We start from the raw sequence: 192483 nt of genomic DNA on the forward strand, positions 1-192483 counted from the left end.
TCGATACTGGGCTCGAACCAGTGACCCCCTCCTTGTAAGGGAGGTGCTCTCCCAGCTGAGCTAATCGACCTCGCTGTGTGGGACGGTATTATAGGGATGAAGCAAAAGCTGTCAACGACTTTTCTAAAAAAAGCGTGTAGTCGAATTAAAAATGCGCAGCTTGCAGCATCATTGTGCATTGCTGTTGGTAAAATGCGCAAACATGGTCACAACAACATCTTGAGTTGATGGCGAACACCTTAATGGCGGTTGCTATCCGCTCGTTCTAGCCTAGTTCTGTCTCGAAATAGAGTGTAATAGAGATAGTTGAAGTCTTATTCAGCTGCCGCTTTGCTTACTCATTTTACATTTGGCTGTAAATTTGGCCTGTAAATATGGAAAGTCACCATTCCTCTCATCAACTACGTTGGTGATGTTCAAGTTAAATGCTTAGAGAGTGGAAAGGGGATATTCGAGCGATGTAAAGCGTGAACGCGGACAGTGGATATGGCGCGCTAGCATCAACTAACAATTGATAGTGAAATTTAATTTACTGAGTCAAGTTTTGCCTGGCTTGAGCACGCAGTTTGTACTTTTACGTTTTCCATCACCTTTATAGGCTGCTAGAATAGCGGCTACTTTTTTACACATATCAACTTGTTTATCGCTATTGATGACAATAGTCATGATAAACAGGCTATCTACTAGGGTCAGTTTTCAATTATGACAACCAAGACGCGTTTCGCTCCTAGCCCAACCGGCTTTTTACACGTAGGTGGTGCACGTACTGCACTTTATTCATGGCTATATGCAAAAGCAAACCAAGGTGAGTTTGTTTTACGTGTAGAAGATACCGACATTGAGCGTTCGACTCCTGAAGCTGTTGCAGCAATTCTTGAAGGTATGGAGTGGTTAGGCCTTAATTGGGATGAAGGTCCATACTACCAAACTAAACGTTTTGATCGTTACAACGAGATCATCGCGCAGATGCTAGAAGAGGGCACGGCATATAAGTGTTACTGTTCTCGAGAGCGTATTGAAGCTATGCGTGAAGAGCAAGCTGCTAATGGTGAAGCGCAAAAGTATGACGGTCACTGTCGCGATCTCGAACCTCGCGATACTGACGAGCCTTATGTTATCCGTTTTAAAAACCCAACCAAAGGTAGCGTAGTATTTGATGACCATGTACGTGGTCGTATTGAATTTGCTAACGACACCTTAGATGACTTAATCATTGCTCGTAGTGACGGTACGCCTACTTATAACTTCTGTGTTGTTGTTGATGATTGGGATATGGGTATTACTTGTGTTGTTCGTGGTGAAGACCACATCAACAACACCCCGCGTCAAATTAATATTCTTAAAGCACTAGGTGCGCCAGTTCCTGAGTATGCCCATGTATCTATGATTTTAGGTGACGATGGTGCCAAGCTTTCTAAGCGTCATGGCGCTGTTGGTGTAATGCAATACCGTGATGACGGTTATCTGCCAGAAGCGCTACTAAACTATTTAGTACGTTTAGGTTGGTCGCATGGCGATCAGGAAGTCTTCTCTGTTGAAGAAATGACTAACTTATTTAAGCTTGAAGATATTAATAAGGCAGCATCAGCTTTTAATACAGAAAAGCTAAACTGGTTAAATCAGCACTATATTAAAGAATCTGATCCAGCTCATGTTGCTAAGTACCTAGAATGGCACATGCAAGATCAAAACATCGATACAGCAAATGGTCCTGCATTAACCGAGATTGTGACCGCACTTTCAGAGCGTGCTAAAACACTAAAAGAGTTAGCCGCTTCTAGCCGTTACTTCTATGAAGACTTTGCTGAGTTCGATGCAACTGCCGCTAAGAAGCATTTACGTGGTGTCGCACTTGAGCCGCTACAAGTGATGCTGAAGAAATTAGCTGAGTTGCCAGAGTGGACTGTTGAAGCTATTCATCAGGCGATTCAAGATACTGCTGCTGAATTAGAAGTGGGTATGGGTAAAGTGGGTATGCCGCTACGTGTCGCTGTAACAGGCGCAGGTATGTCTCCAGCGGTAGATTTGACCATATTCTTGGTTGGAAAGGCCCGTTCTGAACAAAGAATCTCCAAAGCGATTGAATTTGTAGCAGACAGAATAAATTCTTAAAAAACGTATTGACAGTTTTGGGTAGGCTGCATAGAATGCGCCTCGCAGTTGAGACACATCGTGAGAAACATCTCGCAGCGTATCCAAACTGATTTAGTAAATGTGGGGCCTTAGCTCAGCTGGGAGAGCGCAACACTGGCAGTGTTGAGGTCAGCGGTTCGATCCCGCTAGGCTCCACCACTAAATCCTCTCCGAGGTAGCGTCAAATCTTAGCCTACAGGATTTTTCGAGTATTCACTCTCTGTGGAGTATAAGCACAGAACGGTATGTCCCATTCGTCTAGAGGCCTAGGACACCGCCCTTTCACGGCGGTAACAGGGGTTCGAATCCCCTATGGGATACCACTTATTCTTGAGTGGTTGACTGCAAAGTTAACGATTCGATAGCGTTGATATTTAGCCTACAGGTATCAATGAGTATTCACTCTCTGTGGAGTATAAACACAGAACGGTATGTCCCATTCGTCTAGAGGCCTAGGACACCGCCCTTTCACGGCGGTAACAGGGGTTCGAATCCCCTATGGGATACCAATTCTTTTCTTTTGAAAAGAACTTAAAGCCACCGCGAGGTGGTTTTTTTGTGTCTGAATTCCGGGGTATTAGAGGGTAAGGACACCGCCCACTCATTTTTCAAGCCGCGGTAACAGGGGTTCGAATCCCCTATGGGATACCAATTCTTTTCTTTTGAAAAGAACTTAAAGCCACCGCGAGGTGGTTTTTTTGTGCCTGAATTCTGTGGGGGGGGGCAGGGATAAGGACACCGCCCACTCATTTTACAAGCCGCTGTAACAGGGGACGAATCCCTATGGGATACCAATTCTTTTCTTTTGAGAAGAACTTAAAACCACCGCGAGGTGGTTTTTTTGTGCCTGAATTCTGGGGCAGGGGTAAAGACATCGCCCACTCATTTTACAAGCCGCGGTAACAGGGGGAGAATCCCCTATGGGATACCAACTCTTTTCTTTTAAAAAGAACTTAAAGTCACCGCGAGGTGGTTTTTTTGTGCCTGAATTCAAGTGAGTTAAGGGGTAACGACACCGCCCACTCATGTTACAAGCCGCGGTAACATGAGCTTAATCATGCAGACTATTTACTCTAATCTCTAACCTATGTAGCTTATATTGTTAATGACTAAACTGATGGAATCGCTATGAGGAACAGCCAATGGACAGTGGCAAACTGGCGGAGTTAACAACCCTTTTGTTAGTGCCTGTGTATTTGTTGCAAGGCAAATGGGTGCGCTTTAAAACCAACAAATTGCCAGAGCCTGATGGTGTAAGACACGGGCTTGTTGGTAGTGGTAAGCCATTAAGCGTCATGATTATTGGTGACTCCGCAGGCGCTGGTGTTGGGGTGGCTGAGCAGCAAGATGCTCTATCGGGGCAGTTAAGCCAAGCGTTATCTCAACATCATCAAGTACAATGGCAACTGCATGCTCAAGATGGCGATACATCGACTCAGTTAGTCGCACGGCTTGAACAAGTTGAGGAGTTCAAGGCGGACTACGTGGTGATCTCGATTGGTGTTAATGATGTCACTAAACGTACTAGCTCACAGCAATGGCTCGCTAATCTAGAAGCTATTATTTCACTGCTACAGACCAAGTTTTCAGCCAAACACATATTATTTACTGCCATTCCGCCTATTCATCAATTTCCAGCCTTACCTAATCCGCTTAGGTGGTGGTTAGGTCAGCGTGCTTTTAAGCTCAATCATATACTTGAGCGCAACAGCCAGCTGCATAATAAAGTTCACTTTGAGTCGATCCCATTCCCATTTGAAGCAAAGCTCATGGCCGCTGACGGATTCCATCCAGGTAAAGAGGCGTACCATTTGTGGGGCAAATACATGGCGCAGCGTATCAGTCAACTTGCCCAAGATGAGTTGATACAGGATGGCAATTCACAAGACTCGATTGAAACAGCTGAGTTATATCAACCTCATATGGAAGTAAGCTAACAAGGCAGTAAGCTAACTGGTATTAAACTAGCCTAGGCTAGGGAAGGTAAAAAGGGCTGGGCGAGCCAACGAAATTCATTGCGCGTTTTTATGGATATAAGTGAGCTAGCTATGAGTTAATACATATGAGTATCAGCTAGCTCACCAATTAATTTGGCTTGAATCGCGAGCGCTAATCTATGCCTAAAAAGCCACCAGTTTGATGTGACCACAGCTGAGCGTAAATTCCACCTGATTCGATGAGTTGTTGATGCGTGCCTTGCTCAACAATTTCGCCTTTATCTAACACGATTAACCTATCCATTGCTGCAATGGTTGATAAACGGTGGGCGATGGCGATTACCGTTTTGCCTTCCATTAGCTGATACAAGGACTCTTGAATCGCTGCTTCGACTTCACTATCGAGCGCTGATGTGGCTTCATCTAAGATGAGGATGGGGGCATTTTTTAGCAGTACACGAGCAATTGCAATACGCTGACGTTGCCCGCCAGACAGCTTAACGCCGCGCTCACCTACCTGAGCATCTAGCCCGACGTTCCCATGGGGATCAGTGAGACCATCGATAAAGTCTGCGGCTTGTGCTTGCTTAATCGCTTGCATAAGCTGAGCTTCGCTTGCCTTTGGATCGCCGTAGAGAATGTTTTCTCTAATTGAGCGGTGCAGCAAAGAGGTGTCTTGGGTCACCATGCCGATATTGGCGCGCAGCGAGTCTTGAGTCACGTCAGTTAAACCTTGACCATCAATACTAATAGCGCCATCTTCAACATCATGAAAACGCATCAAAAGATTTACCAAGGTAGATTTACCAGCGCCAGAACGGCCAACCAGACCGACTTTCTCGCCAGGCTTGATATTAAGGTTTAGGTTATCAATCACGCCGCCTTTTTCACCATAGTGAAAACTCACCTGACGAAAATCTATTTCACCTTGTTGGACATTAAGCTCTGGAGCATCGACTTTATCTTGAATCGCGATGGGTTTAGACAAGGTATTCATACCATCGGTAACTGTACCAATATTTTCAAACAGTGAGCTAATTTCCCACATGATCCACTGCGACATACCATTAAGTCTTAATGCTAGGCTCACAGCGATAGCAATAGCACCTACCGTAATGGCGTTATCTGCCCATAGGTAGATTGAAATCGCAGCTATGGTAAATGCCAGCAAATAGTTAATTACCTGTACAGACACGTTAATCACAGTGACCAGGCGCATCTGCTTATATACGGTTTTTAAAAACAGCATCATGCTGTCTTGGGCGTAATCCGCTTCTTGCTTGGTATGGGAGAACAGCTTCACGGTTGAAATGTTGGTATAGCTGTCCACAATACGGCCGGTCATGGTTGAGCGCGCATCAGCTTGCTCGGCTGATACTTTCTTAAGCTTCGGCACCAGTAAATATTGAATACCAATATAGGCGAATAGCCAAACCAGCATAGGCAGCATTAAACGAATGTCTGCCGCGGCAATCATCACCAACATTGAAGTGAAATAAACTAGGATATACATCAGCACATCCAGTAATTTCATCACACTCTCACGCACCGCGAGCGAAGTTTGCATGACCTTGGTTGCCACGCGACCTGCAAAATCATCCTGATAAAAGCTAATACTCTGTTTAAGTAGATAACGATGTGCTTGCCAACGAATCGCCATCGGGTAGTTACCTAATAGTCCTTGATACACAACCGATGCATGCAGCCACACTAGTGTTGGGATAACCACTAGAACAGTAACCGACATAGTGATCAGGGTTGTGGACTCATCTTGCCACAGGGTTTGCGGATCTTTTGTAACTAACCAGTCAACCAGTTGTCCCATAAACCCAAAAAGCGATACCTCTAAAATCGCCAAAGTGGAAGTGAGAATCGACATAATAATTAACAGCTTGCCAAAGCCTTTGGTGTAATGACGGCAAAACGCAATTAAAGTTTTTGGTGGCTGGCTGGGCTCTTCACTTGGCAGGGGTTGAGTCAATGACTCAAAAAACTTAAACATAGACAACTCAAATTGATAGCGTGCAGTAATGGCTATATACCTTACCGTACTCGCCAATAAATTGTGACGATTAATTCACAAGTGTTACCAGTGAGTTGGTAGGGAAGTCTCTTTGATTGCGTGATGCTTGCCAATCTAACAGCTGAATTTAATTGAGTTCCGATTATGGCTAGTAGATTATGGCAAATCTCGTAGAATGAAAGCTAGTTGATTCATTTAACGCGGCTAGCCTCAGATATGTTTTGAGCTAGTATTTCAGTAGCTACTATTCCAGTAGCTTGTATTTCAGGAGCTTGTATGTCTGAAGCCTCTTCTTCCATAGAGCATCAGTGTCATATCGCAGCAGATATTTGCCAGCGAGCGAGGTTAAGTCGCGATGCGCGTTTTGATGGCCGTTTTTTTACAGGCGTGTTTAGCACAGGTATTTATTGTCGCCCAATTTGCCCCGCGCCTGCACCACTAGAGAAAAACGTACGCTATTTCGACTCGCCAGTACAAGCTGCAAATGCTGGGCTTAGGCCTTGCCTTCGCTGCAGACCGGATAGTGCGCCTAATTCTCGCGCCTGGCTTGGAACCCAGGCGACCTTTAACCAAGCGGTTGAATTCATTGATCAAGGTGTTATGTCTGGCGATGACGGAATATCGATTGCTCAGCTCGCTGAGCAGCTTGCCATAACGCCGCGTTATTTAAATAAGCTGTTCAATACCCATATCGGTACTTCGGCCAAGCAATATGCGCTTTATCGTCAGGTTTTATTTGCTAAGCAGTTGTTGGTTGAGTCGCAATTGGCGATTACTGACATAGCCTTTGCTAGTGGCTTTAACAGTATTCGCCGCTTTAACGATGCATTTAAGAACATCCTGACACTTGCGCCAAGTGATGTGCGTAGGCAAGCAATTGCAGAGGAATCATCTGGTCAAATTACCCTAAAACTTAGTTATCGCCCGCCGTTTGCTTGGGACTACTTAATTGGTTTTTATCGGGTACGTCAGGTCGCAGGGATGGAGTGGGTCACAGGTGACTGTTACCGCCGCAGCTTCAATATCAGCGGAGTGATAGGGGTGATGACTGTGCATCATGATGCAGCTAAACATCGGTTATTGTTGTCAATCGAGCTAAATGACCCCAAAGATATCAGTCAATTGATGATGTTGGTCAGCCGAATTCGCCGTATGCTCGATGTTGATGCTGACATGGCGCAGATAGGACTAGGGCTGAGTAGTTATCAGGCGCTCGGCGCTGAGGTAACTCAGGGGATCCGCATTCCAGGTGTTCCAACTGCGTTTGAAGCGGCTTGCCGCGCTGTACTTGGGCAGCAAGTTAGCGTGACACAGGCCTGTAAATTGCTAAATACCTTAGTTGAGCACTATGGCGAGCGGGTGATGATTCAAGGGCAAAGCTACTTGCTGTTCCCAACAGCTAAACGTCTAGCTAATGCGTCTTTGAAGATGTTTAAAATGCCTAACAGCCGCAAGCAAGCGTTAATCGGACTTGCGCAATTTGTCGCTGAACATCCTGATGCTAAGGTTGAAGATTGGCTACAAGTAAAAGGTATTGGTCCGTGGACCATTGCCTATACTCAGCTACGTGGTGAGCAGCAACCCGATGTATTGCTGAGTTCAGACTTGGTGATTAAAAATGGTCTAAAGTGCTACCTAAAAAAGCAGCAATCAGAGATAAGCGCTAAGCGGTATCAAAAATTTGCAGATGAACTTGCAGCCAAGGTAAGCCCTTGGGGAAGTTACCTTACCTTGCAAATATGGCATCAAGCCACGCTAAACAGCGACAAAACGAGTGCCCCAGCCCACGAGCCGCGGAGCCCAACAAACAAGTAAGCCCAATGAACAAGTGAGCCAAAAGTGAATAAAACCACATCAACAAATACAACTGCAGCTGAAGCTCAACTTGAGAGCAAAGTTGATGCAGCTAATCCACAACTTAACGAGACGATTGTGAATTTAAACCCAGCGCAGTATCAAGCGCCGTTATTGCAAGCGCAGGTTGCGAGTCCTGTCGGCAAAATTATCATGCGCGCCAGCGAGCGGGGGCTGACTCATCTTACGATGGCATCCGTGTTAGCTGAGCCTGATGCAAATATCCAAACTGCATTGATTGAAGTTGAAGCGATTGCCAGCGGCAGCGCAGAAGCCATGTTTTTAACCCGCTTACACCTAATAAAAGCCATTAAACAACTACAGGAATATTTTGCTGGCCAGCGGGTGAGTTTTGACTTGCCGCTTGCTGCAAAAGGTACTGAATTTCAGCATCAGGTTTGGCAAGCCTTAGTCGACATGCCGTATGGAAGCTTTTGTAGTTACTCAGACATTGCTAAGCAGATAGCAAGACCAAAAGCGGTGCGAGCTGTAGGTGCAGCGAATGGGGCAAACCCGATAGCGATTATCGTGCCGTGCCATAGGGTGATAGGTAAAAGCGGTAAATTGACCGGTTACGCTCACGGTCTTGCGATGAAGCAATACTTGTTGGATCTTGAAGGGGTATAGCTGCTTACATCTGACTATTGCAGTTAACATCAATTGCAAATAAATAGTCATTGCTCAGTCATCTAAGGTAAAATAACGCGTTAATCTTTTGATAATGTGACCTTATATGACTTCAGCGCCAGCGAATTGTTTTGCAGACTTTCAATTACCTTCTTCACTAGTTGAGCGTTTAACTCAACTTGAATATAAAACGCCAACACCGGTGCAGCGACAGGCGATTCCAGCCATGCTGTCAGGTAAAGACGTATTGGTCGGCGCCAACACTGGCTCTGGCAAAACTGCAGCTTTCGCATTACCTATCATCACCCGTCATATCACAGGTGAGCTAACTAACGGCAAATCGAGTCAACCTCAGGGCAAAGGCAATCTTGTCTCAACTTTGGTGTTAGTGCCGACGCGTGAGCTTGCTAAACAAGTGGCGGATAACTTTGTCGCTTATGCCCAAAACTTAGAACGCAAAATTAAAGTCGTGTGCGTATTTGGCGGCGTATCAGCCAATCCGCAAATGCTCGCATTAAGAGGCGGCGCTGATGTAGTTGTGGCAACACCTGGGCGTTTACTCGATTTAGTTTCATCTAATGCGCTAAAACTCGACAAGGTGAAACACTTAATACTTGATGAAGCTGACAGATTACTGAGCTTAGGTTTTACTGATGAGCTCGGTGATATTCTCAAATTACTGCCTAAAACCAAGCAAACAGGTTTGTTTTCAGCAACCTTCCCTGATGAAGTGATGGCTCTTGCCAATAGCTTACTTAATGAGCCTACCACACTGTTTTTACAAAGCGCTGAGCAAAGCACTTTGGTTCAACGTGTGATGACGGTGAACAAAGATAAAAAAACCGCGCTTTTAGCGCACTTGATCAAAGAAAATAGCTGGCGTCAGGTGTTAATCTTTGCCAGTGCTAAGAAGACTTGTAATAACCTGGCGCAAAAGCTGGCTAAGCGCGGTATTACAGCGCAGGTTTTTCATGGCGACCAGGCCCAGGGCGCACGAACTCGCGTACTTGATGGCTTTAAGCAAGGTGAGATAGATGTGCTTATCGCCACCGATATTGCGGCTCGCGGTATTGATATTGAAAAGCTGCCAGTAGTAATTAACTTCGAGCTGCCCCGTAGCCCAGCGGATTATATGCACCGCATTGGTCGCAGCGGCCGTGCAGGCGAGGTAGGGCTTGCGGTGTCACTGATTAGTCATGATGAATATCATCACTTTAAAGTGATTGAAAAGAAAAATAAAATTCGCTTAGAACGAGAGCAAGTCGCGGGTTTTGAGGCCGATGAAAACCTCGAAGTTGAGCCAGTAGATAAGCCTATGGCAAAACCTGCTGGTACTGGTAAAAAGAAGCGCAAGAAAGTGCCTCAAGCCAATGAAAATATCTGGTCTCAAGCTAAGCCTAAGTCTTAGTTGATAGCTTAGTTATCAAGAGTTCAGATTAGTTTTAGTCATAAATGAGTAAGTCATCGCTTGCTTGTGATGTTTAACCAAGTTGCCAAAGAAGTCGTCGTTATGGAACATGTATTTTGGTTAGAAGAAGGTCAACTGGCTGGTCGCAGTGGACCAAATAAACACCCATGGGATCTGCAGCAGTTAAAGCAGGAAGGTTTTGCAGCAATTGCTTCTCTCAATGACGGTGCGGCGTGTGATAGCCAACAGCTAAAAACGCTCGATATTGCCCATCAGGTTTTTAATCTACCCGACAATATCCCACCCAAGCCTGAAGATTTAGCGGTTTGCGTTGAGTTATTACCGAAAGTCATCGCATTCATCGATGAGCAACGCCAGCAGGGTAAAACTGTGCTGTTACACTGCCGTTCGGGTATCAACCGCACTGAGTTAGTTATGGCTTACTATTTGATGAGAAACGGAGCTGCTCCCGTGCATGCTGTCAGCCAAACTCGAGTTGCTAGTGGGCTGGCATTTGACGCAGATGGTTGGGATCAATTTGTTTATGACGTGCTTTACGCGCTACAGTAATAGGTAATATTAAAACATCTACAACCAAGGGAAAGGAATGCTCGGCTTAGTAAAAACTTGCAGGTGCCTTATTCACTCAAGTCGTTTGTTGGTCGCAGTTGTTGCTTTGTCTTGGTTATCTGCCTGCCAAACACACCATGTTTATCCCACCGCGCCTTTAGAATATAAACTAGCCAAACCGACAAGCTCGCGGCTAGTTGACTATTATAATCGCGTGTTAGCCACCACTGAGCTAACTGAATCAAATACTGCAATTTACCCCTTGTCTGATGGATTAGATGCGTTTACTGCTCGTCTTGTGAGCATTGAGGCGGCGCAGGTTTCGATTGATGTGCAGTATTATATTTATCGCAATGACGAAACTGGCACATTGTTAACCTGGTATTTGTACAAGGCTGCCGAGCGCGGCGTTCGCGTGCGGATTTTGCTTGATGACATGACTACAGGTGCACTTGGCAATGGCTTAGCTGCGTTGGTGCGTCATCCCAATATTTCCATTCGAGTATTTAACCCTGCGCACTATCGTGAACGTCGAACCTGGTCATTTGTGACCGACTTTGGGCGCATGAATCATCGTATGCATAACAAATCGCTTACTGTTGACAATATGCTGAGCATTGTTGGCGGGCGTAATATTGGCGATGAATATTTCTCGGCTAATGAAGCTGTGGAGTTTGGTGATCTTGATGTGTTTATGATGGGCGCTGCAGTAGATGAAGTGAGCGATCAATTTGATTTGTATTGGAACTCATCGCAAGTTCGCCCCGTCGAGCAACTTGAAGAAAAGTCTATTGATGCCGTTGAACTGTTCGAGACCCATGCTGCGCTACAAGCCTTTCAGCAAAGTTTACCTGAGAATCAGTATGTACGACGCTTAGTGACGACGCCCATGCTGGAGAAGTTACTCAATCAAAGAGTTAACTGGTATACCGTCGATGCTGAAGTTATTTTCGACCCACCAAATAAGCTCCACACTCACCTTAATCAAGGCATTTTAGTTGACGATTTAGCGACTTTTTTCAGTGCGGCAGAGGAGCAGGTACTCATTATCTCGCCTTATTTTGTGCCGACTCAATCTGGTGCTGATGAACTCGTCTCTTGGGCCAAATCGGGCGTGGATATTACCGTGGTGACCAATAGTTTAGCCGCAACAGATGTATTGGCGGTGCACTCAGGGTATCAGCAGTATCGTCAGCAACTGATTGAAGGCGGAATTAAACTCTATGAGTTAAAGGCAGATTTAACCCGCAAGTACAAACAAGCTGAAGCAAAAATGTTCCAGGGAAGCTCGCGCTCGAGTTTACACGCCAAGTCATTTGTAGTGGATGATGAGGCGATATTTATTGGCTCATTTAATTACGATCCACGCTCGGCATGGCTTAATACAGAAATGGGCGTAATTATTTACGACAAGCCATTTAGCAAGAAGTTTTTGACAGGGTTCTATCATGATTTGCCGTCAAAGGTTTATCAGGTAAAAGTTGAAGACAATAAGTTGGTTTGGCTTGACCTTGTATCAGGCGAGCGTCATTACAAGGAACCCAATACAAGTCTTTGGCAGCGCTTTATGGCAAGCTTTTTATCCTGGCTGCCGATTGAATCTCATTTGTAGTTTGTCTTTGCATTAGTTCTTGTATTAGTCCTTATATAAGTAACCTAGCAAACTTGCGTTGTAGCTCGCAGCAATTAGGCAGCAGGCAGTGCTATAGTTAAACGGTACGATGAACAAAAGGGCAGCGAATGACAAGTTTAGCCGATGTGAGTGCCGCTTCTGGTAGCAGAGCTTCAAATAAACCCGCTAATAAGGCGAGCCAGTCTCAAGGTTTGCTGCTATTTAAACTAAATCATACTCAACTCTTTGCACTCGGCACCCTTAAAATTCGCGAGTTAGTACCATTTACTCCTCTAACCAAACTGCCTAATTCTCACAGTGCAATTAAAGGTACAGCGACAGTGCGTGGCAGCACTATTCCTGTTATCGATATGGCGCAGGCCATTGGTTTTAAAAGCGTAGATGACAACGAGTTAGACAAGTGTTACATCATCATCACTGACTGTCAGCGAATGCTAATTGGCTTTATTGTGCGCAGTATTGAAAAAATCATTGAATGTAATTGGCGCGATATTATGCCGCCATCGAGCACATTAGGATCAAACGCATACCTCACTGGCGTAACTCGTGTGGACGAGCGTATTGTGCAGTTGCTTGATGTTGAGTTATTGCTGTCGAAAATATTCCCTGACGATCCTACGGCTAACCGTCCTATTTTGACTGATGTGCAACGAGAGCAGCTTAAACCTCTGAATATTTTGCTGGTTGATGATTCTATGGTTGCGCGTAAGCAACTGTCTGATGCGCTTGATTCCTTCAATATTCCCTATCAGGTGACCTCAGATGGCCATGAGGCGCTCGCAATGATGAAGCAAAGCGCCGCTGACAATAAAGCCATTGATATTTTAGTGAGCGATATTGAAATGCCCGGGCTTGATGGTTACGAGTTAGCCTTTGAGGTCAAAAACGATGCTGCCATTGCTAAGGCTTACATTATTTTGCACACCTCTCTTTCAAGTGAAATTAGTGTAAGTCAGGCAACCCAGGTCGGTGCTAATGAGGCGTTAACTAAGTTTGATGCCCGTGAACTGATCGATGCCATGTTACGTGGCGCACAGAGTTTCCAATCTACTGACTGATCTCACTTATAAATCATTCCCTGCTGCCACAATGTTGGTGTAATGTACCTTGGTTGCAACATTGAGGTTATTTTCAATAGTCATTGTGGTGAATACCTAGACTTAGGTTGTTGCAACCTGATATAGATCAGGTCTAGATAAACTAGTGTTTGTCTGTTTAATAAAATTTGCTCCACCAAAAAATATAATAAATCGAAGGTCAATCAATGAATCAAAATAACTCGCTACTAGCTCGTATTGCTAGTGGTAGTCTCGTCTTACAAATTATCGGTGGTATCGTTCTTGGTGTGCTACTGGCTTCGGTATCTGCTGAATACGCCAAAAATGTCGCGTTTTTAGGTTCGTTATTTGTCAATGCCTTAAAAGCGATTGCACCTGTATTGGTATTGGTGTTAGTTACCGCATCGATTGCTAACCAAAACCCAAATAGTCCATCGAATATGCGCCCAATTATCGGCTTATATTTATTTGGCACCTTTGCTGCTTCACTTACCGCAGTGGTGTTTAGCTTCATGTTCCCAACGACCTTACTGCTTGCAGCTGGAGTTGAAGGAAGTAACCCGCCTCAAGGCATTTTAGAGGTGTTAAACACCTTATTGTTTAAGATTGTAGATAACCCAATTAATGCCATTGCTAACAGTAACTACATCGGTATTTTAGCCTGGGGTGCAGGTCTTGGTTTTGTGTTGCGTAGTGCATCAGACTCAACAAAGACTGTGCTAGCTGATGTGAGCCATGGTGTGTCCAACATAGTGCGTTTTGTGATTCGTTTTGCGCCAATCGGTATTTTTGGTCTGGTTGCTTCAACCTTTGCTGAAACAGGTTTTGAAGCACTAGCTGGTTATGCGCAGTTATTGTTTGTGCTTGTTGGCTCTATGGCGTTTATCGCGTTTGTAGTTAATCCGGCAATCGTATTTTACAAGACTCGCCGTAACCCATACCCGCTAGTGCTACAATGTATTCGTGAAAGTGGTGTTACCGCATTTTTCACTCGCTCAAGCGCAGCAAATATTCCGGTAAACATGGCGTTGTGTGAAAAGCTAAAGCTTGATGAAGATACTTACTCAGTGTCTATTCCATTAGGCGCGACCATTAACATGGGCGGCGCTGCAATTACCATTACCGTATTAACCTTAGCGGCGGCGCATACTTTAGGTATTCAGGTTGATTTCGGTACTGCTTTATTACTTAGCGTAGTATCGGCAGTATCTGCTTGTGGAGCCTCAGGTGTTGCTGGTGGCTCACTATTGCTTATCCCATTGGCGTGTAGCTTGTTTGGTATTTCCAATGATATCGCTATGCAAGTAGTGGCAGTAGGCTTCATTATTGGCGTTATCCAAGACTCCGCCGAAACCGCGTTAAATAGCTCGACTGATGTGGTGTTCACTGCAGCGGCTTGCGAAGCTGCTGAGCATAAAGCCAACAGTTAATATTTACGCTTGACTAGACATAAAAAAGCGAGGCGCTGATTATTCATCGCCTCGCTTTTTTGTATGTTTCTCGGTTACTTTGGCAGCTATTTGCAAAGAGTTAGCTCGTAGACAGTTAAAAACTATGTTTGCTGTAAAAACTCACTTCAGATTTCTTGTATGGATGAGTGAAGGTTAGCCGTTGAGCGTGCAGTTGAAGCCTAGATTTTGCGTTGGCGACGTGTTCATTAGCATAAAACTGATCGCCTAAAATAACGTTTCCCAAAGCTAGCATATGCACTCTTAACTGATGGGTGCGCCCTGTTTGTGGCAATAGCTGAACCAGTGTGCTGTGCTCACGTTGCTCTAGCACTTGATAGTTGGTAATAGCGACTTTGCCATCTGCCGATACTTTTTGTAGCGGACGGTTTTCTTTATCAGCAGCGAGCGATTTATCAATTACGCCAGATTCATTAGTTAAATGCCCGTTGACTTCCGCAATGTACTCTTTAGTGATTAAACGGTCTTGAAACTGAGTTTTGATGCTAGATTCAGCTTTCTTGTTGCGGGCAAACACCATAATCCCTGAGGTATCACAATCAAGGCGGTGCACTAATATAGCATCAGGATACACACGCTGCAGTCTGGTGAGCGCGCAGTCATGGGTGTGCGCTGCAATACCCGGATTGGACAGTAAGCCAGAAGGTTTATTGATAACAATGATATCGCGATCAACATAACGGATATCGAGCCATGGAATGGCGGGTGGTCGGTAATCAAAAACTTGCATGGCTAACTCTACAATCTGCGAGGCTTAATAAAGATGCGCATCATAACACAGACTGCTCTTGGTGTTATTTTTATGCCGCTAAGCCAGCAGCTCTACTAACCACAGCCTGAGTTTTAATCCCCAGTATGACGTAGCACCTGAGGTTGTCATTACAATTTGATTATTGCTATTGACTAGGTAAATCGAGGGCAGTGCATGGGCGCCCCATTGCTCGCTAAGCGGTTGTTTCGTTTGTTGCTCGTTAACGGTGGCAAATTGATATTGATGCTCATCTAAGTATTGAGAAATTTGGCTATTACTTCCCGATGCCACCGCGATAGTCACCACCTGATGCCCGTCTTTTGTGATGCCATTAACTGCAGGCGAGGTGACTGAGCATATCGGGCACCAAGTGCCCCAAAAGTACACAAGTGTTGGCTTGTCACTCTTTTGTTTAAATAGGTGGATTTGCTCACCGCTAATGAGGCTAGCTTGAATATGCGGCGCGGCGCCTGAGGCCATATCGCGTTGTAAATACATAGATACGCCAATCAAAATAACAGCCATGATAAAGATATCCCGAGCTAGGCCTAACCAGAACTTTGGGCTGCTGAGACGTGTAGCTAGCGCATGTTTTGTTTTCAATAGCATTGAGTTTACTGACATTTATCTTGCTTATATCTTGTTATCGTCCGTTTTTTCTTCTAGCGCTGCAAGTCAAACTCGCTTATGCGTTATCGACTAAATATTCGTTTGGCGTTCTGCGGCTTATTATGCGGGTATAGGCCATTAATTGTGGGTAGAAGGTGCGAAACGCAATTTCGATATCAACATACAGCTTATCGATATCGGCATCGGCGTATTGGAATAATTCAGGTTTTGACAACCTTGTTGACACGCCCTTAATTGCTTGTGATAAGCCTTTACGCGAGCGGTAACTACCGAGCCAATCTTGAGCGATGATTTTAGGAGCAATTTGATTGAGCTTTGCCGGTAGTTCAGGAGTTTGTTCTAGCTGTTTGTAGGCTTTTGCGCAAAATTCGCTTAACGGCAGTGAATGGTATTCTTGCCAATAATAAGCAAGGTAGTGATCGAAGCTTAGATCAACCAGGATAGGCGCGATACGACGAGAGCGTTTAGGAAAACTGTTAAGTAGATCAATTACTATATCATTAGCGTCGGTCATTGAATCGATTTGCCTATGTAACCAGATCCCCTGCTGCAGATGTTTAGGGTAGCTATCTATACTGCCTTTCGCAAAGTCGCCAGCAAGATTCGCTGCCATATTGGTGTCACTATTATCTGCAAGGTGCAAATGCGCCAAAAAGTTCATAAATTGCTCTTTTATTTTAAGAAAAATGAAGTATTATGTTTTTAACTTGTTAACACTGCGCTTTATGGAAACAGCATGAATAGTTACGCATGTTTCTACTTAGAGTTGTGATGAGAGCTGCTATGTTTTTAGCCCAGTGAATTATCAAGTAGCGCTATATATTTTTGTGCAAAAAGCTAGGTTAGCTATAACACCACGTTAATCCAAAAAGCAGCACTAGTTAAAAACTAGCCTAGAGCATAACAAGATTCGCGACAGACTGTAGATAAGATTGTATTAATTACCCTTTAGAGTTTAACTTTGATATCGGTTTTAAGGATCATGGATGATGATAAACTGGCTAAATAAATTACTTGGGCGATCCAAGGGGCAACAGCGTACCAAGGTTGAAATAGATCTTAATTATGAAACGCATTCTTTCAAAATGGATGATATCCATCGCGAAGGAGTTAAGGCTGATGCAGACGTTAACGCAGAACTCGCTGAAGATAAGCTGACAAAATAACCATTATACTTGATATTAAGCGGCCGCAGTCATAGACTAGCGGCCGTTTTTGTATCTTGAGAGTTAACCCAATGCGCGTAGCCGACTTTTCTTTTGAACTACCTGATGAACTGATTGCCCGTTACCCGACACAGGAGCGTAATGCTTCGCGCCTACTAACTTTAGCGGGAAACACCGGCGCATTAGCTGATAAACAGTTTACCGATATTCTTGAGATGATAAATCCGGGTGACTTGATGGTGTTTAACAATACCCGAGTTATCCCTGCGCGTTTGTTTGGTCAAAAGGCGACCGGCGGTAAGCTAGAAATTTTGGTAGAGCGTATGCTAGATGACAAGCGGGTACTAGCACATGTGCGCTGCTCAAAATCGCCAAAAGTCGATAGTATGATCCATCTTGATAATGGCTATCAAATGAAAATGTTGGCTCGTCATGATGCCTTGTTTGAGTTAGGGCTTGAGGGTGACAACACTATTTTGACTGTGCTTGAAGAAATTGGCCATATGCCACTGCCGCCGTATATTGATCGCCCAGATGAAGATGCCGACAAAGAGCGTTACCAAACCGTTTACAATGACCAACCTGGGGCGGTAGCTGCGCCAACTGCTGGTTTGCACTTTGATGACAACATGCTGCAAGCACTGAAAGATAAAGGCGTGGATATTGCCTTTGTGACTTTGCATGTCGGCGCGGGTACGTTCCAGCCAGTACGTGTTGATAATGTACTTGAACACAAGATGCATTCAGAGTGGGCCAATGTTGAGCAAGGCGTAGTTGATAAAATCGCCGCGACTAAAGCCAACGGTAACCGCGTGATCGCGGTTGGTACCACATCGGTACGTTCGTTAGAAAGTGCAGCCAAGGCAAGTGGTGACGAGCCTCTTGCAGCTTTTAGTGGTGACACTGATATCTTTATTTACCCAGGCTTTAACTTCAAAGTGGTTGATTGCATGGTGACAAACTTTCACTTACCTGAGTCAACCTTAATCATGCTGTTGAGCGCTTTTGCTGGTTACGATGAAGTAATGAATGCGTATCAGCATGCGATTGCTCAAAAATACCGCTTTTTCAGTTATGGCGATGCCATGTTTGTGACGAAAAAAGCCGACTAATATCAGTTTTTGCTTTAAAATGTCAGCCCACTGTGAAGTGGGCTTTTTTGTACGCATTACAAACCTGACTGGTCAGCTTTTTAGATTGATTTACGCAAGGTGACTTGAAGCGACAAAAATTGCCCTTATCTCTATTGAAACACAAACATGTCAGACTGTTTATCTGGCAAGGTGATTTATGAAATTTGAATTAGATACAACAGACGGACGCGCACGTCGCGGCCGCTTAGTTTTTGAACGTGGTACGGTAGAAACACCAGCGTTTATGCCTGTCGGTACTTACGGCACGGTTAAAGGTATGACTCCTGAAGAAGTACGTGCGACTGGCGCTGACATTCTGCTAGGCAACACCTTTCACCTGTGGCTACGTCCAGGTGAAGAAATCATGCGTAAGCACGGTGACCTGCACGATTTTATGAACTGGCAGCGTCCTATTTTGACTGACTCAGGCGGATTCCAAGTATTCAGCTTAGGTGATATCCGTAAAATCACTGAAGAGGGCGTGCACTTTCGCTCGCCAATTAATGGTGAAAAGATTTTCTTAGACCCTGAGAAGTCGATGCAAATTCAAGACTCACTAGGCAGTGATGTAGTGATGATTTTTGATGAATGTACACCGTATCCTGCAACACATGATGAAGCGCGTAAATCAATGCAGATGTCGCTGCGTTGGGCACAGCGTTCACGTGATGAGTTTGACCGTCTTGAAAATCCAAACTCTTTGTTTGGCATTATTCAAGGTGGTGTATACGAAGACTTACGCGACGAAAGTATCAAGGGTCTAACCGAGATTGGTTTTGACGGTTACGCAGTGGGTGGTCTTGCTGTTGGTGAGCCTAAAGAAGACATGCATCGCATTCTTGAACATGTTTGTCCGCAGATCCCAGAGGATAAGCCTCGTTACCTAATGGGTGTAGGTAAGCCTGAAGACTTAGTTGAAGGCGTACGCCGCGGCGTTGATATGTTTGACTGCGTGATGCCAACACGTAATGCCCGTAATGGTCATCTATTTACCAGTGAAGGTGTGATTAAGATTCGTAATGCCCGTCATCGCGAAGATACGTCACCACTTGACCCTAAGTGTGACTGTTACACTTGTAAAAATTACTCACGCGCCTATTTGTACCACTTAGATCGCTGTAATGAGATCTTAGGTGCGCGTTTAAACACCATCCACAACTTACGTTATTACCAAATGTTGATGGAAGGTTTGCGCGATGCTATCGCGGCGGGTACATTAGATGACTTTGTTAAAGACTTCTACACTGGCTTAGGACGTGAAGTACCTGAGTTAAAAGACTAATTTTCATTAATTTTAAATAGTATAAGAAGAGAGAACTATGTTTATTTCAAACGCATATGCAAACGCAGCAGGTACCCAAGCAGGCGGCGAAACCATGCAACTTATCTTTATGTTAGTTGTATTTGGTTTAATTTTTTACTTCATGATTTTCCGCCCACAATCTAAGCGCGTGAAAGAGCATAAGAGCCTAATGGAATCGATCTCTAAAGGTGACGAAGTGCTAACTAACGGTGGTGTGTTAGGTAAAGTAACTAAAATTAGTGCTGAGAACGATTACGTACTTTTAGCGATTAATGAATCGACTGAAATCACTATCAAAAAGGATTACATCACGGCAGTTTTACCTAAAGGTTCTATTCAGTCGTTGTAAGCCAAGAGGGCACTAGAGTGTTAAATAAGTATCCAATGTGGAAAAACATCATGGTGGTGTTAATCATCGCCGTTGGTGGTTTTTACGCAATTCCGAACCTGTTTGGTGAAGATCACGCGGTGCAAGTGGTTGCTACCCGTGGCGTTGAAGTAACAGCGCAAACTCAAGCAACAGTGACTGACGTGTTAGCGAGTAACGACATTGCGGTAAAACGCTCTGAGCTCGAAAATGGTCAACTGCTTGTTCGTGTGCAAAACCCAGAACAACAGTTAACCGCTCGTGAAGCGATTTCTGAAGCTCTAGGTGATAAATACACAGTAGCATTAAACTTAGCTCCGGCAACGCCTGAGTGGTTAGAAGCCCTAGGTGGCGGGCCAATGAAGTTAGGTTTGGACTTACGTGGTGGTGTGCACTTCCTGATGGAAGTGGACATGAGCGAAGCAGTTCGCAAGATGGAAGAGGCAAAGATTGCTGATTTCCGCAGTCAACTACGTGAAGAAAAAATCCGTTACGCTGGCGTGCGCAAAACACCTAGAGGTATCGAGATTAAGTTCCGTGATGCAGATACTGTCGGTAAAGCTGAGCGTTACTTAAAGACTCGCGGTACTGACATGGTATATAGCGATATTTCTAGCGGTGATAACTTTGTGTTGCTTGCTAATATGTCTGAGATTTACCTCAAGCAGATTAAAGAAGAAGCATTGCAACAGAACATCACCACGATTCGTAACCGTGTGAATGAGTTAGGTGTTGCCGAACCTGTGGTTCAACGTCAAGGGGCTGAACGTATTGTAGTGCAGCTTCCTGGTGTTCAAGATACTGCGCGTGCTAAGACGATTCTTGGCGCTACCGCATCGATTGAATTCCGCATGGTTGATGATAAAGCAAGCCCAACAGCTGCAGCATCTGGCCGCGTTTCAGCTAGCTCTGAAATCTTCGACCGTCGTGGTGGCGGACAAGTTGTGCTGAAAAAAGAAGTGATGCTAACTGGTGATCATATTACTGGTGCGCAACCTTCATTTGATGAATACAGCCGCCCGCAAGTATCGATTAGTCTTGATGCGAAAGGTGGTTCAATTTTCTCAAATGTGACCAAAGATAACATTGGTAAACCAATGGCAACCTTGTTCATCGAGTACAAGGACAGTGGAGAGCGTAAAGAAGATGGCAGCGTTAAGATGACCAAGATTGAAGAGGTTATCTCTGTTGCAACCATTCAGGCTCGTCTAGGTCGTAACTTCGTTATTAATGGTCTTGATCATAAAGAAGCGCAAAGCTTAGCACTACTGCTACGTGCAGGTGCGTTGATTGCGCCAGTTACCATTGTTGAAGAGCGCACAATTGGTCCTAGCCTTGGTGCTGAGAACATTGAAAGCGGTATGCAAGCAATGATCTGGGGTATGGCAATCGTATTGCTATTTATGCTGATCTACTATCGTGCATTTGGTTTTATTGCCAACCTAGCGCTTATGGCTAACCTAATTATGGTTGTCGGCGTCATGTCAATGATCCCAGGGGCAGTACTTACTCTTCCAGGTATTGCTGGAATGGTATTGACTGTCGGTATGGCGGTTGATGGTAACGTACTAGTATTTGAACGTATTCGTGAAGAACTATTGGCAGGTCGCACTGTTCAGCAAGCGATTCATGAAGGTTACGGAAACGCATTTTCGACCATTGCCGATGCTAACATCACAACCTTTATGACAGCGTTGATTCTATTTGCTGTGGGTACAGGTGCAGTGAAAGGTTTCGCTGTGACGCTGATGATTGGTATTGCAACCTCAATGTTTACCTCTATCGTTGGTACGCGCTCTGTGGTTAACGCGTTGTGGGGCGGTAAGCGCCTTAAGACGTTGTCTATTTAAGGAAGAGATTGCACATGTTTCAGATATTTTCAGTAAAAAAGACAATCAACTTCCTGCGTCACGCGGCGCCTATCAGTATTCTGTCTATGTTCATTGTGTTGGCATCTTTAGGCTCATTAGCCACTAAAGGTATCAACTGGGGCTTAGATTTTACTGGCGGTACAGTGGTTGAACTTGAGTTCTCGAATCCGGTTGATTTAAACAACTTCCGTGAAAAGTTAGTTACGCCAACAACTGATGGTGCAGTAGTACAAAACTTCGGCTCTAGCCGCGACGTACTGGTGCGTCTACCGGTGCGTGAAGAAGTTAAAAGCGATGATCAAGTTGATGGTGTGATGGTTGCGGCGCAATCAATCGACTCAAGTGTAGTGCAAAAGCGCGTTGAGTTTGTTGGGCCGCAAGTAGGTAAGGAGCTTGCTGAGCAAGGTGGATTAGCGGTACTTGTTGCGCTTATCTGTATTCTTATCTATGTATCATTCCGATTTGAGTGGCGCTTAGCGGCAGGCTCTGTTGCCGCGCTTGCCCATGACGTTATCGTGACTTTAGGTATCTTCTCGGTACTGCAACTTGAGTTTGACCTCACCGTACTTGCAGGTTTGTTAACAGTTGTCGGTTACTCGCTCAACGATACTATCGTTGTATACGACCGTATTCGTGAGAACTTCTTGAAGATCCGTAAAGGTAGCTCTGAAGAAGTAGTGAACACCTCTATTACGCAAACCATGAGCCGTACCGTGATCACCACTGGTACTACGCTTATCACAGTGACAGCCTTGTTCCTTAAAGGCGGTACTATGATCCATGGTTTTGCTACAGCATTGCTGCTAGGTATCATAGTAGGTACTTACTCATCGATTTACGTAGCATCTTACTTAGCGATTAAACTTGGTATTAATCGTGAACACATGATGCCAGTTGAAATCGAGAAAGAAGGCGCAGATCAACAATCAATGATGCCTTAATTGGCAATTGCTAGTTGATTCGCTATTAGCGATTAACGAATAGCTATTAAAAACCCAGCATTGCGCTGGGTTTTTTGTTTTGCTCAAAGCAAGAAAATGGTTTTATACCAATTAGGATAAATAAGTGAACAGATATTACGCAGGGAAAATCGCTTAGAACAAGGCGGAAATTGCAGCTAGCTAGTTATTCTACCTACAAAATTTCTAACGAAGTTATAAGTGATTTTAACCAGTAAGAATGAGCACATTCTTATGCTAATTGGTATTATGCTTCTATCTTGTCGAATATTTTCTGCCTTTTTTGCCTGTCATCATCATTAACGGTACATGTCCGTTCATAACAAAGGTCACACGGCGACTTTTTGGTGCCAAATGTCAGTAACGATTTGCGCCAGCCTTGCATCAACTTAGATGCATAAAGGTCATAAATGGAGTTGTCGTCAGCTAAGTTACCAATAGCATATTTATGTCCCACATCTAAGTCAGGCATGATGTTACAGCAAGGGTAAACATAACCGTTGTGGTACACCGTTAATTCACGATAGGGTCGGAAGCACGGGTAATCGCGCATTTGAGTGATTTTTAAGTGCTCCATTGCGCCAGCTCGGGAATGACCGATTTCTTCATAGTTCATGCAGTTAACATCAACCCGCATGCCATTATGAACAAAGTGACTGTGGATTGAGAATCCGGGATCTTCACTGTCTATTACTAAGTCCTGTTCGAGTTTGTCGTAAAACTCGATAAGTTCTTGGTGCCGCTCTTGATGGTCGTAGTCGCCTTTTGTATGCAAAGTAACATTAATACCGGTGACGCCAATTTCACTCAGTTCTTGCAAGGCTTCTAGATCTAAATAGTCGCCATTAGAGTTAAAGAATAGTCTGGCTTGAGGCAGTTGCTCTAATGCATATCTGAGCTTTTGGTAAAACTTTTTCTTACTCGCCAGCGGCTCGTTATATAAGTTGTAAACCAGCTTTTCGCTGTAGTTTATTTGTTTTAACTCGGCAATTAGCTTGTGGTAAATGTCGTCGCTCATGTGCTTGATCTTGCCTCTGCGCTCATCTAAAAATGACACAGGGCAGTAGCTGCACTTGCGGTTGCAGAAGTTAAATGGCTCGATATTGACGACGGAAACATATCGATAAAACAGTTGCTGCTTTTGCTCTTGGCCGCAGTCTCCTGAAAACAGTATTGATTCAATGTGCTTTTGATCCAGCAGTCGTTGCCAGTAATCTCCCCCGTTAGCGCTAGCAGGGCGATCATCTTGAATGTGTTTTCTTGTGCTCATCAATCCTCCTTAATGACCGAGTTTGGTGGGGGGAGTTTACGTTAGCTGGCGCTTGTACAACCTTAGCTCAGAGTTGAAACCATCAATCGTTTCAAATCCAAAGGGATGAACATTGGTTGCAACAAGCTGATAGTTAGGTAAGAAACGATCATAATCTTCACCTTTAATCTGCTGTTTTACGCCAGCGTGGCCGTCTTTAGCGAGTTGCTTACCCTCACGAAGATTACGCAGTAGTACATATTTGGTATTTAACCTATCAACGTGTTTAAGGTAGTTTTCAACCACGTCTGGCTCCATTTCTTGAAATGAAATGAAGTTCACGAACAAATCTAGCTCGCCAGAAATATTAGGTAGTTGCCACGGGCAAGCTACGGCGCCTTGGTACTGCTGCGCTAATTGCGTCAAACTGGTTTGCCCGAGTGATTTTATATCTTGGTAGTCGGCGATATTGTCTTTGCCAAATACCGATTGCAGATAGTAAGTCGAGAATAAACAGGTTGGTGCAATGTCGACATCAAGATAAAAGCAGTTGTTACGCTTATCGCTAAGTAAAATCTCACCAAGCGAGCCAAACCCGCCGCCGATTTCGAGCACTGTGTTAATCTCAATTGAGCCAAGTTGCTGCTTAAGGAAATTAATGCCGAGCAGATAGTTTAAGCTTGAACGGCTAAAGCGGCGGCCATCAAATTCAAACAGCTCTAGCGGGTTACCGACATTGCTTTCACTAAAGGTGTCAGTAAAGGGTTTAACTTGCGTTTCGGTCGCTTTTAGTACGCGATAATCACTGCGAGCGTGCATTTCACCGTTGAGGAAGTCTTTCATCAGCAGTGTTGCTTTTGCATCGCCGTTTAATTGACGCTCACATGTCGCCACCATGGCGTGATATTTCTCTTGCTGCGTTGCCCAGCCATGGAACATATAGGTAGGCACAAAGTACGACAGGGCGCTGGTCATTGAGCGAAAATTTTCAATCCCGTGCTGATGTAAATCTTGCTCAAGCCCTTTAGCACCAAATTGCCAAAAACTTGTTGGTAGATATTTGTCATCAGCCTGCTTCATGTCCTGGCTAATGATTGATATATGGTCTTTCCACATGGCTTTTCCTTGCTCGCCTATTAGGTATTTTGCAGCGTTGACGCGCTAGGTTTTGGTACACAATAAAGCACCGTTTCCAACAGCATGTCGCCATAGACACGCAAATACATGTCGTAATTCGGGTTCATTTCGTTGATGAGTGCCGGTATTTTCCACAGATCACTCGGTGTGTGATAAAGGCAAATAGCCAGTACCGGCGTATAGTCTTGAATGATATTTCTAGCACCATTCAACGCGGCGACTTCGGCGCCTTCGACGTCCATTTTGATAAAATTTGGCTTGGCGGAGTACACCACATCATCTAAGGCTACACAGTTGATGGTTGTGGCATCGAGACTATCAAGTGATAGTTTGCTTGAAGTATTTTGACTGGCATCAAAGCTTAGTTGCGCACTTTCACTCCATACTCCCGCAGGATAGACAAAAATATGCGCGCTACTATTAGTTTGAGACAATTTAGCGCTAGTACGACTTAACCGGGTAAGGTTGGCGGTATCTGGCTCAAAGCTGGCACAATATTCAATGACTTTATTGTACTTGTCGGCGGCGAAAAATAGCTGTTCAAGTGTGTCGCCAATGTAGGCGCCTGCATCAATGAACCTGATTCGTTCAAGAGTGGCAAGGGCAGGAACATCTTCACAAAAGTACTGTATTTGGCTGTCAGGAATAGGGTAGTCTGCTATGTCAAAATCGGTTCTAAATCTGACTATTTGATCAAGTAGTTGCCTGCTCTTGTCATCCGACAGTAAATGGCGAAATTGCTCGATACCTGCGTCATTAATGCGTTTGCTCAGGTCTTGGTCAAACCAAAGGCTATGGACTTTCAATTGTTCAATAATCGCAGGGAAGGCATGCAGTGACTCGGTAAAGTCATAAACTTTAGTAAACCCCTGTGATAGTAATTGCGCTTTGATCTTGCTAGAGATCAAGCCAACCGAAATATAGATGGGCACATCTTTATTTGCGATAGATTCTGGCCTAAGTACGGCTAAGCCTTGAACACTGGTTTTATTAGAAAAGCCGTCAATAATGCCAATGGGATTGATGTTAGGTAATGGTTTGATTGTATTTAAGAAAATCTCGCCTTGAATACCTGCGCCAAAGATATAAATCTCAGTCATCAGCAGACCCTCCATATAACATCATTCTAAGGCTGTCAGTCCAGCCGTCGTTGAGCTTGCTATATTGCTCTCTTAACATGAGCTTTGATACTTTACCTGTCGCGGTTAGCGGCAGCTCATCAGGGAAGAAGTATTTTAACGGCCTTTGGAAGGCTGCGAGCTGTTTATTAGCTAACTTCCTTAGCTCAGACTCAATCTTATTCGACTCAATCGTATTGGGCTCAGCAATACAGATAGCCACTATCACTTCACCTAACAGGGTATCTTCAACACCAATCACTGCGATTTCGTGGATTGCACTGTGTTGCAATAACACGCTCTCGATATCTTTAGGGTAGATATTTATCCCACCCGAAATAATGATGTCTTTTTTGCGCCCGACATAGCTAAGGAAACCATCGGCGTCTTTTTTGCCTAAATCGCCAGTAAGGAAATACTCGTTGTGGAATGATTGCTGCGTTAATGCCTGCTGCTGATAATAACCGCTAAATGCTAGCGGCGTGCGCACCGCAATTTCGCCAACAGTGTTGTTGGTAACCTCATTATATTCATCATCGAGTATTACAAGGTCTATGTTGTTACATGCACTGCCAACGGTTTGATATTTAGCCGAGGCCTGAGCTGGAGATAAATTAGTGGCAACGGCAATTTCTGTCGCGCCGTAAATTTCATGGAAGTCACAACCGATAGCGTTAAATACCTGCGCTTTGAACTTGGCATCAATCGGTGCTGATGATGTCACTATGGTGTCTAACGATGTCAGTTGTTTTGCATTGGCGATAAGCTGTTTCTTTAACGCGTATAAGTGCGAAGATACCGAGATGACGAAGCTAACTTGATATTGCTCCACCAGGTTTAGCCATTGACTAGGGGTGAACTTACTTAGGTGCACCATGGTGCAACCTAGCAGCAATGGCACGAATGTTAATCGTTGACCCAGTGAGTGGAAGAAGGGGGATGCGCACAAACTCACATCGCGCTCAGTTAAATGATACAGCTCCCATGATTGCTTGGCTCGTTCCAGTTTGACCTGCTGCGATATCATAATTGGCTTTGGCGCACCGGTTGAACCAGAAGATAGGGTAATCAAAAAATCTTGTGCACCTTGCCAGCTGGCTATGCGTGCTTCTAGTTCGGTAGATATTTGGCTATTGCTTGGCGATGTTTCGTTATCGTTTTGCCAAATCGCCGAGAAATCAACGGCTGATAAATCCACAGCTGACAAATCAATGGTCGCTATAGCGTGTTCTGCTTGAGCAGTTTTTTGAATGGCGCCGGCGCTACCAGCCAATATGTTGGCATCAACGGCCTGGCAGGCGCGAATTAGCTGCGCCGGCAACAACTGACCATTCATTGGTATACAGCAGCCATTGAGTTTGGCGATGGCCAAGCAGGTACAGATATTATCTTTTTGATTATCTGTAATTAACGCCACCCGTGGTCTTTGCTGCCCTGATTTGTCGATGATTTTACAAGCAAGGGTTTCTATCTGTGCAAGCAGCTGCGCATAGGTGTATGTATCTTCACCATCTACAAGTGCTAGCTTGTCTGGAAAGCGAGTTGCAGCGCGATGAAAATAATCGTAAATCACAGACATTGGGATTATTTACTCGTTATTTTTGCTGAGGCGGCAGCGGCCAGTCCACCCACGACTTGTAGAGATGAGTCTGCAAGTTCGATAGGGGTAAACTTGATAGAAAATTCACTCTCGAGGGTCATGATAAGACTTAAAATCGCGAATGAATCTAATAAGCCCTCAGTGACGAAATTACTATGCTCAGTGACTGATACTTCATCAGCATGCTGCTTGATGTAGTCAATGATAGTGTTGGTTATGTCTTGTTGTGCTTGATTCATTGTCAGTTCTTTATGTTTGTTCTTAAAGTTAGTTTTACTGGCTATTGATGGTCGCTACTCAATGATGTCCCAACTAAGGCGATCGCCAGCGACCACATTGGTTTTGATCTTACGCCCTAGAATAAGGGGCAGGTATTTAGGCGCTAAGCCAAAACCTGGACGCACGGAGCGAACGTTCTCCATTGACAGTACATCACCTGCTTGCAAATCTTGGCTGATATACAAAGATCGACGTCCGTTGCTATTTTTCGCCGCCTCTGGGGTGAGGCTATATTCAACCTTACCAATGGCAGCTTCTGCGCGGCGAATTTCGGTGATCATGGTTTGAAATTCTTCAATCGTCAGCGAAAAGAAGCTATCGACTGTTTCTTCGCCGTCATCAAGTTTGATGTGCTTTTCGATTACACAAGCTCCCATAGTGACTGCTGCAATAGGTACACCTATGCCTACCGTGTGATCAGACAGTCCAACAGGGCAAGCAAAGGTTTGCGCCAAGCTTTGAATCGTGGTCAGGTTAACTTCTTCCGCCGGAGTTGGGTAGGCGGTGGTACATTTTAGTAATATGACCTGTTGGCAGCCATTTTCTTGCAGGCAATCAATAGCTTGACTTATATCCGTTAAGCTAGCTAAGCCTGTTGATACAATCACTGGCTTTCCTGTCGCAGCCACCTTTTTAAGTAAGCCGAAATCGACAATTTCAGGTGAAGCAATTTTATATGCCTTTACTGGGAACTGCTCTAATACATCAACCGAGGTGTCATCGAACACTGAGCCAAATAATTCAATACCCAGCTTTTGTGCTTCTTCAAATAGCGCTGGTAGCCATTCCCAAGGGGTATGGGCATATTCGTAGAGGTTATACAGGTTCTGATACTTGGCCCAGGCGTTATCGCTTGGAATAGCAAAATCACCATGGTTAACATTAAGTGTAATGGTATCTGGGCGGTAAACTTGCAATTTTATGGCGTCAGCACCGGTTGCAGCACCAGCTCTCAATAGCTCAAGTGCCTTGTCTAAACTGCCGCCATGGTTTCCTGAAAGCTCAGCAATAATATAGCTCGGTTCGCCTGCTGCGACTTTTTTATCACCAATAGTGACTTGGTTTTGTAGTTCGTTCATAGGAAGCCTTTAATCAAGTGTTACCCACTGCTGTTGCGCATGAGATTTTGCTGCGTTATCAAGCAGTGAAAGCCCTTCATGGGCGTGTTGCCAGCCAAAGACATACGGGGAGTTATGCTTACCAGATTGTTTGAATTCGATTAGTGCATCGGCGATGTCTTGATAGAGGTTGGCAAACGCCTCGATAAACCCGCCAGGATGTCCAGCTTTAAAGCGCTCTCTAATCTCGCTCGGGAATAAGCAATTGCCGCGGTTATAGATAGTTTCAACTGATTGTTGATTGAAAATATGTAATTGCTCTGGGTGTTCCTGCACCCAGTGACCGCTGCCCTTGTCACCAAACACTGAAATACGTAGACCATTTTTGTGGCCAATAGCGGTTTTACTCATCCAGTAAGACGCGCGAATGTTCTGCTCGCACTTTAACCAAATGTTGGCATCATCGATGATGTTGTCGAACACAGAGTAATGATTAAAATCTGCGTTGACAGCCGTCGGAGTTAACCCAGTTACAAAGCTGCTGATATGATGTACATGCACTGCAAGGTCAAGTAACAATGTTGGGATATCACCATCTTCAAGGCGCCATGCTTGCGGTGACATATCATTGATTTCTTGAATAAAACCATCAGAAGGCATTTCAGCACGGACTTGCAATATCTTCCCTAAATCGCCCGCTTCTACATGCTTTTTCAGTACCCTTAACATAGGGTAACCGCTGTAGTTAAAGGTTACTGCAAGAAAACCTTTAGTTTTATTTAGCGTATGCTGAATTGATTTTGATTGTTCGATGGTTGCCGTGAGTGCTTTTTCACAGATAACTGCTATTCCTGCTTCTAATAGCTCGCAGACAACTTGCTCGTGATCAGGGGTTGGCGTCAGTACCACCACAGCATCGAGGTTGGCTGCTTGCTGCGCTATATATTGTCGCCAGTCGTGGTAAATAAGCTCAGGTGGAATTTGCCAGTAGCTGCCAGTATCAAGGCTTTTGGTAGCATCACGAGAAAAACACCCCGAAACCAGCTTCCAGGTGCCGTCAAGCTGGCAAGCTACGCTATGAGCATAGCCTACGGCTGAGTTATACGCGCCGCCAATAAAGCCTATGTTCAGTGGTGCTGTGTTTCGTTTTTGTTGCATTAAATCCTTACCTTTAGTCCTGCCTACGGGACTGCGGCTGACGCATGACATAGTGAAAATCATCACTTGATGCACCAGCAAAAAATGTTCCAATTACGTCATGGTATTCATGAGTTAATGGTACGTCTTCAAAGCCAAGATAGTCGTTCATCAGTTTTACATAGTTGTTTTTCTTATGAATTACGGCTATCCAAGGGGTATCAGGGTGATGCTTGTCACAGTGTTCTAACTGCCAATTGAGCGCTAGCATTGCGTCCTGAAAAGAAGTGCTTTGCTCTGTAACAAACCAACCACCGATAAGAAATTGACGTTGCAGCAGATGAGCTAGGTGACCAGCATCTAGCTGATAAACTTGATGCCAAATGTATAAACTGATTTGCTCATTATGTTCTAGAGCGAATGAGTCACGAGAGCTAGTAAACCACCAGTGGTAGTGCCCGAGCCTTGGGATCGCTGTGGTAGCAATCATGTTTTTGGCGTTGGCTGCGAGATTACGGCTGTCCAAATAATGATTGATATCGGAATCAACAACCGCTCGTACTCGATAGTTGTCGTTGAGCCGTTCATATTGGTGTTGCTGCGAATACGGCTTGGTGTAGGTTTCAAGCGGCTTACTACATCCATGAGTCATCACTTCAGCGACCCTTGATGCTCCCATGCCATCGATGGCGATGGTATTGATATCGAGCAGCGCGGTTACTCTGTCGTAGTTAGCCTCTATCGTTTGTACCAATTTAGCTAGCTGCGCTAGCTCCATGTCAGTATCGCAATGGAAATAATGGCCAATTCCTTCTAGCGCACTGATATCGGTTTGTTGATTCGCTGATAAAGAAAAAGTGACTGCAGGTTTTTTCAGGGCAAGCAGTTGATAAAGCACACCACCAGCCGCGCCAATGTATAAATCACATGCCGCAATATGTGGGTACAAGTCATAGCAATCGGTAATTGGCTCTACCCAATCATCCTGTTCAATCAAGGATAGCAATTGCTGCTTGTTATCTGTTAACGGACCTATGATGGGTTTAATCAGCCAGTTGTTTTGTTTGGCTTGCTCAGCTAGCGCGCAAATAAGCCCTGCGCTCGTATGGCTATCTCCGCCGCCGCCAATGCCAACAAGAATGGTAAATCTGCTGTTAACGCCTGCGGCGACAGCTTGGCTATAAGCGCTGCCCAATAACGCATACTGTGGCCCCAACAGCACATTGGCTTCAGGGGGCACAAGATTTTGATAATAGTCATTGGTATCAGGCCCGCGCCATCGCACGTCCAGTAATGCGTCGCAGTGGTGCTCGCGGCATAAGTCATCAATGACCAACAGTCTCACATCTGGACTTCTGACTAATTGCTCCCATTGTTTGTCGAGGTTGTAGTCATCTACCACTAACCATGTTGCATCATTCTGCGAAATGGCTTCAGTCGTCCGTTTGGCATCTTCAACTGCATCTAATTTATTGAGCTCGGTACCTTTGAGAACAGTACTTTGGTACAAGTACTGGTGCGTAAAGTCCTTCAAAAAGGGCACAATCGAGGGCTCATACACACTCAGCAGAAAGTGGCATTGGTGATCAACTTGGGTTAATGCCTCAGCGAGACTGATACACCTTACTAAGTGTCCAACCCCTTGCCCCTGACCTGTGTTGACTCGAAAAGCAATGTTAGCCATGGGATTTCTCCGTCATCACTGCTGTCTCTGCCAACATTAGTTTGTGCAGCGCCTCTGCTCTGCGCCAGTCATCTAGGGTGTCAATGTCTTGCACCTGATGGTTTGGGAGGACAAAAGGCATAGCTTCGCTGGAAAACATTCCCTTGCTTTTTGGGTCGACAAAGGCACTTGCTTTGCCCCAGTAAAATTGCCCAGCATCATGGTAAGCTTTTTCAAGATCCTGTGAGCGACTATTAAAATGCTGTGGCTGAAACATTTGCACGCCATTGTCATCGGTAACTTTAAAAGCACGTTGGATAGGTGATGGGAATTCAGTGACCGCAAAGCAGTAGTTTTTTTTCTGTTGCAGCAAAAGTTGCTCTAGTGATTGGCGTAATGTTTCGCCCTGAACAAAAGGGGCGGTCGCATACAGTACGCAGACAAACTCTGGATTATACTGATGCTCTCGCAACCAGTTGATTGCGTGGGTGATAACAACCGCAGTTGTGGCGTGATCATCTGAAAGCTGCGCAGGTCTTACAAACGGTACTTCAGCGCCATATTGCTCGGCAACATTGGCAATCTTTTGGCAATCAGTGGATACAATGACCTTATCGAAACAATTCGACTCAAGCGCCGCTTCAATCGAGTAAGCAATGATTGGCTTACCGTTAAACAGTTTAATATTCTTGCCCACAATACGTTTGCTGCCGCCGCGCGCTGGAATAATGGCTACTTTCATAGCAAGGCCTCGAGCGTGTCACAAATATAATCAACTTGCGTTGGAGTAAGCTCGGGATAGAGCGGCAGTGATAACAACTGGTTATATAAGGCCTCTGCTTGTGGGGCATCGCCTTCACTAAAGCCTTGAGCTAGATAGTATGGCTGTAAATGAACCGGGAAATAATGCACATGTACTTGAATATTCGCCTGTCTCATTGCATTGAAAACTTGTTTTCGCTTGGTTGGGTTATGTAATTTGATTAACAATAAATGCCTAGCAGAATAGCTATTACTTAGAGGCTCAATGGTGTCTAAGGGTAACTTGCTTAGTCTTTGTTGGTATTGCTTGGCAAGTTCATTGCGCTTAGCTGTATAGTTATCTAGGCGAGCGAGTTGTGACACACCTAAAGCCGCATGTATGTCACTCATGCGGTAGTTTAAACCCAATTCATGTTGCTCATAATACCAATCACCTTCATCCGGTCTGAGTAATTGTCTGCAGTTTTTATCTATTCCATGACTACGCATACTTTTTAGCTTACTCGCTAAGTTTGAATTTTGCGTGGTGAGCACACCACCTTCGGCAGTGGTAACAATTTTGACGGGGTGGAAACTAAATACGCATATATCACTGAACTGGCAACAGCCCACATGTTTGTCGTGATAACGACTACCTATGGCATGAGAGGCATCTTCAATAATGGCGATATCGTATTGACTAGCAACCTGTTGAATCGCTTGCATATCGCAGCTGTGGCCGGCCAAGTGAACCGGAATGATGACTTTTGGTAACTTGCCAATACTTGCTGCATGAGCAAGCTTTAGCTCAAGCGCTTTAGGGCACATATTGCCTGTTGCAGGGTCTACGTCTACAAAGTCGACTTTAGCGCCGCATAATCTGGCGCAATTGGCTGAAGCAACGAAGGTAAGCGGGCTGGTCCATACCCAGCTATGCTCATCTACACCTAAAGCCATGCAGGCAATATGCAGCGCAGAAGTTGCGCTATTTACCGCGATTGCATGTTTTGCACCAACATATTGGGCAATGGCGCTTTCGAACTCGGGCACTTTAGGCCCTTGAGTAAGAAAGTCTGACGTGAGTACATTTAATACTGAGTCGATGTCTTCCTGAGTAATGTCTTGTTTGCCATAAGGGATCATGCTTTGGCATCCAGCTCAATAATTTGCTCGACAGATAAGAATTCTGGGTTGCTACCTGAGTGGTACTCAAACCCTGGCTCGACTAATTTACCGTTCTCATTGAGTCGATTGCGGTAATAGTTAATCTCTTCCCCAAAAAACTTGATGCTAGGGGTTATGACAAAGTGGTCATCAAACTCGATATTGTGGTGAGAGTCATCTTCTGGAGCCATGATTTCATGCATTTTTTCGCCAGGGCGAATACCAATGATTTTTTGCTCAAGCTCTGGGCCATAAGCTTTCGCAAGGTCGGTGATTTTGATGGACGGGATCTTAGGAATAAATATTTCACCGCCTTGCATGCGCTCAAAGTTTTTCAGAACAAAGTCAACGCCCTCTTGCAAGGTAATCCAAAACCGCGTCATATCAGGGTGGGTGATTGGCAGCTCAGTTGCGCCTTGGGCGATGAGCTTTTTAAACAGAGGAACCACAGAGCCTCTAGAACCAACAACATTGCCATAGCGTACGGCGGCAAAACGTGTGCGCGCATTGCCAACCATATTGTTAGCCGCTGTAAATAACTTATCTGATGCTAGCTTTGTTGCGCCATAGAGATTGATTGGTGAGGCGGCTTTGTCTGTTGATAGCGCGATGACTTTTTCAACGTTATTGCTGATTGCGGCTCTGATGACATTTTCTGCGCCATTGATGTTGGTTTTAATGCATTCCATCGGGTTGTATTCAGCCGCTGGGACTTGCTTCATTGCGGCAGCATGAATCACATAATCTACATCTTTAAATGCTTGTTTTAGCCTATCAACATCACGCACGTCACCAATGAAGTAACGCATACAGCTATCATTAAATATTTGCTGCATTTCATATTGCTTCAGCTCATCGCGAGACAGAATGATGATGCGTTTTGGTTTATAACGCTCTAACAGCGTTTTGGTATATTTGTGCCCAAATGAGCCTGTGCCACCTGTAATAAGAATTGATTTGTTATCAAACATAATGTCCCCGATTTCACAGTTCGTCATTCAGCATAAATAAAGGCCGCTAAAGCAGAAATAGTGACATTGTAGTTATGTCATTATTATCTATGTCACTATCAACACTAGCAAGTAACGCACCAAGTTTATTTTTAACGCATTCATTAACTTAGCATATTATTTCTATCATAGTATTAACCTAGGAATAGAGGAACCGTTTCATGAGCTAAGTGTGCAATTAATTGCATAATTGCTAACATATTAACTTTTATAGCTTTATTTATAGACAGTATAGACTTAGCAACCAAAAGCATGTGGGTTGGCGTACAACTTGCTTTTAATGACGAACAACTAGCTAAAAATTAACATTAACAGCTAGAAAACTGTCGTTTTCCCAATATGACATGGCTTGGTATATAAACTCATTGGACGAGACGACATAATTTTGACATTGAGTTTCGAACCAAGGTTAGGTAAGCAAAACATGCAATCATCGATATCTGAAATCACCAATGAATTTGCCATTAGTCAATATGATGAAGGCTACTTAACTAGCGTAAATCGTCGTACTTTCGAGAAGATTGATTCTGCCTCTTTGTATTCGGAGATGTTTGCAGGGGAATTTACCAAACAACACCAGCTGCATATTGTCGTGGGAATGGACTCTGGGCTATTAGTCAATTATTTACTAAACCAGACACTTGCTGACGGTTCTAAGTATGTGTTTGTTGAGCTGCAAGATGTATTGGATTTACTCAACGTTGAAATCCCAGAGTCACACGCAAAAAAAGTACAAGTGCTCAGCCTTGCCCAGTTCGAGCAGCAAGTGAGTCAAGGTGCTTATAGCATTTTCATCACTAAGTCTAAATTTTCTGTTCATCGCTCAAGCGCTGTCAAAGGCAACCACTTGCAAAGTTATTCGCAGTTAAACGCTGCCGTAGAAAAGCTAGTGCAACATGAGTTTTTTGAGCAGACAACTCACTTTAATCAAAAGATGTTCGTTAAAACACAGTTGCGAAACTTAGCTGATAACCTGCAACCAGTATCGGTATTGAAAGACAAGTTTCGCGGCAAAACCTGTGTCGTGCTAGGTGGTGGTCCGTCACTAGACTTGTATCTTGATTGGTTGCTGGAACATAGAGATAACCTTATTGTTTTTGCCGTGTCTCGACTGACGGGTAAGTTAAATAAGTTAGGTATTCAAGCTGATATTATCGTTTCTGTTGACCCCCAGCCTGAGAACTTTGATGTAAACAAAGATCTGATGCAGCTCACGCCCAATGCATTACTTGTATATTCATACCACCTTGAAACTCGCATGGTAGGGCAATGGCCGGGTGCTGCCTTGTATACCGGCAACCGTTTGCCTTGGAGCGAACTAGATGCTGACAACACCTTATCAATGGGGCCGACAGTAACTAATTCTGCGGTTGAAGTTGCAGTGGATATGGGGTTTGAGCAAATCGTGTTGTTGGGCGTCGATTTTTGTCACTCTCAATCTGGGGCAACGCACACCAAAGGGACTTTTGGCTCAAGTTTAGGGCCGCAATTAGGGCAAATGTTTGAATGGGTAGAGACTTACTCTGGTGAGATGGCGGAAACGCCTATGCAGCTTGTTTCAGCTATCGCTGGGTTAGAAGAGTCTGTTGCCTCCTATAAAAACGTAAAGGTCGTCAATATTGCCAAAGATGCCGCTAAGGTTAAGGGCGTTGATTACCAAGCGCCAGAGTCAATTAAGATCGCGAGTATTGATGAACAATTGCGTGATGTCGTAAATCCTGAGCACTACAAACTTAGCTTTGAGCAGCGTCAACCTCTGCTAAAGGCGCTCAGTAATGAGCTTACTCAAACTAAAACTGATTTTAATAAATTAATCCCACTGTTGGATGACGCCAGAAAATTAACCGAAAAAATGCGTACGGCTTCAGAGCAGGATTTGGTTAAACTTTTTGCCAAACTCGATAAGGTTGAAGATAAAATCAATAGTGGTTTCTCGACTCTTGGGTCTGTTTGTAAGTTCTACGGCTACTATGAGTTCAGTCAGTTTTTCTCAACCCAGCAAAACGATGAACGCAGTCAACAAGATGTGATTGTCAGCCTAGTTAAGTACTACAAAGCTTTTGAAATTATTGCTAAAGACTTACTGGTTTTGGTAAAAGATTCACTCGAGCGAGTTAGCTTACGAATAGATGAAGGCGACCCCAATGTCCATGTTGAGCAGCTAGTGGAAAAGTGGCGCAAATTTGATTTAATTGGCCGCAGTACTATTTGGAAGCAAACTTTCTCTGAGCGCTATCAAGCTTTACCTGCAGCGCAACAAAAATTAGTTGATGAGTGTGAGTTTGACTATCAAGCAAAATTTACTCAGCTTGCCAGTCCCAAAGCAGCAGATAAAACCCCGTTTATTGACAATGCTTTTCATAAGTTGAACCTGCTTAATCAAAACCGTCATGAGTTGGGTGTCAGTAAGATGGTGCAGTATACCGAACCATACATAGACACTGGCGAAGATATCCGCAGGTTACACTTTCTTGCTAGCAGCTATTTGCAGGTTTTCCAGGGAAAAACACAACAAGCGTTAGAAGCTATCCTCAACATTCCAATTGAGCAAATGCAAGAGCTAGAGCTTAAACAAGCTATCGGTTTGTTGCTGCAATTTAATCGGCTCGATGATGCAGCAAAGTTACTGAATTTAGTTTGCGACTTTAGTGATGAGTATTTACCCAAGTATGCCAAAGTATTGCAGCTGTCGGGGCGCTATCAAGAAGCGCTTAATGCCTATGTGTCTTATTTAGAAAAATCACCCAATAGCATTTCGGTGCAATTAGAGTTGAGTCATTTCTTATATCAACTGGGTGAAGTTAACTATGCACTTGAATATGTTGATCAGGTGCTCAAGTTAGAGCCTGAAAATGCGACAGCGTTAGAGTACAAGAAGGTGATGCAGCAAGCGTAAGTTTTAGCCTATTTGCGGAAGATATTAATAAATCGCAAAACACTGGTCTGAATAGTTTCTTGTTGGGCCTTAATGGCGTTACAATTAGCGCCAATTTCAACGTGCCATAAACCCGATACAGGAGTTGTTTTGAACCTGAGTTACCTTTCGCTTGATCAATATAAACGTAAGTGGATTTTTAGTCATAAAGATCTGCCTGTGACCGATGACGACAAGCAAGCCATTAAGCCTTTATCTGATAAAAGCGCGATGGAAGTGTGGAACAAGTGGATCAGCAACAAAAGTAGCCGTGCAGAGCAGTTTACTAAAGGTGACTGGCCCGCAAAGGATTCGGCATGGAAGATAACAGAGCATTGGCAAGCTGCTTGGGACAGTGAAGACAATGCAATGCCAGAGGTGGTTTCGCAGCACATAGATTGGGCTGACGACACTCAGGTATTCTTCTGTTATGAGAAGTATCAAATTATTGAAACACGTTGGGATGTATTTGTAAGAAACTGGAAGTGTTTCTTATTTTTCGATGATGGCCCACTATTGATTGCACCAGGGCAAAAACAAGCGATGATGTTTGAACAATCTGGGCAATTTAAACTAGGAGTACGTGGGTGATCATCTAGCGAGCTTGGTTTGCTAAGTTCGCTGATTCAACAAGATCTCAAAGAGTTTATAATGAAAAAATCGCTAATTCTTACCTCATTAGCCCTTACCGCTTTATCTTTTAGTTCAGTTATCCAAGCCAAAGAAGTGGCTGGTGTTGAAGTTGCAGAAAAACTTGACGTTACCAACGCTCAGCTACAGTTAAATGGCGCTGGCGTACGTAGTAAGTTTTTTATGGACTTGTATGTAGGTAGCCTTTACTTACCTGCGCCGCAAACTGAGTTAGATGCTGTGCTTGCTCAGCCTCATTCGGTGGTGCGTTTAAACATCACTTCAGGGATGATCACTTCTGAAAAGATGCAGGATGCGATTAACGAAGGCTTTGAGCTTGCAACTAAAGATGATGTTGCCAGCATTCAGACTGAAGTCGACACTTTCATGACCTTTCTAAGCCATGAGATCGTTGAAGGCGACCAGTTTACCTTTGTGACCCAAAAAGATATGGGTGTGACCACGTTTAAGAATGGTCAGCAGTTAGGTGTAATTGAAGGTGAAGCCTTTAGACAAGCACTGCTTAAAATCTGGTTAGGTGATAAACCTGCGCAAAAGAGCTTGCGTAAGAAAATGCTTAATAAATAGCCTTTTCCTTCTCAAAATAGCAAAAGTACTTGGTTAAAAATAACAAAAGCGCCCACGGGCGCTTTTTTGTTTTCAACTTAAAACTACCTACGTCAGAAGGTGGTGTTAGTACTAGGCGTGCTTATAAATGCTAGCTTTTTCTAATAAACACTGCTGCGAACATGCCGTCACTGTTGGCTTGCTCAGGCATCACAGTAAGCATTTGAGTTTGCTCTCCAGTGAAAGGATGGCGCAGCGTTTGTAGTTCAAAGTGAGTGTTGGCCTTAGCAAAAGCTTCCACAACGCTTTGGTTCTCTGCAACAGCGAGTGAGCAAGTTGCGTAAACCAATTTTCCGCCCACTTTTACCGCCTGAGCGCTGCGCGTGAGAATATCGAGTTGTAGCTCAGGTTTGTTGTTAATTGCAGACTCGTCATCAATCCAGCGCATGTCTGGGTTACGACGCCAGGTACCAGTGCAGCTACAAGGCGCATCTACGAGCACACCATCAAAACTAATTGCATCAACAGGCAATGATTCATCCTGCCAAGGCGCCGTTGTGATGCCGCTAAAACCTGCGCGCTTGGCGCGTTTTTGCAGCTCTTGCAGCGGCTTTTTACGAATATCTGAACTGATTATGCTACCGCTAGAGTGAGCATTTTGCATAAGCATTTGCGAGCGTAGTTGCAGTGTTTTACCTCCTGCTCCGCTGCAGGTATCCCACCAGTGTTCATTATCTTTAACTGCACAAACATAGCCAATCACTTGCGAGCCTAAATCCTGGATCTCTAAGCGTCCTTGTTTAAAGGCGTTTAGTGCAGGCAAGTTGATATTTTTATGCCCTAGATTGACCGCATCATTAATGTGTTCACTCAATTGGGCATCAATCTTCTCTTTGACTAACTCTGTTACTAATGTCTGTGCTGACACATTTTGCGCACGGCCCCAAATTGGTGGTCTTGAGCTGAGCGCCGCAGCTAATGAGAGTTGTTGCTGAGTCACCTCCGAGTTAAGAGCCGAGTCGGCATTTGCATCAGAACTAGCATCGATTTGTTGATTGGTAAAGCAGTGTTGCCAAAACCATGTTGGTGCTAGATCGCTCACACTGACATTAATGCCTGCTGCTTGGTTTACATACGCGGTTAACTGCTTGAGTCCATCGACGCTAACAAAATCACCTAGAGCAGGCGCATCAAGTTGCCAATTGATGTCTAGTGATGAAAGTTGCTGCCAGGTGCTAGCTGCTCCAGCAAATTGTTTTGCTTCAATCTTGCTGGCAAGAGCAATGATGGCTAACCAGTTAAATGCCTGTTTATAGTCACCCAGCTGCTTTAACCAACCCCACCATCTAAATGTGGCAAATAGAGTTTCGCGGATGACTTTACGATCTTTTGAACCATGCTTTTTATGCTCGCGAAAATACTCGGCAACAATTCGGTCTGCTGGCTGTTTATCCGTCATTACCTTATCAAACAGCATATGAATGGTATTGGCATAGCTTAAGGCTCTGCGCTGCGAAGGCTCGTCAATATTTAGCTCGCTGATAGCTAACGGCATTGAATGATTAGGGGTGATGATCATGGTGAGTTACTGGCAGGTCAAAAGTCAGCTGGGGATTTTACCATGAGGCTTTTTTGATTGGCACAGTTTGTAAATAAAAAAAGCCGAGCGTATAAGCTCGGCAAAGGGTTGGAAGACCTATCGGTTAAATAGGTAGGGTGGATTAGGATGAATTAGTGTTAGCTAGTCTGCCTGGTGCTCAAAGGTTCTGCCTTGTGATTGAGCTTGCGCAGTACCTCGCGGTGTGCGTTGCAAGTTTGGGTCATCGTATACAAACCCTTGTTGCTGGCGCTCGGCATGTCTTGCAGCCTTTTTAATCAATGAGCGTCCAAAAAAGTGGGCGCTAATTAGGGTTACAGCGACAAAAATAATCAGAAAAGGCAGCAGCGCAATAGTGGCAACTGATACGGCTAGCATGACTAACAATGCGATGATTGGATGCAAACCTTGCATAAGGTTAGCAGGCTTAAATCCATTAAACTGAAACGACTGAAATTGTTGCTTAAAACTCATAAATTGCCCTCAATACTTGATGTGCCCTGGAGGAATCTGCCGGACTTAAAGTGGTCAATTACTCACTTTTTGCAAGGGCAGAAGACTCGATGCCAATCAAGAATAATCTTGTTAGTGACATAAAATGTCATCAGTGGTTGCAGTGTGCAATATTTCAGCGTGGCAATCACGTTAATCCTCGTTAATGTTTCGAAGGACAGCAAATGTTGAGCTTTGTTGAATCGGTTTTTTTTCGTGTTTCTGTCAGAAGTCTAAGTCGAGGGCAAAACAAAGGTACGCCATTAACGCTTTAGTGTGCTGATACTCTGCCTCACAAACGTCGACAAAGTCTTTACTGCACACTTGCTCAACTGAAATTGGCTTAACCGCAATAAAATCTTTGCGTTTTAACTCGTCAATGAGTGGATGCTGTTTGTCATAACCTTTTGGCGGGCGAATTAGGCTATCGCCAGTGAGTTCGAACCCAGCATCTACAACTTGCTCAATGGCTTTTTTATATCCGTTTGGGTTTTCATCGATACACTCACGAATAGCGTTGAGCGCTTTAGATTCTGGATGCCAAATGCCGGCAGCGATAAAACAGCCATCATTTGCTAGGTGCAGGTACAGCCCAGGTGCATGTACATTTTTGGCTTGAAAATGCCTAAACTGAATGCCAACGTTAAGTTTGTATGGTGTTTTATCTTTGCTAAAGCGACTATCACGCTGTGGGCGCATCATGCTACCACCTACCTTTTTCGGCACAGCAGTGAGCCTAGGTGACATGCCAAGTACCACAGGTGTCATCGCTTCAATAAACTCCAGCGCAGGCGTGCGAACCTTGTCTTCGTAATCTTGCTGATGTTGTTTAAACCAATCGCGGTCATTGTTCGCCGTTAATTGCTGTAAAAATGCAAAAGTTTGATCGCTAAACATACATGTTCCATATAAGTACCGAAGATAGAGTTACAGGTTTGTCGTTTCGCTAAGCTATGTCAAATATCATATGTAAGCTTGTGTGCTCAATTAGTGGTTGTTGTCGCGAGCATTTTTTTGTGGTTACCGAAGCGGTTTTGTCGTAAGTGAAGAGCAAGTTAGTTAACTGATTAAAGTGCGTTAACTTAATACAATCGCTAAGATGTATGATGACATTGGCAATATAAGCTAGCTTAACAACAATAGTTAAAGGTCAAGTAATGGCAGCAGACTTACAAATAATCGGTTGGTGTGAATGGGCTAGATTCCCGCACATCAACAATGAGCGAGTCAATATGAAAGTCGATAGCGGCGCACGCACCTCAAGCTTGCACGCGGTTGATGTGACGCCGTTTACTAAACAAGGTGAGCCTTGGATAAGAGTCGTGTTTCAACCTGAGCAAGGCTCTGATAGAGAGGTGACACAAGAGTTCGCCGTATTTGATAAACGCAAGGTGAAAAGCTCTGGTGGTCATGTAACAGATCGCTATGTGATAAAAACCCCTGTGATTATTGGCTCGCAAGAGTTTGATATTGAACTCACCTTGACCTCTCGTGAGAACATGAAATTTCGTATGTTACTTGGCCGCAGAGCTCTGGCAGGGCGTTATTTGGTCGATGCTCAATCATCATATGTTTTAGGAGAATAACAAATGCAAATCGCCATTATGTCGCGTAATGCTAACTTGTATTCCACTCGTCGCCTACAAGAGGCTGCAATTGCTCGTGGGCATGAGGTTCGAGTGATTGATGCTCTTGCCTGCTACATGAATATTAATATGCGGGCATCGAGCATTCACATGCGCGGAGAGGAATTACCTAAGTTTGATGCAGTCATTCCTCGTATTGGTGCCTCGGTGACTTTCTATGGTACTGCAGTGCTAAGACAGTTTGAGATGATGGGGACTTATTCGCTTAATGAGTCTGTAGCCATTTCTCGCTCTCGCGATAAGCTGCGTTCTTTGCAATTGCTTTCTCGTAAAAACATTGGCTTGCCAGTAACAGGGTTTGCGAATAAGCCTACCGACGTCCCCGATCTACTCGACATGATTGGTGGTGCTCCCTGCGTGATTAAGTTACTTGAAGGCACTCAAGGTATTGGCGTGGTGCTGGCCGAAACCCGCAAGGCCGCTGAATCAGTAATCGAAGCCTTTATGGGGCTCAAAGCCAACATTATGGTGCAAGAGTATATTGAAGAGGCTGGCGGCGCTGATATTCGCTGCTTTGTGATTGGCGATAAAGTCATTGCAGCCATGAAGCGCCAAGCTTTAGCAGGTGAGTTTCGCTCTAATTTGCATCGCGGCGGCACGGCAACCTTAGTTAAGCTAACACCAGAAGAGCGTTTAACTGCAGTTAGAGCGGCTAAAACCATGGGCTTGAACGTAGCGGGCGTGGATTTACTACGCTCTAAGCATGGTCCCTTGGTCATGGAGGTGAACTCCTCTCCTGGGCTAGAAGGGATTGAAAAGGCGACCAATATAGATGTTGCTGACAAAATAGTTCAGTTTTTAGAAAAGAGCGCTGAGAAAAAGTCTACCCGAACCAAGGGCATGGGCTAACGTTGGCATATTTATTTACACTTTATAATTCAGATTGATCTAATGAACTAGTTTGACAATTTCTCATTGTTTTCCACACTTACTGTGTACAGAAGGAAAAAGAACGACAGGGAGTCGCAATGAGAAATAACCTACCTATCACTCAAAAGCTATATCCAATACCAAGCCACATGCGCTTGATTTCAGGAACTAATCGCAAAGGGCATATCACATATTGTAATGATGACTTTGTTGAAGTAAGCGGATTTACACGTGAAGAGTTAATTGGTCAGCCACATAATATTGTTCGTCACCCAGATATGCCGCCAGCTATTTTTAGAGACATGTGGTCTTACATATCAAAAGGTAAGGTGTGGATGGGGTTAGTGAAAAATCGACGTAAAGATGGTGATCACTATTGGGTTAGTGCCTTCGTTACACCAGTATTTGAAAATGAGAAAGTCGTAGGGTACGAGTCGGTGCGTGTCAGCGCACTACCAGAAGAAGTTAATCGCGCAGAGCAGGCGTACAAGCGAATTCGTAATGGGCAAAAGCCGCGTAGCGAAGTGGCAGTGCGCTCCAATCAACTTATCAGGTTGTTACCGGTTTGGCTGCCTACCTTGGTGGTAGCTGGCATGATGGTGCCGTTGTGGGGCGTGAGCGCAGGTGCCTTGTGCGCCTTGGCTGCCGTGGCGTCAAGTAGTTGGATGGGCTACAAACAATATCAAGATTGGATGGATGTAATCCGCTTAAGTCCAAATTCATTTTCTAATCAAACTGTTGCAGAAACGTATTTTTCCGACTTTGGTGTAAAGGCTAGAGCGAAACTTGCCCTAGGTAGCGAGGTTGCTCGCTCACGCACCGCAATGACACGTATTGAAGACTCTGCGACGTCACTCGATGGCATCGTTGAGCAAACTCACCAGGAAGCTGAATCCACAGCTGATGCGATTGATATACAGAGCGCATCAACTCAACATATTGCAGCGGCGATTACTCAGATGTCCAAAGCTATTCAGGATGTGTCTAGCAATGTCGAAAACTCTGCGCTAAGCGCACAAACAGCACTGGAAAATGTCAATGCGGGTGGCGTACAAGCCAGTCAAGCTAAAGAGTCGATTGATGAACTTAATCGCTCAGTTGCAGAAATCGCGCAAACCGTGCGTGATTTGGCTGAGTCAACTAATGAGATAGGTCAAGCGGCAAGCCTTATTTCCAACATAGCTGACCAAACTAACTTGCTTGCACTCAATGCTGCAATTGAAGCGGCAAGGGCCGGTGAGCAAGGCCGCGGCTTTAGCGTGGTTGCTGATGAGGTTCGGGCATTAGCATCAAAAACTCGTGAGTCAACAGACCGGATCCATTCGATTGTGTCAGTGCTCACTCTGCGTGCAAGTAATGCTGTTGAGGTATCTGAGCGCGGTGAGCTTGCAGCAACCCAGGGCGTAGATATTGTTGATAAAACTCGCCAGTCGCTGGACTCTATCTGTTCGTCCGTCGAGCAAATTACTCGGCTTACCATGGAAATGTCGGCGGCGGTTGAAGAGCAAAGCTGCGTTGCTGATAACATAAATCAGCAGATTATTGAGATTGCTGATTCTGCAAAAGTGACCAAAGACTCGTCAGTTAAATCGCTGCAGAATTCTAATCAGCTTAATGACTCTGTGTTAACGGTGAGGTCAATTATTCGCCGTTTTGCGGTAGGTACTTTAGGTGAATAAACCTGTGCGCTAGGTGAGTCAATTATCATCTAAAACACGCATGATTGTTAATCAATTGTGTGTGTTTTATTGCATTTGACTACTGGCGCTATAATTTAAAGCGCTCAACTGAAGTGGTCAGTGATTTTGCTAACTCATTTAGTTCTAAACTCTGACTTGCCATCGATTGTGACGCCTCTGCGTTATTTTCTGTAGTGGTGCTACTTTCGTTCATGGTGTGCTCAATTTGATTACTAAAATCAAGTTGCGTTTCAGCGGCTAGGGCAATTTCACTACTCATGCTGTTGATGGTTTGTAAGGCATTTTCAATATGCTCTACAGCATCATTAAGCGACTGACTTTGCGATACACATTCAGTTGCTTGTTGCTGACCAGATTCAATGGTGTCGGCTGCAAGCTCGGTTTCTTTTTGTAGCGCAGTGATCATAGTTTGGATTTCCGCCGTTGATGCCTGGGTGCGAGAGGCAAGCCCGCGCACCTCATCTGCAACCACAGCAAAGCCTCTTCCATGCTCACCCGCCCGAGCTGCTTCAATGGCTGCGTTCAACGCGAGTAGATTGGTTTGCTCAGCGATACTGCTAATGGTAACCAGAATGCCGCCAATATCATTACTGTGCTGACTCAGGTTTGCCATGATAGTGACCGAGTCTTGAAGCTTGCTTGAAAGCTGCTCAATACGCTGCTTGTTACTCACGGCAATACCTTTTACCTGAGCGCCTTGCTCAGATGCGAGATGAATTTGCTCGCTGGCATCCCCTGCTTGTTGGTTAACCTGATCTGAGCTGCGATGAATTTCTTCTGCTAATTGTTTCGCGGTGGCGATTTTATCGATTTGTGCGGTTGCGGCTTCAGCTAACGCTTGACCTTGCTGACGAGAGTCATTTGCTGCATCGTCAAGTAGATGAGCATCACGGTCGATTTGTTTTAGTAACAGAGTTAAGTCATCTGCAAGTTTATTGATGTTATCCATTAGCTCGCCAAATTCATCATTATTACGCTTTTTAATGCGTCTTGATAAGTCACCACTGGCTATCCGTGACAGTGCCTTGTTAACTGCTGCCAGTGGCCCAAGCATAGCTTTGGAGGTGAAAAAGTAGATGAGAGAAGCTAGGACAATAAAGCCTACAGCCATCACTATTGCCAAGCTCTTAGATGTGTCGATAACGTCACTAGCATCAGACTGCAGCTCTGAAAAATGCCCCTTAGCTAGGGTAACCAATTGTTCTAGCTGACCATTCACCTGCTCAAAAGTTTGGTTAGCCGCTTGATAATTACGCTCAGCGAGACTCAGCTGATTGATGACTTCAGCTTGAGCTTGATACAACTTGCCTTGCTCATCGACCATGCTCAAGATATCGGCTAAGTTAGTGTCATATTGTTTTAGTAACTCATCGATGGCTAAAGGCGAGGCTTGCTGGTGCAGATATTGCGAGTAGGTTTTAAGGTTGCCTAATAACACAGCGACATCTTGCTGGTGGCTATCTAATGTGGTTTTGTCCGTGAGCCTAGACAACTCATTGATGGTATTACCTAAAGTAAACAGCATGTCATCAATACGAATACCTGTGCCAATGACTTCATCGAGCAGCGCGATATTTTCAGGGGCAACTTCCATGATCTCTAGATCAATCATGTTGTTACTGGCATTGTTTTTGGCATTAACAAAGCTTGTTGCGAGTTGCTCAAACTTATCGCGCCCATTGGCGGTTGCAAGTTTGGCAGCGAACATGGCATTAAGTTGCTGTTGATACTGACTGTATTGCTCACTAGCGCTAGCAAGAGCTTGTCGCATTTTAGCTTGGCTGTTCACCTTGTTGGCTAAAGCATCAATATTGCTGCGGTATTGGGTTGCCAATAGCTCAAATTGACTTTGACTATTGCTGATATCTTTTGCTGCTTGTTGCGAGAACGCTAAACTGCTCGTTTTAGCAATGTGTAGTAAGGTGTTTTGTAGATCGTTTGACTGATTTTGTACTGGTACTGCTACCAGCTCAATTTTGTTGTTTGCGGTCTGAATTTGATTAAGAGATCGGTAAAAAAAGCTACTTCCCGCCAGTAATAAAATGCCAATTGCAGCAAAGCCCAAAGCTATTTTTTGCTTGATAGTCAGAGTAAACATAGTCTTGTCGCCGAGTTATGCGCAACCTCGTTCAATGATGCAAAAGATCAATCTTCAGGCGTCGTTTATGGATGTTTGAATTGTTAATCCGTTAACGAGCCTGAGAGGTATAAGGCACATCAACACTTACGTTGAAATTGTCTTGTCGCAATCATGAGAGGCTTAAATTTAATTGTTGTTATATTGTTGCTACATTATTAAATTTAGGCGATTTTTTCTGTTTAAGCAATGCGCGATTTGGAGTAAAACGCGGGAATGTTTTGAAAAATTTACTTCTAATGGCGCCTATATGTTTGCTATTTGTCGAAAGTTACTCACTCAAGAAGTACGAAAAGCAATGCCAGTCTTATTGACTCACTAACAACATGTGTTTGAATTCGTTCCATCAGCCAATCCATCAACGCCATTGAACAGAATGCTTTTGTGCGTTTTTTGTGCGCCCTGAAAATCATTATGCCCAGCTTTAGTGCGAAATTTTAATATAGTTAATTCGTAGCTGTGTTTAAAACTCATACCTTTAAGTCATGCTATTGCCTGAAGCACCTATATTAGCGCTGTTTTAAATTTAACCAGTTTGTCATTTTTTTATCTTATATCTGTTATCTGACCTTGGCATGTTAACTGCAACTTCCTCGATATGTACCGCAATGTCTAAGTTGAAGTTTATTAATTTCGGCGGCTTAAGCTGGCAGGTCTACTTTGGTTTAAATCCAATTGGGGTTTAGAGCTAAATTAGCGTTTGCTGAATTAAGCCTTAGGTTGTCTTTCACATGGAGACAAATATGGGGCTGGATAAGTTACTGTATTTGCAGGGTGTTGGGGCTGAGTTTGTTGATTGTTTTGGTCAGCACATTCGTATCCCTATGCAAGACAGGGTAGGGATACTCAAAGCTATGCTCTCTAATGAGCGTAGCAGTGTGGATGATGCAGAAGAGTGCAAATCGCAATTTGAGTCGCATATAGTCGAGGCGCGAAACCATCAGCTTGATGTCGAGCCATGGTTTGAGCAGCTGCCCAAGTTTCAATTTTCCCACCTAGACAAGCCCACGCTGCACATGCACCTGATAGAGCAAGACTGTCAGGTACAAATAAAGGTGCATTTAGAAAGTGGTAGTGATTTTACTTTTATCTATCAAACTCACGCCGCGGATATTATTGGTGAATATCATTATCAAGGCCGACACTATTGTCGTTACCAAGTCGATGTTAATGCATATATTCCAGAGACCATTGCGCTATCGAGTGGCTACCATCAATTGACTGCTCGGGTTATCGAGCACGACTTGTTTGACCAAGGCTCCAACAATCAAGCGCCAAATCACCAAGATGTAGATGGCTTAGATGCAGGTCATTTGGGTTGCACTGGTCAATGGGTGTTAGCACCACGCTATTGCTACCAAGCGCCAGTGAACGATAGAGCGAAGCTTTGGGGTGTGAGTATTCAGCTGTACTCATTGCGCAGCGAGCAATCGGATTATGGCATTGGAGACTTTGGCGCGCTTAGGCAGTTAATTGACTATTGCGCTGACATCGGTGCGAGTTTTATCACTTTAAACCCGCTTCACGCCTTGGATATTGCCCACCCTGAGCATCCTAGCCCATACAGCCCGACTGACAGGCGCCGCTTAAACCCGCTTTATATCGATATTGCTGCTGTTCCTGAATATTCACAGGTTAAATCTGAGGTTTTCCAAGGTGTCGACAATGCGCAAGTTGGCAGTGTAAATCTTACCTTAGCTCTTGGTGAGACGATTGATTATATCCAGGTGTTTAAGCGTAAATATCAGCAATTACTGGCACTATATCAGCAGTTTGCCAGCAACTTACATGACGAAAGTTTTCAGCGAGGGCAGGCGTTTAAGCATTTTAAGCAACAACAAGGTGAGGCGTTAATACAGTTTTGCTTGAATGAGGTACAACAAGCGCCTAAGTGGATGAACCCGACTGCTGATTTTTTTGCTTACCTGCAGTTTGTGGCAAATGAGCAGTTGGCTTTGTGTCAGCAGCGTTGCCGTGAGCGTGGTATGGCAATTGGTTTAGTAGGTGACCTGGCTGTTGGCGCTGTGGTGCATGGCTGTGAGGTACAAAGCGAGCAGGCAAGCTTTTGCGTTAATGCCAGTATTGGTGCGCCGCCAGACCCGTTTTCTGCCAGCGGGCAAAATTGGGGCTTAGTGCCGTTTGACCCAGTAAAAATGCGTCAGCAAAAGTTTACTCATTTTATCGCATTAGTACGCAGCAACATGCGGTTATATGGCGCACTGCGAATCGACCATGTAATGGGGTTACTAAGACTATGGTGGTGGCCGTTAACCAAGCAGCATGGTCATGGCGCTTATGTGTTTTATCCGGTTGAAACCTTAGTGGCAATTATCTGTTTGGAAAGCCAGCGCGCCAATTGTCTGATTATTGGTGAAGACTTAGGCACAGTGCCGCCAGCAATTATTGACGCTATGGCGCGCAGTCATATGTATTCCAATGAGCTGTTTTATTTCAGTGAGCACAGTGAAGGTTTTGTGCCACCAGCTCAGCAAAAACGCCGCAGCTTGATGATGCTGGCAAATCACGATGTCGCACCACTCAAAATGTGGTGGCAACAGCAAGATTTGAATTTACGCCAACAGTTGCACCTATTTGAAACTCAAGCCGCTGAAACTCAAGCCTATGCGCAAAGGTCAACGCAGCAATGGCAGTTGCTTCAATGGCTAGCAAACTATGGCCAGGAGTTTATCCACAAAGCGCTCGTCGGCAAGTCTGCGGCTAGCGTCTCAGAGTTAGATGCGAGGCAGTTGCGCCAGGTATTGGAATTTGTCGCCGATTTAAAACAATGGCTACACGGTGACAACAGCTTGAGCAATGTGAGTGGCAATGATTTTAGCAGTAGCGAGGGCGCTCATTCTAGATTTCACCCTGAAGTCTTTGAGCTAAACACAGACACCCTTATTTGCGCTTGGATTGCAACGGCGGCAAGTGGTAGCGCGAACTTGTTTAGCGTGCAACTTGCCGATCTGCTTGACGACAATCAATGCGTCAATATTCCTGGCACTTGGAAGCAATACCCTAATTGGCAGCAACGCTTGCCTTACACCGTTAGCCAAATTCGCCAGCTTGCTAAGGTGCGACAGCGCACATCTTTAATCAGCCTTGCTCGAGCCATGAGCACCAGCATTGAAGCCTGTTCGCCCATTGCTAGCGGCACAATTCCCGATTTAGATGCTGATGAACGTGAAGCTGCACCCCAAATTAACAATTCACTTTGATATGGAAATTAAACCTATGACGACTTCAATCACAGACGCTAGCGCCATCATCAATGAGCAATTTAATGATGTTTTTTCAGTGCTTGGTATGCACAAGAATGAGCAGAGCCAATCACTTATTGTGAATTGTTTTTTGCCAGGGGCAAGTCAGGTTGAAGTGATTGACTTAAAGAGTAACCGCAAGGTCGCTCAGCTAAACGCAGAAGACCAAACTGGCTACTTTAGCGGGGTGATCCCTAGGCGTAAAAATCCTTTTGCATATCAGTTGCGCGCGCAATACCCACATAGCCTTGAGTTGATTAACGACCCGTACCAATACCCAAGCCCATTATCTGAGCAAGACGTATATTTGTTTAATGAAGGTAGTCAGCTACAGGCATATCAGTTTCAAGGAGCGAATTGGCGTGAACTAGCAGCGGCAAATGGCGAGCATACTCACGGCGTGCATTTTTGTGTGTGGGCGCCCAATGCCAAGCGGGTTGCAGTTGTCGGTGATTTCAATTACTGGCATGGCGAGCGCCATATGATGCGTTTTCACCCTGCAAGTGGACTTTGGGATATCTTTATTCCCGAAGTTGAAGCTGGGCAACTATATAAATTTCAATTGATTAACCAACAAGGTGAATTGGTTGAAAAGGCTGACCCTTATGCCAAGGGCATGCAAGGCGCGCCAGGCAATGCTTCTGTGGTGCCACCAAAGGAAGCGTACCAATGGCAAGACGATGATTGGTTAGCTAAGCGCGCTGCAGTCGCATCTCATAAAAGCCCTATGTCGACTTACGAGGTGCATCTGGCATCGTGGCGCCGAGTCGGGGATAACGGCGAGCAATATTATCAATATCAGAAATTAATTGATGAGCTGATCCCTTATGTGGTTGAAATGGGTTTTAGTCATATCCAATTGATGCCAATCAGTGAATATCCTTTTGATGGCTCGTGGGGCTATCAGCCTGTGGGGCTGTTTGCACCAACTCAAAGAATGGGTGATGCGGTTGGTTTGAAAGCTTTTGTTGATGCTTGCCATGGCAATGATATTGCTGTGTTACTTGACTGGGTGCCTGCACATTTTCCGAAAGATCATCATGGTTTAGCACGCTTTGATGGTAGCTGTTTATACGAACATGCCGACCCAAGACAAGGCGAGCACCCAGATTGGGACACTTTGATCTTCAATTATGGCCGCGCTGAAGTGCAAAGCTTTTTGCTCAGTAATGCCCATTACTGGCTAAGTGAGTTTCACTTTGATGGCCTGCGTCTCGACGCCGTATCTTCCATGTTGTATCTAGATTACAGCCGCGAGCAAGGACAGTGGCTGCCAAATGAACATGGCGGACGTGAAAATCTCAGTGCGATAGCGTTTCTTAAACAGCTCAATAGCAGTATGTATCGAGAGTTTCCCGGCATTTGTATGATTGCCGAAGAGTCTACCGCCTGGGGCGGCGTGACTAAGCCTGTTAGCGATGATGGCTTAGGCTTTGGTTATAAGTGGAATATGGGCTGGATGAACGACACCTTGGGGTATTTACGCCGTGACCCGATTTATCGCCGTCATCACCATCACGAAATGACCTTTAGCTTGGTTTACGCCCATACTGAGCAGTTTATTTTATCGCTGAGTCACGACGAAGTTGTGCATGGTAAAGCGGCGCTAATTTCAAAAATTCCCGGTGATGATTGGCAAAAGTTTGCAACCTTGCGCGCCTATTATGGCTTTATGTGGTCGCATCCAGGCAAGCAACTGCTCTTTATGGGCGGCGAGTTTGCTCAGCGTGATGAGTGGAACCATAACTATTCCCTTGATTGGCATTTACTGCAATACGCGCCGCACCAAGGGGTGCAAGATTGGGTGCGCGACTTAAACGCTTTTTACCATCAGACACCGGCGCTGTTTGAAGCAGATTTTGAGCCTAGCGGTTTTCAGTGGCTAGATTGTCATAACGCCGATAATAGCGTGTTTGTGTACTTACGCTTTTGCGAGCAAAAACAAACTCATGTGCTGGTGGTCGTGAATATGACGCCGCAAGTACACCATGGATTTCGTGTAGGGCTACCCAATAATGAAGCCTATGTTGAGGTGCTTAATAGCGATGACAAACACTATGGTGGCAGTCATGTGGTCAATGAGCATACCGTTGAGCCTGAGGCGCAGCGCTGGCAAGAACAAGCGCAAAGCGCTTTGATTAGCGTACCACCGCTGGGCTGCTGTTACTTGATCCCCGCTTCACAAACTCAGCTGAGTAATCAAGAGGGGCAAGCCAACAGCGACAAGCACGCCACATCTGAGGTGAAGCTTGAAGCTGTTTCCAAAACCGAGGCAGCTAAAACCAAAGCCACTAAAACCACAGCCAATAAATCCAAAGCGACTAAGACTAAGAGCACTGAGAGCACGACTAAGTCCAAAGCTGTTTCTTCAACAGCGTCTAAGTCTAAAACTGCTTCTAAAACTAACGCGGTAAACAAAACCAAGTCTACTTCTGCTAAAAGCAAAGCTAAAACTAACAGCAAAGCTAAAACTGCAGTTAAGCCTTCTAATGGTAAAGGCGCGTAATGAGCAGCACAGCCGAGTGCTCAAGCCTGCATCAGTGGACGCTAGTTGCGGGTAGCGCTTTTCCGCTTGGGGCCAATGTGGTTGAAGGTGGGGTTAATTTTTCACTGTTTTCAGCCAATGCTACCAAGGTCGTGCTATGCCTGTTTGACGCGCAGCATAACGAGGTGGCGCAGTTTAGTTTAAGCGCTAAAACTCGTCACATATGGCATGGCTGCATTTTGGGCGTGAGCGCAGGGCAACGTTATGGTTACCGAGTTTATGGTCCGTATCAGCCTGAGCTTGGTCATAGGTTTAATCATCACAAGTTGCTGCTAGACCCTTACGCCAAGCAATTTGATGGTGAGTTAGTGCATCATGAAGCGATATACGGTTATCGCTCGCGCACAGTAAAGGCGGACTTGAGTTTCAGTGAATTAGACAGTGCGCCCTATATGCCTAAGTGTGTGGTGGTCGATACCGCGCCGCTTAAAGACATCATTATTAAGCCAATAAAGCGCTCGCTGGCTAAGTCGATTATTTATGAAACCCACGCTAAAGGCTTTACTCAGACTTGCCCTAACGTACCAGAGCTAAAACGCGGTAAGTTTGCCGCACTGGATGAGCCGGCAATTATTCAATACCTCACTGAGCTTGGGATTACAGCAATTGAGCTGCTGCCAGTACAGGCCTTTGCTGACGAGCCTTTTTTAATCGAGAAAGGGCTTAATAATTACTGGGGCTACAACACCTTAGGCTTTTTTGCGCCGCACCCAAGTTATTTAAGCCAAGCCGATATAGCTGAATTTAGGCATGCGGTGTCGGCGCTGCATCAAGCGGGTATCGAGGTGATTTTAGATGTGGTTTACAACCATACTGCAGAGGGCAATGAGCTAGGGCCAACTTATAACTTTCGCGGCATAGATAACGCTAGTTATTACCGCTTAATGCCGAATGAGCCTAGAAAATACATTAACGATACCGGCTGTGGCAACACGCTAAATATCAATCACCCGCAAGTATTGATGATGGTGATGGACTCGCTGCGCTATTGGATTGAAGTGATGGGAGTAGACGGCTTTCGATTTGACCTTGCCAGTTGTCTTGGCCGCGAGGCCTATGGTTTTGACCCAGGCAGCGGCTTTTTTGATGCCCTGATGCAAGACCCTGTTTTATGTCAGGTGAAACTTATCGCTGAGCCTTGGGATATTGGTCCTGGCGGTTATCAGCTGGGCAATTACCCCATTGGTTTTAGTGAATGGAACGACAGATATCGCGATGTGATGCGCCGATTTTGGCGTGGTGATGATGCCATGTTGTCTGACTTTGCCAAGAGCTTTCATGGCTCCAGTGATGTGTTTGAGCATGGTGGTCGCGGCCCAAGCGCGAGTATTAATTTTATCACCAGTCACGATGGTTTTACGCTACGTGATTTAGTGAGTTATCAAGATAAGCATAATCAAGCTAATGGTGAGCAAAATCGCGATGGCCACCAAGAAAACTTCAGCTGTAACTATGGTGTCGAGGGTGACACATCTGACAGCACCATCAATCAAGTGCGTCAGCGACAGCAGCGCAACCTGTTAACCACCTTATTGTTATCTCAAGGCGTCCCTATGTTGCTGGCGGGTGACGAGGTGGGGCAAACCCAAAAGGGCAACAATAATGCGTATTGCCAAGATAACCCCAATGGCTGGTTTGATTGGCAAGCATGCGATGATGGCTTGCTGGCATTTACCAAGGCATTGATTGCACTACGTAAACGCTTCCCAATGTTGTGTCATCAGCAGTTTATTCATCAGCCCCACGCTGAGCTTGATAACGGCATGATGTGGTTCAACCGCCAGGGCGACCCTATGAGTAAAGCGGCTTGGAGTGAGTATCACTGTAAAACATTGGCAGTGATGATCTGTGGTGATTTAGCTGAACAAGGCTCGATGCCAACACCTTGTAACGCTCAAGCGATTCTCATTTTGCTCAATGCAGATAACTGCCAACAAGACTTTCAGCTGCCACACCTTGCACATTTTGAGCATTGGCAGCGGGTACTGGATACCCAAGAAGATACCCCATGGCAAGGTGAGTTCGAGCTGTTTTCTACCCCAAAGCATTTAGTGACAAGCGCCTCTATTGCCGCTTCAGCTGCCGATAGTCAGCAACTCGGCATCGCCAATCGCAAAACGAGCTATTTACCTAGTGACAGCCTTGCCTCGCACTATCAGCTTCAAGCACACAGTTTAATGATATTTCACAGTCATTTTTCAAGGAGAGAATCATGAGCTCTGCCAATACACCACCGTCTAGTAAACGCGCCAGTAATGCCGCTAGCAAAACATCTTCTACCGGTAAAACTGCTGCTAGGCGGACGACCAGAAATTCGAGTACTAAAACCTCAAGTACTAAAGCGACAACTAAATCAAGCGCTGCCACTAAATCTAGTGCTGCAGTTAAATCTAGTGCTGCAGCTAAGACTAAAGCCACGACGGCTAAAGCGCAGTCAGTTGCTGCTGGGGTTGAGCATGAGTCATTAGTTTCAGGCGTAGCGCGGCAAATACGTTATGGATTGTGCTCAACCGAGAAAGATCAATCTCAGTTGTTTGACGCGCTTGCGTTAGCACTTAAGGAGCAAATGCTCGATGAGTGGCGTGAGACTCGTCTAAAAGATAATGACTTTAAGCAAAAGCAAGTTGCTTACTTGTCTTTAGAGTTTCTCATGGGGCGTGCCCTAGGCAATGCGCTGTTAAATCTTGATTTAACTGAGCAAGGCCGCCAAGTGTTGGCGCAATATGCCAGTGAATTAGAAGCGGTAGAAGAATATGAACATGATGCAGGCCTAGGTAATGGTGGGTTAGGGCGGTTAGCAGCGTGCTTCCTCGATAGCTGTGCCAGTTTAGATTTATCGGTTACTGGTTATGGTATTCGATACCAATACGGCATGTTTGCCCAAAAAATTGTCGATGGTTATCAAATCGAGCGTCCAGACTACTGGCTACGTGACGGTAATCCTTGGGAGGTGCGCCGCGCTCACCGTACAGTATCAGTGCCGTTTTTTGGTCATACCCATACCTATGAAGACAATACTGGCCGTCGCCACCATGTGTGGCAAGCAGGGCAGACTGTGCTTGCCGTGCCTCACGACATGCCCATTCCCGGCTACCGTAATGGACGTATTAACACCTTAAGACTGTGGAAGGCTGAAGCGGATGACGATTTTAACTTAACCGAGTTTAATGATGGGGATTACACCGAGTCTGTTGCTGCGAAAAACCTCGCTGAGCAAATCACCATGGTGCTGTATCCCAATGATGCTAGTGAGAATGGTAAGGAGCTAAGGTTACGCCAACAGTACTTTTTAAGCTCTGCGAGTCTGCAAGATTTAATCAACCGCCATTTGGATAAGTTTGGTAATGATTTCAGTCAGTTTAGCGCCAACAATGTCATTCAGTTAAATGACACTCACCCTAGTATCGCTGTGCCAGAATTGATGCGTTTATTAATGGATAAACACGGACTTGGCTGGGATGAAGCCTGGCAAATTACCAGCAGTAGCGTTGCCTATACCAATCACACTCTGTTACCAGAGGCGTTAGAGCGTTGGAGTGTGCCTATGGTGGCACACATGCTGCCGCGGATTATGGAGATTATTTTTGAGATCAACGCCCGTTATCTCGAACAGGTGGCACACCAATGGCCGGGCGATTGTCAAAAGTTGGCGCAAATGTCGATTATTGAAGAAGGGCCTGTGCAGCACATTCGCATGGCTTATCTTGCCATCGTTGCCAGCTTTTCGGTCAATGGCGTTGCAGCGCTGCACACTAAGCTACTTAAAGCCGGATTATTTAATGACTTTTACCAGCTTTGGCCTGAAAAATTTAACAACCGCACAAATGGTGTCACCCCAAGACGCTGGCTAGCCTACTGCAATGCGCAATTATCAACGCTGATTTCAAAGCGCCTAGGTGATGATTGGGTGACCGACTTATCAAAACTCGCAGCACTTAATGCGTTTACCGCCGACCATCAGTTCGTCAAACAGTGGGCTGAAGTTAAACAGGCGAACAAGCAGGTCTTGGCTAACTTTGTTGAGCAAGAATGCGGGGTGAGCTTTGATGCCAAGATGATGTTTGATGTGCAGGTAAAGCGGATTCACGAATACAAGCGCCAGCTACTGAACATCATGCATGTTATCCATCTTTATCAGCGTATTTTGTCGGGCGATACTCAGGGTATGGTGCCGCGTTGTGTACTAATTGGCGGTAAAGCCGCGCCGGGCTATGCCATGGCCAAGCAAATTATCAAGTTGATCAACAATGTCGCCCATATGGTTAATTCTGATCCTGTTGTGACCCCTTATCTGCGCCTAGCATTTTTACCCAACTATAACGTTAGCGCTATGGAGAAAATCTGCCCTGGTACGGATTTATCTGAGCAAATCTCTACCGCAGGTAAAGAAGCATCCGGTACCGGCAACATGAAGTTTATGATGAATGGCGCATTGACCATAGGCACATTAGACGGTGCCAACGTGGAAATGATTGAAGAAGTCGGCGAAGAAAACTTCTTCCTATTTGGGCTGAAAGCCGACGAGGTTGAAGCCTTAAAACCTCACTATAACCCCAGCGAGATTATCGCGCGTAGCCAAGCGTTGCAGGGCGTGCTCAATATGCTTGAGGGCGGTCATTTCAATTTGGTTGAGCCAAATATTTTTGACGACATCATCAACGCGATTAAAGACCCCAATGATCAATGGATGCTCGCCGCAGACTTTGACGACTATTGCCGCGCCCAGCAGCAAGTCGCGAAAACCTATCAAAATCAATCCCAGTGGCAGCAAATGAGCATTCGTAATGCAGCGGCAAGCGGACGTTTTTCAAGTGATAACACCATTGAAGGCTACCGTGACCACATTTGGATGAAATAAGGCTTTATCGTATTTAGAAACAAGGACGTACCTGAAGTTTAAGGTTCAACTGGAGAGTGTATATGAATAATAGTGTTCGTTATATCAGTAACTTAACCCGTGATACCTATGCCATCATTCTCGCCGGCGGTCGCGGTTCTCGCTTGCATGAACTGACTGATTGGCGTGCAAAACCTGCGCTGTATTTTGGTGGAAAATTTCGCATCATCGACTTCCCACTATCTAATTGCATTAATTCGGGCATTCGCCGTGTTGGCGTGGTCACTCAGTACAAGTCTCACTCGCTTATTCGTCATGTGACGCGTGGTTGGGGACATTTTAAAAAGGAGCTTGGTGAGTCGGTAGAAATTCTACCAGCCTCGCAGCAAACTTCGGGTAATTGGTATGAAGGCACTGCCGATGCGGTATTTCAAAATATCGACATTATTCGCCATGAGCTGCCTAAATACGTGATGATTTTATCGGGTGATCATGTGTATCGCATGGACTATGCAGGCTTGCTTGCCGCCCATGCCGAGTCTGGCGCAGATATGACGGTATGTTGCCTAGAAGCTGATATTCCTGAAGCCGCTGGCGCTTTTGGAGTGATGGAAGTAGATGAAGATAATCGCATTATTGGCTTTGAAGAAAAGCCAGAGCATCCGAAACATATGCCTAAAAATCCTGAGAAGTGTTTGGCGTCTATGGGTAACTATGTGTTCAATACTAAGTTCTTGTTTGATCAGCTAAAGAAAGATGCGGTTAACGAAAATTCAGAGCGCGATTTTGGTAAAGATATCATTCCGAACATCATCAAAGACCACAATGTATTTGCTTACCCATTTGCAAGCTCGCTCGATAGTGAGCCGCCTTATTGGCGTGATGTAGGAACGCTAGACTCGTTCTTCCAAGCAAATATGGAGCTGCTTTCACCCACACCTGCGTTGAACTTATACGATGCTAAATGGCCGATTTGGACGTATCAGGAGCAGCTACCACCTGCTAAGTTTGTGTTCGATGATGAAGACCGCAGAGGCATGGCGGTGGACTCAATCGTTTCAGGTGGTTGTATTATTTCTGGCGCTAAAGTGAAGCGCAGCGTGCTATTTGATGAGGTGCGTGTGTGCTCATATTCGTTTGTAAAGGACGCAGTGTTGCTGCCTGATGTCGTGGTGCTGAAAAATTGTCGCATCAAGAATGCCATTATCGACCGTGGCTGCATTATCCCAGAAGGCATGGTGATTGGCTTTGACCCTGAACACGATCGCGCACGCGGCTTTAGGGTGTCAAAAGGCGGCGTAACCTTAGTGACGCGAAAAATGTTGGGTTTACCTGTGGGATACGAATAGGCGGTAGTGAGTTGATAGAGCAAAATATTAAAAACAATCAAAGTATTGAAGAAAAAAAAGTGATGTTAGTCGCCGCCGAAAATGGCGCCATAAATGGTGCGAAAGTCGGTGGCATGGCAGATGTTATTCGTGACTTACCGCCGGCATTAATTAAGCAAAATGTGCAAGCCGATGTCGCCATGCCTGACTATGGTTTTATTGCCAGCGATAATCAGGCGCAGTTTGTGGCAAATGTTGAGGTGCCATATGCCGGACGTATTGAGCTGGTTAAGCTATATCAAATGCCTCGGCCGCAACTCCCAGCTTCTGCCTCGGCTGCTGAACATGATGCGCCGCAACCTCAGGTGTACATATTTAGCCACCCTTTGTTTAATCACCCTCAGCTGCATCAAGGTCAGCGCAAGGTATACACTGAGTCACATTACCAGCGGCCATTTGCTGATGATGCAAATAAGTTTGCGCTGTTTTGTTTAAGTGTCGCTAGCGCGTTTAGGCAAGGCTTGCTTGCTGGCTATCAGGTGCTGCATCTTCATGATTGGCACACAGCAATGCTTGCTATGCTGCGCGCATATATAGATGAGTTTGCCGTACTTAAAACCATGCGCTGCGTGTATACCATTCACAATTTAGCCATTCAAGGTGTCAGACCGTTCAGCCACGATGAATCATCGTTTTGTCACTGGTTTAAGCCTTGGTTTTCAGAGATTGATTTAACCAAAGCTCGTGAGCTTAAACTGCTCGACCCAAGATACGATAACTGCATTAACCCAATGCGCATTGGCATCGCTCATAGTGATTGTGTACATATTGTGTCTCCAAGTTATGCCCAAGAAGTGACACGAGCATCAGACTCTCAACTTGGCTTCATAGGTGGTGAAGGCTTAGAGCAAGATCTAGTTGAAAAGCAGCATCAAGGCCAACTTATCGGCATAATCAATGGCTGTTTTTATCATGATGCTTGTCCGTCAGTTGAGCAAAAGCGCGAGTACACCTCTGCTGACAACCGCCAGAGTTTGTTTAACCTTATTCAAGATGTGCTGATTGAATGGCAGGGCACGAAAGAGCAAGTGAGCGCCTGTGACTTTATAGCTGCCAACCGGCTTCGCCAATGGCAAAGGCAAGACGAGAATAAGCAAAGTAAATCTCCGTTAAACTTGTATCCACCAGGCTTAGTGATACCTCACACCTGGTTACTCACCTCGGTTGGCCGCTTAACCTCGCAAAAGGTTGCCTTGTTGTTATATCAGGTGACAGCCGAGCACAAGACGCTGGAGCTAATGTTGCTAAACCTTGAAATGCAGCATCCAAAAGCTAAGTTCATTCTGCTGGGGAGTGGAGATGCTGAGCTTGCTAAACAAATGCAACAGATAGCCGCAAAGCATGCCAATTTACTGTTTTTAAACGGTTACCATGAACTGCTATCTGAGCAGTTATACCAACAAGGTGAGCTATTTATTATGCCAAGCTCGTTTGAGCCATGCGGTATTAGCCAGATGCTCGCAATGAAGCAGTATCAGCCTTGTTTAGTCCATGCCGTTGGCGGCTTAAAAGATACGGTTATTAATAAGCAAACGGGTTGGCAATTTAGTGGTGATACCCCTCAGCAACAGGCCGAACAACTGCTGCGGGTATTTGATGAGTGCCTAGCAAGTTATGGTGACAATGACTGGCTAGCTATAAGAAAAAAAGCAGGAGAGCAACGTTTTACCTGGCAACAGGTGGCGATTGACTATTGTCAGCAGCTATATCGGTTTGAAGTGATAGCAGATCGCGGGACTGAGCCGGTGGTGGCACATAGTGCCTAGCGTTAGCGTTGAACAGGATTTGATGTAAGCAATAGTTAGGCAATTGCCAATAGTTTGAACTTGGGCAGCAATATTCGCATGTATTGCTGCCTTTTTAGTGGCTATTTAAGCTTGCTTGGGTAAAGTGTTTCCTCAGCATTAATTCTGCCCTGGTGCTAAGGTGATAAAACTTAGTGCAACTTCATTTCCCCCCAACTCAAATACAGACCGGAGTCCAGTATGGAAACCATCCCAAATAACATGTCAGCCGTTCAATTACTCGGTCATGGCGGTGTGGAAAAGCTAGTGCTAAATCATCAAGTCCCTGTACCCACTATTGGCGCTAACGATGTACTAATTAAAGTGGGTGCTGCTGGGGTTAATAATACCGACCTTAATACACGTAAAGCCTGGTACTCAAAATCTTATGTTGAAAGCGCTGAAGTTAAAAACACTGAGGCCGAGAATATAGCGCCTAAATCTGAACCATCTGCTACCAATAGTAGCGATGCAAGCTGGTCTGGTGAGGCGATTGAATTTCCGCGAATTCAAGGCGCAGATGTTTGTGGCATTGTGGTAGCTGTTGGAGAGCAGGTCGATAAGAGCTTGCTAGGGCGTAGAGTGCTAATCGAGCCTTGCTTGCAAGAAGCTAATGATGAAGCGCTGGCGTCGCCATGGTACTTCGGCTCAGAATGTGACGGTGGGTTTGCGCAATACACTAAAGTCGCGGCAAAGCATGCTTACCCTGTATCTAGTGAACTTAGCGATGTCGAACTTGCCTCGTTTCCGTGTTCATACTCGACTGCTGAAAACATGCTAACGCGCGCTAATGTATCAGAGCGAGATTTAGTGTTAATCAGCGGCGCATCTGGTGGTGTTGGCTCTGCGGCAATTCAGTTAGCCAAAGCGCGCGGCGCGAAAGTGATTGCTATTACAAGCAAGTCTAAGTTTGCCGAAATAACTGCTATTGGCGCAGATGTTGTGCTAGATAGAAACGATGATCTTGCAAAAAAACTAGGGCAAAACAGCGTTGATGTGGTGATTGATTTAGTTGCGGGTGACCAGTGGCCGCAATTTTTGCAAGTGCTTAAACCATTCGGGCGTTATGCCACATCGGGCGCAATTGCTGGACCGATAGTAGAGCTAGATGTGCGCACGCTTTATTTGAAAGATCTGAGCTTATTCGGTTGTACGATTTTAGCTAAGGATGTGTTTGCCAATCTCATTGCGCGCATTGAAGCTAAACAAATCAAGCCGTTAATTGCTAATCGCTTTGCTTTGTCTGAAATCGCTAAGGCGCAGCAAGAGTTTGAGTTGAAAAAGCATATTGGTAAGTTAGTTATCGACTTGTCGTTAAAGTTCTAACAACTGCATCGCTGTCATCTAACCAATAAAGCCGTGCTGCTATATAACGTACACGGCTTTACTTGTTTTTACAGCTTATAGCGCCCAATTAAATCCTGTTTGTTGTTCTGACAACTGCCACAGGGTTTGACATACCTGCTCGTCATGAGCGAACGCTTCTAATTTGCACTCGTCTACTGGGCCAACAAAGTACTGAAACCCAGTAGGACCGTAGTAAGCACGCTGTTTTAAGCCTGTTTCGGTGGCGCACATAATTTCTGGATATGCACCTTTCTCTGCAGACTGCACAATGGGTAGCATCGCCATTATGCCAAAGATAATACGAGTAGCGCGGCTGGCTTTATCGTTGATCAACGAAGTCTTTGATGCGCCCGGATGACACACATAGACTTCAACACGCTTACCAGCGTCTTTAATGCGGTTTTGCAATTCATAGGCAAACATCATTTGCGCCAATTTACTGTGGCAGTAGGTATGGTTCGGGTGATAATTTTTGTCCCAGTTCATATCGTCAAACTGCATGGTTTTCAAACCCATTTTGTAGCCTTCGCTACTCACCACGACAATGCGACCTTGTGACTCCTCGATGCGGTCAAATAGCAATCCACACAACAAGAAGTGACCATAATGATTGACCCCAAGATGGCTTTCAAAACCATCTTTCGTGAATTCTTGCTTGGCAACCTGTGCGATAGCGCCGTTACAAATTAGCGCGTCAATTTTCGCTGTGGATTGTAAAACCTGCTGTGCGGCCTTGTGCACAGATGCAAGCTCAGCAAGGTCCATTTGCACAAAGCTTACATCAATATCTTTGCCTAATTGCTGTTTGAGCGCTGCAATCGCTGCTGCTGATTTGCTTGCGTTGCGATTTAGCATCACAACTTTGGCCCCCTTAGCTAATAGAATGCGTGATGCTTCAAAGCCTGAGCCTGTATTTGCGCCTGTGATCAAATAAGTCTTGCCTACTAATGAGCCGATTCGCTCAGGAGTCCAGCCTTTTGCACCAAAATATTTAGTTGTCATAGTTAACACTCCTCAAATTCGTTGATTAAAACTGGAATGGACAAGTTAGCTTGTCGACTCCTTAGCTCTACCTGCTGTTCAATCGGGCAGTTGTTTAGCGCTATGCGTTAATGCTTGAGTTGTATTATATGTATCAGTGTGCACGTTAAATAGGCGAATTGGTCGCTAAAATATGCCTATTTGTATCAGTTTGGTGGTAATTGCTTGGCGAGCTTAACCGTTAGCGTTATAACTAGCAGGTAAGATTAGTTTGCCGTGGTTAAGGTAAATCGTCGGCAAAATACTCGTGGGTAGTGATTTAGAATAGTGATTGAGGTCAGAGATATGGGCATGAGTCGAGAGCAGATCCAGCTACAAATTAAACAAATCATTGAGCGGCGGATGAGTGATGACGGTATTGAGCCAACCGGGATTTCCGGCGTTAATATGTTTAGGGTCACCAAATCAATGCGCTGCGCACCCGCCGTCTACGAGCCGACAATTGTTGCCATTGTTAGTGGCACCAAAGAGGCGATCCTTGATGGTCAACACTTTATTTACGGCAACAGTCAATACTTGTGCTGCACTATGTCTATGCCAGTGGAAGCGGGCACACCACAAGCCTCAAATGAGAATCCACTGTTGGGTATATATATCACCTTAGATACCAAGCTGATGAGTGAGCTGGCAATTAAGTATGGCAATGTGACGGGAGTGAGCCGCGCGCGCCGTGCGTCAATGCAGCCCGCTGGATTGAATTTAGCAGCCTGGGACGAAAGCTTTAGCGAAGCCTTGCTGCGATTACTGCAACTTGATGAAAGCCCAGCTGATACTGCCATTTTAGCTGATAGTCGCTTACGCGAGTTGTATTACGCCGTGCTTAAAGGTGAAGCTGGCGCCTCTGCGATGCGAGCTTATGGCGCCGGTAATGAAATAGCACGTGCAATCGAATATCTATCGAGTCATTTAAGTGAATCCATCACTATTGATGATATAGCTTCCCAAATTGGTATGAGCCGCGCGGTATTTCATCGTAAGTTCAAGCAGGCAACTACTATGTCACCAATTCAGTTTGTGAAATCCATGCGATTGAATGATGCCGCCATGAAAATAGCAGCAGGTATGACGGTTAACGAGGCCGCGCTTGGTGTGGGCTATGTAAGCTCATCACAATTTAGCCGCGAGTTTAAGCGTATGTATGGTCAGTCGCCAAAACAGTGGGGCGCGAATAAAGACTTACTTGAACAGGCGGTTTAACACTTATGTTTTTTACCATTCAACCTAACTTTAATTATACGTCAGCTTGTCTTTAAAGAAGCTTTTACGCTGCTTAATAAATTCGATAAACAACTTGGCTTTCTGCGGTAAGTGTTTGCGGTTTGGATACAGTAAATAAGCGGTCGGGGAGAGTTTATCCCAGTTTGGGAGTAGCGTAATAAGCTCGCCTGATTCGAGATATCGCTTGGTTAATGACACGGGCAAGTAACTAATACCAAGGTTTGCTAGTGTGTAAGTCACAGATACATCGAGGTCGTCTGACAGTAAATCGGCATCAGCTTGATGGCTGTAGCTTTCATTAGCCTGACTGAACTGCCAGGGCAAGATATAGCCGTCAACATGATTACGAATACTTGGGTGTTTAATCAAATTAACAGGGTGATTTGGTGCTTGATTCTGATCCAGATAGGCTTTGCTGGCAGTGAGTTCATAGTCAACAGCTGTCAGCGGCAACGCGATTAAGGATGAGTCTTTTAGCTCGCCGATACGAAACGCAAAATCCACACGGCTTTTGGTGAGATCTTGTATTCGGTTTGCCGCTTCTAGCTCTAATTTTATTCCTGGGTATAAGCTCCTAAACTCTGCAAGCAATGGCGCGAGCAAGTGCTGACAAAAAGAGCGCGGCGCAGATATATGTAGTTTACCCATGGGCTGATTAGCAAAGGCTTCGGCATCGGTTTGCAGCTCTTTGATGGTATCTTGAATAAGCATAGCTTTTGGTAAAACTTGCTCACCCAATTCTGTCAGCGACAATGCTCTGGTAGTGCGATTAAGTAATTTTCCGCCAAGCTCAGCTTCAAGCTGTTGGATTTTACGGCTTACCGTGGTTGTTGGTAGTTGTAGCTGTCTTGCTGCCTCTGCAAAGCTCTTTAGCTCAACCACTTTGGCAAACAGTGGCAATCCATCAAATTCCTTCATCTTTATTACCTTATTGCTTAGCGCTTAGTGGTCAATTGTTTGTGATTGAACTTAAGCATCCCAGATATGGGAAAGTAAAGCCCAATTTAACCATCTAATAGTCTTATTCGGGATGAATTATAGTTTTGCTCATCAACTGCAACAAGCGCAAGTTTTACAACTTATACCAATTGGGATAAGTGAGTGATCAGATATTACGAAGGAAAAATCGTTTAGAGCAAGGCGAAAATTGCAGCTAGCTAGTTGTTCTAACTACAAAATTTTTAACGAAGTTATAAGCGATTTTAACCAGTAAGAATGATCACATTCTTGTGCTAATTGGTATTAAGGTGACGATATGGCTATTTTAGTTTTAGGTGCGACAGGTAACACGGGCTCAGAAGTGGTTAAACAGCTACAACAAAAGCAGGCTGACTTTCGCGTAATGGTACGAAATGCTCAGGCCGCGCAAGCGTTAAATTTAACTGGCGAGCAAGTTTATCTCGGCGATTTTGATGATGTGGCTTCAATGATTGCAGCAATGCAAGGCGTATCATCGGTTTACCTTGCTATGGTCGCGCATCCAGATAATAACCAGTGGGTAACGAATGTACTTGAGGCGATGAAAGCCAGTGGTGCCAAGCACCTGGTTAAACTTTCTGGCATGGGCGCTAGACAAGATGCTGGCTCAGAAATTATTCGCACTCACGCGATTACTGATGAAATGGTCAAGCAGTCTGGTGTCAGTTATACCCTAGTGCAGCCAAACTCTTTTTATCAAAACCTGTTTGGCAGCCTAGAGACGATTAAGTCTATGGGGCAATTCTTCTTGCCGTTAGCTGATTCCGCGCAAAGCGTGGTGGATATTCGCGATGTGGCAGCGGTAGCCGTCGCTGCGTTAACTGAATCAGGGCACAGCAGGCAAACTTATCTATTGTCTGGGCCGCAGGGGCTAACTTTTGCTGAGCAGGCCAAGGTGTTATCGGCTGCTGCGGCTAAGGATATTCAATATGTCGCCGTGCCAAAGCTTGCTGCGCAACAGGCGATGCAATCTGCGGGTATGAACCCATGGCTAGCTGAGCATTTGGCAGAAATCATGGATTGGTTTGCACAAGGGGATTACGCCTATGTGACCAATGATGTGGAGAAGGTGCTTGGCAGACCAGCAAGAACTTTTGATGCCTTTGCCAAAGAGTTTGCTCAGCTTGTTTAAGCCAATAGCATATCTGCATTGATACGTTAGATAAAAAAAGCCCTAGCAGTTGCTAGGGCTTGAAGTTTTGGCTTAGCGAACAAGTTAGAACTGATACTTCACACTCACCTGGAAGTTCAAAGGCTCACCTGGCATGGTCCACAGTTTGTGGTACGAGCTTTCAAAGTACTTGGTATTAAACAGGTTATTAATATCAAACTTGAGGCTTAAGTCATTGTTCACCTGTAATGACGCATGCAGGTTAACTAGGGTGTAAGCTGGCAAAATGTAGTCAGGGTCGGTCGTTTCACCTAATCTGTCGCCAACATAGTTCACTGTTGTGCCAAAGTAGGCTTCCATACTCTTAATATTAGCGTAGTGATTAAGAGACAAATTACCCACGTGTTCGGCAATGTTAATCAATCTTGAGCCTTTAGGGATGGTCACGCCCCAATCTGGGTTAGTGGTTTCATTGGCCGTTTTAGCATCGGTATATGAGTAGGCTAATTTAACGTTGGTGTTGTCGGTAATATAACTCGTTAGCTCAAGCTCAATGCCTTGGCTGGTGGCTTCACCTAAGGTAGCTGAGAAGTCAGGGTTTGACGGATCAGCCGTTAAGATATTGCTCTTAGTTGAGTTAAACCAGGCGATATTACCACTGAAGGTATCACTAGCGTTTTGCCACTTAGCACCTACTTCAAACGATTTACTTTTTTCTGGATCAAAAGCATCACCATTTGAGTCTAAGCCAGGGTTTGGTCTAAAGCCTTCTGCATAGTTGGTGTACAAGTTCACTGCATCGGTGATTTCATAGGTAATACCTAAGCGTGGGTTCAGTGCAGATTTACTTTGGCTTTGAGCGCGATCGCGGGTGAAATCGTAAATCTCTTGCTTGAACTTGTCATAGCGGGCGCCGATTAATATCGATGCTCTATCGCCTAGCATAATTTGGTCTTGCACATACACACCGCCAGCTTGCTGATCTTCCGTTTGATCCGTTTGTACTGAAGTTTCTGGCTGAACCTGATCATAGTTTGGATTATTTGGGTCAATGGCGTAGGTTGGATCGCCAGAGCCATAGGCTGTGCGCCAGCGATTTAATTTTGTATCGACATGGTAGTCATAGTAATCACCACCAATTAAGAAATTATTTTCTAAACCAAATAGGGTTGAAGTACCGCTAACTTCAAGACGTGTAGTGAAGTCTCTTGCCTGGTAGTCGCGCTCGCGGCGCTGACGAGAAAGCTTGGTTGGGTCGTCATAAATTAGCTGGCGGCCTGCTGATAACTCTGCATCAGATGACTGACCTTTAAATGATGACTCGCGGTACGAGAATCCAGTCAGTAAGTGCCAGGTGTCAGATAAGGTATGTCTAAGCGATGCTTGATGGCCTAGGGCTTTTACATTGTGGGCACCGTCTTTGATGTCGCCATAAAAAGCATTGGTTGATGCGGCGTCAAAGTTATTATCAAGAACAAATACGCCTCTATCTAAAGGCTTTTCTTGATCAAGGATTTCCATCTCATAGTTAACGCTAGTGCGATCGCTAATGTTCCATAGTAGCGATGGGTGTAGGTTTAAGCTTTTAAAATACACATGGTCACGGTAGGTATCTGAGTCTTCGTACGAGCCATTGATGCGAAATGCCACATCTTCAGAAATACCATTGGTGTAATCAAATTCCGTGTACTTTTTGTCGTAGTCACCCAAGGTTAGCTGCACATAGCCTTGTTCTTCAAACTTAGGCTTTTTGGTGATAATGCTAATTGTGCCGCCTGGCTCACCTTGTCCATACAGCGCTGAGCCTGGACCTTTCATCACTTCAATCACTTCGATGTTTGAGGTGCTGCGACGACCATTGTAGCCACGGCCAACGTTGTAGCCATTGACTAAATAGCCCGCTGCATTGTTTTCGTCACCGGCAAAACCACGTACTGCAAAGCTGTCCCACAATCCACCTGAACTATTTTGTCTAACCACGCTAGAAGACATATCAAGCGCTTCTTGAAAGCGGGTGATACCGGCGTTTTCAAGTGTCTCACTGCTAATGGTATCAATTGCTTGTGGCGTTTTGCTGAGCGGCACGTTACCGCGATAAGGCTGCCATTTGTGGTGGATCTCAATACGCTCAATGGTGTCGAGATTAATGCTTTGTTCAACTGTTGGTGTATCGAGCGTTGGCTCGGTTGTCGTTGCTTCGTCAGCGCTTTGAGCAATAGCTACGCTGCTTGCCAGAGACACTGCTATGGCAATGGCACTTTTTTGAAATAGTCCGTGGTTTTGCATAATGGTTAGATCGTTTTGTGGGATTATTAATAATAGTCAATTACCGTTACTAATACGGTAATAATTAGATTTATATTTATGATATATCATAACAATACCTATCTAAAGTTACCGATTGTTATGGTTTGGTTGTATGAGTGTAACAGTTGGTCGTTAGCGACTGATTAGCTTAATGATTATCGAGAGGATGATATTTTTGTTTGTCAGCAGGTTGTTATGCGGTAACGCCTGTAGGATGTTTGCATCTTTTATTTTGGGCAGTTTACTGTGTTTGAACTAGCGGTGTTGGGTTAGCCGGCGGGATAAGAGCGGTCAATCTAGACTAGAGTTTATCTCATTTACTTAGTTTCGCAGAAGCTTATTGGGCAACGCATCTGCTAGCTATTGTGCACTACATTCACCTTAATTCTAGATATAGCTGAGCGCTAGATTTGAGAAACCTTGATTCTGGTTAACACTACATTTGATTGCGAATTGAGGTTTGGTCTTTCTTGGTGAGTTTACTCACAACTAGCTCGAAGGAGCTGTCGATAAGTCTTTCAACTTCGCCTTGGGGCACTGCGCCTAGCTTTGTGGTAGTTAGCATGTCAACTGGCTTAGAGTCAAAATAAATAGAAATCCAATGTTTCTTATCCATATGATAGCCAGGCTTTATTGCATCAAAGATGTCGCATAGTGCGATGGCTTCATCTGGATCGCATTTCAAATTCATCATTAGTACACCATCACGCCAGGCGATTAACGCAAACATCTTGCCCTTAACCTTAAATACGTGGGCACCCTCACCAAATGGAAAGCTTTCAGTGGCTTCTGGCTTGGCGAGCAGGTAGTTGCGCAGAGTTTCAAATTGCATTGTGTTTAGCTCTTAGTTAATGATGACAATTATTTATTATGACAACTTTTGGCGACGTCAATGAGCTGTGTATGAAAATAAGTAGAGGCTAACCCTACTAGCTAGTAAAAGATACTCGCCTCTACTTTTTGTTGGTGGTGCTAATGTAAGGTGCTTACTTTGGCGCCTTGGCTAGTACGGCATCAATGTCGGCACTGCTGTGGCGGTTTGGCACTTGTTCCCATTCTTCCCCCCAGGCGCGATTAACAATGCGGCCGCGTTTTACGCCAGTGCGTTCGTTTAGCTCATTGGCCCAGCGCACTACGTTTTTATAGCTAGCGACATCTAAGAACTCAGCGGCATCATACAGGTTACCTAGCACCAAATTACCGTACCAAGGCCAAATAGCCATATCTGCAATTGAGTATTCGTCACCGGCGATATAACGGTGGCTGGCTAGCTGTTTATCTAACACGTCTAGCTGACGTTTAGTTTCCATGCTAAAGCGGTTTATCGGGTATTCAAACTTCTCTGGGGCGTAGGAGTAGAAGTGACCAAAGCCGCCACCAAGGTAAGGCGCACTGCCTTGTAGCCAGAATAACCAATTCATCACCTGAGCGCGCGCTACGCCATCTTTTGGCAAGAAGTGACCAAACTTCTCCGCTAGATAAACCAATATTGAGCCAGATTCAAAGATATTAGTTTCAGCTTGGTTGTCGTATAACGCTGGGATCTTTGAATTAGGGTTAATTTCGACGAATCCTGAAGAGAACTGATCACTCTCACCAATATTAATTAAGTAGGCATCGTACTCAGCATCACTAATGCCCAGAGCTAGCAGCTCTTCAAACATAATGGTGACTTTCTGACCATTTGGCGTCGCTAGGGAATGTAGCTGAAAAGGGTGCTTGCCTTTTGGTAACTCACGCTCATAGCGCGCACCAGAGTCCGGGCGATTAATGCCGCCCCACTTGCCGCCGTTCTCTTCTTCCATGGTCCACACTTTAGGTGGTGTGTATTGATTTGTCATTGCAGGCCCTTATGTCGTTTTTAATGTGCTTAAGTCTGGATGTTGGGCTAAAACAGCAGAATATAAACCCGTGGTTAGCCATAATTTTAGTGCTAAAAGTTATCATTCAAACGATAAAATTATATACGGCAAAATTTATATACGGCAAAATTTATATACGGCAAATGACGATAATAGCTTCATATTGTGTAAATGCGTGTTTCTGTCAACTGATAGCCTGACGCTACAGCAGTGGTTTATGTTATCTGAATCTCACTAGAGTGCAGTGGACTATGTTAGTTTGAGTGAGTTAATGTTTTGCGGTTTTAATGCTGCGCTAGCAGCAAGCACAGAAACTAAAACAACGAATAAAATGAATATAGGAAGAGGAATCAGGTCGCTACATGGCTACTAAGCAGTTATCCATTAAGCAAGCGCTAGCGCAGGAAAATCACTTCTTAAAAGCGGGCAGTGCAATCAGCATTGATATCATTACCCCTGCTGGGCAAAAAGGTCGCTTTAAATCCACATTCATCGGTTTTATGCCAAACGAGTATTTGCTGATCGAGTGCCCTGACATGGGCAAACTTGGCAACTTTTCTCAACATGTGGTCAAAGGAATGAAGGTTGCGGTACGTGGCTTAGTTGAAGGACAAAAAGCCTCCATCATTGGCTTTATGTCATTGATTGAGCAGACCGTTACTATGCCATCACGCATGATAGTGCTGTCATTTCCTAAAGCGGTGAGCATTCACAACCTTAGAGCCACAAAACGAGTCGATACTGAGCTTGAAGTGACGGTAAATCTAGGTACAAGAAGCTGGCCTGCCGTGATGAATGACGTATCCCTCACCGGTTGTCATCTAGTGATGCAAGATTGCACTCAAAAATCTATTCCTGAAGACAGTGATATTAGTATCCTTATTGGTGAAGAGAGTGGTGAGCAAGGTGGTGATGAGAGTGGTGAGGCAGACGAGGTGGATAGAGACACGGTTATCGCCAAGGTATGCAACGTTAAGCAAGACGAGCAAGGCTTTCAGTTAGGTTGCCAGTTTGCTGTGCAGCAACAACAGACCATTGATAAGTTGATTCATATTGCCTTGTTGGCGGAGAAGTAGTCGGGACGTTGCTTGAAGCAAACTACATCATCTTCAAAGCAATACCTTTATAACCGCACGGAAGTAATGAAGGATTTGGATTAGCCGTTTTAAGCGGGTGATGAGTATTGTTGGATAAAAATTCTTCAAGTTCACTTAATTCAAGTGGCAGCTGTTGACCGTTGTGTGAACCATACCTGTTAAAGCGAAACCCGCATGCATATAAAATCTGCACTTTTCGCCACTGACGTCGATCAGCATTTTTTGGGGCTTTGAAACTTCTCCCCATTTCATGCATTGTATTTGAGCATTCTGGACATGGATGGGTTGGTCGCTCTCCAGTGTACTCCACAGGTCTTTTATAACTTTTCGACATTTGAAACAGGAATGAGCGATTAAATACTCGGGCCCTCGATGGACAGAGGGAGTCTTCTGGGACTGTATTATTCTTGTCCCATTAGCCTTTCGCAGTTCCATTCTCCGATGTTTTTCTAAGTTTGTACTCATAATCCTGAAACATGTTCCAATATAGCCTCAAACTCAACAGCAGAGGCTATAACTAGTTATCGATTACTTCATCATCGCCACGGCTTCCATATCTAATTCGATATCGGTGCAGCCTTTTTTGCAGTAGATGCCAGGGGCTTTATCTGCCGCTTTAGCGTTTTTACTGTTTGGTGGCAGTAACAGTGTTAGGGTTTGACCGCACACACTACACTCGGCGCTGTTACCTTTTAGCATACGTTTGATCAGATTCTTTTGGGCATTGAACGACTTCTGTGTGGTGCCGTTTACCGCGGAAAAATCTAACTTTTGCGTTTCGCTCATTGTCTATCTCTTTGTTTTGGATTCTTAATCTGTTTTTTATGTTTCTAGCTAAAGCCTTCAGCTAGACGCCTTGCTTCATACGTGCAGAGAAGTTAAATAAACATTCTTCGCTAGACAACTCTAGAGAGCTATTGTTTGCGAGTCTTTATGACATGGATGTCATAGTGAAGCCATCAGGGATGATTTTACGGCGTCTCGCAACAGTAGCACCTAGGGTTGATGACTAACCTCAATTCGAAGTTAGTCTGTCAGTCTACACTGTTTAACTCACTTGATCTTGTGGCTGCCAGCGTTGCAATGCTACGGGTAGTTTAGCACCTTGGGCAGTAAGCAGGTTGACTCGCGCTTGATAGGCTGCGCCATGCATTAAATGTTTAGCTAAATCTACGGCATTACGGTTTTGGTAATCGTCTAAATAACTACCTTTTGCCCACTCGTTAAATGCGCCAAGTGCTGGGCCAGCCCAGATTTGGTAATCCATTTCACGGCCAGCTTCACCTGAGTTAGACCAGCGGCTTGAAAGCCCTAGGTACCAACGGAAGATTAATGCCATTTTACGCTTAGGGTTATCTTTGGCGCGCTCAATTTGCTTAGGGTCACGCTCGTTAAAGTGTGCCACTGTGCCAGCCCAGATATCATCTAAGCTTGAGCGGAATACTTGCTTCTCAAGCTTTTCACGCTCCTCTAAAGGAATTGCTTCAATTGACTCATAGCGAGTGTAAATATCGTATAGTTTGTTAGCGCGCATTGGGAATAAGGTGCCGCGCTTAACCACCTGCAGCTTAACGCCCATTTCGAACATGTCTGCAGCTGGTGCCATGGTCACATCTGCCATCTCAGTGGTGGCAAGTAACTTGCGGGTATGCTCACTGGCACCGGCTTCAACACACGCCTGATTGATTGAGCCTGTAACTATGTAAGCGGCTCCCATGTTAAATGCCGCTAGCGCCGCATCTGGCGTGCCGATACCGCCGCCACTGCCCACGCGAATTGGAGTTTTGTATTGGTACTTGGCCTGAATTTTATCTTTCAGCGCTAAAATCGTCGGTAGCAGCGTGACTAGCGGGCGATTGTCAGTATGACCGCCTGAGTCAGCCTCTGCGGTGACATCATCTGCCATTGGCACAAGTTGCGCTAGCTCCATTTGCTCAGCGGTGATTAGCTTTTCATCGACTAGCTTTTGCAGCATTTTCACTGGCGCGGGTTGCATAAATTTACTGGCAACCTCTGTGCGGCTAACTTTAGCGATAACCTTGTTGCCAATCACAACTTCACCGCTGGCATCGCGGCTTAAACCTGCTGCGCGGTAGTAAACGATTTGCTCGGTTAAACCTAAAAACGCTGATGCTTCAACCGTTTTAACGCCATGCTTTAAGAACAACTCAACGCTGCCGCGCTCGAGTGCTGGCTCGCTTGGGCTGTGAATGAGGTTGAACATGTAAGGGCCATTTGGCAGTTCAGCTTGAATGCGGTTAATGGCTTGCTCAACGCGAGATGGAATTAACCCAGCAGCGCCAAATGAGCATAGAATACCTGCCTTACCTAGGGCGATGACCAGCTCTTCAGACGAGATACCGTTTGCCATCGCACCTGCATAATAGGCGTATTTAACTCCGTGAACGCGGCGGAAATTACTGTCGCCTAGGCTTTGTGTGCCAAGGGCTGGTGCAAATGCGCTCACTGGCTGGGCGCTTGCTTCACTTAGCTCGGTTGCATCATTAATGACTTGCGCTTGCTGGCTCACGCCAAGACCTAGCTCGGCGTGGTTAATCACATAGCATGGCTTAGTTAAGTCTTTAAGCTGCTTAGCAATATCGTTTAGGGCAAATGCGCTGTCAGCTGTGGCAACTTGCCAAGGCCATGGAGAAAGCTGCTCGTTATGTGTTGTGGTTGTCATAATCTTCCTTATGCCTCCTCAATGCAGATGGCAATATCTTTTACTTGGTAAATGCGCAGGCCGTCTTTGCTAAGGTTGGCATCGCCTGTAATGATGCGTTTACCCTGTTTATCTTCAATGCTACTGATATGCACATCGAGGGACATTTGTTTGTTCAGTGGGTTAATCTGGCCGCGGTACTTCCATTTTATCTCTGACAGAATTTGGCCAAATTTCGGGTTAGTGAACCCTTTACCTAGGTCTTTGCTAATGGCGTAAGTTTGCATTAACTCGATAATTGCTTCAACGCCTAGTGAACCAGGCATAACCGGATCTTGGTGGAAGTGGAATTGGAAGAACCAGTCACTTGGGTCGATTGTGCGACTTGCCGACAGATAACCTTTGCCGTAATCGCCGCCGGTTTCAACAATTTCAGCGTGGTCGATAAAGTTAAGCTGACCGCCCGCTAAGCGGTAATGCGGCTGATTGGCTGGTGCATTAAATACCCGTGAGCTTTTATCTAATAGGTCAACTTTAATGTCAGCAGCAATGCCGTTGGCTAAATGCCAAGGCTGCGTGATTTTACCGTTATCAATACCTAATTGATTTTTCAGGGCGTCGGCTTTGAAGTAACCAAATACCGCGCTACCTGTGTAAAACGGTTCGCCATCAACACTTAAATCAAAGGTGAAGTTTTGAATAATATTGCTGCCGGCAATTACGGTTGATAACAGCTTAGAGTCGTTGACTATGGTTTTACCGCGTAAATCCACTTCGCGCAGCAGCTTACCGCTGCCATCAAGGTTACGGAAGAATAACTCTTCACCAGGGAAGCCTAGCGTTGTGCCCATGTAGCCTGAGATAAAGCCATTTGGCTGCAAGGATATTTCCATTAATACCGAGTAAGGCATTAATGCTTGATGACTGTTTTTGGCAAAGTACCAAGCGTTTTGCGGCACTTCATATTCAGCGATACATGACGATGGTTTTTTAAGCTCGCCACGCTTGCCTTGAATATCAATCACTCGAGTAGTGAGCTGCAAGTCACCACATGGTGTGCGCGGTGGAATAAGCCCTTGATAGATGCCAAAGTCTGGGCCAAAGCAATTTTCAATATTACCCGTGGCGAACTCAAACAAGTGATACGGCGTAAATGGCAGCGTATCAGGTGTGCGGTTTGGATAATCTGGTGTTATCGGCGCTTCAACGTGTTTAAGGGGAATAACGCCCTTATTGGTTGGCGCGCTTAAGTCTGGTTCAACCGCCATTAAAGGTGCATTGATTGAAGCTGCTTCAAACTGAGTTTGTTTTGAGCTTGTATTACTTTCACTGGTTTCTAGGACTGGAGTTGTGTCTGGCAGATAGCGAGTACATTCAGACTCTTCTTTGATCATTACCCCAAGATTTTGGAAGTCGACCACCACTTTGCCATTAAGCAAGATATCAATATTGGCTTTCGCATACGGGCGCGGGCTAACACCAATTTCAGTGACTTCCATGCGGTAGGTAAGTTCGCCATGTTGCGGTAGTACTTGACCACGGCAGCGCACTTTTTGCGAAGCGTTTTCTAGTGGCTGGAAGCGGGCATTTTGCACTAGGGTATGCATACCAATATGCAGCATAAAGAACTGCAACAACTGACCACAGCCTTCTGCCATTAGCGAGCCTGCCATTACCTGATCATCTTTAAAATGACACGGGAAGTACCAGTGATTTGGTGCTAACTGCTTATGGCCTTCAATTAACCCTAAGCCCCAGGCGCCGCCATGAACATCAACTTTGCTGACTTGCTCAATCATCAAGAACTTCTCTGATGCGAAACACAGCGAAGGTTGCATTTGGCTAGCTTGCTGGTGGGTAAGATGCGCGCCGCCAAAACAGCCACCAATATCAGCACTTAACAAGCGATGAATTTGACCATAATCAAACTGGCTTTGTGGGCAATGCAGCAGTGGTTCAAACTTAGGTTTATTTGGATTATTTAACGCAGCCTGACGTTTAGCGATTTCATCGTCGGTGCGAATAACGCCTTTGCCATCTTCAAGCTCTTTGTCGGTAAAGAAGCCGGCGCAGCCGCCATCCATTTTCAGGATCATCTTGTCGCCAACAAAGCACTCATACGAGAAGAAGAACAATAAGGTATCGCCGTTTTTAGCAAAGTTATTGATCTTAATGTCATAACGCAGGGTGTCGCCGCCGCGTGGTAAATCATCCAAGAAGGTGAGGGTGCAATCCAGCAAACGGTAAACGCGCTCACCTTTGTTCTCAAAGTCGATGCCAAGGTAGCTGATCAGCATTAAATCGCATTGACCTGACTCAACTGCAACCGCCCAAGGGATCTGCCCGTCAACCAAATAAGGCGCATCAACAGGGATGTCATACTCAGTGGTCATTGAGCTTGGACGATATAGATTGGTTTGTGCATCAAGCTTAGTGACACGCGACACTAACAAATAGTCTGTGGTTGGCAGGCGTACGCGGCGTGAGTAGTTGTCGATAACCGCGTAGTCATCACCAAATACCTTGGCAATATCGCCCTCAGCGTATTCAACTAAGTCGGCGTAATTCCAAATACAAGGCTTATCGGCGGGAATAGGCGCGGTATATGGCGGCACGTTAGCATGATCTGGACGCAAAGGTGCAGTCGATACAGTTTGTTGCGCAGCCGCTAGTACGTTTACTGGGGCGGTACTTGTTTCAGCTGCATGAGTTTGTGGATCATAGCTAACTGGCGCTAGGCCATTAGCCAGCGCAACTTGCTGCTTTAACATAGCATCAGCCAGCTTCAAGCCTTGTTCACGCGACTCTAGAAAGGCTTTTTGCGCTTGGTGGGCGAGCCATTGGTTTTGCTCAAATGCCGACAAATGTGCTGGCGGCAGGGTATTGATTTGCGCTGTGGTGATATTCGTTTGAGCTAGCGGACGAGATTTTTGGGTGTTTGAGGTCATGCTTAGATCAATTTGGTTAGTTATATTTGAATGCTCTGAGTTTGCAACCCGGTACGCTGACACTGGGCTAGTTACGGTAAAGTTCACCTGGCTAGCTGGTTTAGCGTTATTAGCTACATCAATTGCCGATGAACTTAGCCCATCGGCAACTTTGGCTTGAATACTAGCAAGCTGATTTAGCGGCGCATCGACAATGTGCTGATAGATATCGCGACCACCAAGGGTGACAGTTTTTACCAGACTCAGCTTTTGCTTAGGTTCATTTTCATATTCGCTTACACCGTGATTTAAACGCTGAGCTAACGCAGATTGCTGTTCTGGTGTTTGACTCATGGCTAACAACGAGCATTGGTCTTCGCTAATGCTGCTACTAATGCTGGCAACGATAGTTTGATTATTGTTAGTTTGATTACTGTTAGCGTTAGTGTCGGCTGAGGTTAGCAGCTGGTGCTGCAAGCTCGCCATACCTGATGCGGCAAAGGTGTGACCAATACAGTCACTAGCGTGCTGCAGCGTCGCTTGGCTAAATAGGTTCGATAACTGCTGCGCCGCTGCAAATTGGCTTTCAGGTGCTTGGTTAAGCTCTATAGTACTCACTTGCTGAGCCAGTAAATCAGCCTGACTTAGCAGCGCATCACTAACCTGGCTAAAGTTGGCAAGCTTGCCAAAGCATAGCGCCTCAATGGTGCCATAGCTTGTCGCGTTTGAAGCCGCGTTAGACTCTGGTGCAACAGGAGCTTGTGGGTCAGAGTCAAGCGAAACGGCGCCTAATGCTTGCTGCATTAAGTCAAGCTCTGAGTTTGCGCTTGAATCGCTATTATGAGCTTGTTTATGACTCACACCGGCTTGCAGCACAATCGCACCAGCACCTTCGCCAAAGCGAGTGGTATTAGTTGCTGATTGATCAAGCGTTGCGCTGCACTTATTCATGGTCGCGCTGCGAAGGCAAATATTTTCAACGCTGCCAGCTAAATCAACGGCGGCAATAATCACAGCCTCTAGCGGCTCATCTGATTCGGTCGCCAGTAGGTTCTGCGCCACATCAATACAACGGTTTACCGATTGCTCAGCAGCCGAAATGGTGAAGGCTGGTCCATTGAAATCCCAAAGTGATGAGATCCGTGACGCCATAATGTTGCCAATAAAGCTGGTGTACTGATTGAGCTTGGCAGCATCGAGTACACTGTCCATGGCGATGGCTTCAAGGGCTTGATATTCGTCTGCTGTTAACTCAACACCTTGGGCTTTTAGGCTATTGGCTAATTGGGTGTGCAGGTTAACTCGGCCGCGGAACTGGTGCAGCTCTAGCTCAGTTTCCATCGCCACCAGTACCGCAACTTTACCGCCTGGCGTTAATTGCGCATCGCGGATCGCCTCATCAGCGACTTTCATTAACAACAGTTGTTGTGAGATCAATCTGTCATCTTCATTTGGCGGCACTTTAAAGCGTAGGAAGTCAAACTCGAAGCTTTCAATAAATGCGCCGCTTAGCTCGCTTGGGACATTATATTGACCGAGCAATTCATGGTGGTGTTGCAGGCCTTTCCAGCGGTTTTGTGGCAGTTTAATAAATGCGTTTTGCTTATTTTTCGCAGCCGTGGCGAACTCACTGATATTGGAAAACTTGCCAAAGTGACTGGCGATGCCGGTAACAGCTAGCGTGCTAGGCTTGGCTGGTTTTTCAGTGCACGCCAGATGTTGGCCTTTGCCTTGATAAGACTGTAACAATAGGTGCGCATTACAGCCGCCAAAACCAAATACAGAAACGCCTGCATGGCGATGAGTATTGCTCGTTTTTACAGGCCAAGGCTGCACTTGTTGTGGCAGGGTATGGTTGGCAAACATGCCATCAGGCGAGCTAATCGGCGCACTGATATTAATACTTGGTGGTAACATGCCGTGCTGCATGGCAAAGATCATCTTCATGATCCCCGGCATACCTGCCGCGGTAAGTAAGTGCCCTAGGTTCGATTTGGCTGAGCCAATTAGTGGAGGATTGCTGCCGTTAAGCTTATCGGTAAAAAAGCGCTCCATTGAGGTCAGCTCAACTTTATCGCCAAGCGGCGTGCCCGTGGCGTGACACTCAATGACTTCAATTTGCTCTGGGTTGAGCTGCTCGCCGTTCATTTGGGTATCGGCGTAGGCGCGCTCAAAGGCTTTTACTTGACCGTCACTATTTGGGCTGAGTACAAACTGGCCTTTACCATCATTTGACAGGCCAATGCCGCTGACTAGGGCATAGATTTTATCGCCATCGCGCTCAGCATCTTCAAGACGTTTTAGTACCAGTACGCCAGCACCTTCACCTGCAAACAAGCCTTTTGAGTTTTGGTCAAATGGCGCAGAAATACCGTGCTCAGGGTAGGCGTGGAAGATAGAAAAACCCATGTTGATGAAAAATGGGTCTGCGCCAGACACAGCGCCCGCTAGCATGACATCGGCTTTACCTGTTTGCAGATAATCACAGGCTAATTTCAATGAGTACACAGAGCTTGCACAGGCTGCATCAAGGCTAAGTTGCGCAGCGCCTAAACCAAGGGCATCAGCAACTAGCTTTGAGGCGTTATGAGCAATAGCACCGTTTGCAAGTGGCACAGCTGTTTCATCGCCTTTGCCTGAGTCTGCTGAGCTGGGGCTAAAGTGCTGTAACTTGAGGTTTGGCTGCTTAAGCTTATGTTGCAAACCTTTTTCAACCGCGCCGTGATACAAGGGCACAAACAGCTCATTTGATTTGGCTGTTGGGAATGACAAGGTGCCCATTACAATACCGGTGCGCGATAGCTTAGGGTTAGTTAGCTCAATGTTGGCATCTTTAAGCGCTTTGTGCGCGGTATCAATGGCCCATAAAAAGCTATCGTCCAAGCCTGCAAGTTGTTCAGGCGCTAACTGATAGCCATTGGGATTGAAGGTAAAGTTTTGAATATAGCCGCCTTGATCGCAATAAAAGCGATCAGACTGACCTTGCTCGCCACTGTAGTCATGTGGCTCAGCATTGAGTTTTTGCGCAGTGATAGTGCTGCGAGAGTCTTTTTTGTCTAGCAGATTTTGCCAGAACGAGTCTGGGGTATCGGCATCTGGATACTGGTTAGCTAAACCAACAATGGCTATTTTGTGTTTGCTGGTTGTGGCAAGTTTAGTTGAACTCAAACTTGTGCTCCTTTTAAGGTAACCGCAGTCGGCTCCGTGACGGCGGTTGAAGAATTTGTATGTGGTTCTAAACGCTCAGCGTTACAAGTAAGCTGCTGTAGCTGTGATTCAAGCCCGACTATTAAATAGTCCAAAGACATAGGCACTTGATGACAAAACAGCTGAGCTAAACACTTAAGTAAACTCGTAATATCGTCGCCCGCCTTGGTATTAGTCGCGATGGCTAAGCCCTTCGCGCGGGCTTGCCCGGATAGAGTAGAAAGTCCTTTAGCTCGAGCTTGCTCGGGTAGAGTAGAAAGTCCCTTAGCGCGAGCTCGCTCGGATTGAGTTGCTGGCTGTGAACTCGCGGTTAGGATTTTGTCGACTAGGGTGCTGGTTTGCCTATCGGCGCCCACTTCCACAAATAAACGAGCACCTAATCGGTGAGCTTTGTTGACTAATTTAGTGAAATCCAAAGGCTGACACATGGTATCGGCTACCGACTCTGCAATGGCGTTTTCATTGAGTGCAACAAACTGCTCACTAGCGGCGCTAATAAACTGGGTTTGTTGGCATTGTTGAGTTTCATTAGCCCTTTTATTGATAGGTAGCTGATAAAAATCTTTAAGCTGATCGCGAATAAGCATGGCGGGTGCAGTGTGCATTGCGGTAACGCGATTAGCGGCAATGCCACGCTTACCTAGCTGTTTTAACACTTGTTTGCAGCTGTGCTCACAGCCAGCAATCACGCAGGTGTCGCCTTGAACGATGGCGATATAAACTCGGCTTTGCTCAAGCTGCTGGGTCTGGGCCTGGGCTTGCGCATGAGCATGAGCATCTATTGCGCCTTGAATTTCTTGCTCAGTTGCACGTACCACAAAGCTATTCCAGTTTATGGTGTCATGAGCACCAAGTTGCCAGGTTTGGCGCACACAGTTGAGCTCGCCTGAAATATCGTGATTGAAAATTGATGAGTTATCGGTCGCTGCAACTAAGCTATGGGGCTTGTGCCAGACCCCAAGACTCGCCCACATTGCCGCTTCACCCATGGAGTAGCCCATGGCGTAGTTTGGGGTGATGTTAAATACCCGCTGCAGCAATCGTGTCAGCATAAAGCTTGCGCCGCCGCCAGCAATGGCCAGTTCTTTAAGCGCCATCTGACTAACGTCGATGGCTTTGTCTTTACTACTGCCTTTAGTGCAAGAATCCAGCAAATCAGCTTGCAACATTTGGCCTAAATCGCCTTCAGCTTCAAGCTCGCTGTAAAGCGCTGGGAAGTAACGGCCAAACTCGCTAAACATATTCGGATAAACTGTACCGACACCCGGATAGACAAAACATAAATCGTTTTGCTGCATTGAGGTTGCAGAAGTTTGCAAACAACTGCCCGCAGGAGTTTTATAGTCAGAAGCTTGTTTGTCAGAAAAGGAAGCATCAATCGCCGCGAGCATAGCATCGATTTCACTGATGGCTTGTTCAACACCGCTAGCCATTATCACAGCACTCGCTATAGATTCGTGTTGCAGGTTTGATTCTATGCTTTGTTCTGCGCTGTGTATGGCGCGGCTTATAAGTCTAAGCAAACCGGACTGGTCATCAGCATGATTGATGCTGGTGAGTTCATTGGCAAAAGACACCAGTTGCTGGCGCATCTCAGCTGTATCTTGCGCGCGAACAGGCAGCCAAATTCTTTGATTTGATAACAAAGGCTCAGGTTTAGCAAGCTGTGAGCCTTGCACCATCACAAGGGTTAAGTTTTGCTTACCGCACAGGGTTAATGTTGCCACACGTTGTTGATGTAGAGGTGTATACCAGTAACTAAGCTGCTTAGGTTGAGTTGAATCTTGCTGGGCAAGCTCGATTGCCGTTTTTGCATTAGCTGGTTTGGCACTAGCTATTTTTGCATTCGCTTTTGGTAACGCGCGTTTAGTGAAAAGCTCACTTACTTGTGCGATGCCAGTAATATGATTACTCAAGTGCTCTTGCTCAGCTGAGCTAGATGGTACGGCCTCCATTAAAAAACTCACTGGCGAAATGTGCTCGCGCTTAGCGTGTTTAAGCGCGGCTTGGACTGAGCTAGCGTCTTCATTGTCAGAACTAATGCCAGTACTAATACCAGTAATAAGCGCATGGGCATGACAACGTAGCTTTGCCGCCATCAATGCCGGGGCGATCAACAGCTGTTGCTCACTATCGCTTGCAGCAGGATTCGTTAGCGTGATGAGTTGAGGCTTACTCTTCGCTGCGAGCAATATGCTGGCAAGGTGTTGAGTTTGCCCGGCTGTTGACTTAGCTAGATCTAATCGCTCAGCTTGAGCGAGCAGCCCGGCTAACGGTTGATTAGCTAAAAACTGCTTGTGCTCATTAAGCACAAACACGGCTAAGCGCAAAGCGCTTGCCGTGAGTTGCTCTATGGTATCAGGCTCAGAAGTTAACGAGTGATTGCTCAACTTGACTCCTTGAGCTCAGCAAGTGGTGTAGCAGGTGCTAAAAACGCATCATTAAGGGTTTTACTAATGGTGGTTTTGGCATTGAGCATCGCGCAGCTTAAACGGCCATCATCATGGTACAAGTAGACGTTGGCAGTGAGTGAACGCTTACTGCTTTTTACAACCTCAAGCTTGATATAGCCGCTGTTGCCATCTGTATCACCATCAGCTAAGCCGAATGGCGAGCCATAGATCATTTCACCAATACTGGCAGGTAAACTCGCTGCACCATGTTGCTCCCTTGCCCATACCAACATAGCTTGCAGTAACCAATCTTCGGCTAGTGGCTGACTTGCGCCAAAGTGCTGCGCGCCTTTGCCATTTGCTGAGTGAGTATCGGTATTAGCTGCCGCCGCTGGCATTGCTACACGGCAAATCAGTTGTTGCTCGTCAAGCTGCAGTACCTGCTCAATGCCTTGCAAACTTGGGCCATGGAACAAGGTGCCATCGCTGTATAACTCAACCTTGTTCGCAAGCGCTTTACTTGAAAGTTCAACACCATCATTTGCTAACTTGGCTTGCAGCTCCTGCAATGACATAGCCGCTTGCGGCGCAGAGTGAGTGTTTACTGACTCTGCCTGAACTAATGTTGCTTGATACTGGGGCCTATAAGCCTGTTCAGAGCCAGCTAGGCGACTGCTAATAAGCGCGTTAAGGCCTGTAGCGGTTTGCGTCAGTGTTAGCTGTAGTTCATGGGCGGCTTTTGTCTCAAACACTATGCCTTTCAGTAGCTTGTAGTCTTTAATCATCACAGGTTTGCCTGTGATGTTTTCGGCAACTTGCTTCATCCATTCAATCGCGCACACTGTCGGCAACACAGGGTTACCGGCAATGCAGTGATCGGCGAGCAATGGCAGGGCTAGCGGGTCAAGCGTACGCTCAACAATCACTTTACCCTGAGCTGTGGTGTTTGAAAGTGCAGCTTGCAGCGTTAGCGAACCCTCGGCGTCGATATTTAAATCGATATCGACATTATTCCCAGAGTTCGCATTAAGCTTTTTTGCAGAGTCTTCCGTTTCACTATTAGTAGAAGAGCCCTGCATGCTCGAGCCAATCAACAATTGAGTGCCACCAGTCGATAACAATTTGTGCGCGAATAAATCTGCACCTTTATCGAGTGGAATTACGTAGACGCCGCGCTCAACAAACATTTTCTTTAATGCTGAGCTGACCATACCGCCGTCCCAAGGACCCCAGTTAAAGCTCATCACTTTGGCTTGCGGCAATTGCTTGGCAAACTTGAGTGCGGTTTTATTAAGGATCTCATTCGACATGGCGTAGTCACTTTGACCTGTATTGCCATAAAAACCTGCCGCCGATGAGAACATTGCCAGCAGCTTAAGCTGAGTAGGCTCAATCACTTTTAGTAGGTTTGCAAGACCGGTAACTTTAGTGCCGTATACGCGCCCAAGCTCGGCTAGGGTTTTATCTTGAATGTGTTTATCTGCCAGCACTCCTGCGCCGTGAATAATGCCGCTGATGGCTTTGATATTTTGCAGCGCAGCTTCAATCGCTTGTGGCTCACTGACATCCATGCTGATGTACTGAGCGCTTGCGCCAACTTGAGCAAACGCCGCAAGAGCTGCATCAATTTCAAGGCTGCTAGCCACTGGCCAAACTAAGGCATCAATTTGCTTCGGCGTTGGTTTTTCGCCTTGGGCTTGAATGTGCTTAATTGCAGCTGCTTTAAGCTCATTGGCATTTTTACCTTGCGCCCACTGTGGTAGGTCTGCCCCTAAGTGTTGGCTGCGACCTGCTAGCACAAAGTGTGACTGAGTTTGCTTGGCAAGGGTTAGCGCACATTCAAAGGTCACACCTTTGGCGCCGCCAGTTACTAGGATGCAGTCATCCTGATTAAGCTCGGCTTTGGTTAGCTGGGCATCCGCTTGGGTGCTGGCAACCAACTTGTAACGGCCATTGGCGTTAATCGCGACTTCAGCAGTTTGCGTGTCAGTATCAAATAGCTCGCTGATAATTGCGTGGCTTAAATCAACAGCTTCCATATCTGGCGCAATATCTAACGCGCGGCAAAGCACCTGTGGCCATTCGTGGCTCAGGGTTTTACTCAGTCCTGAAAGTGCAGCCTGGTTAAGCTCTGCGCCTGTTAAATCGTTTGAGTTTGCATAACCAAAGCCGCCGTCAATACGGCTTACTGTGATAAAGCTGCAACGCTCATCGCGTGCCTTTTCAGTCAGCTTAGCTTGCAGGTGCTTAGCGCTTAAGAATGCTTGCTCAACTGAGTGGAAAGCGGCGTCGTTTAAGCCAATAGCATCATCGGCTGAGTGCTGCGGTTGTAGATGCACAAGGCCGGCAATTTGATACTGCTGGCTAATTTGCGCAAGTACTGCGGCAATCGCATCATCGCCGATTTGCTCAAGGTTAAAGGTTGCTATGTCACTGCTGATAGGAGCATGTGCACTCACAATTGATTGTGGTGCACGCACTACTGCGACAGATAAACCGGCTGCATTCAATTTTTCTGCTAACACGCCGCCATTGTGACCATCATCATTGATCACTATGCAAGCTTCTTTAGCAAATGCATCAACTAGTTTATCCGCCGCTGGCAACTTTTTTAGGCTAACTTCCTGATGTGGTGGAAGCTCGGTGGTATCGATTGCTGCAGGCGCTGCATCTTGGATTTGTTGTGAGCTTTCGCTGCTATCCAGCTTAGATTCCATATAGCTGACAATCTCACCTAGGGTGCGACACTCTGCTAAATCTTCAGGATTTAAGTCAGGAAGTGTCGGTAACTCGTCTTGCACTGTACCGAGAATTTCCACGCGCTTGATTGAATCGATACCAAGGTCGGCTTCCATGTCCATGCCAAGTTCTAGCATTTCAACTGGGTAGCCGGTTTTGTCGGCAACCACTGCCATCATGGTGTTGTGCACTTGCTCAGCGCTTAAACCAGTTGCTGTAAATTGAGTTGGTGCCTCAACAGGTGCAGAGGTCGTCGTAGTATCAACCGTATCAGTAGCTAGCTGGCTTTCCATATAGCTAACAATCTCACCTAGGGTGCGACATTCTGCTAGATCTTCTGGGCTTAGCTCTGGCAGTGTTGGTAGCTCATCTTGCACTGTACCTAAAATCTCAACACGCTTGATTGAGTCGATACCTAAATCAGCTTCCATATCCATGCCAAGCTCAAGCATTTCAACTGGATAGCCAGTCTTATCGGCAACCACTGCCATCATGGTGTTGTGCACTTGCTCTGCGCTTAAACCAGTCGTAGCAACTTGAGCCGCTGACTGTGAAGTTTCTGCAGCTGCTGGAGCCGTATCAGTAGCTAGCTGGCTTTCCATATAGCTAACAATCTCACCTAGGGTGCGACATTCTGCTAGATCTTCTGGGCTTAGCTCTGGAAGTGTCGGCAATTCATCTTGCACGGTACCTAAAATCTCAACACGCTTGATTGAGTCGATACCCAAATCGGCTTCCATATCCATGCCAAGTTCTAGCATTTCAACTGGGTAGCCGGTTTTATCGGCAACGACTGCCATCATGGTGTTGTGAACTTGCTCTGCGCTTAAACCAGTTGAAGTAGAAGGAGCAGGTGTAGCTGGCACTGTTGCCACAGAATGAGCTGAATCAGTTGCAGAAGCTGCAAGCTGACTTTCCATATAGCTAACAATCTCGCCTAGGGTGCGACATTCTGCTAAATCTTCTGGGCTTAGCTCAGGCAACTCTGGCAATTCATCTTGCACTGTACCCAAAATTTCTACGCGCTTGATTGAGTCGATACCTAAATCGGCTTCCATATCCATGCCAAGTTCTAGCATTTCAACTGGGTAGCCAGTCTTATCGGCAACGACTGCCATCATGGTGTTGTGCACTTGCTCAGCAGTTAAGCCTGTTGCGGTAGATTGAGTTGCTGCTGGCACTGATGCAACAGAAGCTGCAGAACCAGTCGATGATGCAGCTAACTGACTTTCCATGTAGCTAACAATCTCGCCTAGGGTGCGACATTCTGCTAAATCTTCTGGGCTTAGCTCAGGAAGTGTCGGCAATTCATCTTGCACTGTACCCAAAATTTCTACGCGCTTAATTGAGTCGATACCTAAATCGGCTTCCATGTCCATTTCAAGTTCAAGCATTTCAGTTGGATAACCAGTTTTATCGGCTACCACCGCCATCATGGTGTCGTGTACTTGTTTGGCACTTAGACCGCTAGTGTCCAGCTCGGCGCTTTGTTGATTGTTTAGAACAGTGCTTTGCACAGTACTATGCTTGGCCGACTGCTGGGCAGAAACTGGCGAAGTTGCAGGCTCACTTATTGGCGCTGACACTGGCACAGGTACAACCGGCGTTGCTGTGGCTGCAAGTGACTGAGCAGGTTGTGTAATAGCTGCGGGCGCTGATTGCACAGCTTGTTTCTTTGATTGTTCAGCAGGCTGAGGTGCAACTTGGTGCACGGGCGCGCTGACTTGTGCACTTACCTGAGCTTGAGCAGGTGTTTGTGTCTCAGTTGGTAACTGGCTTGCAGTATGAGCTTGAGTTTGTACTTGCGTGCCAGCCAGTGCTGCTAGGGTGCTTTGGCTAATTTGCGCTTGTTGTTGCAAGAACTGAGTATGGCTTTGCAGCGTTTGCGCTTGATGCTGGTGGAACATTTCCATCGAGCGTTGCAGGCTTTCTGGAATAGCTAGACCTGCAGCAACCAATTTGCTGTGCTCAGCCATAAGCTGACTGAAGGTTTCGCCATATTGTTGCGGAATAGCCAGGAACTGTTGGTGCAGCTCGGCAGCTTGTTGCTGAGCGTTGAAAAACGCCGAGAGGTTAGTGTCACTGCTTGGCAGTGCTTGATTGATATTTGGTTTTTTCACGATAGTCTCGTTCATATTTGCAACGCTCGCTGCATTGACACTTGCATTATTGGCAACTGAAGCCGCTGGTTTTTCAACGACCTTGATAACTTCTTTCTCTACTTCGACTTCAACAATCTTTTCGACGACGGTTTCAACAACTTTCTCAACGATTTGACTGCTGATCTCACCTGTCTCCAGTGACTTTTGCATCTTGGCTCTGGTCGCCGGGCTGATGTAGTTAACACCGCTTAGCTTGACGTTCATGCCTTTGACTTCAGCTTCAGCGGCAATCTCCGCTTGGTAAGGGTCGATGTTGGCTATGGTTTGTCCAAGTACGCTTAATTGCATAGCGGCTATGCGTAGCTGCGTGTCGCTATCTGCTTTTGGTTTTGGATTTAAGCTAATCACAGCTACATCGCTATGCTTGCCCAAGGTCGCTTCAACCAGTTTTTGCAGAATGTTTTTAGGACCAAATTCTACAAACACGCGTGCACCTGCGTCATACATAGCAATTAGCTGCTCAGTAAAACGTACCGACTGCAACATGTGCTGCTTGAAAGCTGACTTAATTGACTTGCCGTTGCTTGGGTAAACTTGTGCTGTCGCGTTTGAATAGAGTTCAAGCTTGCAGGCGCTAAATTTCACCTTGTCGATGGCATCAGCAAATGGCTTTTGCGCATGACCGACAAGTGGCGTGTGAAACGCACCTGATACAGGTAGGTTAATAGCCTTAAAACCAAGCTCAGTAATCGCCTTAGCAGCATCGGCGCAAGTGTCGGTTGGACCTGCAATCACTAGCTGAGTGGCGCTGTTGTAGTTAGCAACTTTTACGCCGTCAAATTTAGCAATACATTGTTCAAGCTTACTGATGTTGCTGGCATTGGCTTCATCTTGCTCGTCGCCTGTTAAGATAATGGCGTACATGGCGCCTTTGTCTTTCGCTTTGCCGTCAGCATCTAGCGCATCGCTTGCCATGGCAGCGCCGCGAGCAAATGCTAGCTGGTAGTAATCATCTGTTGAGATAACCTTGGCGGCGCACAATGCTGAAAGCTCACCAAAGCTATGGCCCGCTACCATATCGGCGCTAAAACCTGCCTGAGTGAATAGCTCATATTGACCCATACTCATCGCGCCAATCGCGCTTTGGGCATTATTGGTTTGAGTAAGCAGCGCTGCTTGTGCGTCTTTGTCGGCTTTTTCGAATGCCGGAATAGGGTAAAGCACCCGCGACAATAATGTTTTGCCATTAGCGTTAAACACGCTATCGGCTTTTATCACTTGCGCACGCATCTCTGGGTACAAGCAGCTTAGCTCGATGCCCATATTGACGTATTGTGAGCCTTGACCTGCAAATAAGGCCGCCACTTTATTCGGTGCTTTATTGGCGCTGCTTGAATCGATTAATGCTGCTGCGCGGTAACTGCTGCCTGATGGCAACTGCCATGCTGCTTCATCTGAAGCGAGCTTTTTAATCGCTTGTTCAAGCTGAGTTTTTAGCTCAAAAAGACTGCTTGCTACCAAGCCTAAACGCGGCGCATTCGCATCCAATACTCGCACAGGATTTGCGTTGGCGATTTGGCAAAGGGCTAAATAATTGCTGTTGCTACCGCGGCTTTCAGTTTGTTTGCTGAGCGCTGCATTGGCGTCGATAGCAGCATTAACTTGATTGATAACATCGTTAGCTAATGAGCTTAACTCGGCCTTACTGTTTGCACTAAACAGTAGGCTTTGCGGGACCTGACGCTGACGGTATTTGTCACCACGTCGATGCTCACTATTATATTCTTCAAGCGCAAGGTGGAAGTTAGTGCCACCAAAACCAAACGAGCTAATACCTGCTCGGCGCGGCGTGTTGTTGGCATCTGGCAACCAAGGGCGCGTTTGACTGTTAATGTAAAATGGCGAGTCGGCAACATTTAGCTTCTCGCTTGGTTTGTCGACATTAATGGTTGGCGGCAGTACTTTATGGTGCAGGGCAAGCGCTGCTTTAATGACACCAGCTGTGCCCGCAGTCGATTTTGTATGTCCGATCTGCGATTTCACTGAGCCTAACGCAATATGTTGTTTTTGCTCATTGTTCTCACTAAATACCGAGGTTAGGCCGTTAAATTCGGCGACATCACCTGCAGCTGTGCCAGTTCCGTGCGCCTCAATTAAGCCCACGGTTTCAGGGGCAAAACCTGCATCTTCATAAGCACGTTTTAGCGCTTTGGCTTGACCTTCAGGGCGCGGTGCGTAAATAGATTTGAATTTACCGTCTGACGATGAACCCACACCTTTGATCACTGAGTAAATGCGGTCACCATCGCGCTCAGCGTCTTCAAGACGTTTTAGCGCCAACATACCAATGCCTTCACCAATCATCATACCTTTTGAATCGATATCAAATGGTTGAATGGTGTCGTTGGTGGTAAATGCTGGCGTTTTTGAAAAGCTCATGTACATTTGCGGTGAGTTGTCGGTACAAACGCCGCCAGTGATCATCATTTCACTGCGACCTTCAACTAACTCTGTTAGTGCCATACGCATTGCTGCAAGTGAGCCTGCACAAGCGGCATCAACCACGCAGTTCATGCCGCCAAAGTTAAAGCGGTTGGCAATACGGCCTGCAATGACATTGCCCAATGAGCCTGGGAATGAATTCTCTTCCCAGTGAATGTATTGGTCCTGGAATTTCTTGATCAGCATTTCGCTGTCTTGATCGCTAATGCCGCTGTTTTTAAATACCTTCTTCAGCACTGGATATTGCAAGCGCGCCGATAGCGAGTGATTGATCTTCTGACCGCCGCCCACACCTAAGGTGATACCAATTTTATTGGTGTCGTAATCATCACTTACGCCAGCGTCAGCAAGCACTTCTTTGGCAATTACGAGTGACAAAAGCTGTGAGGTGTCGGTTAACTCAAGAATGTTCGGCGGTAGGCCAAACTCCATAGGGTTGAAGTCGACTTCAGGAATAAAGCCGCCGCGTTTACAGTAGCTTTTATCTGGCGCGTTTTTGTCGGTGTCGAAGTAATCGTCGATTTGCCAGTGACTATTTGGAACGTCAGTGATCGCGTCGATTTTGTCGCAGATCAAATCCCAAAATTGATTCAGGTAGCGGGAGTTAGCAAAGATACTCGCCATGCCGACGATGGCAATAGGCGTGTCTTTTAGACGCTTATTGAGGCGTAGGCTGTTGGCCGTCTCGTTCTCTGTTGGCTCCTGCTTGGCCGCTGAGGGCTTTTTTCCCATCGCTGAGGGCTCTTTCCCTACATTTGCTTGCTTGGTTTGGCTCATTGTGAGTCTCCAGTGCTCAGCTTTTCCTTAGCTGAAAGGTATGTTTCGTCCGTTAAATCTGGGCTGTTCAATACATGGGCGCCCGGAAAACGGTTTAAAAATGTGTGGTAATTTTTGACCAGTAACTTGCGCAGATGAAATGGCCCATCTTTTAATACATTGGCCATGTATCTGCGAGTTGCTTGAGTATGCGAGTCTTGATAAATATCGAGGTAAACCCAGTCGCTCTTATAATCAACGCCCAACAAGATGGAGTAGTTCTGATCTTGCGCGATTTTTGGCGGTAAGCTAAGCGATACCACTTGCACCACATCTTCACATGAGTGTGGTAGGGCGAGGGTGTCGGCTAGGGTTTCTGGATTTAAAGTGTAGGTTTCAACGTCACTGCCTTGAACAATCGGCAGTTGATTAAAGTACTTGTCAGGTACGCCGTCTGTTTGGAAATCATCAAGTTTAGATACGCCATAACGCTTTAAACAGCGCGCCAACCCTGAGCGAGATACATTTGGATTAATGTATTCCTGGGTGACTTTTAACAGTCTGTCGAGCGGCATTTTGAGTTGATGACGCAAACCGACAACCACGTATTCTTCCATTGGTGACAGCGTGGTATTGAGGTGATGCGGCGTATTTGGTGCATCACTTACCGAGCTACGCTTGCGCCATTTGCGCACGGTTGCTTCTGAAATATTTAAGATTTTTGCCAGCTGGCTGACACTGAAATCCGACGTTTGAATAAACTGGCGCATTTCAGGGGTGGTGGTGGCATTGCGATGGCGAGTGGCTTTTTGCGTCATTAACTAACACGCTCCGCGCCAAAGCTTGCAGTGCTTATCGTTTTACTGCTTGTACACTGCATATTTGGCTGTTTTATCGCAGCGCATTGAGTGCGGCTGATTAGTCTTATTGGATTATTGTTCATCAACGCAAGTTGTCCGTAAATGCTAGCCGCGCTTTGAAAGTGACGGTTTAAATTAGTAACGCAGATTACAGTAGGTTTCAGGTCGATACAATCACCTGGGACTTAAAAGTTAACCAGGCTAGGGTTAACATTAACAAGATCTAAGTTTCATTTGCATAAAAGTTATACGTAAGCGAATGAATTAAATGATTTTGTGGTGATTACTGCTGAGTTTAAGCATAATGCGTTATCGTTTAGCTATAAGTGGCTCGACCAGTTTTTGAGCTGGATTAGCGTTACTTGTGCCGTATAAACACCCGAGACTAGCCCTATAAGATACTGTCTTATCAGTTATCGATAATTTATTAGTTAGGATGCCAATCAATGGCGGTAAAACAATGAGCTACTACGTCTACTTTGTTAATTTATCTTCTAAGGCGCACATAAATAAAGTGCCTGAATACTCAAGCGCGAAACCCGCTGACAATCTTCCAATGCCTGAACCGCTGACTCAGCAGCTGCTTAGGTTATTAAGCGATGATGAGCGGGCAAAGGTAGAGCGTATTCGCAGCCCAGAGCGCCGTGAAAAATCACTTTGGGTTAGGGCGATGGTGCGGATTTTGCTGTCGCGTCACAGTGACATCACGCCGCAGCAGTGGCGCTTTGAGTATGGCGAACACGGCAAACCTAGACTTTCAGATGAGCAATTTAAACATAGTGGCATTAGTTTTAACTTAAGCCACAGTGGCGACTGGCTAATGCTCACTATTGCATGTATGAATAACCTAAATCAGTTAGCGAGCCATGATGATAGTCAGCCCATTATGCTTGGCGCAGATATAGAGCGCCTGCGCAGTCGCACCGATATTCACGCAATATTAAATAACTACTTTAGTGAGTTAGAAATCACCCAGTTGCAACAGCTGCCAGAGAGTGAGCAAAGGCAGCGATTTTTTGACTTATGGGCGTTGAAAGAGTCGTTTATTAAGGCGGAAGGCTCTGGGTTGGCATTATCGCTAAAATCATTTGCTTTTGATTTTCGTCATGTTGCTGCAAGTAAAGCCGGATTACAAACGTTAGACATTACTGCAAACGAGAGCACAGCAAACGAGAATACAGCAAACGAGAGTGAGTCAATTCATTACCTGCCTACGCTTGATGGCATTGGACTAGAGTTTGATGACGCTAAACTTGGTGATATCAAAAAGACAAATCTTGCTAAGCAAAAATGGCAGGTTCAGTTTGGTTATTTAAATCAAGAATATCGCTTTGCAATTACATCTAATATAGCTGGCAAAACCAACTGGCAGTTTTCTCTAGTGGATAAAGTGCAGTTAGCGCAAATGCTAGGTCGCTAATTCTGCGAGAGCGCCTGTAGCTTTTTATATTGATTAATTTGTTGCATAGACAAAAAAAAGCCATATCAATTGAGATGGCTTCATGTTTATAGCGACTTCTAATTGCTAGTGAACAGCAATTACTGTCTTGCTAAACGTAGGCTTTCTGGCGGCTGCTCAAAATCAGAGCGGAATGGATTAATGTCTAATCCGCCGCGACGGGTATAGCGAGCATAAACCGTTAACTTACTGCATTGGCAGTAGCGCTTTAAGTCGGTAAAGATACGCTCGACGCATTGCTCATGAAACTCGTTATGCTGGCGGAATGAAATCAAATAGCGCAGCAGCTTTTCACGATCAATCTTTGGCCCTTGATAGCGGATCATCACGCTGCCCCAATCTGGCTGTGAAGTGATCAAGCAGTTTGACTTCAACAGGTTTGAAGTTAGGGTTTCTGCAACATTTTTACTGTCAGTACTGTCTTCAAGATACTCAGGCTTGAAGTCGTAATCGTTCACTTCAATATCTAGCTCATCGATGCAAGTGCCTGGCAGCTCAACAATACGAGACTGTGGGAAGTGTTTAGGCTCAATGACTTTAACTTTTACCTCGCCTTGAGCACAATCAGCCAAATCTTTGCTGATGGTTTGCTCTAGCATTTCCACACTGTCGATACGAGTTTGGTTAAAGCTATTGAGATACAGCTTAAATGACTTAGATTCAATTAAGTTAACGCTGTTGATATCTAAATAAACATCCATGATGGCAACCATAGGCTTGCCTTTGGCATTTAGCCAAGACAGCTCATAGCCGGTCCAAATATCTGAGCCATGAAAAGGTAGCTCGCCAGTTAAATCAATGGCATCACGGTTAAGTTTACGCGGGACCCCTTGCAGCAATGAAGCGTCATACTCAGCGACATAGCCAGTTGATTTACCAAGGGTTAGCTCAGCAAGTTCTGGCGCTTCATTATAAGGATCGTGATTTTGTGTCATCTAATCGGTTTCCATGTCAAAATATCGCTTTATTATAAACTACGAGTAGCTTAAGTGTCTTGTTCATCTGCCTTTGATAACTTTTTCAAACAGTATCTAAATGTGTATCAGTCATCATTATCTGAGTTGCCGCGTTATTACCCGCTAGGTGAAGCCTCTCCATGTGTGGCGGATGACGATGCCGATCTAGATGATGCGGTTTTTTGGCAGCCACATAAGCGCCAAACTCCAGCTGATTTTGATAATGTCGCTAAGGCGCTTGAGCTTGAATTGCACGTCGATATTAATGCCTTTTACGGCCGCTATTATAGCGCGCCGCTAAATTTCACCAGCCCTTGGGGCGAGGGTGAGCTACTGCAAGCCTGGAATCAGCAAGACTTTGAATATCTACAGCAGAATATGATTGGTCACTTGATGATGAAGCAAAAGCTTAAGCATCAGCCAACCTGGTTTATTGGCGTGCTGGGTGAGGGCGACCAAATGCTTACCGTTGATAATTCTGATGGTAGCGTGTGGATTGAAATTCCAGGCGATAAACCTAAGCAGCAGTTAGCCAGCTCAATCGCTGAGTTTATTGAGCAGTTGCAAGTCATCGTTAAACCGCCAGTCGCACCGATTCAGGAACAAGATGTAGTCCATGACCATCCTGGAGTATGGGCAAGAATTAAAATCATGTGGGGCAATTTAATGGGTCATCAAAAGTAAGTCGCTAGTGAGTTAAAAAAGTGGGTCAGAGTAAAGTTTACTCTGACCCACTTTTTTATCTTTACCACTTTTCGGGCTACTGATGATCCCAGGATATGTTAGATACGATGCGGCAGTTGTCGCAGCGAAAGTGAAACATGTCTAATAGCGGCTCATCTAACAGCCAATCTTTTGAGCCGCAGCGTGGGCATGGCCGTTGTTTTTCAGTAGCTAGGCTTTCGCCGCCCACTCTATATAAGTAGTAATAAGTAGGGATTTTAGTGAGGTACTCAATACGTCCACGTAAATCCCAGCCTCGGCGGAACAGATCGCTTTGATGGCTTGTAAGCTCTTCAAGTGCGGCATATTCCGCTTTGGTTGCTGCAGCCATTTGCAGTTCGTCACAGGCTTGCCACTCAGTTTGCCACTTGATCACCCGTTTATGATCGCCATTAAAAGTAGCCGGAATGTGATAAAGCGGAATTGGCATTAGACTATCGCCACTTCTAAGTGGCGAGCACATATGCACATAGCTGGTGTACAGTACCTGCCAGCTTGGTACTTCGGTGGTTGAAGCTTCTGAGTTTATATCCTGACCTATGAACTTTTCACGAGGTGCAAGCAGTTTGGCATCAGTCAGCTCAGTCAATGCTCGCTTAACCCAAGGGCTATTGTGTTTTGGGTGCAGGCTGGTTTGCTCTGGCATTAGCAAACGCACTTTAAACTCGCCATCATTAAAGGCTACCGCAAATTCACGCCCGAGCACTTGACCATTGGCGCGATAAGCTTCAAGCAGATTATTGATTGCTTTTTCAGCCGCTGTGATTGTAGTGTCAGCAAAGCACTCAAATCTTAATTCATAAACAAACATAGCTGTGTTATTCGCCTTTACTTGCTTGTGTTTCAAGCTGGCTGATACGCGACTCTAATTGAGAAATGTAGTCTTGCATGGCATTAACTTGCTTGCTTAGGTCTTCGAGGCTAACGCCAGCGGATTTGTCTTTGCTTATTGCTTGTGGTTGTGAGTCTTCAATTCCACGCCACTCTTCTTCAGACATGGCATTAAACTCGCGAATACCTTGAACTATGACAGGCATTGGCACATTTGCGCCAACACGACCTTTAATGAGAGCAACATTGGGCTTTTGCCCTTTCAGTGCGATACCTTTTGCGGCAGCAAGTACGTGGTCAATTGGACGCATGGTTGGTTAAAATCCTTAAAATTTAGCTTAATGACGTTGGCAAGTTAACTAACTTAAAGTGGTGAAAGATTAATTATCTTTTAATTTCAACGCTTTAAATAATTGGCATGGATATCGCTTTATAGCGAGCATAGTTGACCATTTTAACAAAAAGGAACTGAGATGAAATCAAAACTATTAGCTTCAATTATTATTGCGACCACTACCTTAGGTTTATCAGGCTGTGTATTGAATGTCGGCGATCATAAGTCAGCTAAAAACCATGATTATTGGGAAGTACAACAAGAAAAAAATCGCGCTAATTTGACTAAGCTTTCGATGGGAATGACCAAAGAGCAAGTGCTTGTAATTATGGGGACGGCTGATTTCACCGAAGCCTATCTAAGCAATGACGGAGACGCGAAACAAGAAGTACAAGTTTATTTTTATCGTACACAGTGGACTAAAGGCGACGGTAAGACCACTAAGGATGAATGTACTCCGGTCGTGCTGCGCGATAACGCGCTCGTTGGCTGGGGCGACAGTGCTTATAAGCAAATATAAGTAAGCAAAAGCTTAAATTAGTAAGGCAAGGCCTCGTCATTGACGAGGCCTTTTACATTGTAAAAAAGTAATTGTTTAAAAAATGTTAAATTGCTAGATTGGATTAATTGAGGGAATTTTAAGCTGTAATTCAAATACTAACTTACTTATAAATGTAAGGTGAGCGCATATGTCAGCATTTACATTAGAACAGCTGCGAGCAGTGTATTTAACCGCTGAAGATTTGCGGATTGCTGCGTCTATTATCTACAACGCTTATCATGATGATCCTTTCTTTAATGATGTCCTCGGCCAAGGCGACTTGTCTACCTATGAGCAGAAACTAAGGGCGGCGATTCGTGAGGAATTAAATGAGTTATGGCAACAAGACCAACCTTTAATAGGCTTGTTTGATGGTGAGCGTTTACTTGGGGTGGCTTGTGTGATTACCCAGCAAGTGCCACTAGGTGAAACTCGTTACTGGCATTGGCGCTTGAAGATGGTGTTAGGTACTGGCTGGAAGTCGACCCAAAGCATGATCAATAAAGAGGCGTGTATTCTCGAGCAGCTTCCGTCGGAGAAATGCGGTGTGTTGCAGTTCATTGCGTTAAGTCCTGCCGAGCAAAACAAAGGCTTAGGCAGTCGACTAATTCAAGCGGTACAGAGCTGGTGTGATGAGCAACATGAGTTAGATGGTGTGGGCGTATTTGTCAGTGATCATCGCCATAAACAAATCTTCGTTAAGCAAGAGTTCAGTGCAATTGCCGATGTCACTATAGGCAGTGTCCATGGCAGTGTACTTTTCTACAAGAAATCATAGGTCGGTTTATGTCTGATAGTCCACGTTACCAAAGTTTTGCCGAGTTTTATCCCTTTTACTTGTCTCAGCATCAAAACCCAACTTGCAGACGCTTACATTATGTCGGCTCTTTGTTGACGATAGCGGTACTTGCCTGGGTGGTAGTCACAGCAAGCTGGAGCTATGTATTTGTTTTGCCTTTTATTGGTTATGGATTTGCCTGGGTTGGACACTTTTTCTTTGAGAAGAATAAACCTGCTACCTTCGCTTATCCCTGGTATAGCTTTGTTGGTGACTGGGTAATGTTGTGGCAAATGTTAACAAATCGAATTCGAAAATAATTGAGTATGGATGATCAAACCGTTTGCTTGTGAGATATCTCTTACACGCTTGTAGGTCTTTCTATTGACGTGCATCAGTGTTTTAACAATCGTTAAAGTCTTTCTTTATGATTTTATTGGTTTTTTGGTTAAATATTTCATTTTTGAAATGTTATTCTTCTGTGAAATGTATGAAAAGCATCTTGGACCGACCTCTTAAAGGCGTATGATTAACCCATCAAGTTATTACGGCTCAGGAAGAGCAAATAACTTATTAGCTTTAAAGGAAGGTTGTATTAAGGATGATGGTTTTCAAGGATGAATGCAGGACACGCCCAAGGAACAGGCATGAGCTCGGTAAATGGATAACCGAAACAAGGATGGGTGTCGTAAGACACAAGGAATAAGGGAAGGATAGCAGGACGCCAAGGAAGACTCAGATGGATTTGAATGTTCAGTAAATGGATGACTGATCAATGGAATGAAGCTCAATGCTAATGATTAGCAAGGATTTGAGTTAATAGGGATAGGACACGCTTGGATAGCGATGACGCACGGATGGTGCAGGGAGCAACAAATTAGCAGGATGGCTAACAAGAAGAAAAACAGGCACAACCTTTCGAGGTTGTGCCTTTTTTATTTGTATTGAATATTGATGTGGAGTACGTGAGTATAAAACGTAGATCGAGTATTGTAGGAATTAAGCTTTGTTGGCTGTTTTTTGTACAAAGTGTGCTTTGCGGTGTTACAAATTCAACAATGTAGTCTAACCTATACTTACTAGTACTTTCGTTTATGTTGCTATATATGACATCTTTCGTGTGAGATATATCTCACAAACCGTGTGAGACAACAACAGTTGTTATTGAGTGCATATACTGTGGTTACGATGTAAGTTATTGTTTTTGTTTATTGTTATCCTTGTGCATAACAAGCTTATTGTTGAGTGGATGTTAAAATAGTTTTTCACCCCTGTGATTTTGATACAACTTCTTTACTATATCCACATCCAAGGAGCTGGATACACACGGGAATGGGGTGACAGGATGTTCACCAAAGGAAAGTGGCGTTAAGCCAGTTAAGGATAAAAGCTTTTTGTCAGGGAGTGAGAGAAAGCGTTAGTTACACCGGAAGTGTAATAAGAAGGATTTTCAGGGATAGATCTAGGACACGCTTAGGATAGAGCAGGCTCGGTCAATGGAAAACCGAGTAAGAGGGAAGTACGCAAGTACACGGATTTCAAGGAAAGATCACGGACAGGGCAGGACGCAACTAGACGCATGGATGGTGCAGGGAGCACGACAATAGCTGGACAGCTTAACAAGAGAATAGAAGGCCGCGATGGAAACATCGCGGCCTTTCTTTATTAAAGTGAGTTTTCGCGAAAAATGAGCTTAAATTTGTTGCTCAAATGGACCTAATGCATCACGCATAGCATTAACAAAAGACACCAACTCACTTCCCATAAGCGCAAAGTCAGCATCGATTTTTGCTAAAGGATCATCTCCGCCGATATCATCATTACCCGCGCGGAATTCTTCAGAGAACTTAATACGCTTGACACTGGCATCAGATTGAATGACGCAGGCAATAGATTGACCATAGTGCAAAGCAAGTTTGTGAACTTGCTTACCTGTTTCAATATGAGCTAGTACTTCATCTTCTTGTAGCACTTGTTGTTTGAATCTAACAATTCCGCCTTCATCTGAATCGCTCTTCAGTTCTGCTTCATCTTGCATTTCAAACGGCATGGGTGCGCTACCAGCTTTTAACCACTCAGTCAGTGTCGTTTCAATTGGGGTAGCAAAGCTAAGCGGAATAACAGGCAAGCTGCCTAGTGCTTTACGCAGCAACGCGAGTAATTCTTCTGCTTTAGCTGCACTTGAACTGTCTATTAAAATCATTTCAAGCTCAGGCATGATTAGTGCGCGCGTTTGACTGCGGCGAGAAAAAGCCCGTGGAAGCAAAGTGGTGGTGATTTCATCTTTGATGGAGTCTTTTTCTTTTTTGGTCACTTTGCGGTTTTCTGCTGCTTCAATTTCAGCGACTTTTTCATCAAGGGCTTCTTTAATCACTTGCCCTGGCAGGATTTTCTCTTCTTTCGTTACGCAAATTAAGTGACGGTTCTCTGCGCTATGTACTAGTGCGTCGCCTTGCTTGCCTAGCGCCTTACTAAAACCGAATTTGCTAATGTCTTGGCTGCTGCAAGGTGAAAAAGTGAAGTCTTGCAAAGCAGTTTCTAACGCTTCGGTTTCAACGTTGAATGGTTTGTTAAAGCGGTAGAGAGTTAAGTTTTTGAACCACATATATGAGTAACCTAAGTTAAATCAATGAATAGTGCAGCAGTGTACGGCATGTCATCCAAAGGGTAAACATGCCACGTAGTTGAGAGTGATAGCTGGGTGAGTTTTGTTCAGCCTTTGCTCGTTTGATTATTAGAACAGTGAATGAGTTATTAGAAGTTAGTCGCCTAATATTGGCGCAGTTTCGGACTTTATTGCGTTTTATTTTGCGTACAGTCACTAAAAAAACACGCTTCACAAAACTGTCATAAATCTTGAGGTGTTATCTTACTATTTGAAAAATAAGCACTTTGCTTACTGGCTGATTATTTTGCAAACAGCTACTTAAGCAAAAGTGAATTTACTGAAATAAATCTGCAATATTCAACGTGCAAACTTGCCGCCGTTCACAGTTCAAAGCGGCGATTTATTTCGCCCTTTACAAGCAAAAAAGACGATAACTCGTCAAAAGGATGAAATGATGAAAGCGTTAACTAAAACTGTAATTGCTACAGCAATCACTGCTGCAACTATGTCAACTGCCTACGCTGCTGATCCAATCACAGTGTACGGTAAGCTAAATGTCACTGCTCAATCTAACGATTACTATGAAGATGGTAAGAACGTTTCTAACACTACCATTCAAAGCAACGCATCTCGTTTTGGTGTAAAAGGTGCTTTTGAGTTAAGCGATTCATTAGAAGCTTTCTACACTGTTGAGTACCAAGTTGATACTGGTAACGCGAGTTCTGATAACTTCACTGCGCGTAACCAATTTGTTGGTTTAAAAGGTAATTTTGGTGCTGTTTCTGTCGGTCGCAACGACACCATGCTTAAAAAGTCGCAAGGTAAAGTTGACCTGTTCAATGACTTAGAAGGTGACTTAAAGAGTTTGTTCGCCGGTGAGAACCGTATGGCGCAAACTGCAACATACGTGACGCCATCATTCAGCGGTTTCCAAGCGGGTGTAACTTATGTAGCTGACGCTGATAGCAAGCAGCAGGAAGAGAATGGTTTCTCTACTGCAGTTATGTATGGCGATGCTGGCCTTAAGAAATCTCCTATCTACGCATCTATCGCGTATGATTCAAAAGTAAAAGGCTATGACGTTGCTCGTGCAACTGTTCAAGGTAAAATCGCTGGCTTCAAACTTGGTGGTATGTACCAACAAGAAGAAAAGCTAAACAGCAACGTTAAGAATAAAGGTTACCTATTAAGCGCAGCTTACAGCATTGATGCTGTAACACTTAAAGCTCAGTTCCAGGACATGGAAAACAAAGGCGATTCTTGGTCGGTTGGTGCTGATTACAAGTTAGGTAAGCCAACTAAATTGTTCGCTTTCTACACTCACAATACCCCTGAATCTGGTGATGACAAAGACAAGTACTTTGGTCTAGGTTTAGAACACAAGTTCTAAATTAATAATTGTCTTGATAAAAAGGGGCTTAGGCCCCTTTTTTCGTTTTAATGATATTAATATGACATATTTTTGGAATTAGTGAGAAAATGCAGTTTACTATCATAAATCTGTAATAAAACTGACCAATAATAACCATGTGGCACATTTATAACAGAAGCAACAGAAGCGATTATGACAGCTAGGATTTTAATTGTAGAAGATGAAGCAGCAATCCGTGAGATGCTGACATTCGTCATGGAACAGCATGGCTTTAGCACTGCTGCAGCTGAAGACTTTGATTCAGCAGTTGAGTTATTACAAGAGCCTTATCCAGATTTAATTTTGCTAGATTGGATGTTCCCTGGAGGCAGTGGTATCCAGCTAGCCAAGCGCTTAAAGCAAGATGAATTTACGCGTCAGATCCCGATCATTATGCTGACTGCTCGTGGCGAAGAAGAAGACAAGGTCAAAGGCCTTGAAGTCGGTGCGGATGATTACATCACTAAACCCTTCTCTCCAAAGGAGCTTGTTGCTCGTATTAAAGCGGTATTACGCCGCAGTGCACCAACGCGTTTAGAAGAGGTGATTGATGTTCAAGGCCTGCAACTAGATCCTGTGAGCCATCGCGTTAGCTTTGGTGACAGTGTGCTCGATATGGGGCCGACCGAATTTCGACTATTGCATTTCTTCATGACTCACCCTGAACGTGTGTACAGCCGTGAGCAGCTTCTAGATAACGTTTGGGGAACCAATGTTTATGTAGAAGATCGCACCGTAGATGTACACATTCGTCGTCTGCGCAAAGCCGTCGAAACTGGCGGACACGACAAGCTTATTCAAACTGTTCGAGGAGCTGGTTACCGCTTCTCAACCCGTTTATAGCAAACGAGTAGTCATAGGGTAGATATTGGGTTAAGGTGTAGCGCAATATTTACCTAATTATTTTCTAAGGGTTGTTACACAACCCTTTTTTAGGTCTGCTTATGTTTGAATCATATTCTGGCTTTCGATTGTTACTAAGATTGGGTTTGGTTGTAGGCTTGCTATTTATTGTGGGTTTAGCAGTTGGCCAGGTCGCAGTTACTGTCATTTTAGGTTGTATTGTTTTGCTGGTTTGGCACTATCGTCAAATCGCGCGTCTTAACTTTTGGTTATGGAAAGATAAGCGTCTAACACCGCCTCAAGGGCAAGGCAGTTGGGAAGGCGTGTTTAATGGTATTTACCGTCTGCAAGGTAAAAATCGTCGCCGAGTAGGGCAGTTGGCGTCTATTCTAGGTCGCTTTCGTCAAGGTGCTGAGGCACTGCCAGACGCAGCAGTGGTGCTCGATTCGAGTCATAATATCTTGTGGTGTAACAAGCTTGCGCAGTTGATTTTAGGCTTTGTGTGGCCACAAGATAATGGTCAGCGCATTGATAACTTATTGCGTCACCCCGATTTTTCAGAGTATCTACGTTCAACTAGTTTTGATGAACCGTTAGAAATCCCATCCCCAGTATCGGATAACCGAACACTAGAGATACGTATCATGCGATACGGTGACAGACAACTGTTACTTATAGCTCGCGATGTCACCCGTCTTAATCAACTAGAAGGCATGCGCAAAGACTTTGTCGCCAATGTGTCGCACGAGCTTAAAACCCCGCTTACCGTGCTACAGGGCTACTTAGAGATCATGCAAACCATGGAAGGCACTGACTCACCTAATAGTAAGCCGCTTGAGTTAATGCAGCAGCAAACCACGCGGATGCAATCCATGGTTGAGCAGTTACTTGCGTTGTCACGGATAGAAGATGCGGATGAGATTGACTTATCGCAAGTGGTCGATATGCGTGTGATGATTGATGTGCTTAAGGAAGAAGCCAAAGCGTTAGCGTTAACTGATTATACCCTAGTATTTGACTGTGACCCTGAATTGAACATTCATGGTGTTGAATTGCAGCTTAGAAGTGCCTGTTCAAATTTAATTTCTAACGCGATTCGTTATACACCAGAAGGTGGCACTATAACAGTTACCTGGAACAAGGTTGCGCAAGGCGCAAGGTTCTCGGTAACTGATACTGGTCAAGGTATTGCACCTCAACACATTAGCCGCTTAACTGAGCGATTTTATCGGGTTGATAATGCCAGAAGCAGTAAAACCGGTGGTACAGGTTTAGGTTTGGCGATTGTGAAGCATGCGCTGAGTCATCATCACAGTGAGTTAATTATTGTGAGTGAGGTAGGTGTAGGCAGTACCTTTAGCTTTATTATTCCATCACACCTTTTAGCTGATGAAGTGACATAGTTTGATGTCATTCAGATGTATTAACTTAGAGTTTGAATAAGCAGCCTTCTGGCTGCTTTTTGCTTTCTAATTCTGGCTAACGTTCTGCGTTCAATTTCTGTGTTTTTAACTTGTTACTTCGAACCTGTAGATTGCGTCAATCATCAACGAGCATATGTCATTCTCTCGAATATAGCTTAATCGTGATCTTATGTCGGCGCTTAAAAGTGTTTTTAAGTTGTTTCATAAATCTGTTATCGAAATGTCACTCTGTCATACAACTGTCATCTAGCAGTAATAGACTTGTCATCGTTGAAGTTGATACTGACCGTGTTCAAAACAAAGTACGCTTAATTTGGAGCATTACAATGAAACTGAAAAAACTTGTCGGCGCTATTACCCTATCTGCCGCTGGTGTATTCTCTGCAGGCGCGATGGCTGCAATCGATCAAACTCTACCTGTTTATGAAAAAACAAGTGGTGTTTCTGGTAACTTGTCATCTGTTGGTTCTGACACGCTTGCGAACATGATGACTCTTTGGGCAGAAGACTTTAAACACATCTACCCTAACGTAAACATTCAAATTCAAGCTGCTGGTTCATCTACTGCGCCACCAGCTCTTACTGAAGGTACTTCACAGTTCGGTCCAATGAGCCGTAAAATGAAGCCAAACGAAGTTGAAGCATTCGAGAAGCATTTTGGTTACCAACCAACTGCTATCCGTGTAGCGATTGATGCATTAGCTGTATTCGTACACAAAGATAACCCAGTTGAAGGTTTAAGCATCGAGCAAATCGACGGTATTTTCTCTTCTACTAACAAGTGTGGTGGTAGCGAAGTTAAGCGTTGGGGCGATGTTGGCCTAGACGGTAGCTGGAGCGCAAAAGACGTTCAGCTGTACGGTCGTAACTCAGTATCTGGTACTTATGGTTACTTCAAGAAGAAAGCACTTTGTAAAGGTGATTTTCGTCCAAACGTGAACGAGCAACCAGGTAGTGCGTCAGTAGTACAGTCTGTTTCTCAATCTCTGAATGCGATTGGTTACTCTGGTATCGGTTACAAAACTGCTGGTGTTAAAGCTGTAGCAGTTTCGAAGAAAGGTAAGAAGTATATCGCTGCGACTCACGAGAATGCTGCAAACGGTACTTACCCACTATCTCGTTACCTATACGTATACATCAACAAGCACCCTAATAAAGAGCTGTCGCCAATGGACCGCGAGTTCATCAAGTACATGCTTTCTAAGCAGGGTCAGCAAATTGTTGAGAAAGACGGTTATGTACCGCTACCTCGCTCAGTTGTTGCTAAAGACTTAGAAAAAGCAGGCATTAAGCTTTAAACGCTTACAAAACCTGAACCTAAAAGGCCTCCTCGCGAGGTCTTTTTTGTGTCTGCCATTTATACCCATCAGCACAGGTATGTGAGTATGCCTACTGGCTTACTCTTATTGATTAAAAGGGCTTATTACGTCGTTGGACATTTCTAAGGCAATCTAACCCGCCCGCTTATTTATCCCGATTGGTATGACTATATTTTAAATGTTGCTATTTCAAAGACAAAAAAAAGCAACCTACTTTGAGGTTGCTAATACTGCAAATGCAATATGGGTGATAACAGTGTTATCAAATGGGAGGATGATGATGAACAATGAAACTTTCAAATAAGATTCGGTTCACTATATATGACTGGCGGCTTTTAGATTAGTTCCCACTTCTTTCAATTTTTTTCAGATAATTTTCCGGATCCCGAATCACCGCAGAAATCTTTGACCTATGCTTAATAAATAAATCATTGCTTGTTATACAATTTAGGATATAAATTCAGCCGAAGGAGCTGTTGTGGCGAAAGTGTTCGACTTTAACAAAGATTACCATTCCAGCGCTAATTGCGACCAAAACCGCGTTGTTCATTTCGATTTAGATATCACGGTAGACTTTGACCTAAAACAACTCTCCGGCGAGGTAGTGCTAAGTTTTGAGCGTTTGTCTTCAAGCGATAGCCTGCTAATCGATTGTCGAGATTTGGATATCGTTGCGGTAAAGGATGAGCTGGATAACGCACTTGAATACCAGCTAGTTCAAGTTAACGATGCATTAGGTCAACAGCTTAGTATTCAAGTTGGAACCCAACTCAATAAAGTCAAGATTGTTTATTGTACAAGCCCGCAAGCTCAAGGATTACAGTGGTTAGCACCTGACCAAACATTGGGGAAACAGCAACCTTATTTGTTTAGTCAATCACAACCTATTAATGCCAGGAGCTGGATCCCACTGCAAGACACACCGAAAGCGAGAGTCACTTTTAATGCTAAGGTGAGTGTACCCAAGCAATTACGTGCTGTGATGAGCGCGTTAAACGATCCTGCTATTGCGGAAGACGGCGTGTATCAATTCACTATGGATAAGCCTATCCCGACACACTTACTTGCCATTGCTGTCGGCGACCTTGCGTTCAAGGCCACCGGTAAACGTAGCGGAATTTATACAGAGCCGGGCATGCTTGAGCGCGCAGCAAATGAGTTTGAAGATACTGAAGCTATGATGCAGGTAGCTGAATCACTTTTAGGTGAATATGCCTGGCAGCGTTATGACATGATAGTGTTGCCGCCAAGCTTCCCCTTTGGCGGTATGGAGAACCCAATGCTTGCCTTTATGACACCCACGCTAATAGCTGGTGATAAAAGCTTGGTATCCATTGTCGCTCATGAGTTAGCCCATTCTTGGACTGGTAATTTAGTCAGTAATGCGACTTGGCGTGACTTATGGCTTAACGAGGGGTTTACTACCTATTTTACCAACCGCATTGTTGAAGCCGTGTATGGCAAGGAGCAAGCTGAACTTGAGAAAATGATTGAGTATGGCCGCTTACAAGAAGAGCTAGTTTCAAGTGAAGTCAGCAGTCAAACCTTACCTGCTAATGTGCAACTGGGCGATCCAAACCTGGCGTTTAATCGTTTTACCTATGACAAAGCCTCTATGTTCGTCCATGAACTCGAATCGCGACTTGGACGGGATAGTTTCGATATCTTTTTACGTCGCTATGTTGAGCACTTTGCTTTTACTGCAATTACCACTGAAACCTTTATGGAATATGCTGAGCAAACATTGCTTATCGACCATGGGGACAAAATTTCTGCCCAGGAGCTACATGAATGGGTGTACGGCACAGGTATGCCAGCTTGGTTCAAAGCGCCGACCTCAGACAGTCTGAATAAGGTCGATTTCGCGCTTAGCGAGTTTACATCTGGTATTGATGCTAACAAGTTAGCAATCCAGGATTGGCGAGTCCATCATTGGCAGTACTTTTTAACCCAGTTACCTTTAGCGCTAACAACTGAGCAGCTTGATGATTTAGATACGTGCTTTGCCTTTACACAAAGTAGTAACAGCGAGATTTTATGTGATTGGTTTAGAGTAGCGATTCGAAATCGTTACCAGAAAGTGATGCAGCGTTTAACCGCTTTCTTAGTCGAAGTCGGCCGGGCTAAGTTTGTTAGACCGTTATACCTTGAGTTACAAATTGCTGGAATGAATTCACAGGCGTTAGCCATTTACCAGCAAGCTCGAAAAGGCTACCACCCGTCGCTTAGGTTTCAATTAGATAAGTTATTTGAGCAATAGTTCCAAGATATTCAATTGAAGAGCAGGCAAAAAAATTGGCAACCGAATGGGTTGCCAATAAAAAGAATCTTGCAAATTGGAAGGCGGTGATGAGCCGCCAGCCATAAGGGATGATGAAGAAGCGCGTTGGAGTCTGGGGAAACTTGTCAACTTGCTTACTTATTCAGACTAGTGCTTTTCAATAAAGTTCATTAGGCTGTGAAAAAAATTAAATATTTTTTCTCTGCTTATATAGGCCGCTTCGAAATTCCCAATATCTCTCTTAAAAGCCCATTAACTACTTGGCTAAATTTAAGTGGTTATTGATGATTGAGTATAACCGGATTTCATTTAAATATGTGCGGCCATAAAAAAAGGCAACCAAATGGTTGCCTATCGATCTACTTGAGATCAAGGGGACTGCGCTAGAAGTCCCAGGGAGATGAAGAACAAAGTGATGAACATTGTTACTTTGTTAGAAGGCATCTACGCCAAAAAGTTCACTGATTGAGTCAATTTTTCTTAATTTTTTGCAAAATAATTTGGTTTTTTAGCAAATAGCACTAAAAATCAAAAATTTAAGCTGCCAAATTAGCAGTAATTTTTTTGCGCACCCAGTTGAACTATCTATCAAGGTTACTAGCTTTGAGCCAATGAAAGGCGACAAAGCTCTTGTGCCCACAACGTTAACTCTTCATCGGTATATTGAGTTTAATCGTTATAGCCATTTTCGCTACTTTAAAAGCTGACTAATTTGACCTCTTAATGCTTCAGGTTTTGTTGTTGGAGCAAAGCGTTCAACAACTTGTCCCTGACGATCAACCAGAAACTTGGTGAAGTTCCATTTGATTGATTCACTACCAAGCAAGCCTTTTGCTTGGCTTTTTAAAAACTTGTATAGCGGGTCCGCGTTTTCACCGTTAACTTCGACTTTTGATAGTAGTGGGAAGGTGACACCAAAATTCAACTCGCAAAACTCACTAATCTCAGCTTCGCTCCCCTGTTCTTGAGCGCCAAATTGGTTACATGGGAAGCCTAATATCATTAAACCTTGCTCGTTAAACTCTTGATATAAGGTCTCCAAAGCCTTGTATTGCGGAGTAAATCCACACTTACTTGCAGTATTGACGATCAGTATAACCTTATCTTTAAAGTCGGCTAACTCAAGTTGCTCGCCACGAATGTCTGTTACTGAAAACTGATAAATTGATTGACTCATTTTTTGACCTCCGAAAAGTAATAACAGCAATATAGTTGATAATTAAGTTGTGCGCAATTTAATTTTGCAATGTATGGCTGCGAAGTGAAAGTTGAACTGGTGTGAGTGAATTGTTTCTCTATGGTTGAGGGAGGGATGGCAACTTGTAATAAAGGTTAATTCTGCCCCATCTAGCAAGACTTTTACCTTTGGATTCATATAATTCAGCCAACAACAACTAAAGGGAGTGTGTTATGACGTTCAATGGTGTAAAAACTGTGATTGTTGCTGCAACGTTTGTGGCGATGCCTGTCACCATGGTACAAGCAGGTGAGTTTGACTTAGGTTTGAGTGAGCACCGTGTATCAGTTGGTTTGAGTAATAGTCTGAACCAAAATGCCAACTTAGATTTAGGTTACACCTACCATGAAAACAAAGGTCACCTAGCTGAAGTTGCTGCCCATATGGTTCATCAAAGTGGACCTCACCACTTCCAAGTCGGGCCTAAGTACGTTCATATGTGGCACAAACATGCCCCTAACGGTAGCGCTGTTGCCGTGGGTGGGGAATATGGCTTAAGTATTAGTAAGAACCTTTCGCTACATGGTTCGGCCTACTATGCACCATCGGTGTTGTCGTTTTCTAATGTAGATGGTTATGTCGAGTACGGCGCTAAAGTACAGTTCAATTTGAATCCAAATATGGGGCTGTATGCAGGTTACCGATATCAGAAGCTTAAGTTTGACCATGCTAGTAGCCAGAGCTTTGAAGATGGTTTCCACATCGGCGGCGCTATCAAGTTCTAGCTCAACCATCTGCTGAGCCTAACCAGCGGCATGTTAGGCTCGAATTGCTGTTCAAATAAGCTATAGGCATTAAAGGCAAGATACTAAACGTTATCTTGCCTTTATTTTTATGACTGACTCCAATCTTGCTCTATCAAATAGGTATCATCTTCGCTCAACACACGCTTTTGTTGTCGACGTTTATTTTTTAGTTTCTTAGATTTACTGTTGTCATTGAGGTTCTCTCCCCACTCATCTTCATCATAGCGTTTGTGCTTGTCGCGCTTAGCCATTGCTTGATCCCTAAGGTTAGTAGCCTATTTTCTTACTCAAGTATCGCGGGTAAACGTGGCAAGATTATTACAGTGTGTAGTTATCAAAAGAGGCTAGGGTGTGTGGATGCTAATATCGAAAAAGTCTGTTATCTCGTCGATTCTTGCCATGGCATCTTGATAACCAAGGTCGATGAGTGCGCTGGTGTAACTGCTCTCAAACAACAGATAAGAGACAATACTTGAGTCTGATTGCTTGCTTATACCAATGAGCTTAAGTAGTGAACGAATTGCAAACGGCATCTCCTCATAATAGCGACTGGCAATTTCACTTAAATCCTCACTGGGCTTAAATACCAGCGTTTCGATTTGACGTAAACCGAGCTGCTGGCGCTGCTTTGGTTCAATCAAATCAAGCGTTTTGTTAATTCGCTCCAAACGCTCTAAATCACTATTTAGGGTGTCGGAGAAAATGGTATCAAGTAGGTGCCCTGCAATGGTGGCCGTACTAGGATGATGCACAAGCTCAGTGTGACTTTGTTGATGTGGGCTATCCAGGTTAATGACAAAAACCTTATTTGCACCTAAGTGAATTGGGCTTGATAGTGGTGCAAGTTGATGCACACTACCGTCGCCAAAGTAATTGCGATTTAAGGCTATGGAGGGAAACACCATAGGAATTGCACTACTGGCGAGCAGATGCTCAGTGTGTAATCGAGTGCGAATGCCATTGCGCCGAGCTCGCTGCCAGTCGCCAATTGACTCATGACCTTGGTAAAAAGTATAAGAATGCGAGTTGTTATAACAGGAGGTATCAACGCTAATCGCATCAAGCGCGCCGTTAATAATGTTTCTATCGATACGAGCAAAGTCGATAAGTTGATTTAGCAGTTCTCGTAATGGTTGGTTATCGAACAAACTCCCCGCATCCGTGCTTATTCTATCAAGTTGAATACCCTTTACTGCCATTTTAAGTAAATGTGAGGTTACTCCTGAAATGGAGGACTTATATACCTTACCTGTATGGAAATGGCGCCAAACCCAATCGAGTTTCTTTACGCCTAGATGAAAGCATGATGCGTGAGTTGCTAAAGAGGTGGCGTTAATCGCTCCAGCTGAAGTACCGCACAAAATATTAAACGGGATATGGTGATTGCGCGGATACAGTTGCACCAAGGCTTTGAGCACACCTATTTGATACGCAGCTCGCGCGCCACCACCGCCTAACACCAATGCCACTGAGTCAGCCAATACAACTCCTTTAATTAGTTATGCTTTTTTGTTATTTGATTACATTCAGCATAGGACGATTGCCTAGGCTATTTCAATATAGAGGTGAAAAATTTTATCGATGATGAAGCTCGAATTATTTCAAGCAATTTGCCTGGTAAATGTGACGCAGTTTCATGTAGTTTTAGGACGGTTTGAATGGGGATTTTTCTTTGACAAACAGGTAGTTTATGAGCTATTAAAATAAACAGATTTGTTATTTTTTTGTAGTCGCTTTTTGTTAATTTCACTCGAAATACTTTGAATCGATATTGCCGCTGAATAACTCGACTTAAGCATAAGCGCAAATCGCTAAATAAATGTTCGTGTGGGCGGCAGGTTTGAAAGGCAATTAAGTGTGTAGCAGGTGTCACCTTAGATACATCACTTACGCCGTTCTGGTAGGAAACCAAGGTTAGTTTTCGTTCATATTACGCAGTAAACCAACCCAAACTTTAAGGATACAGTGTGGCTCTATTTAAAAAGTCGTCAGAAATGCGCTCATCGGGTACGCAAGAAAAACGTACCCAATTAAGCCCATGGAAAGTGGTTATCATTGATGATGAGCCTGGTATTCATGAAGTGACTAAATTTGCCCTTAGTAACTTTAAGTTGGATGGCAGAGGGTTAACCTTCTTCTCTTGCTTCAGCGCCGCTGAAGGGTTTGCACTGATGCGCGATGAGCCCGATATTGCACTTGCCTTTGTCGATGTAGTGATGGAAAGCGACCATGCTGGGCTTGATTTAGTTGAGCAAATCCGTAGTGAATTAGAAAACCACAGTACACGTATTATTTTACGCACAGGTCAGCCTGGTAGCGCACCAGAAGAGCGCGTTATTCGTGATTTTGACATTAACGACTACAAAGCAAAAACTGAACTAACAGCTGCAAAGCTAAAATCCTGCGTTTATACCTCACTGCGCTCTTACCGCGATATTAAAATCATCGAACAAAGCCAAAAAGGTATGGAGAAGGTAATTTCCGCTTCATCGTCTGTGCTGCGCTCGCAAACCTTATATCATTTTGGCAGTGCCGTGTTAGAGCAAACTCTGCAACTATTGAGTTTAAATAGCTCTGCACTTTACCTCACTAGTTACCATCAGGATTTATACGAAGATACACAGATGAATCTGCTAGCTGCCACAGGTGATATGGTGAGCTATAAAGAGATAGAAAATGTCGAGTCGCTGCCCGGTGATGTGAAAGAGTACATTATCGAAGCGATTGCGCTGAAAAAATCGGTGATCCACGACAACATATATGTAGGCTTTTACCAATTCGGCTCAGATGTCACTAGCATTTTATACCTGCAACACGATACCTCTTTGACGCCACTGCAAGTTCGTATTCTTGAGCTATTCGCCGCCAACGTTAGCATTACATTTGAAAACCTTACCGGTAAAGAGAACGTACAGCAGACGCAAAAAGAGCTGATTCTGATCATAGGTGACGCGATTGAGCAGCGCAGTAAAGAAACCGGCGCTCACGTAAGACGTGTTGCGATTATGTGTGAAATGCTCGCAGAGTATTTAAATATGAGTGATGAGTTTATTGAGACGATTCGCTACGCTGCTCCACTGCATGACGTGGGGAAAATCGGTATCCCTGAAAGCATTTTGCATAAGCCAGGTAAGCTTGACGAGCAAGAGTGGGAAATTATGAAAACCCACGCTGAAAAAGGCTATAACCTGTTGGCAGCGTCAAACCGTATTATCGCCAAAATGGGCGCACGGATTGCTTATACTCACCATGAGCGTTGGGATGGTGATGGTTATCCTCGAGGGTTAAGCGGTGAAGACATTCCTCTTGAAGGGCGTATTATGGCTGTGGTTGATGTAGTGGATGCTCTGCTGTCAAAACGCAGTTATAAACCAGCATGGCCAGCAGAGAAGGTAGAGGCATATATCCGCGAGCAGTCAGGTAAACAGTTTGACCCTGAACTATGTAAGGCGACATTGGCGCTTATGTCGAAGTTTGTCGATGTTCAGCGCAAGATGCCTGATGATGGCCATTAAAGCTAGGGTAGCGGTAGATGAACACTGAACTAGAAAGCGTGCTTTTAGATGTAAGTCAATCCAGTGATATTGATCAAGGAGACTTAACCCAGGCATCTAAGTTGATAGTGCATTCGGTCGTTCAGGGGCTTGGCATTGATCGAGCCGGAATTTGGCTATTAAGCGATGACAAGCAGCAAATCGACAGTATTTTTATACTTGATAAGCAGCAGCATCTTGACGATTTATCCTTGCCTCGCAGCGCATTCCCTGCATATTTTACCGCATTAGATACCGAACGAGTAATTGCTGCTGAAGATGCGTGTCATCACGTTGCCACCCATGAGTTTACCGATGTTTATCTTAAGCCTAACGGCATAGTGTCAATGCTTGATTGCCCAATTCGCCACAAAGGCAAGATGATTGGGGTGATCTGCTGCGAGCATAGAGGTCAATTGCTTGACTGGAGCCGAGAGCAGCAAGCCTTTGTAAGCTCTCTCGCTGATTTATATGGTCGTGCCGTTAATGCTAATGAGGTCAGGCATTATCAATTAGAGCTTGAGCAAATTAATACCCGGCTTGAAGATGAAGTTAATAGGCGCACCGAAGAGCTAAACATCACTATAGATAAACTTAAAGCCGCGCAAACCAAGCTGGTGGAAAGTGAGAAAATGGCGGCTTTAGGTAACTTAGTTGCAGGTGTTGCCCATGAGGTTAATACGCCTTTAGGAATATCTGTGACATCCACAAGTCACTGTATTGATGAGCTAAATAAGCTAAAAGCTAAGTTTACTGCTGGTGAGTTAGGTGAGGAGGATTTTGAGTACTTTTTGAGTACCATGGAAGATGGCCTGCAGCTCATCAACCGTAATCTATCTCGCGCAGCAGAATTGGTACATAATTTTAAACGTACAGCTGCCGATCAGTTGCTGCTTGAGCGAGAGCAGTTTGATTTGACTCAATATTTAGAACAAATTTCTACACCACTTAGACCGCTTACACGTAAGCATAACATCGAGCTTGTTATCGATTTTGAAGATGCTATTCATATCGACTCATACCCTGGCGCCATAGCGCAAATTTTTACCAACCTGGTGTCGAATTGCTTTCGACACGCTTACCCGGATAGTTTTGAAGGCGATAAGAAAATACAGCTTGGCGCAAAGGCCATGGATGATAGGGTGATGATGTACTATAAAGACAATGGTGTCGGCTTATCAGCTGAGGTGAAAGAGCGTATCTTTGAGCCATTTTTTACTACGGCGCGAAATGCGGGCGGAACAGGTTTAGGTATGTCGATAGTTTATAATCTGGTGACGCAAAAGTTAGGTGGTAGCATCGAGATCCTATCCGAGCCAAACCAGGGACTTGAAATCGATATTTATATTGATAAAGAGGTTTCTAATTAAGGCTAGCTTTCAACTTATCTCCAAATTCTAGAGCATGAATTAAACTAACCACTATAAAGGTGGCTTTTTGCAATTACGGAAAATTCTGGCCATTAAAAAACGCACCCTAAGGTGCGTTTTTTATATCAGCTTTGTCCCCTAAATTGTGATGCTGATTGTATTGGTGCTCAGTCAGTAGGGGCTTAGCAGTCTTTATTTAGCAGATTTTAAGAACTCAACAATATTGTCAAAAGCAACTTCTTGCTTTTCACCACTGCGGCGGTTCTTGTATTCAAATACGCCAGCATCAATATTGCGATCGCCAATCACCACAACATGAGGTAGACCAACTAGCTCCATGTCGTTAAACATCACGCCAGGGCGTTCTTTACGGTCATCGAATAATACTTCGAAGCCCGCGTCAGTCAGATCTTGATACAGCTGCTCAGCTTTTTCCTTCACTCGGTGAGACTTGTGCATATTCATCGGCAGAATACCCACAGTAAATGGTGCTAGGCTTTCTGGTAACATCATGCCGCGGTCATCATGGTTTTGCTCAATTGCAGCAGCAACGATGCGGCTAACACCCACACCATAGCAACCCATTAGCATCACTTTAGATTTACCGTTTTCGTCAAGTACGCTTGCGCCCATCGCTTCTGAGTAGTTAGTGCCAAGCTGGAAGATATGACCAACTTCAATACCACGCGCCATCGCGTAAGTGCCTTTACCGTCTGGTGTAGGCTCACCTTCCACTACGTTGCGGATATCCATAGCTTGTGGCATATCCACGTCGCGGTTCCAGTTGATACCAAAGTAGTGCTTATCATCTTGGTTTGCGCCTGCGCCAAAATCACTCATTACCGCGACATCGTTGTCGATAATGATAGGCATGTTAAGACCAACAGGGCCTAATGACCCTGGGCCTGCACCTACCGCTTGGCGAATTTCTTCATCGGTCGCGAATTCAAGCGGCGCAGCAACGAGATCGTGCTTGTCAGCTTTAAGCTCGTTAAGTTCATGATCGCCGCGCACCATCAGTGCCACTAATGGTGCTTCTTCGGTTGCACCTTTAACGATGAGCGTTTTAACCGTTTTGGTGATCTCAAGGTCAAACTGCTCAACTAGCTCAGCGATGGTTTTGGCGTTTGGTGTGTCAACTAAGCTCATTTCTTGAGTCGGCTCAGCCAAGGTTGTGCTTGGCATTGGTGCTTCTGCTTTCTCAATGTTGGCCGCGTAATCGCTGTCAGTTGAGTAAGCGATTAAGTCTTCACCACTGTTAGCGAGTACGTGGAACTCATGTGATGCACTGCCGCCGATAGAGCCTGTATCAGCAATTACTGGGCGATAAGCCAAACCCATGCGCTCTAGAATGTTGCTGTAGGCTTTATGCATCGCCTGGTAGGTTTCATCCATGCTTTCTTGAGTTAAATGGAAAGAGTATGCATCTTTCATTAAGAACTCACGGGCACGCATCACACCAAAACGTGGACGAACTTCATCGCGGAACTTAGTCTGTACTTGATATAAAGTCAGAGGTAGCTGTTTGTATGAGCTAACTTCTTTACGAACTAGGTCTGTGATCACTTCTTCGTGAGTTGGACCTAATACGAAGTCGCGGTTGTGGCGGTCTTGAAAGCGCAGTAGCTCTGGGCCAAACTTGTCCCAACGGCCTGTTTCTTCCCAAAGGTCTGCCGGTTGAACTAACGGCATTAAAATTTCGATAGCGCCTGCTTTGTTCATTTCTTCACGTACAATTGCCTCAACTTTGCGCAATACGCGCAAGCCACTTGGCAGCCATGAATATAAACCTGATGCATTGCGACGAATGAAGCCAGCACGAAGCATCAATTGGTGACTAACGATTTCTGCATTTGCAGGGGTTTCTTTTTGGGTTGAAAGCAGGTAGTTGCTTACACGCATTCCTAATGTCCACTCAATAGCTATTAATGAGCGTCATTTTAGCACTTGAAGCGCTGATGTCACTGAATATTTAAGCTTTATAGCGGATGATTCTTAGCTAACAATTTAACTCGAGTTCAGGTTATTTATCGCGGCGATCGCCAATTTTTCGAGCTGGATTTCCGGCCATAATGGCAAAGTCTTCGACATCTTTAGTCACAACTGCGCCCATGCCGATAACCGCTTGGTTACCGATTGTCACGCCATCGACGATACCGGCTTGCGCACCAACCCAAACATCTTCACCTATGGTGATGCCTTTTGAGCTGACTGGTTGTTGATAAATAGGAGCATCGACACTCATGCCGTGATTGAAGGCATAAATGGTGACATTATTGGCAATGCGAGTGCGATTACCTATGGTGATACCTACTCGGCCGCCATCAATACTGCAGCCATGATTAATCGCGACTTCATCGCCGATATTAATCGGACCATGGATAAAGCTGTCTGCGGCAATCATGCATTTAGAGCCAATTGTGATGTCGCGTCCAGGTTCGGCAAATAGGTTTGCTTCTGGGGCGATAAAGCAATTGTCGCCAATTGAGACTGTTTCGAGCGCACTTAATTGCTGCTGAATTCCTTCTTGCCAAGGTTTTGCCCAAGCAAAATGCTTAGGCTTTAGGTTGAAGTAAAGCCATGGCATATAAGATAAGCGTTTTTTATGCTGGGTTTGGTAGTCAATGGTCATTTGCATTTATTGATAGAATTTAGGTCTTTCTAAATTATAGTGCTTATTGATGCTCTTTATTGTCGATAACTTTGCTACTCACGAGCTGTTCAACAACTATAATATTGTCGATAACACGCCAAAATATATCGCGGTCATATAATGCCAGTTGATAGAGTTTTGGGTCTACTTTAGCTTTTTTGTAGGCAGGCCTTGGATCTTGGGACAATACTCCTTCAATAAGCAGCTTAAACTGATCGACATGTTCATGTTTAGCTTCGTATTGGCTAATTTGTATTAAAGCTTGCTCGCTAAATTCAACACTAATTAACTCAGGTTTTTCTTGTGCCATTCCGCCTTTGGCATCGCTGATTGCATCAGAAAAAGGGATATAAGGTTTGATATCAATAATTGGTGTTTTATCAACCAAGTCCATACCTGATATTTCTAGTCTAATTTTGCCATCTTGCTGAATTACTCGGTGCAGTTTAACAACTGATTGACCTAAGCCATTTGGGCGAAATGTAGCACGAGTAGCGAATACACCTAACTTTTCATTACCGCCTAAGCGAGGTGGGCGTACAGTTGTTTTCCAACCTTGAGCTAAGTTTTCATGAAAACTAAATACTAACCAAAGGTGCGAATATTGCTCAATACCTCTTACACAGTCGATATTATTAAACTCACCAACAAGTTCTATATATCCTTTGGTATCGACTAAACCGGGTTGACGTGGGATGCCAAATTTTTGTTTGTATGGTGTACGGCAAATTGCAACGGCCGAGATTAGGTTTGAGAAACTAGAAGTAGACATAATCGAAACTAAATTAATACAGTATGGAGTAGGGAGGCGCGGTATTTACTATGATGGCGAAGGTGTCAGCGCTATCAAACATTATTTAAAAACGATGTGATAGCGCATTTTACTTAACTGAGATAGCAAGATATAAATTTAGCTGCCAATTTTGCCAAACTCAGGTTTGTCACCTTATATTAGTTGTTATTCTGCAATTTAATTGCTTTGCCGACACATAATGCTTGTGATTGACAGCTAGAATCTGGCTCATCAATGACGTGACAGTTTTGAATGAGCAACCCGTTTGCCCCCATGTCTGCTGCATTACGTCTTGCTTCAGTCCTTGCCTGTGCTTTGTCCGCAGGAGCATCATTAACCGTTTGTTGGCAAGCCTGGCCTTGAACTAAGCCCAATATTTCATAACTTTGTCTAGGCTGTACGCCTTTATCAAATAGTGTCACTTCGCCTGGTTTGAAGTACTCGTCGATAGCCTGGCTGTCTAGATTACTATTGAAGGTGTATTCACCTGCACACCCTGATAATAGAGCTAAGCTAGCGAGAATTGATAAACTTGATTGAGGCTTAAACATAGGTAGTTGCCGCTCATTTGAGTTAGTTAGTTAAGTTTACTCACTATAGGGTAGCAAGCAAAGTGCTTTACTGCAGACTTAAACAATAAATTGCAAAAAATTGTCCACAAAAAAGGCTGAGATACCTCAGCCTTTTGCATGTGCTTGCTTGTGACAACAAGCGCTAAACTGCGTAATGATGTACGACGCTGTTTATGCCATTCCTGGAATTAAAAAATCATCCATTGATTTACCGGCATCTACTTCATTTTTAAATACAGTAGGCATACGACCTTGACCAGTCCAAGTAATTAACTCACCGTCTACGGTAATTTGATACTTAGCTGGGCGTGGTGCACGCTTTTTAGGTGCAGGCTTGGTAGCCGATGCATCTAAATCTTCAATTGATAAACCGCTTTCTTCAATCTGAGCTAAAATTTCAGCAATACGTGCATCACGCGCTGCATTTGCTTCTGCTTTAGCTTTCTCTTCAGCTTCACGGTCGTCAATGATTTTATTTAGTTTGGTGGCTACGTCGCGTAAATCTTCTAGAGCTAGGTCTTTAACTGCAGCTTTAAAACGACGGCCATGGGTTAACACGCTAATAAAATCACTCATTGCTACTATCCTAATTATTTAAAAAGGGAGATTTGATAATTCATTTTAATTATAGATTTTTAAAAGTGAAGCCTAGTTCGTGACGATGAAGACTGTGAACTAACTTACACTTTTAACTAACAGGTTTGCGGACTTTTTATTGCGAATTACAACGAGCAAAAAATAACGCAGACGCTTGAATTGCTAATAATAGAAATAAAATTTGTTACTGGCAAATTATAAAATATAAATAAGTGTAAATTTTTCTAGTTCCGTCAAAAATATCATAAATGTGTGCATGTCAAATTTGATTGCCAAAACGGGTAATTAAAAAGTGTTAAACAAGCGTTTGAATTGCATTGACGTTAACGTCAACAGGAAGTAGAGTTGAGCTAACTTGCATTGGCATAGGCCAATGTGTCGTCCACATACATGAAGGTGTAGGAAGGAACCCCTATGAAAGTATTGGTGCCAGTAAAGCGCGTCGTTGATGCCAATGTGAAGGTCAGGGTAAAAGCTGATAACACAAACGTAGACACAGCAAACCTAAAGATGGCGTTGAACCCATTTTGTGAGATTGCAGTAGAAGAAGCGGTACGCTTGCAAGAAGCAGGTAAGGCCACTGAAGTTGTTGTTGTGAGTGTCGGTACTAAAGCAGTGCATGAGCAACTACGTACAGCAATGGCATTAGGTGCAGATCGTGCAATTCATGTTGAGACTGATGAAGAATTAGTGCCGCTATCAATTGCCAAAATTTTGCATGCTGTGCAACAAAAAGAGCAAGCAGATATTGTATTGCTAGGTAAGCAGTCTATTGATGGCGACAATAACCAAACAGGCCAAATGCTAGCTGCGCTGGCTGATATGCCTCAGGCTACGTTTGCTTCTGAAGTAAACGTAGAAGATGGCAAACTAACCGTCACTCGTGAAGTTGACGGTGGTTTGCAAACATTGGCGATGCCATTACCAGCAGTTGTTACTGCTGACCTTCGCTTAAACGAACCTCGCTACGCTAAGTTACCAAACATTATGAAGGCTAAGCGTAAGCCACTTGAAACTGTCACCATTGATGACTTGGGTGTAACCCTTAAAGTGCATCAAGAGGTGGTAAAAGTTACGCCGCCAACAGAGCGTCAAGCGGGCATCATGGTGTCTTCAGCAGAAGAGCTAGTTGAGAAGTTAAAGAACGAAGCGAAGGTGATTTAGTATGACTATTCTAGTATTAGCTGAACATGATAATCAGCAATTAAAAACCGATACCGCTAAAGTCGTTAGCGCAGCAAAAGCCATTGGTGGTGACATTCACCTACTGGTTGCTGGTGAAAACTGTGGCGCAGTTGTTGATAGTGCCAAGCAACTTGATGGCGTTGCTAAAGTACTGGTTGCCGACGCTGGCGCTTATGGTGCACAGCTTGCTGAAAACCTATCAAAACTTGTTAATGACCTAAGTGGCGACTACTCACACATTTTGGCTGCAGCTTCAAGTGTGGGTAAAGCAACCTTACCTCGCGTAGCAGCGCTTGCTGATGTAGCGCAAATTTCTGAAATCATTGAAGTGGTTGATGCCGATACGTTTGTACGCCCAATTTATGCGGGTAATGCATTAGCGACGGTGAAAAGCTTAGATGACAAGAAAGTTATTACGGTTCGCTCTAGTGCATTTGATGCAGTAGCAGCAACAGGTAATGCAGATGTAGCTGAGCTTACGCAAGTCATTGAAGCTAAAACTGAGTTTGTATCGCAAAGCCTAACTGAATCAGAGCGTCCAGAGCTCGGTAATGCTGGCATTATTGTATCGGGTGGTCGCGGCATGGGCAGTGGTGAGAATTTTGCCATCCTTGAGCAACTTGCCGATAAACTTGGCGCTGCGGTTGGTGCATCTCGCGCGGCTGTTGATGCAGGCTTTGTACCGAATGATTTACAGGTTGGTCAAACCGGTAAGATCGTTGCTCCAGAGCTATATATCGCCGTTGGTATCTCAGGTGCTATCCAGCATCTAGCCGGTATGAAGGATTCGAAAGTGATTGTTGCAATCAACAAAGATCCAGAAGCGCCTATCTTCCAGGTTGCTGACTACGGCCTAGAAGCAGACTTGTTTGACGCCGTGCCTGCGCTCAATAACTTGATCTAAAACTTGATCTGAATCACACTAAGCGGCTCTGGGGTGGCATCCCCATAGCCGCTTATGTTTTTATGTGCCCGCGTTTTTCACAAACGCCCTTTAGTAGAGGAGCATTAAATATCAGTAGTGGTCGTTAGGGTGATGCCTGTGAGCTACCACGAAAGGATTTGGTGCCGAAGTAGTTAGTTTTATCGCAAACAGCTGCTGGTGTTGTTACCGAACAGGTACTGCACTGCCATAGTATTGTTTTGTCGGGATGACAAAACTGATTTTACTATGGAGCGCTACTGAGAGGACAGGTGTTCCTAGGTATGACCTTACCTTGCACCGGTTCAGTCGCCCTCCATTCGTACTTACACGAAGAAAATAATAATGAATTTAATCAACTATGCTGACTCAGCATTGTCTTTATTGCCGCCTGCTGTTGCGATTGTACTTGCTGTATTTACTCGAAAAGTACTGCTTTCACTAGGTGTGGGGATAATTATTGGCGCACTGCTACTTACCGACTTTAATCTCGCAAATACCGCCAGCTTTATCGGCGATACCGCCACTGGCCTAGTTTGGGATGATGGTGCACTTAATGCCTGGAACCTAAACATTCTTGGATTTCTCGTTTTACTTGGCATGATCACTGCGCTTATTAGTGTTAGTGGCAGCTCACGAGCCTTTGCGGATTGGGCAAAGGAGCGCATTCGCAACAAACGTGATGCTAAGCTGATGACAATGGTGCTTGGTTGTGCGGTATTTATTGATGATTATTTCAATAGTCTGGTAGTTGGCTCTATTTCACGCCCAATTACCGACCGCTACCATATCTCACGTGCCAAGTTAGCTTATTTACTTGATTCAACGGCTGCACCAGTTTGTGTGATTTCACCTATCTCGAGCTGGGGTGCTTACATCATTGCACTTATTGGCGGTATTCTTACTGCCCACGGTTTTGCTGATACTGGTCACTTGACCATTTTCATGCAAATGATCCCAATGAACTTCTACGCTATTTTTGCGTTGCTGTTATTACTGTGTGTAGCTATGTTCACTTTAGATGTTGGTCCAATGCGCCAGCATGAGCAAAACGCCCAAAAAGGTGAATTGTACGATGAGTCGAAGGGCATGCCGCCAGGGGCGACTGCTGATTTACCTGAAGCGGATACAGGTAAAATTTCTGGTCTGTTCGTGCCGATTTTAGTACTGATTGCGGCCACTGTATTTTTCATGATTTCAAGCGGCGCAGACGCGTTAGCGGCTGACAATAAACCATTTTCAGTATTAGGTGCGTTCGAGAATACTGATGTCGCTCAGTCACTGCTTTATGGTGGGTTAGTTGGCTTTGTGGTGACCTTCATTTTGGCATTTGTGCAGAAGGTAGCATTCAACATGATTGCCAAAGGTATGTTGATGGGCGCTAAGTCGATGCTGCCAGCTATTTACATCTTACTTTTTGCTTGGTCTATTGCTGGTGTAATTGGTCAATTAGAAACGGGTAAGTACATGGCAAGCCTTGCTACTGGTAATATCCCGTTTGAATTACTGCCGGCCGTACTATTTTTACTAGCAGGTTTAACGGCTTTTTCTACCGGTACTAGCTGGGGTACTTTCGGTATTATGTTGCCAATCGCTGCGGATATGGCGATGGGAAGCGACAGTACTATGATGTTACCAATGCTCTCAGCTGTGCTTGCTGGTGCTGTATTTGGCGATCATTGCTCACCAATCTCAGACACCACGATTTTGTCATCCACCGGTGCAAGTTGTCATCACTTAGACCATGTATGGACTCAGTTGCCGTACGCTGTGATAGTCGCGCTAATCAGTATTGCGGGTTATATCGTGCTTGGCTTTACTTCGTCAGTGCTATTTGGCCTAGCGACTGCCAGTGTGTTATTTGTGATTAGTGTATTGGTGCTTAAAGCCAAATCTAATGCTCAGTAGCGGCTAGTTGTCTTCAGAAAAAAAACCGCGATTTTCGCGGTTTTTTCGTTTCAAATGAAGCTACTCTCGCCAATCATTTAACCTGCTATGCTGCTAGTCCAGTGCATGCAGGCCGTTAAGGCGCGCGGTTAGTTAACCGAAACTGAGAAAATGATCCACCGCAATGCCTTTTGCTGTCCGCTTGGGTATAATCAAGCGCAAAATATAAAAAGGGTCTTGGTTTTGGCACAGTTGTACTTCTATTATTCGGCAATGAATGCCGGCAAATCGACTTCATTATTACAGTCTTCTTATAACTACCGTGAACGCGGTATGAACACCTTAGTAATGACCGCATCAATTGATGATCGTTACGGTCAGGGCAAGGTTTCATCACGTATTGGTATTCAAACCGATGCGCAAGTCTTTGGTGACAAAGACAATCTAATTGACTTAGTCGCCACCGCAAAAGCGGCGCAAGATATCCACTGCGTATTAGTTGATGAGTGTCAGTTTTTAAGTAAAGAGCAAGTTCGCCAATTAACCCATGTGGTCGACAACTTTGATATTCCTGTACTGTGCTATGGCCTAAGAACTGACTTTCAGGGCGAACTTTTCGTTGGCAGTCAGTATCTTCTTGCGTGGGCTGACAAATTAGTTGAGCTTAAAACCATTTGTCATTGCGGCCGTAAGGCCAACATGGTGGTGCGCCTTGATGAGACGGGTAAGCCAATGAAAGAAGGTGAGCAGGTTGCCATTGGCGGTAACGAAAGTTACGAGTCAGTATGCCGCAAGCATTTTAGAGAAACCCTGTGGGATGCGTAACTGCAATTTACAAGCCGAATAATTAAAAAAAACAGCTTCCGAGGAAGCTGTTTTTTTATTGATAAAGCTAGCGGCTAGAACAGCTCATCTTCAAACTCGACGATATCCTGGCTGCTGGCTTCGATTTGTCTTGCTAGGCTGCCTGTCTGTACAGCCCAGTAACCCATGTAAAACTTGGCTGTTTTAAGCTTTTCTTGATAGAAAGCAGTATCGTCGCTACCGTTGGCTAGCGCCTCAAGTGAGGTTGCCGCCATCCTTGCCCACATCCAGGCTAACGATGTGATCCCTAAAATTTGCATATAGGCCATTGATGCCGCACCAATCAAATCTGGGTTGGTTTGTGCCGCTTTCACTATGTAACCGGTTGCACGTTCAAGGTCTGCTGCCGCTTTCATCAAACCGCCAATGAATGGCTGCATCTCATCATTTCCCGCATGCTGCTCAATAAAGCTTTTCACCATTTCTGACCAGGCCATTAAAGCTGCGCCTTTATCTGATAATAGTTTACGGCCAACAAGATCCAGCGCTTGTACACCGTTAGTGCCTTCATAAATCATGGCAATGCGGCAATCGCGTACGAATTGTTCCATTCCCCATTCATTAATATAACCGTGACCACCAAAGACCTGCTGAGCATCGACACAGGCCTTAAAGCCCTGATCGGTAACAAAGCCCTTAACGATTGGAGTGAATAGGGCGGCAATGGCATGCGCTTGTTTTGCCTTGACGGTATCGACATTGCGCTCAGCTTGGTCAAGCCATAGCGCTTGTTGACCCATTAATGCGCGCGCACCTTGGTTAAGTGCTTTTTGTGATAACAACATGCGGCGCACATCACCATGAACCAAAATTGAATCAGCTTTTTGCTCGGTTTGTTTTGCGCCGCTCAACGCACGGCCTTGGATACGCTCTTTAGCGTAAGTAAGGGCATTCTGATAGGCAATTTCTGATAGTCCAAGGCCTTGTATACCCACACCTAAACGAGCTTGGTTCATCATGGTAAACATGGCGCGCAGTCCTTGATGAGGTTCGCCAATCAACTCACCTTTGGCATTATCAAACACCATGACACAAGTCGAGTTACCGTGGATCCCCATTTTATGCTCAAGCGCGGCAGCATGTAAGGTATTGGCTTCACCTAAGCTGCCATCACCATTAACCATGATTTTAGGCACAGCAAATAGCGAGATACCTTTTACGCCCTCGGGTGCGTCTGGCAGTTTGGCAAGCACTAGGTGAACGATATTTTCTGCAAGGTCATGATCGCCAGATGAAATAAAGATTTTCTCGCCGCTAATGGCGAACAACCCGTCTTCTACAGGCTCAGCTTTAGTGCGAAGTAAAGCCAAGTCGGTGCCTGCGTGAGATTCAGTGAGGTTCATGGTGCCAGTCCACTCACCACTGACCAGTTTAGGTAGGTACTTGTTTTTTAGCTCATCGCTACCATGGGCATGGATTGCGGCGTAAGCGCCATGTGTTAACCCAGGATACATGGCAAAAGCCATATTAGTTGATGATTTCATCTCAGTGGCAAATACACCCACGACTTCAGGCAGGCCTTGTCCTCCGTATTCAACGTCACAGGTGAGGGTGGCCCAGCCATTATCAACGTATTGCTGATACGCATCGATAAAACCATCCGGCGTGATGACTTTTCCATCTTCTAGTTTGCAGCCCTGCAGATCGCCGCTAGCATTGAGAGGTAGCATCACTTCTGTGGTGAAGTCTGCAACGCCTTGTAAGATGGCATCAACTAGTTCACTATCAAATTCATCAAATCCTTTGAGGTCTGTGTACTGATAAACATTGAGCAGTTCATTGAGAATAAATTGATAGTCGCGAATGGGTGCTTGATATGTAGGCATAGCTGCTGTCCTTAGTTGTTTGTCCTTGCGTGCTTTGCGCATGAGTTCGTTATTATGCAGTGGTTAATCTTGTTCAAGCATTAACCATAGTCATTACTGTACTTAAGTTTGTTAATAAAAACAGCCGTTTTTTGCTAAACATAGAGTAGAAATATATTCTTTAAATTTCATTTACTTATCTTTGGATTCAAACGCTAGTTTAAATCCTTGAGTAATGCCCTGACTTCCACTCTCACTTGATCAATTTGCGCAACAATCTCATTGGTTGATTGTTGTTGCTGTTGGTAGCTTTGCCAATGTTGTTGCCATGTTTGTTTTAGCTGTTTTGTACTATTTTGTACGCTAGGTGTGGTGATCAGGCTCAAGTCATTAATGAGCCCCACTTTTACCCAGCCTTTACGAGGTGAGCCTAGCTTGCTGTCTTGGTCGTAATGACCTGCATAAATGATGAGTTCTAATTCAGAGAGTTGCAGCAACATCTCAAAACTGGCATCGCGAATATTGGCATTGTGCTCAGAGGCTTGCATGCGCCAGACGTTATAGCTAAAGCCGATTAGCGCAAACAAAAGGCTAGATATCGCAGTTAGTTGCACCAGCTTTAAACGTTGGGAATAGGTAGACATACGGAGCCTCCTGTGTGTTGAAAGGCTTGCTAAGGCAAGGCTTAAGCGCAGTAGATAAAGGCTTATGCCTTAGTTATTGCTATTTACTGTTAACTGTAGCAAATGGATGGCAGTTTCCCTTGGTTATCATGCTTTCGGGTTAATTTGCTGTGAGTTTTTAATTTAGGTTTGTTTTTGCTGAATACAAACGTTAACTCGTCAGGTCTGTTATTGGTAACTAGTATCCAGTCGCTAACAAATGAAGAGAACTCTTATGCCAAATTACATCAAACTGACGTTATTGATTTTAGTTGTATCTTTTAGCGCCTTAATTGGGCTATCTAAGCATGCGCAGTCAGCTGCGAGTAATGGCACCAAGGCACCTGATTTTCAGTTAGCAAATGCTGAGGGTGAAATTGTGTCGTTGATGCAATTTAAGGGGCGTCCTATGGTGATCCACTTTTGGGCCACCTGGTGCCCTTATTGTAAAAAACTGCAGCCCGGGTTAGAGCAATTACGCCTGCAGCATAAAGACACTGACTTAGTTATGCTGGGGATCAGTATTCGCGAAGATAAAGGGGCACAGCCTGCGAAAGTGCTGAGTGATCGCGGCATCGAGTTTATGACTTTGCTAGAGGGAGAGGAGGTTGCCGATACCTATGAGGTGCGCGGCACGCCAACCACGGTATTTATTAATCGTGACGGCGAGATAATTTGGAAAACCAACATATCAGACCCTAACGACCCTAACCTAGCCAAAGCTGTGGAGTTTTTATTGCGCGAATAGCGAGTGTAGTACCAAGCGTGCAACAGTAATTGCGTTGCTAACAGGCCTGAATTCAACTCCGAAGTGCAACTGTGAGCAAATAAAAAGGCAGGAATAATCCTGCCTTTGTCATTTTATTTCAAATTAATTGTAAATAGAGTCAGAAGGTTAACATTTTACTCTGACCCAATTTAGTGTTTTTATACGCCAAGTTCGCTGCCGTCGGTTTTGCGGATTGCGACAACCGATGCGCGTGGACGCACTGTCATGCCTGCTGGCGTCGCTTCTGCAGCATCATTGCTGTATGGCCAGTTGCCTGGGTGTTGGATAGAAACAAACATGGTTTTGTAGTCAGGGGTGATGGTAAAACCTGTGACTTCACAGCCGTTTGGACCAACGAAGAAGCGGCGCAGCTCACCTTGGTTTTCAGAGTTAATTGTCTCTAGATTACCATCGCTATCGGTAAGTTTTGCTGGAATTACCGCTAGCATTTGATCGTTGGTATAGTTGGTTACTTCTTCAGCACCATTGTCGGTTTGAATCCACATGATGCCGCGCTTATCAAAGGCAAGGCCGTCTGGGCTAGCGAATTGGTTAAACTCGTTAAGGCCAGATAGGTTAGTTTGCGCATCACCAGCCGCGTCAGAGCCGAATACAAAAATATCCCAGGTAAACTCAGTTGCCGTTTCGCCTTCATCCCAGCGAATAACGTGACCAAATTTGTTGTTCAAGCGTGGGTTTGCAGGGTTAGTGCCTGCTGATTCATCGCGCTTAGTATTGTTAGTTAGCGTAAGGTACACAGTACCTGTGTATGGGTCGACAGCGCACCACTCTGGGCGGTCCATTGGCGTTGCACCAACAAGGTCTGCTGCACCTGCGGTGTTAAGAATAATCTCTTCTAGGCTGGCAAAGTGATCGGCAAGGGTGCCGCCATCTTTTGTCATGGCATCAAGAGCAAGTGGCAACCAACTACCTACGCCGTCTGCGTCAAATTTAGCCACGTACAAGGTACCTTGGTCCATGTACTTATCACCCATTGCCATGCGGTCTTGGGCATTGGCATCGGCTTCATTCCACACTTCTTTTGACACAAACTTGTACATGTATTCAAAGCGTGAATCGTGACCAGAATAGAAGGTAATCGGTTTACCTGCTTCTAGTTTACCGAACGTGCAGCCTTCGTGACGAAAACGCCCTAGTGCTGTACGTTTAACTGCGCGAGAATTAGCAGTATACGGGTCAATTTCAACGATATAACCGTGACCATTTGCTTCATTGCGGTAGTCTTCTGCTGCGCTGTTACCCGTTGGTGTCACATTAAAGCGAGTAAACTCATCGTTTTGCTCTTCGGCATTACCTGCTAGTGTCTCCCAGCCATAACGCGTAGTACCTGAAGTATCGATACCGATGCGCTCTTGCTCCTCAGTCGTTTCACCTGTGTTGATGAAGTAGCCTGGCCAGTTTTCTTCACAAGTTAGGTAAGTACCCCAAGGGGTATAGCCGTTACCGCAATTGTTTAGTGTGCCGCGAGCTTGACTACCATCAGGTGAAAAAGGCGTAGCTAACTTAGCTGAGTTAGCGAGAGGGCCTGAAATATCCATAGTGGTTAAGCCAGTGTAACGGCGGTTTAATGGGTCGTTATCAACCACATTCCATTGACCGTTATCGTCAAGTTGTACGCGAACCACAGCTACGCCGTGGGCGTTAATTTCTTTGCGTACTTGATCGACACTAGAGCGGATACCATTTTCATCTTTGTCACTACCGTTAGGGTGCAGGGCGTTTTGGTCGATGTATTCATGGTTGATACACAAAAGACCGTCTGTTTCTGAGTCATTCAGTGGGAAAAAGTGCAGGCCGTCGTGATGCATACCCATGGCATTGTCTTGGTCAACAGCGTTATTGCTGCCATCGGCTTGCCATTGTGAACCGTTTGCTGTGATTGGTTGTCCCCAAGGTGCTAGCACTTGCGCCGTGTAGCCTTGAGGTACTGAGACCGCATCAGTTTTAGAACCAACAATTGACTCGAAACCTAGCTTGATGTCGGCAATAGGGTTGTCACTAGAGCTTGAACCACAGCCCGCAAGGCCAAAGGTGCCAAACGTTGCCATCGCACCTAAACCTAGGCCACTTTTTAGAATACTACGACGACTAAGGTGTGCTGCTAATACCTTGTCAAATTCCACGTTATCACTCTTGTTGAAACGAGTTGGATTAAATATTTCCTTACTCACTGCGCTCTCCTAAGACTCTGCGTTTGCTTTATTTGAATTAAATAGAGTGCGGCTAAGTTAATTTAGCTAAATGACAAGCAAGTGATGGATTTATGTCACTAATAGGGTGTTTTTATGTCAGATTTTTTAAATGGCTTGAAATAGCTAGCACAGTCATAGGTTTGCTAAAAATGAGATATCGATATCACATTTGGTCATAATGGTTCTGCGGAGGGTATTTGTGCTAACGCAGGTAGCAATATCGGTTGCTCAGATTAACTAAAAAACCATTCAATGTTGCAATCTACCTCTTAGCTACGCTCTTAGCGTACAGGAATGCAGCTAAGATGCGCGAGTTAATTGGTAAAGCTAAGAAGGTTAGCTAAGAAAGTGAACTAAGAGGTATGACACAGGAGGATCAAAAGTACGATTAATTTGAAGCCGTGCTTGGCTTACACACTTGATGCACTGTGTCATCAGGATGTTGCCAATAATATTGGCGACAGATTTCTCCGGTTTTAATTAGCGTTCTGACTTTTAAGTTACTTAGCTCACTAATTTCGTCTAATGACACAATACCTGAGTTGTCTTGGTCGATAACACGGTATGGAATGGGTGCGGTCACTATGCTGTAGAGATACATGCCCAGGGCGGCAAATAATATAACAAAGGTAAACTTAAATTTTTTCATTGAGTAGAGTACTTGTCGATTTGAGCTGAGTCGTTAAGGACTGTCTCATTGTCATATAAACGCCATTATACCCTTGAGCAAAGCATGGGTAAATTAGCAGGCGCAGGTATTGGTGAAGCAGGTATTAATCAGCAAAGAAGCATCAATTCAGGTCTGAATTCAGCTCTCAAGATAGATAAGGACTGCGCTTAGCCAATGACCATCGGCTGGCCAAAATAACTCACAGTGTCATTGGTCACCACTATTGCATCATCGTCGCTACACAATACCACCGGGTGACTTAGTTGTTTCGTAAACGCTTTGGCCTGAGTTTGTTCATCGAGACTTTTGCTTGCGTGAGGGCTAAAGAGCTTGTCGATTAAACCTAGGGCGCAAGTATCTTGAAGCCCTATGCTATTTTCATCTCCACATAAGCTGGCTTGCGCTATGTCTGGACTCATGATCATCGCACCCGCACTAACACCAATCAGACATGTGCCACTATTGGCCAGTTCTCGCAGCATAGGCAGTAAGTTTTGCTGTTTTAGCCAGTGTAAAAAACGATACGTATCACCACCAGATAGATGAACTATGTCAGCCTGATACAGCATTGCCAACTCTACATCACTTAGAGGTTGCTCAATCTCAAGGTACTCAATGTGATTTATCCCAACGCTTTTATAGAATTCAGCTGTTGGCGAGAAAAATTGCTTTGTAGCATCCGGTGCAGAGGCGATATAAGTCAACTTGAGCTCAGATATGCGCTTATCTGTATTGTTACTTAAGTGCTGGATAAGCTGGGTGATAGCTTGTTTGCCGTTTGCAGAGGTGTTTTGGCTGAGTAGCGCTAAGTACATTTGAGTCCTTTCATTGTGTCGTTTTAGATAGTGTTACAGGCAGAGCAGTTACTGCCTGTTAGGTAACGCTCTGGGTTATGCTTTTAAAACAAAGCTTTTAATCAAAGTATACGAATCAACTGTTAGCGATTAAAGCTCTTTAGGCCTTACTACGCTAGTCCCAGTCAGTGCTAGGTGACCAAGGTTTTTGCTGATCACATTAGCACCAACCTGATGTGAGGTTTCTGGGCGGCTGATGAGATAGCCTTGCACACAATGAATACCAAGCTTTTTAACTAACTGAAACTGCGAGGCAAGCTCAACACCCTCGGCAACAATCTTAAGGTCTAAGTTTTTGCCCAGTTCGCTAATAGAGTTAAGGATCTTTTGATATTTAGGGTTAATGTTGGCTTGGTCGATGAACAGACGGTCAATTTTGATCACATCAACCGGCAAGTTTGCCAGTGTCGATAGCGAGCTAAAGCCAGTACCAAAATCATCAATAGCGATTTGCACGCCTTCATCGCGCAGTTTTTGTAGGTTATTGGTGACTTCTTCAGAAGCATCAATAAAGCAGGATTCGGTGATCTCCAGCAGCAAAGCGCGTGGTGGCAAGCCGACTTTATTAAGGGTATCCATTACCCAGCTATGTAGTGGTAGGTGTTTGAGTTGTACCCCTGAAATGTTGATCGACATGCGCACCTTGTTCATACCGGCTGCATGCCATGCTGACATCTGCCGACAGGCTTCAAACAAAATCCAGTTACCTAGCTCAAGGATAAGGTTAGACTCCTCGGCAATGGGGATAAACTCGGCTGGAGAAATGGAGCCTTCAATTGGGTGATTCCAGCGTAGTAGGCATTCAAAATAATCAATGCTGCAATCTTCAACGCGCACGATGGGTTGAAAAGACAGGTGAAAGTTCTGGCTTGCCATTGCTAGGCGCAATTCTTCAAGTAAGTAGTGGTAGCGGCGGATTTTACTGCCCATCTCAGGAGAATATACTCGGAAAATGCCGCGACCATCGGATTTGGCTCGGTACATAGCAACGTCTGCCATTTGCAGCAGAGCATTGGGGTTTGACGCGCTATCTGGGTATACCGCAATACCGATACTTGCACCAATTTTGATGGTTTTATTTCCTAGCACAAAGTCGCGCTCAATTTCTTGCAGCACATTTGTAGCGACTTCAACCACGCCTTTATCATCAATAATATCTTGGATAAAAATCGAGAATTCATCGCCACCTAGTCGTGATAGGTTTAGCTCAAGTTGAGTGATAGGACTTACTTTGCTCAAGCCATGGTTGCGCACTACAGTTGCTAGGCGCTCGGCAACTTGAATCAATACTTCATCACCAAATGAGTGACCGAAAGAGTCATTTACCTGCTTAAAGCCGTCGAGGTCAATGAACAGCAATGCTTGGCGACGGTTGAATTTTTGCGCGTCAGCAAGTTCTGTTTCTAAATGCTCAAGATAGGCGTGACGGTCGGCAAGGCCGGTTAATTTGTCTTGAAAAATACTGATCTGATTTTGCTGCATACTGGTCAGCACACTTTTGTGAATTTCGATCAGAGATTGATTAAGCTTAGCAATAGGGTTTTGCAGCTGGATTGGTGCCAGTTCAATTTTGTAAATATCGAGTAGTTTGTCAGCTTGCTCGTTTACTTGTTTCAGTGAGGAGTTAAGTTTGCGGGAGGTTTGCGCATTAATATAAAACGGCACAGCAAAGCCAATAATGATAAACAGTAATAGCGGAATATTACTAAACATCATTACTTCTTTTAAAATATCACTTAGCTTGACCGCATCAACAACACCTTGCTGGCTTTTGTCCAACACTGCATAAAAGCCATGATTGTTTTTTACAATGTCATAATCCAGCAGGAAAAATCCTACCAGTTCAGAATTAACTTTCTCTACTTGATTGAGATCTATACGTTGAATTTTAGGATGGTAATCTTTGTTTTGTAACACGCTCATTCCTTGGCTGAAGGCCAGGACGAAAATGAAATAAGCGGCTGCAATGGCGCTAAATACACTCAGCAGAGTTTTAGAGGTGCGCATCATAATAATCACTGAAGTTGTGCTTGTGTTGAGAAATAGTTAACACTTTGACTGTAAAAGGATTATAGATTAACCATTTTGCCAATTCAATTGACTTGTTGATGCCTTAAACTTAATAAAACATGTTAAATGTTCTTGGCTGGATTTGTTAATCGTAAGATGTATCAATTTCCCCTAATCGGCTAGGTTTACCATGTCTAGCATTGATAATAGCTGTAGCTGTTTTTCCTTTAGTACCCATATTGCGGTTGATACAGATGTTAATTTTGATATCGGTGTAATTGATGGGGAGTCGAGGAGGAAGGACTTCTTTTACAAACGTATGGATTAGATTTGTATTTTTCTCGGCAATTGCTTGCAAATAGTTTTACTGGCTGATTTTTGTGCACTTTACCGTTCGGAAATCGTACCTGCTGAGTATTGTAAATCAACATCAGACTCTCGACAGCAGCAATCGAGACGGTTAGGATGAACAAAATTTGCCAATAAGAGCAATGCAGTTAGGATAACAAATGGAAAACAGAAAAGTCTTGTTAACAGGCGGGAATCTACTTCAAGCACACACATGGAAGGGCTTGCTTGAAACCCGTGGGATTGCAGTTGAACTCAAAGGTGAGGCGCTACTTGGTGGTGTGGGCGAATTGCCCGTTGATATGCAAAATGTTGAGCTATGGGTCGAGGCCGCTCACTTAGAAGCTGCGCAGTCATTGCTTGAAAATCATCAAGTTGAGCGTCCACAATGGAAATGCGTGCAGTGCCAAGAGCTTAACCAAGGTAATTTTGAGCTTTGCTGGCAATGCAGCGCGCCTAAGCCAAAGGTTTGTAATTAGCGACGGAGCTTTACTCCTAAATGAGGCTATTGTTGCTAGCGGAGGCTCTGTAGTTAATATTTGCTGACTCAAGCTAAGTCTCAGATATTTCCAAGATGCTAATCTTCCCCGTTTATTACTATTGCAGGTCAAAAATATGCAGCACTCTCCAGGTTTTGTCGCACTTGTAGAATCAATTCGCCCCCTAGTTACTGAAGTGACGCTTGATGAACTCAATGCTATCACGTCAGTATTATTAATTGATGTACGAGAAGATCATGAGTGGGCACAAGGGCGCTTACCAAATGCTGTGCATCTTGGCCGCGGTATTATTGAACGAGATATTGAGCGCTTGTATCCAGATACCGAGCAAACAATTGTCCTTTATTGTGGTGGTGGTCACCGCTCGGTGATGGCGGCTCATCATTTAAACAAGATGGGCTATAGCCAGGTTAAATCGCTCATTGGCGGTTACAAGGGCGCTATAGCCGCAGGCTTAAATGTGGTAACGGAGTAATCTGCAAATGCAGTATTTCCCACTGTTTGTTGATACTAGCAAGCTTAAGGTGCTGGTGGTTGGTGCGGGTGATGTGGCCAGTCGCAAGATAGATTTATTGGCTCGTTCACAAGTTAGTATTTTAGTGATTGCGCCTGATGTTAGTAACGAGATACGTCAATATCATCGCCAAGGAAGAATAGAGCTTATAGAGCGCGAAGTGCTTGAGGCTGACATTAATGATGTAGATTTAGTTTATCTTGCTACCGCAAATAATGCCCTGAATTGCCAGCTATCTATAATCGCTGCTCAGCGCAAAATTTGGGCGAATGTGGTTGATAATCCTGAGTATTGCCAGTTTATTACGCCATCAATCGTCGATAGAGGTAAGCTCACGATCGCGATTAGTACTTCAGGCGCCGCGCCAGTATTTGCTCGCACTATCCGCGCTAAACTAGAAGCCATGTTGCCGCGCTCGCTGGCACCTTTATTTGATTTTGTTGCCACTAAGCGCCAACAGGTGCAACAGGCGTTACCTGAGGGCAAGTCGCGGCGTTTATTTTGGGAACGGTTCTTTAAACTCAATCAAGAGCGCTTTGATGAGCAAACCCCTTATCATTTTGACGCCGCGTTTAATGATTTAAGCGCGGCAGGCGAGTTGTTGTTAGTTAATATTGATGCCCCTGCAGATCTGCTACCAATGGCGGCTATGCCATTATTGCAGCGTATTGATACCGTATGCTGCGACAGCGCGATTCCGAGTGGGCTTAATGAGTTGTTTCGCCGGGATGCTGAGCGCAGCGAATTATTGCTCAAGAGTGATATTAGCGCGCGATTAGCTTCAGGTGAGCGTTTGTTAATTATTGCCGATGTGCAAGTCATTAAAGAGTTAGTTGCTCACTTCCCAGAAGCTAAGCATATACGTCCAGGCCTGATTTAGTTTTTTAAAATGACTTCCCCAAACCTTAGAGTGTTCTTAGGCGCTCTCTTTTTTGGGGGCTGTTAGTATTTTAGGCAGTTATGTGAAACCGTTTAATCCGTTCAGCCGCTGACCCGCTAATTCAGACCCTTGGCTAACTTTACCGTTAGCCCAATTTGGCACTTCGCGGTATCATCGGGTCAAGTTTTTCTCTTTCCCCGTTTAGGATCTTCATGGCTTTAAAATCCACTGTTTTCAAAGTATCTCTACAAATTGCAGATATGGTACGTCACTATTATTGCGATCATAGTTTGACGTTGGCACAGCACCCTTCAGAAACTGATGAGCGCATGATGGTTCGCTTGCTGGCTTTTGCGTTAAATGCCTCTGAGACATTGAGCTTTAGCAAAGGGCTTTGTGTTGATGATGAAGCAGAGCTTTGGGACGTGAGTCTCTCTGGTGAGGTCGACCTTTGGGTTGCCTTTGGTCAAAGCGATGAGAAATGGCTGCGTAAAGCGGCTGGTAGAGCTAAGTCTGTGGTGCTATACACCTATGGAGGGCGCAGCGTACCAGTTTGGTGGCAACAAAATCAGGCGGCATTAGCACGCTATCAAAACCTCAAGGTGTATAACATTCCAGAAGATGCGGTAACGGCAATGGCGCAGTTTGTAGACCGCAATATCGAGTTAAGCGTCACCATCACTGAAGATGAAATCTTGTTAGCAAATGCTGAACACAGTTTGTCTGTTGAACTGGAAGTGTTGAAAGCCGAGTAGTCATTGCATTAAGGTTCTTTAGCTCAACTTTAAGTTAGCTAGTAGGTTAGCGTAGGAGCACAAATTGGATGTGATATTTCGCAAAGCAACTCGAGAGGACGCGCCAGCGGTATTTGATATTCGTAACCGCGCTATTATGGCGTTATGTACCAAGGCGTATCCAGTTGAGTTGATGCAGCGCTGGACATCTGGTGATTTGCCAGAGCAGTTTATTGCTGATTTAGCAGCCCATGGCTATGTGCTGACCGATGCGAAACAAGAAAAAGTGTTAGTGTCTGGCATGCTGGTGGCGAAGACTGATGAAACAGACATCGGCTTAATTGATGCGATATTTACTGAGCCAAACTACACAGGCACAGGCTTAGGTTTTCATATGATGAAGCGCTTAGAGGCGCTGGCAAAAGGGCTAGGTATTAAACGCTTACAGCTGGATGCGACCTTAAATGCCGCTGGGTTCTATCGTCGCTGTGGTTTTAAAGGTGAGCAGCAAAGCATTTATCACTCTCCCCGTGGATTTGACCTTGCCTGTATTCCAATGCATAAGCATTTAAGTGATTGAACTTATACCAATTAGCACAAGAATGTGATCATTCTTACTGGTTGCTTCTTATTGGTAAAAATGGCTTATAACTTCGTTAGAAATTTTGTAGGTAGAACAAATAGCTAGCTGCAATTTCTGCCTTGTTCTAAGCGATTTTTTCTGCGTAACCTCTAATCACTTATTTATCCTAATTGGTATTAAAAATACAAAGCCAAGCAGTTAGCTTGGCTTTGTCATGATTTGTATTAAATCAGGTGAGTGCTGGTTCTTAACACTATTGTTTAAGCGTATTGGCTTTTACTTTTAGCATCGGCATGTAGCCGCCACCATTATGGCTATTGGTAAACCCAGCTTTGATTAGTTCATTGTGGGCGATACCGCTTCGACGTCCGCTGCGACAATAAAGCACTATGTCAGTATCTTTAGCGACACCGAGTTTGGCCAAGCGAGACACAATAAACTCAAATGGAATGTTTATCGCATTATCAAGGTGACCTGCTGCAAACTCTTCTGCGGTTCTTACATCAATGACCATAGCGCCATTAGCAATTTTATCCCATGCCTGTAACTCTCTGCTGGGCTCAGATGCTTGTGCAAGATTAGCCCAAATGATTAACAGTACGCATGCAAGGGTTGCAAACATGCGAGTGTTGAGAGATTGCTTAAATAACATCATTAACTTAGTCCAAAAAGTTGCTACATCCAATGGGGTATTACTTTATCGCATCAGCCTGATGTTTGACCATTACTTTATCTCTTTAGCTGGGCTTGTTATTCCGGTTTTGTGGCTGCCATTTGTTCTGCAGTTTTTACACCAAGGGCTTTCATAATCATTGCCGCAGGGCAAAAGCCAGTAAACACGCTTTGTAATAAGTTAACGCCAATAAATACCGTGAACCACACAAAAAGTGGGTGAACCCACACGGTTAATGCTACAGAAAGCAATATCATTAATGCAGCAAAGGCCATGATGCTTTGTTCAAGATTTAGCTTGTAACTCATAGTGTTCCCCTTATTCATTAGGATTGTTTTGCTTGGTTGTTAGTTCGTTTATGCATCCAGGCGTAATACAGCACTGGAATTACAATTAGTGTTAAAACAGTTGAAACGAATATGCCGAAGATCAGACTGATCGCCAGACCGTTAAAGATGGGGTCGTCAATAATGAACAGCGCACCAATCATAGCGGCAAAGGCGGTGAGCATAATTGGCTTGGCTCTTACTGCACTTGCGTTGATGACAGCTTGCTCCAACGCTATACCTGCTTGTTGCTGACTATGGATAAAGTCGACTAGCAAGATAGAGTTGCGCACAATAATGCCAGCGAGGGCGATCATGCCGATCATTGACGGCGCAGTGAATTGCGCGCCTAACAGAGCATGACCAGGCATCACGCCAATGACTGTCAGTGGAATAGGCGCCATGATGATCAGCGGCACCGAGTATGATTTAAATTGAGCGACCACTAACAGATAAATGGCTATCATCCCAACAGCGTAGGCAATGCCCATGTCGCGGAAAGTCTCATAGGTTATTTTCCATTCGCCATCCCATAGCACAGCAACTTCGGTTAGCCCCTGTGGCTGGCTAGCAAAGTGCTGCTCAATAGACAAAGGTGTTTGTGGAACATTCAGCTGACCGACCATATCAAACATACCGTAAAGTGGGCTGCCAGTAGGGCCCGCCATATCCGCCACAACCATGATCATTGGGCGCATATTCTTATGAATAATGGTGTTATTGATATTGCCTTGGTTGATGCTGACAACCTCAGCTATAGGGATTGCTTGGCCCTTATTATCGTTGACCGTTAGGTTTAGCACCCGCGAAAAGTCACTTTTATCTGCATCGGTTAATTGCAGTTTGATAGGCGTCGGTTGTTTGCGCTCTGTTTGATATAAATAACTGGCTATATTGCCATTAATCGCGCTATCGACCGTATTCACCACATTTGCAATCGATACGCCCAGCAGCGCGGCTTTGTTGCGGTCAATACTTAGCTGCCAGCGCTGCTGCATTTCTGGCAGATAGATGTCGACATCGACTACATGCTCGGTTTGTTTAAAACCGTGGTAAATCATATTTGCAGCTTGCTCGCGCAGCTCAGCGGTTGGGGCATAAACTTCAGCGACAATAGGCGACCAAACTGGCGGCCCTGGTGGCACTTCTACAACTTTGATATTGGCGTTATAGCTTTTACCAATTTGTTGCAGTGGCTCGCGTACTGACATCGCAATGTCATGACTGTTACGCTCGCGCTTGTCTTTTGCCACTAGATTAACCTGTATGTCTCCCAGCTCCTGACTTTGTCTTAAAAAGTAATGTCTGACTAAGCCGTTAAAGTTAATCGGCGAGTGGCTACCACTATAAAACTGTAGGTGCTCAACCTCTTCAACCTGTGTTAAATACAGCCCAAGTTCTTGCATTAAACGTTGCGTTTGCTCGACGCTAGTTCCCTCTGGCATATCAACAATCACTTGAAACTCAGACTTGTTGTCAAAAGGCAGCATTTTAAGCACCACAGCTTGCATATAAGGCAGAGAGACTGCGATGGCGATAAGTAGCACAATTGCACCTGCCATTAGTTTTCGAGCTGTTTTGCCGTACTTTGGATGCAAAAATGGGCTAATTAGTTTGCTAAATAGCGTAAGCATTTTGCCTGATGCTGTATCGGGTGCTTGTTGCTCGTGATGCTGATTTTGTTTGTGAATTAGATTTTGCTCGCCCTGATGCTGATGGGGTTTAAGCCACTTGTTACTTAGCCAGGGCGTCATAACAAAGGCTATAACCAATGACAGCAACATACCCATGCTTGAGTTAATTGGAATAGGACTCATATAAGGGCCCATGAGGCCAGAAACAAACGCCATAGGTAACAGTGCTGCAATAACGGTAAAGGTGGCAAGAATGGTCGGGCCGCCAACTTCATCCACAGCTTTAGGGATGAGTTTACTTAACGGCTCGTTACTCAGTGCCATGTGGCGATGAATATTCTCAACCACGACAATGGCATCATCAACCAAAATACCGATTGAGAAAATCAGTGCAAACAGTGAGATACGATTTAAGGTAAAACCCCAAGCCATTGACGCAAAAAGAGTAAGAGCAAGGGTAATGATAATGGCAACACCGACAATTGCAGATTCGCGGGCGCCCATGGTTAGCAGCACTAACAGCACAACTGCCACTGTGGCAAAAATCAGTTTAAATATCAGCGTATTGGCTTTATCGCCGGCGGTAGCGCCATAATCTCGTGATATAGCCATATTGATATTATCTGGCACCAACACATTGTCGATAGCAGTTAAGTGTTGCTTGATTTGACCAGTAATATCGACAGCATTTTTTCCTACTTGCTTACCTATGGCGATGGTTACCGCATTATATTGCCCAGTTTTATCGGCATGGATAACAAGTTGTTTTGGCGTATCTGGGCGCAGAGTGATCTCGGCGAGATCTTTAAGATAGACACCGTTTGCTAATAGGTGCTCAGTGTTTTGCGTGACAGAAATAAGTAGGTTCTTGACATCATCAACAGATTGCAAAAACTCACCCGTTTGCAATTGAATAACCTGATTGTCCTGGGTAAATTCGCCGTGAGTTGAAATCTGGTTGTTTACTCGCAGCACTTGCGCGATGTCGTTAAAGGCCAGTTGGTGCTGGCGCAGCTTGTTTGGGTCAAGTTTGATATTTAGTGTTTGCTCGGCTAGCCCTTGAGTGTAGATTTCGCGCGTACCAGGAATACGCTTGAGCTCAGTTTCAACAACCTTAGCAACATCAGATAATTGCTGCGCGCTGACGCTTGGGTCTTTCGACCACAGAGTTAAACCAAAGATTGGTACATCTTCAATGCCGCGCGGTTTGATCAAAGGCTCGCCGATACCAGCAGCCTGGTTGAATTTGTCCTTATTTGAATACAGTTGGTTATAAATTTTGATGATGGCTTCATCACGTGGAATGCCCACCTCAAAAATAGCGATGATTAATGCTCCATCGGGTTGAGAAAATGAATATAAGGTATCGATGCCTTTTATCTCTGAGATCAGTTTCTCTGCCGGCAAAGTGACTTGATTGGCAACTTGCTCTGGCGTTGCACCAGGATATGGAATGAACACATCTGCAAAGGTAACGTCTATTTGCGGCTCTTCTTCTTTTGGTGTCACCAGCACCGCAAATACGCCAAGTAACAGACCAAGAAGTGCAAGTAGCGGCGTGATTGCACTTAGTTGAAATAGGCTAGCGATTTTGCCGGAAATCCCCATTGTTGCATTGTCATCTTGCATGGTTACTCTCCTTTGCGCGCAGCTAGTTGCAATAAATAAGCGGACGCATCTTCAATGATTTGATCTCCCGGCTTTAGTCCAGAAATAACCATGCGTAGATTAGGCTCACTTTCACCCTGCGCTGAAGTTAACCGCTCCCCCAAACGCACTTGTGTAAGTAAGATTTGCTCGTCGACTTTTAAATAGACTGCTGTTAATTCATTGACCTGATGAATTGCCGAGTTAGGGATGCTGATCACTTGCTGAGCTGCACTGCGATAACCCGCTTTAAGCCATTGCCCTAAGTGAACTTGATTTTGTGCTGCATTATTTACATTGAAGTTAGCGCGCACCTGATGTTGTTGGTTCGCTTGGGAAAACTCAAACACGTTGAAGTCACTCGTTGTTAGCGTTGCTTGCTTGTTGGCTGTTATCTGTGAGCCAAGGATAATTTCTATAGCTTTGGCTTGTTTTAGCTCAGAGAGTTGAGAGTTAGGTACGTAAAAGCTAACCCTGAGCTGTTTGTCGTCATAGCCAGAAAATAATGCTTGGCCATAAGCAATGGTTTCGCCTTGTTCCACGTGTCTTTGGGTGACGCGGCCGCTAAAGGGTGCTGAAACAGTTGTGTAATTTAGGCTTTGTTTTGCCTTAACAAGCTGCGCCTTAGCTGCGGATACAGCTTGCTCAGCGGTGTTAGCCGCTGCGATGGCTTCATCCATTTGTCCTTGAGAAATCGCGCCTTGAGGAAACAGCTTGTCAAAACGTTTTAATGTCGCCTGAGCTTCTTGGTTAATGGCCTTAGCTTTAGCAAGTTCTGCTTGGGCTGTGCCAAGCTCAGCAGCTTGCTCTTCACTGGTGATTTCAAGCAGTGGTGAACCCGCTTCGACTAGGTCATTAACATCATAATGTACCGCAATGACTCGCCCTGAGGTTTGTGCAGATACCGTCGCCGCTTTTGTTGCCTCAACTTGTGCATTGAAATAAACCGGTTTAGTTATTTCAACCTCTTTGACAGTCCAGATAGCGAGTGGCTTGGCGACAACGCTGTTTGATAGCGTTGTGAATGCAGCAAGCACAATTAGCAGCAAAGGAAAGCTCAAGCGTGCAAGCCCTGGTAATGGGTTTTGACTCGATAGTTTGTTATTTGCATGTTCGATTGCGCTCGCTGTCATTTGCTGTTGGGCAATGGCGTAACGAGTATTTGACTGCTGCATGATGGCTTACCTAACTTTGATTACTTGTTTAAAGTCTATGAGAAAATTCTAATGGACTTTAAAGGTGGCTGCAATCAATTTATGAGAAAAATCTAATGGACTTGTGGGTGATGATTGAAGATTTGGTTGTAGCGTTTTGTTTTTATGAGAATTTACAAAGGATTTGTTGTAGGTTTTATCAACAGAATAAGACTTAACTTATATAAACAATGACGAATCAAGGCATTGCTGAGAGCTGAGTTGATGAAAAGATTTAACTGTTGCAGAAGATCTGCGGGGGTAAAAAACAAAAAGCCGCTTGCGGTGGCAAGCGGCTTAATAATTCTATTTGTTCAGCTAAAAATTAGAAGCTGTGGCTGTACTGAAGACCGAAGTAGTTAGCACCAGACTCAGTGTACGCGCTCGTTTGACCAACGATAGCACTTTGCTCAATAACGTGAACTTTTTCGCCTTTCACTAGGGTATAACCTAGATCAATAGAAGACTTGTCGCTGATGTGGTAGCTAGCACCAACTGAGTACCACATACGGTCTGAATCAGGGATAGACAGTGATGAAATCTCGCCTACGACACCTTGGTCACTTGCGATACCTGCACGTAGAGTCCAGTTGTCACTTAGCTCGTAAGTACCACCAACACTTAGGAACCAAGAGTCTTTCCAGTTGTATTGCTTGATTGCTGCTTCACCAACTAGGCCGTCACCACCAGTTACAGAGATCTTGTCGAACGCGCTCCACTGAGTCCACTGGGCTGTGTAGTGAATAGCGAACTTGTCAGTTAGCTTGTGGTAACCAGCAAGTTGTGCAATGTCAGCCATTGGAATTTCGATTTCGTCGAAGTTCTCTGGTGCAACTAGTAGTGGGTTGTACATGATGTCACCAGAGGCTTTCATGGTTGGGCTAAAGCGGTAGCTTAGGCCAATGCGGTTGTCATCGTTAAACTCGTAAGTTAGACCAAGAATACCGCCAAATGCATAACCGTCTGCATCTACATCAACTAGGTTGATTGGCACAGAACCACCGCCAAGATTTACCTCACCATTTCGGGTAAGTTTACCTGCACCGTGAATGATATCGACACCCGCACCTAGGCTCAGAGCATCGTTAATGCGGTAAGACACGCTAGCATTTAGGTTAACTGTAGTAACTTCAGTGTTACCTAGTAGATCGATTGGTGTGTTAACGTCTTGGTTAGCGTTAAGTGGAGATAGGTCTGTACCAGTACCATAGTTACTGAATGCACCAAAACCAAATGCAAACTTGTCGTTTACAGGCATGATGAAGTAACCATTTGGAATAAACTTGCCGCTTGCAGCGTTATCTAAGCTACCTAGGTGCTGGTCGTTTCCGAAAGGGTCAGTGTACTGAACATCTGATACTTCAACTTTTACGTCTGCGTAGGTTGCGCCAAGAGAAACGGTTGTCGAGTCAAATAGTGCCATTGCTGCAGGGTTGCGAGCAAGTACTGATGCATTGTCAGCGATGACTGCGTCACCTGCCATTGCGCGGCCTAGGCCAGTTGCTGATTGGCTGTTTAGCTGGAAACCAGCTGCGAAAGTTTGCGTGCTTGCTAATGTAATAGCAGCCGCAAGCAGAGTCTTGTTGAATTTGGTCATGATACTTCTCACCGTTTTATAATAATGTGTCAGTCTTATTGCGTAGTCGCTTTGATGCTGACACTTTTTAATTGAGCGCATCTTAGGTAACCGCATTGACTCGATCAAGTCCGACCAGTGGTTAATTTTGTTAAAATTCAGTTAATTAACTGAGGTAGATTGATTAAAAAATAAGTTCTAGTTTCAAACTACAATAAAATCTGACTTAAAACCGCGACTTACATGCGTAAGGCGATTTATGCCTCTGTTGATAAAATGTGAACGCAGGCTAAAATTCCAACAGTAAAAAAACGTAAAAATTTATTCTTAACTCTAGTGCTTTTACTCTAAACTCAATCACTTAGCGTATTGTAGCGAGTGCTGGTTTAATTTGGGCTTATAAAGGTGTGGCTGATATAGATGTGGCTAATGAGGTGTGGTTAGATACAGGGTTAAGCAAGGTGTTGAAAGAGCTAATTTTCACTATGTTCATCAACGTAAGTTGTTACCTTCAATAGGTGAAATTACTATTGAGTTAGTACTTTGGCTGAACTAACCAGTACCAATTATCAATTGCCGCGATAGCTATCCTAAGGATACCTGTATCTGGTTGCCCACAATGCAAAAATAAAACGAGCGCTACTTAAGTAGCGCTCGTTTTTTTAATTGTTAAGGTTTAAACAATCAAGGTATCAAACCTACAAGGTGCCAAATACGAAAGGTTCTATGTATCTGTCCCCCCACAATAGCTAAGTGTTAATCAGCTCGCGCTTAGCTGTGCTGCTTCAATGATTCATTGAACTGATTAAATGACTGACTCACCTGCTCATTAGCTGGAGACAGTTTACTCACAACAATACCCGCAAGGGTTGCTAGGATGAAGCCTGGAACAATCTCGTAAAGCTCAAATATACCGCCACTTAGTTCTTTCCAAACCACCACAGTAATGGCACCAATTACAATGGTTGCCACTGCGCCGTTGCGGCTGTAACCCTGCCAAAACAGTGCAAGTATGACCACTGGTCCAAATGCTGCGCCAAATCCTGCCCAGGCATAACTCACTAGGCTAAGTACGCTGCTTTGCGGGTCTAAGGCGATAATCACGGCGATAACTGCGATGGCAATTACGCCAAAACGCCCAACTAGCATCAGTTCTTTATTGCTGGCTTGTGGGCGGATCCATTTACGGTACACATCTTCTGTGATCACGCTTGAGCAAACTAATAGCTGTGAGTCGATGGTGCTCATAATTGCTGACAGAATCGCTGCGATGAGGATACCGCCAATCCAAGGGTTAAATGCTGCATGAGCCAAGTGAATAAATACGGTTTCTGGGTTTTCCAGTGCAGAGTCTGCAAAATACAAGGTACCAGCCAGACCGGTAGCCAATGCGCCGATTAGTGATACCACCATCCAGCTCATGGCGATACGGCGAGATACAGGAATATCTTTAGCGCTACCAATTGCCATAAAACGCGACAAAATATGCGGTTGACCAAAGTAACCTAAGCCCCAGGCTAATAGTGAAACCAGACCTATGATGGTGGTTTCATCACTAATAAAGCTCAGCATCGCAGGGTCTAATTGAGTTAGGTTCTCTTGTACTTTGGGCTCTGAAAAGATGGCGACTGGCACAATTAACAAGGCGACCAGCATTAAACAACCCTGGAAAAAGTCAGTCCAGCTTACCGCAAAGAAACCGCCAACAAAGGTATATGCGACGATAATTACTGAACCAATGAGCAGGGCTAGGGTGTAATCAAGGCCAAAGACTTTTTCAAATAAAATTGCGCCGCCGACCATGCCTGATGACGTGTAGAAGGTAAAAAATAGTAAGATTGTGATAGCAGCGACAACCTTTAATAGACCTTTGCTGTCATGGAAACGATTCTCGAAAAAGTCGGGTAGGGTGAGGGCGTTATCAGCTAGCTGGGTATAAATACGTAAGCGTTTTGCTACAAATAGCCAGTTAAGCCAGGCGCCAAAAACCAATCCAAAACCAATCCATGCTTCGCCTAAGCCACCTAGGTACACAGCGCCGGGTAATCCCAGCAATAACCAACCTGACATGTCAGATGCGCCAACGCTTAGCGCAGTTACCGCTGGGCCCATTTGGCGACCACCAAGGATGTAATCGTCAACAGTATCTGTCTTACGGTATGCCCAAAAGCCAATACCAATCATGAGGGCGAGATAACCAATAAAGGTTATAAGGATAGGCGCTTGAATTTCCATATTGTTCTCGTTTTGTGGGAATTGCTGCCATGCTAGCAGAAGTTAGTCGCAGTTCACACTTTTGCGCCATTAGGTGACATAAAAACAAACAGCCGCTCAAGTGAGCGGCTGTTTAATCGAGTTGACGTTATCAAGCTTTGTTTATGGCTTATACCAATTGGGATAAATAAGTGATCAGAGGTTACGCAGGTAAAATCGCTTAGAACAAGGCGGAAATTGCAGCTAGCTAGTTGTTCTACCTACAAAATTTATAACGAAGTTATAAGTGGTTTTAACCAGTAAGAATGATCAAATACTTGTGCTAATTGGTATTAAATGAAGGTTTGCTCAATCTCTTTTTGAACTTGCTTCAAGTCACTGCCTTGTTCGCCCACAAGTAACATGTATGCGTCGGCAGACTCAAAGCCCATACCTTGATACTTGTCATCAGCAAATTTCTCTTGCAGCTGCATGCGATTTTCAACCGGCACGATAAACAAGGTCACTTTATTGCCTTGATTGTCATCCATTACCAAATGCAATGATTTCACACCTTGAAAGTCACAAAAGGTGGTGTAAAACACTCGTCCTGGTTGGTCGGTAAATTTGGTTTGCTCTAAGCCTGAAATGCTTGCCAACTTAAAGTTGATGTCGTTGAAGTTAATATCACGCTCAGAAGCTAATGCCTTTGGCTCATGGTACACATGGGCTATGGCATGCTCACCTAAGTTTACAGGGGTAAACTTCAACATACTAAAGCTAAGACCGACAACAAATGCTACAGATGCGGCCATTGCCATTAGGTAGCGAGTGCGCTTTTTCGTCTCTTGGTGAGTGTTGAGCTGTTGGCGCAAAATCAGCTTTTCAGCTAAATCGTCCGGCACATCAATATTAAGCGCAGCATCGAGTTTGGCATCGAGTGCTTTTAAGTCCTGAACTAGCTTAGCGTCGTCAGGATTGTTATTTAGGTGCTCGATAAAGTCCTGTGATTGATCATTAGGATCACCATAGGCTTGGCGTCGAAATTGTAGATCATCCATTGGCTTTACCTCTTACTTCTGTTGGTTCTAGCGCATCTTTTAATTGGTTACGGGCTCTGAATAATCGAGTCATCACCGTATTACGGTTAAGTTCTAACATCTGCGCGATTTCGTCTCCGCTAAAGCCACCAATAAGCTGCAATAGCAAAGGTTCACGATATTCAATGTCAAGTTTACCAATTTGCTTACGCAACCAGTATTGCTCCGTTTGTTCCTCGTTAGTCGATGAAAATACATCTTCGAGTTGTTCCTGCTCGACATCACTATAGTCAAATTGCTTGCGCTCGAAACGGCGAGCGTTTTCGCGGCGCAAAATAGTGATTAACCATGACTTAGCCGCCTTGTCGTCTTTTAAAGAATCTAAAGCACGCCAAGCCCTAAGAAAGGTTTCTTGAGTGATATCTTCTGCGACCTGTTTATCGCCACAAAGCCAATAAGCGTAGCGGTAAATGTCGCCATGAAGTGCCCTGACAAGGCTATCGTATCGTCGTTGTTTACTTACCATGTCAGATAAGACCGAGGCATCTGTCTTTTTCTTTCGCAAACTATCGAACATTTTTTAATTATTTTAAAAGCAAGATGTTGGTTAGCTTAAAACGAAAGTGGTTAATAGCAAGTAAAACTTGTTAAAAGATACGGTATGGGGCTGAGTATTTTAGTGGTTTAGGCACGTTGTAAACGAATTCCCGCTATCGCACGGAACTATCATGAGGAACTATCGTAAATAACTAATGCGAGAAACTGTAGTCAGTAAGTTTATCAAATAGCTCTCACGAATAACTCTCTCGAACAACTCTTATAGCAAGCTAGCGTAAATTGGACTTACGCTAGCTTACTCTTGTGAAAATGCTCTGCAAATGAGTAGTTAACGCGCTTAAGGGTTAAGCGGCGCGACGGCACTAGCAGTTATGCGGCGCTCGCTAGACTTATAACCTTTTACTGCGTTAATCAGTTTTTGACTATCAATACCTTGCGGCGTCGCTGAATACTTGGCTGCTTGCAGTTGTTCTATAGCGGCTTTTAGTTCTGGTGAAAGGGCGCTGATCTGATTTAGTGTCACAGGTTTGTCTTGCATGGCGCTAAAGTATTGTTGCAAGGCACGTAAAATCTGGCTGGCATTTTGTTGCTTACAGGCTTTGGTCAGTGCCAGTAAATCAGCTTGATTGTGTTGCTCATTATCAAGTTTTGGAGGCGTAGCTGATGGTTGTTGCTTACGGGCATTGAGCCACAGTGCAGTGCTAATCAACCACAACAGGGCAAAGGTTGCACTTACCCAAGGCCAGTAACCAGCACTGACTTGCTCAGTTTGTACATTTGTAATTGGGGTCAATGGTGCTGAGGTATCACCCGCTTTAATGGTGATGACCTTTGCCGGAAGACGAGCATACTCTTGCTTATGAGTACGCGGATTCCACCAAGGCACTACAACTTCTGGCAAGGTAAACTCGCCTGCTTTGGTTGGCACAATGGCAGTAGCAATACTGTATTGCGAAACCACCTGACCCTGCCTAACAAATGAGTGGCGTACTGGCTTTTCAGGGTACGCTTTTAGGCCAGATGGCAAAGGCATGTCGATATCTGGAATACTTGATTCATCACTGCCTGTTACCGTGAGGGTAATGGTACGAGTGATTGGGCTACCTACGCTAAAGTCGCCGTCAGTTGGCCACTCTTCTTGCAACACGGCAATATCTGCCACTAACCATTCACCTTGATAGCTAGCTGGAGCTGACTTAATGTCAATTTGCATGTCATCTGCTTGGCTACGCATCGGTTTGCTTTCGTTAAAGCCAAACATACCACCGCGTCTTGGCGCTTCCACCAAAATGTCGCCGTTAAAGCTGGCACCTTTGATCTCAAGTGGGCCCGGCAGATCAGCAATAATGCCGTAGGTACGTTCAATCACTCGAAAGCGGCGACCATTGATAATTTCAGTGCCGTCTGTATCTTCGCCAATTTGCTTTACCTGAGCACCCTCAACTTGTGGAGAGTTGATTGCACCGCGTTGCAACTCAGCAGCAAGGTACAGCTTCACTTTGTAGGTGATTAATTGGCCCACATAGGCAGAATCAACGCTTGCCGAAGCGCGAATAAATAAGTCTTGCACTTCATCAGTTTGCGTACCAGGTGAGGCGACTGTTAGCTCAATGGGTTGTGAGCTTACGCCATTGATGGTGAAAGCAGGAATGGTAACTTGGCCAGATTGCTTCGGTGATAAGATCACTTGCCAGCGAGTTTCTTTGCTCGTTTTAAAGTTAATCATTTTAGTGCTTCGACCAACGCTAGTACGGTTAACGATAAAGTTGTCGAGCAAAATTGACGGGTCGAAAGCGCCAGCACTCAAGTCATCGTCAGCTGTTACCGTGAGTACAAAATATTCACCAACAACGGCTGGATTGCGGTCAACGCTTGCTTGTACTTGAGTGACTGCATGGGCTTGTAGGCTGATAAACAAACTGCCTGCAAATAACATCAGGCTTAAAACGATTCTGTTCACCACTGTTGTGTTTCCTTTGGTAATTGGCGGTTTTGACGACGTTTTTGATATTCCAGCTGCATTTTATTGCGAATGAGCACTTGTGGATCTTCGCTAACCGCACGTAATGCACGCTCCATTTCAACTGGCATGGCGTTTTCATCAGCAATAATTGGGCTTACTGCAGCTTGCTTCTCACCATCTTCGTTCATCTCAGCTTGCTGGGCATTCGCTTGTGTTGACTGAGCTTCCTGTTGCTCGCTTTCTGATTGTTCAGACTGAGTTTGATTTGCGCTTTGTTGCTTACTTTGACTGTCGTCTTGTTGCTCAGCATTTGCCTGCATCTGCGCTTCATTATCAGTTTGTTCATTAGCGCTTTGCGAGCCAGTTTGCTGCTCGTTATTTGCTTGCGATTCGTTGGATTGCTGGGTGTCACCGCTTTGTTCATCGCTTTGTTCATCACTGCCGCTTTGTTGAGACTGGTTTTGTTCAGATTGCTGTTGTTGTGACTGCTGATCCTGACCTTGTTGTTGCTGGTCGCTTTGGCTCTGATCACTTTGGCTTTGACTGTCTTGGTTTTGACCGTTTTGTTGGTTCTGTTTATTACCATCGCTTTGCTCTTGGTTATCGCCGCCGTTACTCGATTGCTGGTCGTCTGAAGCCTGTTGTTGCTCTAGCAAAGACTTGGCTAGCTCAAGGTTTTGCTGAGCCTGCGCAAAATCTGCCTGTTGCTTTAATGCTTGCTCATAGCGGCCAATCGCATCTGCATACTTACCCAACTGCATTAGGCTGTTGCCTTGATTGTATAAACCGTTGGCAGAAGAATCTTGCTCAAACAGTGACAGGGCTTGCTCATAATTTCCTGCTTTGTAGTGACTACTCGCTTGCCAGTTACTTGAGCTGAATTTATCAGCAGCTTGTTGGTAATCCTCGGCATCAAAAGCTTGTTGTGCCTGTTGGTCGCGGGTTTGCCATAGGTCACCCCAAAGGTTTGCTTGAGCATCATGGCTTATGAATAGCGTTGTGCTTAAAAGTGTGGCGGTCACTAACGGCAGTGATAGCTGAAATAATCGTTGCCTGAAGTTAATCGCCAAAGGTAGCAATAACAGCAGCGCTATATAAGGGCCGAGATCTTCCCAGGCTTCGCCTGAAAACTCAGTTTCGCTGGCTTCACCACCAGTATCAAGCCAATCTTTAATGGTGCTTATGTCTGAGCCATCGGCTTGCATTGGCACTAAAATGCCGCGATTGTGCTGGGCTAGCTTGTTTAATAAGTTAAAGTCAGTTTTGGCAACGACTACCTCATTTGTACTGTCTCTTAAAAACTGGCCATCAGGCAGTTTTATTGGTGAGCCGTGCTCAGTGCCAATGGCCATAATGCTTAGGCGATAGGGTGATTTCAAACTGTTGTAGGCATCATCAAACTGATTTGACGATACACCATCAGTTAGCACTATGATGTCGCCTTTTTGATGTCCGCCTTGTTGCAACAATGCCTGAGCTTGTTCAAGCGCTGCAGCGAGATTCGATCCGCGCACTGGCATGATTTCAGGTGCGAGCGTCGGCAACAAGTTAAGAATGGTGCCTTTATCTTGAGTGAGCGGGCTTATCACAAAGGCATCACCCGCGTAGGCAATCAGCCCTGTGTCACCTTCATTTAACGCATCAACCAAATCGGTCGCGCGAAAACGTAAATGCGATAAACGGTTTGGACTCAAATCATTGGCGTACATAGATAATGACATATCAAGCACAATGACTCGCCCTTGCTCTTTGGCAAATACTGGCAGTGATTGTTTAGTGACCGCTGGGCCTGATAGCGCCACGATGGCGATAATCCAGGTCGCAAGCATCAACCATTTAGGTTTGCGGGTTTCGAGTTTGTTGTCGCCGATAAGAGTTTGGGTTAAGTGCGGCGCAATATAGTTATCCCAGGCTGATGATGTCGCCACCGCTTTTGAAACGTAGACGAAAACAGCAATAGCGGGAATAAGTGCCCACAGCCATTCTGGGCGAATAAAGTGGATCATAGTGCTTTGTCTCCCTTGTATGAGTTGCGGCGCAAACGCTGCAAATTAGGGAGTAATACTTGTAAAAAGCTTAGGATTGCTAATAAACCCAGAGGCAAATAAAACAGCTCGGTCTTTGGGCGGTAATTCAAACTTTCGCGGCTAACAGGCTCAAGCTTGTCGATTTCTTGATAAATAAGATCTAGCTCTTGAGCGTTGCGGGCGCGGAAGTATTGACCGTTAGTCATTTTCGCCAGCTCGATAAGTTGGCTTTCATCAAGGTCGAATGATGGATTCACTCGTTCGGTGCCAAACACTGTGCGCCTTTCCATCACTTCTGCGCCTACACCTACGGTATATATGGTGATGTTGCGCTCTGCGGCAATATTAGCCGCTGTTACTGGGTCAATATTGCCAGCATTATTGGAGCCGTCGGTAAGCAACACCAGTACTCGGTTACTCTCTTTTAGCTTTTCAAAGCGCTTTACGGTCAGTGCAATGGCTTCACCGATAGCAGTTTGCTTACCCACTAGGCCAATTTCAGCTTCGCGTAAAAACTGAGCCACTGAGCGTCGGTCTTGCGTCATTGGCGCCTGCAGATAGGCGTGATCGGCAAACAGGATTAGACCAATACGGTCGCCTTGGCGGCGCTCGATAAAATCGCCCAATACGTGCTGGATTAAGGTAAAGCGATCAACTTTGCGACCATTTACCGTCATATCTTCAATTTGCATACTGCCAGATAAATCGACAGCTACCATTAAATCTCGACCGCTTGCGGGGATCTCGATTGGCTCGCCTAGCCATTGCGGTCGTGCAAGCGCACTTAGCAATAGCAGCCATAATATCCAGGCCAGTTTAGGTTGACGATGTTTGGCATGGGTCGACTCAATCGCCTGATTTGACTCGATACCAGGCAGCGATAAGTGGCCACTTTGAGCTTGTTTGTGTTTTGAGCGAATGAGCAGGGGCAAAGGCAGTAAAACCAGCAGCCAGAGCCAAGCAAAGGTTAGCATAGCTTTGCTCCTTGTTTTGGCTTGATATCTGTTGGAATAGTAAATGTCGTTTTGCTGGTAATGTAGCTTGTAGCAAGTTGCTTGAGCTGCACTGTTTGCTCAGTGTTCAAACCTTGTTTTTGATAGCGCATGTTCAGCAATTTACCAAGCTGGCCTTGTTGTGCTGGCGCCATGCGAGCATCTAAGAACTCAGTCCACTTGGCGCCGCTTAGATTTGCCACTTGCTCACGGGGTAAATAGCTCAATGCTAGGCGTTTAAGTAAAGCATTAACCTGTTGTGGGTAGTCTGCAGCACTGTCGTTAAGTTGGTTAAGTAGCGTAAGTGTCTGCTTTTTAGCGGCATTAAGCCTACGCTTTTTTCGCCATGCAAGAATAAGATAACAAAGCACAGTGATAATGATTGCAAGGACAATCCAGTAGCCATATGCAATTGGCCAATTATGAATTGGCTCTGGCAACATAATGTCTTGCATTTGTGCAAGTGGAGATTGAGGTGTCATGAACGTAGCTTATCCAGTTGTTGGCTTAAAGGCTGCGCTGAGTCAATAAACCTTGGTCTTACTTTTAACTGCTGCATTAGGTCGATAAATTTGTTTTGCTGCGCCTTTTGACTGGCAAGCCAAAACTCATAGCTTTGGCGGTTAAGCATTAACTTACGGTTACCATCTTTAACTGGCAAATTGAACTGCTTAGGAAGCGAAGCTGTGCCTTGACGGATCGGATCAGTAACAACAAAGGTGCCGACATCGCAGTGGCGAGCAAGCTCAGTTAGTGGTGCTAAACACTTATCAGAAAAGTGTTGTCCGTCGGTGATAATCCATACCAGTGAGCCGGGCTTAGCGATACGTTGTAGTCGCTGACAAGCTTTAAATAAGTGGTCAGGGTCTTTGTCTAGTTGCTCAAATTGTTTCAGTTGCTTGCTATGCACCTCAATTAACCCAGAGGTGAGTTGCAAAATACCTTGCTGGCGGCTGCGAGGTTTTAGCTCTAAATGAGCGGTTTCACTGGCAATAAGTCCGCCAAGGCGATCGCCGTGATTAATTGCGTTCCAACCTAGCGTAGCGGCGAGGTGGCTTGCTTGCACCGATTGCAAAAGCAGCTGTGAGCCAAAGTATAAACTGTGGCTCAAGTCGACAAACAGCAGAATAGGGCGCTCACGCTCTTCAATAAACAATTTGGTATGGGCGACACCAGTGCGCGCAGTAACGCGCCAATCAATGGTTCTGACATCATCACCATTTTGATAATGACGCACTTCGGCAAACTCCATGCCGCGACCTTTGATTAAGCTATTACGATGGCCTGCTAATGCCGCTTTGGCGCGTGACTTTCTATCAGGAATTGCTTTTGAAATCGCCTGACAAGCAATCAGTTCTTGCTCGTTTAGATTGATGCCATCGGCAAATAAAGGAAACTTAACCGAGCTCATTACTCTAAGGCACCGCAACCAGGTTAAGAATTTTGCTGATCACTTTATCCGCGTTCACGCCTTCGGCTTGCGCCTGGTAGCTTAATAGTAATCGGTGGCGCAGTACGTTAAATGCAACGGCTTGAACATCTTCAGGTGAGACAAAGTCGCGTTGATGCAACCAGGCTCTGGCGCGGGCACAGCGTTCAAGTGAAATGGTGGCACGCGGACTCACGCCGTATTCAAGCCAAGATGCAAGCTCGTCTGAATAACGCTGTGGCTCACGAGTCGCCATGATTATTTCAACAATGTATTTCTCTAACGGCTCTGCAAGGTAGATCTCTAAAGCTTGTTCACGCGCAGCGAAAATATCAGCTTGAGCAATCGGCTCAATTTTTGGTAGCTCGTGAGTGATGGCTTCATTTCTTGATTGGCGCAAAATCTCAAACTCGGTGTCAGCACTTGGGTAATCAAGATTTAAGTGCATCAAGAAACGATCCAGCTGCGCCTCTGGTAGCGGGTAAGTACCTTCGTTTTCTAGCGGGTTTTGCGTCGCCATTACCAAAAATAACTTTGGTAGCGGGTAACTGGTTTTACCCACGGTAACTTGACCTTCAGCCATGGCTTCTAGCAATGCAGATTGCACTTTTGCTGGAGCGCGGTTGATTTCGTCTGCCAGGATCAAATTATGGAAAATTGGCCCGGCCTCAAACTCAAAGCTACCTGTCTGCTGGCGGTAAATATCGGTACCAGTTAAGTCTGCTGGCAATAAGTCGGGGGTAAATTGAATACGGTGAAAATCACCTTCAACGCCATCACATAAGGCTTTTACTGCGCGCGTTTTTGCTAAACCTGGAGGCCCCTCAACTAATAAGTGACCATCGGCGATCAGTGCGATAAGCAGGTTTTCAGTTAATACAGGTTGGCCTAAGACGACTTTATCTAGATAGCCTCTTAGGGAGTGGAAGCGACTTAAAGGCATTGAACTTACTCAATAATTGTTATTGTAAAAAACAGTTTATAGCGACTTATGGTATGGGTTCTAGTGGTGTTTGGCTAGTAGCATTAACAGATTTTAACTCGGTGCTTTTACATTGGCTTTTTAGATATTGGTAAACGGGTGTTTAAAACTGCAAAATAAAAAGTTAGAATCAGATCACACTTTAATGGTCTGACCAGCAAGGTTGGGCAAAATGGATTTCAAGCATGCCAGTTGGCAGTTGATAAAAGAAGAGGGTGACCAATGAGTGATAGACAGCAAGTAACCAATGCTAAAGGGGAGCGCGTTGCGATTGTCGCAGGCTTACGTACGCCTTTTGCAAAACAGGCGACCGCCTTTCATGGTGTTTCGGCATTAGATATGGGCAAGATGGTCGTCAATGAGTTGTTATCTCGCTCAGAGCTTGACCCAAAATTAATTGAGCAGTTGGTATATGGCCAAGTGGTGCAAATGCCAAAAGCACCAAACATTGCACGTGAAATTGTGATTGGCACTGGTATGGATATTCATACTGATGCATACAGTGTGACTCGTGCATGTGCGACTAGCTTCCAATCAACGGTTAACGTTGCTGAATCAATCATGACTGGCAACATTGATATTGGTATTGCTGGTGGTTCGGACTCTTCTTCCGTTTTACCTATTGGTGTGTCGACTAAGCTTGCCCATGCGCTTGTTGATTTAACTAAAGCGCGCACTTTTGGCCAGAAGCTCGCTATCTTCAGACGTCTTGGACTTAAAGATTTACTACCAGTGCCTCCTGCTGTTGCCGAGTACTCTACCAACCTTTCGATGGGACAAACCGCAGAACAGATGGCTAAAAGTCATGGTATTACCCGTGAAGAGCAAGACGCATTAGCTCACCGTTCACACACGTTAGCAACGCAAACCTGGAATTCGGGTCATCTTGCTAATGAAGTGATGGCTGCCCATGTGCCGCCATACAAGCAGTTTATCGACCGCGATAACAATATTCGTGAAAACTCAGAGCTAGCGTCATACGCCAAATTGCGTCCTGTATTTGACCGCAAGCACGGCAGTGTTACCGCAGCGAACAGTACACCACTAACTGATGGTGCATCAGCCATTTTGCTAATGAGTGAAGGCAAAGCCAAGGCCTTAGGTTATGACCCTATTGGCTATATCAAGAGTTATGCGTTTACCGCTATTGACGTGTGGGAAGACATGTTGATGGGGCCATCTTACGCGACGCCACTGGCGCTTAAACGTGCAGGAATGGAGCTTGAAGATCTTACCCTGATTGAAATGCATGAGGCGTTTGCTGCGCAAGCACTGTCAAATGTGAAGATGTTTGGTTCGAAAAAGTTTGCTGAAGAAAAGCTAGGTCGCAATCGCGCCATTGGTGAAATCGACATGGATAAGTTCAACGTATTAGGTGGCTCGCTTGCTTATGGTCATCCTTTTGCTGCAACTGGCGCTCGTCTGATCACTCAAGTGTGTAACGAGCTTAAGCGTCGCGGCGGCGGTACAGGCCTAACGACTGCGTGCGCCGCAGGCGGTTTAGGTGCAGCAATGATTGTAGAAGTGGAGTAATAGAACATGGAAAAGACTTTTGAATTAACTCGCCGTGAAGATGGTATTGCTATTTTAACCATGGACGTGCCGGGCGAGACCATGAATACCCTTAAAGCTGAGTTTGGTCCTGAGATCAGTGAAATTCTTAGCGAAGTTAAGCAAGACACTTCTATCAAAGGCTTAGTGATTATTTCTGGCAAGTCTGACTCATTTGTAGCAGGTGCTGACATTACTATGCTTGATGCCTGCACCAGCGTAGAAGCTGCAAAGGAGCTGTCCCAGCAAGGTCATGTTGTTTTCAACGAGCTTGAAAACTTAAAGATTCCTGTTGTGGCAGCAATTAATGGTGCATGTTTAGGTGGCGGTCTTGAGCTGGCGCTTGCGTGTCATTTGCGAGTATGTACTGACGATAAGAAAACCGTGCTGGGTGTACCTGAAGTTCAGCTTGGTTTACTTCCAGGTGGCGGTGGTACTCAAAGGCTACCTCGCTTGGTTGGTGTGACAACCGCACTGGATATGATGCTAACCGGCAAGCAAATCCGTCCGAAAAAGGCACTTAAAATGGGTTTGGTTGATGACATGGTGCCAGGTTCAATTTTGCTCGAAGCGGCGATTAAGCTGGCTAAAAAAGGCAAAAAAGCTGCTAATAAGGTCAAGCCTACTCTGGTGAATAAGGTGCTTGAGTCAACCTCATTTACGCGTGATGTGGTATTTAAACAAGCAGGCAAGCAAGTTGAGAGCAAGACTCATGGTAATTATCCTGCGCCAGCTAAAATTATTGACTGTGTTCGCCAAGGCTTGAACAAAGGCCTAACAAAAGGCTTAGAAGTTGAAGCAAGCCACTTTGCTGAGCTGGTGATGTCAAAAGAGTCTGAAGCTCTGCGCAGCATTTTCTTTGCAACCACTGAGATGAAAAAAGAAACCGGCGCAGAGGGCGCTGAGCCACGCGATATTAACAAGGCGATGGTTCTAGGTGGCGGCTTGATGGGTGGCGGTATTGCATCGGTTACGACCACCAAGGCTAAAGTGCCTGTGCGCGTGAAAGATATTTCAGAGCAAGGCTTAAGCAATGCACTGGCATACGCTTACAAGTTGTTAGCTAAAGGCGTAAAACGCCGCCATATGACACCAGCTGTGCGCGATAATTTAATGGCGCTAATGACTACAACAACCGAATATAAAGGCGTTAAAGATGCCGATATTGTTGTTGAAGCGGTATTTGAAGATTTAAGCCTCAAGCATCAAATGGTAAAAGATGTTGAGCGTGAATGTGGTGAGAATACTATCTTTGCGTCTAACACTTCATCACTTCCTATTGGTCAAATTGCACAGGCTGCATCACGCCCAGAAAACGTTATTGGCCTGCATTACTTCTCTCCGGTTGAAAAAATGCCTCTGGTTGAAGTCATTGCGCACAAAACAACGTCTCCAGAAACTATTGCCACAACCGTAGCCTTTGCTCGTAAGCAAGGTAAAACGCCAATTGTGGTGCAAGATGGTGCTGGTTTTTATGTTAACCGCATTTTAGCGCTTTACATGAACGAAGCTGCTCAGTGGTTGCTAGAGGGGCAACGTGTTGAGCATCTTGATAAAGCTTTGGTTAAATTTGGATTCCCTGTTGGGCCTATGACCTTGCTTGATGAAGTAGGTATTGATGTTGGTGCTAAGATTTCTCCTATTCTAGAGAAAGAGCTAGGCGAGCGTTTCTCAGCTCCACAAGCGTTTGATCAACTTCTTGCTGATGATCGCAAGGGTCGTAAGAACGGTAAGGGCTTCTATCTTTATGGTGCTAAGGCCAAGAAAGGTAAGCAGGTTGATGAGTCTGTGTATGGCGTGTTAGGTATTCAAGCTGGCTCGGATAAAGATATCAAGCAGGTAGCTGAGCGCTGCGTTGTGCAAATGCTAAATGAAGCGGTGCGCTGTTTAGAAGAAAAGATCATCGCATCGCCACGTGATGGTGATATTGGTGCTATTTTCGGTATTGGCTTCCCACCATTCCTGGGCGGGCCATTTAGGTATATTGATTCATTAGGCGCTGCAAACCTGGTGGCTACTTTAGAGCGTTATCAATCTATGTACGGTGAGCGTTTTGCTCCGGCTCAAATGCTCAAAGATATGGCGGCTGAGGGTAAATCTTTTTACTCATAATGGTCATTAGCTAAAGGTTTTGTGTCATGCAATTGCATGAATGAGTTACATTTGTATAAAAAAACGGCATATTGTTGCCGTTTTTTTTTGCCTGTAAGGAAGACTTTTGCCTGATTATTGTTCGATTTTAGTGGTTTTTTGGTGTATATTTGCGCGCCTCGCTAGTAATAAGGTCTAGGTGAAGTAGTCAGCAAGCTAGATATTTAGTTGTATTTTGCCTAGTTGAGCTGTTCAGCAGAAAAGTTAGCGATTACCCTAGCGCTGTTTTGTTGCGTTGTTTCTGAAGAAGTTTGAGGTTTCAGTTTTGCAAATTGATTGGTTATTGATGGCTTTAGTGTGGGTTGCCAGTGGCTTGCTTATTGGTAATAGCGCGTTTTACCAAGGCTTAGCGGTAAAGCGCTGGGCTTGTGCAGGATTTATATTAGGACCTGCCGCTTACCCTCTATTTAACGCTCATAAGCGTATCGCTCAAGGGAAGCTAGACACATCTCAGGCGGGAGTGTCTAAGTTCTAGCAATTAGATCTAATATTGAAGCTGAGGCGGTGTAAAGCCCATTAGAGAATAGTTTCGCTAGAAGAGTAGTTTCCTGTCAGTACATAAAGCGAAAGGGAGCCATATGGCTCCCTTTTCGTCTTATTCAATCGTTATTTCCACCAGGCTTTTGCTGGGATAACTTCTAAATGATCTAAGCCCTCAGGCAATTTAACTTGTTTTCTTGCTGGCTTAGCTAGACCTAAAGCAACTTTTAGTGATTTAAACATAATCATTACCTCTCAATTAAGCTGTTTGCGCGTTAGCAAGTTTGATGTTTGGGATGCTAGCTGTCTGCATGTTAGATAGCTTGATGTTCGGGATGCTAGCTGTTTGCATATTAGATAGTTTGATGTTTGGGATGCTAGCTATCTGCATGTTAGATAGCTTGATGTTCGGGATGCTAGCTGTTTGCATATTAGATAGCTTGATGTTCGGGATGCTAGCTGTCTGCATGTTAGATAGCTTGATGTTCGGGATGCTTGCTGTCTGCATGTTAGATAGCTTGATGTTTGGGATGCTAGCTGTCTGCATGTTAGATAGCTTGATGTTCGGAATACTAGCTGTTTGCATGTTAGATAGCTTGATGTTCGGGATGCTAGCTGTCTGTATGTTAGATAGCTTGATGTTTGGGATGCTAGCTGTCTGCATGTTAGATAGCTTGATGTTCGGGATGCTAGTTGTCTGTGTATCAGATAGCTTGATGTTCGGAATACTAGCTGTTTGCATGTTAGATAGCTTGATGTTCGGAATACTAGCTGTTTGCATGTTAGATAGCTTGATGTTCGGGATGCTAGCTGTTTGCATGTTAGATAGCTTGATGTTCGGAATACTAGCTGTCTGCATGTTAGATAGCTTGATGTTCGGGATGCTAGCTGTCTGCATGTTAGATAGCTTGATGTTCGGGATGCTAGCTGTTTGCATGTTAGATAGCTTGATGTTCGGGATGCTAGCTGTTTGCGTATTAGATAGTTTGATGTTCGGAATACTAGCTGTTTGCGTGTCAATTAGCTTAATGTTCGGGATGCTAGCTGTCTGCATGTTAGATAGCTTGATGTTTGGGATGCTAGCTGTCTGCATGTTAGATAGCTTGATGTTCGGGATGCTAGCTGTTTGCATGTTAGATAGCTTGATGTTCGGGATGCTAGCTGTTTGCGTATTAGATAGTTTGATGTTCGGAATACTAGCTGTTTGCGTATTCGATAGCTTAATATTTGGGATGCTTTCTATGGTATTTTCAAAAGCTAAAACTGGGTTAGTTAAAGCGGCTGCTGCACTTAGGGCAATTAGTCCTTTAATCATTTTTCATCTCTCTCAGGTTAAATTTAGTACGAAGACTGATTTTTGTTATCTGAGAGAGGTTTTGCAGGTGCTATGCCAATGTTCTGCTAATGATGAAAAAAATATTTATTCAGTTAGTTTACTTTCTGCAGTTTGCGTTGTGCGTCAGATTCAAGTAATAGTGTGAAGTCAGCTTCTGGTATGGGTTTGCTGTATATATAACCTTGAATTTCTTCACAATTAAGCGCTTTTAAGATGTTGAGCTGCGCCGTTTGTTCAACACCTTCTCCAACTACTGATAGTCCCATATTGTGTGCAATCGTAATAATCGAGTCGACCATCTTGAGATCCCTATCAGACTTATCGATGTCGTCAACAAAACTTTTATCTATCTTTAAGCAATTGATTGGAAAGCGTTTTAGGTAAGATAATGATGAATAACCTGTACCAAAGTCATCTAATGCGAGGCTAACCCCCATTTTTGATAGTTGTAGCATCACCTTTATGGCATTTTCAGGGTTTTTAATTACTGTCCCTTCAGTGATTTCTAATTCTAAGTGTTTGGCTGGTAGCTTGGTAAGACGCAAAATTGACTCAATTCGCTGCTGAAGATCCGGTAGCGCAAACTGACGTGACGATAAATTGACGGCAACTCGTCCAGAAAACACGCCATCCTCTAACCATTTATTCGCAGCAAAACAGGCCTTTCGAAGTACTACGTCACCAATTTCTACAATTAGGCCATTTTCTTCAGCAAGTGGGATAAATACGTTAGGTGGAATGAGCCCCTTTTGTGGGTGTTTCAAGCGTACTAGTGCTTCCATTCCGGCTAGGCAGTCGTTTTTCACATCGACTTTAGGTTGATAGTAAACCTCGAATAAATCATCTTTTAATGCTTCACGAATTAGGCTTTCAGTCTCTAGTTGCTTAAGTGCATTTTGGTTGAGCGATTCTGAGTAGAATTGGTAGCGATTTCCGCCCGCAGATTTTGCATGGTACATAGCAATATCTGCTTTGCGTAACAGTGCTTGCTCGCTCTGTTCGTCTTCAGGATAGAGTACGATGCCGATGCTGATACCAACTACTAACGATTCGTCTCCTATTTCAAAGGCTGGGTTGAGTGCTTGAATGATATTGGATGCGATAGCAGCGCAGGAGCCAATATCAGGCGTTTGGTCGATGAGCAAAGCAAACTCATCTCCGCCAAGGCGATAAAGTGAAGCCACGTTTGGCACCGACATCTTAATCCGTTCAGCGATACCAATAAGTAAGTCATCACCAATCTGATGACCAAGTGAGTCGTTTATTCGTTTGAAGTTATCGACATCGAGCACCATAAGAGTGTGATGAACATCCTTCATTACAAGATTGCTTAAGGTTACTTGTAAGCTCGAGCGGTTAGGAAGGCCTGTAAGAATGTCGTTATTGGTTAGTTTTCTAAGTTCCTCTTCTTGTTGTTTACGACGAGTAATGTCAGAGAATACGCCCACGTAGTGACTGGTATCGCCTTGTTCGTTGTATATGGCATCAATGGTTAGTTCCATTAAGAAATGCTCGCCATCGCCGCGGCTAGCTTCAACTTCGCCTGCCCAGCGACCTTGCTGTTTGAGTAGGCTTCTTATTTGCTCAGAATATTGGGTAGGGTAGCGGTCAAACTCAAGTCGAATGCCTTCAAACTTTTCTCTTGAGTTTGCGGATATGTCACAACAGGCATCGTTTACTTCAACGAAAAAGTAGTTTTCGTCGAGGATAAACATACCTTCTGAGATATTTTCGATTGCGCGCGCAAACAGTCTGAGTTGCTCTTCCGTTTGTTTGATCTTGTTAATGTCTTTAATTGTGCCGGTCATACGAACAGGCCGTTCTTTTTGATCTCGCTCCACTATCTTAGCTCTGTCAAGGATCCAGTTCCACTGATTGTCTCTACCTTTTACTCGATAAGTGATTTCAAAGTGGTCGGTTAGGCCGCTGAAATGATCGTTCAGTGCCTTTTGTACCCTATGTTGGTCATGAGGGTGGATATTACTTTGTTCTCCTTCAGTGCCTGAGCGGCGACCGTCACGAGGGAAATCCAACGTACCCCAAATATTGGAACGATAAATATGACCTGATTCAATATCCCAGTCCCACATTTCATCGCCGCTTCCCCAAAGTGATAGTTTAAGACGTTCTTCACTCAAGGCTACTTGACGTTGAATTTGTCGGCGCTTCATCACTGCTCGTGATATAAGCGATGCAATAATGAGTACGATCAGGGCATAGACAAGCTTTGCTTGAACAGTGAGCCACCAAGGCGGAGTAATGGTTATTGCTAGGCGTCTCTCTGGCCCGTAATGTCCTGAAACTTTATCTACCGCTTCTATGGTAAATATATAGTCTCCAGGAGATAGGTTCGTGTAGGTTGCAGAATTTACACCTTGCGCTGCAATCCACTCTTGATCAAGACCTAGTAATTTATATCTGAAATCAACTGTATTTGAAGCTCGGCCGACAGCATTAAATTTAATACTAAACGGATAGTCAGAGTATTTTAGTTTAATTCTATCTTGATGGTTTAAAGTTGATGATAAAATTGTTCCATCTACTTTTATCGGTGAGTTGAATAGGAGCAACTCCTTTAAATTGGTTTTTATGCTTGGTATTTTGTTTAGTTCAGAGGATATTTCATTAGTATTGATCAAACTGAGTCCCTCAGTTCCACCAAATAGAATGTTCTCACCAATAGATAGTGATGAACTTATGGCATAATCACCAAGTGCGCCATTGTTCTTGCCTAATCTGATATGTGATTTTTTTATAGAGCTAAGTACGTTTATTTCATATGCTGACGATGTTAAAAGGAAAGTGTTGTATTTGTCTACTGAATAAATAACTTTTTCATTATTGAAAACTTCAGATATATGTTCAGGGTTTTTAAGGTTGATGCTTAGTAGTGACGTTCTTGTACCAAAATAAAGTTTATCTTTTTCAATTTTGAAACTAGTTGCCATATCATTATCAAAAACAGTACGAACATCACCTGTTACTGGGTTAATTACATGTACGCCTTTTTGGCTGGCAACCCAAGTTTCCGAATCTATAATAGCTGTGTCAAAAATCGGATATTGTAGTTTCGAGTCTAACGTCCTTATTATTCTCCGTTCACTAACTTCTAGTATTTTTCCCGAAAATGTTCCTGCAATTACAGTGTTATCTGAAGTCTCTATATAAGTGATATGTTCGTCTGACAGTTTTAATACTTGGTTATCTTCGCCTCTTACAAATAAACCTTGCTTACCACCGACATAAAGTTCATTGTTTTGAAATGTTATATACTTAGGCCCTATTATCCCTTCGAAATAAATGCCTTTATCTATCTTTAATGTTTCATCCAATGTATAAACTGTGTCACTACTTGTTGCAATGTATAAAGTATTGTTGTGACTTACTAACGACCAAATGTTTGATAGGCCTGGTGCTACATTTTTTACTAGGTTATTATTTGTTGATATAAAAATAAACCCTTCATCATAATTCGCCACAAGTATAGTGCTGTTTGATTCATTAATGTAGAGAGCATTTGTTCGATCTATATTTGCTTTCGTTTTACCAATAGGTGTCACAGATGTTTTGTTGTCAATTTTATATATGGTTCGGTTGGAAGTAGCGATTACAAAATTGTTTTGCTTTCCTTTTTTGGGATTGTAAAACGCATCAAATTTTATGTCGCTTATCTTAGAAAGGCTATCGTCAAGTCTGTATGTACCTTCATCTGTGGAAACAAGAATAATATCGCCTAATAGAGATATGTCGATTGCTGTTGGTTGTAGTTTTTCAATATTTCCATTGCTAAGCTTGAATATAGCCCCATCATAATTTCGGGCATAATAACTGTTTCCTAGCTTAATGACCTTTTTTATTTCTTTAAAATCGGCCGATGTGAATCGGTTGATTAGTGAATGGTTAGAGCTATTTAATATTAGTACTTCGTTATTAAACCCGATTAGTAGCTCGCCAGCTTGTTCCTGTAACGACCAAATTGGGCGTTCTCCAATTAAACTATGTTCATTACTTCTGTGAAATGTTTCTGTATGTCGATCAAATACACTTAAGCCTAAGTTTGTACCAACAAGCATTCTCCCTTGGCTGTCAATAAGTAGTTGGCGAATGAAGGAGCTTGCTAGATGCGGGTGATCTTTGTTGGCATGAAACTGCTTGAATTCGTTACCATCAAAACGATTTAGTCCATTGATAGTGCCGACCCATATGTAACCCTCGCTGTCTTCGACAAACGATGATACGGTGTTCTGCGACAAACCATCTGCAACTGAATAGCTGTCATAGTTAAGCTGGATATCGAACTGACTCGTAGATGAGTCGATGCTGAAGTCAGCATAAGAAAAGGTACTGAGTAGTACTGAGAAGAGCAGAAAACATCCGAGTAAAAATCGAGGCATAGGTATTATACTTTTTTTGAAGATGCCGAGTAAAAGTTGTTAAAAATACTACTTTTTCAGAAAGGCATCCCGTTGTCAAAATTATGTTATTCAAGATGTGCTAAGTGACAGATTTTTAACCGTTTCAATATGACTTTTTTACTGTTACCTGCCTAAATTGTAGTCGATATTATCGTGTGTATAGTGAATTTTAGTCGTTCGTGTTAAATCCGCGGTTAGTCCGCGGATTTGTATGCAAATACAATTTCTCACAATTGTTTTCGTCAGGCTTGCTCGCTGTCTAACTATCAAAACTCGAACTTATTGGCGCGAGCTTTGAACTGCTTTAGGTTTTCAATCATGTTGTCGTTATGCAATGACTCTTCAGTGAGATGGGCTTCACCCTGGTTAAATAGCACAAGGCGATTGCAGGTTCTACTGCGCATATGTTCCATAATCAGTTTGATTAGGTCAGCACGTGTAAGTTTAGTAATTTCAGCCACGACTTTTTCACGTTGATTAAATTCATAATCACGATTACCTAAACTAACCCAGTAGCGTTGACCTCGCGTTTTAAGGTTGGCATCGTGTTCCATTACTTGGTTGATCAAGCCTTGCTTGGTCATTTGCCATTGCTCATTAGTGATCTGCATGACTGCGTAGCTAAAATCTGCAATAAACTCGTCGATTGCTTCAAGTAATTTACGTGGTCCTGCACTTGGTGATTGGATATAGAAAATGATCCCTGGGTGTCTGTTCAGCGGTAAGTAACCGCTGCCAACCATATAGCCTAATTGCTGTTTGGTTCGTAGCTCATTGAAAAAGCTTGAAGACATAGTGTGATTAAGCAAGCTAAACAGGGCCATTCTATCTGGCGTTGTTTCTGGTGACTGGTAATAAACAATAATCGCACTGTCTTGGTGAGGGATAGACTTTTCCCTCAGCAGGGTACTGTGGCCTCTAAGGTCAACAAGTTCTCGCGATGATTCACCACTTGGCTTAGTCACCAGCGACAGTAATGCTTGCAGTCTGGCGCCCAAACTTTGCGCTTCTTCGGCTAACCAGTCGCCATAAACTAAACCCTCAAGATAAATCTTCTCGTAAAAATCACTGACATGGTTATGGAGATCTTCAAGTGTAATATCTTCTAGCTCTTCAGCCATCCTTGCGGGTTCATAGCTGCGCTTTTGCAAGGTTACAGTTAACGAGGTAAATAATTGTGAAATGGGTTTTGCTTGAACCGCATTGTGCCAACTGCGCAGGATCTGCTTTTTGATTAATTTAAAGCGTTCAGGCGTAAAGTTACGCTCGCGTGCTTTATTGATGATTAGTGCAAGTAGCGTTTCTTGATTACCGCTGTAGCCTGTAAGGTGAAGGGTAATGCCGCCTTGGTGAGGGTAAATATGATAATTCAACCCAGCAACCTCAGCTTGATAGGTGGCTTCAGATAAATAATCCAATACCATTTCGACATACAAACGAGTCAGAGCAGCGTGTCTTGGTGTCGGCGAGGCTTTCGCTGAGTCCATCGATAGGAACATATGTCCTTTAGGGACATTAAACTCATCATCCTTTTTATGCCAGATACGGTAGCCATCGCCTTTAGATACAATAACGGGCACTTGACTGACATTATCGCTCGGTCGAGTCGTTGGGCTATCCACAATAAATGGATTTTTAGGTGGAAGGACTAATTCCTGTCTTGGTTGAGTAGCGCTGCGCCACTTTTCGATGCGCTCTTTGTTAATCGCACTAGTTTTATATTGGGTGTGATACCAGTCTGCAGCTTGATCTGTCTCTACCTCTTTACAAACCAGTTGAATACGCATGTTGTCGACATTAAATGCATCAAGTAGTTCTTTGGCCTCAGTAATATCAAGCTCGTCCATGCGATAGTCACCGTAGACCACATCAGCCGCATGATAATGATGCATGTTAATACTGAGGTGCGACACTAGGTCTAATACCTTGATCTGTTCCTGAAATTGGAATGAGGTTTGTAATAAGCTCGCGCGCTCTTGATAGCGCCATTGTTCAAGGCCGTGCTGTTTTATCAGGGCGATATATTCAAATACACAGCTAATCACGTCATCAAGGTGCTGATAGCCAGACTCAGTAAGTTGGATCATGACTGCGTAATCTTTAAAGTTGTAGCCGTTAACGCCGCCGCCTGCAGATAAGTTGTTCGCCCAATTTTGCTCCTTTAAGTAAGCCAATAAGCTACCAGGACCTTCGTTACCAAGCAGGTGACTGATAAAGGTGAGCGGTTTGCGTTGATAGTATTTGTCGATACCATCCAGGCAAAAACTAATGGAAACTCTGCGTTGTTCTTTCAGCGGCTTTACATTAATTTGACGTTGATTTTGCGCCTTACCAATAAAAGGTACATCAGGATAGTGTTTGGTAATTTTATTGTTGTTAATCGAGCCAAAGAAGCGAGTAGCCAGTGCTTTGAGCTCAGTCAGCGGCAATGGCGCAACTAAGCACAAGGTCATAAGGTTTGCGCTGTAATGAGTTTGATAAAAGTCGACTAGTTCATCACGCATTTGTTGCTGCGTGCCTGCAAGGGTTTTTAAGTTGCCTACTGAGAATTTTGAAAACGGATGCGCTGGGTTGATGGATTCTTTCTGTACTTGATATATGCGTCTTACATCATCTTTAAGCTTTAAGCTGTATTCAGACTCAATCGCTTGACGTTCACGGTCAACTAAATCTAGGTCAAATTTAGGCGCAATAAAGAATTGGCTAAATCTATCTAGAGATTCTTCAAACACATTGGCGTTGATACTGTAAAAGAAGTTGGTGTGCTCGGTGCCTGTCCAGGCATTGTTGTTGCCACCATGCTGGTTGATAAAAGCATGGTACTCACCGGCATCTGGAAACTTCTCTGTTCCTAAAAACAACATGTGCTCAAGAAAATGCGCCATGCCCGGGCGTTCTATTGGATCGTCGAAATGCCCAACACCTACAGCCATAGAGGCTGCAGCTTGAGTCGCCTGTTTATCTTCGACTAACAATACCCGCAGCTGGTTATCCAGAGTTAGGTATTGATACTGGCGATGGTCGTTTGGGCTCTTTATTACTGGTGGAAAATCAGACAAGGAATAGCTCCACATAACAAAACTCTTTATATATTGATCTGCTTCAGAGTTTTTGGCAAATAACTCATGACATTATCGACTAAAGAATAACGAAAGTTTGTTTTGTAGCGTTTTAAATCACGGTACAATTATTGGACTAACAACAAAAATTGCCTCGAGAGTAGTATGCAGCTGTTTTTAATGCGCCATGGTGAAGCCGGATTTGATGCGCCGTCAGATAGAGAAAGAAAGTTAACCGATACAGGACGTTATCAAACCCGTTTAATGGCAAATTGGCTAAGCAAGCACGCAGACCAATTCGAGTTAGTGATTGTAAGCCCGTATCTTCGTGCTCAGCAAACCTGGCAAGAGGTGAGTAAGTCACTGCCTGAGCCTGGCCATTTTGTGACACTTGATGATGTCACGCCAAATGCCGACCCAAGTTATGGAGTCGATGCGATTAAAGCCTACGCCGAGCAATTCGGCGCTGAGAAAGTATTAGTGATTTCGCACATGCCAATCGTAGGTTTTATGGTGCATGAATTTGATACCAGTATTGAACCACCGATTTTCGCAACATCAGCCATTGCAAAAATTGATAGTCAAGGTGAGGTGGCTAACTTCGAAGGCATGTACACACCGCAAAACGTAGCCTAACAAAAGGCGCTGCCGTGAATCGGCCATATGGTCGTAGACAAAAAGCTCAAATACACAAAAAGCCTCAAACCATGAGGCTTTTTTTGCATTTCTTTACTGGTAAAACCGCTGCTCGACATCAGCTGTAAAGCACTAACTGCTAAAAACTAGCGGCGAAAAGGTTGGTCGCCAATATCAAGTAACACCAGCAGTGCTGCATCGCCGCCCCATTCTTTAGGCGCTTGATGGAAGGCTTTAACGCTTGGGTGCTGTGCAAGCCACATAGGTACTTGCTGCTTTAAAATACCTGTTCCGTGACCATGCATAATGCAGCAACATTGGCTTTGCTGTTTCATCGTCGCTTGGATAAGCGCAACAATTTCCAGCTTAGCTTCCGCCTGACGCATGCCATGTAAATCTAACAGCAGATCTGGTACATAATCACCACGCCTTAAACGCTTTAGCTCTAACTTATCAACGTCCTCGTTAATCCACTTCATTGGACCTTCACTAGGCAATAAAGGCTGATATTGATCAGAGAAATAGCTATCGGCGTAAACTTTCTGGCTGGCAGTTTCAAGCGTCTGTTTGGCTTTCACTTGTTGTTTAAAGTGATGCGCGCGCTGCTCTATGGGTTTGACATCAGCAAAAAGCGCTGCAAAGTCGCCGCCTGCAAGGTTTTTATCATCTTTCATCAGCATATTATATGGAAATCTAGTCCAGCATGGTAGACATCAGTTACAATAGCGGCGAACAGAATACTAGGAGCGTGTTGTGGATAAAATATTTGTAGATGAAGCTGTCACAGAGCTAAGAACCATTGGCGATATGCTGCGTTGGGCGGTGAGCCGCTTTAACGATGCCGAGATTTATTATGGCCATGGCACTGACAACGCATGGGACGAAGCGATTGCTCTAGTATTTCATGCCTTACATTTACCAGAAGAGATTGGCCAGCAAGTGTTGCTGAGCAACTTAACCAGCAGTGAGAAACACAAAATCGTCGAGTTAATCATTCGTCGAGTACGCGAACGTTTACCTGTGCCGTACCTAACTAACAAGGCACGTTTTGCTGGTCTTGATTTTTACGTTGATGAGCGTGTGCTAGTGCCAAGATCGCCAATTGCCGAGATGATTAACAACCAGTTCAGCCCTTGGTTATACAACAAGCAAGTTAACCGAGTAATGGACTTATGCACCGGTAGCGGCTGCATTGCAATCGCTTGTGCTTATGCTTTTGAAGATGCTGAAGTTGATGCGCTAGATATTAGCGAAGATGCGCTGGAAGTGGCTCAGGTGAATATCGAGTCGCTTGGAGTGATGGACAGAGTATTCCCAATCCAGTCTGATATTTTCTCATCTATCCCTAAAGGGCCGCAGTACGATTTAATTGTGTCTAACCCACCTTATGTGGATGAAGAAGACATTGGCGATATGCCAGATGAGTACCATCACGAGCCTGAAATTGGTCTAGCGTCTGGTCGTGATGGCTTGGATCTAACCAAACGTATATTAGCCAATGCTGCTGATTACCTAACTGAAGACGGCGTGCTAGTGGTTGAAGTGGGTAATTCTATGGTGCATCTAATGGAGCAATTCCCTGATGTGCCATTTACCTGGGTTGATTTTGAATTCGGTGGTGACGGCGTGTTTGTATTAACCCGTGATCAGTTAGTTGAAAATGAATCACTGTTCGCCATCTATAAAGATGGTGAATAGGTAGTGAATGTTAATGCTGTAATAGTGTAGCATTACATAATCTAACTGAATTATGTAAAAGGGTAGTTGTACGCATGTCGGGAAATAGTATTGGACAAAACTTTGTTGTGACCACCTTCGGTGAAAGTCATGGTGTGGCGCTAGGTTGTATTATCGATGGCTGTCCTCCAGGGCTTGAGTTAAGTATTGAGGATATGCAAATCGACCTTGACCGCCGTCGCCCTGGTACGTCACGTTATACCACGGCGCGCCGAGAAGCCGATGAAGTGCGGATTTTATCTGGCGTGTTTGAAGGGAAAACGACAGGTACTTCTATTGGTTTGCTGATCGAAAATACCGATCAGCGCAGCCAAGATTACTCCAATATTAAAGACTTATTCCGTCCAGGACATGCTGACTACACTTACCAGCAAAAATACGGCATGCGTGATTATCGCGGTGGTGGGCGCTCATCTGCTCGTGAAACAGCGATGCGTGTAGCCGCCGGTGCGGTAGCGAAAAAGTACCTAAAAGCGGTGCATGGTATTGAAATCCACGGCTACCTTTCACAACTAGGCCCAATTAGTGCTGAAACAATTGATTTTGATCAGGTGGAGCAAAATCCGTTTTTCTTCCCTGATGCCAGCAAGCTAGATGCGCTTGATGAATACATGCGTGAGCTTAAAAAGTCAGGTGACTCGGTTGGTGCTAAGGTATCAGTAGTAGCAACCAATGTACCAGTAGGCCTAGGTGAGCCAGTATTTGATCGCCTCGATGCAGACATAGCTCATGCGTTAATGGGGATTAACGCGGTAAAAGGTGTTGAGATTGGCGATGGCTTTGGCGTAGTAACGCAAAAAGGCTCAGAAGGTCGTGATTTAATGTCACCTGAAGGCTTTGAGTCTAACCATGCTGGCGGTGTGTTAGGTGGCATTTCATCTGGGCAGCCAGTCGTTGCGCACATGGCTTTAAAGCCAACATCGAGTATTAGCGTGCCAGGGCAAAGTATGACAGTACAAGGTGAGGTTGCAGATGTGGTGACTAAAGGGCGTCATGACCCTTGTGTTGGCATTCGCGCGGTACCAATTGCTGAAGCCATGTTAGCGATTGTATTGATGGATCACTTGCTTAGACATCGAGCGCAAAATCAGGACGTTGTATCAGCAACTCCCGTGATTGGAATGCGTTAAATGCCACACAACTTTGGCTCTAAGCACACGTTTACCTGGCTTAGAGCCTGTTACTTCTTTTTCTTTGCCATCCTAGGCTTGCTCGTCCCGTATCTTGGGGTCTTCTTCGAGTCACGCGGTTTTAATCCACAGCAAATTGGTTTTCTGTTAGCAATTGTACTAGGTACGCGAATTATCGCGCCTAATGTTTGGGCACGGGTTGCCGACAAAACCGGTTATCGCACCGAGCTGATTAAACTCGGTGCCATTGGCGCTGCAATTAGCTTCGTTAGTTTTTTCTATCATGGCTCTATACTGTACCTAGCCCTGAGCTTGGTGATTTACACCTTTTTCTGGAACTCGATTTTGGCGCAGCTGGAAGTGGTCACATTAGAGTCATTAGGTGAAAATGCTCATCAATATGGCAAAATCCGTAGCTGGGGCAGTGTTGGTTACATCGTATTGGTAATAGCTGCAGGTGCGGCAATTGACCGCTATGGTGCAGAAATTTTGCCAAGCCTAGGTATGGGATTGTTTTTGCTGTTAGCACTGTGCACTTTACCGTTACCCAAAGCTAATGTTGATGAGGCACAAAAACGCGCCATTACGCCACTTAAGCTTTCAGCCTCAGTATCGCTATTTTTACTGTCAGCTCTGTTAATGCAAATGAGTGTTGGGCCGTTTTATGGTTTTTTCGTACTTTATCTAAAGCAAGTCGGATACAGCGAAACGCTCGCCGGCGTGTTAGTCGCGTTGGGGGTACTAGCAGAAATTGGCATATTTATAAAAGCGCCTTGGCTTATCCAAAAGTTCGGTTTAAAGCTGTTATTGATTATCAGCACCGCGCTCACAGCATTGCGCTGGCTTATTTTAGCTTGGTATCCGCAAAATTTATCTTTAGTGTGTTTAAGCCAAGTACTGCACGCATTTACCTTCGGGTTAACCCATGCCGTGTCGATTCAGTTTATTTATCAGCAATTCCCCAAAGGCCATCGTAGTCGCGGTCAGGCATTGTATGCGAGCATCAGTTTTGGCGTGGGCGGTGCATTAGGTACTTGGCTTGCTGGGATCATCTGGGGGGATGGTAGTAGCAGTGCTTTAGTGTGGGTTTTTGCGGCAATTTGCGCGATAATCTCGGCGCTGGTTGTACTGGCGATAAATATGGATAAGCCTCATCAGCATGAGCTAACTCAAAGTCACGCATCTACCTAGCCAAACATATTTGCAAAGGGTATTTAGCACGCTTTGATAGGCTGGAAATCAGAAACACTCTAAATGAATTTAAGTTCAAGGAATTCAAGTTCAAGGAATATAAGTGAAGCAATTTCGACTTGGTTTAATCATTAATCCACTTGCTGGGTTAGGTGGGAGCGTAGCGTTAAAGGGCTCGGATGGCGTTGCTGCCAAAGCTATTGCTAAAGGCGCTGAGCCTAAAGCGCAGTTAAGAATGCAGCAAGCACTGAGCGTGATATTGCCTTTTAAGCAATACATTACGATTAAGACTTGTAGCGGTGATATGGGCGAAACGCTTTGTCGGCAAATGGGTTTTAACACTGAAGTTGTTTATCGCTGCGGCGCTGATGAAAACGTCGAGAATAACTCAAGAGTTAGTATCGCTTCGAGTTCCCTCCAAGAGACTAATGCGCAAGAGACTCACGCACAAGATACTAAAAATGCCGCGACTGCGATGCTGTCTGAAACCCTTGATTTATTGCTGTTTGCTGGAGGTGATGGCACCGCGCGCGATATCTATGCCGTTGTTGATGACAAGCTGCCAGTTTTAGGTGTACCCGCTGGTGTGAAAATTCACTCTGGTGTATACGGCATCACTCCAAATGCAGCAGGCACGGTAGTTAAAATGCTACTTGAAGGTGAGCTAGTCAGCTTAATGTCTGCTGATGTCATGGATATAGATGAAACCTTATTCAGGCAAGGCGTGGTGAAAGCTAAGCGCTATGGGGAAATGCAGGTACCTGCTGAGCCAAGATACGTACAAGCAGTCAAAATGGGTGGCAAAGAAAGTGATGAGCTAGTGCTTGCTGATATTGCAGCAGAAGTCATTGAGCAAATGGATGACGAGCTATTCATTATGGGCTCGGGCAGCACTGTCGAAGCCGTCATGGAAGAACTTGGGTTAGAGAACACCTTACTTGGCGTTGATGCCGTGCAACACGAGCAACTAGTGGGTCAAGATTTAGATGCCAAAGCGCTACTCGAGCTAGCAGCTAACAATGCTTGTAAATTGGTGATCACCTTAATTGGTGGCCAAGGGCACATATTAGGCCGCGGTAACCAGCAATTGTCTCCTGCATTGATTAAACAGTTAGGAAAAGACAATATTTTATTGGTTGCCACAAAAACTAAGTTAAAAGCCCTTGAAGGTCGGCCACTAATTGTGGATAGTGGCGACCCTGAATTAGATAAAGCCTTAACTGGCTACTTTAAGGTCATTACTGGGTATCGAGATTATGTTATGTATCCAGTAGCCAACCCAGATCTTGTGGATGCAGATGTAGCTGCACCTCTACCAAGCGAAGAATTAAGTAAAGCGGAGTAAAGCATGTTAGAAAAAATTGATGCAACAGTAGAAAGCTGGATTGAAGAGGCTGTTGCCCATGGTGATGATGATGCTTTATTTGCCAGTGGCTACCTGCAAGGACACATTGCTGTTGTGTTGTCGGAATTAGAAGCGCAGGAGCAACAAGACCTAGCAGCATTAGATGCAAAGATGGTTGATTGTTTAGCGCTTGCTGATGATGAGCTTAATCAATCCGATTACGCGCTGATTGACAACGCTTGGCAGCAACTACGAGAGCGTATTGTCGCTGCAATTTAAAAATTAATTTCGGCATTTAACGTTTAAATTTTATCAAACCCTAATGAGTCGCTTAAAAACTCATTGGGGTTTGTTACTTTACAGGGCATAGTGCGATGAAAAATCAGGTCTCAATTGGACTGATCAACCCAAAAACACCAACTAACGTAAATGGCGTGATGCGCGCTTGTGGTTGTTATCAAGCATCTCAGGTGTTTTATACCGGTAATCGTTATGATTATGCCAAACGGGCAGAACGTCAGTTTGAAGTCGACACTCAAAATGTTGCGGCTAAGATCCCACTCACTCGCGTTGAAGAATTACTTGAATCTGTGCCTGAACAAGCAAAGATTGTTTGCGTTGATCTTGTTGTTGGCGCCACGCCACTACCTGAGTTTACTCACCCTGAAAATGCCTTTTATATCTTCGGCCCAGAAGATGGCACAATTCCTCAGCAAATAATCGATGCAGCAGACGAAGTGGTTTATGTGCCAACTGTTGGTTGCATGAATCTTGCCGCAAGTGCCAATGTGCTGCTTTATGATCGCTTAGCTAAATCTTCAGTGACCGCTGATGATGAGCTGATTAAACAAAGCCGAGATACTAATAATCGCACAAGAGTAAAGCATTGGCTTAAGTAGAACCGTTGTTTTGAGTGGATATAGCGCTGGACAGGATGACCTACCAACTGTTCATCGATAATAAAATTGTTTGAGATTTTTTAAGGAAATAATAGGTAGATCTAGTAGGGGAAATTGGTTGCGGGAGCCGGATTTGAACCGACGACCTTCGCCCAGTGTTTATAAGAGCTGAGCCCGACGAGCTACCAAGCTGGTTCGTCAAAATACAATTCAAGTGCTGTTATATTTAGTTTGGTAAACAAAGGGTAAAACTAAGAGGGGAAATTGGTTGCGGGAGCCGGATTTGAACCGACGACCTTCGCCCGGTGTTTATAAGAGCTGAGCCCGACGAGCTACCAAGGTGATTCATCACATAACAGCTAAAGTACGTTTGATATTTAAGCCTGGGATTTTTATTTAAAAAATAATAGGTAAATCTAAGAAGGGGAATTGGTTGCGGGAGCCGGATTTGAACCGACGACCTTCGGGTTATGAGCCCGACGAGCTACCAAGCTGCTCCATCCCGCGTCCGAATGCTAAACTGTTTTGATTCTATTTAGAAAGAATTGGTTGCGGGAGCCGGATTTGAACCGACGACCTTCGGGTTATGAGCCCGACGAGCTACCAAGCTGCTCCATCCCGCGTCCGGATGCTAAATTGTTTTAATTCTATTTAGGCAAGAATGCTACGAACATACCAAAAAAATTGGTTGCGGGAGCCGGATTTGAACCGACGACCTTCGGGTTATGAGCCCGACGAGCTACCAAGCTGCTCCATCCCGCGTCCGTATTGTTGTCTTCAAAGTTCACACTCTCTAGTCGATATGTGCTGTCCTTCAAAGCGGGGCGAACTATAACGATACCTCAGAACCTTTGCAAGCGATAAATCATAAAAGTGTCACCGTTTGCTGTGAAAATGTACGGTTTTGCGATTATTTATCCAACTTGATTGATTTGTCAGCGAGTTATTGTCGTTTCTGCAAATAGATAGGCTTTTACCCTAATCAAAGCAGATAAGTCATTGGGTATAAGTCGCCTAGCAGGTATAATGTCCGACTGAATTTTGAGAAGGCGATTGATAGATACATGTTTAATTTTTTTGCTGCAGCCCCAAAAGGGTTTGAATACAGTCTGGCTAATGAGCTTAAAGGATTTGGAGCAGAACAAGTCAAGGAGAGTGTGGCAGGGGTGTACTTTTCGGCTCCGCTAGAGCTGGCATACCGCATTACCATGTGGACTCGCCTCGCTAGCCGTATTGTATTGGTTATCTACAAAGGCCCATGTGACTCGCCTGAGCAATTGTATAACGCTGCATATTGTATTGACTGGCCGTCGCACTTCTCTAATCGCAGCACATTTAGTATTGATTTCCACGGCACGGGTGGCTTCATCAATAACACTCAGTTTGGCGCGCTTAAAATTAAAGACGCCATTGTAGACCGTTTCCGTGATGATGGTGAGTCGCGCCCAGATGTGTCGCGAGTCAATCCCGATATTCGTATCGATTCACACTACCGTAATGGCCAAATTACCATTGCTATCAACTTCTCAGGCTCAGCGCTGCACCAACGTGGTTACCGTTCAACTACTGGTGAAGCGCCGCTTAAAGAAAATTTAGCTGCCAACATGCTCGCGCGCTGTGGTTGGCAAAATGAGCCAACTACCTTGTTAGACCCATTTTGTGGTAGTGGTACGGTATTGATTGAAGCTGCACTGATTGCCGCAGATATTGCTCCTGGTTTGCAGCGTCAACGTTTCGGTTTTGAGCACTGGCGCAGCCACAACAAAGCTGTGTGGCAAGAGGTAGTTGAAGAGGCAAAAGCACGCGCATCGTTAGGTAAAACTCGCTGCGAAGTTAAGTTTTACGGCTCAGACATCGACTCTCGCTTAGTTGCGCTGGCTAAACGCAATGCGCAAAATGCAGGCGTGGCCGACCTTATTGAGTTTAATGTTGCGAACGCGCTGAATGTGGCTCCGCCAGCCGGCGAGGGCTTTTTAATCTCTAACCCTCCTTACGGTGAGCGTTTAGGTAATATCTCAGAGCTACTGCAGCTTTACTATCAGCTTGGCGACAAGTTTAAGAAGGAGTTTGGTGGCTGGAAGGTTGCCATGCTTTGTAGCGATATTGAGTTACTTTCTTCGCTAAAGCTAAAAGCTGACAAGCAAATGAAGATGTTTAATGGTGCGTTAGAATGTGCCTTTAACCTTTATACTTTACATGCGAAAAGCACCCGTCGCAGTGCGCCAGAGTTACCCGAAGGTGTTGATGTGGCAGATATCGCCCCAGCATTCGCCAATCGCATTAAAAAGAACATGAAGCAGCTGACTAAGTGGGCTAAGCGCGAGAATATTGATAGCTTCAGAATTTATGACGCCGACCTGCCTGAATACAATGTCGCTATCGATAAGTATGTCGATTATGTCGTGATCCAGGAATATGCTGCGCCGTCATCTATTCCAGAAGCGGTAACCAAGAGGCGTATTAGTGATGTGCTTTTAGCGCTACCACATGCCTTGGGTATTAACCCTGACAATATCACGTTGAAAACCCGTGAGCGCCAAAAGGGTACGAATCAGTATGAAAAGCTAGACTCTCAAAAGCTTGAGGTGATCACCCAAGAATACAATGCGCGCTTTAAGCTTAATTTGACCGGTTACCTTGATACAGGTTTGTTCCTCGATCATCGTGTCACCCGTAAATTAGTCGGTGAGAAGTCTCAGGGCAAGCGCGTACTTAACTTGTTCTCGTATACAGGCTCAGCGTCAGTGCATGCAGCGTTAGGCGGCGCATCGTCAATCACTACTGTCGATATGTCTAATACTTACCTGAACTGGGCAAAAGAGAATTTTGCACTCAATGGATTAAACGATCGAAAGTTCCAATTTGTGCAAGCCGATTGCCTGCAATGGATTAAAGATAATGATCACCAAGCGTTTGATTTGATCTTTATCGACCCGCCGACCTTTTCAAACTCTAAACGTATGGAAGATAGTTGGGACGTACAACGTGACCACTTGGCCATGCTGACTGACTTGGTCAAACTGATGGCGCCAAATGGTGAGATTATTTTCTCTAACAACAAGCGTAAATTTAAGATGGATATTGATGGCTTGAATGCCATTGGTATTGACGTAAAGAACATCGATAGTCAGTGTTTGCCGCAAGACTTTAAGCGTAACCCACAGATCCATAATGTGTGGCGTTTGACTTACGCAAAGTAGTTTGAATAGAAGTAGCTCGAACAGAAATAACTTAAACACTAGTGGCTAGCCGCTTGAGCAAGATAGTCAACGCGCTAGCCTAGAAAACACAACGCAAAATAATAACAAGACAAGGTCAATGAATAACAACAGGTTTCGCCTTTATCACACCGATGGCTGCCACTTGTGCGAGCTTGCTCAAGCACTTATAGAGCAAGCACTACTTGAAGGTGCACAGGTTTCGTATCAGCTTATTGATATTTGTGACCAGCAAACTTTAGCCGATAAATATGGCACAAGTATCCCAGTATTTAGTGATGGCCAACGCGATCTAAATTGGCCTTTTGACCTTGAGCAGTTACAACAATTTATAGGGAGCTCAGTTTGAGTCTAGTTCGAATTAATAATGGCTCGCTGGCCTATGGTTATACTCCACTGCTGCAAAATGCCGATTTCACCATTGAAGAGGGTGAGCGAGTCTGTATTGTCGGCCGTAACGGAGCGGGTAAATCTAGTTTAATGAAAGTGCTTGCCGGTGACATTAAGCTTGATGATGGCGAATTCAATATTGCTAACGACATAGCAGTTAGTCGTTTGCAGCAAGACCCACCGAAAGCAGAGCAAGGCACTGTGTATTCGTTTATTGCAGGTGGCTTGCAAGAAATCGGTGAGATGCTTGAGCGTTATCATGAGCTTTCAGTTGCTGTGTCGGATGCTGCGCCTGAGCAAATGGATAAAATGCTTAAGCAAATGCAGCAGCTGCAAGAAACCCTTGACCACAACAATGGTTGGCAGCTTGATACCCGCATTAATCAAAACTGTAAACGTTTAGGTTTAGACCCTGATAAATCCTTGTCAGAACTCTCTGGTGGCTGGCAACGTAAAGTGGCACTTGCTCGCGCTTTGGTAAGCGAGCCTGATTTGTTATTGCTCGATGAGCCAACTAACCACTTGGATATCGATACCATTGAATGGCTCGAGCAGTTTTTACTGAGCTATAAAGGTGCAATTGTGTTTGTTAGCCATGACCGTGGTTTTATTCAACGCATGGCAACGCGCATCGTTGATTTAGATCGCGGCGTGGTGACCTCTTGGCCTGGCAGCTATAAAGCTTATCTTGAAGGTAAGGCTGAATGGCTGCGAGTCGAGGCTGAGCAAAATGCCCATTTCGATAAAAAGTTGGCTGAAGAAGAAGCTTGGATCCGTCAAGGCATTAAAGCTCGCCGCACCCGTAATGAGGGGCGGGTAAGAGCACTTAAGGCATTAAGGGTTGAGCGTAAAGCTCGTCTTGAGCGTCAAGGTAACGCAAAAATGTCTGTGGGCGATACTGAGCGTTCAGGTAAGTTAGTGTTTGATGTGAAAGATATTAATTACTCAATTCCTGAAAAATCTTTGGTAAAAAACTTTACGACTTCTGTTATGCGCGGCGACCGCATTGCACTGATTGGTCCTAACGGTTGTGGTAAGTCAACGTTAATCAAACTATTAATTGAACAGCTTGAGCCTCAGTCAGGTGAAATTAAAGTCGGTACCAAGCTTGAAGTTGCTTATTTTGATCAGTATCGTGAAGCCCTTGACCCAGAAAAGACGGTTGAAGAGAACGTTGGTGAAGGCAAGAGTACGGTTACTGTAAACGGTCAAGACCGTCATATTTTAGGTTACTTGCAGGACTTTTTATTCTCGCCGATGCGAGCCAGAACGCCGGTAAAAGCCTTGTCTGGTGGAGAGAAAAACCGCCTGCTATTAGCGCGCTTATTATTGCGCCCGGCAAACTTAATTATTCTCGATGAGCCAACCAACGATCTCGATATTGAAACACTTGAGCTGCTGGAGTCGCTATTAACTGAGTACCAAGGTACTTTGCTGATTGTGAGCCATGACCGTGAGTTTATTGATAACACGGTCACAAGTAGCTGGTGGTTTGCCGGTAATGGTCACTGGAGCGAATTTGTTGGTGGCTATCAGGACGCGGTTTCTCAAGGAGCAAAATTCTATTCTGAGGAACCTGAAGCTGATCCTGTTGTCGAAAAGCCAGAGGCAGTTAAGCCCAAGGTAGCAAAGCAAGCTGAAAAGACTGTTAAAAAACTCTCTTACAAATTGCAGCGTGAGTTAGAAGCGCTACCTGCAAAGATGGAACAGCTCGAGCAAGAACTCGAGTTAATGCAACAAGCCGTTAGCAGTGCTGATTTTTATAACCAAGATCAACAAGCAGTAAATGACACTTTGACGTCACTTGCTAATAAAGAACAAGAATTAGAGACCTGTTTTGAGCGCTGGGAAGAACTCGAGTCGCTTAAGCAGTAAATAACAATAACAGGAATTAACTAAATGAAGTTAAAGTTGGACAAAGCCTTATCGTTAGTGGCTGCGGGTGTGTTGGCCTCGCTTAGCTCTGCTCACGCGGCTCCAGTGTACGAAATCCAAAATATCACTGAAGTACTTAACGACGAGACAGGCCTAGTTGAAGTCGACTTGAATGGTACGCTTGAAAATACCCGTAACGGTTATGGTATGGGGCTGAATGCTGATAATGAGCTTATTGGTATTTCTAAGGGTAAAAAGCTGTTGACCGATGATGATATTAACAGCGGTATCATTAACCCTGAAGATGGTTTACAGCCTGAAGAAACGCTTACCTATTCTGTGTTAAGCCCTATACAAGCTAATAACTTTACTTTTACTGCTCAAGAAAACGATCCTGTCGACGCTTGGACGCCTACATTTTTTAGTATTGCAGGTACAACACCGCCATCTGAGCGTGATGATGAAGGTGAATTGGTCGTTAATTCGATTGATACCTATTTGTATGGCTTAAATAACAATGATACCAAAGTTGGTTCTCGCTCTGGTGTAGAAAAAACTTTGCCATATGAAGGGACTGATGAAGAGCAAGAGTTTTGGTACTACCGCGATTTTGAGCAGCGCGGCGTAGCGGTTGTTACCGGTACTGAGTATGACCTTATTCCGCCTTATACGACTTATACGTTTGAAGCGACGGACGAATTGCCAGAGCAAGATGTTGAGCTAGGTGGTTACTCACTACTTGCCGCTGTGAGTAATAACAATTTAGCTGCAGGTTATGTATCTACTGATATTGCAGAGACCAGTAAGTCGACCATTAATAACTGTGTTACGCAAGCGGCAAGCTCTGCAGAAACTGATTCACCTGTACCAGTTGAAGCTTGTATTCAAAATAACCAATATCCTAACTCGAATAGCATTATCTATATTCAATACCAGATTCGAGCTGGTGTATGGGACTTAGCGACACTTGACGCCAACGGCTCGCCTACCTTTACCGAGCTTCCGTTAGGCTTGGAGCCTGAAGAAAACTCGACCGCAACGTACGTGGCACAAGGGCTAGGTGTTAACAATAACGGTGTTGTTGTTGGTCGCTCCCACACCTACCGCACCGGCAGCGATACCTTGTATCAAGATCCTGCTTATTGGGTGAAAAATGATGAGGGTGTGTATGAGCATCATCGTGCACCTTTAAACAATGATCAGTATTTCGGCCTTGCTTACGATATTAATGACGATGGTTTGATGGTGGGTTACTACCAGCGTTATATACAAGGGTATCAGCGTAATAAGTTCTTTATTTACGACATTAACTCTGGTGATACAGAGGTGACGACACCAAACGACTTTGCTAATGGCCTATCTGAGCTCAGTTCGTATCCAAAAGACATTAACAATGCCGGTATGGTCGTTGGTAACATTGAAGTGACTTACGAGAAAGATAAGCCACGTGCTAAGGCTGCTTTCTTGTATAACCACAACGATGGTGACTTTGTTAACTTAAATAACCAGCTTACCTGTGAGTCAAAAGGATATAAGCGTAACGATGACAATAACTGGGAACGTCATAAGGTTACGATTACCGATGGTGATGGTAAACAATTAACTTATGAATCTAGCTTTTACCTTGTTGAAGCTAACAGTGTCGCTGAAGATGGCACCATTGTTGGTACCGCGTTTGTTCGTAAGCCTGAGTATCAATATGATGATGAAGGTAATCTAATTATTGGTGAGAACAACCGCCCATACTTCGCGCTAGATGGTAACGGTAACCCGTTAACGACTAACATTCCACGTATGGTTGTGTTAAAGCCTGCAAGTGGCGCTGAAGCTTGTACAGTGGTAGATGATAACGAAGACAAGCCATATGAGCGAAAAGGTGCTGCTAGCTTAGTATGGCTGTTAGCATTACCTTTAGTGTTACTGAGAAGACGTTTCTTCAAGTAACATTTCAAGCATAAATAGATTAAAGCGCCGTAGTAAATACTACGGCGCTTTTGTTTGTGGCGTGTGAAATATGATGTGAGAAAGACCATTAAAAGTATGTAAGTTGTGGATGAGTATAAAATTGAGTGGTGACTTAAAGCTCAGACGATCATCGGCATACTATCGTTACCTTTATTAGATTTTTGGTAACAGTCTTCTTGGTCAGCATATGACGGTTATTCAGGAGGGTGCCTTGCCTCGATGGCTGTCTTGGCCGGAAAAGAATACGACTTAATGAAAACCTAGCTCGATTAACCTAGATATACCTCGATTGAGTTTGATTGAGTTTGATTGAGTTTGATTGAGTTTGATTGAGTTTGATTAAGTTTGATTAAGTGTGATTAAATTTGAATGTGTATTTACCAAGTTGTTCAGGCCGCCTAGCTCAATCCCACGAAAAATCCAGTGAAAATAGTAAAAATATTTTTTGAAAGGCTTCTCAATAGTTTAATAAATGATCGTTAAACTGATCGTTTTTTTCGATTGATCTTGGCGAAAAAACGATCTATTCATAGTGTCGAAATACAGTAAATGAGCAGCGAAAAAAGCGATTAGTGCAATGCTAGCGTTAACGTCGATATTAGTGGGTCACCCTTGTTTATATCGAGTCCTGATGTTGCTTGAGAGACTGATATTTCATGGACAACTTTAAGAGGACGTTTTGCATGAAAAGACAAAAAAGAGATCGTTTAGATAGAGCTTTTTCAAAAGGATTTCAAGCAGGGATTGGAGGGCGCTCTAAAGAGAATTGTCCTTATGCCAACTTAGATTCACGGTCACAATGGCTTGGTGGTTGGCGAGAGGGCGTAGACGGTCGCTTATCGGGTTTATTTAACAAATAGTTTTGATTTAACTAATAACAAAATGCCCTCTCACTTGCAAAGGGGGAGGGCATTGAAAAGAAAACGTCTAGAAAAGCACGATAATTAACACGGCAAACTTACCGCTTAGAACTGCATATAAAACACTTTGGTTTAGAACGTTGAAGTATCTGTAAAAATACCAACTTTTAGATCTGTCGCACTGTAAATTTCACGGCCATCCACTTCCATTACAGCATCGGCAATACCCATAACCAGCTTACGGTGAATTTTACGTTTCAATGTAAGCTTGTAGGTCACCTTTTTTGCCTCGGGTAACACTTGTCCGGTGAACTTCACTTCACCAACCCCTAATGCACGACCTTTACCTTCAGCGCCTTCCCAGCCTAGGTAAAAGCCAACAAGTTGCCACATCGCATCGAGACCTAAACAGCCAGGCATTACTGGGTCGCCCGCAAAGTGGCATTGGAAGAACCAAAGATCCGGGTTGATATCAAGCTCAGCTACAATCTCGCCTTTACCAAATTCACCACCATCAGCATTGATAGTCGTAATACGGTCGATCATTAGCATGTTATCAATTGGCAGGCGAGGGCTGTTTGGGCCAAATAAGTCGCCATGACCACAGGCTATTAGTTCTTCTTTTGTAAAGCTGTTTGCTCGTTCCATTTAACTTGATACCACTCTAGTGTGAATTTTGATGGCAACAAGATAGCGAACACGTGTAAGCTAAACAACTCCGATCACTATATTCTCATGCCGATTATCGATTAAATTTTTGTAATATGCGCCCTAAAAGCGACAACTCTTCAACTTCTTCGTGTCCTGCTAGGCGGTCAAGGCGCTGCTGAACTAAACCGTAGAGTGAGTCTGGTGCAAACGTGTTGTTGTCATCTGGCTCGCCAGCTGGTATTTGCATCAATAGCTCTATTGCGTCGTCCATATGGTCGATGGCATAGATTGCAAATTGACCATCGTTGACTGCTTTTATCACCTCTGGATTAAGGTTTAATTGCAGTACGTTTGCAGAAGGCATAATGACGCCTTGAGTACCCGTTAGCCCTCGTCTGCGACAAATGTTGAAAAAGCCTTCAATTTTCTCGTTAATGCCACCAATAGCCTGAACATTGCCAAATTGATCTAATGCACCTGTGACGCCAATGGACTGCTTAATGGGCTTTTCGGCAATGGCAGACATTAGGCAGCAATATTCAGCTAGTGAAGCACTGTCACCATCAATCTCCTGATAAGACTGTTCAAAAACAATGTTGGCGTTAAGGTGCAAAGGCGCGTCTCGCCCAAAGATACGATATAAGCATGCAGAAAGGATCATCATGCCTTTGGCATGAATGTTACCGCCAAGCTCAGACTTTCGCTCAATATCAGCCACTTCACCGTCGCCGTAGTGCACACTAGTGGTAATGCGCGCAGGCTCGCCATAGCTATAGTCTCCAGTATCGATAACGGTTAAACCATTAACCTGACCTATGAGTTCACCGTCGGTGGCGAGATTTATGAACTTGTCGTCAAAGCTTTGAGCGGAAAACTCTTCAGAAGTGTTGTGGCGGGCAATTTGTTTGTTAATCGCGGTTGCAATCGCGGTTGCACCAACTTTAGTTGGCATCGAGCTGTTATTACTGGTCGCGAAATATTGCGCCTGAGCCATAAGGTGTGACATGGCCAACATGTTTAGGCTGAGTCGCTGTTGATGTTCGACTAACTTAGCGCTGTACCAAAACAGCGGTAAAATAGCTGATTGATCTAGCTCAACGTGGTGTTTTTTAGCGAGTTGTTGTAGCCATTGTATATATTGAGATTCTTTATATTTGGTCAGATCCAGCTCATGACTCATTTCCGCTAAAATTGGAAAATGCTCGGCAAATACGCTGTCTTCTTGGCGCATATGGCTGAACAACAAACCTGAGCCAACCAGAACAATTTTGCTATTAAGTGGGATCTCTGCAAGTTCACTGTTGACTCGATACTTGCGGTTATCAAGAATTTGCATCACGAGTTCCCACATACCTTCTCGTTTATACAAAGACTCTGCGCAGATATAGACATAGTGATGCTGTGCTAGCGCTCCAGGCAAGTATTGACTGCCACTACCTTTATTAACCACCTTACCCACTAGTTGTTGGCGCGTGATGCGGCCATTGAGGTAGATATGACTTTTAGTTTGTGACGCTATAGTGCCGACTTTATCGTTAGGCAATTGCTGCTGCCACTCAAATGCAACTGTGTTATCAGTGCGTTTAACTGCAACTAAATATGTGTCGCTAGGTGTGTTTGCTTGCAGGGTTAAGGCATCAAACAAGGCGATACGGTCAATCCCTGTGTAGTCTGCAATATATAGTTGCTGCGCTTCGATGCCACTAGCTAGGTTGAAACTGTCGACTAATTTCTCTTGTCCGACAAGCAAATGGCTTGGGTAGCTTATTGCGGGTAACTGGCTTGGAATATGGTATTGCGGGGCAAGCGTTGCACTAGCTAACTTAGTCTGTGTCATATATTTCGGTCTAATTGAATGCTATGTATTCGATATTGCAGTGGATTTTAGCATAAACAGCTAGGGCCTGTTGATCTTTGCTGATTAGAGTTTGTTCGAATTAAAAGCACTTTAATCAAGATGCGAGCTATGCCGTTTAGCCGACTAAATAAGTGGCTCGCAACGCAGAACTCTTAGCTAAGAGCCTAGGTGCTTTTAAACGAACCTTTCAGGCAGCGTTTGTTGTCATTTCTACTGTGTTAACGACTTATCATGTGGAACAACCACACATCAAAGTCGTTGCCTTGTATAAATTTCCAACAAGCCGCTGCAAAAATAATCTTGAAAGATGAACAGGCCCTTGTCTAATTACTGCAAGCTTGGTTTGTTTAGCTTTAGTTTCACTCTTTAGTGCCAAAGCATCACTAATGAACTTAGAGAATCGAGCAAGTTACAACGAGTAATGTAAGACGATAGTGCAGCGTGTAACGTTAATATTGGTTGTAAAGTACACAGTTGAACAGTTTTTTTTAATTAGCCCTTTACACGCCCGTTAGCTTGTCATATTATTCGCGGCGTTCGGAGAGATGGCAGAGTGGTCGAATGCACCGGTCTTGAAAACCGGCAGGGGTTTGTAGCCCCTCTAGGGTTCAAATCCCTATCTCTCCGCCATATTTAGAGAATCCCGCTTAACGAAAGTTAAGCGGGATTTTTGCTTTATGGGTCAATCTATTCCAATTTACTTGAATCTGTGAGTCTAGCCCATTCGTTATTCAGAACTTTGTTTACTACGTTTTCATTTTCCCATTTTTATATTGCGTGTTGTGTAAACGGCTAGGCCTTTGTTGCAGATACCAACGCTCATTTTTGTACGGTTAATCGCTAAAGCTTAGTTTTAGTTTAGGTTTATCGACAAGTAGACTTATTTGTTAATGTTAGTAGAATGTTAAGTTTGCAGTTTTGATGGCGGTGAATATGTGTACATCGCCTTTTCAAATTGAAGTTATATGTGGACACATTTTACTGAAACTGACTCTAAGGAATGAGTAGTCAATGAATAATGACAATAATAAAGCAGCTGACCCTAAAGTGACTAACCCTGATACCAATAGCCCTGATATTAAAAGTAGTGATTCGGCAGATCTCAAAGAGTCTAAAAAAGATAACGCTAAAGTGGCTGATATTCATCTTCATGCGGTGGATACGTCAACAAATTTAAGCTCAGATGGCACCAATCCTAACGAGTCGACACTCAATCAAGCTAGTACTTCGAGTAATCAAGGTGGTAGCGAAACCCGTTCTTCTTTAAATTATAAACGCTGGGCTACAAGTGCTGCGATAGTTGCCCTTGGCGCCGTTTGCTTAAATGTTGTTGGTCAACGTACAGTGCCCATCTCTGAGTTGGGCCAAGTTAAAGGTGAAGTTGTCGCTATCTCGCCGCAAGTCGCAGGTGAGGTTACTGAAGTTTTAGTTAGCCCAAATCAGAAGGTGAGCCAGGGTGATGTACTAGCAAGGTTAAACTCAACTGATTTCGAGCTGGCATTGCGCCAGGCTGAGGAACAAGTAACTGCTGCTGGTAAAAACATTGGCGAGCTTTCAAAGGCGTTACGTGTTGCTCAAAACGATGTTAAGCAAGCGCAAGTTGTATTCGAGCAAGCCAGAGCAGAGCTAAATACTACCTTGGATAAAGTGGCAAATGGCGAGATTCCAGAGGCGCAAAGTGCTGATATCAAGCAAGAGTTCAGTGTGGCTGAGTCAAACCTTGCTGCTGCAACCGAGCGATTTTTGGCCGCCAAGCAAAAATTTACTGACGAAGGTGGCAGCAACAATAATGTTAAGTCTGCGATGATAAACCTTGAGCAAGCTCAGTTGAATCTTGAGCGTACGCAAATCACTGCACCAGCAGATGGCTATGTTACTCAGCTAAATATTCAAAACGGCGCTTACGTTGCTGCTGGCGACAAAATCAGTCATTTTCTGGCATCAGATGCTGTATGGGTGGAAGTAAGCTTTAAAGAGAATCATCTAGGCAATATCAATAGTGGTGACAAAGTACAGTTTGCGCTCGATTTTGCACCTGGTGAAGTCTTTGATGGTGAAGTCGCTTATGTCGATTATGGCGTTCATGTAGGTGTAGAAGCACCCAACAACACCAAGCTCGAATCAAGCTGGTTGGCTGAGCCTCAGTATTTCCCGGTTATGGTTAAGGTTGCACCGAATGTCGCTGAAGATGTGCTTAAAGTTGGCGGGCAGGTCGATGTCATTGTATATACCCAGAGCCAGGGGATCATGAACACCCTTGGTGAGCTGTGGTTTAAGCTTCGCAGTTTAGCCTCGTATATTCGTTAGCTTTACATATCACAGCTTATTCATCACAGATGCGAGTCTAACTAAACCGAGTGCAGCGGCGCTCGGTTTTTTGTGTTTCAAAGCCATACGTATTTAAGCCCATAGCACTTATGCTATGGTGCAAATTAGTGATGAGATATTCCTTACGTTGTCATCTGTAGAAAGGAAAGGATATGTGGTTACAAAAGACAATTAGTTTGAAGCCGAGAAAAAGAGGATTTCATTTAATTGATGATGAAATATTAAGTGCAATCCCTGAGCTTGCGAATGTGAAAATGGGTTTATTGCATTTACTGCTCAAACACACATCGGCATCATTGACGCTAAATGAGAACGCTGATCCTACAGTGCGTCACGATTTCGAAAGCCACTTTAATCACTTTGTACCAGAAGATGCACCTTACTATCGCCACACCTATGAAGGTAGTGACGATATGCCCGCGCATATTAAATCCACTATTATCGGCGTGAGTCATAGTATTCCTATCACCCAAGGACAGTTAAACCTAGGTACTTGGCAAGGCATTTATTTATGTGAGCATCGTAATCATGGTGGCTCACGGCAGTTAGTGATTACACTGAATGGCGAAGTTTAGCGATTAACGGTAATTGATGATTCAGGGTTGTTATTAAGCATAATTGTTTGATTATGCAGCAATTAGAGATAATGATGTTGCGAATTGTTGCAGTCGGTTATTGTAGCGTTCTTCTGATTAATGTTAGATTCAGTTAGCTAGTTAATGGTTAATTCCCTCAATAGCTAGTGTGATAAGCCTCGGTAGAAGGCATTTACCGCATATTACATAGGTGGATGAAGTTGATTTCTGTATATTTGGTTGATGATCACGAACTGGTTAGAACCGGTATTAAGCGCATTCTTGAAGATGAACGCGGCATAAAAGTGGTGGGTGAGGCGCCTGATGGCGAAACAGCCGTGCAGTGGTCGCGCCAGAATGAGGCTGACGTGATTTTAATGGATATGAATATGCCGGGAATGGGCGGCCTTGAAGCTACCCGTAAAATCTTGCGTTATCAGCCAGAAGCAAAAATCATCGTACTCACAGTACAAACAGAAGACCCATTTCCAACTAAGGTGATGCAAGCAGGAGCTTCAGGTTACCTTACGAAGGGCTCAACCTCTCCTGAAGTGTTACGTGCGATTACTCAGGTATCTCGTGGTCAGCGTTACCTTTCACCAGAAATTGCCCAGCAAATGGCACTGAGCCAGTTTAGTCATACTGATGAAAACCCATTTACCAGTTTGTCGGAGCGTGAACTGCAGATTATGTTGATGATCACCAGCGGCGAAAAAGTCAATGATATTTCTGAGAAGCTCAATCTAAGCCCGAAGACAGTAAACAGTTACCGCTATCGCTTGTTTGCCAAGCTTGATATCAGTGGCGACGTCGAGTTAACTCGTTTAGCAATTCGTTATAAAATGCTCGACACCAGCTCATTCTAAGTTTCGTTTTAGGCTGCAGCGCCTAACTTGCTGCGGCCAAATGGTGTCACCATGCCTAATAGTTTTAGCCCTAAAGCCTTCTTAAAAACTGTCACTTCCGCCCCTGGCGTTTATCGCATGTATGATAACGCGCAGCAGGTGATCTATGTAGGTAAAGCGAAAGATCTTAAAAAGCGTTTAAGCTCCTATTTCCGCGTTAATCTGCCTAATGTTAAAACGCAGGCGCTAGTATCAAACATTGCCAATATCGATGTCACAGTCACTCACAGTGAAACTGACGCTCTGCTGTTAGAGAACGATTACATCAAGCAATACATGCCTAAGTACAATGTATTGCTGCGTGATGATAAATCCTATCCTTATATCCTGCTAAGCGGTCACAAACACCCTCGGCTAGCCTATCACCGTGGCGCACGCCGCGAAAAAGGCCAGTATTTTGGACCTTACCCTAATGGTGGCGCAGTGCGTGAAAGTTTGCACCTGATGCAAAAGCTGTTTCCCATCCGCCAGTGTCAGGACGTGTATTATAAATCTCGCTCGCGTCCATGTTTGCAGTATCAGTTAGATAGATGCAGTGCGCCTTGTGTTGGCATTGTGTCTGATGAGGAATATCAAGCGCAGGTTAAGCTTGCCACCTTGTTTTTAAAAGGTAAGGACAAACAAGTCATCAGTACTTTGGTTGCTAAAATGGAGCAGGCGGCCATTGATATGCAATATGAAGCTGCAGCTCGTTATCGAGACCAAATTGCCGCGTTAAGAAGGGTTGCTGAGCAGCAAGAAGTGTCAAACCAAAGCGGTAATATGGATGTGATTGGCGTGCATTATGCGTCGGGTATTGCATGTTTTCATTTAATGTTTGTGCGTGAAGGCAAAATCTTTGGTTCACGCAGTTACTATCCGAGCGTACCAGCAGAGACTGAGCTTGATGAAGTTTTAAGTGCGTTTATTAGTCAGTTTTATTTAAACGCTGATATTCAGCGCACAGTGCCTAAAGAAGTGATCATTAATCACCAATTTGCTGAACTCAAGTCACTGCAAGAGTCTATTGAGGCCGCACTAGAGAAAAAGTTTGCTATTAAAACTCAAGTAAGAGGCGATAGAGCAAAGTTTTTAGCGCTTGCTGAAACTAACGCGCACAACGCGGTTGTGACTAGACTGTCGCATAAGAATACGGTCGAGCAGCGCTTTGCTCTGCTCGAAGAAGCGTTAGAGTTATCAACGCCCATTGGCCGTATGGAGTGTTTCGATATTTCTCATACCATGGGCGAAAGCACGGTTGCTTCATGTGTGGTATTTAATCGTGAAGGGCCGCATAAAGCAGATTATCGTCGCTATAACATTAGTGGTATCACAGCAGGTGATGACTACGCCGCTATGCAGCAAGCCATTTCTAGACGCTTCGATAAAATCGATAACTCTGGCAAGGTACCTGATATCTTGTTTATTGATGGTGGTATTGGTCAACTCAGAATCGCCCAAAAAGTGGTTGATGATAAATGTCAAAATTTGGATAAGCCGCCATTACTCATTGGTGTAACCAAAGGTGAGGGCCGCAAGATGGGGCTGGAAACCTTTTTAATTGGTGGCACGGAACAATCGTTTGAGCTGCCAAATGACTCGCCAGCATTTCATTTGATGGTGCATATTCGGGATGAGTCTCACCGGTTTGCGATTACCGGCCATCGAAATAAACGTCAAAAGACACGTAACACCTCAACCTTAGAATCCATTGCCGGAGTTGGACCAAAACGTCGTAAAGCATTGCTGCAACATTTAGGTGGTTTACAAGAGGTTAAAGGCGCCAGTGTGGCTGAATTGGCAAAAGTGCCAGGTATTAGCCTAGAAATGGCACAAACAATCCATGACGCATTGCGGGCAGGGTAAAATTAAGGCAAGATGGCGCAGCTTATATACAATTGGTTTTACTAATGCCGTTCAATATCCCCATTGCTCTAACTTTCTTTCGACTGCTGCTGTTGCCAGTATTCGTGGTTCTTTTCTATATGCCGCATAGTTGGTCGGCATTTGCTGCTGCATTTGTATTTTGGTTGGCTGCGGTAACCGATGCGCTTGATGGTTACGCAGCGAGAAAGCTGAATCAATCAACTCGATTTGGTGCATTTCTCGATCCCGTTGCGGATAAAGTGATGGTGTCAACGGCGTTGGTGTTGCTAGTGCAGCAATACGATAACTTGTTTATTACCATTGCGGCATTATTTATGATTGGTCGCGAGATTGTGATTTCTGCATTACGCGAGTGGATGGCTGAGATTGGCAAGCGTGGTGTAGTCGCTGTGTCATGGATTGGTAAGTATAAAACCGCTGCGCAAATGGTGGCGATTATTGGCTTAATTTGGAAACCAAATGAGCTGTTAACTAATGTCGCTTTTGGTCTATTTTATTTTGCCGCAATCTTAACTTGTTGGTCTATGTTTGCTTACATTGCCGCTGCTTGGAAAGATTTAACCAGAGAATAGCGCGCAAAAACGCCAATAAGTTTAATAACTGTGCAAACAGTTAAATAACACCAAATCAGCATTTGACAGCAAAGGTTAAATCGGTAGAATGCTCCCTCGTAGACAACGGACTAGCCGATAACTGATTAGGTTGTTGCTTTAACCAAGTTTACAATATGCGACATTAGCTCAGTTGCTAAAGGTGGAAAGTTGAAACCTTACAAAATGAGCTTTGAAGCAAAACTCTAGTCAACAGAGTATAAATATAGACAACGCGACATTAGCTCAGTTGGTAGAGCGAAACCTTGCCAAGGTTTAGGTCATCGGTTCGAACCCGATATGTCG

Annotated in this window: 143 protein-coding genes, 8 tRNA genes and 1 riboswitch; of the genes, 79 read left to right on the forward strand and 72 right to left on the reverse strand. The window is 44.6% G+C overall.

Annotated features, from left to right (window positions below; translation table 11 throughout):
- Positions 1-70 (reverse strand) — tRNA-Val (locus G3R49_RS10735).
- Between the two features lie 632 nt (positions 71-702).
- Here G3R49_RS10735 and gltX point away from each other — a divergent pair.
- From gltX to G3R49_RS10760, 5 genes are all read left to right on the forward strand, one after another.
- On the forward strand, positions 703-2112 hold the full coding sequence (gene gltX, locus G3R49_RS10740) for a glutamate--tRNA ligase (protein WP_167869631.1): 1410 nt from the start codon (positions 703-705) through the stop codon (positions 2110-2112).
- A 104-nt stretch (positions 2113-2216) separates the two neighbouring features.
- A tRNA-Ala gene (locus tag G3R49_RS10745) sits at positions 2217-2292 on the forward strand.
- Between the two features lie 88 nt (positions 2293-2380).
- Positions 2381-2456: transfer RNA gene (locus G3R49_RS10750), tRNA-Glu, on the forward strand.
- A gap of 110 nt (positions 2457-2566) precedes the next feature.
- Positions 2567-2642, forward strand: a tRNA-Glu gene (locus tag G3R49_RS10755).
- A 633-nt stretch (positions 2643-3275) separates the two neighbouring features.
- Positions 3276-4070: an SGNH/GDSL hydrolase family protein gene (locus G3R49_RS10760; RefSeq protein ID WP_167869632.1), complete on the forward strand. Its 795-nt coding sequence runs from the start codon at positions 3276-3278 to the stop codon at positions 4068-4070.
- Positions 4071-4242: 172 nt separating this feature from the next.
- Here the strand turns inward: G3R49_RS10760 and G3R49_RS10765 are convergent, their stop codons facing one another.
- The gene (locus G3R49_RS10765) at positions 4243-6072 is read right to left on the reverse strand and encodes an ABC transporter ATP-binding protein (protein ID WP_167869633.1); all 1830 of its coding nucleotides are present in this window, start codon (positions 6070-6072) and stop codon (positions 4243-4245) included.
- Positions 6073-6369: 297 nt separating this feature from the next.
- On the opposite strand from G3R49_RS10765, the gene G3R49_RS10770 reads away from it, so the two are divergent.
- The 7 genes from G3R49_RS10770 (at position 6370) to sstT (ending at position 14673) form a co-directional block, all read left to right on the forward strand.
- Positions 6370-7908, forward strand: coding sequence for a DNA-3-methyladenine glycosylase 2 family protein (locus G3R49_RS10770; protein ID WP_167869634.1), 1539 nt, complete (start codon positions 6370-6372; stop codon positions 7906-7908).
- A 114-nt stretch (positions 7909-8022) separates the two neighbouring features.
- Positions 8023-8574 carry a methylated-DNA--[protein]-cysteine S-methyltransferase gene (locus G3R49_RS10775; RefSeq protein WP_348633925.1) on the forward strand — a complete coding sequence of 184 codons (552 nt, stop codon included), beginning with the start codon at positions 8023-8025 and terminating at the stop codon, positions 8572-8574.
- A gap of 106 nt (positions 8575-8680) precedes the next feature.
- Positions 8681-9982 (forward strand): DEAD/DEAH box helicase, encoded by a 1302-nt coding sequence (locus tag G3R49_RS10780; protein WP_167869635.1) that lies wholly within the window; start codon positions 8681-8683, stop codon positions 9980-9982.
- 102 nt (positions 9983-10084) lie between these two features.
- Positions 10085-10552 (forward strand): dual specificity protein phosphatase family protein, encoded by a 468-nt coding sequence (locus tag G3R49_RS10785; protein WP_167869636.1) that lies wholly within the window; start codon positions 10085-10087, stop codon positions 10550-10552.
- 37 nt (positions 10553-10589) lie between these two features.
- Positions 10590-12164 carry a phospholipase D family protein gene (locus G3R49_RS10790; protein WP_167869637.1) on the forward strand — a complete coding sequence of 525 codons (1575 nt, stop codon included), beginning with the start codon at positions 10590-10592 and terminating at the stop codon, positions 12162-12164.
- Positions 12165-12292: 128 nt separating this feature from the next.
- On the forward strand, positions 12293-13243 hold the full coding sequence (locus G3R49_RS10795; RefSeq protein ID WP_167869638.1) for a chemotaxis protein: 951 nt from the start codon (positions 12293-12295) through the stop codon (positions 13241-13243).
- 206 nt (positions 13244-13449) lie between these two features.
- The gene (gene sstT / locus G3R49_RS10800) at positions 13450-14673 is read left to right on the forward strand and encodes a serine/threonine transporter SstT (RefSeq protein WP_130601661.1); all 1224 of its coding nucleotides are present in this window, start codon (positions 13450-13452) and stop codon (positions 14671-14673) included.
- A 115-nt stretch (positions 14674-14788) separates the two neighbouring features.
- Here the strand turns inward: sstT and G3R49_RS10805 are convergent, their stop codons facing one another.
- The 3 genes from G3R49_RS10805 to G3R49_RS10815 form a co-directional block, all read right to left on the reverse strand.
- A complete protein-coding gene (locus tag G3R49_RS10805) occupies positions 14789-15442 on the reverse strand; it encodes an RluA family pseudouridine synthase (protein WP_130601663.1) in 654 nt (217 codons plus the stop codon).
- A gap of 78 nt (positions 15443-15520) precedes the next feature.
- On the reverse strand, positions 15521-15988 hold the full coding sequence (locus G3R49_RS10810) for a protein disulfide oxidoreductase (RefSeq protein ID WP_245335335.1): 468 nt from the start codon (positions 15986-15988) through the stop codon (positions 15521-15523).
- A 160-nt stretch (positions 15989-16148) separates the two neighbouring features.
- A complete protein-coding gene (locus G3R49_RS10815; RefSeq protein WP_130601667.1) occupies positions 16149-16754 on the reverse strand; it encodes an ACP phosphodiesterase in 606 nt (201 codons plus the stop codon).
- Between the two features lie 325 nt (positions 16755-17079).
- On the opposite strand from G3R49_RS10815, the gene G3R49_RS10820 reads away from it, so the two are divergent.
- The 6 genes from G3R49_RS10820 to secF all read left to right on the forward strand — a co-directional run bounded on the left by G3R49_RS10820 (position 17080) and on the right by secF (position 22874).
- Complete coding sequence (locus G3R49_RS10820) at positions 17080-17259, forward strand: hypothetical protein (RefSeq protein WP_130601669.1); 180 nt, start codon at positions 17080-17082, stop codon at positions 17257-17259.
- Between the two features lie 71 nt (positions 17260-17330).
- Positions 17331-18371: a tRNA preQ1(34) S-adenosylmethionine ribosyltransferase-isomerase QueA gene (gene queA / locus G3R49_RS10825; protein ID WP_167869640.1), complete on the forward strand. Its 1041-nt coding sequence runs from the start codon at positions 17331-17333 to the stop codon at positions 18369-18371.
- Positions 18372-18549: 178 nt separating this feature from the next.
- The gene (gene tgt / locus G3R49_RS10830) at positions 18550-19674 is read left to right on the forward strand and encodes a tRNA guanosine(34) transglycosylase Tgt (protein ID WP_130601673.1); all 1125 of its coding nucleotides are present in this window, start codon (positions 18550-18552) and stop codon (positions 19672-19674) included.
- 37 nt (positions 19675-19711) lie between these two features.
- Positions 19712-20044, forward strand: a complete 333-nt coding sequence (gene yajC, locus G3R49_RS10835; RefSeq protein ID WP_130601675.1) for a preprotein translocase subunit YajC — start codon at positions 19712-19714, stop codon at positions 20042-20044.
- 17 nt (positions 20045-20061) lie between these two features.
- The gene (gene secD, locus G3R49_RS10840; RefSeq protein ID WP_130601677.1) at positions 20062-21912 is read left to right on the forward strand and encodes a protein translocase subunit SecD; all 1851 of its coding nucleotides are present in this window, start codon (positions 20062-20064) and stop codon (positions 21910-21912) included.
- A 14-nt stretch (positions 21913-21926) separates the two neighbouring features.
- Positions 21927-22874: a protein translocase subunit SecF gene (gene secF / locus G3R49_RS10845; RefSeq protein WP_130601679.1), complete on the forward strand. Its 948-nt coding sequence runs from the start codon at positions 21927-21929 to the stop codon at positions 22872-22874.
- 265 nt (positions 22875-23139) lie between these two features.
- Here the strand turns inward: secF and G3R49_RS10850 are convergent, their stop codons facing one another.
- The 11 genes from G3R49_RS10850 to pseB are packed head-to-tail and all read right to left on the reverse strand — an operon-like array spanning position 23140 to position 35009.
- Positions 23140-24162: a radical SAM/SPASM domain-containing protein gene (locus G3R49_RS10850; RefSeq protein ID WP_167869641.1), complete on the reverse strand. Its 1023-nt coding sequence runs from the start codon at positions 24160-24162 to the stop codon at positions 23140-23142.
- A gap of 36 nt (positions 24163-24198) precedes the next feature.
- The gene (locus tag G3R49_RS10855) at positions 24199-25257 is read right to left on the reverse strand and encodes a putative sugar O-methyltransferase (RefSeq protein ID WP_167869642.1); all 1059 of its coding nucleotides are present in this window, start codon (positions 25255-25257) and stop codon (positions 24199-24201) included.
- A 20-nt stretch (positions 25258-25277) separates the two neighbouring features.
- Entirely contained in the window at positions 25278-26378 is a 1101-nt protein-coding gene (locus tag G3R49_RS10860; RefSeq protein ID WP_167869643.1) for an FkbM family methyltransferase, read from the reverse strand.
- Complete coding sequence (locus G3R49_RS10865; RefSeq protein WP_167869644.1) at positions 26371-27975, reverse strand: class I adenylate-forming enzyme family protein; 1605 nt, start codon at positions 27973-27975, stop codon at positions 26371-26373. The genes G3R49_RS10860 and G3R49_RS10865 overlap by 8 nt, the downstream gene beginning before the upstream one ends.
- Before the next feature lie 5 nt (positions 27976-27980).
- Positions 27981-28235: an acyl carrier protein gene (locus tag G3R49_RS10870; protein WP_167869645.1), complete on the reverse strand. Its 255-nt coding sequence runs from the start codon at positions 28233-28235 to the stop codon at positions 27981-27983.
- A 54-nt stretch (positions 28236-28289) separates the two neighbouring features.
- On the reverse strand, positions 28290-29354 hold the full coding sequence (gene pseI / locus G3R49_RS10875) for a pseudaminic acid synthase (RefSeq protein WP_130601691.1): 1065 nt from the start codon (positions 29352-29354) through the stop codon (positions 28290-28292).
- Positions 29355-29363: 9 nt separating this feature from the next.
- The gene (locus tag G3R49_RS10880; protein ID WP_165399034.1) at positions 29364-30491 is read right to left on the reverse strand and encodes a Gfo/Idh/MocA family protein; all 1128 of its coding nucleotides are present in this window, start codon (positions 30489-30491) and stop codon (positions 29364-29366) included.
- A gap of 13 nt (positions 30492-30504) precedes the next feature.
- Positions 30505-32154, reverse strand: a complete 1650-nt coding sequence (gene pseG / locus G3R49_RS10885; RefSeq protein ID WP_167869646.1) for a UDP-2,4-diacetamido-2,4,6-trideoxy-beta-L-altropyranose hydrolase — start codon at positions 32152-32154, stop codon at positions 30505-30507.
- A complete protein-coding gene (pseF, locus tag G3R49_RS10890; protein WP_167869647.1) occupies positions 32147-32875 on the reverse strand; it encodes a pseudaminic acid cytidylyltransferase in 729 nt (242 codons plus the stop codon). The genes pseG and pseF overlap by 8 nt, the downstream gene beginning before the upstream one ends.
- Entirely contained in the window at positions 32872-34017 is a 1146-nt protein-coding gene (gene pseC, locus G3R49_RS10895) for a UDP-4-amino-4,6-dideoxy-N-acetyl-beta-L-altrosamine transaminase (protein ID WP_167869648.1), read from the reverse strand. The genes pseF and pseC overlap by 4 nt, the downstream gene beginning before the upstream one ends.
- The gene (pseB, locus tag G3R49_RS10900) at positions 34014-35009 is read right to left on the reverse strand and encodes a UDP-N-acetylglucosamine 4,6-dehydratase (inverting) (RefSeq protein WP_167869649.1); all 996 of its coding nucleotides are present in this window, start codon (positions 35007-35009) and stop codon (positions 34014-34016) included. The genes pseC and pseB overlap by 4 nt, the downstream gene beginning before the upstream one ends.
- 463 nt (positions 35010-35472) lie before the next feature.
- On the opposite strand from pseB, the gene G3R49_RS10905 reads away from it, so the two are divergent.
- From G3R49_RS10905 to G3R49_RS10915, 3 genes are all read left to right on the forward strand, one after another.
- A complete protein-coding gene (locus G3R49_RS10905) occupies positions 35473-37944 on the forward strand; it encodes a 6-hydroxymethylpterin diphosphokinase MptE-like protein (protein WP_167869650.1) in 2472 nt (823 codons plus the stop codon).
- A gap of 129 nt (positions 37945-38073) precedes the next feature.
- Entirely contained in the window at positions 38074-38553 is a 480-nt protein-coding gene (locus G3R49_RS10910) for a DUF2947 domain-containing protein (RefSeq protein WP_167869651.1), read from the forward strand.
- Positions 38554-38613: 60 nt separating this feature from the next.
- Positions 38614-39180: a chalcone isomerase family protein gene (locus tag G3R49_RS10915; RefSeq protein ID WP_167869652.1), complete on the forward strand. Its 567-nt coding sequence runs from the start codon at positions 38614-38616 to the stop codon at positions 39178-39180.
- 130 nt (positions 39181-39310) lie between these two features.
- On the opposite strand, the gene G3R49_RS10920 is transcribed toward G3R49_RS10915, so the two are convergent.
- The 3 genes from G3R49_RS10920 to G3R49_RS10930 form a co-directional block, all read right to left on the reverse strand.
- Positions 39311-40738, reverse strand: a complete 1428-nt coding sequence (locus G3R49_RS10920) for an RsmB/NOP family class I SAM-dependent RNA methyltransferase (protein WP_167869653.1) — start codon at positions 40736-40738, stop codon at positions 39311-39313.
- 162 nt (positions 40739-40900) lie between these two features.
- On the reverse strand, positions 40901-41230 hold the full coding sequence (locus tag G3R49_RS10925; RefSeq protein ID WP_167869654.1) for a hypothetical protein: 330 nt from the start codon (positions 41228-41230) through the stop codon (positions 40901-40903).
- 243 nt (positions 41231-41473) lie between these two features.
- Positions 41474-42145: a DUF2461 domain-containing protein gene (locus tag G3R49_RS10930; RefSeq protein ID WP_167869655.1), complete on the reverse strand. Its 672-nt coding sequence runs from the start codon at positions 42143-42145 to the stop codon at positions 41474-41476.
- A 260-nt stretch (positions 42146-42405) separates the two neighbouring features.
- On the opposite strand from G3R49_RS10930, the gene G3R49_RS10935 reads away from it, so the two are divergent.
- The 3 genes from G3R49_RS10935 (at position 42406) to G3R49_RS10945 (ending at position 45443) form a co-directional block, all read left to right on the forward strand.
- Complete coding sequence (locus tag G3R49_RS10935) at positions 42406-42834, forward strand: RimK/LysX family protein (RefSeq protein ID WP_130601715.1); 429 nt, start codon at positions 42406-42408, stop codon at positions 42832-42834.
- 3 nt (positions 42835-42837) lie between these two features.
- The gene (rimK, locus tag G3R49_RS10940; RefSeq protein WP_130601717.1) at positions 42838-43743 is read left to right on the forward strand and encodes a 30S ribosomal protein S6--L-glutamate ligase; all 906 of its coding nucleotides are present in this window, start codon (positions 42838-42840) and stop codon (positions 43741-43743) included.
- A gap of 119 nt (positions 43744-43862) precedes the next feature.
- Positions 43863-45443, forward strand: coding sequence for a PAS domain-containing methyl-accepting chemotaxis protein (locus G3R49_RS10945; protein WP_167869656.1), 1581 nt, complete (start codon positions 43863-43865; stop codon positions 45441-45443).
- An 88-nt stretch (positions 45444-45531) separates the two neighbouring features.
- Here G3R49_RS10945 and G3R49_RS10950 read toward each other — a convergent pair whose 3' ends face one another.
- Positions 45532-47562, reverse strand: coding sequence for a methyl-accepting chemotaxis protein (locus G3R49_RS10950; protein WP_167869657.1), 2031 nt, complete (start codon positions 47560-47562; stop codon positions 45532-45534).
- Positions 47563-48344: 782 nt separating this feature from the next.
- On the opposite strand from G3R49_RS10950, the gene malQ reads away from it, so the two are divergent.
- From malQ to G3R49_RS10985, 7 genes are all read left to right on the forward strand, one after another.
- Positions 48345-50819, forward strand: coding sequence for a 4-alpha-glucanotransferase (gene malQ, locus G3R49_RS10955; RefSeq protein ID WP_167869658.1), 2475 nt, complete (start codon positions 48345-48347; stop codon positions 50817-50819).
- A gap of 16 nt (positions 50820-50835) precedes the next feature.
- On the forward strand, positions 50836-53367 hold the full coding sequence (glgB, locus tag G3R49_RS10960) for a 1,4-alpha-glucan branching protein GlgB (RefSeq protein WP_167869659.1): 2532 nt from the start codon (positions 50836-50838) through the stop codon (positions 53365-53367).
- Entirely contained in the window at positions 53367-55622 is a 2256-nt protein-coding gene (glgX, locus tag G3R49_RS10965) for a glycogen debranching protein GlgX (RefSeq protein WP_167869660.1), read from the forward strand. Before glgB ends, glgX begins: the two co-directional genes overlap by 1 nt.
- The gene (locus tag G3R49_RS10970; RefSeq protein WP_167869661.1) at positions 55619-58264 is read left to right on the forward strand and encodes a glycogen/starch/alpha-glucan phosphorylase; all 2646 of its coding nucleotides are present in this window, start codon (positions 55619-55621) and stop codon (positions 58262-58264) included. The genes glgX and G3R49_RS10970 overlap by 4 nt, the downstream gene beginning before the upstream one ends.
- A 62-nt stretch (positions 58265-58326) precedes the next feature.
- A complete protein-coding gene (gene glgC / locus G3R49_RS10975; protein ID WP_167869662.1) occupies positions 58327-59592 on the forward strand; it encodes a glucose-1-phosphate adenylyltransferase in 1266 nt (421 codons plus the stop codon).
- An 11-nt stretch (positions 59593-59603) separates the two neighbouring features.
- On the forward strand, positions 59604-61397 hold the full coding sequence (locus G3R49_RS10980; protein ID WP_348633922.1) for a glycogen/starch synthase: 1794 nt from the start codon (positions 59604-59606) through the stop codon (positions 61395-61397).
- A gap of 219 nt (positions 61398-61616) precedes the next feature.
- Positions 61617-62741, forward strand: a complete 1125-nt coding sequence (locus G3R49_RS10985; protein WP_167869663.1) for an alcohol dehydrogenase family protein — start codon at positions 61617-61619, stop codon at positions 62739-62741.
- Between the two features lie 75 nt (positions 62742-62816).
- Here G3R49_RS10985 and G3R49_RS10990 read toward each other — a convergent pair whose 3' ends face one another.
- Positions 62817-63764, reverse strand: a complete 948-nt coding sequence (locus G3R49_RS10990; RefSeq protein WP_167869664.1) for an SDR family oxidoreductase — start codon at positions 63762-63764, stop codon at positions 62817-62819.
- A gap of 324 nt (positions 63765-64088) precedes the next feature.
- On the opposite strand from G3R49_RS10990, the gene G3R49_RS10995 reads away from it, so the two are divergent.
- Positions 64089-65000, forward strand: coding sequence for an AraC family transcriptional regulator (locus tag G3R49_RS10995; protein WP_348633923.1), 912 nt, complete (start codon positions 64089-64091; stop codon positions 64998-65000).
- Between the two features lie 30 nt (positions 65001-65030).
- Here G3R49_RS10995 and G3R49_RS11000 read toward each other — a convergent pair whose 3' ends face one another.
- Complete coding sequence (locus tag G3R49_RS11000; RefSeq protein ID WP_167869665.1) at positions 65031-65939, reverse strand: LysR family transcriptional regulator; 909 nt, start codon at positions 65937-65939, stop codon at positions 65031-65033.
- 337 nt (positions 65940-66276) lie between these two features.
- On the opposite strand from G3R49_RS11000, the gene G3R49_RS11005 reads away from it, so the two are divergent.
- A complete protein-coding gene (locus tag G3R49_RS11005; RefSeq protein WP_167869666.1) occupies positions 66277-67131 on the forward strand; it encodes an SDR family oxidoreductase in 855 nt (284 codons plus the stop codon).
- A gap of 84 nt (positions 67132-67215) precedes the next feature.
- Here the strand turns inward: G3R49_RS11005 and G3R49_RS11010 are convergent, their stop codons facing one another.
- From G3R49_RS11010 to yghU, 3 genes are all read right to left on the reverse strand, one after another.
- Complete coding sequence (locus G3R49_RS11010) at positions 67216-69396, reverse strand: TonB-dependent siderophore receptor (RefSeq protein WP_167869667.1); 2181 nt, start codon at positions 69394-69396, stop codon at positions 67216-67218.
- Between the two features lie 457 nt (positions 69397-69853).
- Positions 69854-70249, reverse strand: coding sequence for an MmcQ/YjbR family DNA-binding protein (locus G3R49_RS11015; RefSeq protein WP_167869668.1), 396 nt, complete (start codon positions 70247-70249; stop codon positions 69854-69856).
- A gap of 154 nt (positions 70250-70403) precedes the next feature.
- Complete coding sequence (gene yghU / locus G3R49_RS11020; protein WP_130601753.1) at positions 70404-71258, reverse strand: glutathione-dependent disulfide-bond oxidoreductase; 855 nt, start codon at positions 71256-71258, stop codon at positions 70404-70406.
- A 383-nt stretch (positions 71259-71641) separates the two neighbouring features.
- On the opposite strand from yghU, the gene G3R49_RS11025 reads away from it, so the two are divergent.
- Positions 71642-72355 (forward strand): PilZ domain-containing protein, encoded by a 714-nt coding sequence (locus tag G3R49_RS11025; RefSeq protein WP_167869669.1) that lies wholly within the window; start codon positions 71642-71644, stop codon positions 72353-72355.
- Positions 72356-72904: 549 nt separating this feature from the next.
- On the opposite strand, the gene G3R49_RS11030 is transcribed toward G3R49_RS11025, so the two are convergent.
- From G3R49_RS11030 to G3R49_RS11055, 6 genes are all read right to left on the reverse strand, one after another.
- Entirely contained in the window at positions 72905-73162 is a 258-nt protein-coding gene (locus G3R49_RS11030; protein WP_167869670.1) for a hypothetical protein, read from the reverse strand.
- Positions 73163-73424: 262 nt separating this feature from the next.
- Entirely contained in the window at positions 73425-75059 is a 1635-nt protein-coding gene (gene pfaD, locus G3R49_RS11035; RefSeq protein WP_167869671.1) for an eicosapentaenoate synthase subunit PfaD, read from the reverse strand.
- 8 nt (positions 75060-75067) lie between these two features.
- Positions 75068-81133 (reverse strand): beta-ketoacyl synthase N-terminal-like domain-containing protein, encoded by a 6066-nt coding sequence (locus G3R49_RS11040; RefSeq protein ID WP_167869672.1) that lies wholly within the window; start codon positions 81131-81133, stop codon positions 75068-75070.
- On the reverse strand, positions 81130-83562 hold the full coding sequence (locus tag G3R49_RS11045; protein WP_167869673.1) for a PfaB family protein: 2433 nt from the start codon (positions 83560-83562) through the stop codon (positions 81130-81132). The genes G3R49_RS11040 and G3R49_RS11045 overlap by 4 nt, the downstream gene beginning before the upstream one ends.
- The gene (locus G3R49_RS11050) at positions 83559-91685 is read right to left on the reverse strand and encodes a type I polyketide synthase (protein WP_167869674.1); all 8127 of its coding nucleotides are present in this window, start codon (positions 91683-91685) and stop codon (positions 83559-83561) included. Before G3R49_RS11050 ends, G3R49_RS11045 begins: the two co-directional genes overlap by 4 nt.
- Positions 91682-92482: a helix-turn-helix domain-containing protein gene (locus G3R49_RS11055; protein WP_167869675.1), complete on the reverse strand. Its 801-nt coding sequence runs from the start codon at positions 92480-92482 to the stop codon at positions 91682-91684. Before G3R49_RS11055 ends, G3R49_RS11050 begins: the two co-directional genes overlap by 4 nt.
- A gap of 502 nt (positions 92483-92984) precedes the next feature.
- Between G3R49_RS11055 and G3R49_RS11060 the strand changes: the two genes are divergently transcribed.
- The gene (locus G3R49_RS11060; RefSeq protein ID WP_167869676.1) at positions 92985-93944 is read left to right on the forward strand and encodes a 4'-phosphopantetheinyl transferase superfamily protein; all 960 of its coding nucleotides are present in this window, start codon (positions 92985-92987) and stop codon (positions 93942-93944) included.
- A 119-nt stretch (positions 93945-94063) separates the two neighbouring features.
- Here the strand turns inward: G3R49_RS11060 and queF are convergent, their stop codons facing one another.
- Positions 94064-94918 carry an NADPH-dependent 7-cyano-7-deazaguanine reductase QueF gene (gene queF / locus G3R49_RS11065; RefSeq protein WP_167869677.1) on the reverse strand — a complete coding sequence of 285 codons (855 nt, stop codon included), beginning with the start codon at positions 94916-94918 and terminating at the stop codon, positions 94064-94066.
- Positions 94919-94972: 54 nt separating this feature from the next.
- Here queF and syd point away from each other — a divergent pair, with 54 nt between their 5' ends.
- The gene (syd, locus tag G3R49_RS11070; RefSeq protein ID WP_167869678.1) at positions 94973-95623 is read left to right on the forward strand and encodes a SecY-interacting protein; all 651 of its coding nucleotides are present in this window, start codon (positions 94973-94975) and stop codon (positions 95621-95623) included.
- Positions 95624-95699: 76 nt separating this feature from the next.
- Here the strand turns inward: syd and G3R49_RS11075 are convergent, their stop codons facing one another.
- Positions 95700-96473, reverse strand: a complete 774-nt coding sequence (locus tag G3R49_RS11075) for a Zn-ribbon-containing protein (protein ID WP_130601771.1) — start codon at positions 96471-96473, stop codon at positions 95700-95702.
- 7 nt (positions 96474-96480) lie between these two features.
- Positions 96481-96804, reverse strand: a complete 324-nt coding sequence (locus tag G3R49_RS11080) for a hypothetical protein (protein ID WP_167869679.1) — start codon at positions 96802-96804, stop codon at positions 96481-96483.
- Between the two features lie 162 nt (positions 96805-96966).
- Between G3R49_RS11080 and G3R49_RS11085 the strand changes: the two genes are divergently transcribed.
- From G3R49_RS11085 to G3R49_RS11095, 3 genes are all read left to right on the forward strand, one after another.
- The gene (locus tag G3R49_RS11085; RefSeq protein ID WP_130601775.1) at positions 96967-97347 is read left to right on the forward strand and encodes a DUF3192 domain-containing protein; all 381 of its coding nucleotides are present in this window, start codon (positions 96967-96969) and stop codon (positions 97345-97347) included.
- 169 nt (positions 97348-97516) lie between these two features.
- Complete coding sequence (locus G3R49_RS11090) at positions 97517-98146, forward strand: GNAT family N-acetyltransferase (RefSeq protein ID WP_130601777.1); 630 nt, start codon at positions 97517-97519, stop codon at positions 98144-98146.
- Between the two features lie 8 nt (positions 98147-98154).
- Positions 98155-98466, forward strand: coding sequence for a DUF962 domain-containing protein (locus G3R49_RS11095; protein ID WP_167869680.1), 312 nt, complete (start codon positions 98155-98157; stop codon positions 98464-98466).
- 1373 nt (positions 98467-99839) lie between these two features.
- Here the strand turns inward: G3R49_RS11095 and rdgC are convergent.
- Positions 99840-100751: a recombination-associated protein RdgC gene (gene rdgC, locus G3R49_RS11100; RefSeq protein ID WP_130601781.1), complete on the reverse strand. Its 912-nt coding sequence runs from the start codon at positions 100749-100751 to the stop codon at positions 99840-99842.
- 454 nt (positions 100752-101205) lie between these two features.
- On the opposite strand from rdgC, the gene G3R49_RS11105 reads away from it, so the two are divergent.
- The 5 genes from G3R49_RS11105 (at position 101206) to G3R49_RS11125 (ending at position 108011) form a co-directional block, all read left to right on the forward strand.
- Positions 101206-102144: a porin gene (locus G3R49_RS11105; protein ID WP_167869681.1), complete on the forward strand. Its 939-nt coding sequence runs from the start codon at positions 101206-101208 to the stop codon at positions 102142-102144.
- 174 nt (positions 102145-102318) lie between these two features.
- Positions 102319-103008, forward strand: coding sequence for a phosphate regulon transcriptional regulator PhoB (gene phoB, locus G3R49_RS11110; protein WP_130601785.1), 690 nt, complete (start codon positions 102319-102321; stop codon positions 103006-103008).
- Positions 103009-103109: 101 nt separating this feature from the next.
- On the forward strand, positions 103110-104411 hold the full coding sequence (gene phoR / locus G3R49_RS11115) for a phosphate regulon sensor histidine kinase PhoR (protein ID WP_130601787.1): 1302 nt from the start codon (positions 103110-103112) through the stop codon (positions 104409-104411).
- Between the two features lie 347 nt (positions 104412-104758).
- Positions 104759-105730: a PstS family phosphate ABC transporter substrate-binding protein gene (locus G3R49_RS11120; protein WP_130601789.1), complete on the forward strand. Its 972-nt coding sequence runs from the start codon at positions 104759-104761 to the stop codon at positions 105728-105730.
- A gap of 499 nt (positions 105731-106229) precedes the next feature.
- Positions 106230-108011, forward strand: coding sequence for a M1 family metallopeptidase (locus G3R49_RS11125; protein ID WP_167869682.1), 1782 nt, complete (start codon positions 106230-106232; stop codon positions 108009-108011).
- Positions 108012-108723: 712 nt separating this feature from the next.
- Here G3R49_RS11125 and G3R49_RS11130 read toward each other — a convergent pair.
- Positions 108724-109209, reverse strand: coding sequence for a glutathione peroxidase (locus G3R49_RS11130; protein ID WP_167869683.1), 486 nt, complete (start codon positions 109207-109209; stop codon positions 108724-108726).
- Between the two features lie 233 nt (positions 109210-109442).
- Here G3R49_RS11130 and G3R49_RS11135 point away from each other — a divergent pair, with 233 nt between their 5' ends.
- On the forward strand, positions 109443-109994 hold the full coding sequence (locus tag G3R49_RS11135; protein ID WP_242620243.1) for a YfaZ family outer membrane protein: 552 nt from the start codon (positions 109443-109445) through the stop codon (positions 109992-109994).
- Between the two features lie 107 nt (positions 109995-110101).
- Here the strand turns inward: G3R49_RS11135 and G3R49_RS11140 are convergent, their stop codons facing one another.
- Together G3R49_RS11140 and G3R49_RS11145 are read right to left on the reverse strand one after the other, a co-directional pair.
- A complete protein-coding gene (locus G3R49_RS11140; protein ID WP_167869684.1) occupies positions 110102-110266 on the reverse strand; it encodes a hypothetical protein in 165 nt (54 codons plus the stop codon).
- 93 nt (positions 110267-110359) lie between these two features.
- Positions 110360-111496, reverse strand: a complete 1137-nt coding sequence (locus G3R49_RS11145; RefSeq protein ID WP_130601795.1) for a patatin-like phospholipase family protein — start codon at positions 111494-111496, stop codon at positions 110360-110362.
- A 486-nt stretch (positions 111497-111982) separates the two neighbouring features.
- On the opposite strand from G3R49_RS11145, the gene G3R49_RS11150 reads away from it, so the two are divergent.
- Together G3R49_RS11150 and G3R49_RS11155 are read left to right on the forward strand one after the other, a co-directional pair.
- Positions 111983-113530: a response regulator gene (locus G3R49_RS11150; protein ID WP_130601797.1), complete on the forward strand. Its 1548-nt coding sequence runs from the start codon at positions 111983-111985 to the stop codon at positions 113528-113530.
- 17 nt (positions 113531-113547) lie between these two features.
- Positions 113548-114918, forward strand: a complete 1371-nt coding sequence (locus G3R49_RS11155) for a GAF domain-containing sensor histidine kinase (RefSeq protein ID WP_130601799.1) — start codon at positions 113548-113550, stop codon at positions 114916-114918.
- A 192-nt stretch (positions 114919-115110) separates the two neighbouring features.
- Here the strand turns inward: G3R49_RS11155 and G3R49_RS11160 are convergent, their stop codons facing one another.
- From G3R49_RS11160 to G3R49_RS11180, 5 genes are all read right to left on the reverse strand, one after another.
- Positions 115111-116820, reverse strand: a complete 1710-nt coding sequence (locus G3R49_RS11160) for a proline--tRNA ligase (RefSeq protein WP_130601801.1) — start codon at positions 116818-116820, stop codon at positions 115111-115113.
- Between the two features lie 121 nt (positions 116821-116941).
- Positions 116942-117550: a DapH/DapD/GlmU-related protein gene (locus G3R49_RS11165; RefSeq protein WP_130601803.1), complete on the reverse strand. Its 609-nt coding sequence runs from the start codon at positions 117548-117550 to the stop codon at positions 116942-116944.
- A gap of 43 nt (positions 117551-117593) precedes the next feature.
- Complete coding sequence (tsaA, locus tag G3R49_RS11170; RefSeq protein WP_167869685.1) at positions 117594-118343, reverse strand: tRNA (N6-threonylcarbamoyladenosine(37)-N6)-methyltransferase TrmO; 750 nt, start codon at positions 118341-118343, stop codon at positions 117594-117596.
- 179 nt (positions 118344-118522) lie between these two features.
- On the reverse strand, positions 118523-118915 hold the full coding sequence (gene rcsF / locus G3R49_RS11175; RefSeq protein ID WP_167869686.1) for an Rcs stress response system protein RcsF: 393 nt from the start codon (positions 118913-118915) through the stop codon (positions 118523-118525).
- Positions 118916-119107: 192 nt separating this feature from the next.
- Positions 119108-119512 (reverse strand): H-NS family nucleoid-associated regulatory protein, encoded by a 405-nt coding sequence (locus G3R49_RS11180; RefSeq protein ID WP_130601809.1) that lies wholly within the window; start codon positions 119510-119512, stop codon positions 119108-119110.
- A 435-nt stretch (positions 119513-119947) separates the two neighbouring features.
- On the opposite strand from G3R49_RS11180, the gene G3R49_RS11185 reads away from it, so the two are divergent.
- From G3R49_RS11185 to G3R49_RS11200, 4 genes are all read left to right on the forward strand, one after another.
- A complete protein-coding gene (locus tag G3R49_RS11185; protein WP_167869687.1) occupies positions 119948-120697 on the forward strand; it encodes an electron transfer flavoprotein subunit beta/FixA family protein in 750 nt (249 codons plus the stop codon).
- A 1-nt stretch (position 120698) separates the two neighbouring features.
- Positions 120699-121622 carry an FAD-binding protein gene (locus G3R49_RS11190; protein WP_167869688.1) on the forward strand — a complete coding sequence of 308 codons (924 nt, stop codon included), beginning with the start codon at positions 120699-120701 and terminating at the stop codon, positions 121620-121622.
- An 86-nt stretch (positions 121623-121708) separates the two neighbouring features.
- Positions 121709-121908: riboswitch (Lysine riboswitch) on the forward strand.
- Positions 121909-121985: 77 nt separating this feature from the next.
- Positions 121986-123548: a Na+/H+ antiporter NhaC family protein gene (locus G3R49_RS11195; protein ID WP_167869689.1), complete on the forward strand. Its 1563-nt coding sequence runs from the start codon at positions 121986-121988 to the stop codon at positions 123546-123548.
- Positions 123549-123770: 222 nt separating this feature from the next.
- Positions 123771-124352 carry a thymidine kinase gene (locus tag G3R49_RS11200; RefSeq protein ID WP_167869690.1) on the forward strand — a complete coding sequence of 194 codons (582 nt, stop codon included), beginning with the start codon at positions 123771-123773 and terminating at the stop codon, positions 124350-124352.
- Between the two features lie 74 nt (positions 124353-124426).
- On the opposite strand, the gene G3R49_RS11205 is transcribed toward G3R49_RS11200, so the two are convergent.
- Together G3R49_RS11205 and G3R49_RS11210 are read right to left on the reverse strand one after the other, a co-directional pair.
- Positions 124427-126217, reverse strand: a complete 1791-nt coding sequence (locus G3R49_RS11205; protein ID WP_167869691.1) for an acyl-CoA dehydrogenase C-terminal domain-containing protein — start codon at positions 126215-126217, stop codon at positions 124427-124429.
- A 194-nt stretch (positions 126218-126411) separates the two neighbouring features.
- The gene (locus tag G3R49_RS11210; protein WP_167869692.1) at positions 126412-126840 is read right to left on the reverse strand and encodes a hypothetical protein; all 429 of its coding nucleotides are present in this window, start codon (positions 126838-126840) and stop codon (positions 126412-126414) included.
- A 253-nt stretch (positions 126841-127093) separates the two neighbouring features.
- Here G3R49_RS11210 and G3R49_RS11215 point away from each other — a divergent pair, with 253 nt between their 5' ends.
- The gene (locus G3R49_RS11215) at positions 127094-127606 is read left to right on the forward strand and encodes a TlpA disulfide reductase family protein (RefSeq protein ID WP_167869693.1); all 513 of its coding nucleotides are present in this window, start codon (positions 127094-127096) and stop codon (positions 127604-127606) included.
- A gap of 179 nt (positions 127607-127785) precedes the next feature.
- On the opposite strand, the gene G3R49_RS11220 is transcribed toward G3R49_RS11215, so the two are convergent.
- Complete coding sequence (locus G3R49_RS11220; protein WP_167869694.1) at positions 127786-129819, reverse strand: PhoX family phosphatase; 2034 nt, start codon at positions 129817-129819, stop codon at positions 127786-127788.
- Positions 129820-130228: 409 nt separating this feature from the next.
- A complete protein-coding gene (locus tag G3R49_RS11225) occupies positions 130229-130489 on the reverse strand; it encodes a hypothetical protein (protein ID WP_167869695.1) in 261 nt (86 codons plus the stop codon).
- A 48-nt stretch (positions 130490-130537) separates the two neighbouring features.
- On the opposite strand from G3R49_RS11225, the gene G3R49_RS11230 reads away from it, so the two are divergent.
- On the forward strand, positions 130538-130681 hold the full coding sequence (locus G3R49_RS11230; RefSeq protein ID WP_167869696.1) for a hypothetical protein: 144 nt from the start codon (positions 130538-130540) through the stop codon (positions 130679-130681).
- Here the strand turns inward: G3R49_RS11230 and G3R49_RS11235 are convergent.
- Positions 130678-131325, reverse strand: a complete 648-nt coding sequence (locus tag G3R49_RS11235) for a Type 1 glutamine amidotransferase-like domain-containing protein (protein WP_167869697.1) — start codon at positions 131323-131325, stop codon at positions 130678-130680. The two genes, G3R49_RS11230 and G3R49_RS11235, sit on opposite strands and share 4 nt — an antisense overlap.
- Positions 131326-131454: 129 nt before the next feature.
- The gene (locus G3R49_RS11240; RefSeq protein WP_245335352.1) at positions 131455-133287 is read right to left on the reverse strand and encodes a bifunctional diguanylate cyclase/phosphodiesterase; all 1833 of its coding nucleotides are present in this window, start codon (positions 133285-133287) and stop codon (positions 131455-131457) included.
- A 596-nt stretch (positions 133288-133883) separates the two neighbouring features.
- On the opposite strand from G3R49_RS11240, the gene G3R49_RS11245 reads away from it, so the two are divergent.
- From G3R49_RS11245 to G3R49_RS11265, 5 genes are all read left to right on the forward strand, one after another.
- Positions 133884-134201, forward strand: a complete 318-nt coding sequence (locus tag G3R49_RS11245; RefSeq protein ID WP_130601833.1) for a DUF2007 domain-containing protein — start codon at positions 133884-133886, stop codon at positions 134199-134201.
- Between the two features lie 136 nt (positions 134202-134337).
- Complete coding sequence (locus G3R49_RS11250; protein WP_167869699.1) at positions 134338-134697, forward strand: rhodanese-like domain-containing protein; 360 nt, start codon at positions 134338-134340, stop codon at positions 134695-134697.
- Between the two features lie 7 nt (positions 134698-134704).
- The gene (locus G3R49_RS11255; protein ID WP_167869700.1) at positions 134705-135616 is read left to right on the forward strand and encodes a bifunctional precorrin-2 dehydrogenase/sirohydrochlorin ferrochelatase; all 912 of its coding nucleotides are present in this window, start codon (positions 134705-134707) and stop codon (positions 135614-135616) included.
- Positions 135617-135828: 212 nt separating this feature from the next.
- Complete coding sequence (locus tag G3R49_RS11260) at positions 135829-136371, forward strand: YaeQ family protein (protein ID WP_130601839.1); 543 nt, start codon at positions 135829-135831, stop codon at positions 136369-136371.
- Positions 136372-136441: 70 nt separating this feature from the next.
- Complete coding sequence (locus G3R49_RS11265) at positions 136442-136930, forward strand: GNAT family N-acetyltransferase (protein WP_348633926.1); 489 nt, start codon at positions 136442-136444, stop codon at positions 136928-136930.
- Between the two features lie 256 nt (positions 136931-137186).
- On the opposite strand, the gene G3R49_RS11270 is transcribed toward G3R49_RS11265, so the two are convergent.
- The 14 genes from G3R49_RS11270 to G3R49_RS11335 all read right to left on the reverse strand — a co-directional run bounded on the left by G3R49_RS11270 (position 137187) and on the right by G3R49_RS11335 (position 155127).
- The gene (locus G3R49_RS11270; RefSeq protein WP_167869701.1) at positions 137187-137588 is read right to left on the reverse strand and encodes a rhodanese-like domain-containing protein; all 402 of its coding nucleotides are present in this window, start codon (positions 137586-137588) and stop codon (positions 137187-137189) included.
- 95 nt (positions 137589-137683) lie between these two features.
- Positions 137684-137914 (reverse strand): DUF2892 domain-containing protein, encoded by a 231-nt coding sequence (locus G3R49_RS11275; RefSeq protein ID WP_245335336.1) that lies wholly within the window; start codon positions 137912-137914, stop codon positions 137684-137686.
- Between the two features lie 17 nt (positions 137915-137931).
- Positions 137932-141195, reverse strand: coding sequence for an efflux RND transporter permease subunit (locus G3R49_RS11280; RefSeq protein WP_167869702.1), 3264 nt, complete (start codon positions 141193-141195; stop codon positions 137932-137934).
- Positions 141196-141197: 2 nt separating this feature from the next.
- The gene (locus G3R49_RS11285) at positions 141198-142388 is read right to left on the reverse strand and encodes an efflux RND transporter periplasmic adaptor subunit (RefSeq protein ID WP_245335337.1); all 1191 of its coding nucleotides are present in this window, start codon (positions 142386-142388) and stop codon (positions 141198-141200) included.
- A gap of 343 nt (positions 142389-142731) precedes the next feature.
- Positions 142732-144003: an OmpP1/FadL family transporter gene (locus tag G3R49_RS11290; protein WP_167869703.1), complete on the reverse strand. Its 1272-nt coding sequence runs from the start codon at positions 144001-144003 to the stop codon at positions 142732-142734.
- 750 nt (positions 144004-144753) lie between these two features.
- Positions 144754-146217: a sodium/proline symporter PutP gene (putP, locus tag G3R49_RS11295; RefSeq protein WP_167869704.1), complete on the reverse strand. Its 1464-nt coding sequence runs from the start codon at positions 146215-146217 to the stop codon at positions 144754-144756.
- A gap of 311 nt (positions 146218-146528) precedes the next feature.
- Complete coding sequence (locus G3R49_RS11300; RefSeq protein WP_167869705.1) at positions 146529-147236, reverse strand: DUF3379 domain-containing protein; 708 nt, start codon at positions 147234-147236, stop codon at positions 146529-146531.
- On the reverse strand, positions 147229-147792 hold the full coding sequence (locus G3R49_RS11305) for a sigma-70 family RNA polymerase sigma factor (RefSeq protein WP_130601849.1): 564 nt from the start codon (positions 147790-147792) through the stop codon (positions 147229-147231). The genes G3R49_RS11300 and G3R49_RS11305 overlap by 8 nt, the downstream gene beginning before the upstream one ends.
- A 318-nt stretch (positions 147793-148110) precedes the next feature.
- The gene (locus G3R49_RS11310) at positions 148111-149733 is read right to left on the reverse strand and encodes a BatD family protein (protein ID WP_348633924.1); all 1623 of its coding nucleotides are present in this window, start codon (positions 149731-149733) and stop codon (positions 148111-148113) included.
- Positions 149730-151742: a VWA domain-containing protein gene (locus G3R49_RS11315; RefSeq protein ID WP_167869706.1), complete on the reverse strand. Its 2013-nt coding sequence runs from the start codon at positions 151740-151742 to the stop codon at positions 149730-149732. Before G3R49_RS11315 ends, G3R49_RS11310 begins: the two co-directional genes overlap by 4 nt.
- Complete coding sequence (locus G3R49_RS11320; protein WP_130601853.1) at positions 151739-152737, reverse strand: VWA domain-containing protein; 999 nt, start codon at positions 152735-152737, stop codon at positions 151739-151741. The genes G3R49_RS11315 and G3R49_RS11320 overlap by 4 nt, the downstream gene beginning before the upstream one ends.
- Positions 152731-153237 carry a DUF4381 domain-containing protein gene (locus G3R49_RS11325; protein WP_167869707.1) on the reverse strand — a complete coding sequence of 169 codons (507 nt, stop codon included), beginning with the start codon at positions 153235-153237 and terminating at the stop codon, positions 152731-152733. Before G3R49_RS11325 ends, G3R49_RS11320 begins: the two co-directional genes overlap by 7 nt.
- Entirely contained in the window at positions 153234-154166 is a 933-nt protein-coding gene (locus G3R49_RS11330; protein WP_167869708.1) for a DUF58 domain-containing protein, read from the reverse strand. Before G3R49_RS11330 ends, G3R49_RS11325 begins: the two co-directional genes overlap by 4 nt.
- Positions 154167-154170: 4 nt before the next feature.
- Complete coding sequence (locus G3R49_RS11335; protein ID WP_167869709.1) at positions 154171-155127, reverse strand: MoxR family ATPase; 957 nt, start codon at positions 155125-155127, stop codon at positions 154171-154173.
- A 261-nt stretch (positions 155128-155388) separates the two neighbouring features.
- On the opposite strand from G3R49_RS11335, the gene fadI reads away from it, so the two are divergent.
- The 3 genes from fadI (at position 155389) to G3R49_RS11350 (ending at position 159343) form a co-directional block, all read left to right on the forward strand.
- Positions 155389-156699, forward strand: coding sequence for an acetyl-CoA C-acyltransferase FadI (gene fadI / locus G3R49_RS11340; RefSeq protein WP_167869710.1), 1311 nt, complete (start codon positions 155389-155391; stop codon positions 156697-156699).
- Positions 156700-156705: 6 nt separating this feature from the next.
- Complete coding sequence (gene fadJ / locus G3R49_RS11345; protein WP_130601863.1) at positions 156706-158829, forward strand: fatty acid oxidation complex subunit alpha FadJ; 2124 nt, start codon at positions 156706-156708, stop codon at positions 158827-158829.
- A gap of 304 nt (positions 158830-159133) precedes the next feature.
- Complete coding sequence (locus tag G3R49_RS11350) at positions 159134-159343, forward strand: hypothetical protein (protein WP_245335338.1); 210 nt, start codon at positions 159134-159136, stop codon at positions 159341-159343.
- A 264-nt stretch (positions 159344-159607) separates the two neighbouring features.
- Here G3R49_RS11350 and G3R49_RS11355 read toward each other — a convergent pair whose 3' ends face one another.
- The 3 genes from G3R49_RS11355 to G3R49_RS11365 form a co-directional block, all read right to left on the reverse strand.
- Positions 159608-160663, reverse strand: coding sequence for a hypothetical protein (locus tag G3R49_RS11355; RefSeq protein ID WP_167869711.1), 1056 nt, complete (start codon positions 160661-160663; stop codon positions 159608-159610).
- Positions 160664-160776: 113 nt separating this feature from the next.
- Positions 160777-165078 carry an EAL domain-containing protein gene (locus G3R49_RS11360; RefSeq protein WP_167869712.1) on the reverse strand — a complete coding sequence of 1434 codons (4302 nt, stop codon included), beginning with the start codon at positions 165076-165078 and terminating at the stop codon, positions 160777-160779.
- A 287-nt stretch (positions 165079-165365) separates the two neighbouring features.
- Positions 165366-168158, reverse strand: a complete 2793-nt coding sequence (locus G3R49_RS11365) for an insulinase family protein (protein ID WP_245335339.1) — start codon at positions 168156-168158, stop codon at positions 165366-165368.
- Positions 168159-168323: 165 nt separating this feature from the next.
- Between G3R49_RS11365 and sixA the strand changes: the two genes are divergently transcribed.
- Complete coding sequence (gene sixA / locus G3R49_RS11370) at positions 168324-168794, forward strand: phosphohistidine phosphatase SixA (protein ID WP_130601873.1); 471 nt, start codon at positions 168324-168326, stop codon at positions 168792-168794.
- Positions 168795-168940: 146 nt separating this feature from the next.
- On the opposite strand, the gene smrB is transcribed toward sixA, so the two are convergent.
- Complete coding sequence (smrB, locus tag G3R49_RS11375) at positions 168941-169468, reverse strand: endonuclease SmrB (RefSeq protein ID WP_242620423.1); 528 nt, start codon at positions 169466-169468, stop codon at positions 168941-168943.
- Between the two features lie 79 nt (positions 169469-169547).
- On the opposite strand from smrB, the gene prmB reads away from it, so the two are divergent.
- From prmB to G3R49_RS11405, 6 genes are all read left to right on the forward strand, one after another.
- A complete protein-coding gene (prmB, locus tag G3R49_RS11380; RefSeq protein WP_167869714.1) occupies positions 169548-170492 on the forward strand; it encodes a 50S ribosomal protein L3 N(5)-glutamine methyltransferase in 945 nt (314 codons plus the stop codon).
- Positions 170493-170566: 74 nt separating this feature from the next.
- On the forward strand, positions 170567-171661 hold the full coding sequence (aroC, locus tag G3R49_RS11385; protein WP_167869715.1) for a chorismate synthase: 1095 nt from the start codon (positions 170567-170569) through the stop codon (positions 171659-171661).
- On the forward strand, positions 171662-172852 hold the full coding sequence (locus tag G3R49_RS11390) for an MFS transporter (protein WP_167869716.1): 1191 nt from the start codon (positions 171662-171664) through the stop codon (positions 172850-172852). It abuts the gene before it with no gap.
- Between the two features lie 103 nt (positions 172853-172955).
- Positions 172956-174197: an ATP-NAD kinase family protein gene (locus G3R49_RS11395; RefSeq protein ID WP_167869717.1), complete on the forward strand. Its 1242-nt coding sequence runs from the start codon at positions 172956-172958 to the stop codon at positions 174195-174197.
- 3 nt (positions 174198-174200) lie between these two features.
- Positions 174201-174476: a YfcL family protein gene (locus G3R49_RS11400; RefSeq protein ID WP_130601885.1), complete on the forward strand. Its 276-nt coding sequence runs from the start codon at positions 174201-174203 to the stop codon at positions 174474-174476.
- A gap of 95 nt (positions 174477-174571) precedes the next feature.
- Complete coding sequence (locus tag G3R49_RS11405) at positions 174572-175096, forward strand: RNA methyltransferase (protein WP_130601887.1); 525 nt, start codon at positions 174572-174574, stop codon at positions 175094-175096.
- A gap of 430 nt (positions 175097-175526) precedes the next feature.
- On the opposite strand, the gene G3R49_RS11410 is transcribed toward G3R49_RS11405, so the two are convergent.
- The 3 genes from G3R49_RS11410 to G3R49_RS11420 all read right to left on the reverse strand — a co-directional run bounded on the left by G3R49_RS11410 (position 175527) and on the right by G3R49_RS11420 (position 175858).
- Positions 175527-175603: transfer RNA gene (locus G3R49_RS11410), tRNA-Met, on the reverse strand.
- A gap of 39 nt (positions 175604-175642) precedes the next feature.
- Positions 175643-175719: transfer RNA gene (locus G3R49_RS11415), tRNA-Met, on the reverse strand.
- A 62-nt stretch (positions 175720-175781) separates the two neighbouring features.
- Positions 175782-175858: transfer RNA gene (locus tag G3R49_RS11420), tRNA-Met, on the reverse strand.
- A gap of 302 nt (positions 175859-176160) precedes the next feature.
- On the opposite strand from G3R49_RS11420, the gene rlmKL reads away from it, so the two are divergent.
- From rlmKL to rmf, 5 genes are all read left to right on the forward strand, one after another.
- The gene (gene rlmKL, locus G3R49_RS11425) at positions 176161-178296 is read left to right on the forward strand and encodes a bifunctional 23S rRNA (guanine(2069)-N(7))-methyltransferase RlmK/23S rRNA (guanine(2445)-N(2))-methyltransferase RlmL (RefSeq protein WP_167869718.1); all 2136 of its coding nucleotides are present in this window, start codon (positions 176161-176163) and stop codon (positions 178294-178296) included.
- Positions 178297-178414: 118 nt separating this feature from the next.
- On the forward strand, positions 178415-178663 hold the full coding sequence (locus G3R49_RS11430) for a glutaredoxin family protein (protein ID WP_130601891.1): 249 nt from the start codon (positions 178415-178417) through the stop codon (positions 178661-178663).
- Positions 178660-180579, forward strand: coding sequence for an ABC transporter ATP-binding protein (locus G3R49_RS11435; protein ID WP_167869719.1), 1920 nt, complete (start codon positions 178660-178662; stop codon positions 180577-180579). The genes G3R49_RS11430 and G3R49_RS11435 overlap by 4 nt, the downstream gene beginning before the upstream one ends.
- A 24-nt stretch (positions 180580-180603) precedes the next feature.
- A complete protein-coding gene (locus G3R49_RS11440; protein WP_167869720.1) occupies positions 180604-182523 on the forward strand; it encodes a DUF3466 family protein in 1920 nt (639 codons plus the stop codon).
- A gap of 704 nt (positions 182524-183227) precedes the next feature.
- On the forward strand, positions 183228-183404 hold the full coding sequence (gene rmf, locus G3R49_RS11445) for a ribosome modulation factor (protein WP_130601895.1): 177 nt from the start codon (positions 183228-183230) through the stop codon (positions 183402-183404).
- 132 nt (positions 183405-183536) lie between these two features.
- Here rmf and fabA read toward each other — a convergent pair whose 3' ends face one another.
- Both fabA and G3R49_RS11455 read right to left on the reverse strand, forming a co-directional pair.
- Positions 183537-184052, reverse strand: coding sequence for a 3-hydroxyacyl-[acyl-carrier-protein] dehydratase FabA (fabA, locus tag G3R49_RS11450; RefSeq protein ID WP_130601897.1), 516 nt, complete (start codon positions 184050-184052; stop codon positions 183537-183539).
- 94 nt (positions 184053-184146) lie between these two features.
- On the reverse strand, positions 184147-185892 hold the full coding sequence (locus tag G3R49_RS11455; protein ID WP_167869721.1) for a Lon-insertion domain-containing protein: 1746 nt from the start codon (positions 185890-185892) through the stop codon (positions 184147-184149).
- Positions 185893-186452: 560 nt separating this feature from the next.
- On the opposite strand from G3R49_RS11455, the gene G3R49_RS11460 reads away from it, so the two are divergent.
- From G3R49_RS11460 to pgsA, 6 genes are all read left to right on the forward strand, one after another.
- Positions 186453-186543: transfer RNA gene (locus G3R49_RS11460), tRNA-Ser, on the forward strand.
- Positions 186544-186924: 381 nt separating this feature from the next.
- Positions 186925-188220, forward strand: coding sequence for an HlyD family secretion protein (locus tag G3R49_RS11465; RefSeq protein WP_167869722.1), 1296 nt, complete (start codon positions 186925-186927; stop codon positions 188218-188220).
- A gap of 173 nt (positions 188221-188393) precedes the next feature.
- Positions 188394-188816 (forward strand): secondary thiamine-phosphate synthase enzyme YjbQ, encoded by a 423-nt coding sequence (locus G3R49_RS11470; protein ID WP_167869723.1) that lies wholly within the window; start codon positions 188394-188396, stop codon positions 188814-188816.
- 221 nt (positions 188817-189037) lie between these two features.
- A complete protein-coding gene (uvrY, locus tag G3R49_RS11475) occupies positions 189038-189682 on the forward strand; it encodes a UvrY/SirA/GacA family response regulator transcription factor (protein WP_130601905.1) in 645 nt (214 codons plus the stop codon).
- Positions 189683-189733: 51 nt separating this feature from the next.
- Positions 189734-191566, forward strand: a complete 1833-nt coding sequence (uvrC, locus tag G3R49_RS11480) for an excinuclease ABC subunit UvrC (RefSeq protein WP_167869724.1) — start codon at positions 189734-189736, stop codon at positions 191564-191566.
- 44 nt (positions 191567-191610) lie between these two features.
- Complete coding sequence (gene pgsA / locus G3R49_RS11485; RefSeq protein ID WP_130601909.1) at positions 191611-192159, forward strand: CDP-diacylglycerol--glycerol-3-phosphate 3-phosphatidyltransferase; 549 nt, start codon at positions 191611-191613, stop codon at positions 192157-192159.
- Positions 192160-192483 lie beyond the last annotated feature (324 nt).

This window comes from Shewanella sp. WXL01 (assembly GCF_012263345.1).
GTDB lineage: Bacteria > Pseudomonadota > Gammaproteobacteria > Enterobacterales > Shewanellaceae > Shewanella > Shewanella maritima.

Bases quoted from the DNA above. Each gene is read 5' to 3' on its own strand.
- G3R49_RS10820 (WP_130601669.1), top strand. From the start codon at position 17,080: ATGATGATAAACTGGCTAAATAAATTACTTGGGCGATCCAAGGGGCAA.
- G3R49_RS11155 (WP_130601799.1), top strand. From the start codon at position 113,548: ATGAACACTGAACTAGAAAGCGTGCTTTTAGATGTAAGTCAATCCAGT.
- G3R49_RS11015 (WP_167869668.1), bottom strand. From the start codon at position 70,249: ATGCAATTTGAAACTCTGCGCAACTACCTGCTCGCCAAGCCAGAAGCC.
- queA (WP_167869640.1), top strand. From the start codon at position 17,331: ATGCGCGTAGCCGACTTTTCTTTTGAACTACCTGATGAACTGATTGCC.
- G3R49_RS11190 (WP_167869688.1), top strand. From the start codon at position 120,699: ATGACTATTCTAGTATTAGCTGAACATGATAATCAGCAATTAAAAACC.
- G3R49_RS11165 (WP_130601803.1), bottom strand. From the start codon at position 117,550: ATGACCATTGACTACCAAACCCAGCATAAAAAACGCTTATCTTATATG.
- G3R49_RS10815 (WP_130601667.1), bottom strand. From the start codon at position 16,754: ATGAACTTTTTGGCGCATTTGCACCTTGCAGATAATAGTGACACCAAT.
- G3R49_RS11195 (WP_167869689.1), top strand. From the start codon at position 121,986: ATGAATTTAATCAACTATGCTGACTCAGCATTGTCTTTATTGCCGCCT.
- queF (WP_167869677.1), bottom strand. From the start codon at position 94,918: ATGACACAAAATCACGATCCTTATAATGAAGCGCCAGAACTTGCTGAG.
- G3R49_RS10985 (WP_167869663.1), top strand. From the start codon at position 61,617: ATGGAAACCATCCCAAATAACATGTCAGCCGTTCAATTACTCGGTCAT.
- G3R49_RS11130 (WP_167869683.1), bottom strand. From the start codon at position 109,209: ATGAGTCAATCAATTTATCAGTTTTCAGTAACAGACATTCGTGGCGAG.
- G3R49_RS11335 (WP_167869709.1), bottom strand. From the start codon at position 155,127: ATGCCTTTAAGTCGCTTCCACTCCCTAAGAGGCTATCTAGATAAAGTC.
- G3R49_RS11275 (WP_245335336.1), bottom strand. From the start codon at position 137,914: ATGAGTTACAAGCTAAATCTTGAACAAAGCATCATGGCCTTTGCTGCA.
- G3R49_RS10770 (WP_167869634.1), top strand. From the start codon at position 6,370: ATGTCTGAAGCCTCTTCTTCCATAGAGCATCAGTGTCATATCGCAGCA.
- sstT (WP_130601661.1), top strand. From the start codon at position 13,450: ATGAATCAAAATAACTCGCTACTAGCTCGTATTGCTAGTGGTAGTCTC.
- sixA (WP_130601873.1), top strand. From the start codon at position 168,324: ATGCAGCTGTTTTTAATGCGCCATGGTGAAGCCGGATTTGATGCGCCG.
- G3R49_RS11260 (WP_130601839.1), top strand. From the start codon at position 135,829: ATGGCTTTAAAATCCACTGTTTTCAAAGTATCTCTACAAATTGCAGAT.
- G3R49_RS11330 (WP_167869708.1), bottom strand. From the start codon at position 154,166: ATGAGCTCGGTTAAGTTTCCTTTATTTGCCGATGGCATCAATCTAAAC.
- G3R49_RS11025 (WP_167869669.1), top strand. From the start codon at position 71,642: ATGGCTACTAAGCAGTTATCCATTAAGCAAGCGCTAGCGCAGGAAAAT.
- G3R49_RS11085 (WP_130601775.1), top strand. From the start codon at position 96,967: ATGAAATCAAAACTATTAGCTTCAATTATTATTGCGACCACTACCTTA.
- G3R49_RS11160 (WP_130601801.1), bottom strand. From the start codon at position 116,820: ATGCGTGTAAGCAACTACCTGCTTTCAACCCAAAAAGAAACCCCTGCA.
- G3R49_RS11400 (WP_130601885.1), top strand. From the start codon at position 174,201: ATGTTAGAAAAAATTGATGCAACAGTAGAAAGCTGGATTGAAGAGGCT.
- G3R49_RS11210 (WP_167869692.1), bottom strand. From the start codon at position 126,840: ATGTCTACCTATTCCCAACGTTTAAAGCTGGTGCAACTAACTGCGATA.
- phoR (WP_130601787.1), top strand. From the start codon at position 103,110: ATGTTTGAATCATATTCTGGCTTTCGATTGTTACTAAGATTGGGTTTG.
- G3R49_RS11055 (WP_167869675.1), bottom strand. From the start codon at position 92,482: ATGACGCAAAAAGCCACTCGCCATCGCAATGCCACCACCACCCCTGAA.
- malQ (WP_167869658.1), top strand. From the start codon at position 48,345: ATGGGGCTGGATAAGTTACTGTATTTGCAGGGTGTTGGGGCTGAGTTT.
- G3R49_RS11080 (WP_167869679.1), bottom strand. From the start codon at position 96,804: ATGCGTCCAATTGACCACGTACTTGCTGCCGCAAAAGGTATCGCACTG.
- aroC (WP_167869715.1), top strand. From the start codon at position 170,567: ATGTCGGGAAATAGTATTGGACAAAACTTTGTTGTGACCACCTTCGGT.
- G3R49_RS11180 (WP_130601809.1), bottom strand. From the start codon at position 119,512: ATGAGTGATTTTATTAGCGTGTTAACCCATGGCCGTCGTTTTAAAGCT.
- rcsF (WP_167869686.1), bottom strand. From the start codon at position 118,915: ATGTTTAAGCCTCAATCAAGTTTATCAATTCTCGCTAGCTTAGCTCTA.
- G3R49_RS11255 (WP_167869700.1), top strand. From the start codon at position 134,705: ATGCAGTATTTCCCACTGTTTGTTGATACTAGCAAGCTTAAGGTGCTG.
- G3R49_RS11245 (WP_130601833.1), top strand. From the start codon at position 133,884: ATGGAAAACAGAAAAGTCTTGTTAACAGGCGGGAATCTACTTCAAGCA.
- tgt (WP_130601673.1), top strand. From the start codon at position 18,550: ATGAAATTTGAATTAGATACAACAGACGGACGCGCACGTCGCGGCCGC.
- G3R49_RS10945 (WP_167869656.1), top strand. From the start codon at position 43,863: ATGAGAAATAACCTACCTATCACTCAAAAGCTATATCCAATACCAAGC.
- G3R49_RS11050 (WP_167869674.1), bottom strand. From the start codon at position 91,685: ATGAGCCAAACCAAGCAAGCAAATGTAGGGAAAGAGCCCTCAGCGATG.
- G3R49_RS11120 (WP_130601789.1), top strand. From the start codon at position 104,759: ATGAAACTGAAAAAACTTGTCGGCGCTATTACCCTATCTGCCGCTGGT.
- G3R49_RS10880 (WP_165399034.1), bottom strand. From the start codon at position 30,491: ATGCAACAAAAACGAAACACAGCACCACTGAACATAGGCTTTATTGGC.
- G3R49_RS10925 (WP_167869654.1), bottom strand. From the start codon at position 41,230: ATGAGTTTTAAGCAACAATTTCAGTCGTTTCAGTTTAATGGATTTAAG.
- G3R49_RS10920 (WP_167869653.1), bottom strand. From the start codon at position 40,738: ATGATCATCACCCCTAATCATTCAATGCCGTTAGCTATCAGCGAGCTA.
- G3R49_RS11090 (WP_130601777.1), top strand. From the start codon at position 97,517: ATGTCAGCATTTACATTAGAACAGCTGCGAGCAGTGTATTTAACCGCT.
- G3R49_RS11315 (WP_167869706.1), bottom strand. From the start codon at position 151,742: ATGATCCACTTTATTCGCCCAGAATGGCTGTGGGCACTTATTCCCGCT.
- G3R49_RS11060 (WP_167869676.1), top strand. From the start codon at position 92,985: ATGAGCTACTACGTCTACTTTGTTAATTTATCTTCTAAGGCGCACATA.
- G3R49_RS10805 (WP_130601663.1), bottom strand. From the start codon at position 15,442: ATGCAAGTTTTTGATTACCGACCACCCGCCATTCCATGGCTCGATATC.
- G3R49_RS11225 (WP_167869695.1), bottom strand. From the start codon at position 130,489: ATGAAAAAATTTAAGTTTACCTTTGTTATATTATTTGCCGCCCTGGGC.
- G3R49_RS10990 (WP_167869664.1), bottom strand. From the start codon at position 63,764: ATGACAACTAAATATTTTGGTGCAAAAGGCTGGACTCCTGAGCGAATC.
- glgC (WP_167869662.1), top strand. From the start codon at position 58,327: ATGAATAATAGTGTTCGTTATATCAGTAACTTAACCCGTGATACCTAT.
- G3R49_RS10950 (WP_167869657.1), bottom strand. From the start codon at position 47,562: ATGTTTACTCTGACTATCAAGCAAAAAATAGCTTTGGGCTTTGCTGCA.
- G3R49_RS10790 (WP_167869637.1), top strand. From the start codon at position 10,590: ATGCTCGGCTTAGTAAAAACTTGCAGGTGCCTTATTCACTCAAGTCGT.
- glgX (WP_167869660.1), top strand. From the start codon at position 53,367: ATGAGCAGCACAGCCGAGTGCTCAAGCCTGCATCAGTGGACGCTAGTT.
- pseB (WP_167869649.1), bottom strand. From the start codon at position 35,009: ATGTTTGATAACAAATCAATTCTTATTACAGGTGGCACAGGCTCATTT.
- G3R49_RS11280 (WP_167869702.1), bottom strand. From the start codon at position 141,195: ATGCAAGATGACAATGCAACAATGGGGATTTCCGGCAAAATCGCTAGC.
- G3R49_RS11140 (WP_167869684.1), bottom strand. From the start codon at position 110,266: ATGGCTAAGCGCGACAAGCACAAACGCTATGATGAAGATGAGTGGGGA.
- pgsA (WP_130601909.1), top strand. From the start codon at position 191,611: ATGCCGTTCAATATCCCCATTGCTCTAACTTTCTTTCGACTGCTGCTG.
- G3R49_RS11465 (WP_167869722.1), top strand. From the start codon at position 186,925: ATGAATAATGACAATAATAAAGCAGCTGACCCTAAAGTGACTAACCCT.
- pseI (WP_130601691.1), bottom strand. From the start codon at position 29,354: ATGAACGAACTACAAAACCAAGTCACTATTGGTGATAAAAAAGTCGCA.
- secF (WP_130601679.1), top strand. From the start codon at position 21,927: ATGTTTCAGATATTTTCAGTAAAAAAGACAATCAACTTCCTGCGTCAC.
- G3R49_RS11355 (WP_167869711.1), bottom strand. From the start codon at position 160,663: ATGATTAAAGGACTAATTGCCCTAAGTGCAGCAGCCGCTTTAACTAAC.
- G3R49_RS10970 (WP_167869661.1), top strand. From the start codon at position 55,619: ATGAGCTCTGCCAATACACCACCGTCTAGTAAACGCGCCAGTAATGCC.
- G3R49_RS11360 (WP_167869712.1), bottom strand. From the start codon at position 165,078: ATGCCTCGATTTTTACTCGGATGTTTTCTGCTCTTCTCAGTACTACTC.
- rlmKL (WP_167869718.1), top strand. From the start codon at position 176,161: ATGTTTAATTTTTTTGCTGCAGCCCCAAAAGGGTTTGAATACAGTCTG.
- G3R49_RS11095 (WP_167869680.1), top strand. From the start codon at position 98,155: ATGTCTGATAGTCCACGTTACCAAAGTTTTGCCGAGTTTTATCCCTTT.
- yghU (WP_130601753.1), bottom strand. From the start codon at position 71,258: ATGACAAATCAATACACACCACCTAAAGTGTGGACCATGGAAGAAGAG.
- fadJ (WP_130601863.1), top strand. From the start codon at position 156,706: ATGGAAAAGACTTTTGAATTAACTCGCCGTGAAGATGGTATTGCTATT.
- G3R49_RS10870 (WP_167869645.1), bottom strand. From the start codon at position 28,235: ATGAATCAAGCACAACAAGACATAACCAACACTATCATTGACTACATC.
- G3R49_RS11285 (WP_245335337.1), bottom strand. From the start codon at position 142,388: ATGCAGCAGTCAAATACTCGTTACGCCATTGCCCAACAGCAAATGACA.
- G3R49_RS10865 (WP_167869644.1), bottom strand. From the start codon at position 27,975: ATGTCTGTGATTTACGATTATTTTCATCGCGCTGCAACTCGCTTTCCA.
- G3R49_RS11075 (WP_130601771.1), bottom strand. From the start codon at position 96,473: ATGTTTGTTTATGAATTAAGATTTGAGTGCTTTGCTGACACTACAATC.
- yajC (WP_130601675.1), top strand. From the start codon at position 19,712: ATGTTTATTTCAAACGCATATGCAAACGCAGCAGGTACCCAAGCAGGC.
- G3R49_RS11205 (WP_167869691.1), bottom strand. From the start codon at position 126,217: ATGCCTACATATCAAGCACCCATTCGCGACTATCAATTTATTCTCAAT.
- G3R49_RS11135 (WP_242620243.1), top strand. From the start codon at position 109,443: ATGACGTTCAATGGTGTAAAAACTGTGATTGTTGCTGCAACGTTTGTG.
- pseG (WP_167869646.1), bottom strand. From the start codon at position 32,154: ATGGCTAACATTGCTTTTCGAGTCAACACAGGTCAGGGGCAAGGGGTT.
- G3R49_RS11000 (WP_167869665.1), bottom strand. From the start codon at position 65,939: ATGAAGGAATTTGATGGATTGCCACTGTTTGCCAAAGTGGTTGAGCTA.
- G3R49_RS11455 (WP_167869721.1), bottom strand. From the start codon at position 185,892: ATGACACAGACTAAGTTAGCTAGTGCAACGCTTGCCCCGCAATACCAT.
- G3R49_RS10810 (WP_245335335.1), bottom strand. From the start codon at position 15,988: ATGGCTGTTATTTTGATTGGCGTATCTATGTATTTACAACGCGATATG.
- rdgC (WP_130601781.1), bottom strand. From the start codon at position 100,751: ATGTGGTTCAAAAACTTAACTCTCTACCGCTTTAACAAACCATTCAAC.
- G3R49_RS10760 (WP_167869632.1), top strand. From the start codon at position 3,276: ATGGACAGTGGCAAACTGGCGGAGTTAACAACCCTTTTGTTAGTGCCT.
- G3R49_RS10860 (WP_167869643.1), bottom strand. From the start codon at position 26,378: ATGACTGAGATTTATATCTTTGGCGCAGGTATTCAAGGCGAGATTTTC.
- G3R49_RS10935 (WP_130601715.1), top strand. From the start codon at position 42,406: ATGGCAGCAGACTTACAAATAATCGGTTGGTGTGAATGGGCTAGATTC.
- G3R49_RS11270 (WP_167869701.1), bottom strand. From the start codon at position 137,588: ATGATGTTATTTAAGCAATCTCTCAACACTCGCATGTTTGCAACCCTT.
- rmf (WP_130601895.1), top strand. From the start codon at position 183,228: ATGAAAAGACAAAAAAGAGATCGTTTAGATAGAGCTTTTTCAAAAGGA.
- G3R49_RS11235 (WP_167869697.1), bottom strand. From the start codon at position 131,325: ATGTACTTAGCGCTACTCAGCCAAAACACCTCTGCAAACGGCAAACAA.
- G3R49_RS11030 (WP_167869670.1), bottom strand. From the start codon at position 73,162: ATGAGCGAAACGCAAAAGTTAGATTTTTCCGCGGTAAACGGCACCACA.
- G3R49_RS10915 (WP_167869652.1), top strand. From the start codon at position 38,614: ATGAAAAAATCGCTAATTCTTACCTCATTAGCCCTTACCGCTTTATCT.
- G3R49_RS10905 (WP_167869650.1), top strand. From the start codon at position 35,473: ATGCAATCATCGATATCTGAAATCACCAATGAATTTGCCATTAGTCAA.
- G3R49_RS11440 (WP_167869720.1), top strand. From the start codon at position 180,604: ATGAAGTTAAAGTTGGACAAAGCCTTATCGTTAGTGGCTGCGGGTGTG.
- G3R49_RS11325 (WP_167869707.1), bottom strand. From the start codon at position 153,237: ATGACACCTCAATCTCCACTTGCACAAATGCAAGACATTATGTTGCCA.
- pseF (WP_167869647.1), bottom strand. From the start codon at position 32,875: ATGAAAGTAGCCATTATTCCAGCGCGCGGCGGCAGCAAACGTATTGTG.
- G3R49_RS11300 (WP_167869705.1), bottom strand. From the start codon at position 147,236: ATGGATGATCTACAATTTCGACGCCAAGCCTATGGTGATCCTAATGAT.
- gltX (WP_167869631.1), top strand. From the start codon at position 703: ATGACAACCAAGACGCGTTTCGCTCCTAGCCCAACCGGCTTTTTACAC.
- G3R49_RS11390 (WP_167869716.1), top strand. From the start codon at position 171,662: ATGCCACACAACTTTGGCTCTAAGCACACGTTTACCTGGCTTAGAGCC.
- pfaD (WP_167869671.1), bottom strand. From the start codon at position 75,059: ATGACAACCACAACACATAACGAGCAGCTTTCTCCATGGCCTTGGCAA.
- G3R49_RS11240 (WP_245335352.1), bottom strand. From the start codon at position 133,287: ATGAGCGTGTTACAAAACAAAGATTACCATCCTAAAATTCAACGTATA.
- G3R49_RS11005 (WP_167869666.1), top strand. From the start codon at position 66,277: ATGGCTATTTTAGTTTTAGGTGCGACAGGTAACACGGGCTCAGAAGTG.
- G3R49_RS10785 (WP_167869636.1), top strand. From the start codon at position 10,085: ATGGAACATGTATTTTGGTTAGAAGAAGGTCAACTGGCTGGTCGCAGT.
- fadI (WP_167869710.1), top strand. From the start codon at position 155,389: ATGAGTGATAGACAGCAAGTAACCAATGCTAAAGGGGAGCGCGTTGCG.
- G3R49_RS10795 (WP_167869638.1), top strand. From the start codon at position 12,293: ATGACAAGTTTAGCCGATGTGAGTGCCGCTTCTGGTAGCAGAGCTTCA.
- smrB (WP_242620423.1), bottom strand. From the start codon at position 169,468: ATGAAAGATGATAAAAACCTTGCAGGCGGCGACTTTGCAGCGCTTTTT.
- G3R49_RS11290 (WP_167869703.1), bottom strand. From the start codon at position 144,003: ATGACCAAATTCAACAAGACTCTGCTTGCGGCTGCTATTACATTAGCA.
- G3R49_RS11470 (WP_167869723.1), top strand. From the start codon at position 188,394: ATGTGGTTACAAAAGACAATTAGTTTGAAGCCGAGAAAAAGAGGATTT.
- G3R49_RS10765 (WP_167869633.1), bottom strand. From the start codon at position 6,072: ATGTTTAAGTTTTTTGAGTCATTGACTCAACCCCTGCCAAGTGAAGAG.
- rimK (WP_130601717.1), top strand. From the start codon at position 42,838: ATGCAAATCGCCATTATGTCGCGTAATGCTAACTTGTATTCCACTCGT.
- glgB (WP_167869659.1), top strand. From the start codon at position 50,836: ATGACGACTTCAATCACAGACGCTAGCGCCATCATCAATGAGCAATTT.
- fabA (WP_130601897.1), bottom strand. From the start codon at position 184,052: ATGGAACGAGCAAACAGCTTTACAAAAGAAGAACTAATAGCCTGTGGT.
- phoB (WP_130601785.1), top strand. From the start codon at position 102,319: ATGACAGCTAGGATTTTAATTGTAGAAGATGAAGCAGCAATCCGTGAG.
- G3R49_RS11430 (WP_130601891.1), top strand. From the start codon at position 178,415: ATGAATAACAACAGGTTTCGCCTTTATCACACCGATGGCTGCCACTTG.
- G3R49_RS11250 (WP_167869699.1), top strand. From the start codon at position 134,338: ATGCAGCACTCTCCAGGTTTTGTCGCACTTGTAGAATCAATTCGCCCC.
- G3R49_RS11405 (WP_130601887.1), top strand. From the start codon at position 174,572: ATGAAAAATCAGGTCTCAATTGGACTGATCAACCCAAAAACACCAACT.
- putP (WP_167869704.1), bottom strand. From the start codon at position 146,217: ATGGAAATTCAAGCGCCTATCCTTATAACCTTTATTGGTTATCTCGCC.
- G3R49_RS11215 (WP_167869693.1), top strand. From the start codon at position 127,094: ATGCCAAATTACATCAAACTGACGTTATTGATTTTAGTTGTATCTTTT.
- G3R49_RS10930 (WP_167869655.1), bottom strand. From the start codon at position 42,145: ATGTTTAGCGATCAAACTTTTGCATTTTTACAGCAATTAACGGCGAAC.
- G3R49_RS10995 (WP_348633923.1), top strand. From the start codon at position 64,089: ATGGGCATGAGTCGAGAGCAGATCCAGCTACAAATTAAACAAATCATT.
- G3R49_RS11305 (WP_130601849.1), bottom strand. From the start codon at position 147,792: ATGTTCGATAGTTTGCGAAAGAAAAAGACAGATGCCTCGGTCTTATCT.
- G3R49_RS11010 (WP_167869667.1), bottom strand. From the start codon at position 69,396: ATGCAAAACCACGGACTATTTCAAAAAAGTGCCATTGCCATAGCAGTG.
- pseC (WP_167869648.1), bottom strand. From the start codon at position 34,017: ATGATCCCTTATGGCAAACAAGACATTACTCAGGAAGACATCGACTCA.
- G3R49_RS10850 (WP_167869641.1), bottom strand. From the start codon at position 24,162: ATGAGCACAAGAAAACACATTCAAGATGATCGCCCTGCTAGCGCTAAC.
- G3R49_RS10855 (WP_167869642.1), bottom strand. From the start codon at position 25,257: ATGTGGAAAGACCATATATCAATCATTAGCCAGGACATGAAGCAGGCT.
- G3R49_RS11320 (WP_130601853.1), bottom strand. From the start codon at position 152,737: ATGCTAACCTTTGCTTGGCTCTGGCTGCTGGTTTTACTGCCTTTGCCC.
- G3R49_RS10780 (WP_167869635.1), top strand. From the start codon at position 8,681: ATGACTTCAGCGCCAGCGAATTGTTTTGCAGACTTTCAATTACCTTCT.
- tsaA (WP_167869685.1), bottom strand. From the start codon at position 118,343: ATGTCTACTTCTAGTTTCTCAAACCTAATCTCGGCCGTTGCAATTTGC.
- G3R49_RS11105 (WP_167869681.1), top strand. From the start codon at position 101,206: ATGATGAAAGCGTTAACTAAAACTGTAATTGCTACAGCAATCACTGCT.
- G3R49_RS11185 (WP_167869687.1), top strand. From the start codon at position 119,948: ATGAAAGTATTGGTGCCAGTAAAGCGCGTCGTTGATGCCAATGTGAAG.
- uvrC (WP_167869724.1), top strand. From the start codon at position 189,734: ATGCCTAATAGTTTTAGCCCTAAAGCCTTCTTAAAAACTGTCACTTCC.